Origin of the sequence: Paenibacillus monticola, assembly GCF_009664975.1 — a bacterium.
Taxonomy (GTDB): Bacteria; Bacillota; Bacilli; order Paenibacillales; family Paenibacillaceae; genus Paenibacillus_AQ; species Paenibacillus_AQ monticola.
On record NZ_WJXB01000003.1, the window covers coordinates 576,061 to 806,746 of the forward strand.

Consider the following 230,686-nt stretch of genomic DNA (forward strand, 5'->3'; position numbering starts at 1 on the left):
CTAATATGCAGCAAATACGCGGGGTGAAAATGAGACAGTCCGAATTTCCCCAGAATTTGTTCCTCATCGTTTATTTTTCCGCTTCCCCTTTCAAGCAGACCCAACAAAAAGCTCTCCTTGTGCGCTGGCTCAGAGCGAAACGACAGTGTTTGGTCGGAGGTGCTGTTTCGGACCGCATCCAAACTTTCCTTGATTTTCAGCAAGGCCTGCTCAAAGTCACGGGGCATCATATCCGATTTAATCAAATATTCGGATACGCCATGCTTGATCGCTTCCTTGGCATATTGAAAGTCTTCCAGATTGCTGAGAATGATGATCTTGATATCCGGAGAGATTCTCCGCACTTCGGCAATAAGCTCGATGCCATCCATCACGGGCATTTTGATATCTGTAATCAGAATGTCCGGCATGCCAGCTTCGATAATGTCGAGCGCCTCTCTTCCGTTGGCAGCCTCGCCGATCAAATCCAGCCCGATTTTCTCCCAATCTATCATGGAGCGAATTCCATATCTTACAATAAACTCATCTTCTACAATAATGACTCGGTGCATGTAGCTTATCCCCCTTCTACGTCATCAAAGGAAGCATGATCCTAATGGTGGTTCCTATACCGGGTTCGCTTTGAATCTCGATGCCGTACATTTTTCCGCAGATGAGCTTAATCCGTTCATCTACATTGGCCAGTCCTATTCCTCCGGTTTTCCCCGCACCAGAGGTTGGCTCTGCCAGAAGGCTGCGGGCAAATGCGGGGTCCATTCCCTTGCCGTTATCCGCCACCTCGAATCGCACACCTTGGCCCGGAACCTTACAGCATGAAATAGTGATCCGGCCTCCAGACTCGCGGTCCACAAAAGCATGAATCATCGCATTCTCAACAATAGGCTGCAAGATCAGCTTGGGCGTCTGCAAAAGTCCTACATCGTCATCCATTTCAACCACCGTCTCAATATTGAAATTGAAACGAAACTTCTGAATACCCAAATAGCATTGGACGTGCTCGATTTCCTCTTCCACAGTAACTGTCTCTTCGGCCTTCCCGAGACTAATCCGCAACAACCGTGACAGCAGGCTTACCATTTCCGCAGCATTGTTGGCCTTCTGAATCAGCGCTGTCCATTTGATCATATCAAGCGTATTGTACAGAAAATGCGGGTTAATCTGCGCTTGCAGCGCTCTTAGCTCTGCTACCCTCTTTTGGTCCTGCTCCGCATAGACCGCTTTCAACAGTTCATCGATTCGAGTGACCATATAGTTAAAGTTGTCGCCCAATGTATCAAATTCGTCATGCCGGCTCTTAGCTTTATAACGAACGGTCAATTCTCCGGACATCACCTGCCGCATCAGACGGATCATTTTTAGAATAGGATTCGTAATAGAGTTGGCAAGCACAACCGCAGCCAGGATTGAGAAGACAATGCAGAGCAGTGCGATGATGATAAAGATCTGCAGCAGACGGTTGGAATCCTGATACAGTGCGGCTTTGGAAATGACATTTACGACCACCCAATCATTACTATGCAGCTTTTTGGTATTAACAATCAAAGAGTCGCCCTTATAAGTGAGCGGAAATCTTTGCTCGCCCGTTTCCGAATTTTTAATTTGTTCATAACCGGATGCACCCAGCACCTCAGTGACACTTTTGCCGATCAGCTTACTATCCGGATAAGAAACCAGCATCCCGCGGCCATCAATGACAAAGCTTTGCAGATCCTCATTGTTGCTCACCGCTTTGGATATCAGCTCTTTCATTACATCCTCACGAATATCGAGTATGGCAATAATGCCCAGGGGACTGTCATCGGATATTTTATACAATTGCTTGGCTAATGAGAAAACGTAGTTGCTCTGGGAATTCAGACTATCCACATAGGTTCCATAGCGGGTGGAATACCAGCGGAAATTGCTGCCATCGTCAAGGGTCAAGAGAAACGGCTTCACCTCTGTGCGGGTCCTCTTGCTCCAGCGGTATATTCCTTTAATGTAATGCTTCTGCGACACAAAGGAGATGGACTGCACATCCTGATTGATCGCCACGATCGTGGACAGCTTTGTCGTAAGTGACAGGCTATCCACATCGTAGCTGACCGCAGCACTTTCATCAAGCGTCCGCAGCATATTTATAATTTCATTGTTATTTAGAACCTGCATCATCATATCTTTATAGATGCCCAGGCGCGTATCCAGATTATCGGCAGTCTGGTATAGCAGATGTTCGGAGTATTGTGTCACCTTATCATTAATCGTTGATTTGGATATAGAAAAAGAAATAATCCCCATGACAACCAGAGGTGTCAAGGAGAAGAGTATTAAGAGCAGCATCCATTTATAACGCATGCTGCTCTTCCATATTTTTATCCAGGAGATTAAACGAAGGGCCATTTCTCCAATCCTTTCTTGAAATATAAGAATTTATATGTTCTCATGATAACTTATCCTTATATTTCTCGAAGAAGCGGGTACCGTCCATAAAAGGACGGCGAAGCCGTTTCTTCTTGTCCAAGCTTATCCTTTGACACCGGACATGGCGACACCCTGGACTATGTGACGCTGAAGCAGAATAAACACAATAATAGTAGGAATCGCCGCAATCGCGCTTGCGGTCATGATCAAGTTCAGAGACATTGTATTATTCGACAAAAATGTGGGCAGCCCTGCCGACAATATCATATTCTCTTCAGACGTGATAGCCAGGTAAGGCCACAAGAAATTATTCCAGGAAAGAATAAAGAAGAAAATCCCCACCGATACCATAGCTGAACGCGTAAGCGGCAGGCAGATGCTCCACCATAACCGGAAATAGGGACTGCCATCAATTTGCGCGGCTTCGATATAATCCTTGGGTACGCCATCCATGAATTGCTTCAGCAGCAAAATACCTATCGGATTCGTCAGACCCGGCAAAATAATCGCCCAAATATTATCAATCAGATCCAAATGCAGCGCTGTTTCGTAAAGCGGGATCAATATGGCTTCCGTCGGAATAAGCAAACCTGAAACAATCAGAACATAGAAGATCCCACGAGTCCGAAAAGGCAGTTTGGAGAAGGAGAAAGCTGCAAGCGAGCTGAACAGGATAGAGATGACCGTCGTGAGGACACCAATCACCAAACTGTTCCATGTCCAGCGCAATATTTGCGAGTCACGGACTACTTTGACATAGTTGTCTGCATTAAGATCGGACCAGTTCACCCAATCCCCAAGCGTGTATACATTCACACCATCAGGCTTCAAGGAGGTCAGGAACATCCACAGCAGTGGAAAAGCAAACAGAAGTGCAAGTAAAACAGCAACGATATTTAAAGCAGCCTTATTCATGATTTTCTCTCCTCATCCGTCTTTCCGGTCGGTAATTTTGAATTGAACGACGGCAATAAGCAGCATGATGAAGCAGAAAACCATTGACTGCGCAGCGGCCAGGCCGAACATATCTTTTTTGAACCCAGTTACATAAATATAACGGATCATGGTGTTGGTGGAATCTCCCGGTCCGCCTCCAGTCATGATCTGCACCTGCCCGAACAGCTTTAAGCAGTTGATAATCTGATAAAAGATCTGTATCTTCATTACGCTGGACAAGCCCGGAAGTGTAATGTGCAGAAATCTGCGCCAGGCATTGGCACCGTCAATTTTGGCCGCTTCGTAATGGTCCGTGGGAATTTCCTGCAGTCCGGCAAGAAACAGCACCATGACAAACCCTACGCTCCACCAGTCTGTCGTAATGGTTATCGCCCACCAAACGAACCGGTGGTCTGTGAGCCAGTTGATGTCAACAGGAAGTCCAAGCACATGCAGGAGAGCATTCACCGGGCCATTCTTGGCATCGAATAAACGCAGCCAGATGAAGCTGACCACAGACACCGATAACACATAAGGCAAGAAAAACACGGAGCGGATCAAGGTTCGCATCCGGATATTCTGATTAATAATCAACGCCAGCACAAGTCCCAAAATGATAACAGTCGGTGTGCATAGGAGCACAAAATAGAAAGAGTTCCACAAGTAGGAATAGAAATCCGCGTTGACAAATATTTTTCGGTAGTTGGCTAATGCTACATACTTCTCCATTCCCTGAATGCCCCATACATGCAGGCTCATCCAGGCACCGCGCAGCACTGGCCATAAATAGAACACCGAGAAGGGTACCAGAAACGGAATTAAATACAGAATTGCTTTCAATTCTTTCAGTAGGTGCAAAGGCTCTGCCCTGCGCAGGGCAGAGCCTTTGTTTTCTCTTAAAGTCCTCTCCATCATCCATTCATTCTCCTTACTGATCTAATCTAATTGTCCAGAACCTCGTTGATCTCCTTATCCAGCTTCGCCAGTCCGTCTTCCGGTGTCTCACTTCCGAAGATAATGTTCTGCAGAGATTCAGAAATCGTTGTGATGATAGTTGTATATTTGTCAGTCGGTGGCGCGAATTTCACAGTCTTCTGGGCTTCAATGAACTCGCTGCGGTAGGGAAGCTGCTTGTAGGCTTCGCTTGTAGTTACCTTGCTGTTGGCTGGCACATGTCCCGCCTGCCCCCAAATTTCGCCGCCAACTTCAGAGAAATATTTCATGAACTTGGCTGCGGCTTCCTGCTTCTCCGGCGTTACATAAGTAGGGATGACCAAAGTATGGGAGCTGGCCCAATGCGTCTGACTTCCGAAGATGGGAGGAAGCGGCATGGCACCGACATTCAGCGTACTGTCACCCAGGAGCAGTCCTGCTTCCCACACGCCGCCGAACCAGAAGGCAGCTTTGCCGTTATGAAACGTATCCCATGGCGTTTTATCATTGAGATCGGCATATTTGTTTTTGTAGAGATCCATATAGAAATTCAGAACATTCAGCGCTTTATCATTATTGATGCTGGCTTTGGTCATATCCGCATTCAGGATATCTCCACCCGCTTCATAATACAGATTTAGAAAGGGCTCCTGAAAATACGGGGTATTCACAGCAATTGCCTGCACATCGGGCACTTTGGCCTGAATATCTGCCAGCGTCTTTTCAAATCCCTCTGGAGTCATATCGCCCAGCTTAGGCGTACCGTCTTCGTTCAACAGACCTGCTTTTTGCAGAATATCTTTATTGTAATAGAACATGTGAAAGTGAGTATCCAACGGCACAGCGTAAGGTTTACCGTCATAGGAGACACTTGTGATATTCGATTCCGAAATCTGTGTGAGATCAAAACCAACCTTCGCCGCCAGCTCATCTACAGCTACAATCTGTTTAGCCTTCACGAACGGGGATATCCGGTCTACGTGGGCTATAGCCACATCAGGACCTTTGGAGGAAGACAGCGCCGTGCTGAGCTTGGCATAATACTCATTGGACTCCAAACGCAGCTGCTTCACAATCACTTCCTTTTGAGAATCATTGAAGTTCTTGATGATTTGATCGACGAAATCGCCTTCGCCGCCACCGAACATGTTCCAGAAGGAAATCTCGACGGGGCTGCCTCCTGTGCTCTCCGTCTTTGACGGCTGATTGCTTGCAGTGCTTGACTCTCCGTTATCTTTGGTACCGGATGAGCAGCCTGCCGTAATCAGCGTCAGTGTCAGCCCAGCTGTTAATAAACTTGCAAATCTCTTTTTCATCTGCATGTAAACAACCCTCTCCTGAAAAAATAGTAGTTGGAAGAACCCATTTGACTAATGTAAGGGCTTTCTTAATAACTACTTTACTGTGATTACAATCCGGCTTAAACCGACAAAACGCCGCTCCTAAGAAACAAATGAAAGATATTAATAGTGTTTTGTTCCTTTAGAGGTGGAAGATCTTAAGGTAGGTGGTAAATCGTAAGGTTGGGATACGTAAACGGCCTCAGCGGCAAAAAAGAGCCCCTAAGGGCTCCATAAACACAGGACTAATTCACTTTGATATTGTCGAAGCTGACACTATTGTTAAAGCCTCCGCGTACACCGACCGTTCCTGAAGTAAACGTTGCATCGGCATAGGTGATTTTAGGTACATTCATGTCGGTAACATACACTTTGATCGTTCCGCTATTTACGGTGATCTTCATATGGTACCAGGTGTTAGTGGCAATGGATGCCGTTACTGTCTGAAGAGACGTCCAGTTATTGTTAAAGCGTCCCAACCAGATGGAGCCCGCGGAATCAATGCCCGCAGCATAGCCTTTCTGCAGATCAGCTCCGGCGGCCGGATTAGACACATTAAAGACCAAACTTCCTTGTCCGCTGTTGTTGAGCTTAATATCGCCTTCAAGCGTGTAACTCATCTTGGAAGGATAAGGGGTAAGCAACGACTTGTCCGCACTCACCGAGTTCACATTATAGCTTCCACCGCTTACCGACCAGGTTCCCCCGTAACGGACCCATCCACTGTCATTGGCCGCAAAATCATTCGTGTAGGAACTGCTTAATGTTCCGAAGCGGACTTGAACATTATGTCCACCCACACTCCGCTCCACGGAATCGAGCATGGCAATTTCGTTGGCACCCGTCTGATAAAGTGCTGCCCACCAGGAATTCCCAAAGGCTACGGGATCATTGTCAATCCATGTATTTCCAAAATCATTGCTTAAGGAGAGTACATTAGAGTTGGAGCTGAGAACAAGCCGTCCGTCACTTAGGGACAGAAGGTACGGCCCGCCCTGTTGATTGCTGGATACCTGTGTCCCGATACCGCTTGCCCAGGTTTTCCCATCGGCACTTTTCTTGGTGAATACCTTGCAGTTCTGGGTTCCGCAGACCTCAAACGTCACAATATACTGTCCATTCGTCATCTTGGTCCATACTGGCATCCCGGGGCGCGCACCGGCATTTGTCGGGTCCCAAGCTACATAAATTTCATTTCCCCAGCTGGCTCCGCCATTGGTGGAGATTTTCTCAGAAATGATCTGGCTGTAGGAAGGAGATTCAGTTACGTGTTTCTCATTCGCATACATTACAGCAACCGAGCCATCATCCAGCAGCTGCATGTGAGGCTCATATACCCCCTTGTCCGGATTTCCCAAGGAACCGACCGTCCCATTATTCTGATCTATCGTACTCAGATAACTCCAGTTGGAACCTCCGTTCACACTCTTGTACACTCTGAGCTGATAGGATTCCTGCCACCGGACCGAACGTATAGCCAGCAGAATGTCGCCATTGGGAAGCTGAAGAAGCTGCCCATTGTCCACATCACGGCCTTCTTCCCATAGCGTAGCTGCAAGTGACCAGGTCCGGCAGTTGTCCGTACTGCGGAATACTTGCAGGCGGGTCCCGCCCCAGGAGACTTTGGTATAGCCATTGTTGTCATAAATAGCCGTGACTGCCAGCCAATCCCCATTGGCAAGCTTAACCATCCGCGCATATTCGGCTCCAAAGGTTCCGGGCCTGATTCCGCGGGCATCCGTTCCCGCGTCCGTGAAGGTGTTAATATCCGTTATCGTGGATGATGTGCCCCATACAATCGGCCCGTTGGACGCAAAAGCCGGGATTGCCGTAAGCAGCATAATCAGACAGATGAAAACGGCGAACGAACTGAATAATTTTTGTCGCAAATAAACCCCTCCTCTTCCTGTTCATAGTTAGAAAGACAATTACATCGATAATGTAAGTGCTTTCATTTATTTATTGTAATCGCCATGTTTTTGTCCTTAAACCGATAATTGACATGTTTTTGGGAACCAAAGTTACGCTTATGATGTACAAAAAGCATTTGGCTGCGCTCGAGGGGGAAATACTTACGATTGGCTGGCACTGGCAAAGAAGGCTTGCCGGGAATGATCCCAGCAAGCCTTCTGGTATGGAGCTATCTCTAGGCGAGATTAATCCCCTTTATGACTTCAAATGGTATTTTCGGCTTCCGGTCTTCCGTGAGAAGTCCGTTCACTTCCTGCTGAACGTCCGTAATTTGCGTATAGCAATACCCGCAGATGTAAGGCGTGTCTTTGATGGCCTGGGTAATATTGCGGAACCGCTCGATAAAGGCTTCTTCACTGGCCACCTGATTTCCATAGCCCCAGCCTTGATCAGAGGTAAAGGCAATTCCACCGAATTCACTTACAATGACCGGTTGACCGCGATATTCGTAGCCTTTCGCCATTGCATATTTCCAAGTATTGAACGAGAAGCTGCCGTCAAGAAGCCTACTGGAATCTGCGTACCGCTCGAACAAGACTTGCCCCTGTTCCTCATAATCATGAAGGGTAATAATATCACTGACCGTATGCTCCCAGCCATCGTTGACAATAACCGGACGATACGGGTCCAAGGCTTTCGTTAAATGATATACGGCTTCGGTAAATTTCTGCTGCTGGGGATGCGTAAATACCTGTGGGATTCCCCATGATTCGTTAAAAGGTACCCAGGTGATGATCGACGGATGATTATACTGCTGCCGGACAACCTGTGTCCATTCATTCATAAATGTCTCCACGGCCTCGTCATTGAACTCGAAAGTTGCCGCCATCTCCGACCAGACCAGCAGACCTTTCACATCGCACCAGTACAGGAATCTTGCATCCTCTATCTTCATATGTTTGCGCACGCCGTTGTAGCCCATGGCCAGAATGGCCTCAATATCTTCAATGATTGCTTCTTCCGACGGTGGAGTCAGATGGCTCTCTGGCCAGTAGCCCTGATCCAGGATTAGTCTTTGATATAAAGGCGTGTTATTCAGCAGTACTTTGCCTTGTTCAATCGAAATTTTACGCAATCCGAAGTAGGAATACACATGGTCGACTTCCACATCATCCTTATATAAAATAAACTCGACATCGTACAGATTCGGTGCCTGCGGAGACCAGGATTCCGATTTCCATGGCCCATTGGCTTCATGCACCAAATCGACATCAAGCTGCAACCAAGGACGGTCCATATGCAGCGAGACCTGTTTCAAGGTCTTCTGATGGCCGCTGATTCGCGTTTCCAGCCGGAGGGAGCCCCCCGCTTGGTGAGTCTGATATTCAAAGCGTACCGAACGGTTGTCAAAGTCTGGAGTGATTTTTACGGATTTGAGGTACGAGGGAGATACATATTCCACCCATACACTCTGCCAGATCCCCGTGGTCTGCACATAAAAGCACTCAAAATTCTCCTCCACCCAGCGTTGTTTGCCCCGTGGCTGCGTACAGCTCTGGCTATCTTCCACTTTGATAACAAGCTTGTTAGTGCCATTCGTTTCCTTGTTCAAATAATCCGTAATATCAAATGAAAATGCCGTATACCCCCCATGATGCTGTCCGGCATAACAACCGTTGACCCATACTTTCGCGGTATAATCCACTGCCTGGAAATTCAGCATGACCCTTTTATCGTTTAAGTCCGCAGGTGGTTGCAAATTTCGCTGGTACCATACGTAAGGGTGAAAAGAGGATTCAGCAATCCCGCTGGCCTTCGTTTCGTAGGTGAAAGGAACCTGTATCTTTAAGTCGCCATGTAGTTCTTCCTGCCATTTCTCCCGCTCGCCCACGTTCGCATCGTCAAACCGAAAATCCCACTCACCGTTCAAACTTTGCCAAGCCTCACGAACAAACTGCGGCCGCGGATAATCTTTAGTGTACTTAAGAGTAGCCATTACACCCTACACGCTCCTTATGAACAATAATTTTGTTTTATAACAATAAATATGTACTAATTATTGCAGAATACGTAGAAAAGTCAATCTGTAAATTTCCACAAGAAGAAACGGCTTTGCCGTCCTTTTAGGGATGGCATCCGTTTCTTCGAGAAATCTAAGGATAAGTTATCGTGTGAAACATATAAATTCTTAGATTTTAAAAAAAGAATCTTGCATACAGCAACAGATTCTTTGGATTTACTGCAAGTTTGATGACACTTTAATTCAACGTATAGGTAACCTTCATGACCAAATCCTGCTCATAGTCACCGAACTTTCGCCCGAACAGGTTCATTCCCCCTTTGAAAGCGGCATCCTCTTTTACACCAATACGCAAATCCACATAGCTGTGCTTCAGAAGGTCCAGAGATTTTAGTGTACGGGCGGATATCTCTTGATGATCAATCATGCTCCGAGTGTTATCCACACTCCAGGTTTTTAGAAAACCGAATTGCGTCCCGTTATCCATCCACCAAGATGGATTGAGCTTTCCGCGTCTCCCGCCAAAGTCTCCCGGTGAGGTCCATGAGCCGATCTCCACTTGATTAATCCATAAGGTAATATCCGATGGCCAGTCATTATCATAATTAGGTGCTTCGGAGCATACCTCCATGGAGAATTGAATCAGGTGAATCTGTGCCTCCCGGGGAATATCCAGCGGATAACGGTATTCGAGATAACCTTTCCGGAGCCAGAGCAGTTGGGCATGAACCCGGTTGGGATGGAAAAATCCCGCTGGTGAATCTTCCGCGATGATAGACCCATTTTCACTGACCATGCCGCAGGTGGGGGCTGCTTCGCAAGCCGTAAAATTCCCTATCGGCATTTCGATCTCGTAGCAGTGCTCACCATGGTCAATTCTATTGTTCCGTGCCGGGACATTCATAGTAATTCCAATATCATCGTAAATTCGACTACATACTTTCATGGCACCGCGTGAAGCGGGCAACAGCTCCGTTTCGATCAGCTTGGCTTTTTCCAGCACCCTAACATTGGATGCGGCGGTCGATACCGGCACCCCAAGCGCTTCGGCAAGCTCCGCCACATTCATTCTCCGGGTGTTCAGCAGTTCCATCATTTGTAATCTGAGCTCTGTTGAAAGCGCATGTGTCACTTTCACCAGTTCCCGGGGATCCTCCATGGATAGTTTAAGAATAACAATCACTCCACTTAACTTAATCATTTTTCCCTTCATTTTACCAAGTTTCAATACAATTAAGTACTAAAACTTCCATGCACCTTCAACAGCAGCATAATAAAACTCCTCTCCACAACTTGTGATTAGACAAGCCCTGACAAGGAGTATTATCGTCGTGGTTCGAACTTCACATTCCTGCAGGTGAATTCAAGTGAAACTGAGACCACTTGAGATCGAACTGGCTGCCTGGCAGAAACAAGAAGGTGACCGTCTGTCTAGCACTTACAGGCTCCAGGACAAATTTCCGCTCCGTGTAGCTACCAGTTCCAGCAAACTCTACAAGCTCCGTTCCAATAGGATCATGCAGGGATACATCCTTGCTTGTTTTTCAGGAAAAAGAGATGCATGAGAATTTCATTTTCGAAACAACGGGCGGAAGATGTGGTTAGATATGCGCCTTTATTCGCCCGCTATCTCCAGATAGCTTTAATCAGTCCGATCGTACCAATGGAGATTAAATTCTCCATGTCTTCCCCTGTATTGTCGAATTTCTTGAGGTTGTGAGCCATCAACCGCAGATTATGCTCAATCAGCAAATCTCACGCTTTAGCAGCCGCTCACGGAGCCTAGAAGTGCATGTACGGAGGAAAGTGTACGAGGCTATGTCAATCTCATCGACTTTATAAGACCACTGGATGGACCCATCTGACATCGCTATCCTTAAGCTTCGGAATCCAACCGTTTGGAGGCGCTTGATCAGATACAATAATATGCACATCGTGTAAATCAACAATTTTGGATAATGTTCGTTTAGCGATTTTCGACTCATCCGCAACTACTATCACCGTCTCTGAACAACGAATTAATTCCCTTGTGAGTACTGCTTGTTCGTAGTCATAGCTTGTAATACCATACTCTAAGGAAACACCATCAACAGAAATAAAGGCTTTATTGACATAGAAATCCTCCATTATTTTCTCAGCAATAGGACCAGATACCCGCAGATGTTTCACGTTGACTTCCCCGCCTATCAAAATAATTTTACCGTCGAAGGACCCGCGTTTTTTACGTTCGATAAGTAACATAAGTGCAGGTATAGAGTTGGTCAATATCGTTACATTATGCTTGCCCTCTAAGAAATGAATGATTTGCAGCGCAGTACTTCCTTCATCTACTATAATCACATCATTGTCATCAATTAACTCCGCGGCCAGAAACCCGATCTTGCTCTTGGCCTCCGGGTTAATTAGTTCTCTTTCATACAGTGGTGGCTCAATTTCCACTTTGAACTTAACAGCACCGCCATATATTTTTTTTAATTTATTATCTTTTTCCAGCTCATCGAGGTCCCTGCGGATCGTTTCCGTTGTAACTTCAAACAGCAAAGCAAGCTCTCGCGCAATCACTTTCCCCTTCTCATTCAACAGAGTCATAATGCTTATTTTTCTGTCTTCACCCGCTAGCGACACCTTGGTCCCTCCTTAACTCACCTATTCTGGCCTTAATACGTTCTGGAATTTCATTATACAGCTCATTCCATGTAGTATACAGATTATGCGGGATAGAGTAACGTACAAATTTCAATGATGGCCTAAACTTACGTCCTTGTAGATAATTGGTAACCATTCCATTGATTTCGTCATTGGTTTCAAAGTCACCTTTAAAGATTTCAGGTACAAGCAAGCCTCCATCCCCGGCCTCTTCATAAGCTGCTCTGTGCAAGTTTGGCACTAATTCCATAAGTTCAATCATCGGAGCGAATGCATGTTTGCCTGGTTGAGAATATAGCCTTACATGAGTATCATTTTCCAGATTGCTGTGATCTTTCAGTAACGCTTTAAAGTACCAACCATGAAAGCTAGCCTCTGCGTCCACGACAGAACCATCTTTGCCTATGTACACCCAAACGTGCTCCAATTCATATAAATGCCCGATATCATAGTCAAAATAGATAGCATACTCAATAACATAATCGGTCAATTCATTAGTGAAATCGATATACCGATCTATGACAGAAGGTGAATTGCCTGGTTCTCTAAATATAGTAACGCCAATTCTCACGGGGAAAAACGGCTCTTTAGCGTCAAAGTAAATAGATGGGCTATAAGCAGCCCAATCGATACTCTTAGAATCACTATCCTTATAAATAATTTTCATGTTATTACCTTGCCGGTTTCTTCATCGAAAATATGAATAGCCTCAGAGTCAAGGGTAAGAAAAACGCGTTCATCATACGTTACATTGAGATCAGTTGGACTTAATATACGAATAAAGTTCGTCGTATTTTCATTATCGCCCAACAATACCTTGATCAATTTCTCCCGACCAAGCTGCTCCACCAGAACGACCTTCGCCGGAATTGAATTTTCCTGCTGCACTTTGGAAATCTGAATATGATGAGGTCTTGCCCCTAGGACCACCTTTGCCCCTTTAAATTCACTACTCAATTTTTTTGTCGATAAAATATTATAGACAAAGCCCTCTCCACTCAAGACACGTTCATTGCCGTTACGAAGGAAATCACATTTCAATATATTCATCGGCGGATTGCCCATAAAGTGCGCGACAAACAAATTAACAGGTTTCATAAATAACTCTTCCGGTGTACCGTACTGCTGAATTTTCCCATTTTGCAGGATAGCGATTTTATCGGCGACCGCCATTGCTTCTTCCTGATCATGTGTCACTATAATCGTTGTAATTCCCAGTTTCAGCTGCAGTCGACGAATTTCGTCGCGGACATCCACCTTTAAGCGAGCGTCAAGATTTGACATGGGTTCATCCAACAATAGAAACAAGGGGTCTTTAGCAAGAGCTCGAGCCATCGCAACACGCTGCTGCTGCCCACCTGAAAGCTGGCTTGGCATCCGATCGGTTAATTGATCAATTTGCAGCATTGCAGCAATCTCTCGAGCTTTTTGATAGCGTTCCTTCTTCTTCACTTTTCGTTGCTTTAAAGGAAATGCGATATTGTCGATCACCGACATATGTGGATAGAGGGCGTAGCTTTGAAATACCATACCGATATCTCTATCCTTTGGTTCCACATTATTAACCATTTTTCCGTCAAAATACACTTGTCCGCTACTCGGTCGCAGAAGTCCGGCCAGGATCATTAACGTGGTTGACTTGCCGCACCCAGACGGCCCTAGAAGGGCGACAAATTCACCTCGCTTAATATCCAAGCTGACATTTTCAAGCGCCGTTGTATCGCCAAATTTCTTCGATATTCCCTCTAGTTTTATCATACGCCTTTGGAGCCTCCTATGGTCACCTTCATCATAGTACTTTGGGTGAATAGATAAAATATGCCGATCGGTATGGTATAGAAGAGTCCAATGGCTGTAATTAACCCAATATTCGTAACCTTATCATCATCCGTGAAAATAACCTTGGCCAAATATCCGGCAAGCGTCAATTTTGTGTTATCGAAAATAAACAGCTTGATTAGCAGCCATTCCCCATAAGCACCCATAAAAGCGTAGATGGCGATCGCTGAAATTCCCGATAGCATATTAGGAAGTATGATTTGATAAAGACATTTGAAACGGCTGCACCCATCAATCATGCCGGAAAATTCCAAGTCCCAGGAGACTTCATCAAAGAATCCCTTTAGAATATAAACATGCCAAGGAATCATACCTGCTGCAGATAGAACAACAACCGCAAATACGGTGTTGAGCAGCCCTAAGTACATCATTATAAAAAAACTTGTGATCAATAATGTAATACCAGGAAATGACCCCATGATAAATAGAAATTTCAGAGCAAATCCCTTACCAAAAAAATTCAATCTAGAAAAGGCGTACGCTGCTGGAATAGCGACAAGGAGGTCAATCACCGTGATAAGAAGCCCAAAAACAACCGTATTCATCACAATTGGCCAAATGATTGGAAAACTTATTCCTTCAAGTTCAAATGACCTCGTTAAAAACTGCCAATTCACCCAAGAAAATCTGCCTGAGTTATAGTTGTATACGGACGATACAAATAACCAAATGATCATAAAAACGATAGGCAGCATTAACAGGATCATGAAGAAATGAATCATATTCCGTTTGCTGAATTTCCATAAATTCAATGGGTTTCACCACTCTTATCCTAGTTTGGTCAGTCTTCTATCCGGGGAGGACGAATCAGTTTATTGAAATCAAACAATCGGAACAATAGCAGTGTTAGAAGAAGTGAAATGATGACGACTATGACCGATATGGCTGCACCATATCCATACTCCAATCTATTAAATGCCTGCTGGTAACCATAGAGAGCCAATGTTGTCGTATCAACCACGGGGCCGCCTCTAGTAGCCAGCAAAATAAAATTATAGCTTGCAAATAACCCAATCGTCGAAGTCACAGTAACGTACATAATCGGCCATTTTAACGCTGGAAGAATGATGTCCCTAATAATCGATCGATCCTTGGCTCCATCTACCCTTGCTGCTTTATATACATCTTCGGGAATTGAATTGATCGAAGCAGAGAAAAGAATCATGCCTCCCGAAGCACCTGAGATCACCCCGGCAATAATAATAATGAGCAGCCCTGCATCATTAAACCACGATATCGGTTGTTCGAGACCAAAGTACATTACAATTTTATTAGCAAATCCTCCTGGTGTCGGGTTAAATATATATTTCCAGAATACAACATATACTAAGCCAGGCATGGTGCTTGGAATAAGCCAAATGACACGATAAAGGGCACCTAATTTTTTATTTTTTACCAGATACTGTGTGCAAATGGCTAAGAGCAAGCTGAAGGCGACGGTAAGCACTAATGAGAAAAATACATAAATCAGAGTTACCTTGATAATCGGCAATATATTAATATCTGCAAATATTCTTTGGAAGTTTCCAAACCCGATGAAATCGGCCTTCATCTTACGATCTAAATTTGTTGCGGCCATCCATAAAGTTGCTAATGCAGGAATGACAAAGAACATTAGGGTTAAGATAGCAAACGGCGCCAAAAACAAATAGGGGTAAGATTTTTTTTTCAATCTAGCTAAATTCATTGGCCCCTTCCTCTCTTATATGTACGACCTGCAATAGGAGAGACTTTATAATCCTCAACTATGCAAGCCGTTGTTTCTTCTATTTTTATTTACCGCTATCTATCTGAAAATGACTTGATCCTGGTCAACACCTTGTTTATAATTCCCTTCGAATAACGCATAAGCTTCTTCTGCAGTCGCACCTTTAACCATCAGTGCTTCAAGACCTTTAATTTGTTGTTGCAAATAACTAGGGTAGGCAAGATGCGGCGGACGTACTTTGGTATAATCCAACATGTAAGCTACGTCATTTAAAAATCTGGACTCACTAAACCGTGGATCTTCCTGCCCCGATCTTGTTACTGGCAGTTTGCCCGATGCTAAAGTATGATCCATTTGTAAATTTGGAGCCATTGCTAATTCAATGATACGTTGTACATAAGGCATTTTCTTCTCATCTACCTTGGAACTTACGTAATACAGACGCGGATTCGCCAGTGAACCCGGTTTACCTCCCTTACTCCCAGCAGGAATTAGGCTGAATGTATTGTTTGCATAGAACCAATCCTCAAATTCCTTATCCGATTTCCCATAAGCTTCTTTCATATTATTGTATGATCCGGTACCTCCAATGAAAAACATGACATCCCCGTTAACAAAATATCCGAAGCCAACGTCTTCCAATGCGGCAAAATCTTTCGTAATTGCCCCACTCTCAATTCCTTTTTCCCAAAAATTATACGTATCTGTAATGCCCTTTTTATCGAAAATCACTTTACTTTGTTCCTGATCGTAAGGCTCAAAGCCCATGATTTGATTGTTGATATCCTGAACACTGATATTGTCAAGTCCATCACTAACCAAGCCGTATTTCGTCACTTTTTTATCAACGGCTTCAGTGGCAATATTCAACATGTCATCCATTGTAAAATCACCTTTAAGAACACGATCCGGAAGCCCCTCAATATCAGCATCAGACCAACCCAGTGTTTTCAAAGCTGTTTTGTTTATATACAAAGGGGAAGCATCCATATCCTGAATCGCACCGTACACATGCCCTTGGTATTCCATGATATCCCACAAATTTTGTGGAAGTGTTTTGAATACTTCCGACTCCTTCAGCCAATCAATCGGTTGAATAAGTCCTGCATCCAATTCCCAGCCGATATCCAGGCTTGAATTCATGGAAATATCGCGCCATTGGCCGGCTTGGGCCTGTAAAACAAGTTCATCATCACCAACGGCTGGCAAGATGTCTTCAACTACTTCTACATTTTTGCCTTCTGCAACTAACTCTTCATTTAATGCTTTAAAAGCAGCTGCATAGTTTAACATCCGAGCGCCGTAATCATCCTCACCCACACTGATTTTAATGACTTCTTTAGCACCAGAGTTTTGCTGAACCTCTGCTGTAGAAGCTGTTTGTTCCCCAGTGTTGTTATTCGCACTACATGCTCCCAATACTAAAGTCAATCCTAGCAATACTACAAATAACATGGATAATTTGGTGCGCATTTTCATTTCCCCTTATCCCATTTTTTATAATCTAGTACATTATCAGTATAAGATTCGAGTGTAATAAGAGGATTAATTCCACGTTAAATATATGTTTTCTTGTTGTTTCATACTATTTTCTTGTTGTTTATTGCGGAAACACTTGTGAAATCGCTGTTTCAATACAATGCAAGGCCTGTTCCAGCTGCTCTTGGGTCGTAATTAAGGGCGGAACCAAGGTTAATACGTTGCCATTAGAAACCTTAAAGCTTAAGCCCATCTCCATACAGCGGTACATGACTTTTTCAGCCCCCTCTACCGCCTCTTCCTTCGTGTGGCGATCGGTAACTAACTCAATTCCAGCGAGCATTCCAATCACTCGAACATCTCCAATGACTTCATGTCTATTCTTCATCGCCATCAGCTCCCGCTCTAGAAGAACACCCATTCGCTCAGCATGTTCGAGTAATCCATTCTGCTCAATATATTCGATTGTCGCCAAAGCAGCGGCACAACCCACAGAGCTCTTCTCATGGGTATAATGCCCAAGGGAAATATCATGAGCGACATCCAAGCCTTCACGTGCAATGATGCCCGCCATAGGAAATAATCCGCCCCCAAGTCCTTTTCCAATAACAACAATATCCGGGACAATATCGTAATGCTCGTGAACAAACATTTTGCCTGTTCTCCCGAGAGCTGTCGGAATTTCGTCCAGCACAAGCAGAACACCGTATTGATCGCATAATTGACGTAGCCTTTGGAAGTACGCTTTGGGAGGAATCTGAACATCAGTGCTGCGTACTGGCTCCATGATGACTGCTCCCACATCACTCTCCCGCTTCAACATGTATTCCAGATAATCAAGAGTTTTCGAGCCGTCATGATCGGAATCTCCGTAGAAACTGCGATAGGAATTATAGGGCATCATATGCTCCGTTCCCGGTAGCAGAGGTCCCATATGGTTTCGAAATACACCCTCTCCTCCTACAGAAATCGCATCTAGGCTAGCACCGTGGAAGGAGTCCCAAGTAGAAATTGTCTTGAAATTGCCCGTTGCTTTACGAACAAGCTTCATTGCAATTCCAATGGCACTTGTACCACTAGGTGTGAATAGAACCTTATTCAGATCACCAGGCGCCAGCTCAACGAGCTTGCGTGCCAACTGAACCGCAACCGCACTCGTATAACGTCTTGGCAGAAAAGGTAGATTGTCCAATTGTTTCTTAACCGCATCGATAACATAACTGTTCTTATATCCAACCTGATGCACGCTGTTGCCGTGAAAGTCCATATATTTGCGACCGTCTAAATCTTCTAAATAGATACCTTCCGCATTTGTTATTACATTCAAACAAGGCGTTGACATCGATTGATGCAGAAAATAACGACTGTCTTCTTCTAGAACATCCCTAGTTTGACGACTTAAATGTGTTTCTTGCCATAACTCGCGTTCTGCCGATAGATTAATATCTCCTTCAGTTCTCTGATAAGCTTTAATATCCATGAGATCTGCCTCCTTCCAGTAAAGTGATGTTAATGACTTCAATGAGATTAGGCAACTGAGACATATCCTCAATAACATAATGTGCTCCGCACTCCATAAACTGCTGCTTGGCGGCTTCTACCAGAAGCTGTAATGTAGCCGGTTCCATCTCTTTAACTTCTTCCTGTGTCAAACCTAATATAGAGCTGCCTTTAACGATACCAACTGCCCATACTCCGGCATTTCTTGCCTCTTGCATGTCCGACTTCGTATCCCCGACTTTAACGATTTGTGAAGGCATGCCCATATCCAGATGAATCATATTGGCGTAGATCATATAAGGATACGGACGGCCTCTGCCCTGGACAGAATCAGGGGTCAGCCAGTAATCTGGTGCGTAACCGTTCATCTCTGCCTTGCTTGCGACAATTTGCATCATGGTGTCGTTATATCCTGTCGTCCCGCCAATCCGTAACCCTAACCCCCTAAGCTGCTGCACGGTATCGACAACATGCTCAATCGGTTCGGCAAATCGAGGTAAGATTTCAAGTAGTTTAGGTTCAAAAGCATCGTGTAACTGATCCACATCGCTATCGGTGAATGGACGCCCCATCTTCACTTCAAATAATCTGCCGATCCGAGGCATTTCCAGCATCATCTTAATATGATCCCATTTCAAGCATCCCATTGGAGCCCGCACCTCTTCTATCGTCGGTTCGATTCCTATCATTCGGAAGATATCGAAGAACACATGCACGGGAGCCATACATCCATAATCGACCGTCGTTCCTGCCCAATCCAAGATAAGACCTTGTACTTTCATAAGCTCTTTCGCCCTCCATTCATTCATTCCCCGTTGTTTGTCACATAGGACAATATTGCCGCACACAGACTTACCATATCTTCTACATGTACATCTCCAATTGAACCGATTCGAAATACCTGTGCGTCGCTTAATTTACCAGGATAGATTACATAGCCTTGCTCTTTAAGAAAAAGATACATAGACTCAAAGGTGAAATGTTCTAAGTCCGGATACATAAACGTGGTGATAATCGGTGATTGCAGCGCTTCCGGCAGGTATGTCTTAAATCCTGCACTCTCCATTAAACGAACTAACGTTTGTTGATTCTCAAGGTATCTTACATAACGCCTCTCTACTCCACCCTCTGCCTCTAATTCAAGCAAGGCCTGGTAGAAGGCCCGTACCACATGCGTCGGAGAGGTGAACCGCCACTTTCCCTCCTCTTGATCCATCACTTGCCATTGATCATATAGATCTAAGGATAATGACCTTGCATTATCCTTACACTTTGCCAATTCATCCTTCTTACTAAGAATAAAGCTGAACCCAGGTACGCCTTGAATACATTTATTCGAGCTGCTAATCAGATAATCAATACCCCATTTCTCAACTTCTATCGCTAGACCTCCGAAGCTGCTCATCGCATCAACAATAGCTATTTTTCCGTGCCTCTTAATTGTGTGTACCAGCTTTTCGAGCGGATTAAGAATACCTGTTGTTGTCTCACAATGTACGAAGGCAACATGGGTAATCGCTGTATCTTGCTCCATAACGGCATTCACTTGCTCTACATCAACCATTTGGTTCGGGGCAAATTCTAAAGTTCTGTAACTAATTCCGAGTACCCGCGAAATTTCCTCGATCCGTTTGCCATACACTCCATTAGCCAGAATGAGGAGTTTTCCTGCCTGGGGTATAACTGTTCCAATCGTTGCTTCGATTCCGAAGGTCCCACTTCCTTGCATTAACACTGACGTATAATGAGTTTCAGATGCCCTGCCTAAATGAAGTAACTTGCTGCGAATCAACTGAACGATGTGTTTATAGGTATCATCCCAGGTACACCAGTCCTTCAGCATCACTGCTTTGACAGAAGGTGTTGTTGATAGCGGTCCCGGTGTTAATAATAAATAGTGTTCTCTCATCGAAGTACCTCCTACATATTGCGGACAAGATTTCTAGCCCATTTATTCGATCTATATCTGAAATATCCAATGCCTGCCTTCGCAACTTCCTCGAAGACGAACATCATATACACGATCTCGACGGAGAGATGAAAGATATACACTCCAGCAAATACTAACGGCAGTGCAATCAGCCACGTTGTGACCAAAATCAGCTTCATCGTGTACATATTATCGCCGCCTGCTCTGAACATTCCGACAATCCACAGGTTATTTAAGAAGAACATGATCATGACTACGGCTTGAATGACCATCACATTACGGAATGAGGTTAGTACCTCTATGCTAATGTTAGGGAATAGATATACAATGTACGGATTTAACAGCAAAATAAGAGCTCCAACGATTACGCCCGAATAGAGGGCAATCCGCGTAAATTTACGTGCATAGATAAGGTATTCGCCCGAATCTACTTGACTTAGCTTCTCGCCAATCATGACTCTAGCCGCGTACGCAAATCCGAAAATTCCGATCATGAAATATCCGTTAAACGTGAGGGCTAATTGGTATGTTGCTAGTGCTGCGACTCCTAAATGACCGAATGCTACAGCATATAACATATTGCCAACCGACCACATGCCTTCATGGAACAAGAGCGGCAGTGTGGTTATGTATATTTTCCGGGTGAATTTCCAGCGAATGGAGAGTATTTCTTTCAGCGTGACATTGAAATAATATTTGTTCCAATAGACGTAGCCTAATAGAATAATCGCACTGAGCATTGATGACACTAAGGTTGACCAAGCGGCTCCAACAATACCGTACCTAGGAAAACCAAACTTCCCATAAATAAGCACATAATCTAGTGAAATATTGACGAACATAGCCATAATCCCAACAATCAGAGTCAATTTCACCTTACCAATCGAACCAAGTGCGTTGCTATATACATCCTTGATAGCATTAATTAAAAATACGAAGACGATAACAGATAAATATTGGATGCCATATGCAATGGCCGATTCATCCTTTATAAAAAGTGAGATTAACGGTGCTTTAAACATAGACACAAGCATAAATACAATGGATGAAAGAATGAGACTTGAGATAAGCATGAGACCAAATGTTTTTTTAACATTAATAAAATCTTCTTTGCCGAAAAATTGTGTAATGTAGGCCGAAATCCCATAAATTGCTGTAAGAAGCATCCCGAGAATAAAGCTGATTTGACCCACAGCAGCCGTTATGGCAATCGCAGTATCCCCTAATCCTCCAACCATTAGAGTATTGATCAATGAAAATGAATTTCCAAGTAGCATTTGAAGTACGGAGGGGATAACTAGTCTCTTCATGTCTTTACGAAATTGCAAATCTAAAGCGTTCATGTATCCCCCTACTGCAATTCATCCGGAAAAATGGGATTTGACCAAGCGATATTCCCTTCGAAATCGATACATTCCACGCGAATATACTGCTCACCGCCTTCGATCCTGAACTCGCCACTGGTAATGGGAGAAGCATCTTTGTTATATAACGTACGCCCATTGAAGGGATGAGTAATAAATTTGATGAACTTTACCGGTGAGCATTTGACTTGTAGGAAGCCATTCTCGACCCGCAGATCCTGAATTTCCGGACCGTTTGAAGAATAGAAATGACCGCTCTTTAGCGAAGAGATCAACGATTGCTGCTCCAGCTTCTCTCCATCGACAGTAATCCATCCACCAAAAAATTCTGAAATAACGTCATCTATTTGTCCCCCATGAGCATCATCTGCAGCAACACCGAACACTTTACGCCCGTTCTTCAATAAATAATCCCAATGGCGTACGCCGTAACCGACCGCTTCATCGATTTCGGACTGATGATTATAGATTTCGACTGCGAAATAGTCTTCTAGCTTCAGCAAATCCCGAGCGAGGTTTCTGGACCATTCCGGATGATTCATAATAATCAAATTCCCTTTATCCCTCATCTCATCAATCAGGCTCTGGATCGTGTCCAAGCTTTCATAATCCGGCTTCGCATGTTCCTCGTCATGCTCAAATTCACAGTCCGAGCCTAGTGATTTATCGAGAAGCCCGTGAATATGGTATTGTTGGCCGGTATCTTTCCAGCTCATCTCACATGCCATTTCATAACCATCCAACATGATAAATTTCTCATCGTCATAGCTATCCGATTTGAAGTAAATTTCATGATCACTTAAACACATGAAGTCATAACCCTTTTTCTTATAGGCGTCGATTACAACCTCAGGCGCATATTGCCCATCGCTGCGAGTGGAATGTGTATGGAGATTCCCTTTGAATTTGCGTTTACGCTCGTCTAAATAGACTTTTGATTGCATTTCTATTCCCCTCCCTGCAGTAAATCGGCTACAAATATAGGATTGGACCATGCTACATTCCCTTGGAAGTCAATACATTCTACGCGAATATAATGCATATCCTGTTCGACCTTCATGGACGCATGCGTCATGGGCTCACCACTGTCGAAATTTACCAAGAATGCTCCTCTTTGGGGAAAGGATTTAAACATAATAAATTTACAGGGAGAGCACTCAATCATGAGTTGGCCGTCCACCACTCGCAGATCGTAAATTTCCGGACCGCTACTGGAATAAAATTCACCTTGCTTCAAGCTTTTTACGATATCCACTGGGTCAAGCGCTGCTGCTTGCACCTGCACCCAGCCTCCTCCGTATTCAGGAAATTTCCAGTTTGGATCATGCTCGTGAGAATCATCTGCGGCAATACCGAATACACGTTTGCCATTCTGCAGCGCATGATCCCAATAAGCTGCACCATAAGAGCTTGTGGTTGACCACTCCGTAGCATGGTTGTAAATTTCTATCGCAAAGAACCCATCATATTTCACCATGTCTTCAAAACGAGTCAAGTGCCATTCCGGATGGTTGAATATGACCAAATTACCATGTGCGCGCATATCATCAATGAGCAACTGAGGCGAATGATCCCCTACCCATGGAATCGGCACAGGGAACTGCTCTAAATGTCCAAATCTATCCAACTCTGAATCTACTGTAGGATCGTTTAATACACCGAAATGATATCCTGGATTTTTGTCCGCAATCTGGTTTAATCCCCCTCGTTCCATTCCTGGGAGAGTGACGAAGTCAGCCGTGTTGAATTCATCCGTTCTAGCATAAATATCGTGGTCGGTAATCGAAATGAAATGATATCCCTTGGATTTAAAAGCTTCCACCACTTGTACTGCAGGTAAGCTGCCATCTGACCATGTAGTATGAAGATGCAGATTGCCTTTAAATGTAGGTTTTTTCCGGTCTAAATAAACCTTATTAATCATAACTTCCCCTCCAAATTACGCACATTTTTTTATGTGCTTTTATTTTGTTTGTTGTTGTTTTCATCATACAGCTTGAAGTTAGAGCATTTCAACCGATTCTCTTATAATTAACAGTGGGTTAACAAAATTCATCATCCGATAATAAATTAAGAGCTTGTGGATACCAAAAAAAGGTGACGTCCCTATATGGACGTCACCTTTTTCTCTTAGAAAACTAAGAAATAATTTCTATGTGATTATAATATTATGATACGTGAACATCTAATTGGTGATTAAGTTTCTCTACCAGATCGATTAACTCCAGTGGAGTGCTAATCGTATAATTTGGTACTTCAAGATCATCTGCAGGTACTTTGGGATATCTGGACGTCCAGCTTAAAAAGACGCTTGTAATCCCCATTTGATTGGCTCCTTTAACATCTCTGCTTAGATTATTTCCTACCATAATGATTCTGGAGCAATCCCGCTCACTCAGATCCATTGCACCCAGCGCTGCCTTGAACATACGAACACTTGGCTTGGAGGCTTTTATCGTCTCTGAATAAATCAGCGTTTCAAAGCAATCGTACAGATCATGCTGAGTAAGTAAATTTTTAAAGGATTGAGCACTCCCATCAGCTACGATTGCAAGTCTGTATCCCCGTTCTGCAAGTGTCTTCACCATCATATCCGCTCCGGGAATCACGTTTCCATGAATAACGGTATCCTGTTCATCACGTATTTCGGTTCCTTCATCGATGATTGTATCTCCACAATCCAAAAAAATAATTAAGTTCTTTTGCCCCACATTCGTTACACTCCTTTAATTTAATTCTTCAACATACCAATCGAATATATTTCGACAAATAGATACATCATGAGAGATAAAAATATACTTTATTATGACACAAGAGATAAATCCTTGCGTGTTTTTATGTATGAACGAAGATGCGTCAGGATTTCATTCCTACAAATTCCAAATGCGATACAAGATGACTGCGGCCTCAGCATGACCAGAAATGAAGTTTAGTATCACTGAACAATCCACATAACTTGAATGCATAAAATTGATAGATTATAAAACTAGTTTTCGGATTTCATCCGTTAACAGCGGTTTAGGAAAATCTTAAATTCAACTTGTATAGTAATCATTAACTAAAAAAAGAGCCCATATCAATTAAGATATGGCTCTATCTACAGGCTAAACTTGATTGTGTACCGTCATTAACTGTTCACATCAGCAGCCGGCCGGAACTGAAACCACTGAAAGTCGAACTGACTGCCAGGCAGGAACAAAAAGGTTACCGTCTGTTTGCCACTTACTGGTTCCAGGACAAATTCACGCTCCACGTAACTACCTGTTCCAGCAAACTCAACAAGTTGCTTGGATTCACCCTCTGGACCACTATACAAGAGATGAAGCGTATTGTTCTCCAGTGAAGAACGTCCGCAGATGACAAGCCGAGAACATTCCTCTTCTCCGAAGTCCATCCCCTCAAAAATAAGCGAGACATTGTTGCCAATACCTTCGATGGCTGTCTCCGTATCGGTGAAGGTGTCCCCGTAAATCCGGCTGTTCTCCAGAGCTCCCAGGCGCTCGTAAGCTTTGCGCTTTTGGATAAACTGGATGCCCTTCAAGTGAATCTTCCGTCGCAAGATAAAAGTTAGCGAAGTGACGCCCGTCAAGCGTTTGGGTAGTTTGTAGGTTTCCTCTTGATATACATTCCAGCGTGACGATTTCTGGTAGGTGACTACGGACAGCTGCTCGGCGCCCGTCTCTCCGGGAATACCTTCCCAAATTTCAATCGGGAATTGCTCATCGTCCAGGGAGAAAATGGGGAGGATGATTTCATCACCTCCATAGTCGCCGAAATCAATGCGTTCGAAACAGATCCGGCTCTCGCCTTCCCGCGCCGTAGCGACTCCCCGTTCGTTGCCATTAGTCAGATTCTGGCTGGCGCTGCTGTGATAGCCAGCGGAGACAAACTCATAAGGATTCAGATAGGCAACCCCAAGGCCAGTGAGCTTAAATTCCATTTGCGAGTAGAGCCGAATTCCCTCAGCCCCGTTAGTAGTCCCGCAGCGAATATATACATCCCCATCCCCCACAGCGGTAATGACGGCTTCCTGACCCTCTGCCTGAATAGAAGCTATATTGGTATCAATCCCCCTGGCATTGGTAATACGCCACTCTACATCCTGGCAGGTAGCATTACTCGGATGGAGTTTAACGTGGACCGATAGAGAGGGGTGATCCTGAGTCAGGAGATTGCCCGCAGGGCAGATGATTTCCAGCTTCCGCACAGGAATTTCATCGTCTATCCGGCTCTGGATTTCCTGAGGCTCTTCCCTGGTCTCCAAAGGACAGTCGGCATAAAGGTACAACTCGGCATCCTCTGTGCCAGTGCCGGGCTCCGCTGCGACGGACTGCAGCATAAGCTCAGCAAGAGCCATTTCTGGCGAAGAAGCGCGCAGGGTAATGGTTCCGGTCTCGCTGGTGCTGGCAATAACAGCGAGCAGCTTGCCGCTGAACAACCGGCGGCTTATCCCTTTGTAGGGATCATAATCGGTGCTGTCACCATTATCCAAGCCGACCAGCCGTCCGGGACCCTCTACGCTCAGGCGAACCCGATGGTTCGCATTTTGCACGGGTTGTCCTTCCACATCGGCTGCCGTGATACTTACAAAGATCAGATCTTCGCCATCGGCCACGATTTCCCGCTTGTCGGAAGTTAAGATCATAGAGGCCGCATTACCAAAAGAGGATTGCTGGTCCGTGGCGATCACATGACCCTGATCATCATAGGCCACGGCACGGAGAACGCCCTGAGAATAAAGCAGTTGCCATTCTCCCAACAACTTGTGGCCGTGGATATGGTCGATGTCATAGCTGCCTTGGGATATTTCATTGAAGAACAGCTCAATCCGGGGGGCATTCGAACAGACCCGAACATCAATGAGTTGCCCCTCCGAGAAGTCCCAATAAGGGAAGATGTGGATCATCGGATGACTTCTGTAATCCGTCCATTCCGCTTGGTAGATGTAATAGGAGTCCTTGGGAAAACCTGCCGTGTCCAATTGCCCGAAATAAGAGTTTTTGGTGAAATAAGGAGTAGGTTCCCCTATATAATCGAAGCCGGTCCACAAAAATTGTCCAAGGGAATAGGTGGCATCACGGTCTGCCGTGATACAGCTTTCCGTGCTTTTGGCCCCCCAGCTGGTGGAGCTGTTTCCTAGGGAGGAGCACTGCTGATCGTCGTCGGCCAGCACCGACTGGGCCAGAGGGAAATGGTAGACACCTCGGCTCTGTACTGTGGAACAGGTTTCGCTGCCGTAGATGATCCAATCCGGGTGCTCCTGATGGTGCAGATCATAATATTTCTCGCCATAATTGTAGCCGGCTACCTTGACAATATCGGCACATTTCTGCGCATTGTCCCAAGGCATATAGTTCGAACCAATGGTGACGAACGCATTGCCCCAGGGATCATGAGCCAGTACTTCATCCCGCAATTGTCTTGTGAGCTCCTGACCGCGGACATCGGCGTGGGTGTCGTAAATTTCATTGCCGATACTCCACATCAGGAGGCTCGGGCGGTTGCGGTCCCGCCGCACCCAGCTGGCAACATCCTGCTTCCACCACTCTGGAAAGAAGCGAGCGTAGTCATAGGGAGTCTTTTTCCGCTCCCACATGTCAAAGGCTTCCGAGACGATAAGCACGCCCATCTCGTCCGCCAGCTCCATCAGTTCAACAGCAGGCATATTATGAGCGGTGCGGATGGCGTTCACACCCATCTCCTGCAGCAGTGTGAACTGCCGCCGCAATGCAGTTTTGTTGACTGTAGCACCAAGACAACCAAGATCATGATGCTGGCACACACCGTAAATCTTGACGTGGCGTCCGTTCAGGAAGAAACCTCTCTGGCTGTCCAATTCCATCGTACGGAATCCGAAGCTTTGGCATTCCTCCTCTATAACCTCATCCTGAACCAGCAGTTCAGTCTTCAGAGTATAGAGACTGGGATTGCCGATATCCCAGAGCAATGGCCGTTCCACGGTCAGACGACAGTGGGCATGCGTGGTCAGATCACTACTGTCCAACACAAGAAGAACAGTTTCCTCTCGCGCGATTACCTCTCCGCCCGAATCCAAAATGGTATGACGGAGCTTCAGCTGTCCAGTATTCATAACATCTTGTTCCACCTGCAGCTCACATTCCACATCCACTGTCCAGACATCGCCGACCGTATGCTTCGCCGAAATGTAAATACCGTCCGGAGCGATATGTGTCTGCGGAGTTGTCTTCAGCCACACGGAGCGATAGATGCCTGCGCCCGAGTACCAGCGGGAATTAGGTGCTTCATGGATGACGCGCATATATATCATATTATCGCCCTCTGTCAGATAGGGCGTAATATCAAATTCAAAGGTGGAGTATCCATATTTCCATTCGCCTGCCACGTGTCCGTTGACGTACAGCGTCGAATTCATATAGACGCCTTCAAAGCGCAGAGACATGCGGCTATCGGCAGGCACTTTATCCAAGCTGAGGATTTTGCGGTACCAGCCTTCTCCAGTTTCATAGAGCGCATGAGTATTGTAGATCAGCCAATCGTGAGGCAGACTAACCGGCATCCATTCGGTACCAGCGGCTACCTCCACCAGCACCGAATCAAGCGGCTGTTTGCTGAAATGCCAGCCTCCGTTGAATTTTCTTTTGATACTCATAGATAAGCCTCCTCTCGTGTGTAGATTTCAGCGTAATCATTTACCCTTTTAAAGCTCCCACCATAACTCCTTTTACAAAATATTTCTGCAGGAATGGATATAGCATCAGGATGGGGGCCGTAGTCACAATGATTGCCGCATATTTTAACGTCTCCGCAACATCACGGCTCTGAACTAGGGTTGTGGTTCCAAGCATACTGGCATTGTCGTTCTCAAGAATAATGTTCCTGACCACCAGTTGTATTGGGTAGAGGTCTTGGTTCTGCAGAAAGATCATGGCATTAAACCAGCTATTCCAATGACCCACACCATAATAGAGAATCAACACGGCGACAACTGGCATAGATAGCGGAATAAATATCCGGAACAGGATGGTGAAATGGCCGGCACCGTCTAAAAAGGCGGACTCCTCTATTTCCTTCGGAATAGCCATAAAATAAGTTCGCATAATAATTAAATTAAATGTACTAATCGCTGTAGGTAGAATAAGTGCCCATAAGGAGTCTAGCAACCCATAGGATTTCACAATCAGATAGAAGGGAACCAGTCCTCCCTGAAAAAACATCGTGAACACGATAAAGAACATGATGGGTTTCCGTAAAAGCACTCCATCTCGTGAAAGAAAATAGGCCCCAAAAGAGGTCAACGTCATGTTGATCACGAGTCCAACCACTAATATAAAGAGGGTATTCCTAAAACCTGATAGAATCGTGGGATTGTTAAGGACTGCCTTGTATCCTTCCAAGGAAAAGCCTTGCGGCCATAGTAATATGCCATTAAATGAAATCAAGCGGTTCCCCTCACTTAAAGAAGAGAACAGAATATAGAGCAATGGATAGAGTGTCAGAATAATTAGGAGCACCATAATAACAGCATTAAAGAAATCAAAGATACGTTCCCCGCGTGATGTTCTAATCATGTTAGTAACCTCCTTACCAAAGACTGTTTTTACTTACTCGTTTACTAAAATAGTTGGCCAAGAGCAAAATACTGAAGTTGATGACGGAGTTAAACAAACCGACTGCCGCACTGTAGCTATAATTGAACTCCAGAATCCCTTTTCGGTAAACATAAGTAGAGATGACGTCCGCCGTCTCGTAGATACTGGCACTATATAAGAGAATGATTTTTTCGAAGCCAACATTCATTATATTGCCCAGCGCTAAGATCAGCATAATCATAATGGTTGGCAGAATACCCGGCAGGGTAACGTGGCGAATCTGCTGCAACTTCGTGGCTCCGTCAATTTTGGCCGCCTCATATTGCTGCTGGTCAACTCCGGATATGGCCGCCAGATAGATGATGGTTCCCCAGCCAATTTGCTGCCAAATTTCACTGATTATATAAATGGGGCGAAAGGACTCGGGCTGCTGCAGGAAAGAGATCCGGGCGCCACCAAAAAAGGCAATCACATCGTTAATCAAACCATCGGATAAGGTAAAATACCTAATGATCCCTGCTACAACAACTAACGTAATAAAATGGGGCATATAGGTGATCGTCTGTGTAATTCGCCGGAAGCGCGGACTCTTTAATTCATTCAGCAACAATGCCAGGATGATGGGTGCGGGAAACCCGAACAGCAAGTTGAAAAAGCTCATAAGAAGCGTATTCTTGATGACGCGAAAAAAGTAAATGCTGGAGAAAAACTGCTCAAAATGCTTGAAGCCAACCCAGTCGCTACCCCAAATTCCTTTGGCTGGAACAAATTGCTTGAAGGCGATAATCGTACCGTACAAAGGAACATAGTGGAACATCACATAGTAAACTAGCACTGGAAGAATCATCAGATACAGCCATTTATTGCGCAGTAAATCTTTCCCCAATCTGGTCTTCAGCATAACTCTCTCTCCTTTGCTGCAATACTTATAGCGGGGGCCCCCTATGATTTGTTATTTACAGCGGCCCCTGCTGAATGTTTCTACCGTTTCATGTAACGCTCGTAAGCGGCTTGCTGAATTTCCAGTGCCCGCTCAATCCCCATATCTTTCATTTGCTGAACATACTTATCGTAATTATCAACAGATTCAGTACCCAGAATGATTTTGAGTTCGGTCTCTTTGACAAGCGCGTTAATGTCATTCATAATACTGCTCATTTCGTCAGCTTCCTCGGCCGTCGGGGTAACTGGCGGCAGCAGATGGCTTTCGTGATTGGTTTTTTTCCAAATACCTATAGACTCTGCGGTTTGCGGAAATTTGGCCGGCAGATTGTTGTCCTGCTGAATCATAGGGAAGTTGGTTCCGTGTGCGTATTTCATCATGACCTGATCACTGCCGAGTCCTTCGGGATTGTTAACTACCAGATCGGTATAGACGGGTTTGCCGTTCTCCAGATTGTAAGTAGTCCCTTCGAAGCCAAACGTATTCAGCATGCTGCCTTCCTCGGTATAGGCGTAGTCCAGCCAGCGCATCGCTGCTTCCACATTTTTGGTATTGGCAGATATGGCTGCTGAGCTCGTGCCGGCATAAGCATTATCCAGTTGGCCGAACTCAGGAAGCTCACCTTTGACAGCAGCAGGATAAGGAGCCGCTACAAAATTGGCGTTCGGATCGGTTTCCTGGGCGGCTGAATTGTACTTCTCGATATAGAACTGCCAGCCAATCGTTGCCCCGCTTACTTTCGAGGTCATTTTCTTATCTACCGTTGCCGCATCAATCGAAGCAAAATCCTTGTCAATTAGCCCTTCTTTATACCACTGGCTCATCGTCTTCAGATAGTCCTTATATCCAGGCTCCAGATAGCCATAAACCACTTTCCCATCATTGATATAGAAATTCCCCATCACACCAAAGGCCCCGGCAAATCCTCCGGTTCGTTCTCCCAGGAACATCGTACGGAACGTTACAGGTGCACTGGCATTCTTCTTTTCTTTAAAAGCGGTTAACACCGTATGCCATTCATCAATTGTTTCTGGAATACCCAACTTCAGCTCATCCAGCCAGTCTTTACGAATGATGGGTCCCCCATAGACTCGTCCAGCTTCGGAGCGAATGAATGGAAAGGCATAATAGGTGCCGTCATCGGTTTTGATCATTTTATCAATTTCGGGATGCTCCTGAAGTGCTTTTTTCAGGTTAGGAGCATATTGATCAATCAGGTCATTAAGCTTCAAAATGTACCCTTGTTCTACGGCTTTATCCGGACCTCCCGGGTACTGCAGCCAAGTGTTCAGAAAAATATCTGGCAGTTCACCCGAAGCCAACATCAGACTGAATTTCTGATCAGCCATGGGTGTTCCACCTAATTGCTTAATTTTAATACCCGTTCGCTTCGCATATTCATCATCAATAGGCAAGCTTTCCGGAGTCCCTCCCAACTGTTCGTTCATAAAAGTTAACTCTGTGCCACCAGTCATAGGATAAGAGAAATCTGCAGCAGGCGTTTCATTGGAAGGAGTGTTAGAAGCGCTTTCATTATTGTTATTGTTTGAATTGCTGCATGCGGCTAGCAGCAGGGTGAGACCTAATAGAAGGGCAACCGATTTGTTAGCTTTTGGATTTCTGAATAATTTCATCAATATTACGACCTCCGTTTAATGTGATTTGGCGACTTAATGCTTCTACAATGTAAGCTGATCTATCTCTACAAACAATATTCAATATGCAAAATCCATTGCTAAAAACGCAAAAAGAGGATAGGCATTTCTTACTCCTATCCTCCTTTTCGTGAAATGCGTATCCTGTTCATTTATTGTAGATTCTTAAATCGCCCCGGTGTGATTCCTTCATACTTTTTAAATACTCGAATAAATGCACTGCTGCTGGAGAAGCCCACTCGGGACGAAATTTCCTCAATGGTGACTCCCTCTTGCAGCAGAATCTTGGCCTCAGTGGTGCGAATCTGACTAATATAATCATGCAGTCCTTGCCCGATCTGTTCCTTAAACAATCTGGAGACATACTGGGGAGTAATACCAAAATGGGCTCCAATCATGGAAACACTGAGATTCATATCCGCATACTTGTCTTTCACATACACCGATACCTCTTCCCCAATTCCGGTATTGGACATCAGAGCTAGCTTCTCATTAGCCTTGCTGCAGGCCATTCTCGTAAGCTCCATTAGCTCTTGCCGGAATTCCCCGCGTGTCGAGCAGACTAATAAACGTTTCATTGGACGCCATTCTTCCCATAACTTCGAGCGCTGGGTCTCTTGAGGGACAGCTTTCATAATAGAACTGGTCAAATCAATCATGGCATACCTCACAAGATCAATGGAAACCTGCGAACCAAAGAACTGTTCCAAGATGGCATCCACCATCGCTGAGGCTTTATCGAACTCCCCGCTTCTAATCAGGTTTATAAATACGACTTCATCATTGATGGACAGATAATAACCGGTTTCCTGCGGTTCAATCTCTCCATACCAAATAGACATATTTTCTTCCAGCACCAGCCGATATTCCTGAGCCTCCAGCGCCTGAAGATATCCTTGATGCAAGCTGTTTAGACCCATATGAAGCTCGCTGCCAGCCATAACAATCTGCAGACCATATTTCCGGTCAATGAACTCCAGCGTTTTGGCAAGCGCTTCTTCAATATCCTCTTTCCAGTTGGCGGAACGTTCGCTACTAATATTCTTCACTGCCGCCAGCATGCCGTCCATTTCTGTAAAGCTTAAGCCATGATGCTCACCGGTGAAATCCATGATGATATTGGATACGATAAAATTAGAAAGATTTGTTGAAGGGCTGCCTTCTCCCTCCCCCTGGATGTAGAACAGCAGCACAGCGAAATTCTCCGAGTCCCAGTCGAAGTGATGCAGCTTTGCCGTTTCCTCCATCGACATTCCCTCTTCAACCTGTCCTTTGAGTAAACGGGCTAAATAATAAGTTTGCAGCACGCGAAGCTGCCTAAATTGCCGGTTGTTAATATCATCTCTTTCCCGAATGGTGGCCAACGCACTCTCCCTAATGAAGGAGAACTCATCCAGCACCCTCTGGGTTTGCTCATCTTTGGCACCGGAGAACATATTCACTAATTCGCGAACAGGGTTATAGTTCTTACGGGCAAAATAATAAATAATCGCGCCTCCGACCAAAAAGCAGAGAAGCAGCCCGATCAGATTCAGATTGCGTATTTCTCGTGCTTTTTCCCAAAACACACTTGAAGGAAATACGCTTATATATTTCCAATTTGTTGTATCCGAATCGATAAAAGAGACCATGTTTTCGGTTCCGGCGATGTTCAGGAAAGAAGTGCCTGCTCGCTTATCTCCTGTTTCGGTGTAAGGCACGGTCTGAAGGTTGGCTAAGCTGTTGTTCTGGAACAGAATTTGATTATTCCTATCCACAATATACACATCGCCATTATTGACCCAATCCACATTTTTCAGCATATTCTGAATTTTGCTGCCGTTCAGCGGAAGCATCAATGTTCCCCTCAATGAATGTTCTCCTCCGGCACTTGAGAAGGGCTTCATTAAGACAACGTTTGTATCCCAGCGTTTAAATTCAATAATTGGTACTAATCCGTTGCCCCCAGCATTCTCATTCTTCAATAGAGACAGCCAATCTGCATAGGGCATCCCGATCATCTGCTGGTAAATCTCATAAAAAGTTTGACTGTCCGTATACGTCTCATCCGTTAGAATTTTGTCCAGACTGCTCGAATACAGATAGATTCCATTGATAAAGTCATTAGTCGCTTTATATTTGCTTAACTCCTGGCGGGTTTCATAAATCTGAAAAGATTGCGTTTTCTCCTCCGCGGGAGTCAGGTTCAAGTATTTATTCACATCACTATGAATGGACAATTGCATAGCCATCTTTTCGGCCTGATTGATTTCACTGTCAATCGTATTTTGCATTTGTTTGAGCATCGCATTCCCTGCCCGCTCAATTTCATATTCGACGATTTGTTTGGTTTGCAGATATATGATAGCGCTAACAATAAGCGGGATAAGCATAATCACGGAATACGAGACGATCCATTTAAAGGTCACACTTCTGCTAAACACAAACCTTTTTTGATTCATATTCTGCACCCCCTTACAATGAATTGGCCTCAATAATTTCTAGAGTTCAACTATAGGATATAAATGACCCTGAGAGCAATCTGCAAAATGAACCTGATTGACTATTTGCAAACAAACCTCTTTGTCAGCAAGCGGATCTAGAGTGAACAGGTTGTTCCTCCGTCCTTCTGCTTCAAAAGAGGTTTCTTTATTTTATACAATTTGATAGACGGGTTCATCCTTAACAAAGTGGATCGGCAATTCCGGAAATTGCAGCGAGAGCAGATCGGCCAGATAGTTCATACCCGGCGCTTCGCTCTCGGCATGACCTAACATAATTAAGGCTTTATTGCGCCCTTGATGGACAGCGTCTCTTATATACTCTGGAGTCTCCCACTCCGGACCTTCTCCGGCTATGATTAAATCCAAGGATTCCTGTTCCAATAAGGGAATAGCCGTGGCGCCGCTTCCTCTGTAACCAACCAAGATTCCTACTCTGCAGCATGAAGTGGAGAGCTTTCCCGCTACGCGCACGTAGGAAATTTGCAGCTGTCGTTTCAGATATTCGGCAACCTCTCGAACCTCCATAGTTGGAATAGTCAAAATGGAGACATGAGGCTGATGCTGGGTAACATATTTCTCCCATTCAAGCTCGCGGAGTAGCCCTTTCATGACCCCATCCGGTGTGTAACGGTGCAAGTAATCATGAAAACGGTAAATTCCAACTCTTGAGCTTGCGATCAGTTCAGCTTTTTGCTTATATACCGGGTCATTCTCCAGCCCCTCCCGGTTATCCTGGTGGCTGAAAAAAACTCCTTCATGCGTGACGATCAGGTTGGCGCCAAGCGCGACAGCCTGTTCTATGACATACTGTGAAGCGGAGAAGGCCGTAACGATTCCTTGTACCTCTGTCTCCATGCACCCTGGCTCCAGCTTGTCCACAGTTCGGTCTAGCGTATGGATTCCTGCCGTTAATTGCTCTATAATTCGCCCGAAGGTGAGTATCATACCCTCCGGCCTATTCATTAGGATATACAATAACCTTCAGACTGCCACTTTTATTATGGATGGCACGTTCCAGCGCTTCGCGGGTCTCTGCCAGCGGATAACGATCTGTAATGAGCGATGCTGCATCCAGATTGCCCGATGCCAGAAATTCAATGCCCTGCAGGTAGGTATTAGCATAACGGAATATCCCATAGATGTCTATTTCGCTATCTGCTATAAAAGGCACATTGAGCGGAATCTCATCTTGTGCAGGCAGACCTACAATAGCCAGTCTGCCCCCGCGGCGCAGGGAATAAAGGGCCGTTTGCAGCGCCATCGGATTGCCGGCAGTCTCCCAGGCCACATCTACACCTACACCATCCGTCAGTTGCTTAATGGTTATTAATGCGTCTTCTTTCTTGATATTTATGGCATTAGTGGCACCAAGCCGTAAAGCGGCTCGCAGCCTGACTTCTTCAAGATCAGTAACAATAATCCGGGCGGCACCATAAGCTTTAGCTGCTGCGACCGCCATGAGTCCGACAGGACCCATACCCATAATCGCCACCGTTTCTCCTGCTTGCAGTCGGCTGCGTTTGGCCGCATGGATGCCCACCGAGAAGGGCTCAATTAAAGCCGCTTCTTCAAAAGACAGGTGATCGGGGATCTTAAACACCATATCCTCACGAATCGCCAGATACTGTACGAAGGCTCCGTCTACAGGAGGTGTCGCGAGGAACTTAACATCGGGACACAGATTATACTTTCCAGCTTTACAAGCGCTGCAATGTCCACAGGTCACTCCCGGTTCAACCGCAACGCGATCTCCTATGGCTACTTTTGTAACCTTGTCTCCTGCGGCAACAATAAATCCGGCACATTCATGTCCAAGAATAATGGGCTGTTCCACTACGAATCTTCCAATCCGACCATGCTCATAATAATGCAGATCTGAGCCGCACACGCCAACGGCCATTACTTGCACGAGCACCTCGTTATGACCAGGCTTTGGCACTGGCAGTTCCTTAATTTCAATACTTCCGGGTTCGGACATAACCGCTGCTTTCATAGTCAAAGGAAGCTTATCGTTTATGGTGACTTGAGAATCCATGTTCATGTCTATTCTCCCCCCTCAGTATATGCTCCGCATGTTGATGTCTTCAATCCCGCTCTTCCGGTAAAAGTACGAATTGATCTGATCGCGCCATTCCTTGGCATGCCCAGCCTGCTCCTGCAGACGGTCTTCGACCTGCACGTAAAGATCTTCAGTGAGCCTTTCTTTCAAGCCGCTCCACATTGTCAACAGCTCTGCCGCACGCTCCGCACCTTCGAAGTGAGCGTCATAGATATGTTGAATCACAGTTTTACCAGAATGAAGAACATGGGTATACGGAACATGGTGGAAGAAGAGCAATAATTCATCGGGGCAATCCTCTAGAGAATCATAATGTTCGGCATTGCTGCCTATATACTGGGCACTGTAGCCTGTGCCGGTCTGAACAGTCCGGTCTACCCCAATGCCTTGGTGATCGGCGTAATGATAGGTCCCCCACTGTGAATATTCGTAGCCGTCAACATTCGGTCCGTAATGATGCTCGGGATTGATCATCCAGCCAACACCGAGCGGTGCTGTATAGGATTCGTAAATATTCCATGAATCAAGCAAGATCCGACTAATTGTACCTGATACCACCGGATCTGTGCCAAACGTCAAGGAAATCCATTCGCTGGCGATTTCTTCCGCTGACAGGTCCGGGTTCCAGGCTAAGCGCCCGAATCCATATAGATTCGCCTGGGCCAGCAGATGGCCGGTCCAATTCTTGTTATTGCCCACATTGGAAACGGCCGCAATCCCGCTGTAACGGTTACCCCACAGCGATCCGTCCACGATATGTTTTACCAGTGAAGTCTCTCCTTTGGCATGGGTATTGAATTCCATAACCTCTTTCCATTGGGGGACCAGATAACAGACATGGCGCTGCTGTCCGGTATATTCCTGGGCAATCTGAAATTCAATCACCTGATTGGTTCGCTCAAGCGCCCCGAACAGCGGCGATACAGGTTCTCTGACCTGAAAATCCATCGGACCGTTCTTGATCTGCAGGATCACGTTGTCATTAAATTTCCCGTCGAGCGGTTTAAAATGATCGTAGGCCGCTCTGGCCCGATCTGTCTTGCGGTCGCGCCAGTCCTGCTTGCAGTTGTACACAAAGCAGCGCCAGATCACGATTCCGCCGAACGATTCAAGCGCTTCAGCCAGCATGTTGGCACCATCGGCATGGTCCCGGCCATAGGTGAACGGACCTGGGCGGTTCTCCGAATCGGCCTTGACCACAAATCCGCCAAAATCGGGAATGGCTTCATAAATTTCAGCCGCTTTATTCTTCCACCACTGGCGTACTCCCGGGTCTAGCGGGTCAGCCGTTTCCAATTCTCCTTCATGCATCGGGCCGGCAAAGTTAACGCTCAGGAACAACCGGATGCCATATACCCTGAATACACCAGCAATTCTTGAAACGTCGGGCAGGTAGGCTGGCGAAATAAACAGCGTTTCCCATTCATGCACGTTTACGTTATTGATAGAGATCGCGTTGATCCCAGCAGAAGACATCAGCCTCGCATAATCGCGGATTCTCTCCAGATCGTCCACAATGCGGTTGTTTTCATAGAAAAAAGATCTTCCTGCATATCCCCGCTCCACACTGCCGTCAACATTATCCCAATGATTGATCATGCGCAGCCCATTCACCGGATTGACCACCTCGTCAAGCTGCTCAATGGGGCTTAAGCTGCCTATCAGGCGCAGCAGGTGAAACACACCGTGTAGCACACCGGCAGGTGTTGAACCTCCAATGGCGATGCAACCCGCTTCCGCACGGGTACGAATGGCAAACCCCTCAGACCCAACTTTTGCGATTGTATCCTCAGCAAACACGCTGCGGATCACAGCATTGCCGCCCTGGAAGGTGCCGATGGCAATACACAGCCCCTCCGATTCAGACGACACCTTTATATCCAGCATGGATTCAATACCTTGTCGCCATTCCTGAAGTGCAGCTTGAATCGTTTCGTTCTCTTCAGTAACCTTTACAGTCCCGCACCATTTCACATATTGATCATATAGACTCCCGTGCGGCAGCACAGGATAACTTAACCAGGCATTATAACCACTATCACTCGACTTATATTTCTGACCCTTTGCTTCTTTCATGGTAAATGCTCCTCCTTGTTCATTCAGTGCATAACTTCCTTACTTCAAATCTTCTTGTTCATCCTAACATGTGGTTAGCATCAGAGAACATTGTCAAATCAAGCTAATATTTACCCAAATCAAGCTAAAGTCAGATATACGAATAGACAGGGGATAACATAATGAAAGACCGGGATGGGTCGATCTCCCGGTTTTTTTGCATAGCTATGGTCACCAATATCTTGTAGTGAGTTTCTTTACTCTGGAAGTTCCTTATATTCAAAATAATCAAAATCTGCTGTCACAAATGCCCCGCTTAAATCCTGAACACACATCCCGATAAAAGTACCGGTAAACCTGATATAAGCTGGGAAGTCATCGGATAAATGATAAATATCCAGGCTCTGCCCCATCTTCTCCCAACTTTGATCACCTATACTGTAATAAAACTGGGCGAATTCCCGATTGAGCACAATCTTTAGTCGGCAGCTTACATGGGATGGCAGGGGAATTTGCGCACATAAAGAATCTTCATATACTCCGTCCTTAGATCGAATAATCCCCAAACACTTGCCTAGTTCTTCATCATGAGTAATCCGTAAATAAACGTAATCCTTCGTATCATAATATAGGATCAACCCGGCCATCTGCTGAAAATGCTCCGGTTCGAACTCAAGCAGAGTTTCAGCAGTGCAACAAAAAGCTTGTTGGGTCAAGGCAACCAGGCTCTGGCGATGCAGGGAACTCATGGACTCTCTTCCTCTAAGTCGCAAATAACCAGGCCGCTCTGTTAAGGAGAGCCATGATTCATCAGCAGGAACACGTAAAGTACTCCAGCGGACATTAAGTTGTGGTGAGTCAAAATCATCTCTCTCGGGAGGCGCAGGAAAGGGCTGCTCTGGAATATCCGGTCCTTCAACGGTGCTGGAAGGATAGTTATCTCCATTTTGCAGACTCAACCATTCATTCTCCGTAAAAATACAACGCTGAATCGCTGTCTCTCTTCCCAGATTGCAGTATTTATCCTTCACTGGACGGCCGCACAAGTGAACCAAATACCATTCATCCGTATGGGTATGAACCAAGCTGGCATGCCCGGCCTTTTGCAGCTCCAACCCGGGATTACCGGCAGAAGTTAACAGCGGATGATTAGGGGCAGTTTCATAGGGCCCTTCAATTTGCCGTGACCGCGCTACGGTCACAGCATGGTTATACTGCGTACCTCCCTCAGCAGTTATAAGGTAATACCAACCGTCTTTTTGGTACATATGAGGACCTTCCGTCAAGCCAAGCGCTGTGCCTTTATAAATGGGCAATACTGGGCCAATCAGCTGTTTCAGCGGAGCGGAGTACTCCTGCAGAACAATTCCAGCAAAGCTGTTGTTGTTGCTCCGGTGATCCCACAGCATATTGACCAACCATTTACGCCCGTTAGCCTCATGAAACAGAGAGGGATCAAATCCGCTGCTGTTCAGATAGACAGGATCAGACCAAGGACCTTCTATATTAGCTGAGGTTACGACATAATTGGGTGTATCCTTGAACGCCCCCTGTCTGCTCTTGACGTCGGTATAGATAAGATAAAAAATCCCTTCGTCATAGCTAAGACAAGGAGCCCAGACTCCGCCGGAATCCGGATTGCCCTCCATGTTCAATTGTGATTTACGGGTCAGCACATGGGTGAGAAGTCTCCAGTTCACTAGATCACGTGAATGATGAATTCGCACTCCCGGAAACCACTCGAAGGTAGAGGTAGCAATATAATAATCTTCTCCGACTCTACAAATAGACGGGTCCGGATGAAAACCGCGCAGAATAGGATTCCGAATTACATTTCTGCTCATTATTTCCACCCCAATGCTTTCTGCCCTGCTTCAAGTGCGGCAATAATTCGATCAGTATCATAGACACAGCCTTGCCAGGTTCCGCCACTGACTGCTTGCAGAGCTGCCCACAGTCTAGTATCGTCAGGCAATCCTGGATCAACTGCAAGGAATGGATGCGGGGTCCGGTAAGCCAGAATTCTCGCCCCTTCTTCCTGCGATTGAGGTTGTTCACCCTCACCAACCAGATTAACACTGCCTTCAAGCTTAATCGTGTCTACAATGACTTCGACCCAATCGTTATCTCTCAGTCTGCCAAGAGGTCCTCCAACCAGCGCTTCTGGACCAATATGTCCTATGCAGGCACCCGTAGATACACCGGAGAAGCGAGCATCCGTGATCAGTGTAACCTGCTTGCCAAAGGGCAAATGTTTTAGTGCAGAAGTCAATTGATAAGTCTCTTCCATGCCCGTTCCACTAGGTCCGCGGCCAATGATGGCCAGAATATCTCCGGCATGAATTAACCCATCCTTAATACTGCGGATCGCATCCTTCTCTGCAGTAAACACTTTAACTCTGCCCACATGCCGATATATGCCTTCACTAGTCAATACAGTCGGATCAATAGCTGCCGATTTAATGACTGCGCCTTCCGGAGCAAGATTGCCGGTAGGAAAAGTCATCGTAGAAGCCATTCCCTGACGTTTGGCCTCCTGAGGACTCATAATGACGGAATCCGGATCTACACCATCAGCCTCTCTCAATCTATTGCGCATATCGATTCGTCTCTGGGAAGTCTCCCACCAGTCAAGGTTTTCGCCTAATGTCCTCCCTGTTACTGTTAGGACAGAATCATCAATGAGTCCCAGCCGCCGTAGATGCAGCATAACTTCAGGAACTCCACCCGCCAGAAAAACACGAACCGTCGTATGCGGGATAGGTCCATTGGGAAGCACACTTACCAGACGAGGAACTTTACGGTTCACCTCATTCCAATCTTCAACCGTTGGAATATGCAGGCCTGCGGCATGGGCAATAGCAGGCAAATGAAGCAGCAGATTCGTAGAACCTCCAAACGCTGCATGAACTGCCATTGCATTAGCTATCGCTTGGTCCGTAAGGATATCTCTCATCACTATTCCACTATGATCCATATGCAGAAGGGCGCGAGCAGATTGACGGCCCATATTCTTCCATACAGGTTGTCCTGAAGGGGCTAGCGCAGAATGAGGAACCGACATCCCTAACGCCTCAGCAATCACTTGAGCCGTCGCGGCGGTTCCCAAGAATTGACATCCCCCGCCAGGAGTAGCACAAGCACGACATCCCAAATCAGCTGCCTCTTCCAAGGAAAGGTCGCCATTGCTGTATCTTGCGCCTATACTTTGGATCTTACCGGCATCCTCTCCATGAATCGGCGGAAGCGATACTCCGCCAGGCACAATAATCCCCGGAAGATCATGCATGCCAGCTAGAGCAAGCATCATTGCAGGCAGCCCTTTATCACATGTGGCTACACCTAACACTCCCTTACGCGTTGGCAGTGAACGTATTAATCGGCGCATCACAATTGCCGCATCATTCCTATAAGGAAGGGAATCGAACATGCCTGTTGTTCCCTGGGAGCGGCCATCGCAGGGATCACTGACATAACCCGCAAACGGAATTCCTTGTTTCTCGGTGATTTCCGCAGCGATTTCTTCCATCATCAGTCCAATTTCCCAGTGTCCTGTATGATAACCAAGCGCAAGTGGAGTACCGTCTTCACGCCGTATCCCACCCATAGTGCCTAAGATGAGATATTGACGTTGATTTAATAAGTTTGGGTCCCAACCCATTCCCGTATTTTGAGACATGCCAAATAATTCGCCACTCGGTGCATTGCGTAGCATTTCACCTGTTATGGGGAGTACGCCTGAGGGACCAGCCGCAGCAGTATGAATTGGGGAGGATTTCTCCGAATCCTCCCGCATAATCTCATGCAAATTGATTTCCACTCTAAACCCTTCTCTCTTCGTTAAGATAAAGACAATTTCTCTGCAAGCCTAACAACTTCCTGAATCGCACTCGCCTGTTTATCGATATAAGCATGTTGCAGCATAGAGGTACTCACCGCTGCAACAACATTTCCTGCGGCATCTAGGATCGGTGCTGCAACACAGCAGATCCCTTGAATGACCTCTTCCAGATCCATCGCATACCCATCATTACGAATAGAAGCCAATTTTGCCATGAATTCATTCCAATCTGTAATCGTACGTGAGGTCACTTGGGATAATATTCTATTGGGGTAACGTCTTTCGATCTCTTCCAACGGAAGCCATGCCAGCATCATCTTGCCCATGGCTGTCGCATGTGCCGGGAATCGCATACCTGGGCTGGACTCCAATTTCACCAGGGAAGGGCCTTCCTGTTTGGCTAGATATACAATATCGCTCCGGTCAAGAATGGATAACTGGAAGGTCTCGCTAATGGTCTTCACGCTTTCAGCAGAAGTCTTTAGAAAATGCTCCACCAGATTAAAGTTTTGCTTATGAGACTCATTGAAAACCGTATTATAATAAGCGACTCCCACGCCAAGTGAGTAGGCTTCCTTTTTATCCTTACTAACCCATTCCAAGGCTTCCATCGTGCGCAGCAGAGAAAACATCGAACTTTTATTAATACCTGTTTCATCACATAGCTCTGTCATTTTATGTTCACCCGGTTGCTTAGAGATCGCCTTGAGAATCAAATCGGCCCTCTCTAGAGCAGGCACCCAATATTTTCGATCCAAATCTTCATCCTCCTCTCTAAAATACATTGATAAAGCGCTTCCAGTTCATTATAATAATCTTATGTTTATAATATCAAACTAGGAGACAAAAATAAAATGAATCTTATTCATGCAAATGCAGGTGTCATCCCCCCTGTACCCACCATTCTGGATCAGAACGGGCATTTTGATCGCAATGGAATGAAGATTTTAATAGATAGCTTAATAAACAAGGGAGTTCACGGTCTCTTCTTCTTGGGGACAGCCGGGGAATTCAGCCAGTTTAGCGCGAAGGAACGGGAGGATATTGCAGAGTTCTGTATTGATTATACTAACGGACGTCTCCCCGTCTGGATTGGAACCGGCAGTAACAATACCCCTGAAGCCATTCGTCTTACTGGGCATGCTGCCAAGAGTGGTGCCACCGGTGTAGTCGTTATCAATCCATACTACAGTAAGCTTAGTGAGGAGACCTTGTTCTCGCACTACGCCTCCATTTTGGAAGCGACGGAGATTCCACTAATGCTATATAACTTCCCGGCCTTAACCGGTCAGGATTTGAGTCCCGCCTTTGTCAGCCGACTTGCAGCCCGTTACCCAAACGTAGTCGGAATTAAGGAAACGGTAGATCAACTAAGTCATATTCGGCAGATGATTCTACAGGTAAAAGAAATAAATCCGGCATTCTCTGTATTTTGCGGCTTTGATGAATACTTATTAGCCACACTTGCAGCAGGGGGAGATGGAGCTATTGCAGCTAGTGCCAACTTTGCTCCACAGTTGCTTCTCGGAGTATATAACTGCTTTCAAAATAACAACTTAGTAGAACTGCTTGAGCATCATCGGAAGGTCATTGAAATCCCTGCCTTATATAGTCTGGATGAGCCTTTTATCCCGTCCATAAAAGAAGCCATACGAATGGCTGGGGTTCCTATTCCCACCTTTTGCCTTCCTCCTTCAAACCTTTGGAGTGCCCAGAAAGAGCAGAAATTAAAAGAAATATTCAATAGAGCTGGGGTTCCGTTGGCTTTATAGACAATTCCTAGTATTTACGGTTCTCTATCTCCATGGCCGCCAGTTCCTGTGTAAAAATATCTTCGGGTGGAACCATCCGCTTAGGCAGGGTCCGCCCGGACATAATCTCTTTGGTTGCCTGCATAAGCAAGGGTCCAAGTAATGGATTACATTCGACTACAGCATTGAAATTTCCAGAGGCCATCTGCTCAAAGGCACGCCGTGTTCCGTCCACGGAAATAATGACCACATCGGTACCGGGTCTCAGACCCGCCTCCTCAATCGCCTCTACCGCACCGATCGCCATATCATCATTGTGGGAATATAGTACCTGAGGCCACTTCTCCTTTGGCTGCCGCAGAAACTCCCTCATAATCTCCCGGCCGCCGCTTTTGGTGAAATCAGCGGGCTTTGTCTGCGTAATTCGGAAGTTACTTTTGCCTTGAATGGTCTCCCGGAAACCTAGCCCACGGTCAATCGACGGGGTCGACCCCACCGTACCTTGCAGCTCGGCGATGTTGATCACACCGGGATGATGGCGCATTTTATCAATCATATACTTGGCTGCCTTCACTCCTTCTTCATAGAAATCAGAACCGATGAAAGTGATGTAGAGTGAGCTATCCTCCACATTAACGGAACGGTCCAGAATGATAACGGGGATGCCAGCCTGCTTAATTTCTTGAAGGATCGGTTTCCATCCGGTCTGCACCACAGGTGCAATCGCAATGATATCCACATCGCTGCGGATAAAAGAACGGATGGCGTCGAACTGTTTCTTCTGATCTTGTTCGGCGTTCTTCATGATTAGGATGATGCCGGCTTCATCGGCCGCCTCCTTAATAGAAGAGGTATTCGCCTCCCGCCAAGTGCTCTCCGAACCGAGCTGGGAGAACCCCAGCACAATCGGCTTTGTGACCGCAGGGTCCACCGGATGCTGGAGGTCTGTCTCTACAGGGTAATTGACAGGAGGGGCCGAAGACTGTACATTCTCCCCACTGCCTGAGCAGCCGGAAAAGAGCAGCAGCACCAAAACCAGACACCATTTTGCCAGTTTCATGATTACCCTCCCTTTCCTGGATTATCGCTTCAACGACGACCCCCTTGCACTTAACACCCGCTGCAAAAGGATAAAGATGAACAGCAGCAAGCCAATGACGATTTTGGTCCACCAGGAGCTCAAAGTACCCTCAAAACTGATAATGGTTTGAATCACACCCTGAATCAGCACGCCAAAGAAGGTTCCGAGCACATAACCTACGCCACCGGTCAGTAAAGTACCCCCAATAACTACTGCAGCAATCGTGTCGAGTTCAAAACCAACGGCATGAAGCCCATATCCTGACAGCATATAGAAGGTAAAGACAACACCTGCAAGCGCGGAGCATAATCCGCTTAATGTATAGACCATAATCTTTGTACGCGCTACTGGAAGTCCCATAAGAAGGGACGACTGCTCGCTGCCCCCAAGCGCATACACATTTCGCCCGAAACGGGTATAGTGAGCAGTGTAAATGGCGACAGCTGCAACGATTAAGGCAATGATAGCGCTGATCGAGATGAAGCTTCCACCCGGTAACGTGATCTTCGTCTGGGCTACCGCAGTGTAAAATGAATTATCTATCGTTATCGTATCGATACTAATTACATAACACAAGCCCCTGGCCATAAACATTCCTGCCAGCGTCACAATGAACGGTTGAATTTTAAAATAGTGAATAATGGCACCCATTCCGCTTCCGAAGGCAGCCCCCATTAGGAGCACCAATGGGATGACGACTACGGGCGGCCAGCCATGCTGCTGCACCAGACTGGCGGAGACCATGGTGGATAGTGCGATCATGGAGCCGACGGACAAATCAATGCCGCCCGATAGAATGACAAAGGACATGCCAACAGCTGTGATCAGTAGAAATGCATTGTCAATAAGCAGGTTCATTAACACCTGCAAGGAGAAAAATCCTGTATACCGAAAGGACCCAGCGACGAACATAATGATGAACAATAGAATCGTTACGACAATCGGAATATATTTACGGTTAAGAGACATGATGGATACCCTCCTTTTCTCCGGGATAATGCCGTGTCTTCCATCTGCTGGCGAAGACGGCCCAGAAACTATCCGATTGAATTAGGCAGACTGCCAGGACAACAAAAGCTTTGACAACCAGCGTGATTTCCGGAGGAACACCAATCATGTAAATTGTCGTGGTCAATGTCTGGATTATTAGTGCCCCAATGACCGTGCCCGTGAGATAAAAGCGTCCACCGTTCAGCGAGGTACCCCCAATGACAACGGCCAGGATTGCGTCGAGCTCATACCAAAGGCCCGCGTTATTGCCATCAGCGCTGGAAACATTGGAGCTCAGGAGCAGTCCGGCGATGCCGGCGCACAGGCCACAGAATACATAAACCGACAGAATGACCCCATTCGCACGGATGCCTGACATCAGGCTGGCCGACGGATTGCAGCCGACCGACTCGATAAATAAGCCTAGCGCAGTTTTGCGGGTCAGAAGCAGGGCGATGACCAGAACAGCAGCTACTACAAAAATAGAGAACGGCAGTGTCGCCAGTGAACCAGAACCCAAATACGCGTATTTAGCACTGGTAACTGTGATAATCTGTCCACCAGTGACCAACTGGGCAATTCCGCGTCCCGCAACCATCAGAATCAGCGTAGCGATAATGGGCTGAATGCCGCCTACCGATACCAACAGACCGTTCCATGCACCCAGAAAGAGTGACAAGCCCACCGCAATTAGCACAGAAGTTAAGATCAGGCCCATGACATTCTGGTCTGCACCTTTACTGATGGTCAAACAGGCTATAGCCCCGGAGATGGCGACAATGGAACCAACAGATAGGTCAATGCCTTTGGTAGCAACAACTAATGTCATCCCGATTGCCACCAGTATAAGCGGTGCACCGAAGTTTAGAATATCGATCAGGCTGCCGTATAAATGCCCGTCATGCATCGTAATGGAGAAGAAATCCGGCGAGTAGAACAGATTGAATAGCAGCAGTGCAGCCAGAACGCTCAGTGGCCAGAATAGATGATGCTTATATATTTTTCCCATTATCGTTTCAGCCTCCCGCAATTGCCTGCATAATATTCTGCTGGTTCATGTCCTTATCCGAGATTTCCTTCACCTTGCAGTGGTCACGCAAGACGACAATTCGATCGCTTACGCGCAGGACCTCCTCTAGTTCAGAGGAAATGAACAGGAATGACATTCCCTGCCGGGACAGTGACAACACTAGCTTCTGGATTTCAGCTTTTGCTCCGATATCGATCCCCCGGGTCGGCTCATCAAGAATGAACAGCTGAGGTGCGGTAAGCAGCCATCTGGCCAGCAGAACTTTTTGCTGATTGCCCCCGCTTAAATTCTTGATCAGATGATCGGGATTCGGAGGATTGATGTTCAGCATCCGTATATACTCCACCGCAACCTCATCCTGCTGTTTGCGAGAAAGGGTCCGAAATACCCCTTGCTTGGCCTGGAGTGCCAGAATAATATTCTCCCTGACGGTCAGATCACCAATAATCCCCTCCGTCTTGCGGTTCTCCGAGCAGAATGCAATCCGTCGTTTGATCGCCTCCCGTGGGGTATGAACGCCTTCGCTACCTCCCGGGAATATCAATTTACCGGAATCCGGCTTGTCGGCTCCAAAGAACAGGCGCGCGGCTTCCGTCCGCCCCGAACCGAGCAGCCCCGCGAGCCCAACCACTTCTCCCTTGCGGATGGACAGATCGAACGGCTCGATAGCTCCTTTGCGGCTCAAGTTTTCGGCCTTGACCATAACTTCACCGAAGGAATCCTTATAATCTTCAGCCAGACTTGGCAGATCCTCCAGCAGACTAAGCTCCTTGCCAATCATTTTCAACACCAGATCCAGCCGCGATAAATCCTTGGCCATATACTCACCGACAAATTCACCATTCCGCAGAATGGTCACCCGGTCAGAGATTTCATACATCTGGTCCAAAAAATGAGTGACAAATAAAATGGCCAATCCATCCTGCTTTAACTTCCTCATAATTCGAAAGAGCTGCTGCACCTCATTCTGATCAAGGCTAGATGTCGGTTCATCAAGAATCAACACCTTGGCCGAGATATCAAGCGCTCTAGCGATAGCGACCAACTGCTGCACTGCCACCGAATACATGCGCAGCGGCTCTGTGACATCTATCTGTACATTCAAGCGTTCACTGAGTATTTCCGCCGCGCGCCGATTCATTTCCTTCCATAGAATTCTCCCGAATCTTCTTGGTTCTCTTCCAATAAAAATGTTCTCCGCAACCGTCAGGTTGGGACATAGGTTCACCTCTTGATACACAGTGCTGATTCCCGCTGCTTGCGACTCCAGCGGGCTATTTATTGAAATGGAGATTCCCTCCATCTCCACCTTGCCTTCATCAATCGAATATACTCCGGTCAGCACCTTTATCAAGGTTGACTTGCCAGCACCGTTCTCACCCATTAGGGCATGCACCTCACCCGGGTACAGGCGAAGATCCACATCGCATAGTGCCTTGACACCTGGAAAACGTTTATGAATCTTAGTCATTTGCAGTATGGGCTCCTGAGCACTCATTTCGTCATCCACTCCTCTTTGTCCAGAATAGCCACTCCTCAGGGCTTCATGAATAGCCCTTAAGGAGTGGCATTGTAAAAGTCAGTTCACCGGATTAATATGGACGGCTTGGCAAAGCTTCCTTAGCCTGTTCTGAGGTGAATGTAGACTCTTCGGTCACAATTCGGGCCTCTACCGATTTGCCATCCACCACATTCTGCACAATCTCCATCAGCTGTGGCCCGAGCATCGGATTGCACTCGACAATGAAGTTGATTTTGCCTTCGCTGGCGGCCTGCATCCCGTCTTTGACGGCATCCACGGAGATAATCTTGATATCCTCACCAGGCTTCAGGCCAGCTGCTTCAATCGCCTGAATTGCACCAAGCGCCATATCATCGTTATGTGCATACAGAACATCAATATCTTTATGCGCTTTCAGAAAAGCCTGCATGACTTCCTTACCTTTGGCCCGGGTGAAATCGCCGGTTTGCGAAGCAATTACTTTGAGATGTGGATTGGTCTTGATCACTTCGGCGAAGCCCTCCATACGGTCATTGGCTGGCGCGGAGCCTGTAGTTCCCTGAAGCTCTACAATATTAATATCTTCAGAAGCGTCTTTGTACTGGTCGGAGAGCCATTGGCCCGCCTTACGTCCTTCTTCCACGAAATCAGAGCCGAGGAAGGTGATGTATAACGAAGTGTCCTTCGAATCTACCGCACGGTCAGTCAATACCACCGGAATTCCTGCATCCTTGGCTTCCTTAAGCACTGTATCCCAACCGGATTCCACGACCGGCGAGAACGCGATCACGTCAACTTTTTGCTGAATGAAGGAACGGATTGCCTTGATTTGATTCTCCTGTTTCTGCTGCGCATCCGAGAATTTCAGCGTATAGCCCGTTTCCTTCGCGGAATCCTGAATCGATTTGGTATTTGCGCTGCGCCAACCACTCTCTGCGCCGACCTGCGAGAAGCCGAGGGTAATATCTTTGGCCTCCTTCGTATTCCCTGCATTTGCCACCGCCGGAGCTTCCGTTGCCTGATTGCCAGTAGTTGCCGTATTCCCCGTATTGTTATTGCCGCAGGCCCCGAGCATCACCATGGATAAGGTAAGTGCAAACATTGCTCCCATTCTTCCGAATCTCTTCATGAGTATTATTTCCTCCCCCTTGTTTTTCACCATTGCTTGGTGTTGGCCCTAGTATAAACCGCTTTCAAAAAGATAGGATATGGGCCCTCTTTGGCATTTGTTTTCTATTTTTACGTTTTCCTTGTAATGTCTTACCTTTGGTGTACTTTTTTGTTTGGAAAGTGTGAATGTTGATTACGCTTTCTTTTCCTCTCCCCTGAAGGTTAAAAATGTTATACACTAGAGGTTGGTACGAAATGCATATTAATATGAGAGGATATAACCGATGAGGATGATACGCTGGATCTCCTCCAGCCTGAGGGCGAAATTATTAGCCTTGTTTATCGTTCTGACCACGATACCGCTGATCGCCGTCGGACTTGTTTCCTATCAGAAATCCTACGACTCGATCTCCAGTCACAGTAAAGCCTCAAGCATGCTGCAAGCGGATATGCTGGGAAGAAATATCGACAATCTGTTTGAAAACACCGAACGGCTGCTGGAGCTGAGTAAGAATCCCCAAGTCATCCATTTTCTATTTTCACAATCAGAGACCTACCAGGAAGCTAAAGAGATTCTCCAGACCTTTGCGCTTTACAGGGATACCTACAAATATGAGAACGTAATCAACATCAGCTTTATTAATCTGTACGGCAAGGGCATCAGCGAGCGCAAGGGAGTATTTCAGTCTAATATCAATCCCCTGCGCAACCCGCATTTTAAATCACTCGCCCAGAATCCGGATTTAGTGCTCAAAATCCCTCCGGCCATGACCTCTGCATATGACCGTGTCGATGGATTCACCTACCCGGATCAGGGGGTTATCTCCATATTAGCGGCGGTGAAGCAGCGGATTACCCATGAAGTCATCGGATTTATTATTGTCGATCTGGACGATTCGTTTATAAAGGAATTTTGCGGCAAGGTCACCATCGGCAAAACAGGTTTTTTCTACATTCTCGATCAGAATGACAATCCTATTTATGTCCCCTCCATAAGTGAACAGGACTTGTTACTCATTGATAGACCTATGTTTCCCGCACTGGAACACACCAGCCGCGACAGCTTTGTACTGAATACGAAAGGGCCGCCCCGCTTTATTGTCCATACGTCTTCGCTAAGCACCGGTTGGAAGATTGTTGGCATGGCTCCACTTCAGGAAATTGTCGCTGAGGCTAACCGGATTAGACAGCTGATTATTGTCAGCGTGGTACTCAGCATTGTTTTTGCCATTACCCTCCATTTTTTTCTGACCCGACGACTGACGCAACCCATCCAGCTTCTTCAGCACAAAATGAGGCTGACCGCAAGTGGCTACCTGGAGGCCAAAGTTAAACCGGGCGGGACAGACGAAATCGCAGATTTGGGCCAAAGCTTCAATATCATGGTGGAAAAAATCAAAGATCTTCTGGAGCAAAGCATCCGTGAACAGCAGTTGCTGCAAAAAGCGGAGCTGCGGACACTTCAGGCTCAGATTAACCCTCATTTTCTGTATAATACCTTGGACTCCATTGTCTGGATGGCCGAAGCCGGCAAAAACGACAGTGTCATCCAACTTGTGAAAGCGCTATCCCAATTCTTCCGGCTTAGCCTGAACAAAGGCCGCGACTGGGTGCTGATCCGCACAGAGCTGGCGCATGCCCATAGCTACCTGATCATTCAGCAGATGCGCTACCGCGATATTCTGGAGTATCAAATCAACGTGGAGCCGGAGCTCCATGAATACCCGATTCTCAATATGACACTGCAGCCCCTGATCGAGAACGCGATCTATCATGGAATCAAAAATAAAAGAGGCAAAGGTCTGATTACCATCAGCGGCTATGCTGAGGGCAATGCATCGGTCGTGCTCACCGTCACGGATAACGGCATCGGCATCACTGCCGATCGGCTAGAGCTTCTGAGAAGCCAGCTTGAGCATCCCACCCAAGCAGAGGAAGCGGAACTGGAAGAAGGAGGGTTCGGCCTGCTAAATGTACACCAACGGCTACGGCTTTATTTCGGCAAAGAATATGGAGTGAGGCTAGAAAGCACGGAAGGCAAAGGGACAGAAATCTCAGTCCGTATACCCAAGAACAAGGGGGATTGAAATGAAGAAGATTATGCTAGTCGACGACGAAATTCTTATTCGTGAAAGTATAAGGGAATGTGTCAACTGGGAAAAAGAAGGTTTCATTTATTGCGGTGACGCCTCCGACGGCGAACTGGCGCTTCCGTTGATTGAGCAGCAGCTGCCCGACATTCTGATCACCGATATCAAAATGCCCTTTATGGACGGGCTGGAGCTCAGCGCCGTGGTCCGCCAGCGGCTCCCGCAGATCAAGATCATTATCTTAAGCGGGCACGACGACTTTCAATATGCCCAGTCTGCGCTCCGGCTCGGTGTGGAGGATTATTGCCTGAAACCGGTCAGCTCGGCGGACCTGGTCCAGCTGCTCCATGCGGCAAGTCACAGAATTGATGAAGAACAACGCTTGAAGAGAACGTATGCTTACACCCCTGAAAAGCTGTTTGCCGACCTGTGCGGCGGGCTGATCGGCACCGCTGCCGCCATTGAAGCTGCGGACCAGCTTGATCTGCAACTGACGACTCCTTATTATGCTGTGGCTATTCTGTCGCTGGCCCCCTCCGATCCTCGGAAACTGCACCTTAGCCAAGCAGCATACCAAGCCGCCGGACAACTGCTGGCCGATCAGCTGAAGGAGCTGCCAAACAGTTTCGTCTATAAGCGCAGTCGGACAGAAAGCGTACTCATCCTTAAGGGAAGCCAGCCGGAGCTAATTTCAGCGAAGCTGGAGACCTTGGCCGCCATTCTGCAGCGGAAGATGAAAACGGCGGTCGGCTGTGAGCTGTCTCTCAGCTTGGGCAGTGTGCAGGAACGGCTACAATCCGTGCATGTCTCCTATCTGGAAGCCGAGGAAGACAAGATGTGGAAGAAGCTGTCCAAGCAGAATAAAGCGAAGCTGTGGGAAGTTTCTTTTGACCCTTCATCGGACCTCGTACTGCTGGACCGGAATCGGCTGATCGATTTTCTCAAGCTCGGCTCCTCCAAGGAAGCGCCCGGCTTTATCAGACAATTTGCCGCCGAACTGAACGGCATGAATTGGGATTCCATGTACGCCTACTATTTGATCAACGATATTACGCTTGAATTGGTCCGCACCGCTAAGCAAAGCTTTCAGACGGGTGGAAATCGGGCGGAATTGATGAAGGAATTGCAACAACAGATCAGAAGCATTTCTAACTTCGAAGAGAGTATAGATTACCTGAACACCCTACTTGAACGGTTGTGGAGGTGGCGGGCGGAGGGTTCCGATAAATACGGCGAGCTAATCGATAAAGTGAAGCAGCAGATCCGTGAGCACTATGACGACGACCAGCTCTCTCTATACGAAATTTCCAAGAAAATTGGTGTCAGCTCCAGCCATCTCAGCAAGATCTTCAGTCAGGAAACTGGACAGACGATGACTGAATATTTAACCACCACGCGGATTGGCAAGGCAAAAGAACTGCTGAAGACCACCCGCAGCAAAACGTTCGAAATCGCCTTTCAGGTAGGCTACAACGATCAGCATTACTTCTCTAATCTGTTCAAGAAGGTAACCGGCCTGACGCCAACGGAATACCGCAAGCAAGGCTTGGTGGAGAATAAGGCCGGATTAGTCGGAGAAGGGGAGGACAGACTGTGAAGTTCGGTTCAGGAAACGAAAGGCACCTCCTGCTCCCAATAATGATCGTCATCCTTCTCCTTAGCGGATGTGGGGCAGGAGCAGAGCGGAGCGGTATGGAGGGGCTGGCGGAAGCATCACCACTGCCTTCTGTTGAACTGGGTGCTCCCCCCCTTGTCTTCGGCATCATCTATCCTATGGTAAATCCAACGTATGAAACCATCACAGAGAATGCGGAAGCCGCCGCCGCAAGCCATAACATCAAATTGCAGGTTCAGGCGCCGGACGAAGCCAATCTAGAACAGCAGATCCGAATAATGGAGATGATGATCAAGCAGGAGGTGGATGGAATCGCTATTGATCCTGTCGATTCGCAAGCGCTGGTACAAGTTATTAACCAAGCTGTGTCTAAGGGTATCCCCGTGGTCTGCTTCGAATCTGACTCACCGGACAGCCAGCGGGTTGCCTTTATAGGTGCAGACAATTATAAGACAGGATCCATTATTGGACAGGCGGTGAACCGGCTTCTGAACGGCAGGGGCATGGTCCTTGTCGAATCTGGCATGCCCCATATGCTCGGACTCGGCCAGCGGCTGGCGGGACTGCAGGATTATTTGAACAATCATACGGAAATTGATGTGCTGGACATCCGTAATAACAACGGCAGCGAGGAAGGAGCCATGCGGCAACTGGAGCAGATGATAAGCGAACATCCACACTTCAGTGCACTAATCAGCTTGGATTTCGTTTCCAGTTCAAGCTCGATTCTCGTCTGGAAAGCCAAAGGTCTGAAACGCTATAATGTGGCGCTTGGCCTTACTCCAGCCGTGAAGGAATCGCTGCAAAATGGCCAGATTACCCAGATTATTTCTCAGAATGAACAACACTGGGGAGAGGCAATCATCCGTACATTGCTAACAATTGCCGAAGGCCGGAAGGTGCCGGAATTCGTCAATACGGGAATCACAGAAATTTACGAGTAGCTACAAAAACACACAGGGGCTATCCCAAGCAGCGCTTTCACGCCCCTTGGAGACAGCCCCTACATGGATATTATAAATCAGTTAGACAAATACACATTATCCACGTACACAGAAGCATTCCCGGAGGAGTTGCTGGCATCGACGAATTGAATGCCATACTCTTTGATATCAGCTGTATTGACTGCCGTCAAGTCTAAGGTTAAATCGATAGTTCCACTCTTACCTATGGTCGCCCAACCGCTATCCGTAAACGTATATGCGCTCCCATGTTTAACGTATAACTTCACACCTAATCCAGTACCATAACCACCCCACTCAGATCCATGTACCGTTGCCTTCAGCTTTGTATAACCGGAGAAATTCGCGCTGACGATTTTTGAAACAGTATGTTGGGTGTTGGCAGACATTGCAATATCCACTTGCAAAGAATGTGTGTTCTTGGAACTCCATGCTGTGGTTGACCAGGGGCCTCCGACAATATTAGAGCCTGCCCATCCATCCGTACCCGATTCAAAATCTGCGTAGGCACTGGTTGTTGTTCCCCCGCCAGTAGATCCGCTTAAATATTGTTTCAGCCACTGCAGCGCCGGACGCTCCGACCCGTTAGTATTCAGCAAATGCGTATTGGATATCCAGGTCTGATCTTGAATGTAGCCCCAAAGTGTCACGCCTTTTACCGCTGGATTCTCCCATAAAACAGGGAATTTCTCCTTGTATCTGGCCAACTGTGTACTATCGTCGCCTGTCATATCCAGTTCGGACACGTAAATAGGTAATCCCGTCGCTGACAGCTTATTCAGTACGGTATTCATTGTGGACGTAGTTACAGTATCCATATTGAACTGATGACATTGAATTCCAATGCCGTCAATCAGTCCTCTGGTCTTCAACAGATTGATAATTGTCACATACTGATCTGCCAATGTCGGATCACCAATGATTCCATATTCATTAATAAGCAGCTTGGCGTTCGGAAAAGCAGTTCTAGCCTGCTGGAATGACCATATTATCCAATCCCAGCCGGTGGTTCCGTCACCACCAAGGGCATTTCGGTAGGAAGGCTTGGCATGCAAGGGCTCATTCACTACATCGACGAAGGTGGACTTGGAATATCGTTGTCCCGCAGCAGTAATCCAAGCGGTAACCTCTGATTTCTGGTCGGCTGCCGAAAGACCGGCTACCCATGAAGGCTCCTGACTCCCCCACACCAGTGTATGAAATTTGAAGGGGAAATTATTGCTGACCGCATAGTTGTAGGAAGTATCAGCACCGGCCCAATTCATAGTGTTGCGTGTACCTTCCACTGCACCCCATTTGGTTCCATTCTCAGGTGTCACTTGATTCCAATAGGTGGAGAAGCTGGCAGGAACACTGCCTGCAATGATATTACCCAGGAATTTTGATCCACTCGTCAGTGCGGCATTTGCGCTACCTGCTATAACGGATGAGAGCAAAATGCCCGCTAAGGCCAAGGTTCCAACAAGCTTGCCAATTTTAGTTTTCAACTCAAATCATCTCCTTCTCTTATATTACTCTAAGTGCAAATAATCAAAATCAACAAAGCCACCAGATGAGGAAGATTCTCCCTTAGTTCAAAATATCTAAATAATCTACATAGGCATCCCAAGTCCCATTATCGCCAGTAGCGATCAGTTTGACTTCTTGACTACCGGTTGCATGGGCAATGTTAGACAAAGTCTGAACCGTAGGTGTAGTTCCGGTGAAGGAAAACGTACCAACGGTCGTTCCGCCGATTTGCAATTGCACTTTGGCAGTAGCTGAGGTGCTCGAAGCCCCCCGGAGCGTAAACGTATGGGTGCCGTAGGCAAAATACTGAGTGAATGCACTGAAATCATCGTTTCCGTAAAAAGCGGCACCACTGAAAGGAGAAGTGATCTTTCCAGCGTAGGTACCGCTAAGGGTCATATCCTCAGCTTCAACCCTTGTTCCAGTGGAAGCCGCACCCGATGTGAACTGCCAGTAATCAAGATTGAATAAGTTGCTGGTTCCTGTTCCTGTAAATACGAAGAAAATCTTGTGAACCCCCGTTGCATTGCTTACAGTGGTTTCTATTTCCTTCCACGTTTGCGTTCCTCCAGTGGAACTCACATTTAGCGTTCCAACAAGAGTACCCGTTGCGCTGTCAAGCCGTATTTCTATTTTGCCGCCTACGGTTGAGGCTACATTCGCTTTGAACGTAGTGGCTCCACTGGTACCGAAGTCAGCGTTGCCTATAGCAACCCAGTCTCCATTGTTAATACTGGTCACATCCATATTGCTTGTCGGTCCGCCTGTTGCTTGCGTCGTCTCGGTTGCAATGCCTGCATTCCAGCCGATAGTTTCTGCTTCAACCCTGATATATGGATTCAGATTGGCAATCTGGGCTATGCCTGCCATATTTCCCTGAACCTCTTGAATGGTTCCGTCGGTATTATATACAAGCTTATTGATATGCGGGGAACGGTAGCCTTTTCCATCTCCAAGCAGAACCTTGCTGACCGTCTGGGCATGATACACTACATACCATTGGTTATTAAAGTTAAACACTGCATGATGGTTATTGCCTCCGACCCCGAAGAAGGTATATGGGTTCTTCAGGAAATGACCCACATAAGTAAATGGTCCCGTAGGGCTACTGCTCGTCATGTAACCGATTTCACCAGTAGGGTAGGCTGCCGGGTGCGTGCCTGAGAAATTGAAGCAATATGAATAATAGTATTTGCCGTTATACTTATGAATTCCTGAGTCTTCAAACATGTAAGGAGCATCAATCGTGGTTGCGCTTCCAACAATGCTCGTCATATCCGACCCTAATTTTAACACTCGGGCTGTTTTGGGATTTGCAATGGACGCTGCATTCGAGGTATTCGGAATCCCGCCACCACAATAGAGGTAGCCTGTGCCATCATCATCCACCAATACGGCCGGGTCAAAAAGCCAGGTAACACCTGACATACCAGCTGTACTGGTTGTAACCAGCGCTTTTCCGAGAGGATCTGTCCATGGTCCTATTGGAGAGTTAGAAGTCAGTACACCAATACCGGATGCACCATTTGCAAAATACAGAAAGAATTTATCAACACCGTTTATCGTTTTATGTGCAACCGACGGTGCCCAAGAGAGTGAGGCCCATTTGGCAATTCCGTTGCCACTATTGGCATTGTTGGCGCCTGCTACCGGAATTGAACCATGGTCGGTCCAGTTCACCATATCCGCAGAAGAGATGACATTGATTTTATTTAGTGTGCTGAAATCATTCTCTTTAATTGTTCCGTCCGTATTATATACATAAGCATCGCTCGACATATAGACGTAGACTCTTCCGTTATAGGTCAATGCAAAGGGGTCGGCTCCTAATTTGTGGTCCATTAGCGGGTTCGAGTTCCCTGGCAGCTTTGCAGTTGCACTATTCGCAGCATATGCAGACATCATGGGTAGACAGCTCAACAATAAAGCAAAGGTTAATACAAAAAGCGAAAGCTTTTTTAACATCTTTATACCTCCGGTATTAATTATTTGTGATTTTTCCCAAAATATTGGACACAACCCCTCAGTCTATTTTTCCAACCACCCCCATAAATTTGAATCTCTTGAATTATTCTACTAATATTTGTTATTCCAAATCATCTTATTATAATTGCAATGCTAGAACAATGCAGTTTCTTGTTTAAAAAGTTAAATTTTTTTCGCATTTTCTCCTAACCAAAAAAAAACCATCCAACGATCTTTGTGATCGCGAATGGTTTGGGATTATTTGGAAAATCGCTATTCTTTATAAGGATCTATCGTTTGAATGGTTCCGTCAGTATTATACTTCAGTTCCGTGTATTTCACGCAACGTTTGTGATTGACGCCTTCAGACAGAGAGCTGTCATGATAAAAGAGGTACCATTTATCTTCAAACTGGACAATAGAATGATGGGTGGTCCAGCCGATAACAGGAGTGAGGATTGTTCCTTTGAATGTAAAGGGACCCAGTGGGTTCTTGCTGATGCCATACACCAGCTTGTGTGTAGTTCCTGTCGAATAAGACAGGTAGTAATACTCATTATATTTATGAACCCATGGGCCTTCAAAATATCTGCGATCCTCGTCGCCAGCCAGCAGCGGATTGCCTTCTTCATCCAGAATCGAAATCTCTTGCGGTTTATCCTTAAACGACAGCATATCATCGCTTAACAAGGCCACCTGTGGTCCCAACGCCGGCTGGTCTGCTGGAGGCCCTTCTGTTTGTGAAGACTCGAAGCTACCTGTCTGCCACTTCTCCAACTGCCCTCCCCAAAGGCCCCCAAAATAAACATAGGCTTGGTCATCTTCAACGAAGACGGCAGGATCTATGCTAAAGCTGTCCTTGATATAATTGGACTCCGCTTTAAAAGGCCCTGCAGGTGAGGACGCCGTTGCCACCCCAAGCCGGAAGATGCCGTCTTGATCGCGTGCCGGAAAAAACAGATAGTACAGATTGTTCTTGAATGCCGCATCCGGTGCCCAGAGCTGGCTTGAAGCCCATGGAATATCACGCAGATGGAGCGCTTCTCCATGATCTACAACAGGAGAATCGAAATTCTCCAGGGACAATACATGGTAATCTTCCATAGCATATTGGTCCCCGTTATCGTTATCTGGTCCATCATGGTCGAGGTCGTGTGAAGGATAAATATAGATTTTACCCTCAAAAACATGAGCGGACGGATCGGCGGTATAAATGTGGGTTACTAGCGGTTGGTTAGGTTTAGTATATTTCATCATCTTACACTCCTTTAGTATCGTATTCACACCCTAATTTTACTTTGAAATCGTTTACATAGGACGATTTCATTTTACACTATCCTGCCGAACTATCCTATAGTAAAAATATAGAACTTACCCCCATTAATTATAGATAATAGGTTAGTGTTCCTACTCATGTAAAAGATATATTCTTACCTAAAAAAAAGCCAAGAGAAATAAAAAGAAGGGACCATGTCGAAGAGCCAACCAAGGATACAAGAAGATATTTTCTGAATGGCATTCCACTAATTCCTGAGATGTAGCTAGTTACATGTCTCACCCCAGGAATGAAATAGCCAAACAGAACCGTCCAATTCCCAAAACGCTCAAACCACCCCTTGACTCTCCCAAATCGCTTAGGTGTTAGGCCAATCCATTTTCCATATTTATCAACGACAGGTTGTCCCAGTCTGCTGCCAATGATATAGCTGATCATCATCCCAGTTATCGAACCAGCAAAACCAACCAGCACTGAAAGCGAATAATTTAAAACCATGCTGGAAGATAAATAGCCTACAAATAACATTATAATTTCGTCTGGTACGGGGAGTCCAAGAATGCCAAGGGCTAAAAGAGCAAAAATAGCTATATACCCGTATTGTGATATCAACTCTATGGCCCAATTCATTCCTTTTCACTTCCTGCTGTCGTATTTTTTAAAAGAAGGAAAGGGAAGTCGGCTGACCATGAGAAAGGACAACAACCCCATTAATACCAATATAAGACCCGGTTTCAGATGTTCTTCCAGTAAAGTCGATGCAGACAGGATTACTCCCGCTGCAGTAATAGGCATACCTACAAACCCTTTGATCGGAATCGTCAAGTTAAATCTGGCCAGTCGGAGCGCACCACATATCAAAAAGAGGACGGCCACGACAACTCCCAACCACTGGACATTATCCAATCTATATAACAAAATCAAAAAGACAGGAGCCACTCCAAACGAAATGATATCTGCCAGCGAATCCAATTGTTTACCGAAATCACTGGTACAATGTAATAGTCTGGCCAATAATCCGTCCAACACATCGCACATGGCAGCCAGTATGATCAGGATTACTGCCACTTTATATTGCTCCCGGATAGTGAAAAGTAACGATAATGATCCGGCTGCCAGATTTGCGAGGGTACAGGTTGACGGCAACCAACTCCAGTTCATGCGTTTCAACTCCTATTTCAATTTAGCATCATAGAATCCATCTGTCTTTAAGAACATCTACTGAAGAACTACGGTGTCTCCCGGTTTCAGTCCGGAGAGCACTTCAACCTTATCGTTTGTTTCCAGTCCGGTTTTAATCTCTTTCCGTTGCGTTTGTCCGTTGCCTTTGTCCAGCATAACGTAAGTGAGGTCTCCTTCATGAATGACCGCAATATTGGAAACAGCCGTAGCATTGTCCTTACGCAAGGTCTCAATCTCACCATTCAAACTAAGGCCCCCAATTAAGAGCTCATTGGCTTGGAGCGAGATGATCACTTCGAACTGTGGGACTTGGGTGGTTGTAGTGTCCTTGCCTGATGCAGTTGTGGCAAATTTGGATACCTTTTTCACTTCTCCAGTGAGCTTAGCAGCCTTGGAAGCTGTCATTTTGACCTTCACCTTCATTCCAGGCTTGATGTTGAACACATCCTGTTCACCCACCAGTGCAACAAACTCCACCTTGTTCAAATCCACGATTTTGCCGATATACTGGTTGTCTGTCACCATTTGTATACGCTCACTGGAGCTGTCGAACAAGAAAATTCCGGAAGATGGGGCACGATAACTCGCTGATTGGACTTTGGTCTTCTTATCCGCAATCTCCCGCACCTGAATATCCGTACTTACCTTGTTCAGATCTTCGCTAATCTTGCTTGTCTGCTGTGAAGCCAATGTCTTTAGTCGCTCAGCTTCAGTTGCACCTACAGCAGTCGTTTCATCATTCTGTTTACTGACAAATGCGTTCAGTTCAGCTTCCAGCTTTCCCTTGCGGATGGTTGCTTCCTGAGTAGCAATTTCATTTTTGAGCGTTGCTGTGTCCAGGGTAAACATAATCTCCCCTTTCTTTACTTGTCCGCCATTCTGCACCGTCCACTCTGTTACCTTGGAAGCAAATGGGGCGTATATAAGGGTTTCATGCTCATATTTCGATTTGCCTTTAACCTGTACAGATTTGGTAATCGTTTCTGTGGTTACTGGGAAGGTAACTGCTGGCACCTCTTCTATCGGTTGCGCTTGCTCTTTGGGCTTAATCATTTTGTCATAGATAAAATAACCTGCAGTCAACACTATCGTTGCTATCACAATCCACTTTAGGATCCTCTTCATCACTTCGGCTTCCTTTCAACTAAAAAATGGCTAATCCCGTTTAATCGCAGTGAGCGCATTGATTCTTGAAGCGCTGATTGCCGGATAAATTCCTGATAACACTCCAGTCAATATTGCAAAAATAATACCCACCGGAATCGTTGACAACGGTATGAGAATAACCAGACTCCCTCCCATTTCTGCCCCTCCGATTGACCCGCCGACAAGCTTGTTAATGCCTGAAACAATCAGATATGAGAATCCGATACCTACCATACCTCCCAACAACCCCAACAAAGCAGACTCTGTAATAAACATATTGCGTATTTGCCCCATGTTAGCGCCAAGCACTTTCATAATTCCAATCTGTCGACGACGTTGATGCGTAGACATCGTCATGGCGACGATGATGGAAATCGAAGCGATAATCAGAATAAACACCCCAATTCCTAACGCCACCCGTTTAAGCATCGCAAAGGTTTTCTCCAGTTCCTTCTTCTGGAATAGATTAGTGCTTGCATTTAGCGTCAGTCGCTTAACAAGCCCTTCCACTTTGGTTAAATTTTCCGTCTTGTCCACCTTTACCGTTACTGTGTTGAAGATGCCTTCCTCTCCAACTGTCCCCACATTTAAATGTAATTCCTCAGTCAGCCTTACTGCGGTTTCCAGTGATACATATACCTTTTTATCACTCTGGATCATCTCGTCGCTCGTTCCTTTAGGCTTATTCAGAACACCGACTACTCGAAAGGTCGAACTACGATAGGTACGAGAGGTTTCGGAATTGAAATCCTCAGCCTGCAATTCTATCTGCTGCTGATACATCGCTGCTGACAAGCCGTTCAAGCTGTTAAACTGCTCCATTAATTTGGTGTTGTAAGGATCACTGTTTAACTGCTCGAAGAGCGTCTTCTGCATCTCAAGATCCATCAATCCCAAAGTGGCACCATAGCTAAGAATAATGGTTCCTGGCTGATCAGAAGGGCCGCCTTGTTTAAAGGTATTTCCATATTGGGTTAGAAGATCAAGGTCCGTTCCAACAATTTGAATATCATTGACTTTGTTGTCTATGGTGAGCATTTGAGCATAACCCAGTTCCTGAAAAGGTGCAGCAGCAGTTACATGTTTAAGTCCCTTGATAATCTCCAATTTTTGTCGGGTCAGCTTTCCGGTATTGATGTTCTCTCCGGTCTTACTCGCCTTTGCTCCGCCCCCGCGCACAGAAACACCACTATTAGGTGTTACCGTAATTTCGTCCATCTTCAGCCTGCTGTTCATTTCTCTCTCAGAGTAACTCTGGGCGGAATCCCCAATGCTTAAAGCTACGATAATTGCCGCACAACCGATAGAGATACCTACCATGCATAGACCGGTTACTACCTTTCTGCGTTTAATCTGGCCCCAGGCCAACTTTGAGATATCACTAATTCTCACTGCGAGGGTCCTCCTTTTCTGTAACCATATATCCATCACGAAGGGTAAAGATCCGCTGCATATGCTGTGCCACTTCATGCTCATGTGTGACAATAATAAACGTAGTTTTCATGTTTTTGTTCAGGTCGACCAATATATTAATAATTTCATCTTCTGTCTTGGTGTCCAGGTTGCCGGTGGGTTCATCCGCAAAAATAATGGACGGCTCAGTAATCAGCGAACGTGCAATGCTTACACGCTGCTGCTGTCCTCCCGACAATTGGGATGGAAACTGCTCTGCTTTGTCCGGTATGCCTACCGCCTCCAGCAAGGCAAGCGATTGTTTCTTGCGCGCAGATGCGGATACCGATTGGAACACCAGCGGCAGTTCCACATTTTCACGAACCGTAAGACTGGCGATCAGTTCATATGCCTGAAAGATAAACCCGATATTCTTCCGCCGAAATACCGCCAGCTTGTTCTCACTCATCTTCACAATATCCTGATCGGCAATGTAGATATGACCTTCCGTTGGCTTCATCAGACCCGCCATCAAATTCAGCATCGTAGACTTGCCGGAGCCTGAACTGCCCAGCAGAGCAACCATTTCGCCCTGCTTCACCTGAAAATTGATGTCATGCAGCACGGGTGTCAATTCACCGCCGCTCTTAAACGTATGTGATATCTTCTCCACTCGCAACATAAGCTGCTCCTTTTTGTACAATAATTCAATACAATAAAATTCTACTATTCGTTAGTTGGTGCTCTATCCATCGTTAAGATATAGGCTTGGCTTGCCAGCTCCATCCGTTCGCCTTGGAATTCATCATACAATGTGATTGCGTAAGTGCCCCCAGACAACTTTTTGTACATATTGTTGCTGAACGATACCGAATACGTGTTGTTGTACCCTTCCGTCAGTTCTGTACCTATAGTGAGGTTCTTCTCCTGCGACTGTCCGAATGGATCGGTCATTTTAATCACAAGCTTGTGATTGAATGCACCGACTTCATAGTTGCTGTCACGCAGTAGATTGTAGTTCATCGCAATGCTGATAGTATCGCTGCCACGCGTATTCCGCCCATCCGAATTTAGAATGGACAAAGTATACGGATACACAGTAACTTTGGATAACGTTTTGACCGGCGTCATTGCCACCGTATTCAGTTCCAGCGCAGAAATATTGATGAAGCCTGTTGATTCCTGACCTGCCTCCGTGAGTTTATTACCGGCGATTCCTGGTCCAAGGTACAGCGTAAGATTCGAAGCTCCCACGGATTTGGGCAGCTTCGCCCAGAAAGTAATCAACTGCTTGCGGCCAGGAGTGGCTGGCGTATCTGGCTGGCTGGAAGTGGCTTCGTACAGCTGCCCATCAGAGGTTTTATAATAGGCCTGAAGCCGCGCCATCTGGCTTTGTCTCTTCTCTTCACTGTTCAGGAACAGTTCGCTGTAGACAATATTCGCGTTAACTCCTTCATATACTGTCGTCTTGTTCTCCTGCACTGTGGCATTCTTACCTTTTCCAACAACCGCATAGCTTCCGCCGCGTTCAATCTTGTATACGGCATCTGTTACACTGCTTGTACTTAATGAGAGGAATGGGATCTTTTCTTCTTTGACAACAGAATATAGATTGACCTGCAACTTGCTGAAATCTGTCGTATAAGGAACTTTGCTGAGCATATACATTTCCGCACTTTTCCCTGGAGCAATACTGGAGATTTCTTTGTCCATGAACAGCTCCGTAGAAGCTGTCAAATCATCGTTGTCCACCTTTAGGGCACCCTTAAACTCGGGGAGTGCAAGATTAACCGATTGGGTATTAGTGATATTCAACTTAGCGATAAGGATGTCTTCATCTTTCCAAGGAAAACGTTGCAGAGACAACAGACTGTAGCCAAAAGTGCCATAAGAGTTGGTCGTCCGGTAATCCTGACCTTTTTGCGTCTCTGCACGGAGCGTATAAGGAATGGCGAAATAAGCGATGGGAATGGACAGCTTAGCCGCTGCTGCAGTGGCTGCTTCGTTACTGCTGTCCGACTGGACCGCTTCAATCATCTGCAATTTAAGTGTGTTCTGTTCCACCTCAAGCGGAACCTGGGCGGTAAGTTGCACCACTTTTTCCTGCAAAGGTTTCAAGCTGGCTCCACTTATGTCCTTGGCGTTAATCGGAAATGTTGCTCCCCTGGCGGATCTGACCGAAAGTTCATAGTTTGGCAGAATCACTGCTTGTTTCCCAGCATTTTTGATCCGGAACCGGAAGGTCCATATCCCTGAGTTGTCCTCCGAATAGACACTGGCAGCAGTCAACTGCAATTCGATCGTATTGCCATTGATTCCGATCTTTTTCATAATACCTTTGTCTACATTCAAATTAGGGATCACAGCCGCTGGAAGCATATACGAGGATTTAGGCAGTTCCAGCTTAAGCGTCTCATCCTTCTGAACATATTGCACTTTCATCTTATCGGTCTTCAGATACGGCGGAATCTCAGTCAGGTAGTAGATCGTTTTCTTTTCCTGAGGCTGAATTTTATATCCAACCTGCGAACTGTTGAGTGCCAACTCGAACGCGGTTCCTCCTGCTGACATTAGATATACGGTGTAGCCCGGGTCCCCGAGTACCTTGGTTCCCTCATTGCTAAAGTTGATACCAACCTTTGCGAATACTTTGCCCCCATACTTGTAGATCTGCAGGGATTCAGAAGCAGCACCCACAGGAATGTTATTAATGGATAACTTCTGTCTGTGGGCACTGGCTGCGGTTGGAGAGTAATTGGCCGGAAGGCTGAGGGTCCCGGCATGTTTCAGATAGCCCTTGCTTTGGGGGTCCCATACAAACATTGTAATTTTAAGACCTTTTAGTGAATTGATTTTTCCGACGTTGACATAATAGGTCACACGTTCGCTTTGTTTGGAAACCACTTTGTTCTTAAGCGCATCGGCGGTAATGGGATTGCCTGGAATAACAGATCCTCCAAATGTAACTACTCTGGAAAAATAATGATTCAGATTAGCGTTGCTGTCGCCTGCGTTAGAATAGCTCAACGTGTAAGTCAGAATATTCCCGCCCGCCTGAGACCAGATATTAATATCCTCTACTGTAGCCTTGACACTAGCTTCCAGGGGGATGGACCCCAGATTCTTTGGTGTGACGCTTGTTTCGGCAGACACTGTATGGCCGGATAGTTGGCTGATGACAAAAGTGATTAATAGCAAAGCAATGTATATACTCTTATGTTTTCTCATGATTTCCTCCCTAAGATTCTTCCTGTAAATGAAACTGAAATTCTTCTACATCAGACTAACAAGCCTATGTGTTTTTTATGTGTCGGTGAAATACACGCAATGGGGCTGTCCCATAAGCCATGAAATAGCTGCTTGGGACAGCTCTTTTTTTGGAGTCAGATAGACGGTTGCGCTTGTGAGGACGCTCCGCGAACGGACCGTTGTTCCAATCGCTGTGGTCTCCAGATTTTTTTCATTCCCCTTAGCGGTGAAAATCCGGAGACCAAGGCGAACGCTATCGCTTTTCCACAATCGTTCCGTCCTCTCCGCTGTTAAGCGGGAATCGTATCTACTTTCCTTCTAAAAATCATAAAAAAAGAAACCTTTCTTTGGTAAAATGGAAGTGCGACCAACCATTTTAAATCAAGGAGAGGTTTCTTTTGTACATTCAATAGTCCATGGACCAACTTTGCTTACCAATGGATTTAGAGGACGACATTCCAGAAAATCATCTCATTCGTGTCGTCAATACCGCCGTTAACCGGCTGGACGACGCCATCTTTGACGCTGCCTATCCCGGCGGTGGCCGCGACAGCTACCACCCCAAAATGCTCACCAAAATCATCATCTACGCCTACACTCAGCGCATCTACTCCTCTCGACAAATCGCCAAAGCGGTACGCGAAAACATTCCCTTCATGTGGCTGGCCGGAAGGCAACGTCCAGACTTCCGCACGATCAACCGTTTTCGTTCCCAGCGGATAAAAGACGTCCTTCAAACCGTATTTACCGCCGTACTCCAATTTCTGGCTGACGAAAAATATATCTGTTTGGCTCATTACTCTGTCGACGGGATAAGATTGAGGCCAACGCCAATCGCTACACCTTTGTTTGGGGCAAAACGGTCAGTAAGCATAAAGTGAAATTGCAAGGACAGGTACATGCCCTGTTCGCGAACATCGAAGCAGCAGAGGACCAAGAAGAACACGCGTGCCTCGGAAGAGACCTCCCTAAACTCGGGGAGTCTTCCGAGCTGAGCAGTGAGAAACTCGAACAAGTGACACAGAAGCTTGAAGCCCAGCTATTAGAGAAACCCAAAGACAAGCCCCTGAAGAAAGTCGTTCGGAAGCTTCGCAAGGATTTGCTGCCCAGGCTGTTGAAGTACGAACAGTACCAAGTGCTGCTCGGTGACCGGAACAGCTTCAGCAAGACAGACCCGGATGCAACCTTTATGCGGATGAAAGAAGATCACATGCGAAATGGTCAGCTCAAACCGGGATACTATGTACAGATAGGAACCGAAAACCAGTTTATTTTAACCTACAGTCTACATCCGAGACCTACCGATACCCGTTGTTTACAGCCGCCTATGGAAAATGCAAGGCAGATCTTGGGGAAACTCCCACAGACGGTGATTGCGGATGCAGGCTACGGGAGTGAAGAAAACTACGCCTATCTGGAAAAGAAAGAGATTCAGGCGGTAGTGAAATACGGCAGCTATCACAAAGAAAAGAGTAAAGCTTGGAAAGAGAATGTCGGAAAGATTGAGAACTGGACGTACACCGAAACCGAGGATACATGGATGTGCTCAACCAGACAAACGCTGCATTTCCGCAAAGAAAGCAAGGAAATCGTAGAGAGTGGATATGAAATTCGAAAACGTCATTACCGCAGCGAAAGTTACGAAGGTTGCCCACTGAGGGAAGGGTGTACAAAAGCGGCAGGGAATCGGGAAGTGGTCGTTAGTTTGAAATTCTACGAAGTGAGGAAGGTTACGCCTTGACCGTGCGTAGAATGACGGAACCGGAGAGTGTGTTTGGACAACGGAAGAACAACCGGGGCTTCCGGCGATTTCTGCTTCGCGGCATGGAGAAAGTGACGCCCCAGGTCGGGTGGCTTTCGCTTACTCACAATCTGCTGAAGCAAGCAACCAATGACCAAAAACGCAAAGCAGCGATTCCCCAATAACAGGTGAATCGCTGCTTTGCTTACTTTTTATGGTTTTAAGAATGAAGAGAACGGTCTCCTGTCATAGAAAATCTACTTATGGGACAGCCCCTTACTCTGTTATCTAAATGACAGTCGCACATTACTTCGGAAGCTTAAAACAATTCATAACTCCCAATACTCATACTATGTCTCAATCATGACCATAAATCGAACGCCATCCGCTGTGTTCTCTGCACGATAGTGAAAGCCATGCTTATCTAATATGCTTTGAATAATAGACAAGCCTAGGCCCGTGCCTCCAGTCTGCCTATTCCGTGAAAGCTCAGCCCGGTAGAACCGCTCCCAGATCGTCCCCAACTGCTCCTCAGGTATCTGTTCGCCCTTATTCTCAATCGAAAAGATAGTTGTCCTCTCTAAACCTGTAATATAAAGAGTTATTGGACTCCCCTCATCAGCATGCCGAATAGCGTTAGTAACGAAATTAAAGACAACCTGTTCCATCCATCCAAAATCAGCATTTATCGGAAGTTCATTTACAGGTATAATCACAGCCTTCAACCTCTTTTTCTCCAGCAAGTGAACCATCTTGTCCAAGACATTTTCTATTAACTCACTTAGCAAAAAAGTTGTCTTTCGGAGCTTTATAGTCCCGGATTCCAGCTTGGCTAAATCCAGCATATCCTTAACAAGGGTTTCCATTTTCTCGGACTCCTCTATAATTACCTTGACATAATGATCCTGTTTTCCGGCACTAACCCTGTCCTGCAAACCCTCAGCAAACCCCTTAATAATACTGAGTGGTGTTTTCAATTCATGGGAAGCGTTAGCAAAAAAGTCTTGTTGGACGATCTCCATTCTCTGCTTATGCTCCATATCTTCAACCAACTGCTGATTGGCTTCCTTTAACTCACGCAAAGCAACATCCAGATTCTGTGACATTGTAAACAGACTGTTGGACAGGCTGCCCAATTCATCATTTTGTCTAATCGGCAGTTGAACCGAAAAATCGAGATGAACCATTCGTTCTGCCGTCTTATTCAGACTAATCAATGGTCTAGTGACTAGCTTAGAAAAAGACAGCGAGAGAATGAGGATAAGTGCAAATCCTCCGATTCCTAGATACAGGTAGAACCAGCGCAAAGCTTCATTCGTATCACTAACCTCCTGCAAGGAGGTGACCGTGAACAATAAATCGATATTTCCTGCGCTTTGTTGTGCTGGTTGAATAATTACAGTATTCCGTATACCACTCCATGAATCTGTCCACTCTTCTTCCAGCATCTCAAGCCGTTTCAACTTCTCTGCCCGTGCCGGGGATAGAGGAAACCATTCTTCCAGCGCTTCGAACAACAGGCCCTGCCGCTGAATGGATTTGATATCGGGAAGTATAATTTCAGTGACCGTGCCCGAAATCGTAGTCAAATCTCCCTCTGTCAAATCTCCAACTTGTATAGATCCACGTTTATAAATACTTACGGGATAAATCTGATCAGAGTAAGATCCATCATCCATATCGCCTTCGCCTTGAATGGTCAACGGGTCACCTGCTTGAATACCGAGCGCTCTTAATTGATCTCCATACTGACTCATGAACAGGGATAGCGGCAGAACGACGAGGTTACCATCATCCTTTTTCAATTTTATTTGAAAGGGATCATCCAGTTTCACCTTGCCATCCAGTGTTACAATCGCTAATTGAGTTTTATTACGCAGCATAAAGCGGGCAGCCTCCCGAGAAACCGTGCTGCCGATTGACTGCTCACCTGCATAGCTTAAGGCAAAGTTCTTCAACTGCTTCTCTACCCGATTTGTTTTTTGATTTTGATAAAAATTATCAAAAAGTAATAACTGACTCAGAATAATCATTCCGTAAAAACAAAGAAAGCACACAACGGTCATAACAAAAAGTTTGAAGGTAACTCCCCGTTTCCTCATGCCTCCTCCTCAAACTTATAACCTGTACCAATCACTGTACGTATATGACGAGATTCGTTACCCAACTTGCTTCTTAGCTTTTTGATATGTGTATCTACCACACGAGAGTCACCATCAAACTCAATCCCCCATACCCTTCTGAGTATCGTATCCCGTGAAATGACAATTCCCTTATTATATATCAATAGCCGCAACACCTCATATTCCTTAGGTGTAAGCTCCACCTCGATCTGATTTACATCCAGACGATGAGCCATCGTGTTCAGAACGGCCGACCCAAACGACAGCATCTGTCCTTCCGGCAAATGACCGCCTTCTATCCGTTTCATCAGGGCATTTGCCCGGGCAACCAATACCTTGGGACTAAATGGCTTGGTCACATAATCATCTGCACCCAACTCAAACCCTTGGATTTTGTCGTCATCACCGGATTTAGCTGTAAGCAAAATAATAGGAACTCCTGAACAGCTCCGTACTTGTCGACACACCTCAAACCCATTCAGCTTGGGCATCATGATATCCAGGATGATAAGATCTGGATTCAGTGAATCAAACCAGATTAATGCATCCTTTCCATTATCAGCTTCATGTACCTCCCAATCGTTCTGAATGAAATAATCAGCAATAATTTCACGAATACGAATCTCATCCTCAACGAGAAGAACCCTCTTTTTCATCTCGTCCTCCCTTCTATCACGATATATATTATCATTTTAGTTAATAGATATGTTCTTCATGTGTCTCTCCGATGATCTTTTTTCCTGAACAGAAAAAAAGCCTGTCCACTAGGAACAAGCTCTAGATAACTGAATTTATCTCTTACTTTGCCAAGTGATAGAATCTGGCCCGGCTAGATCAGTCCGATCAAATCTCGGCAAGCGTCATTTTTCAGAAAGACAGGAATCACATCGAGAGGCGCGGCAGCGGTGATTCTCTGGCCGCCCTCGTACACAATCCCACTGTGCAGTTCCGTCCACTTCGCTCCCGCAGGCAGGTACACCTCACGCTCACAGACATCCTCTTCCATCACAGGGGCTACTAGAATATCTGCTCCGAACATGTACTGATCTTGCAATTCCCAACAGCATTCCTCTTGTGGAAACTCGTAGAACATCGGACGGATGAGCGGAGCTCCATTCTCATGTGCTTCCTGCATCAGCCTGCGGGTGTAAGGGCGCATAACCTCACGCAGATTCATATATTTCACAAGGATGGGGTAGACTTCCTCCCCGAAACTCCAAACCTCATTGTTTCCTCCAGAAAATAGAGCTTCACTCCCGTCTTTGCGATAGATGTTCTGCATGGACTTTCGGTCACCATGCAGACGCATCACCGGACAGAAGGCACCGAATTGGAACCAGCGCACCAGCAATTTTCGGAAACTTTCACTGTCCGGATCGCCACCGCCGAATCCTCCGATGTCCGTTGTCCACCAAGGAATACCTGCGATGCCCATGTTCAGCCCTGCACATACTTGGCGGCGGAGGGCTGTCCATGAGGAATGAATGTCGCCCGACCAGACCAACGCACCGTAGCGTTGACTGCCTGCCCACGCGCAGCGTACAAGATTTACAATATTCGGCTGTCCCTCAGCCACCATGCCGTCATAGAACGTTCGGGAGAATAATTGAGGGTAGATGTTGCCAATTTGCACATTGGGCCCCATCTTATAACGATAGTTGTCAAAGTCATACACACCATATTCTGGCTCCGCTTCATCCAGCCAAAATAAATGAATTCCACTATCATAGTAGTTCTTCTTGCACTTGTCCCAGACATACTTGCGTGCCTCCGGGTTTGTCGCATCATAGAAAACACTCTCGCCCCCAAAGCGCATGCAGATATTCACACCCATTTCGGGCTTTACAAGCAGATTTTTCTGCCGCATTTCCGCAAAATTTTCGCTTTCCAAATCGATTTGGGGCCACACGGACACCATGAGCTCAATCCCCATACTTTTGAGCTCATCTGCCATGGCTTTAGGATCAGGAAAAAATTCTTCTTCAAAGCGGAAATCGCCCATCTTAGGCCAGTGAAAAAAATCGCATACGATAACGTCGATCGGCAACCCTCGACGCTTGTATTCGCGTGCCACCTCTAAAAGCTGTTCTTGGTTCCAGTAACGCAGCTTGCATTGCCAGAAGCCGAGCCCATATTCAGGCATCATCGGCACATGACCGGTAGCATTCGCGTAATTGGCCTGAATGCTTGCGGGCGTGTCGCCTGCTGTAATCCAGTAATCCAGCTGTTTGGTGCTTTCGGCGACCCATTCGGTGACATTTCTTCCAAAGCTGACCCGGCCTATAGCAGGATTATGCCATAACAGCCCGTAACCCAGGCTCGACAGCACAAACGGTACACTCGCTTGCGAGTTGCGGTGCGCAAGTTCAAGATTGCAGTACTTTAAGTTCAGAATGTCCTGCTGGTACTGACCCATGCCGTACAGTTTTTCCGTATTGTCGGACTCAAAGCTGGCAGTCAAGCGGAAATCGCCACCGATAATAGGCTTAAACTTACGTGCAGAGAGATTGAGGCAACCGTTACCGTCCAGTTCTTGCAGAAGTAAACGCCCTTCTTGATTGTAATAACTAACCAGGCAATTTTTCGTCCAATCGTTTTGCTTCATTACCGCTTTAATATTTCCATTACGAATAAAAGCTTCACTGCCATCAATACCTATCTCAACCTCGTAAACCTCCTGCGCAAGCAGAGCAAAATCGGTGTCGATAATCTCACCCATCATCGCGCTGCGCACCCGAAAGCTATCCTTCCCCCAGGGTTCAATACAAAGGGTCTCTCCATTCCCCTGCCAAATCAGCTGGTTTCCTACTCTCTGATACATATCCATGATTCCACCTATCCCTTTCTATTTATTACCAATCATTATACGAATCTAAATCCTTATAAATCGGTATCTCGCCGAACGGTACAATCTATATTTTCCACTTTGTCCCGGATGGCATTTCGGTAACTTTTAGGCGTGTAGCCATAAAACTTCTTGAAGATTTCCGTAAACCGATTAATATTGCAAAATCCGGTCATCTCAGCAATCTCCATAATTTTTTTATCCGTTGTCTCCATCAGCGTGACGGCTTCCGATATTCTATATTCATTTAGAAAATCCATCGGTGTAAGATCAAATTGCTTTTTCATAAACCTGCAGAAATAGGAAGGACTCATATTGACCTGCTTCGACATTTCCGTAAGCGAAATATGCTTACTATAATTTTGCTGAACGTACCCCAGCATTTTTTTGGCCAGCAAAGAGTTTTGGCCCGCATTTGACCGCCTTAGGGTCTCATCGGTACCCTCAACAGCAACCTTTTCCAGAAGATAGAAAATCTCCAGCAGCCTCGCTTTTACTAACAGTTCATAACCCTGAGGCTCCTGCTGATAGATATCACGCACGCCCTCCAACAGTGAAAAAAGCTTCAGTTCTTGGTCCATCTCGCGCGTAATCAGCTTAGGGTAACATCTTTTCTGCAGAAATAACGGCAGGATATACTGCTGCTGAATCAGATCATTCTCGAGGCTGGAAACAAAATTAAAATGCACCAGCACCGCATAGAACACGATTTCCTCCCGCCCCTCCCGGCTTGCGGAATGCAACAGATTGGGTTGGATGAGAACGATCTCGCCACTGTGCACCGAGAACTTGTCTTGCCCCACGTGAAACTGTATGCTGCCCTTGACTACAAACAGCAGTTCAAGTTCTTCATGCCAATGTGAATATAATACCGAATTATTCATCGATGGGACCTGTGTCATGTGTACACTCATACGGAACTGACGGCTGCCATGAACCAGCATTTCCTCCATGTCCCTCGAAACAAGCTCTTCTATGATCTCCAATTGTTCAAGAGTTCTTTTCATAAGGCACCTACCTTCCTACTTGGCAAGGTTCTGTGCGCAAATGCGTATCAGCCCTTGACCGCGCCTATCATAACACCCTTTTCAAAATACTTCTGCAGAAATGGATAGATTATTAATACCGGCACAGTCGACACAATAATCACCGCATATTTAATTTGATCCGCAAACTGCTGGGCGTAGCTGCCCGCGCCTGCACCTGCACCTGAACCGGCTCCGCCGGCAAATGCCTGATTGGACAGCAGAATATTGCGCAGAATGATCTGCAGAGGCTGCAGCTCATCCGAGTTTATATACAGTAGTGCACTAAAAAAGTCATTCCAGTGACCCACCATATAATATAGGGAAATGACCGAGATGACCGCTTTGGAGAGCGGGATGACAACGGAAATAAAATAACGAAAATGTGAGCATCCATCCAATACAGCCGCCTCATAGAGCTCCTCTGGAATAGAACTCTCAAAAAAAGTTCGTGTAATGATTAAATTAAAAACACTGAGTGCACCGTTCACAATCATGATCCATGGCGTGTTCAGCAGATGCAAATCACGGATGAGTAAGTAGGTTGGGATCATTCCACCGCCAAAATACATCGTGAACACGAACAAAGGCATAATGATTCTGCGCGCCTTAAACTTTTTATGTGCAAGTGCATAAGCGCAAGGCAGCGTAACAATTAGATTCAGCAGTGTTCCAAGTACCGTATAGATAACGGTGTTGAGATACCCTTGCCAAATACGCGTGTCTTTAAAGATCTGCTCATAGCCGTAAAAATTTATATCTTTGGGCCAAAGAATGACCTGTCCTTGATTGACCATGGTGGAGTTGCTGAATGAAGCGATAACTATAAAATATAATGGATACGCCACAACTATAAAGGCAACAATGCTGACCACCACCACAACAGCCGTATACAGCCGGTCAGCCAAACTGCCTGAACTGACAATAGCGTGTGAGGTCTCTACTTTATTGCGAGTCATAGATTCCCCTCCTTTACATTAAGCTGATATTGGATTTTTTCTTGGCAAACGTATTTGCCAGAATCAGGAACAGGAAGTTAACAAGGGTATTGAATAAACCGACGGCCGAGCCAAAGCTGAATTGATTCGACTTGACTCCGACGTTGAACACATAAGTTGAGATAACCTCTGATACCGATTTGTTGAGACTGTTCTGCATGAGGAAGGTCTTTTCAAAACCCACACTCAAAACTCCACCCATATTCATAATCAGCAGAATAATAATGGTTGGAAGGATCGCAGGGATTTCCACATGCCAGACGATCTTCCAGCGGTTCGCACCATCGATTCTGGCTGCATCATACTGCTGGGTATCCACAGATGACAGGGCCGCGATGAAGATAATGCTGTTCCAGCCGCAAGACTGCCAAATGGCTGAAATAACGTAAACCGGAACAAACGCCCCCGGAGAGCCCAAAAGATTGATATCAGCGGGGATCAAATCCAGCGTTTTCAGAAGGTCATTGATGAGACCCGTAGTAGGCGAAAGCAGAATTTGCAGCAAAGCCACCAGAACAACGGTTGAAATGAAATACGGCATGTAAACGGTGGTTTGCAGTAAGCGCTTACGTCTATGGCCTCGAATCGAATTGACGACAAGAGCCAGAAGAATCGGCATCGGAAAACCTAACACAATGGAGAAAAAAGCAATCACAAATGTATTTCTAAGGGTGGGCCAGAACATTGGGCTATTGAAATACTGATCGAAATACTTCAAACCGACCCAGTCACCGCCCGTAAGCCCTTTGCTAAAATCAAAATCCCTAAAGGCAAGTTGAATGCCATACATCGGTCCATAGCAGAAAACTGCGATATAAATGACAGCAGGAAGAACCATGAGCCACAATTGATAATTAGCTGCCCATCCGTTCAAGAATCCTTTACCTGGAGCAGGTTGGATTTTTCTGGCCAAGAGTGCTGGTTTCATTGAAAGTTCCCCCTCATTTTACGGTCGACAAATACTCTTGGTAGGCTTTTTGACGAATTTCCAGGTTTTGGGCCAGACCGGATGTCTCGATAGATGTGACATACTCGTTCCATTCACTATCAATGTCCACATTTGTAGTCATCCACTGGGCCCACTTCTGATCGGTGATATTGTTAATGTTCGCCTGGTTCATGGCCATGGCATTGGTGTCCTCCATACTGTATTTCATGAACACCTGCGGATAGACGTTTGTTTGTGGATCGGCCTTCTTCAACAAATCATCATAAACGGACTTTTCTTTCAAAACACTCTGCATGTCCGTACCCAGAGTCAATTTGCTTTTTAAATCGTCCGCAATATACATGGGTCCATTATCTGCGAATGTACTGGTCCATTTCCAAGAACCGGGATCAAGTGAAGAATCCGCTGGAGGAAGGACCTGATACGTGCCATCTCCGTTATCCTTGATACCTTTATCCGTATCATTCATACCGCCAAACAGGACCTGCATGCTGACAGTTGGCTCATAGAACGCATCAATGAATCTCATAGCTGCATCTTTATTTTTGGATTTGGCACTAAGCGAAATCGCATTATCTCCATAGTTCTGATAGTAGTTGTCGTTGCTCCAGTACAGTTCTTCCGTGGAATCTGCATGCTGCTTGAGTTGTGGCATGGTGACGTACTGATCCTTCAACTCGTTGCCCACACGGTCACTGGTTTCCCAGCCCCACGTAAAACCGACCTTTGCGGTGGTACCACTGCCACGGGCAAGTGACTGGTATTTAGAGTAATCCTGTGTGACCACTTCTTTGTTGATGAGATTTTCACTGTACAACTTCTGCAGGAACTGCATCAACGTTTTGAAACGGTCATCCACATAGAAATCCTTGACCTGAGCGTCTTCTGTAAAATATCCATCGGTCACACCATTCGACAAAGGAAGTCCAAGGCTGCCTAGTAGAAGCTTGGGTGTGAAATCCCAGCCCATCGGGTTGAAATCCATCGGAACCTCGTCAGTGTTGTCGCCATTCTTATTGGGGTCGCCATCGCGGAAAGCGATAAGCACGTTCTCAAGCTCATCCCAGGTGGTGGGAACTTGCAGACCCAGATTGTCTAGCCAGGTTTTATTGATAAACATGGATGCGGTGGAGCTCGGCCAGATGCCTTTATATTTCGGAGTACCATATATTTTTCCATCTAATTGGGTAGCAAGCGCTTTCAATTCAGGGTGTTCGCTGAACATCTTTTGTATGTTGGTGCCGCTCTTGTCTATCAGTGGGCTAAGATCTTCAAATAATCCGTTAAACTGAACAAAATCCGAATTTTTGGTCGCATTAAACAGTAAATCCGGGATTTCACCGCTTGCAAATAGAGCACTTTTCTTCTGATCCCAGTCTGCAGAGATCTGTTGCCATTCGATTTCCACGTTGGCTTTCTCTTCTAAATCCGTAAGCCACTTCATTTCATTCACGTCTTTGGTTAACGAGTGTTTTACAAAAATGGCTGTCAGCTTTGTTTTTTTAGTAGCGGTGTTCGTGCCGGGATCACTAGTTTCTGAACGGTTTGTATTACTGCACCCCGCCAATGACGCGATTACGATACATCCAGTCAACAACGCCGTAAGGATTCCTCTTACTCTCATTACAGATGCCCCCTTAGTTTTCATAGCTGCTAATATTTAAGCGCTACCCTAATTTTACTCTCGCTTTTTGGCGTTGTCTCACCGTATATTGCCTTGTAATCATCGTATATTGACCTATTCAATCGTTTCAACAGTTGCACAATCGATTCTCTAACCTTTGTTTCTCCACCATCAGCAGAAAGAGCCCTCTATTAGCGGGCTCTTTCTGCTGAGTAAATATACAATTAATACCTTAAGTGCTTCACGATAGTTTGCGGATCAGAGTGGGAGCAAAACGCACTCTCTCCGATATCGAGTGCGCCCATTAATTATCAACGCTTACTGAGCTCCTACTACAGGATGCGGAACATACAGTTCTTCAAGGAATGAAATTTCTTCAGAAGTTAATTTCACCGATATAGCACCTGCTGCATCTTCGAGCTGCGATAGCTTTGTCGCCCCCACGATAGGGGCAGCTACAGATTCTTTCTGCAGCAGCCATGCAAGCGCGATATGAATGCGGGGAACGCCGCGCTTCTCTGCAAGTGATGCCACTCGCTCGATGATCAATCGGTCTGCATCCGCAGTCAAATCGTATTTTGATTTTTGAATCTGATCTGTTTCAGATCTATACGTGGTTTCTGCCCCCTCACGGATCAGTCTTCCTGATGCTAACGGACTGTACGGAGTTGACGCGATTTTTTGGTCCTTGCAAAGCGGCATCATTTCCCGTTCTTCTTCACGGTAGATGAGATTCATATGATTTTGCATGGATACAAATCGAGTCCAGCCATTCTTCTCCGCGACATGCAGGGCCTTTTGAAATTGCCAAGCGAACATGGCAGAAGCGCCGATATATCTGGCCTTTCCGGACTTCACCACATCGTGCAAAGCTTCCATGGTTTCTTCAATCGGTGTGCTGTAATCCCAACGGTGGATGATGTAGAGATCTACATAATCGGTCCCTAGTCTATTCAAGCTTTTATCGATTTCACTTAAAATGGACTTTCGGGAAAGCCCCGCACCATTTGGACCTTGATGCATCCGTCCCCAGACCTTTGTAGCGAGAACAATTTCATCCCGATTCGCATAATCCTTTAGCGCCCGTCCAGTAATCTCTTCACTGGTTCCACTGGCATAGACATTCGCTGTATCAAAGAAGTTTATACCGAGCTCCAGAGCTTTTTTGATGATAGTGCGGCTGCGCTCTTCGTCCAGCACCCATTGATGCCCTCCCGGCAGCACGTCTCCAAAGCTCATACAACCCAAGCAAATCCGGGAGACATCCATGCCCGTATTGCCAAATTTAGTGTATTCCACAGAACAACCCTCCATTTTCGAATGCTATAATCCCTACAGTTTAGCAAACCATTCATCATCGACTGCTTCCAACCAATCTGTCGGTCCTGGTGTCATGGCCAGGTGTACAAACCAGCTATCCTTTGTCGCACCATGCCAATGTTTCACATGAGGCGGAATATTGACCACTTCACCTGTTGTGAGCGAGCGGGCAGGTTGCCCCTCTTCCTGATACCAGCCATTGCCGCCGGTGACTAACAGAACTTGTCCAACCTGATGAGTGTGCCAGTTATTGCGTGCCCCTGGAGCAAAGGTTACATTTCCGATCGAGGTATTCAGAGGCGTTGGATCTGTAAACACCATTTGCAAGTAGGCGTCAAGCTTTTGTCCTAACGGAAAAATAGTACTATTGCTAAGTTGTTCATTTTTCATCAAAAATCCCTTCTTTCAATAATATTTAATTTCGCTTAAAACATCATCTGCCCGTAAATCTCTACGTTGTATTGTAATTACTTTAATGCGCGAATGTCTATTATTATAATCCAATTAGGATTGTTGCCTATTGTTAATTTCATGCGATTTGTATATTAATGAAAAGAAAGATGGAATGTGTTCATTATCTACAGTGTTACCTGAATTATCGATTCATTTATATTACAGTTATTGAACTTATGACGATGAAAAGCTTTGACGATATTACCATTCAGGATCTTTCAGATAGAGCAAACGTCAGGCGCAGCAGCAGTCGATTTCTGGAATTTCTTATTGAAGAGAATAAAAAAACCTGATGTGTTAACATCAGGAATTGAGTGAACTTGAAAGGGAGAGTGTTGTTATACTCCTTTATGTGAAATCATAATCGAACCAATCGAAATGAGCAGGTGAGCTAGATTTTTCACCATTACCTGTTGCATACATTGCCATAAACACACCCGTAAAGCCGCCGGCAACCTCTGTTCCCAACAGCCCACATTCTCCGTGACCGAACCAGACCGGTTCCTGACCGTTATCCGAATACCCAAAGGAATACTGCGTTTGGTCAGCATGAACGATCAGAACAATGGAGTCGGACGACCAGAGGATCTCATTCTCTACCTTCCACAGTGTGCCCAGCCGTCTGCGAAAGATAAGTTTGCGCTCTTCTTTGATTCGCGTTATGGCGATTTCATAATGAAATCGTTCATTCATAAACACAGTAATGCCTGCTTCTTCGCCATCCTGCTGTGGTGCGAATGTCATATGTGCAGCAGTGCGACATTCGAAATGCTGCTGTCTTCTGCCGACAAAAGCTGGCACACCCCCTTCATTCAGAGACACTTCGGAACCATATAGTGCTAGATAGCCTTTTTTCTCTGTGAGTGACCACCTCTCCGAATCAGGTGATCGTAAGAAGGTCCAGAAGGAAGCTAGTGTCGTACCATCGAAATGGTCCCTCACTGGAGAAACAGGCTGTGAATGTAGTGGAAGACTTCCGGCTGACATGATTTCGCTAACAGTTCCATGGTCTCCGATAATTGGCCAACCGTCCTCTGTCCAATGTACCGGTGCCAGAAAGGTTTCCCGGCCGAGGTGATGATGTTGGGGATATCCAATGGGTCGAATTCCAAGGAATACAGCCCACCAGTTGCCATCTTGTGTCTGGATTAAATCAGCGTGTCCTGTTGCATGAATGGATTGTTGCTGGCTCCGATGAGTTAGAATTGGATTATACGGACAGCTTTCAAAGGGTCCCTCCGGCTGTTTGCTCCGAGCCACAGTCACCATATGTCCGTATTCTGTTCCTCCCTCGGAAATCATGAGGTAATAATACTCTCCGATCCGGTAAAGATGCGGAGCCTCAGGATATTGGCCTCCAGTCCCTTTCCAAACTAGAATAACATCTGACAGACGCTCCCCTGTTTCTATATTAATTCGGCTCTGGTAAGCTCCTTGGCCCATGGCATCATGAGAGGTCGTATAATAGACTGTTCCTTCATCATCAAAGAACAGATCTGGATCAATGCCGGGTTGATCGACATAAACAGGATCGGACCAGGAACCGTGTATGTCATTGGTGTACACATAAAAGTTACCTCCACCCGACACATTAGTGGTAGTCATATAGAAGGTTCCTTTGTAATAACGGATCGTTGGGGCATAAATACCACCTGAGCTCCCAGCTGTTCTAAGATCTAGCTGTGCTGTGCGTGTCAAGACATGGCCGATCTGTTGCCAATGCACTAAATCTTTACTATGAAATAACGGTACACCAGGAAAGTATTCAAACGAACTGGTCACCAGATAGTAATCATCACCAACTCGGCAGACGCTGGGGTCGGGGTGAAAACCACTAATAACGGGATTATGATAATTCATATACGGGTTCTCCTCATCCATTACAATAGTGAACTACTCATTCCAAAGCTTAACACGATCTTGGACATATTTCGTAAATCCCTTTTCCATCTTCTCGACACCGGCCTTAATCAGGTCCTGCTGATAGTCATCCCAAATTTTGTCGAACTCTTCTGGTTTTGCAGTTACAGCCTCCGGGATTCTTTTCCAAGTAATATCCTTCATCTTATTAGCCAGAATATTGGATTCATCATCACTCGGCACCGGAATATTCCATGCTGCACCCCAAGCTTTAACCGGAAATTCGTCTTCTTGCGGAAAAAGATCTAACCAGGTCGTAGCATGATACGCTTGCAGCGTTTCCTTATCGGTAGCCGTATAGGCTTCAATAATTTGTTCTGGGTAATTCTTTGTAAAGTAGTTGCCGGTCGAATCTTTTACACCATCACCATAATGTGCTCCAATGTTAGTATAGAACCCGATGCCGGTCTCCTTACTGAATGCCGTGCTGTCATTTATGATGCGCTGCTGAACCCCTTCCGGCACGACACGTTTACCGTCTTGCATAGTATACTGCTTGCCCTCTATGCCCCAATTATTTAGAACCTGAACTTGTTCAGAAGCCATGAAATCCAGGAATTTAATCGCCCGAATAGGATCTTTGCAGTCCGTAGTAATACCAATACCCCAGCCGGCTATGAAGCCTGTGGACTGGAAGCGATTATCTTTATATTTGTCAGAGAGCATTACCGAGTAATGACCATAAGTCTGGTCAGATTTTCCTGCGGTCTTAAGGGATTTCTCTCCATCCGCATAACCCCAATCTGCATCGATCAAACCAATTACACGCCCCGAAGCAACCTTGGCCAAATATTGATCATTCTTTTGTACAAAAGTATCTTGCACGAGCAAGCCGGTGTTGTACATATGATTCAGCCATTGGAAATATTCCTTTTCGCCTTCCGTTCTAAAATGATAGGTCGCTTCATTAGTGTTGGAATCGATATAATATTCGCCATCACCTGACTTGCCAGTCGTTTCAGCTGCGGGATTGGTTACGGAAATATACATCCGCCAATCATCCGCATTAAGCATAAGCCCAATATTTTTATTCCCCGTTTCGTCGGTTGGATGTTTGTCTAGATAGGCTTTTATAACATTCTCGTAATCTTGAAGTGTTTTAATATCCGGATAGCCTGCTTCTTTCACAGCGCGGTGCTGCAGCTCAAATCCACCGCCTGCCACAAAGGTTTTTCCATCTACAGCCGAGTATGTCGGAATTACATAAATGGCCTTGTCATCATCGCTGTAACGAAGACGCTTAATTTGATCACCGAACATTTTCTTGATATTTGGAGCATATTGATCGATTAGATCGGTAAGGTCAAGCATAGCCCCGGCATCCACTAATTTGTTCAAATCTCCTTTGGGGTTGATGAGGTCAGGGTAGTCACCACTTGTTGCAATAAGCGCTACCTTTTGTGCAGGGTCGCCTACAGCAAATTCGGCATCAAGTGTAACGCCTGTCTGCTTTGTAATTTCTTTACTGATGTCATCTTGCATGTTTTGCCAATTTGGGTTTGCGTCTTCACCAAAATACGAGAATGTGATCGGTGATGTATCATTCTCATTTGTAGTCTCCGCCTTGTTGTTTGCCGCATTATTGCTGCACCCTACCACCAGTCCCAATGCAAGAGTTAAAACCAAACATAACTTTGGAAATTTCCCGATTTTACCCATTTTAATACCCCCATCTGTAATTGCATTATTGTTGTTGAATGCGCTTACGTCTTGTTCCAAGTTAACAGACTCACTTACACCACTTCTCTGTAAATTCAGCTCTCAGTTAGTATTATAGTTTTATTCTTAGTCCTTAAACCTTGATTTAAAAGACCAAAAATAGGATGATAGGGACAAATGTTCAACAATCCTAAGTGAAAGGGGAGTTTCGATTGCGAAGTGTTCCTCTACATTGGTTTACAGCCGACAAACAATTCGAGTTTTTTATTCAGTACGGAGGACATCAGGAAGATATGTATCTACATAATCATGTGGATTTCTCCGAGCTCGTTATCGTTCTGCATGGAAATGCTACACATATTGTCAATACGGAAGAATCCTTTATCAAGAGAGGGGATGTTTTTGTCATTGATGGCGCTACTTCTCATGCCTATAAAGACCCTCATGATTTTCAAATTTGCAACGTTATGTATAGCTCTGAGCTTCTGAAGTTAGCAGGTCCTGATCTGAGAAAATCAAATGGGTTTCAAGCTCTTTTTATTTTGGAACCGTTTTATCGAAATATTCAACATTTAACCAGTAAATTGAGCTTGCCGATTTCAAGTTTAGACTATATCTCATCAGTCCTGGATTTCATGATTGAGGAATATAAAAGTGAATTCCAGGGATATCAGACGATGCTACGTTCGCGGTTTATGGAGCTTGTCGTACATTTGTCCAGGCAGTATGAGAAGCAGGAAAGACAAGGGGTGCAAAGCAATCTGATGCATTTGGCAAATGCTATTTCTTACATGGAGGATAACTATTTGGAGCGGCTTTCACGTGAGGAGATTGCGGCTAAATCGAATATTTCCGTAAGGCATTTGAACCGGATCTTCCAATCTTATTATCAGACGACACCCTTCGCCTATCTTCAGCAGCTTCGCCTGGAACACGCATGTATGTTATTGAAGAAGACGAATCTGCCCATTTCAGAAATATCTTACAAAAGTGGTTTCAATGACAGCAACTATTTTACTCGCCAATTTACCAAGGTCTATGGCATGTCCCCCAAATTATACCGGAAGGATCTGTAATTACATTAGGTACACACGAATTACAATATCCTGGTCATGATTGCCGAACCCAGCCCCATAGAGTGTCAATCCACCCACGTTAATGGAATTCTCGTCAACCGCGAACCGAAGTGTCCAGAATTGTTCCCGTAGCTTAATATCCGCGATAGTCACATCCGACATCCACTCTTCATCTACAAATGTTCCTGAGTTATCAATACGGATCGTCTTCAATAAGCCGTATTGATTCACATTTCGATGCCACCATTCCGGTGTATATTTGCCCCGTGCAGCCCTTCCAAAGTCAGCCGGACTTGTCCAGGTTCCAAGCGTTATACCGTTGAATGTGAAGTGAATATCCGATGGCCAATGATCGTTCAAGCCAGGCGCTTCTGAGGCAATTTCCAGTGATATTTCGATGGACTCGGGAGTTTGATCAGGAAGCAGATAGTTAGGTGTCTTGTACTCGACGTACCCCCTCCCGAACCATAAAATAGCGGCGTTCACTCGCTCAGGGTCCAGAAAATAGCGTGGGTCATCCCAAACTCCAATTTCCATCTCAGGCGTGCCAAGCCCGCAGGTAGGATAAACTTCAAAAGAGGTATAATGTCCGATGGCAATTGTCTGCTCTCTGATCCTCGCGGTTCGGCTGGCAACGGGCAGCTCGATTTCAACATTTTTTTGTTTCAAGTAACACATTTTGTGTGTCCCTCCGTTTTGGCGTACCCTGCGGCTTCCGATTAGTCCGGCTACTTCCAGTTTGCGGATGTGCATGGTGACGATGGAGGGGCTAAGCTCTAACTTAGCCGCAATCTCCTTCACATTCATTTCGTTATCAGCAATAAAGCTCATAATCCGCCATCTGACTTCGCTTGCCAGTGCTTCATATAACGCCATGAATTTCGGTTCCCCGTTCGCTTTGATCATAATTATAATCTCCTGACTCATACCTATTGAAATCACATATATATTAATTTAATAAATTTCACCCAAACCTTCAACCCTTTTATATTGAAATCTCCTAGTCAATGGTGTTTAATTTTCATAACAGTTAATCCTATTGGATTCTTATATGTATGAATTTATCAATGAGGTGAAGAAATGAAATATAATAATCCGGTCATCAAAGGATTTTATCCTGACCCTAGCGTATGCAAAGTTGAAGATACCTATTATCTGGTTTGCAGTTCCTTTCAATATTTCCCCGGCGTTCCGATTTTTGAGAGCAAAGATCTGATTAATTGGACCCAAATGGGTCATTGCCTAACCCGAAAGAGTCAGGTTCAGCTGGGCACTGTTGACAGCTCCGGTGGTGTATTTGCTCCCACCCTGCGCTACAATAAGGGAAGATTCTACATGACAACCACAAATGACACTACACATCAGAACTTCTATGTCTGGACTGACGACATTTACGGCGAATGGTCTGATCCGATTAATGTCGATCAGGGAGGAATTGATCCGGATCTATATTTTGAAGACAACAAAGCGTATTTCATGAGCAATGGGACAGATGATAATGGAGTTAGCGGTGTCGTCCAGTGCGAAATCGAAATCGAATCTGGGCGCAAGCTGACGCCAAGCCGCTCAATATGGCAAGGTTCAGGCGGACGCTATTTGGAAAGCCCGCATCTCTACAAAATCAATGGACGGTATTATTTGCTGGCAGCTGAAGGCGGAACCGAATATGGCCATATGGTCACTTATGCGCGGGGAGATTCACCATCCGGCCCGTTCGAAGCCTATCCAGACAATCCCGTTCTGACCAATCGTAATTTGGGCGGTTACGAGCTGCAGGGGGTTGGCCACAGCGACCTAATTCAAGACCACGAAGGGAATTGGTGGCTTGTTCATCTTGGATTCCGGCAGACCGGACAGTATCTTACCTATCACCACCTGGGACGCGAAGTTTTCTTAACTCCGGTTATCTTTAGCGAAGACGGTTGGTTTACTGCGGGTCACAACGGTACCACTCTTATGAGCTTCGAGACGGATCGAATTGCAGACACAATCATTCAGCAGGAGAAACAAGTCTTTACATTCGAGAACACGGACTGGAATCTGGACTGGTGTTATCTACGGCATCCGGCCACAGAACATTATCTGTTAGCACCTGATAAAATAAAACTTATAGGAACGGAAGTTACGCTGGATGTTCCCGCATCCCCGACATTTATAGGTATTCGTCAAAAAGACTTTAACGCGGTTATTTCATGCGAAATCAGCCTTGCCAGCGGCGAAGCCGGTATTACTCTCTATATGGACGAAAACCATCATTATGATTTGGCGCTGCGCGAACATCAACAAGGATACGAGGTCATCGAAAGACTGAATATCGGGGATATTAAATCGATTGAAAAATCCATAGATCTGAGCCATTGCAGTCATACTACATTGGTAATTAAGGCTACTCCAACTCATTATTATTTCTATGTTCAGCTGGAAGGTACCGAGACCTTACTAGGAGCGGCGCAAACCAAATATCTCTCTTCTGAAGTAGCAGGCGGTTTTACGGGTGTACTGATCGGTTTGTATGTTACTGGAGAAACCCCAGAGTCTTATGCAGAGTTCACACATTTTAGCTGCGTGTATTCTTAAAGTTATCAAAGAAGTGGTACAGTTCAAATATAAATTAATATATTAATGCGCCATGAAGCACTAGTTTCGTGGCGCATCTTTATTAAAGAAAGGGGGGAAACCATGAAAAAACTTATTTCACTCGCTTTTTTTGTGTTTTATTTTTGATTGGATGTGCCGCTGATGAAACCAATAAAGCCAATACAGAAATATCAAATAGCGACCCAGTGACTTGGGTAACAATTGAAGACACAAATTATTATTATTCCTCTTATCACGATAGCATGGATGAAAGTACTCTTATTGATACTGAGACAGTAACCGGCACTGATGATGGCATACAATATGGACGTAAAATTTTTAAAAGTACAGTACTTAAAAATAGCTATTTTATTAAGAGTCCAGATCACGAAGGTGCATGGTTAGAATATAGAATTCGTGAATAAACAGTACCTTTCAATTCAATTCATTTTAAACCATTTCATTTAAACTTACGGAAAATCGATGAATTTAACCTGCTTAAGCAATCCGCAATAGACCAAAAACAAAAAGACAGTGAGTCTCCAATACCCGGAGACTCACTGTCTTCATTTACAATAAAAATCTAATTTTCGAGAAATCCCCTGCCGCTTGCCTATGACCGGGTGTCAGATTAAACCTGACAGCTTAAGCAGCTTCTCAATAATGGTTACTGCCTCAGCTCTGGTTGTCAGATCAGCGGGAGCAAGTTGCTTGCTGCCTTTTCCAGATACAAGTCCTGCGTCGATGCCTGCGGCAAAGCCATTTTTGGCATAATCGGCAATGCTTCCGCTATCGGTAAAGGTTTTCAGCAATTGTTCCTTACTGGCATCTGTCAACTCTGTTTGCAGGCCCGTGAGCTTCATGGCTCTGTAGAGAATGACCATCATCTGCTGGCGGCTGATTGGCTCCAGCGCACCAAAGCTGCCATCCGGATAACCGGATACCAGACCGTACTCAGATGCGATCTTGACATAAGAAGCATACCAGGCTCCGGCGCTCACATCGTGGAAGGTGGTACCATCTGCTGCAGCATTTCCGCCGAGACCCAATGCTTTCACGATGATGGTCGAGAATTCCGCCCGGGTAATGCTGCGGTCCGGTTCAAAGCTTCCTACGCCTACACCGCTCACAATCCACCGGTTGTTCAGGTTTGCAATGGCTGCCCGTGCCCAATGAGACTGAACATCGCGGAAAGAGGTTTCCGTTCGGCCAGTGACCATGGCAACCATGCCACTTCCCGACAAACTCTTGATAACCGCCGTCAGACTTTCGGCGTTCTCGGTGATTCGGGTAGGCAGCGGGTTGATGCTTCCGTCAGCCGCAACGCTCACTCCGATTGCATTCGAGGTATCCGTGGTCTTAGGTAAAGTAATCGTCCGCTCCACGTAAGCGTCAAACCGATCGATTTCCTTCTTCTGATCTCCAAGCGTATAAAAGGCTCGGAATACAATCGGCTTCACAAGGAAGTCATACGGTCCAGCCGCAACCACTTGCTCCAGCAGCTTCGCCTCCTGCTCATCCGGCGATGCGATCTCAAGATTCACCACCGCCTGCTCTGCCGCAGAAACATCCAGTAGCGCAGCGGGAACACGGAAGCCTGCCGTTCCGTTATCCACCAGGATCACTGCTTTGTGCTCCGCCATCAGCTTGACCAGCTTTCCGCTCAGCTCCACTTTGTTCACATCAGCCTTCTTGCTGAAGACGATGGCAATCTCGGCTGGGCCGTCTGCTTCCTGAAGCAGCTTTGTCAGAGCGGCCTCATCGACAACAATAGTTGTCGTCACTTTACCGTTCTCTGTTGTGTCCTTGGCTTGAGCGACAGCCGCAACTTTACCGTTCACCAGAATATCGAACGAGATCGCCTCCGTCTGTGTCGTACTGCCTCCACTTCCGGCGCCACCGCCGCCGCCGGTGCTGCCGCCTCCATTGCCACTACCGCCTCCATTATCGAAATTCGGTGTTTTCTTGAACTCCGCAATGAGCAGCCCGCTGTCATTCTTGCCCTCTGCCACCGTTATCGCCATGATTAGGGTGGAGTTGCTAAGCGGGATCGGCTTCGTGTACATCGGCGACACCTCGGAAGGAGTCGAACCATCAACGGTGTAATGAATCTGACCGTTCGCCTCGGTGCTTACCAACACCACCTCGGTCTTGTCCTTGAACTCAAGAGCTGTGGAACTTGTCGGCGTAGCCGCCGTTTCGCCATAAGCTAGCGGTGTTTTGTTAATGATGATAAGACGGCTCTGGCCGCTCTTCGAAGCAGTCAGGTAAATCGGGCCGGAGTCGCCCTGGGCCGTCCAGTGAATCGCAGACTCGGGAGTCGTGCTGTAGCTTCCTCTCACCTTATACGCCGTATCCCCCTCCTTCAGTACTACTGCAACGGTGGACAGATCGCTGTCCAGAGAGCCGGAGAAATACGCAAGTTGGGGATAAAAACCCTGGAGCGCCTTCCATTTGTAAGCACCCAACCCATCAGGCAATGTGCCACCTGTCAACTGTGAGGTGCCCATTCCTTCCGCTTGCCCTTCCACTCCAGTTACTTTGCTTCCCTCCGAAGTGTAATAGGCTGCCGGAGTCTGGAGCATCTGTGCATCAAAGTAATTGTGGACCAGAACCAATGCAGCTCCGGTCTGTCCGACCATGCCTCCGGCCAATGTTCTGCCCTTGACCAACTTGCCGTTGACATTGGCCGCAATCTGCCCCCCGTTCACATTGGCGGAGATCGTTCCCACCTCTGCATAACCGGCGATGCCTCCTGCCCGGGCAATGTCGTTGCCGACGGCTTCTACGGTTCCAGTATTATAGCTGTCGGCAATGGTTCCCGAGCTTGATCCGGCGATACCTCCCGCGCTTGAGTCCTTCGCTGACGCGGCGACATCGGAGTAAGAGAAGCTCCCATCAATAGAGCCTTTATCACCGTTGCGTCCGGCAATTCCACCGGCGACACTGGTTCCTACAGGATTGGAAGCCGTGACGACGGCTCTTGTATACGATGTCTCAACACTTCCCTCGTTGAGCCCCGTGATGCCTCCCGCCACGGAAGGGGAAGTGATGATCGTCAGGCCCTTTACAGCGACGTCTTCTATCTGGCCGTTATTGCTGCCTGCTACTCCACCGGCATACTCTTTGCCCGTAACCTTCAGGTTCTCCACAACAACGCCAGTCAGCCGGCCCTGATTATCACCGGCTACGCCTCCGGCCATCGCAGAAGATACGTTGCCGCCGCTTACTGTCACATTCTTGATGATCCCCTCCGGTTGGTTCACTCCGGCTGCAACGCCGGCACTGAGCTTCCCGGTTAAGGCCGCATCCTGCAGCTTCACATTGGTGATCGTACCGTAATTCTCAACGACTAGGCCGGAGTGGTCGAATGCATCGGTACGATAATTCAATCCGGAAATGACGTGCTCGCTGCCATCCAGCACACCTTTAAAGCTCGCCACAGGCAGCCACGGCTTGGCAGCCAGGGAAATATCTCCTGTCAGCGTGATGCTGTCGATTTCGAGTGGTGCGTCTGCAGCCAGATCAAACAGCGCATACTCAGCACCGCCATCATCGTAGAGAAGCGCCAATCCCGCCAATTCTTCCGCGGTGCCCGCCGTGAACGCAGTCTGATTCTTGTCGGCATGGGTAAGCACGTTCAGGTCAGGTAAGAAGCGCCAGTTGGAAATGCCCATCAGCGCCGGAGCATAAGGCTGCTCTCCATCGACAAAGCCCCATATCGGGTCATTGCCCGAGAAATTCCATCCCTGCGGCTGACTGTATTCGGCAATGGACAGCTGCTTTAGATTTCCGCTCTGCCCGTCGCTGCTTGTATCATGCCCGATGGGGGCCAGACTTCCTTCATAATAGGAGTTGTCTATTAGAGCATTCCGGAAATTATAGCCGATAAAAGCGCCCATGTAGGAGTTGGAGCCTCCGGCCACAGCCGAAACCGCAGATACTCGCTCATACACACGTGACAAGCTGCCGTCATTGTAACCGGCAAAACCTCCGGCATAGGAACGGGTTGCCCCATTGCTTCCGGCAACATTGACCTGTTCCTGGGCTGCATAAGCGTCTTTAATTTCGCTTCCATGGTAAATAACTCCGGCGAAACCTCCGCCTCTGGCATCAAAGGCCTTGTTGGACACATTCCCCGTGGCGTAGGCCTGCTCAATACGATACTGATTGACCGTGCCGGCGAAGCCGCCAGCATAAACCCCGGCTGCCCCACTAACTGTAACCCGGCCCGCCGCGTATGCTAACGAAATTGTGCCGCTTCCGGTCTCTCCCAAGAGACCGGCGAAGCCGCCAGCGTAGACGGTGGTATACGGATTGATACTGTCCATCCGAATATCCGGAGTGGCAGAGGAGGCATAAATATCCGTACCGTCCGCCAGCCCAATGAACCCGCCGATATGGGCATCGGATTCCGTTCTGCCGGCCGCGACGCTCTCTCCAATAACGATTGGCTTGTTGGCTGCCGCTTCCGCGCGGGCATAGGAAATGCTGCCACCGGACGACTGCCCCGCCAGGCCTCCCACATTATAATTTGTGCTGTCTTCAGCCTGAATTTGGCTTCCTGTGTCAATTCCGACCAGTCGGCTGTCCTCGGCATAGCCGACTGCCCCGCCCGCCGTCGTTGTCTTCGCTCCGCTCAGTTCAAGGGTGACCGCGGAGGAGGAATTGTACAGGGAGACGGAATCCAACTTCCCTGAAATGCCGCCGGCATACAGTTCCGCCGTCTGACCGGACGCGTCGATTGAGATTGTTCCTGCAGGAAGTTTCGCTTCATATATCCCAGGGTACAGCGGCACCAGCAGTCCGAAATCCAATGGAGTGTCTCTCTTCGAAGATTCCAGCGTTCCGGCAACACCACCGGCTGCAAGTACACCGGCCGATGCGCTCACCTTAATCTGCGGCGAAGATTCCAGCTTGTACAGAATTGAGTCCTTCGCCTGGCCGACGATACCACCGACTGTAGCACCGCTGCCTGTTGTCGAGAGGGTTCCGCTGAATACCGTCTCCTTCAGCGCGGCATCAGCCAGCTTGCCGGCAATACCGCCCACAATCCCACCTTCACCCGCCGAGGCAATCGTCACATCCCGAACCTCGACTTCCTCTATTTCAAACGTGTTACCGCCAAGACCGGTCTTAATTCCGACGATGCCGCCGGCTACCGCGTTTGCTGCGATGACCGCTCCGGGAGTCTGGTCACCTTGCACTTTGGCATTGCGGATCACCTGTCCAGCTGCCGAACGGCCGAACAGCCCCCCGGCAATGGAACCCGCAGCCGGGGCCTGCACGCCTCCGGCAGACAAGCTGACGTTGAGTCCGTCGGCCGTTCCGGATTCTGCCACACCGACCAAACCACCGGCCATACTGTCTTGGCCTACCCCTACAATTCTCCCTCCATCCTGCACGAAAAGGGACGCTGCTGTGAGGTCGCCGTTCATTCTTCCTGCAAGACCGCCTACAGCCGCATTGTCGCCTGTGGCTTCAATAGTTCCGGCCACCAATTTCAGACTGCCTTGGGCAAGGCCAGAGCGACTATCGCCGATCAGCCCGCCCACATATGCTCCATCAGCATTGCTGGACACCTTGCTTCCTTCACTGATCGTCATCGACAAGCCAGAGACCTGACCTTCATTTCGGCCGATAAGACCTCCGGTTACCGTCCCGCCAACAACCTCGGCGCCGCCTGACAAGCTTCCTTCCACCTGCTCAACCTTGCCCAGATTCAATCCCGCCAAGGCTCCAGCATAGCTGTTGCCGATTAAAGAGAGGGGCGCTACAGAGACTTGCTGGACAACAGCATCGCTTCCTATGACACCGAATAGCCCCGCATATTCTCCTTCAGTCACTCTGAAATCACCGATCAAGTTATGATTGCCGTTAAACGTTCCTTCAAAAGCATGACTGACATCCGCCCCAATAGGGGTCCATCGTGAGGCTCTGATACCGATCGGCCCCATCACGTCTATCGTTCTGCCGATGAAATTGAACGGCGCGACATCTGCCGCCGTACCGTTAACGATCGCTGCGAGGCCTGTCAGTTCTTCCTCCGTCTTGATGGTAAAGCGCAACGACTCAGGATTTTGGGTATACCAGTTCAAATTCATGCTTGGCGAAACACCGTCTCCATCGCTTGCATCAGCACTCAGGTTCAACTCTGGGTATTTGTAATCAGCGCCAGCTGAACTATACCGCCAGGGTGAACTACCGAACGTCCAGCCGGACAATGCCGGAAATGCTTTACGGTCGGCCAGAGCTGAGGAAAGGATAGGACTCAAGCGGGCGTAATTGTTCAGTTCATTATAGATTCCCCCGCCAAAATCCAAGACTCCGCTGTTGATCGACAGACTCTCATCCTTGACATAATACGTATCGTCAATGAGCTTCTTGCTTGCGCTGGCATAGTATCCTACCAAGCCGCCTGGATACGCGCCCTTGTCTCCGGTGATCCGGCCGGCGGAGTAGCTACTTGCCACTGTTCCCGTCGTTATCCGTCCGATCAGACCACCACTATAGGAGCCCTTTCCACTGGCGGATACATCCTTGCCTGCGTAGGAATTGACAACGGAGCCGGAATGCTCACCGATCAGACCGCCAACATACGTATAGGCCCCGTCACCCGTTACTTTTGACATTGTAAAGCTCTTGTCCACACTGCCGCTGTTTCTGCCGATCAGACCGCCCAGAAGGGAATAGCTACCCGCCGTGCCGGCCAGATCACTTTTCAGATCAGCTTCGATATAGGAGGAGGCGACTCGGCCTGTATTCTCGCCGACCAGTCCACCGATGATAGTAGATATGCCGCCAGCGGATAAAACCGCTTTGGAAGACATGTAATAGATCGTTCCGGTGTTTCTGCCGATGAGTCCGCCGACCAGGCCGTTACCACCGTCAGACACAACGGGAAGAAGACTGCTAATGCTGTTCTTGGCTATGAAGCCCCGGTTCTCGCCGACCAGGCCGCCAGTTACCGAAGAAGGTCCGTGTACCGCGATGCTCCCGATCAGCTTGCTGTCCTGAATGGAGCTTATGGAAGAAGCTACAGCCACTGCGGGATCTTCATCGCCTCTGACATCATTCAAGCCGACAAGACCACCGGTAATCGAGGAAGCGGCAGAAGCCGACAGGACTATCGACAGAGAACTCATCAAGTTATCCTTCAGCACTCTGGAAGCGGCAGGGTGACCATAGCCGGCCATACCCCGATTATAGCCGGCCACGCCGCCGGCAATAGTCCCGGTTCCTTTTAATGCAAGCTTGACAGTGGAGCCGGACATCTGCTCGATCGCACTATCCACGTTGTAGCCCACAATGCCGCCCGCATAAAGCCCAGTTGCCGCTGCCGTCCCGGTCAGAAGAAGATTCTCGGTAGCTGGAACCGTCACGCCGCTGCCGGTGAGGACCGCATTTTCTGCCCGTCCGACCAAGCCTCCGGCTCTAACCCCGCTGCCGGACACATTCACCATGGCATAGTCTGGGAGAACCCCTCTGACAACGGATTGTTCTACGTCCGCGCCGATAATCTGGCCGACCAGTCCACCGATCATACTGTCCGGACCCAGTGCATTCAACACAGGACTCTCTACAACCACACGCCGGATCGCGGAGGCATTGCTGTCTCCCACGATGCCGCCTATTCGTGAACCACTTGCCGATTTCGTAGAGGTAACGGTCAGTCCAGACACGTTGCTGTCCGTTCCGTTGCCGCTCACAGCAGCTCCAGCGCTGGTTCCTCCGGCAACGCCGCCCACAGCGGTGTTTGGCCCTTCTGCGGCAAGCTGCAATTGGCCGTCGCCCGGGGCAATAACAGGATTGCTAATGGCACCCGATGTAAATCCGGCCACCCCGCCCATTCGATTGACGCTGCCGACGGTCTTGATGGCTAAATCCATCGCTGTCAATTCTGTCAGCTGGCCGCTGTTTCTGCCCACAATTCCTCCCAGGTCCGAATGATCGCCCTGGGCGTCGATGGAAATTCCAGATACCGGCTGCAGGGTATCCGAATCAAGTTCCATGCCGTTGTCTCCAATTACACCGCCGATTGCATTGTTGTCGGCGGCCGAAGTAATCGCTATATTCCGGATTACGAACGACGTTCCCTGCACACTTGCCGTGGCTTGGGAAGAGATCTTGCCCGCCAGGCCGCCCAGACTGGAACGAAGGGCTTGTGGTCCTGCTGACAAGCTGATTCTGTTGACCGTAGCCGTCCCCAGCACCAAGGTGCCTCGTCCTTCGCCAACGACACCGCCCGCCACCGAATCGGCAGCGTCCGTGGAGACATGCACACTGTCAGTACTATCAGAATACGCGTCGCCTATGTCCGCATCCATGATCCGTCCAAGGGCCGTACCCGCGATGCCGCCCGCCGCACCACCGTTTCCGTAGGTGCGTATTTCCGTATATTTTACCGCCGCTGACTGAATAATGCCGTCCACGTAACCTGCCACGCCGCCAACATTGCCGCTCGACTGGATCAGAGCCGGCGTCTTCGCCGTGCGGCCGATTGTCGCACCAGCGATCACGCCGCCTCCCGTCGTATAGCCGGCCACGCCGCCGGTATGAACGCCGCTGCCCCCTGTAACTTTAATCTCGCCCGAGAAAATTGAATCGGCGATCACGCCGCCCAGCCCGTAATATCCTACGATGCCACCGGTGTACACCTGATTGTCAGTGCCGGATGCGATGGAGGCTACCGTGATTTTGCCACCGTAGGATTCGCCTTCTATCCCGGAGTCGCCGACCGACACATTCCCGACAAAACCACCGGTATAAAGTCTGCTGGCTGCCGTAACCTCAATGTCCCCTTCGCTGGAGACATTACTCGCCACCTTGTGATAGTTGCGGTTCGCGACAATGCCTCCGGTATGCACATCGGAGGCCGTGCCGGTTACGGCAATGCGGCCGGTGTTGCCATACGCTGCTGCAGCATTGCTGTGGAACAAAAGGCGCTGGCCTGAGAAGCCGACTAATCCACCGGTATACACACCGTTACCAGAAGCTTCTACCTGAATTGCGGCCTGATTCCTGACGCCTGCCTGGAACGTGGCCGCGCCTTCCACCTTGCCGGCTATGCCTCCGGTGTACACCTCCGACGAGCCACCGGTCGTCAGAGGCGAGCTGTTAAGTACGCTGTACCCCAAGGTGAAATCGCCGGCCACGCTGCCGACAATGCTGCCAGTGTATGTCCGCTGGCCTGCCTTGTTGACTATGGCAGGCGCTGTCTGCACAAAGGGGATAGATAAATTCAGCCCATCGGTATTTTCATAAGCTCCGACCAAACCGCCGGCGGATACGCCCGCAGACGCAGTCTCGGAATTCACGAGGATCTCCCCGGAGTTCGAGGTCTGAGCGGAGAAGGTGACGAAGGTATCCGCTGCCACTCGGCCCATAATCCCGCCAGCCGATCCGCTCCCGATATCCAGGAGCGTAATCCGTCCGCTGTTCCGCATGAAGGTCTCTTCCTCTGCCATGAATAGCGGTGCGGACGCCAGTCCGACAATGCCTCCGGCATCGGCTTTGTAGACGCTGCCCGTAACGCTGATGGGGCCGGTGTTCTCGTTCTTCTTCAGCGTCAGGCCAGCGTTGGTTGAAGCCACAATGCCTCCTGCCATGCCCCAATAAGAGCCGCTGAGCGCGATACTGCCGTGGTTGGCCACATTGGACAGCATCCCCGAACCGCTGCCGACGATCCCTCCGGCATATACGTTGCCCGTGACTGTTCCCGCCACCTGAATGGAAACCTCGCTGGTCACATCCAGGATCGTGCTGTCTTCATCCATGTAACCGGCAACTCCGCCCACGGCCGCATCGCCGGAGACCGTGCTCTGAATACTGCCCGACAGCGTAAACCGACCGACCGTGGCCCCGCTCATGCGGCCAATCAGCCCCCCATACACGCTGTCCATAACGCTCAGGCCAGTCAGAGCCGTGCTATGCCCGGCCTGACCGATAAGAATTCCCTTGAACGGATGCTCCGCGGTGCCAATCGGCACCCAATCGTAATCAGCCAACGACAGGGAATCGGAGGCTGCAATTTGAATTGTTTTGCCGCTGAAATCGGTAGTTCCGTCATTAACCAGCCTGGCGACTCCCGCCAGCTTGGCCGCCGAATCGATGATATAAGTAGAATAATTGGTTTCATACCAGCTTATATCCGCATGGTCCCCCCAGCTTCCGCCGCTGGCTTCCGCCGATTCTCCTGCGGGCAGCAGGGGAACCAGCAGCAACGCGCAGCATAACAGCTTGATCCATTTTTTTGAAAATAGCATAGGTCACCTTCCCGCTCTCTGAATATAATTACCTCTTCCGTACTCCTTACGGGGTGCCTACCGGTACAAGATCACCTAGTCTGATGGCAATGGCCGCAGCCTGGGCGCGGGTGAGTGCACCGTCAGGGAGAAGGGAACCGTCCTGTCCCGAGATCAGATTCTGCTTGACGCACAGGACAACTGCATCTCTGGCCCAATCCGGAATAGATTCCGCATCCTTGAACTTCGCTAGGATGGCAGCAGCCTCCGCATTCGTGACCTGCTTGTCCACTCCCAGCAGCTTCACCGCCCGGCCGGCCATCACCATGGCCGACAGCCGGGAAATCTCCTCATTCGGGTGGAAATTCCCATCCGCGAAGCCGGTAACCAATCCATTCTTGACGGCAATGGATAGAGCGCGGTTGTACCAGCTGTCCGTCTTCACATCGGCGAATGTAACCTGCTCCTGCTGGTTCATCAGCCCCAGTACCCGAAGCAATACTGCAGGATACTCTGCACGAGTGATTCGGGTGTTCGGCTCGAACCGCTCTTCGGAGCGGCCCTGCATGAACAGCTTAGCCGCCGCCTCCTGGATCGTCGTCTTGGCCCAGTGGGTGTCGCTCACATCGGCAAACGTCGGACTTTTGCTGATAAAACCAATGCTTCCGTTCCCAGTCAAAGTCAGATTGACATATACCTTGTTGCTGACAATATCCAGGGACCAAGGCACCGTAGTCCAGCTTCCGCTGCTATCCCGAAGCACAACCGCCGTAATGTCTCTTGCCGCAATCGTATCGGGCACAGCCACCTTCGCCGCAACCGAACGGTTCTTGTAAATGCCGGACTCCTGTATATCAAAGGTAACTCCATCGCCCTCGCCCAGCAGAGTGGAACCTAGCGTCTTGGCGATTTGCGCCAACTCTGCCTTCCGGCTACTGCTGTTCTTGTCGATGGCGATCTTCAGGTCTTCGCCGGTTGTTGCCGCCGCACCGGAAGGGAAGGACAGCTCCGCAAAAGGCAGAGCTATGCGGAGCAATTGCCCGCGATCGGCTGCCTGCGCCAGCACTTTGCGATCAATAGCGAATTCATATCCGCTGACCGCTGTATCCTTGCCTTCAATCAGCAGAGTCTTGGATGTGCCGTCGCCGGTGTCGGAGATTCTGGCAACCAGACGGTTATCCAGTTTCTCCGCCTTAACTGCGGAGCCGCCGACGAGAATACCAGAATCGCCGCCGGTGCCCACACTGCCACCTGCACCTGTTCCGCTACCACCTGCGCCACCACCACCGCCGCCACCTGTGCCGGAGCCGCTTCCGCTATCACTCCACAGCACCGCCGGCATTAACGCCGATACCGCCAGGGCCTGCTTGCCGCCGTCCGGGCGCTTGGCTACGGCAATCCGGACGCCGCTGACAGCCGGAATAACACCGTCGTCAGGAAGAAGAGTCCAGCCGCTTACGTCATCCTTGTAGCGTGGAGCAATCGTAACGCCGTCCGCCGCAGGATACACCTTGTAGACCAGCTTGGAGTCGTTTATGTCTCCCGCCGACAACACATTGACCTTCGTAGCCGCTCCATTGCCGGAAATAGCCGAGGTATAGACCATGATTTCGGTCACTACATTTACTACCGTCATTCCTTGAAGCGACTTGCTATCCGACAGCTTATAATCTGCGGACACAATCGCCGAGCCTTCGGCCAATCCCTTCACCTTTCCGTCTTCAGATACTTCGGCGGCTTCTCCCGTATACAAGGAGTAGGTCAGCTTCGCCAGATCACTGTCGGCTACAGGCACTTCCTTGTACTGAGCATTGCCGTTTGCATCCTTGCCGACCTGTACCCGCAGGAAAGCTTCCAGCTGCCGCTCATCTTTAACGCCAAGGCTGGTCACTTTCCGCAAAATCAGGCCAACTGGCACCTGATATCCGCCATTGGTCAGCACGACAGAGGCGCTGTTGCTGTTGCCGACCCGGTCTACAGCCTCAAACGTCAAATTCAGCGTCGGCTCAGTGCCAGTCGCAGTGACTTCGCCGTCAAAGCGTCCATTTTTCCCAACCGTTACTGGCTGCCCGTTCACTTTCAGCACAGCATCATTGCTCGTCTGTCCGGATACCCTGATCTTGCCGCCGGCCGTTCGTGTTCCCGGAAGCGGAGTATCAATGTACAGAACCGGATCAATAGTGTCCACGGTCAAATACAACATGGTAATAGTGAAATCGCCGGTCGTCTTGTTTCTCGTCCGTAGTTCCACTGCGTAAGTGCCGTCCGTAGTGAAGGTGGAGAAGTCCAGCGTTCCGGCGCTCCCGGCTGAATGGTCTGCAAGCCCTACTTTGCCGAGCGACTTGCCGTCATAAATCGCCTCCACCTCCACATTTTGTTGATCGGAAACTACCTTAACGCTCTGTTTCTTAGCGCTGCTTAGTGCCTCCGCATAAGCGGCGGTTGCCGTCCCCATCTGGGTTGAACCTACGCCCTGTATAGACAGAACGGGCTTCGCCGGAACCGGAAGCAGCGTGTTTGCTGTATCCACCCGCTTGGAATAATGCAGATTCTCATTCTTGTCCGCATCCTTGTCCGGCTTCACCGCCGCAGATACGCCAACGACATACTTCTCCCCGACTTTCAGCCCCTTGTAGTTGAGCGAATCGCCTTCGACCGCCTTGCCCTCCAGGCTGGAATGATCCACCTGGCTTGACTTGGAGGTCGGCGTCCAGCCGCCAAGCCGGATGCCTTCATATTTGCCGCTCTGCTCATTCCAGTACGGCTGTAATTCCTCCTCAGTGAACAGAAGGGAGCTGAAATTCTCGTACTCTGCAAGCTTCCCGTCCTTCTGCTGAAGCACCTCAATGCTGTAGCTATGCTCGTAATCGGTCTGCCCCGGCTTCTTCACCGCAGGCTTTAAGGACAACTCGAAATATCCATTGCCCGCAGGCTTGACCACCACGTCGCTAACCTCATCTGGAGCAAGTGGGTCCACCAGCTTGAACTTGTCCGCACTTGTCTTCGTTCCGAAGGTTGTGGAGGATTGCAGCTCCGCCCGCAGATAATAATCTCCCTGGGCCATCAGGCCTCTGATATCTTCCGTTGCTCCAAGCAATGAAACCTGGGTAGCGTCGATCCGGGTGCTGCCCGAAGTGACACTGCCGGATACGCCACCCCCTTGATCCACCAACAGGTCCTTCGCAATCAGCACGCCCGCATCTCCGGGCGCTATAATCGCTCCGTCCGCGGAAGTGGGAGGCAGCACTGCATCTTTCGTCAGATACAGGTTGATCGTATCATCCGGCTTGGCACTAGATACCTTCCATGAAGCGGTGAAGGCGTTCGCGTCTGCGCTGTCCTGATCCAGTCTGACCTCATCCAGCTTGGACACCTCGGGGATGTTGAACAACCGAGTCTCCACCGTCTGATCCGCATACAGCTTCCAAGTACCACTGCCGGCCCGACTGGCTGGAATGGCAATATATGCTTTTCGGATCGTTTCGTTCTGCCCGGCGATTTCCTGGGTGAACGCATTGGCGTTCGGATCGTTGATTTTACGTTCATCATAGATGATCTTGTAATCGCGGCTGCTGTTGTCCTTTAGTGCAAGCTGCGGCACGGAATCACCGTAATACTGCACTTCCAGGATCGCGTTTCCGCTCACTGCCGACATTGGAATTTCATGAAGCTTGCCATCGTCAGACACCTTGATGCCGCCGATGCCCACATCCAGCAACCCGTTGTCCAGAAGACTCACACCATCGGCGAGGCTGTGATACTCAATTTCATGCAGCACGTCTTCCTTCGTTACCCATGAAGTGGCCACCGCTTCCGCCCCCTGACCGAATACGACCAGCTTGGGCCCGGTTTCTGTGTCCTGAACCTGCAAGTAGAGCAGCCCATCCGGAAGCTTCTCGCCGGAGGTACCGAATTCAATATCGCCGTCAAAATAATAAGTTACGCCCAGATTGATGAACAGGATAGCAAAGCTGCCCCACATTTTGTCATTGTTTACACCCAGTGATACACCGGCCAGCGGCATTCCGCCAACCATTGGTACATCGGAAGGAATCTGCAGCTTCGCGCCTACGAAGCCTTCAAAATCAATCCGGTTCTTGATCAGATTCTCCCCGACGAACAGGGAGGCTTTGCCGACAATCACATCCCAGCCCAGAACGTCTACCGTCGCCGAGGCGCTGACGAACCATGGCGTCATCCATTGGGCCGCAATCTTGGCTTCGGTCAGCATGGCCAGTTTCTCCGATTCGGGTGAAGGGCTGTAGTCCATTTTGCCGACCAGCTTGATTCCCGACTTCTTGAGTGTCATGTCGATGCTGCCGTAGAACGTAGCCGGCTCTACCCCAAAGGTGATATCGGCACCGGCCTCAAGCGTCAGCGGCACATCGCCTTCACCGGCAATCGTATCCGCCAGCTCGCGGATCGCCCCCCGGATGCCGGTCAGATAGGTCGCGCCAGTAATCAGCACGCCCGGATCGCCAAGATCCGCCTCGAAGCCGATGGCATCCGGCAGAATCCGCTTGTCCGCCACCTGTTTGAAGGCAAGCTCCACGCCTACACCCACGCTGCTTACAGTCGCGTTGAATTTAATGCCATAGGTATTGGACACATCCTCCACTTCTTGCACATAATGAACAATTGTGATTTCACCTGATGGCATGTCGCCTTCTTCCTCATCGCCCTCCTTGGGCTTGGAAACCAGTCCGATATCCTCGTTCAGATCGAATTTGAGGTTGGCGTCAATCCCCACAAAACCGTTATCATTGAACATAACATTCTTGATCTCCGACTCCACAATTTTCAAGCTGATGCCGCCGCCGAACGAAATCCCCCCTGGACGCAGGATATAATCGTTAAACTTCATGCCAAAGCCGTTGATTGAGAAGCTTGGAGCAGCGAACAGGCTTCGCTGGTTGAAATACACATCAGGGATCATCAGCTGGCGCAAAGGATTCAGCCGATCGGCCAAAGCTCCCGCTGCCCATGTCAAAGTCCCGTTTAGCGAATCGTCTTCTTCGCCCCCGCCTTCATCTTCTTTCTTCTGCTCCTCTTCCTCGTCCGCTTCGTCGTCGCTTTCCCCCTGGGTCAGCGATTTATTGAAACCATTGAAGAAATCCAGCGTCCATTCGCCGTTGAAAAAGACAAAGCCGCTACCCGCCACGCTCAGGGTTCCGTCTCCTTTTGCACTCAATGTATCAAAAAAGGGCGTTTTCTCCGTATCGATTACGTTGTCAATTCCCAGCACATTGAGCTTGCCACTCGCAAATACCATGTCTTTGCCTTCATAGGCCACCGCATTGTTGATGATGGCTGGCTCGCTCTTCGTATCCACCACGTACTCGGCGTCATCACCGCTGCCGATTTGGTTGATCATCCCGCGAATTTCCAGCAGCACCTCGTCACCGGATGCTTCCTCATCCTCAGCGCTGCCCGTGCCGCTGTCTTCTTCAGCCAGGCTCTCCTTGAATGCCTCCAGGTCTTCCTCGCTCTCGAAGGCTTCCAGATGGTAAGCGGGAATCTCCTCCGCCTGCGCCAAATACTCTCCGCCAAATTCCGGATCTGTCACTTTGGCACCCAGTACCATAGCATTCATAGCTGTAGTAAAAGAGCTTTTCAGCCCCGCATAGGCCGCCTGGCCGGGAAGCGTATACCCCGGGAACGCCTCTGCGTAAGCTTCCTCCAAATCGCTCTTATTGGTGTTGTCATATGGAGTCGTCAGGTCGAAGGTTCTCTTGACGATGGCTAGAATACTCGCTTTTTTAATCCGCGTTTCCTCGTTATCACTGACGACAAACCGCTGGCTGGTGGTCAGATCATACAGACCGGCAGTATCCGCCGAGTCCTTATAGTCGATCTCGACCTGATATTCGCCAAGGGGTAAATCCGGCCCCAGATCCTTCTGCTCCTCGCCGTCATCATTCTTCAGGACATTGCCATCTTTATCTACCAGTTCCCCGGTTCGATAGGTGACCCGCATATCCCCTACCTGCCCGTCATTGGCGGGCTGGAGAATGACCGAATCCTTCACCGGCACTTTGTACCGGTTGCCGGTGGCGACTTCTTTGAAATAAAGGTCGAAATTGGGGTCCGTTGTAGCGTTTCCGGTGTTATACGCCTCAATGTTGGACAAGTTGAGGGTAATATACTTCACATCGGAGGTATACACTTCTTCCGGTGACATCGCGTATACATAGCTTGATGTAGCTTTGCCGACAGGCGGCAGCAGCACAAAATTGGCCTTACTCGACTTGTACTGTGCCTTGACCGTTTCATCCTGGATGCTCTCCAGCTTGGCTTCCGTCTCTGGACTGCTGACAGACATCAAATATTCCGGCGTTGTCGGCCAGGCCTTGCCTGTGGCGATGACTTTGAAGGAGGCCGTAACCGTCTCTCCGGGCTTGAACTTTGGCTGTATGCCCTGCTGCGCCTCCGCTGGCGTCGCTTCCTTGCGGAAGATCGCGGTCTGCGAATTGCCGGTTCGGGTCATGATCTTTCCGCTGGCATCCCGCTTGATCTTCCCGCTCGTATCCACATCGACGAATTTGAGCGCGTTATCGAGCTGCAGACTGACATTGATGCTGGATTGCTCCGTGTTGAAGGCCTCCAGATTCTCCACTTCGGCTGTGATATCAAAGACGCCTTCGTTCTCATAGCCGCTGCTGTCCTCCAGAGTCGCCAACTGATTCACAGGATCGATATAACGGATAGAAAATGCCTTGTCCGGCTGCACAATTTCCCCCAGACCGTATACCGTTTCATAGCTGTGTACAGCACCCGCAGCAATGGTATCCGGATTCCAGTACAGCGCAACCGCTGAATCTGCCGAGCCATAGTCGTTCGTGTCCGTAGTGAAATCCAGGTTCGGATTGACTTCATAGTCCCACTTGGTGTTGGCCATTTTGCTCCAGTGGCCTACTACCATTTCATTCACGATATTGATGTCATTCTCGGAAAAGTTGTTGAATCCATACGCCACTGCGCTAGTCGCCAGAGGGTCGGTGCTGTCATACTTGTCTTTCATGACCCAATAAGCCGGCAGCGTATAGAGCGATTTCTCATCCTCGCCAATACCGGGAGGAAGCTTATCCTCGTCCACCAGTCTCCGCTCTACCTGCAGTGGAGTCTTGTAGACCTTGCCCACTTGAAAGGCCGGACCGTCGTTGCTGCCGACCATGGTGTCCAGCAGAATACGAGAGCCTACCTCTACCGTGGATTTTGTGTTATTGACAACGAGATAGCTTACATTCACATTGCCGGCATTCATCACATCAGAAGTGTTCATATACAGCTTGATGATCTGCTTGATCTGGATGCCCTTAATCGTCCATACCGTTTCAATCTGCTTGGTTCCGTCGGTATTCTGTACAATCTGGGGAGTGCTGATCTCCGAAAAGAACGCTGCACCGAACTTGTACGGATTGCCAAAGATATAATCCGTTCCGTCAATGCGGAAGGTTGTAAAGGAAGTTTCCGGATCGTCCCCCTTGAACATCATGTTAATATTCTGATCCTTCTTGCGGATCGGTTGGCCGTCGACTGTGCGAATGGCGAAGCGCCCCGTATCATTATTGACGGTTACCTTGACGAGGGTGTTGCTCAGAACCGTTGTATCTGCCTTGCTGATCTCATTGGCAAACGCCGAGATAGGAGAACCAAAGGTGAGGAGCACTACCAGTAAAACCGTGATCGCCTGCTTTATTCCTCTCATCAATCTTGACCCCTTCATTCTTAGAATTTAAGAAGAAAGCCGACATCGGGAGAGGCTATTTTCCGCCTCTCCCGTTCGCCCGGCTTTATCCTTCGGCATAGCCACTTATGAATTGCTTATAATTCCATGCCGCCGATAAAGAAGGAGACGATCTCCCGCTCTCTCTCCTGTGTTCTGATGATAATGGTATACCAGCCTGTTTTCGGGAAAACGACCTGGTATTGATTCGCCGTCAGCTCTTTAAGCGGTATCTCCTCAGCGATATATTTCATCTGACCTTCCCGGTACAATCCGGAGTGATACAGAAGGGTGTACGTCGCCTGCTCATTGACAAGCTCATTCCCGCTTACGTTCATCTTGTCATAGCCAAGCACGCTGAAGGTAATTCGGTTGGTGTCGAACAACACGGTTTCCGCCAAGTTGGAGGACAGTACCTGTCCGTTGCCGGTAATAAGCAGCCCGCTGTCATTCATGACCACAACCTCCTGCGTGGTGTTTGCTGTATTGCCCACTTGATCGGTAACGGTATAAGTGACGGTCTGCTTGCCGGTCCGGGTTAGATCGACCTTGCTAACTGTGACCTTGAGTTTGTCCGCAGTGGATACATCATCTGAGACGCTGTAGCCGCCAAGATCCCGCAGCGGATCAAAATCCTTCTGACCCCGGACCACAGCAGTCACGGGATGCTTCAACTTGATCTCCGGCGCCGAATTATCCAGCCCATCCACCTGAATAGATGAAACAACAGTTCGGCCCAGAAGATCGCTAAGCACCGTTCTGGTGCTGCCGTTGGCATGGTAGGTAGCGGAATAGGAATAGCTGCCGTCTGCGCCACTGATCTTGTTGGCATAGCCGTTCCCCTGAATCACCGGTACAGCTCCCGCGAACATCTGGTTAGGCTCATCGATCAGGCCACTCAGCGTCACTTTCACCGCTCCCTTGGCATAGGTCTTGCCGCCAATGACCACCAGCTTGCTTGAAGCCAGTGGTTGCCCGTTCTCATCCACAAATTCTTGGCTGATCCGGGGCTGCCCCAGTCCGGGAGCAATGCTCTCAATGTTCTCCTCCAGAGCCGTGGTATTGCCCTGCGGATCCTGCACGATGATCCGGACCGGATCATTCTTTAGAAGAACCGTTGGATTTTTGCCCTGCACCACCTGGAAATTCTCGCTTCCAGGGGAACTTTTCCCTACCGTAAGCACAACCCCCACAGCCAGCACAACATTTCCCTGATCATCCAAAAGGGTCTTGAAAAACTTGGAGCCGCCCACCCCGTAGGCATAGGTCTTGACCAGCGACACTTCCGGCGGGGTTCTGTCAATATTAGCGACGGTCGCCGTAACAGAGCCCGTGTTCCCCGCTTCATCCTCAAACTCGAAGGTAAACAAGCCATTATCTTTGAAAATGTAGCTGTCTCTTCCGCCATTGTTCACCATGCGCACCGGCTCAGAAGCGATAAGCTTGGCGGTGACATTCCCCCTGGTCGGACCGGTGATGTTGTATTCAACGACTCCTTCCGGCGAGGTCAAATCGATGTTGCTCACCACAGCCAGTAATTCCGCTGTACGTTCTGGGTCCGTCAGGTCTACCAGGTCAAAGGTGTAGAGGCCATTCTGCGAAATTTTGAAATTGTTGCCCTTGACCCGCTCCGCAAGAGCCGGATTATCCGCCGCAGGGGTCACCTTTATTCCTGTCGACACGGCGATGCTAAGTGAAATGCCCCCGCTCTTCGTAGGCTTCAGTGTACTGTAAGAGGCCAGAGCATACAGCGGATCAGCCGCCGCATCGTATTGGCTCGTATCAATGGCTGCAGGACTGCTCTCCACTCCCGAGGGGGAGCGGAATTTGGCCTTCAGTTGAAGCTGCTCGGGAGCGGACTGCGCCACGGTAACCTGCACAAAGTTCGTGTACGGTCTCCACACGCTCCATGTGGCACCGTTGTCGCTGGAGACGGAGTATTGGAAACCGTCCTTAGAGACGCTCTTCAGCTCCAGTTGCAAAGTCGCCTTGCTCTCTTCGCCAGCTTTGCTCTGAAATGCAATCAGATCGGATTGCAGAACCTCCACAGGGGAGGTATCCGCCCGGAACAAGTGGAATGTTCCTGTGTGCGTAACGGCTCCATTGCCCAGTCCGTCCCGGGCGTATACATACAGAACAAAGCCTGCCGATGTGCCCGGAGCCAGCAGATCGCTGTCAAGAACCGCCTTGCCGTCAGCCGGAAGCGGTATCCAGCCGGCGGAAGACTCATCTGGCGGAGCGGCATTCTCAGGTACCCACTGGTACTGGACGGATGTGCCGGACGGAGTGTACAGATCGGTTGCCGTCACAAGCACCGTATAGGCAGAACGAGGATAGCTTACGCCGTTCAGGCTGAACGACACTATAGGGGCGGCATTGTCGAACCGATACAGTGAACTGTATTCATAGTAGCGGTCGGTCCCGTCTTCCTTGACCCGTACATGCAGGTACTGGTATCCATTCAGGCCGTACACTGCTGCAACAACGCTGCTGTAGACTGATTTCGTAACGCTTTCGCCCTCATAGACAGCCTCCACCACCGTTGTCTGGTAGAGATTATCCGCCGGCCGGACGGCCGATGGACTGAAGGCGTACAGCAGTTCCTGCACTCCCGTTCCGCTAACGATAACCTCAATGTCGCGGCTCTGGATGTAGGCTTCCGGTGCTTCGGGCGCGAAAGCGATGCTAACCTGACTCGTGGAGTCGACCACAACAGGCTCACTCATCTGAAACTCGGCCGTATTGCCTGCCCGGTCGGAAGTTCTCAGGTAGAGAATGTACTCCCCGTCTTCAATCACATGGTTCAGAGTCGTCACGATCCGGTCCGTGGGCACAACCCGCCAGTCTAACTCGCCGGGCGACTCACCCGCCTTGACCCACTGAAATTGCAGCGAATCCGGCTCAATGCCGCTATGTTCATCCGACGCCTCAACCGTAGCCTTGACCACCGCCGTATGGTTGACGCCGGAGATGGAAGCGCCTAGAACAGGAGCTTTGTTGTCTAGCAGTATGGCGGTCTTGCCATAAATCCAGTTGGAATCGTCAAGCTTGAAGTCTGCCGCCGTCCACAGCGACAGATCATTGTAATCGCCTACTGCTTCGAGGGCTTTGCCGCTCGCATACGTTTCGGCGTCTGCATCGGATGCGTCCGTGTGGCTAGCCTTATACTCATTCATCCAGCCGTTGTAAGTGTCGGCATGGCTGGTCTTGTATGTCTTCATCTTCTCGTACTGCATAAGCTCCCGGGCTGTATCCCAGGTCATATCCGCCGTCCATGTATGCAAGTACCAGGTCCCGCTACCATCAGCCATACGTGCCTGAGCGGGAGGAGAGAGCAGATTGGTGCTGTTGTTGCCCACCATCAGATTGAAATCCGCCAGCTCGCCGGGATACAGACCCTCCCGGGGCTGCTGCCCTGTAAGGGAATAGCGTTTGACCGCCGCGAACTCGTCGGCATCCTTCCCGGCTAGCGGATCATCCGGACTCTGACTCCAGTAATAGTAGACCAGACCCAGACCTGGGGAATCAGCTGAACTAGTCATGTTAAGCGGACGATAGATACCACGGCTTGGCCGGGTCTGTCCGGCCTCATCCGGGTCGAGCGCGGGAGCGATTACTCCAGGATCACGGGCATCAATGGTGATTCTGCCCGATTTGGCCCACACGTTATCAGTTGCTCCCGTTTCGTCGTAAACATAGTTGAAATTCGGGTCCGTGTTGTCAATGGACAGCTTCGCCCAATCAATCTTGGAGTTGGGCACCTGTTTGGATGGGTCTGTAGGCGCAGGGTTCGCCGACTTGCTGGTATTTACCGGGTCTATCAACAGATTACCGGCGTAATCCTGAATCACGCCCTTGTCCGCGTAGGCAGGCGTGTCACCGGCCCTAGACGAATGGGTTAGGGCAATGACCTTGAGCAGCGCCACATCCAGATCGTCCTCCGTCACAGTCGTCCGGAAGGTCCATAGGGATGAATTTTCTCCTTCCGTATAATAGGCCCTCATGCCATTGTTGAAGTACAGGAACAGCCCGTCGGCCGACAGGCCCTGCTTGGCGACAACGTCTTCCGTCATTCGCACCTTGAAATCCAGGGTGTCTCCCTTGTTCAGCGTGCTTCCCGTGACAATGTCCGGCTGAATGCCGTTGGCTGCGAAACTGTATTTGGGCGGTACGGCGTCGACGATCACCCGGTAGCCGTCATTGGCATTGCCCGGATCAATCGTCGTATCGAATGGATTAATGGTTTTTCCACGAATGAAGGTGTCACCCGCAGAGACGGCGGCCCGCTGGCCGAAATTGCTGACAATCAGCGGATTGCCGGCAGCATCGTGAAGATCGGCGTCGATGATCTTCTGCTTCAGCGATTTGTCGTTCATGTTGATCCCGGACGGAAGCGCGGTCAGCTCGCCGCCATTCATAATGGGCAAATTGCCTGTATGCTGGTAATTGACCGCCTCATAGGTATAGCTCAGCATGTCCGTATACTGACTCCAATTGGTGGCCGCGGGCAGCTTCATGCCCTGGTTCTCGCCCGCCGCAGGTAAACCTGTGCCAGCCGGATTAGTGAACAGATCGTGCCGGTTCAGATCGGAGGCTTCTCCGGAATAAGCCTTAAGCGGCTCACTAAACGGGTAGGTCAGATTCACCTTGTCTCCCCATTTCAACAGCAGCTCATTCTCTGCAATGCTTGAATTGTCGTGCTGTGTGCCGGTCGTATCAAAGATGTAGTCCTTGACGGTGGGACTAGAGATGTCGCGGAAATACAAGTGGACACCCACCATAGTAGCCGACCCGTCCACCACAATGTTGATATTAATGACGTCGTCAGGATCAAGCGTTTGCCAACCGGTGTTGAACTTATCATCATCGCCCTCGCCGTATTTGTGATAACCCGAGGCAGTGGTCGATATTTTGGCACTCACAAAATCATCGTCGGATTCATACAGATTGCGCACAAAAAAGCGGAACTCCCCCTGCCCACTCAGCGCAAGCTGCTTTAAGCCGGGGATTTGGGAAACTGTAATCGTTCCGTCAAAGTCATCATCGACCTTATCCGTACCATGAAGATCGTCCTTATCATCCATCGTGAAAGATACACCCGGTAGTGGAGACTGCTTCGATCTCTGAAACCACATAAAGGCGTCATACTCGCTGGTATCTACGCCCTCTTCATACTCATTGTCATAAGGTACGGGGGGATTGGAGGCTATCGTGCTCTGATTATAGATTGTGGTTCCGAAAATGTTCACATCCTCGTAGCTTCCCGCCGCTTTTACCCGCTCCGCGCCTAACCAAGGCACCCCCGCCGTCAGCATCACTGCGGCAAGTACAGCGGACATGCATTTTTTTGCCCATGTTCTCATTCATGCACCTTCTTGTACGAATTTTAGTTCTATGTAAAAATACCGCCGGAGCAACCCGCCGCTTCACAGCAGATTTGGGACGCTGCGCCGCCTCTCTAACTCCCCTTCCGGCTGACCACCCGCTTCACCGTTTCTGCATCCACGGCTAGATGAATGCCGCTCATGGTGCGAAGAGAGCCGGACAGAAGTCCCGCCGCATAACCATCCTGATCGACCAGCGGCCCTCCGGACATGCCGTTGACCAGCGTTGCCGACATCAAGATACGTTCTCTCCCGTTAATAGGAACGCCAGGCGCGTTCACAATTCCTTCGGTGATGATCTTCGTCCCTTTCATGGGATACCCGATGGCGAACACCTTCTCTCCGTGCTTAACCGGGCCTATGCGCAAAGGCAAATACGGGTAAGGACTATCCTTGCCGGGAGGTGGTAACATCAGCACCGCCGTGTCCGCCGCTTCATCCAGAACCAGGATCCGGCAAGCGGCCTCAGAGCCGTCATTCCGTACGCAGCCAAGCCGCGCCGCCCCTTCCACCACATGATAGGCGGTCAACGCCGTACCGTCCGGCTGAATCAGAAACCCGCTACCTACATCCTTTAACGTACCGTCATCACGATACGCCCGCACATAGAACACTGCCTCCTCCGCATAGGCGTAAATACTCTCCGCATCGTAACGCACCGGCGTCTCCGCTCGGGAGATAGACGCACGGTCCTGCAGCAATAACACGGCAAAGACCGCCAGAATGACCACTCCGACCTTTCGCCGCATTTGGCCACCATCCTTTCCATACATGACTTTAGTCACACTCTACGCTCTATTATAGAAATGCATTCTCTCAAATTTCTCTCAAATACGCGCTAGTGATGTCGAAATATATCAGAAGTAAGGAGGATGTATGCCATCAAGAACTCGGCACTCGGTATCTCTTGATACCTCCACCGGCCCGTTGTATCCCACATCTCTCTGAAGAAATATTCTTCTCTCAATACTCTTATACGAACAAAGAACCGTCAGCCTTAATCCGGCTGACGGTTCTTTGATTCGTAGGGTTCAGTACACGCACCACATTCTTATGAACAAACACGATTTACTCTTGTCGGACTCTAGCATAAGCATCAACGATTTCCTTCATTTCCCGAGGTGGGGCAATTCCATACTCTCTGCAGTAACTCTTCTCAAAATCAGCGTAATATCTGACCATTCTCTCCCACTTGCCGCTCGAAGCGTAAACTTTCATCAGCAAGAGACTAATATTCTCATCAAAGGGATATAGCGCCAAATACGCGCTTAACCTCTGCTCTGCGCTAACCCAATCCTCCCGAGCCAGGCAAAGCCGGCCTAAATTGAGGACCATAGACATAAATCGCTTGCAGTATTCTTCTTCAATCCGGTGCTTCCACAGATAATCCTTACGGTCAAACAGATGCCCTTGATACATCGCACACAAACTCTCCAGACGCGCTATATCCTCCTGTGCATCAGACAGAGCAGGGATATAACGCTGAAACTCCAATAAATCGTAGGAGGTCAAAAGCGTCACCAGCAGATAGCCCGCTCCTGTTTTCCCCACATCCAGACCCAGTTCATGCTCCTTCAAGAGCTTCTTCAGCCGGTAAACCGTATTATGTAAATTGTGCACGGCGCGCTCCTCATCCATGTCCGGCCACAGTGCATCTACCAGTTGCCACTTGCCAGCTTCCTGATTGGGATAACACAGCAGGTAGGCGAATAGTTCCTCCGTCTTACGGGTGGGCCAATGCACCAGAGTTCCCTTGGAATTACGAACCTCGAAACCGCCGAAACAGCGGATGGAGGCCCTTTTGGGGGGGAGATCGACAGTCAGCAAAGCGGAGCGCTCAACTTCCTTCAGAAGACGATCCGTAATCCGCTGGACACTGGCTGGAGTAATTGGCTTCAGAATGTAATCAAAAGCAAATACATTGAAAGCCTCCAGAGCATATTCTTTATAGGCCGTAGTGAACACAATACGCGTCTGCTCAGAGCATTCATTCACTCTGTGGGCCAACTCCAGGCCGGACAGTTTAGGCATTTCTATATCCAAAAAAGCAATATCCGGTTTAAGGGACGGAAAAGCCGCCAGAGCCTCCAGAGGATTGCTGAAAGCACCCACAACATGGCAATTGGGGTTTCTTCCAACCACTACCTTCATTAATTCCAGGATCGGTTTCTCATCCTCAACAACGACTACTCTGAACAAAAGTTACCTCCTCCTTTTCATCCTTCATCTTGTTCCATAGGCAGATACACAGTCACCTTGGTTCCCCGGCCTAGTCTGGAGCTCACAGTCAAAGTCGCTCCCGAAATCGAATCCAGTCTGCGCCGAATATTAAAAATTCCGATGCCTCCCTTTCCTTCCAGCGGCCTGCCCCCGCTAGAAATACGGTACATTATGTCATCTGAAATGCCCTCACCGTCATCCTCTACTGTTATTAGCAGGTAATTCTCTCCTTTAGAAACTGAGAGTGTGACATTGCCTTGCCCATCCTTATCAAAAAGACCGTGACGAATGGCATTTTCCACAAACGGCTGGATACTTAGGGAGGGGATCAGTAAGTTCTTCATGTGTTCGTCTACATAACTTACATATTCAAAACGGCCATCAAAACGGGCTTTCTCAATCTCTACGTATGCATCTATCAATTCCAGCTCTCTTCCCAAAGGAACGAATAACTCCCTATGATCCATATCCAGAATATAACGTAAATACTGGCTAAGGTTAGATAATAAGTAAGCAGCTTTCTCTCCGTCCGTATAGCAGAAGGAAATCACACTGCTCAGGGCATTATACAGAAAATGAGGCTTGATCTGGGCCTGGTAAAAAGCCAATTCATTCTGAATGGCCTGATGAATAGAGGTCTTCAAAGCTAATAACGTTTGAATTCTGGCGATCAGGGTCTCTCCATCAAATGGCTTAGTCAAATAATCGTTCGCTCCAGCCGCAAAACCCAGCGCAATATCCTGCGACCGGTCCTTGGCGGTAGCGAATAATATTGGCAGATCAAGGATAGTATACTTCTCGCGCAGCATACGGCACAGCTCAATGCCAGACATTTCCGGCATCATCACATCGAGAATGACTAAGTCAATTCGTGGATACCGACTGATTTTGGCTAACGCTTCTCTCCCAGACAGCGCGGTTAGCACATTGTAAGGATGTCTACGCAAAATGGTAAGCAGCGTGTGAATATTGGAGGCTTCGTCATCTACAATCAGAATCGTGTAGTCATATTGTTCCTTAATCTCAAGAGACCCAGAACTCCGAGGAGTCCGTAGCTTTGACTTTACCCCCTCACTTTCTACTGCAGACTCAGCCTCATTCGCACATGGCAGTGTAAATGCCATACATGTCCCCTGTCCCGCCTCTGTCCACTCAATACGGATTTGTCCACCCATCCCCTCCACCAGCTTGCGGCTGATATACAGCCCGACACCCATACCGGAGTAACGACCTTCGGGTGCGATTGAACCGAAGGGATCATCCCTTTCAAGTAAGTCGGACTGCCTGTCTCGGGATATGCCCTCGCCTGTATCCTGCACGAACAGATGAACCATGCTATCCATAACTGTGCTATCTACAGAGATCCTCCCTTTTTCCGTATGCTTGATAGCGTTATGGACTAGATTGTATAGAATCTGTCTGAAACGGTTTTCGTCCGCATGGACCCACAAGTTCAGTGGCACACAGTTCTCAAGTACAACATCCTTATCAGCTAACTCGAATTGCAGTACATCCAACACAATCTGCACCGCCGCCCGCGCATTAACTATAGTAATCTGCATTTGCAGATCCCCATGTTTCAACCGTGTGACGTCGATCAAATCCTGCATCAGCATAGTCAGCTTCATTGCCGTATCTTTCACCAGCCACAAATTCTCCATCTGTCCGGTAGACAAAGTACCCTCAACATTATCCAAAAGTGACGAAGAAATATTCATAATTCCATGCAGCGGAGTTCTGAATTCATGAGAGGTATGCATGAGGAACTCATCTTTTACCTGATTGGATACCATCAGTTCATGCGTTAAAGCTTTGGTTTTCTCAAAAGCTCGTGAGAAGCGAACAGCCATCAGAGTATTCATTAGCATGACAAAACCCAAACCAGCCAATTTGCTCAAAATATCGGAGGCAAGAATATTTTCTGAGGACAAGTAATCCCCCACCAAATAAATCATCATCGACATCATTGATGCAAAAAACAAGAGCAGCTCTTTCCTTTCATATGTACCCTTCCCGGTCGTGAAATATAGAGTAGCCAGCCTTATAATGATAAAAAGATCTACAAAAGCCAGATACAGCAGATACTCCGGCTTGACCTCGGTATATGTCCGGTAAGGCAACACGATTATGGCCGCAATATAAGCTGCGAATGGAGTAATCAGCAGCATCTTCCCCCGCCGGGACATGAGTCGGGCGTTGAGTGAAGCAAAGAACAGAATGCCCAGGATAGGGAGTATAAATATACTGAGATCCAGAAGCTTGTACAACACATAAAATGGAATATCCGGAAGTAGACGTTGGATGAGCTTCTCGTCCTGAAGCATTTGCCCCACCGAAAAAACCAGCAGAAATAATCCACAGTACAAGTTGCTTCTATCCAGGCGCTCGGGAAAGTACATAACCAGTTGGTGGGCTCCGAACATAATAAATATCAGGATGCAGGCCAAATCCGCACCGATGCCAAAACTGCCTAGCTGGAATATCTCTTTCTGTGCGCCAAACTGAATAGGACGGATGATGCCCCCGTAAATAAACTCGTAGTTGGCTATCTGAACGACAATATCAATTGCTCCCTCATCGGAATGAAAAAAAACAGTATATGGGGTATTGCCAGGACGGCTTAGTTCTCTGGAGGTCGCGGGTATGCCACTCTCTCCTACCAGACTCCCGTTGATGTACAATTTATGGGACATTCGGATATTGTTAATTTTAAGTCCGTAGACTGCATCTGCCTTCGGAACCAGCAGCTTGAGGTGATAGGTGCCAAAACCTTTCCGGTGCATGCCATCGCTCTTACCCTTCCATGCTCCGGGTACAGCTAAATAAACGTCCTGATCTGCCGTTTCTCCAACCAGATCAGCTGGTGCCAGCAGCTTGCCTTCATAGAAGGCCCATTCGCCATTCAAATTCACCAAGCCTTGATCCGGAAGGCCAATTCCCCTCAAGTCCAGCACTCCCTGCTTAGCTAAGGGCGCCTTCAAGTTCTTCATCGAATCCATATACAAAAACAGCAGCGCAACAGCAAGCAGCACCACCGCTACAATCAAAAATTTGCCCCAATTCTTCATTAGTAACCCCTCGTTCCAAATCATACCGAATGAATACATCATATAACAGCAGTCTCACAAGAAACTCACAACCGATACAATGCATAAGGACCGCCATAATAAATATTCGAATGATTGATCCCAGAGTCATTCTATCAGTTTTTTTTTTCCATTTCACTAACTTAAAAAGCAGTCTGATTTTTGCCTGGATAGATAAGGAAGATGCCATTGGTATTATCCCCTCCAAGTAGACACTCATAAAAAAACTGGTCTGTTAACATGAGGAAATGAGTGAACTTGGAGGGGAGAGTACGGTGTACTCGACGTCATGCTATCAATCTCAACCCATTACTCAGCCTGACTGAATTGATGTTGCCAATTCACCAAGGTTTATGGCATGTCCCCCAAATTATACCGGAAGGATTTGTAATTAAATTAGGTACACACGAATTAATATATCCTGGTCATGATTGCCGAACCCAGCCCCATAGAGTGTCAATCCACCCACGTTAACGGAAATCTCGTCAACCGCGAAACGAAATGTCCAGAATTGTTCCCGTAGCTTGATTTTGGATATGAGGTCATCGAAAGAGTTAATATCGGTGACATTAAATCTGTTGAAAAAGCCATAGATCTGGGCCATTGCAATCAAGTCACATTGCTTGTTAAGGCTACTCCAACTCATTATTATTTCTATGTACAGCTTGAAGGTACCGAGACCTTACTAGGAGCGGCGCAAACAAAATATCTCTCCTCTGAAGTAGCAGGCGGGTTCACTGGTGTACTTATCGGTTTGTATGTCACTGGAGAAACCCCTGAGACTAGTGCGGAGTTTACACATTTTAGCTGCGTGTATTCTTAAAGTTATCAAAGAAGTTCGTCCTAAGATAATAAAAAGCGGCAGCCATTGAAAATTAATTCAATAATGGCTGCCACTTCTTTGAGCTTCGCTGTACTTAGCTGTTGCGCTGTTCAGAAGATAATGTTTCATCGTCCGGAGCCCTCAGAACCATCGCACCCATTTGAGATTCCCCCCTTATAATACATAAGTTTATATTAAAGCAGGAGTAAGTCATACAGAAAGGAAAAATACAAACTGCCCATGATAATGCAAAAGACTGTAGAGGCTGTTTGAAAACTCGACACTTTCCGTCCGGTATACCACAAAGTAAAACAATGGCTGAAGCCAATGAAGATGTGGATAAATTCATTCGATTTTAGTGGAACTATTTCTAATGAAAAACGTCTAAATAGGAAGACAAAAAGGATAATAATTCCTTAATTGGCATTACTATTAACTGAAAACTTTAATTTTAGCTGTAGTTCCTGAAGGGATGGGGTAACGAATATGAATAAAATTGCTAATTTTTCTATTATTTTGTTGGCTTTGATATCTATACTGGGTTGTAACAATAACGCTACTTCAAAAGAATCGACTAATCAGAATAACGTATCTCAAAATAAAAGTGGAAACTCTAATCCTCAAAAAGTTGAGGTCAATGAGGCAGTAGGAAGCAATTTTAATAATTCATTTGATTCCTCGATATATTATGCTTCAGAAAACCATCCAATTATAAAGACCTCTAATAACCAAATTATTTGGAAAGAAGGGAACGTGGTGCTTACCGCCGCAATTTCTAAGGCAGAGGGGGAGCAGGCTTCCCAGTCCAATACAGTGATTAGTTCTATAACAATTGACAGTCGCAACGGAATTTATACTATTGAACTTGATAAAAAACCATTAGGTATTCAGTCAGTGAGTTTATCTAAAAACAACCAGTTAGCTGTTCATGTGAGAGATCATGAAGGGTCAAGATTAATTATTTTAAGTCTTTCAAGCGGAAAACAAAGTGTGCTCAACAGCCTTCCCAATAAAGTGACTTCTAGTGAAAAAATAGATAGTTACAATTGGTCTCCCGCAGGAAATACAATTGCTTTTGGCATTGGTGGCATAGGTTCTAGTTACATTGCATTGTACAATACGGAGGATAACTCCTTTTCGGAACTTACTAAAAAAACTTTATACTGATTACATCTGTAGTTTGGCATAAGGACGGACAAGGTTTCGATTTTTTAAGTAAGACCGATGATGCTGAGAATCCAGTGATTCTTTAACGGTATACGTTAAAAGATAATTTAATTAGCAAGGTAACTAATAATCTTACTAAAAACGAACAAACAACCTTAACAAAATTATTACCGATAAAGATATCAAATTTAATGGAGGAAGAGTAAAAAATGAAAAAATACTTAAAGATTAGTCTACTTGTCCTAATCTTGTTGACAACTGTGTCAGGAACAGCGATGGCAAACAATTCAGATATCATTTCTATCAATGTTAACAAGGACAGAATTGAGACAGACGCTACATCATATATTGATCATGGAACTACCATAGTTCCTTTAAATGTGATTCAAAAAATTCCGGGTATCAGCATTGTGTGGGACAACTCGAACAAAACTGTCACTATTGTTCATGATAGTAAGATTATTAAACTTGTAGCAGGTCACAACTCAGCAACTATTGGTTCAAATAAGGTGAAACTACCTGTGGCTTCCCTTATTAAAATGGACGTATAATGGTGCCTCTGCGCTTTATCGCTGAAGCAACTTTACAACTTCCAACTGTACGCTTACTTAAGTCAATAACTGAAGGTGCAGGAATTTCAAATCAATACTACTACTTTCCTGAAGGTAAGGCTGATCAAGTATTTATGACTATGGGGAATGGAGTAGAATATCTTGAAGCAATAAACGGGAGATTGGAGCAAAAGTGGGTAGGACGTTTTGGTGAGAAAGGAACGATAAAAGGACCGTTTTTTCTCTCGAACATTGAAGAAGAGGTAGGAAAACAGCCGACGATCGCTGTTGATCGCATAACCTTCTTTAAACAAATTTTACCTATTGGTGAGGCGGATTATGGTTTTATCAATAAAGATGGTAAAGCTACAACCATAGGGCATCATGATATGCCTGGATTATATGATTTTTTTATTATTCCAGAAGAGAAATGATTTGTTTCTTTAAGGCGCGTCCAGTAAGCTATTTTATAAAGAGTCCAGATCACGAAGGTGCATGGTTAGAATATAGGATTCGGGCATCAAAAAAATAAATTCCAGCTGAATCAAAATTCTGATTTTATAAATATAACAATAAATCGGATAGCTTTTTAATGCTTAGATATTTTATGCTTTCTTGAGAGTCTGGTCTTGAAAGAGTTAAGACAGATTGTATACCCATAGTTGATGCACCCTCTAAGTTCTTTTCATAATCGTCGATAAATACGGTTTCTATTGCTGGCAAATTCATAGCCTCAAGTGCGTGTCTAAACATGCCGGGACTTGGTTTGTTTTCTCCAAGTTCATAACTAAGTGTCATATTATCAAAATAATCATATAGACCTGCATTTTTTAAAACCCTTTTGATGGATGGGTCAGTATCTGAAATAACCCCAATCTTATACTTTTCCTTAAGAGCTTCAATTATCTTTTTGGTATTATCAAAAAAAACATAATTAGAATCGTTATACACTCTATCATATGCAATCATTTCAGCTTGTTCGTTTGTAATATCAATTTCAGGTAACATTTCAGCAATTGTTCTATAATAATTTGTATACCTTTCAAGCTCCTCCTCTTCAGTTTTGTAAATTTCATTTTTAACGTACTCATTTGCTTTTGAAATTGCAGTATTAAGTTTAGATTGTGGTAGTGACCATAGAATTTGTGGATTTATATATTCCAAAGCTTTTACTGTTATTCTCCAATCACCTGTTGCAGGGCGAAAAATCGTCCAACCAAGGTCAAAAAATATACCACGCACAGGTTTCTTTATAGTCATATCAAAACACCCCTTATTATTCAAATTATCTTTCCCTCCGTAACTTCTCTCACTTTTATCTTAGTAAAATGATAATGCTCAAAAACCTTTTGAAAAAGAGAATTTAATCTGTTTTTATTTCCTATTTTAGATTCTCATTGAACAATACAGCCTGCCTGCTAGAATCTTACACGCAAAAAAACTCTTGTCCGCGATATGGGCGGCAAGAGTTTTTGCTGTCGGCAGTTGCGAGTTACCAGGCGTAAACGCCCTTCTCATTCAAGAATTCTCCGTTATGACGTTGGCCATCTGTCGCATACCCTACTATAATCGCAGCGGCGCCTTCTTTCGATTTACCGCCTGGGGCATTGCCGTTAAGATCTGTTGAGGTGAATCCAGGCGTTACCGCGAATACTTGAGCGTTGCTGTTTTTGGCTTCATAAGCCATTGAGAGTGTCATGGCATTGTTTGCCGTTTTAGATGAGTTATAATCGAATGCGTTTAAAGTAAATTCAGCATTTTGCATATGGTCCAGAGAAGCCATGTCGGTCGATACATTGATGATTGTGCCTTCGTTATCTTTGATTAACGGGAACAAACGCTGGTTCAAACGGAAGGTTCCGAAAAAGTTAACTTCGAAGGCATTCCGCAGATCTTCCTCTTTGGTATCCGTAAAAGAAGGGGAGAAAGCGCCAGGCATACCCGCGTTATTGATCAGAAGCAACAAGTCCGGATAATTCTTGTTGATCATATCGGCTGCCTGTTCGATGCTTTTCAAGTCACTCATGTCGATTTGTATAAATTCTACGTCTAAGGAAGTTAACTCGGAAACTGCTGTTTCACCCCGTTCAGCACTACGTGCACCAAGGATAACTTTCCAGCCTGCTTCACTTAACTGTCTAACGATTTCAATTCCGATTCCTTTATTGGCTCCGGTTACAAAAGCGGTCTTTTTCATGTGAATCCTTCTTTCCCTCATTTGATTTTTCTTTAACAATTTATAAGTTACTATGCTACACTTAGTGTAGGTCAACAATTAATTTTTATAAAAGAGGGTTATTATGTTAACAATTGGAGAAGTGGCGAAGGAAGTCGGGATCAATATTGGAGCGATCCGCTTTTACGAAAGAAAGGGACTGCTGAAACCTGCTACCCGAAACGAGCAGAATAACCGTCTTTATACGGATGATGATCTGAGCTGGCTGGTTTTTATCAAATGTCTTCGCGAAACCGGGATGAGTGTGGAGGAAATCAAAAAGTATTATGATAAGGTGAACGAAGGAACCTCAACCCTGCCGGAGAGAATCAAACTGATTGAAGATCAAAAGCAAAAGCTTCTGGAAGATATTGAGGAGAAGAAAGCGCAGCTCGTTCATTTGGAAGAAAAACTGAAGCGCTATTATCGTGGGGAAAATTATTAATATAAGCATATAAGCCGGGTCATATAGACTAAATTTTTAAATCTCATATTCCTTATTACTACTTTGATTTGTTTAATTCTAACCAACATAAAGAACTTCTCTCCAGACCTTGTGGTTAGACAAGCACTGAAAAGGAGTCCTAGACTGCCAGTGTTTTGTTGAGCTATCGTTCCCGTTAGTTGAACAGTCATTGAGGCAAATCACTGCTTTTTTCTTACAAGTTTATAAATAATTACACTAGCCATTATCAGAATACCAACAATAATTATTGGAAACCAAGGCTTCCCAACAATAAAATAACTATCATGATATTGAAAGTATTCGCTAAAAGAATACATAGCCATCCTCCTTGTAGTTCCGCTGGCCTGCCCGGTTAGATAAGCGAAAACGTACAGAAATGAAAACAATCACATTTAGCGTATCACGATATACGTATTTTTACAAAACGGTACCCATGTCTTACATAATGTCTCAAAATCGCGGATTAATACTTTTCGGTTATAGCAGGTTTCGTAACAGTTAATGGTGTGTTCCAAAGAGTCTGCCAAGTAAAAATATTCGTCATCATAACCAACGACTGGTACAAAGTGCAAATTCCTTTGGTCAGGTAAAACCCGTATAAACGCAATGACCGGAATGCCTAGATTCACTTGTTTCTTTAAGGTATCAACATTACCTGAGCAAAAAAAAGCGTTATAACCATGCTTCTTAAAGAACAAGAGAATGCCCTTAGGCGTAACCGTTCCATCATATAACTTTCTAGGGTAGTCTTTATAGAGCTTGTTGCCATCCGACTTCATCCCAAAATGTCTCAGCACGTATGCGCTTGAAAATGCGGCGCATTCATAATTATGCTGAATGTCCATTCTATTCGAGGATTGGATAACATACGAATTCGGAATCGCTATGGTCGAGATGAAGTCCTTACTCGGGAGAACAAAATAATAATATAAAACTATGCCAGCCAGGCATATACCTATTGCTAGTGTCGAAATAAGATTAAAAAACATTGTATTCCTCCTATAAATTTCTATATTCGAGATATTCGTAAAATTAAATGTATATTCCCGCCAAGATTAGTTTAACCTTCCTGTTAGTTGAATGTTCACCTACTGGAATGAATAAAGGCACTTTGTATGAATGTTTTTAGTTCATCCAACTTTTCTTGAGGAATCTTCTTTCTTATACGCAGGACTATATCTTGGCCAGTTATGAAATGCTTATTGCGAAGTTATTGAGCGGAAATCTCGAACTTCGTGCCGGCATCTCCGGCGAAAACTATGGATCCTCCCAAGGGCAGTGCTACCTGATCCTTGCCTCCGATGACACTGAAGAAGAGGCATGTTCCCTTTGCATCATAAACAGCGAAGGAAGCGTTCGAGGACCTATTTACCTTAATGGCCTTGCCCCCGTCTTTGTCGCTTATCGTATACCACCTGGCGTATCCGCTGGGCGGAATCGTAACGATTGACTTCTTAGCGAAGTTAAAAGGCTTCACGGCGTCTTCATTCACTAAGAGGGTTTCACGTATATTCAGGTACTCAACCCCGTCTTGTGTAAAGAACGTAAGACCGGAGAGATCCCGCCCGCGCATTCCCGGAATTTGCAATTCGGAGACGGCTGAATTCGGGCCGGTTATTCGTTTATCCAGCACGTACCCCGGCAATTGTTTCGACATATTCAATTGGCTGGACGGCAACACCAAATAAGCAAGTGACGTATACTTCTCAGTCAGCAGGTAATACTTCTTCCCGTCGCGCTGAATCCATGCTTCCTTGGTCTCTGCCGGAAGCTCTTGGGGCTGGAGCCTCTCGGCGTTGTACATGGATATAGCCACCTGCCCAAGACCCGGTAACGAAGCGTATCGACGAAGCCATTCGTAGGTGCGACCGTTCTCCTCCGTGACGAAGCTGATCATCTCATTTCCATCCGAACTATGGAACATGCCGTCCGCCGAATATTTGTAGATCTGGTTCGGATTAGCGGATGGCTGCTCCGAAGTGATTGACATTACGCCGTCTTTGGTAATATCTATGTTTACCGTTGTATCGGATGCGCCATAAATTCCCGAATACTGCAGCATGGACTCCGGCATATCAGATTTTACCGGCGCGCCGTATGACTTTTCTGGCTTGAATTCAGTAATTGTCCCTTTCTCTTTCAGCGCCTGAAGCAGGATTTCGTTCGCCAGAAGCTGATCGTACGTGCTGGTCCCGCCGGAAGTGACAACAACTGCTGCCATATCCTGCTCGGGAAGCACAACGAGCGACGCGTGATAGAGATACGTGTCCCCGCCTTTGGTCAACGCCTTCATCCCGTATTCGCCGAAAGGATACAGATGGACGCTGTCCCAGCCGAGACCATAGTCGATTGAGTTGTCCGCATCTTCAGGCCACAAAGGCGTCTTGTACTCGTCTTGGGCAGTGGTCGCAGCCGATTTACCGGACAAGACTTCTTCCGCTTCCCCCGTAAAAATTGTTGAGAACCGAGCCAAATCTTCTGCCGTAGAATAGATACCTCCAGCTCCGATCAAGTTGATCGTCTCGTAAGGAAGTTGTCCTGTATAGGTAGGATAATAGAGTCCTGCCATCTTCGCTTCGTCCGGAGAATCGAGCGGCGTCTTCGTATTGACCATACCCAAAGGTTCGGTAATATATCGATGGATATAAGAGGTAAAGTCCATGCCGCTGACCTGCTCGACCAGAATCTCGGCCAGCGTAAATCCGTCATTGCAGTAAACCGAATAAGCCCCCGGGTCCGCTTTCAAGGTCTGACCGGACAGTTGCTTTAGCAGTGTGTCGTGGGCATAAGTATCATTATCTTCGAATAAACTGGCGTTCGTAGGCGAGGTTCCCGTCAGCCCGGAAGAATGATTCAGCAGCATGCGCGGCGTAATCTGCTTGTAGCGTTCATCCTTCATCGTAAATCCGGGGATATACTGTACGACCGGCGTATCGAGATCGATTTCCCCTTGATCGAGCAACTGCATAACGGCAACCGTGGTAAACATCTTACTTGTCGAGCCTATCCCGTACATCGTGTCTTTCGTGAGCGGTTTCAGTCCCTGCTCATCATTCTTGCCGGATTGGCCGGATACGACGATGTTGCCATGATCGATAAGGGCGTATTGCACGCTGTTCGTATCATAAGCTGTCGTGAGTAGTTCGGCTTTCTCCTTGGCATCTTTCCGGGTTACTTCGTAGGTGAGTCCAGCTTCATTAGAAGGTGAGTCCACTTCCGTCGTTGACACGGTTGCCGGAACAGCACTTGACTCGATCACCTCAGATGTATTCAGTGCCTCTGCTGTGTTCTGCATCTCAGCCACTGGTGTGTTGTCATTGCAGGCGCTTAGCAGCAGAAGCAGAAACAAAGATAGTACGGCTACAGTTATCCATCGACTTTTCATCATTTGTACTCTCCTTCTGGAGTTTTGGTAGATATGACTCCAAAGTGATATATTTATACATTAATATGATTTTGATAATTATGTAGTTCATTTCTTCTTAGCTTTAAAATAATAGTAAGTGTTTGTTTTCTTTCATCTTCTTCCGAATAAATTTAAATACACCTCTTAAAATAATCACTGATAAAATAATAAGCATAATTGGACCTATTTCTAAAAAAAATACTGGAACTAATGTAGATAATGAAATAAATAATTCATAAATAAAAAAATAATCAACAATTCCAACTACGACAACGGATAAAACAATGAATTGTAATTTTTGATAATAAAAAGCCATCGTATAAAGAACCCTTCTAAGGAAATAAAGTAACCTCATCACACACCTCATTGTAATATATTTACATACAATTACGGCTTGATCTTTAAATGGTTTCGTGTGTTTGAGCAATTAAAGTAGGTTAATTCACGGAGTTATATCCAGCATTGATTTTTTTCCCAAAAAAGGTTATTTTATAGACAGCTTAGTGATAAGCAAGTTCCTGACACGAAGGGAGATGTATTTAATGGCAACTACTTATATGGTGGTTTCGTCTTAAAACTGAATAGTAGGCATAGGTGAAAAAAGCGGGAAAACGCCCGGATTATTTGATATGCCTTCCAAAGTAACCTTTCGTGAATATTGCTGTTTGCAGATACGATGAAGGTCGTATCTTTTTTGCGTCCTGATGCCGCGCGACAGCAGCTTCTTTAGAGGCTGTTTGTCCGTGGCATTTTTGCGTCCAAAAAACAACATTAAAGGAGCTAACCAAAAAACATGATGGATTTGAAAACCTATGGATATACAGAAATAGAAGCAATTCCCCACGGTTTATTGCCCGGCAGGGTGACGGAGCTTCAGCGCGAGCGCTTCACGGTCATGACCAAGCGTGGCGAAATAACGGCGGTACTCAAAGGTACGTTCTATCACAGCGCGGAAACACGCGTGGACTATCCGTGCGTTGGTGATTTTGTCTTGCTGCACTACAACGAGAGCGGAAATTCTCTCATCGTTAGCCGTAAGCTTTACCGATGTGGAGGAACGGTTCCCTCAATGCCGTTTTGCAGATTGCAGCCATCAATCCGAGCCGGGCTGTTCCGTTCTTGCTGCGCTTGCTGACGGGTCGTTGCCGCGTGAAAGGTGGGAGCATTATATTACACAGCAGTATGAGAACAAGCAATCGAAGAAAAATGGAGGTTGGAAGAAATGAATATTAAATCCGAAACGCTGATCTATGTCTTAGGCCGATACTTGAAGAAGGATATCCTCTCAGCCGACTTCCTAACCACGCCGTTACAGGGCGGAACTGTGGGAAATGTGCATCTCGTAACGGGGATCGCCGAAACCGCAGATGGTGAAAAAATGCCGTACCGTATCGTGCTGAAAATTCAAAAGAAATGGGAACGTTACAACGATCCGGATTCCTGGCGCCGGGAATATGATCTCTATATGTCTGACTTGGGAAAGACATTCTCGGATACCTTCCGCTGGCCAACATGTTACCATGCGGAGATGAATACCGAAGAAAATGAATTCCAGCTGTGGCTGGAATATATCGATGGGGTATCTGGTTTAGAACTGACCGGTGACATGTATGAACAGGCCGCGCTGGAGTTGGGACGTTATCAAGGCAAGCTGCATACGGAGCAACCCGCTGCGCTGCTGAGCCTGACCAACTTGAGCCATGCGGATCTTATGAAAAATACGTATCTGCATTATCGGTCATGGCCAGTCGTTTACGATTATATACGCTCGGAGGACTGTGAATTTCCGCAGCACGTGCGGCAAATGCTCATCGACATCGATGAGCACGCAGACGAGATACTTGCTCGCATTGAGCAATTGCCCCTCGTGCTATGCCACCGGGACTTCTGGGTGACCAACCTGATCTATGCTAACGGGAAAATCGTGCTCATCGACTGGGATACATCCGGATGGGGCTACCTGGGCGAGGATCTCGCAAGCCTGATTGCAGATGAAGCGGATATCGATCATATGGTCGAATACTACCAGCGGTGTGTTCCCACGTATTACAAAGGCTTTTCGGAATATGCAGTTGCACCCCCTGTTGCCAACCATTGCGTCTACGAGATGTCCCTTCTCGTATTCGGGTACAGGCTTGTGGAGAGCTATCTCCACACAGAGGATGATGACGAGAAGACGAAGCTTCTCCATACGCTCCAAAAAATCTATGAAATGAAGACCAGCCCTGCGCAGGGTTGACTCTAAAAAAAGAACTCCGAGAACCCTTGAATGTAGTGGGTTTTCGGAGTTTCTTAAATGTCCCATTTCGATCGTCGCCGGCGGCTTGCTCGTCGTGTCGTAGAAGACACTATTGTCATGGTGCTATCGTTCTCCGTTAGTACAATCCATAAGGATTCGTTTCGCATAAGACTCCCAGTTTGCTTCATCCGTGTTTATTTCTAAAGTTGGAATCAAGGATTGTTTCGTACATCTACGAAGCTTTTCCTGACTTTCTAAGAAGTTATGACATGTTTCAGTTACAGTAGAGTGATTTCCCATCACATATGACTTCCAAGCTTCACCACGACTTTCAATAAACCTAGGCTCAACAGCATCTTGGGACAAGGTTAAGAGTACACAACGTGCATTCATCCTGAGTAGACGTTTTTCCAGCAACTCAATTTCTGGGGAAACTTCAAACGCAGCCCTATGATTTACATGAAACCTCTCTAATAGATAAAATACACCGTTCTGTAGTTTTGAATGACCAAGAGAATTAATCCAATCGTATTGTTGTTCAAGATAATCAATATGACGACTTAGAAGGGAAATATGTTCATCCTTATCCATGGATTTTAAGACACCATGGTATGAATGCAGAACCTGTGAATAATGTTCGCTTATTGCTATTATTGAATTTTCACAATTTTCCGTTTGATTTTGTAATCTTTTTATAGCAGAAAATAATGATGTTTTTCCTACAGTGGACATCCCTTCGATAATTACTCCTCGAATCATCTCTCTACTCTCCTCAGCTTTTTTTAAGCATCCTGAAAAAAGATTCTACAGTATTACCGAATTATCCTGCCCAATAGCTTAAAAGACTACCGATCTACTGGCAGCCTTCTGTCTTTACGCTATAGATCTGGTTGTTGAGCTATCGTTTCCCGTGAGCTCAATAGTCTTATGTTTTAATTAGAGTCGCTGCTTATAGTTGTGAGGCTTGCCGAACACCTAATGCAGTGACGTCCCGACGGGCTTAGGGGGCTGGATGTGGTCACTCGCTTCTCAGAGTGACCCGGAGCATCAATATGGTGTTAGCCGAGGGAAGTTCTGGAAGCAGCCATTGCATTTAAGGCGTTCTCAAAATAGCTATATACTTCATCTGCAATTCCCAGAAACTCTTCAACAAGTACATTACTATCCAAGTAACAAGCATACAGATAATTAACTAAAGCGGAGTCAATCTCACAATAGTTTAATATGGCATTCTTCATCTTAATAATGTCATCTTGCCATACACCTGTATCTTCTAAAACCAAAGAGTATAATGCACGAATTAATCTCTTAGAGTAACCTTTAATATATCTAGTTTTCATTGTGTTATCACTAGCATTAGAAAGTAAACTATGTATACGATCTACTTCCTCCTTGGTCTCTGTATTTAAGTCTAAAATGAACTCTGGAGAAATAATTATCGGTGGTACTTTTTCACCAACGTCATGACCATATATGCAAACACAAATTATCTTCACCCAAAAACCCCACTCATTTGGTTTACTTAATACATCGTCAATCGAGCAAATTATCGTATCAATCTTAGTTACTACTGGATATTCTTCCAAAAGCCTGTCTTTAATATTTGACAATCTTTCGTAATCAATATCTTTGGGATTTACACATACAATAGTAAAGTCTGCATCTGACTTAAAAGGTTTAGCAGTTCCTTTTGGAATCGAGCCACACATATAAATGCTATGAATCTTACCTTTAAATTCGGTAAGTATATTATCTATATACTTATCAACAAAATCCTTATATTCACTTTGTATTACAATTCTATTTATAACTTTTTCTAATATCATATAGACTCCTCCTAAACTAAGAACTTCTTTCGGCTAACGTCTTTTTTGCGAACTTCGTAAATTCGTCATGACTTAAGTTATTCGCGAAATCATTCAACTATCCTGCCAGTTAGCGTAACGAAGGACTGCCGTTTGGCAGTCCTTATGAATTTGAGCTAACGTAATCCGTTAGTTATAAAATTTGTTGTCTGTTTTATTGAGTGTCTCCGTCGTTTTTTTACTCCAAAATATCACCTGGCTGACAATCCAAAGTCTTACATATCGCTGCCAATGTTGAAAAACGAACCGCTTTTGCTTTCCCATCAATATTTATGATAATTGTCATTTCCTTCACCTCAGACCGTCAAATCATTTTCTGATTTTATATTAATCGCTTCTTGTAGAAGCCGTTGGAGGATAGCAGCAAAAACGGCGATAACCAACGAAGCAAAAATGATGATGAGTCCCATTAATCCAATAGGAGGGTCAACCTTCTTCGCTATAAACCGAAAGAGTGGCAAACCTAATACATACAACCCACTGATTGTAATCGCACAGCACTTTATGTTTTTTAACGCCTTTACCGATAATTCTGAGAACGCCGTGTTCTCGTCAATGTACCGTAAAAGATTGAAAGCCTGATAGAGCGCAAAGTAAAAAGGCACAGCCGCTCCATACATCACGATGAAAACGAGATATTTCATTAGGGTTATATTGGGATACATTTTTTACAGCAAAATTCGCCATATGGGGCACTAAAAATATACACAAAGCAAGCACTGCAATTCCAGCCAGAACAATAATTACCTTTAAGATATGGGTTGATCCTCGTTTAACATTCATTCAAAACACCTCATCACTTATTTAATGGCAAGATGATTTTAGCATGTAATTTATCGTTTTACAATAAATTTATATTGTTTTTATTATACTATTATTGTTTTTTTAATTTACAACGGGTTCAACAAAACTGCCGTTAGTTTAATATTATTTCATAGAAAAGCTATATGAGTGTTTTGGTCATTATAATATCTATTTGTTCTTCATCACCCATATAGAAAGAGTGGGCTCCTGTTTGAACAAAATCCATTTTTCCATAAAATGCAATTGCCTTCTCATTTTTTTCCCAAACTCCGAGCCAGATCTTCTCTTTATTCTGTCTCATCGCTATTTCTATAGCTTTATGGATTAGATAGCTACCAAGCCCCTGTTTATGAAATTTCTCTCTGACATAAATTCTCTCGATCTCAAGCGCAGTATTGCCCATTTTTTCAGATTGAGTATCATTAGTGTTTACCTTTAAATACCCGGCAATTTCCTCGGTAGAATAAATAAAATAAAATTCGGAAGAGATATATGATAATTCTTTTTCTAATTGGTTTAAGTTAAATGCTTTTTCCAAGTAGGCTTTCATATTTTCAGGTGAATTTTGATTCTTAAATGTCTCATTAAATGTTTCAACACTAATTTCTTGAAGTAATCCTAGATCATCAAATGTGCATTTTTTTATATTTATAGTCATTTATTTTTCCCCTTTTAATTCCTGATTTTTATATATTCGCACGAGATTGCAACTCCAATAATATTGTATTTTTCAAACGCAGTAAATCCATAAACTGTTATGCAGGGGTCAAATAGCAACTGGATTAATGCCTGCGGTGGATCGAATGTTAGAAACAATCCGCAGCAAATTCGTCCAGCTCCCCGCGCTGAAGAATCTGGAAATCCTCTTAACCTCTACACATTTTCCCAATCAGTTCACAATTCCGTAACTAATTGCTCATTGCGCATTTTTGCCCTTTGCGCAATAATAACATAAGTGAATAGAGTTCAGAGTGTTCTCTGGACCAAGAAAGGAGGATTCATCGAATTTGAACCCCAAACTGACGCTGCGCGATAAAAAAAAAGAAGCCACTGCCTATGCATTAAGCGAAGCTGCCTTTGAGCTTGCGTTAGAGAAGGGCATGGACAGTTTCATTGTCGATGACATTGTTCAGAAGGCTGGCTTTTCCCGGCGGACCTTTGCTAATTACTTCTCGTGCAAAGAGGAAGCAGTAGCAGAGTATTTTATAGGTAGTGTTACAAATGAAGATGACAAAATACTATTAGCGGGTTTGGCCCCGGATGCAACACCACTGGATGCCTTATACAAATTGCTCAAGCTGCAGTTTACCTCTGAGTTTCTGCATAAGTTGCAGCAGTTCGTATTGCTCGCAAATCAATATCCATCGCTGGAGCCTTATATTCTCAGTGTATTCCGCCGTTTGCAAGTCACTGCTCAAGAAGTGCTCGAGCAATTCTCCCATGGACGCTATGCAGACGGATATACCCATCTTCTTGCCGGTGCTGTCTACGGAGCATTTGTCCCCCTTCTGGACGGACGGCTTAACGTCATGCTGCCGGGCGAAGCACAGGGTGAAGACTCCGATGCCATATCGTTCGATCAGTATTTGAATTCCATGTTTACTTATTTGCGCAACGGCTTTTAAACCAGAGATAAAAAGGAGAAACCATCACATGTCTACATTTCTGTACCGATTAGGAAAATCAGCTTATTCCAAGCCATGGTACTTTCTCACGGCCTGGATCGTCATTCTCGGTGTTATAGGCGCCCTGCTCGGCGTCAATGGTATCCAGTCCAGCTCCGAAATGAAAATTGAGGGCACGGAATCACAAAAAGTACTGGATATGCTGGTTAAGGAGCTTCCTGCTGCTGCCGGCGGCCAGGCGAGCGTCGCTTTCACCGCACCGGACGGAGAACGTCTGGATACGCCCGAACGGTTAGCACTACTTCAAAAAGCCATTAATGATGTCTACAACATGGAGTACATCATCAACCCTGCTAAACTGGCAGCCCAAGCCGCTGCTGCAGGTCAATCCGCTACGGCGGATCAATCTGCTGCTGCAGATCCATCGGCTGCGGCAGGTCAGTCTGCTGCTGCAGATCCATCGGCTGCGGCGGGTCAGTCTGCTGCTGCAGATCCATCGGCTGCGGCAGGACAAACTGCCCCTTATGGTCCGCTGATGGCTGACGGCGTTCCTATTCCCGGCGTCATGCTTTCCGGGGACGGTAGCATCGCCTTGTTCCAGTTTCAATTCACTGTTCAGCAGACGTCGCTGCCCGCATCTGTACCGGATAACATCATCAACACCGTGACCGAAGTCGAGCAGGCAGGCTCCGGCATCACAGCCATTCCGAGCGATTCGCTGAAGAGCATTCCAGCCATCGGATCGACAGAAGTGGTCGGCGTTGTCGTTGCTGCAGTTGTGCTGTTTATTACGCTTGGCTCGGTCGTTGCCGCTGGACTGCCGCTACTCACCGCGCTCCTCGGTGTAGGAATTAGCGTCGGTGGTGCGTTTGCCCTCTCAAATATTATCCAGATGAATGACATAACGCCGATTCTCGCCGTTATGATCGGTCTGGCTGTCGGCATCGACTACTCTTTGTTCATCGTAAACAGACAGCGGCGACTCATTCTCGATGAGAAATTAAGCGCTAGCGAAGCTGCAAGCCGGGCATTGGGTACTGCCGGCAGCGCCGTATTCTTCGCCGGTCTGACCGTAATTATCGCCCTCTGCGGTATGCTAGTTATCGGCATCGGATTCTTGTCGACCATGGCACTTGTTGCCGCTGCCAGCGTTCTGGTCAATGTCTTGCTGGCACTAACCCTGCTGCCTGCGCTATTGGGTCTGGTCGGTGAACGAATCTGCACAGCCAAAGCCCGTACAAAAAGCACAGTCTCCGCAAATAAAGCCAGCCACGGATTCTCGCACCGTTGGGCGAACATTACAGTGAAATACCGTTGGGTCATCATTGTTTTGGTTGTCCTGGTTCTTGGAACAGCAGCAATTCCAGTTACGAAAATGGAACTGGGCATTCCATCCGGCGCCTCGGCCAACCTGGACACTCCGGCTCGCCAAAGCTATGACATTATTTCCAAAGGCTTCGGTGAAGGCTTCAATGGACCGCTGCTACTCGTAGCTCAGCCGAACAACCCATCCGATAAAATTTCAATGGAGCAACTCGGTAAGCTGGTTCAGGAGATCCAAATGCATGATAACGTCACACTTGTGTCCCCAATGGGCGTCAATGCAACTGGTGATATCGCCATTATCAGCCTGATCCCTAAAACAGGCCCGACAGATGCAGTGACAAGAGATCTGGTGCAGGATCTGCGCGATCCCGCTTCCAGTATCGCAACTGGGAATAACATCAAGCTTGGTGTGACCGGCTTCACCGCCATCAATATCGATATGTCATCCAAGCTTTCCGCCGCTTTCCCGCTGTATATCGGCATCATCGTGATCCTGTCACTGATCATCCTGCTGCTTGTCTTCCGGTCGATCATCGTTCCGATCAAAGCAACCGTCGGCTTTATTCTCAGCATTCTAGCTACCTTCGGTCTGACTACAGCTGTTTATCAGTGGGGTTGGCTGCACTCCCTGTTTGGTTTCGATACAGGAGGACCGCTGCTCAGCTTTATGCCGATTCTGGTCACCGGTATTCTGTACGGGCTGGCAATGGATTATCAGGTATTCCTGGTCAGCTCCATGCGTGAAGCTTATGTCCACGGACGCCATGGCAACGAAAGCGTCGTTCACGGCTATGATCTCGCCAGCCGTGTCGTGCTTGCCGCAGGCGTAATCATGGTCTCCGTCTTTGCCGGCTTTATCTTCGCTCCTGATGCGATGATCAAGCAGATCGGCTTCGCCTTAGCCTTCGGTATCCTGATCGATGCCTTCATCATCCGTATGACGCTCGTTCCGGCCGTAATGGCGGTCTTCGGCGATAAAGCCTGGTGGCTTCCGAAATGGCTGGACCGCTTGCTTCCGAATCTCGATGTTGAAGGCGATAAGCTGATCACCAAGCTGCATGCCGAGCGCGTACACAAGAAATAACAAAACGGACGGCATCATCGGCGTCCGTCCGAATTATTCAAGAGCAAAGCCTGCGGACAATGTCTGCAGGCTTTGCTCTTTTATATTACAGCTTGTCAATCCGGAATTCTTAATCTTCATCAGCTGGTGGACCTGAGCTCCTTACTTCTCCACTGTTCGTCATCTTGTAGGTAATTAACGATACCTGCTATCTTCGCAAACCCTGTGTCCTGGTAGACCTAGCGGCTTAGCCTCTATCGGTTTGACCTTCCTTATACTCTGTAGGACTGCAGCCTGTGTATTCCTTGAATACCTTGGAGAAATAGTGCTGATCTCCGAAAGACAGTACCTCCGACAACTCCTTCACCTTCATCTCCGGTTTGGCTGCAATCAGCCGGCAGGCTTCGGCAATCTTCAGCTGCATATAGTAATGCACGAAGGTTTGATGCGAATATTTTTTAATGATCCTGCTTATATAAGAGGGACTCACATGAAATTTGAGTGCCACATCGGTAATGGAGATCTGGGAGTAGATATGCTGCTGCAAGTATTGATCCAACTGCTGGAACAGCTCCTCGCCACTCTTTTTCTTCTGATGATTCAACCAATCAAAGCACCGCTCCGTCCAGTCGAGCACGGCTTCCACGAAAGCCTCATAGCTCTCACTCTTCAGCATCCGCTGCACTTCATCCTCCAGCTTCAGCCCATCCTCTGAATCCTGATAATAGCCTAAGCTACTGAAGGTCTCTGCCAGGGACCAGATGAACCTTTCCAGCTCGGTGATCCGGATATTAGCAGTATTAAAATTCAGCAGTTGCTGCCCCAACAGCAGCAAGCAGCGTTCCTTTTGCCGCTGTTCGATCATGTCTGTGAAATGCTTCGTCAACCTCTCAATTTCACCGCCTGGCAGCATTCCCTTAGGCATTGTATAAGCTGTGTCCATAAGACGGCTGGACACAGACAGCTGCTCATTCATCAACTTATCCAACTTCTCATAGACCTTACCCAGCATCCGGTTCACTACAGGCTGCGGCTCGGCCGCTATGGAAACCTCAATGCCTTGAAGCTGCAGCTCAGCATAGATTCTCTTCATACATTCATAAACAGACGGATAAGTCTCCAACACCGGACTGCCTATGACAGCGAGAAACTGTTCAGGCAGCAGGGTAGGAAACACCCAGCAATCATGTGGTGCACAGACCTCGCTCAGGCAAGACTGAATCACCTGCCCGTTCCAGCGGTCCGGTCCCGGCCATGGTGTAAACAGCTGCCTGCGGAGGATCAGCATAATCTTGTCTCCGGCAGCAAATTTTGCTTGAGGCTCCAAGGACAAGAGGAACTGAGGCTCTACAATTCCTTCCAGAAGATCTTTAACACTGCCCTGCTGCTCCTGAAGATGGGCAACCAGCCGCTGCATCACTTCGGCAAGCTGATGGCGCTCCACAGGCTTCAGCAGATAGTCGAACACTTGCAGGTTCAGTGCTTTGCGCGTATATTCGAAATCACTGTATCCGCTGATCAGCACAGCCTTCAGTTTCGGATTCACAAGCTTGCACTGTTCGATCAGCGCAAGTCCGTCCAGCTTGGGCATACGGATATCAGTCAGCAGGATATCAACGGGATGCGCCTTTATATATTCCAGTGCCTCCATCCCGTTCGACACAGTGGCTGTAATGCGGATGGGCAGTTCTGTTGACTGCATAAGTGCTTGGATATTCCGTAGAATCGGCTTGCTGTCTTCTGCAATGATAGCGGTGTACATCGCTGTCCCTCCCGGTTTAATAGAAGTCTTTGCTCATGGATGCGATAATCTGAACCGTGGCTCCCTTACCCTCCTCTGAATGGTGGTAGATGTTGAAGAAAAGTCGGTTCTTGTACATCAGCTTCAACCGGTTCACCGTATTTACAATGCCCATATTGCCGATCCCCGAAGTATTATTCTGAAGCTCGTACACCCCTGAATCCGAGCCATGGATATTGTCCAGAATTCCCTTAATCTTGCCCGGCTCGAAACCATCTCCGTTATCCCGGATTTCTATGGCCCACAGGCCGTTATACACCTTCACCCTCACCTGGATCTTCCATGGCGGGTCCGTGTTCTTAAAAGCATGTTCAATACAGTTCTCCACGAACGGTTGTATGACAAGACGGGGCAGCTCAATCAGATCAAACAGCTCATCCTCATCAATCTCCCACTCCAGATCATCCTCGAAATTGTGCTGAATCAGAGACAAATAATGCTGGGTATGCTTCAGTTCCTCCGTTAAAGTGACATGCTGATAGGGGGAAGACACAATATAGCGCAGGCTATCTGACAAATGTTTGCACATTTCTGTTACGACCACATTTTTACCTTCCTGTGCGGCAATACTGATGAGATACAGAACATTGTGTATGAAATGGGGGGCAATCTGCGCTTGAAGTGCTGAATTCCGCGACTTCACCTCTTCATGCAGCGCAAACTTTTCCCGTTCAATGGATTCCTGCAACCGTTCGAGCAGCTCCTGAAAGGCCCCATTCAGTTGAATCAACTCATTGTTGTGCGTGCGCGTGTCCGCCTTCACATTCATATTGCTGTAGTTAATCCGCAGAATCTGGCTGCGCAGCTTACGGATAGGAAGCAGCAGATTTTTCGTAGAGAAGTAGATAAAGATGAACGAGAACAGGATCAGCGCTGTAATCAGCAGAATGGAGATATATTTCACCGAATTGACAGGTCCTAGCACAAAGCTCTTCGACGTCACAACGTAAGTGGTCCAGCCGGTTTCAGCCGATCTATTATAGGCTACATAGTTCTGGTTGCTGTCCAGATAGATTCCGGTTACCGATGTGGAAGCTGCAAAATCCGGAACCTCTTCCCCTTGCTGAAGCACTGGGGAACTTGAGATCAGCTGATTTTCCATATCTACAATATAAACCTTGCTATTGGCAATGCCGGCTGCAGATCTTTTCAGATATTCCTGATCCAACTGGATCGCCAGATAGCCGAACACCTGACCATTCTGGTTCATAATCGCCCGCACAAAGGATATTACGTTCGTTGGCTGGCGGTACACAGCGTAACCGCTTGCACTCCAGGTCGTAAGCTTACCGCTTTCCTCCAGGAACGGTACAAGCGAAGTCGGATTGCCGGCGTATCCGATATAAGAGGCCACCTCCGCCCCTTTCAGGTTATAAATAATCATATCTTCAATATTCCGACTCGGGCCAAGTGCCTGGAACATGATATCCCTGAGCCTGCGGCTCCGTGTCAGTCCCTCAAGGGTAAGCTTCGAGTAATCACCAGCGGACAGCAGAGTGAATATGTCTTTATTCGACAGAATCCGCTGGGACAGCTGATTCTGATTATTAATATAGAGATTGAGCTGATCGCTGACTTTGGCGGCTGCCATCTTCATTTCATTCTCCGTTTTGTCCTTCAGCGGATGAATGACCATAATGTTAACATAGACCAGGAAACAGCCTAGCACAATCAGCAGCAAAAGCATGAAAGTCAGAAAAAACTTCGTTTGCAGACTGGCCTGAACCCTGCCCCTGCCAAATTTTCTGTACATGGTAGCCAAGTTGAATCCTCCCTGAACCTTTTGATGCTCCTACTTTACAACCAAACCGGTAAATGAACAAGCTGCTTTACAGTTCAGGATATTACACAGAAAGAGTCAAGTACAAACATGTACCTTACACAGACATCATTCTATAATCAAAATGTAAACGGATTCACAACGATAGAAAATTTCACTACGGGGGCGATCCACATGAATGACAAAATGAAAAAAATCGCAACAGGTCTGTTGGCTGGTGTAATGACACTGTCACTGGCTGCATGCGGCTCTAACAATTCAGGCTCCGGCAATGCTTCAGCAACTAACAATGGAACTGGAAACAGCAGCAACACCGGGGAAAAGGTAACCATTGAGCTTGCCATCTCCAAAAGCTCGCAAGATTCGGCATTTGTCGCTCAGGATCTGCTTGATGAGTTTGAACAGAAAACCAATATTAAAGTGAATCTTCAGCTGCTTCCGGCTGAACAGACAGCCACCGTCCTGCAAACCAAACTGGCCGTTGACGAGGTCCCTGACCTTATTCAATACAACCTGGCCAGTGCCGTAACGGATCTTAACCTGGAGCGCAACTTCGAAATTCTCGACAATGAGCCTTGGGTGGGCAGATTGCTGAACAAGGATGTGCTCTCCGCTAACGATCATGTCTACAGCTTCCATGTCAGCCAAGATACAGGAATGCAGGGAGTTGTGTATAACAAGGATATCTTCAAAGAACTGGGCCTTGCCATTCCGAACAGTTACGAGGAATTCCTCGCCGTATGCGAGAAGATCAAGGCCAGCGGCGTTACACCAGTCTTCATGCCATTCAAAGATAACTGGGCCGCGAATATCTGGCCGGCTGCCGCTTTTGCGGACTGGGCCGCAAAGAACGAACCCTCCCTTTTCGACGACATCAATGCCGGCCGTAAAAAATGGTCCGATGTTCCGGAATTCGCCACTTTCCTTCAGCAGCAATATGACGTCTACAAAAAAGGCTACACCAACACTGACATTCTCAGCGACAGCTACGATATGGCCGTTGGCAAATTCCTGAATAAAGAAACCGCGATGATGTTCATGGGAGACTGGCTGATTGTGAACGTGGCCGAAAAAGATCCGAGTATGCACCTGGGCCTGTTCGCCATTCCTTCTTCCGATGGCGCAAGTCTTGGCGCGAGCCCGCTGGGCGGCCAATTATTCATTCCGAAAAAAGCCAAGCACATGGATGAAGCCAAGAAATTCCTGGAGTTCATCGCCAGCAAAGAAGTAGCGCAGAAAATTGTCGACGCTCAGGGTTATGTATCCAACTTCAGCGATGTCACTACGCCGAAGCTTCCGGAATACAAGCAGGAAATTGTCGATCAATACATCACACCTAAGAAGACGGTGCTGACTACCGATGCTTACATGATCGTAGACCGCAGCGAGCTGTATCGTCTGCTTCAGGATGAGTTCGCCGGTGGCCTAGACCCTGCGGGCGTTCTTAAAGCCTGGGATGAGAAATTCAGCCAGCTGATGAAGGACAAAGGAGCAGAGGGATTCTAATTCATTCGAATTAACCATACAACAGGCAGAATAAAGTCCGCTCAGGGCTTTATTCTGTCCTAGCTATATAGGAGTGTGAAGAGATGAAAATATCAAAGAAACTATACTCGTATTACCTCATCTGGCCTGCACTATTGATCTATTCCATTTTTTTCGTGCTTCCTGCACTCACCGGGCTCTTCTATTCCTTCACCGATTGGCGGCTGGACCGGGAGTCCATCAAATTTATCGGCTTTGACAACTTTGAACGTATTTTCACCGACAGAACCCTGCTGCTCGCCATCAAGAATACAGCGATCTTCGCCGTAGTCACCGTGTTAGGCAAAAACCTGCTCGGGATCGCGCTTGCTGTCGGCTTAAACATGAAGCTAAAATCCAAAAATGTTCTGCGGGCTATTTTTTACTCTCCCTCAATCTTAAGCGTTTTGGTTATTAGCATTGTGTTTACTCCCATGCTGCGCTCCGATGGTACGATTAACCGCATATTCGATGCCGTGGGCCTGCATTCGTTGAACCAGGCCTGGCTGACCAATCCGTCGATCGTCATCTTGACCGTTGCCGCGGTCTCCATCTGGCAGCATACCGGATTCCAAATGGCCATCTACTTGGCCGGATTACAGTCCATTTCCAAAGAATACTATGAAGCAGCTACTATCGATGGGGCCGGGTCATGGCGGAGCTTCCGCAGCATCACCATTCCGCTCTTGCTCCCTGCGATCAACATCAATCTGATGCTCACCCTGATCGGCGGCCTCAAGGTGTTTTCCGAGGTATTCGTGCTCACCGGCGGGGGACCGGGCAATGCTTCGCAGGTTGTAGGCACCATCATCCTCCGCTCGTTCGGTGAAGGCAGTTGGGGCCTTGGTACAGCAGTCAACACACTGCTATTCGCTGCAGTAACCATCATTGCCATTCCACTGCTGATCTTCATGCGGCGTAAGGAGGTATCGGAATAATGAACTTTTCACGTAAAATGGCTTGGCGTAACTATCTGGTCGAAGGGTTCTTGATCTTGGCCTCACTGCTGATTATCCTGCCGCTGCTAATTATGATTTTTGGAAGTTTTATGACCAGTACGGAGGTGCTGAAGTTCTCGCTGCGGCTCCCAGACAAATGGATGTTCTCCAACTATTCAAAGGTCTTCAGCGAAGGCGGTCTAGGGCGTGCGTTTCTGAATGGAATGCTGATTACCGGCGTTTCTTCCATTTTGAATATCTTCATCTCTTCGGCGGCCTCCTTCATTCTAGTCCGCAGAGATACCAAATTATCTAATTTTATGTACATGTTCTTCTTTATGGGACTGATTGCTCCGATGTCCACCATCACTACGATCCGAGTCGTGCAGTGGATGGACTTCTACGGCAGCATCACCAGTGTAATCCTGATCTATGCCTCTCTCAACACCGCGTTCAGCGTGTTTCTCTACAGCGGATTCATCCGTTCCATCCCCAAAGCGCTGGATGAGGTTGCTTTCTTGGAGGGTGCCAATACGTTTGATGTTTTTTTCAAAATCGTGACGCCGCTGATCGTTCCGGTCAACGCAACCGTAGCGATCATGGTCTTCATGTCCGTCTGGAACGACATCACCATTCCGCTCTATTTCCTGACCGACAGCTCGAAATGGACGATGCCTCTCTCAGTATACAATTTCTACGGCAAATACAGCCGGGACTGGAACCTGATCTTCGCGGATCTGGTGCTGACCTCGCTGCCCGTGCTCATCCTGTACTTGTTCTGCCAAAAGTACATTGTGAGCGGACTTACCGCGGGTGCAGTCAAGGGGTAAATAGAATAACTCATGGAATCAAGAAAGGTGAGGTAGTGCCATTATGGCCTGCTTCACCTTTTTTTGATTCTGCGGGTTCTCCGGGACCGCTTGGGGGATTGTTAGACAGGGGCCCCGCTAAACGCAGTTAATCTATCTGCTCTGGTGATGACCTACAGCACCAACTCGTCCACCAATACCCTGATCACGAATTATTTCGTGTCAGTGAACCCGAGTCCCAAGGATGCGGTGTATTCAACTCGCTGCAAGAGGACTTCCGGATCAACCGCTCCAATAGCTACGTCGCCGCTTAATTGTTGCGGACAACAACGGAAAGTTCCTGGGTGGATAACTCCGCCGTTCCGCTTACCCTACACAATATCGGTCAAATTACCGGCCTTAATAACGATACTGAGGAGAAATGGGATCATAATAAAGACAACACCTTTAACGTTACCCAAGTGACATTTCTTTAATTGCTGATTTAATTTCTTCTCTTGGAACTCTCCTTTTATCATATAAACTGCTATATGTAGCATAAGGATATTGCTCGCCATTCATGACCTCTCTCCATAGTTCAAGCTTATCTACTGCCAATTCAGGTTTGACTCTTAGATTTAAAACTGCCTGAATGGCATACTCCTTGTTGTTCTGTGATGTACTTCGCTCGGCATAGTTACCTTTACAATACCTTTCACTATACCAACTTCACACAAGCCAAGAAAAGCATTCTTAGAACATGATTTTCGTTGTGCCCAAGTGCTTTCTCCAAATACATCTAAAGCAACTTCATTCCATGCATTAAGCGGTTCAGACCGTTCTTCATTCATTATCAACTCCACAGCTATTGTAGTTACTCAATAAACCCTGCTGACAATGCAGCAATCCTCCAGCGCCCTGGACAGCGCCTTACTCGGGATGGGCTGCAGTATATTATTTATGTTCTTAGATATTTACATGGTTCGTAAACCATAGAAGTACAGCCGGCAGAGGATCAATCCTCACATCAGGTGAACTGAGAGGGCAGGACGGTAGACAGTGGCTCTCTACCCTTGTTGCAAAAACAGCAAAACAGCGGTTCTCCTGCTACCGGAGAACCGCTGTTTTGCGCTGTGTTTTGCTGCTATATTCCGAATACTGATGTTCCCTGGCGGCTCAATGATCCATATGAAGCCTCATCTCTTGGTATAAGGTCTGCTCCAGATAATCATGCAGATAAAAACGCGAGCTTACAAAATGTGCGGCCATATCGGAAGGCTGATACCGTTCCAGAGCCGCTGTCATACGGGGGCGGACATCCTCCCGTCCACGGCGGTTGTGCTGATAATTGTTCATCAAGGACTGCCATTCGGCTTCATCCCCCGGATACATCTCCTGACGGTAAACGTATTTATGGATAGCCCGAGAACGGTCCGTGGCGTCTTCAAAATCATGCATCACCGCAATCAGCTCGGCTAAATCCTTGTTGATCCGCACTTCATCAACCAGCTCCCAGATCAGATCATAATAATCCTCCAGCCTGTACCGTCCATGAAGCTCACGCGTTTTCCCGGCAGGAATGCCATGGAACAGCTCCAGGAAGCGGTCTATATAAGTATCCGCATCCGCCTTCCGGTTCCAGGCCAGCTCGGCATGAAGCAGCATGGGATACCAGGTGGTTTCAAAAATTCCGTAAGGCACTCCAAGGCTGAAAGATCCTGTCCAGTTCGTAGCGACCACGCAACTGATGTGGAGACGTCCGCCCGTTTCCGCCCATTGCAGAAGATTATCCGTCCTATTGGCAAGCACGGGATAATTCTGATGCTCCGCCGAGTCGAAGCTGCGGACCGCTGGCGCGCCCATCACTTCAATGCCGAGGGCTCCGAATTTGCCCGCAAGCCCGGAGACTTCCGCTTCAACATTGCGGCCGTTATAGATCCAGATCATCGCCACACTCCGCGGGTCCAGCATCGCAAGCTCCTCGGGGGGGCATTTATCCAGCATATCATGCCAGAATACCGGTGTTTTGCCCCGGTTTGCCGTGAATTCAATCAGTTGGTTCAGGAAGGCGATGAACGCCCGCTCCCGGATTCCGCCGAAGGCTTCCCGGCATTGCCCGCACTCACACAAGCTATACACTTCGTCGCAGCCGAGATGAATATAGGGGGAGCTCGGGTGGGCCTCCATCATCTCCTCCAGCAAATCCGTAATAAGCTGGTAGGATTCCGGACGGGACGGGCAGATTTCTCCGGTGGACGACGCGGTTTCACGGAGATGCCGCCACCGATCGTGCCGGAGCACATATTCCAGATGCCCAAAGCTCTGCTGGAGCGGAATAATCTCGATAAAATGTTCCGCCGCCACGCGCTGCAGCGCCTCCAGCTGCTCCGGACTCAGCGCATGCTGCGGGTGTGTCAGCTCCGGATACTTCCGGAACGGAAACTTGTCCTCATATTCGATCAGGACCGCATTGATTTTGTAGATAGAGAAATCAGCCAGATAACTAATCAGCAATTCCGGCTTCGAGAAGGTCTGGCGAAGATCATAGTTCATCGCACGCAAACGGGTATCCGGCCAATCCATGATGGTTACGGGAGCGATCTCTCCCTGCGCATTCCGCAGCTGAAGCAGTGTCTGGAGTCCGTAGTACAGCCCGGCCGCATCCACGGCTTGGATGCTGACGCGATGCTCCGACACCTCAAGCATGTAGCCCTCCTTCCGGCCTTCCAGAAGCGAAAGCTCCGCTTCCGGCACTCCGGCTGGGCGAGGTCGCGCCGCGCCGATCTGCGGAAGCCCGCCGGTCGCCTCCCCTGCCGCGCCGTGCAGCAGCAGGGAATAGCCGCATCCCTGTGTGAAGCAGGATAGCTTCGTCCCGGGAAATGCACGGCGGCAATGCCGCTCAAGCCTCAGCTCCTCCTGCTCCATCATCAGACTCAGCGTGACACCGTCTTTGGTCTGAAAAGCGCTTCCGCCCTCTATCTTCAACTGTTGTGGTTCTGGCAGTAAATGATGCATGGCTCTCCCCCTAATCTTGCAGCTTCATTCTGTATTACACTGGCACTTCACACCGTTCTTCCAGCATTCCAGCAGCTTCAGCCGTGTTCCGTCCTCCGCAAGCTCGGTCACAGCGGCAATCTTCCCCCCCCGGCAACCATCAATTCAATCGGCTTGCCGGTTCTGTAGTGCCTTCCGGCAATGCTCTCCCGCTCTTCCGGCACAGCCGTCATAGGCCGAATGCCTCCCGGTCGGTGAACAAGACCATGTCCGGATGGGTGCGCAGTATCGTGGCCGGGCAATCGGTACTGACCGGGTCTTGGAGCGCTGCCTGAAGGGCGGTCCGCTTGGACGCGCCGGGCACAATGCCGAACAGCTGCCCGCCTGCCATCAGCGCCGGAATGGTCAGCGTCAGTGCATGGGTCGGCACCTCTTCCAGCCTGGAGAAGCAGCCGTCATTCACCTGTTGGCGGCGGCAGGCCTCCTCAAGCAGTACGGCCTTGACCAGGACCGGGTCGTTAAAGTCCGCCACGGGCGGATCATTGAAGGCAATATGGCCGTTCTCCCCGATCCCGAGGCAGACGATGTCAATTGGAGCCTCACGCAGCAGCTCCGAGTATCTCGCGCATTCCTGCCCTGCATCCGCCATTCCGCTCAGCAGCTCCACCCTGCCGGGCTTCACCCGGCTGAACAGCCTGTCGGTCAAAAAGGTTCCGAAGCTCTGCGGAGCCGCGCCGTTTAATCCGATATATTCATCCATATGAAAGGCGTCGACCCGGGACCAGTCAATCCTCTTCTCCCGCACCAGTCCTTCATACAGCTCGTTCTGCGAAGGCGCGGCGGCAAATACCATCCGCAGCCGCCGATCCTGGTCCAGCAGCCTGCGCATATTCTCTCCAACCCGTGCCGCCGCAGCTGCGCCCATGAGGCTGCGGCGGCTGTAGATATGGATGGACATCCGCTCCGCTGTTCTTACATCCAGCAGCCCTTCTCTATCGTCCATACCGCACTTCCTTTCCTGCTGCAATTCCTTGCCCTTCCCTATCGTCCATGCCGCAATCCTTAGTTCCGCACGCACCGACTCCAGCTATATTGACGCGCCAGCTAAATCTCATTACGAATTCCTCAATCCCCATTCAGCTGTACGTTCTGCATACGGTCGTAAGCATCCTTATAGACGGCAATCAGCTTGTCCACTCCCAGACTGTTCATTTCCTCCACATACATGTCCCATTCGGCCAGATTTCTGGAGCCGGTGACGAATTTGGCGAAGCTCTCATCCCGGTGCTTGTTGATCGCTTCTCCGGTAAGGGAGATCACTTCATTCTCCTGCTCGGTGAAGGCCGGGCGCGGCTGCATGGCGGACGGGTCATACTTGGCCGCTTCTTCATATGCATGCTTAAGGTTGTCGGAGAACAGTGACAGGTGGGCGTCGAAGTCAATCCAGGTGTACGTGCCGCTCGTCTGCAGCCCGGTCTGCTTGCGCATTTCGGTCACATCGGTGTATTCCGGCTTGAACTTGATGACATCGCCTTCCTTCACATAAGTCTCCCCTTCCTTGCCCCAGCTGGCAAGCGTACGCCCTTCCTCTGTATAGAAGAAATCCATATATGCCATGATGTCGTCGATCTGCTTGGAGGTCGAAGCCACCGTCAGACCGCTCTCCAGATAATGAAAATAAGGATTCAGCTGCTTCCCGTCCGGGAGACCAGCAGGCGGAGCCAGGAACTGCATGTTGAATTCAGGATTGTCCTTCTGCATCGCATTGTTGAAGAAATCGATCCGGCTGATATAATCGACGGTGACAAAGGACTTGCCGGTAGATACCATGTCCTGCCATTGCTTCGTCTGCAGCGAGAGGAAGTCCGGAGGAATCAGCCCTTCATCATAAAAGCTTTTCCACATGCCGAGCATTTCCTTATAGGCGGGCTCCGTTGGCCCGTAATGCCACTCACTTGTATCAAAATTATAATAAGCGCCCTCACTGGTCCCGAAGTTTATCGTCATGCTGGCATTCAGCTCATCGGGGTTCTGCCCGTAACGGATGGAGAGCGGGAAGCTGTCCGGGTATTTCGCCTTCAGCACCTTAAGGGCTTCATGCAGCTCCTCATAGGTCGTTGGAGCCTTCAAGCCTTCCTTGTCAAAAACATCCTTCCGGTACATCCAGACCAACCGATTCGTCTCCCCGAAGCCCTGGTTCGGGAACATGTACATCTTCCCGTCTGCGGACAGTGCCGCCTTTGCTTCGTCGGGATACTTCTCTATCCACTTGCTCAGGTTCGGCATTTTGTCCAGATGCTCCTTGATATCCACCAGAGCCCCTTGCTGGCCGAATTTGTTAGATTCCTTGCGGTTCGGCATATATAGGAGGTCCGGCAGGTTTTTGGAAGCAATCGCCAGATTGAGACTTTCTTCGAGTTCCCCGGAAGGCGTCTGAACCTCCAGGGTGACACCGGTCTTCTCCTTCAGCCAGCTCCAGACCGGCCAGGACTCCGAATAAGGAAACGTTGCATTGTTGTCCAGCAGAGCCGTGAAGGTCTTGGCCGGCACAGATGGGCTTCCCGAACCTTCACCGCCCTCCTGTACGGCGGCTTCCGGCGCGGCTGCATTATTATTGTTGCTGCTACAGCCGGACAGAAGCAGCAACGCCATTACGGTAAGCAGACTTGCAGTCATCCATTTTTTCATATAACCCACTCCCATTCCCATGAATTGTACAGTTCCTTGTTAGCCTTTAACGGCTCCAATCATTGCGCCTTGGACGAAATACTTCTGGATAAACGGATAAACGGCCAGAATCGGAAGCGTTGATACCATAATCGTTGCATATTTCAGTGATTCTTCAACAATCTGATTATCACCTCCAATACCGGCTACATCACCCGAGCTGGTGCTGCCGGCAAGGACCAGATTCCGCAGCAGCACCTGCAGCGGGAACAGCTCCGAGGAGCGCAGATACAAGAGCGGGCCGAGGAAATTATTCCACATGCTCACCGCATAGAAGAGCGCAATCGTCGCAAACGAGGCTTTAGACAAGGGCACGATGATACGGGCAAAAATACCGATGTCATGGAGCCCGTCCATACGTCCCGACTCCTCCAGTTCCTTCGGAATGCCCGCGAAGAACGTGCGCATCAGAATCAGATTCCAGGTGCTCACCGCACCCGGCAGTACCATTCCCCACACGGTATCGACCAGATTCAGAGAGCGGACCACGAGGAAGGTGGGAATCATCCCGCCGCTGAAGAACATGGTGACCACAATCATAAGGGTGAGGCTTTTGCGCAGCGCCATATCGCTCCGCGACAAGGCGTAGGCTCCCGTGGAGGTGATGAGCAGCGAGATCAGTGTACCCGTAACGGTGTAGATGATCGTGTTCTTGTAGGCTACCCAGATCTTGGAGTCCTCCAGCACCACTTTATACATATCGAGGTTAAAGCCCTTGGGCCAGATGGACACTTTATTCTGGATGACATTAGAATCACTGCTGAGCGATACCGCCAGCATGTGTACAAACGGGTACAGGGTAGCGACCACAACCAGCAGCAGCACAATCCCATTGATTATACTGAACAGGTTAATCCGGAATTTCATGATAAGCACCTCTTTTCTACCATAGACTGGTTTCACTTATGCGGCGGCTGATCCAGTTGGCACTATAGATGAAGACCAGACTGATAATTCCCATGAACAGGTCTATGGACGCGCCATAGCTGAAATTACCTTGCTGCATGCCGACTCTGTATACATAAGTGCTGATAATATCTGCAGTTTCATAGATAGCCGGATTCTGCATCAGAAAGACCTTCTCAAAGCCGATCTCCAGCACCTGCCCGATATTCAGAATGAGTGTAATGACAATCGCGGGCGAGATACCCGGCAGCGTAATATGCCAGATCCGGCGCAGCCTGCTTGCTCCGTCCATTTCTGCCGCTTCGTACAACTGCGGATCAATGGCGGTCAGCGCGGCCAGATAGATGATCGTCTCCCAGCCGATATGCTGCCAGATTTCCGAGAGCACATAGATGAGGCGGAAGAAGCCCGGCTCATTCATGAAATTGACCGGCCCGATGCCAAGCCCGCCGAGCAGATTGTTAATCAGCCCCCCCGTAGGCGAGAGGAACATAATCACCATACTGGCGACAATAACATTGGAGATGAAATGCGGAAGATAGCTTACCGTCTGAACCAGCCTTTTGAAGGAAGCCTTTCTTACCTCATTCAGCAGAATCGCGAGCAGGATAGGGGCCGGAAAGCCAAATACCAGCCTGTATAGTCCAAGAAGAAAGGTATTCTTCATCAGCAGCAGGAAGTCCGGGTTCTCCAGAAACAGCCGGTAATATTTGAAGCCTACCCATTCGCTGGCCCAGATCCCTTTGAACAGATTGAAATCCTTGAAGGTGATCACCAGCCCGAACATCGGCAAATACTTGAAAATCAGATAATACAGCAAACAAGGAAGAAACAGCAGCCATAATAATTTGTTCTTTCTCCAGGTCCTCATGACCCGTTCCCTAAGCTGCGGACGGCCCCGGTTATTCCCGGCAGATTCCTTCTGCAGTACACTTGTTTGACCCATACGCATTCCCCCTAAGTATAAATAGCGATGTCAGATTAATTCCCCCTCTAGGCTGGGTCTTATTCCTGAATTATACGGAGGAATTTTGTGATAGCGCTATCAGCATGTTATATTACATATCGCCCGATTCACGATTTTCTTGGAATTAGCTTATAAAAAGAAGAAAGTGCATATTGTCCGTGTGAGCTTTTGGGAGCTATGATGGAATAAAGGGAAGCTTCATTGGCTGAGGGGGAAACATTATGCGCACAAAAACAGACTCCAAATTCGCTTTCAACGCCTTGTTCGTGAAGCTGATGCTGAGCTTTCTCGGTGTCATCCTGCTTCTGGCTTCGTTCAATCTCTTCTCTCATATCTATCTGAGCAAAAAGGTCTATCAGGAGATGGTCCGCCAGAATGAGCTCGGCCTCCAACAGACTGCCCTTAGCTACGAAAATCATTTCCGGCTCACGCAAAACATCATCCTGGCCCTAAACCAGTCGGCAAAATGGACCGCCAACCTGGGCCTCCTGAGCCATATCGGGGAGAACAGGCGTTATGATGTGGTCAGTGAGGTGAAATCGGATCTGGTCACGATCTACTCCAATCCGTTCCTGCATATTGAGAACTTCATTCTCTATTTCAAGGAAGCGGATTATGTCCTGGAAAAGGACGGCACAAGCCGAATGAATGATATGTTCTCCAAATATTATGCCAGCAAAGAGTATCCGCCGGAGTATTGGAGGCAGCAGACGATGGACAAGCAGTATATGAAGATCCTTCCTGCAGCCGACTTTACAGAGACGACGATGAACTCCATGCGTCCGCTCGGGTCTCTTCTGCCGCTGGTCGTGGAGGTCCTGCCCTACAAGGAGGTCTATGGCATTGTCATGCTGAATGCACGTGAACTGCAAACGGCTTACGGGGATGGAAGCTCCAACCCCTTCTATATTCTGGACAGCAACGGCGATACGTTGTTCTCCACCTCCATAGACCATACGCCACCCGGCGCCGTCTCCGGGAACGGCAGTTATCATAAGCAGGTCGGGGACCAGTATTATTTCTATCAAAAAGGCGGGCATACCGGATTCACCTATGTCCGGGTTACACCGGCCGCCGCCATCACTTCCGGGATGCGCCAGATGCAGCTGCTGCTGGCCGCCCTGCTGACTGCCGCCGTGCTGGCCAGTATTCTGTGTTCGCTCTTCTTCAGCTTCCGTCTCAATCAGCCGCTGCAGCGTCTGATTGCAGCCCTGGAGCGCAAATCGGGTGCAGGCGCGGGTAAGCTGAGCAGCGTGAAGGAATTCGCCATCATCGGGGACCGCATGAGCCGTATTCTGGAGACCAATCAATTCATCCAGACCGACCTGGAGCATAAAAATTCACTGGTGCGCCAGTACGCCTACTCCCATAAAGTAAAGAACATCCCTCTGAATCCCAATCTCCTGGATCTGGAGGATACCCAAGCGGAGGACCAGCCGTATGCGGCCGTGCTGTTCAAGCTCAGCTTCAAGCAGCCGTCCCAGAGCCCGGAGAAGGATACCCTGATGCTGTGGCAGCTGATCCAGCGTCTGTTTTTGGGCAACGAAGGGGATATGGTGGCTGTGCAGCCGGAGCAGAACCAACTTCTTCTTCTGCTGTTCCGCTGCGGACCGCAGAGCGGCATTCTTCAGACTCTCCAGACCCTGAAGGAGCTGCTGGAGGAGGAGCCTGCCCTTTATTTGACTATCGCGGTAAGTCCTGTCTACTCCGGAGAGACTCCGATTACCGATGCTTACGGGAGTCTGTCCTCGCTGCTTAAAGAACGCAGGCTGAATAAAGAAACCCAAATTATAGTGGAGCCGCGGGCTTCATCGGCCCGTTCCTTTCATGTCAAAGTGACCCACGGGGAAGAGCTGTCTAACCTTCTGCTGTCGGGCAATGAGGAGGCGGTGCTGGGATGGCTGGACAGACAGCTGGAGCAGCTGAACCAGAAGGATGCGGCGGCCGAGGACTTCCGGGCCTTTGCCGCGGGGGCGGTGGAGCAGGCGGGCAAGACTGTGATGAAGCTGGGATTGCGGGAGGACGTGCTGATTCAGCCTGTTCTCAAGGAGAACTTCGAGAACTTCTATTCCACCGGGCAGTACAGGGCATGGCTGCACGCCCTGGTCCGGCCGATCCTTGCCGATATGCGGACGAAATCCGAGACCAAAGATCCGGTTCTTGCCTATGTGCTGGACTATCTGGACAAGCATTACGGGGAGAATATCAATCTGAATCTGGTTGCCGACAAGCTGAACCTGAGCCCTGGCTATCTGTCCACCTTCTTCAAAGAGAAGCAGGGCATCAATTTCAGCGACTATCTAAACAACCTGCGGATCGGGCATGCCAAGGAGCTGCTGATGAACCTCGACCTGCGCATTCAGGAGATCGCACTTCAGGTTGGCTATCTCAATGTCAATTCCTTCATCCGCATGTTCAAGCGTGCCTCCGGCCTCACTCCCGGCGAATACCGCAAAAGCCATGCCAGCGGAACGCCCGTATCAGGAGACGGGCCTGAATGAGTTCTATTCCTCTGCCCAGGTCTGATTGGATCTGCCCAGGCACACGCAAAGAAAAGGCTGCTGATAATGCACCGGCAGCCTTCCCGTTCAAGTTCTGTTTCCCTGTGTTTCCCCGTCTAACTCACTGTCAAAATCGGTTTATTGGATGTGTTTTCTTTGCTGTTAAAGCTTATACTTGCGCCGTTATTATTCTCAATCTGCATCTTGAAGGTCATTTTTTTGTCCCCCCTTATCTGGCTATTTACATAACCCGTTGCATCGATTGTGTACCAGCCTGCTGAAGGTACATTGATTGTACCAACCAGCACTGCGCCTGTACTGCCGGGTTGATTATTCCAGGTGATGCTTCCTGTTCCTGATTCAATCCATTCATCACTGCCGGTAAGTCCGTATATCTTTACAGGCGTTGACGCAGACGCGGCGTTACAATATACCTTCAAGAGAGCAGAAGCAACGGATGATCCGGAACGCCCGGTAAGATCAAATCTTACAAACCCTTTGCGGTTATATCCCTCATCAGGATCTCCTTTCACATCGATTGTTGCTGCGGTTCCATAGTTTGTTGCGGCATAGGTGCCGTCTCTTACATAGGCATCACCATTTGTAATATAGTCGGTTGAGGCATTCAAAGATGTTGTTGCGCTCACAATAGAGCTCCATGCACTTGTACCTGCGCTATTTTTAGCGCGTACCTTATAGTTATGGGTTGACCCTGCCGTCAAACCGCTGTGAGCATAGGGAGATGTCACGTTGCTTACGGTGGTTCCATCCACTTCAAGGTCATATCCTGTTGCACCGGATACTGCATCCCATGTCACATTGATTTGTGCCGGGCTTGCCGCAGCCGCTGACAATGCCATGGGTACAGCCGGTATGGCAGGCGATGCGCCTCCTCCCATAAAGGCAACCATTGCCATGCCCGCTGCATTACCTGATATTGTAACCTCATTGGTAGCATAGTCTCTGCGGTTATCATGCCAGATCATCCGGTTGTCATTGAACTGCACGATATTGGGGTCTTCTTGTCCCGCAAGCAACGGATCCTGCTGGTCTACAGCATATTGCGCACTGGTTTCAAACCCCTCGCTCCAGGCCCCGCGGAGTTGATAATTCGGATTATTCACACGGTTCAATGTGGTTACACGATGGCGGGGATTTTTAAACCAGGTTGTACCCGCACCATTTAACATACTTACACCCCATGGATTCCTCCCCAGCAGGTAATCAATCTGCTGCTGGGCCAGAACAGCATACGTGGTAATTCCGGTTAGTTCCTGATACATTAATGCTTCAATCGCATTATTGCTCATCGCTTCATACGTACCCCATTTGGGTTCACTGCTGGTATTCCAGAATTGCCCGTTGGCATAATTCTTTTTTAAGTTCAGATGATTATTCATACGGCTTGTGGCAGTATTCTTATAGGTCGGGTCAAGGGAGGCAACCTCATAGTTTGCCCAGTGATAGGCTCTGGACCAGTTAAGGCTTGTATTGCTTTTGTTGTACCATTCACCTGCACTGTCACAATAAGATTTTGCTTCTGTTAAATATGCAGCTGTACCTGTAGCCCGGTAGAGCTCGGCTGCCGCCCAGGCCATATCATCTTTATAATCCGTATCTACGTAGAATTCGTCCGCATCCCCTGCAATTCCAGTTCTTGTTTTACCCCATGTGTATATCTGCTGGGCCGCGGTCAGATAGCTGCCGGCCAATGCAGCATTATAGGACGGGCCGCTGGGGTCTCCCCAAATTTTAGCACCCAGTGCCAATGCAGCTGCTGCTTTTCCGGCAAGGTTTGCTCCTGTACCGGCAGGGCATGGATGCACCGGACGTGCCGCCCCATATATCGTATTATCATCCTGCGGCCAGGTTTTGCTGCGGGAATCCAGATCATCATTTTCAACATCATGGTCCAGACCATCTGCTACTTCCATATACAGGATCTGGTTGGTGTTGTCCCACATCTTGTGTATAAAATCAAGACCAGCCTTTGCTTCCGTCAATGCTCCGCCCGAGCTTGCGGGAGCAGGAAAAGCTTCCGGATGGTGGATATAAGTGGTAAGCATCACATCTGTAACATGTCCGATAGTGCTCATAAATTTTATATAATCCGATGCATCATGCCAGCCTCCGGTAAAGTCCTTTGTGCCGGACGCACCATCAGGCTTTCCATCAATGGATGAGTTCGTTCCCGGCGTGTGGCATACGCCATGATCCTGCGGATTGGTATTGCCGCATCGCTGAACCTTGAAAAACTGCATGGACAGATCGGACAGACTGCTGTAAACCGAATTGCTGATATCAAAGGCTGGAGATGTGTAGGCGTTGATTTTTATATAATATCCGCTTCCGGCTGTATTCAGTGAACTGAAATCTACAGCATAGGAATAAGCACAGTTTGCACCACCCGCGTCGCCCCAGCTCCCTTTACTGGCAGTGGAAATGGTACCATTCAATACGGAGGTGTTATTTGAATTGAAAACATCATATCTGACTCCGCTCAAGCTTGTGCTTGATAAGACAATGGCTATTTTACCCGCAGACGGACTGTATCCAACCTGGTTAACCCTTATAAATATGCCGCTTGCATTTGCTTGAACCGAACCCGATGAATTCATATATTTGTACACACCCTTTCAATCTCTTATCTCACGTGTTTTTCTGCTTTCTTTACTATGACCGCTAGCCCAACTTAGTATGAAGCTGCTTGCCTCCTCCAATCACCTCCACCTTGAAGTCATTTGAATCTCAGGATGTAAATCGCAGTGTCTTGGATCGATGTTTCCCCATTATAACCGGCCTATTTGTGGAAAATAAATCCTCATTTGTTATATTCTATCGTCACTTTTACGGAAAAAGGAGGAACTGAATACGAATATTGAAAAGTGCATATTGTTGGGAGACCGAAAAAAGGCTGAAGACACTGGCAGGTGTCTTCAGCCTAAAGAGTTCTTATATCTTGAAGCCCGGTACTTGCGCCGGGGAAATACTATCCTAAATACCCCTTAACCAGACCCAGCGGCAGCAGCTTCGGCTGCTCACAGCTGGTGGTCAGCTCCGCATACCGCTTACTGCCCGAGCTCGTATGGAACGCATGCATAATCTCAAGCACATGATTGGCGAGCTCGCCACTCGCGCGTGGGGTGTCTCCTGTCTCGATGCAGCGGGCCATATCGGCTACGCCAATCCCCCGACTGTTCCCGGCATAATTGTAGATCAGTGGAATCTCCTGGAATTCCGTGCTGTGGGCCGGACGCAGCAGGATCGGACCGCCGAAGGTATTCGGGTCCGGTACGATCAGCGTGCCGAGTGAGCCGTAGATTTCGATCCGCGGCAGCGTGCTGTGCCATACATCGAAGCTGGTGATCATCGTTGCCACAGCTCCGCCGGCAAACTCGATGGTTCCGGCCACATGCGTAGGCACTTCTACATCAATCACTTTGCCGAATTTCTTCTCACTCGTAATCGTCCGTGTGGCAAAAGAGGTTTTGGTGATACCGCATACCGTTTTGGCCGGACCGAGCAAGGATACCAGGGCCGTGAGATAATACGGTCCCATATCAAACATCGGGCCGCCTCCGGCCTGATAGTAGAATTCAGGGTCCGGGTGCCAGCTCTCATGCCCGTGGCAGAGCATGAAGGCAGTTGCTGCCACCGGCTCGCCAATATAGCCGTCGGCAATCAGCTTGGCGCAGGTCTGCAGACCGCCTCCGAGGAAGGTGTCCGGCGCGCAGCCGATGAACAGCTTCTTCTCTTTTGCCAGATTAACAAGCTCGGTGCCATTCTCAAGCGTCAGGGACAAAGGCTTCTCTACATACACATGCTTGCCGGCCAGCAAGGCTTGCTTGCACACATCAAAATGGAAATTAGGCGTCGTCAAATTAACAACAATCTCTATCTCCTCTGAAGCCAGCAGCTCTTCCGTTGACCAGACATTAGGTATACTGTATTTCTCCGCTGCCTGCGCCGCCCGCTCCTGATCCAGATCGGAACAGGCATAGACCTCCGTATTCACAAACGTTCCGCTCAAATTCTCGAAATAAATGCCGCTGATATTCCCGCAGCCGACGATGCCTACCTTCACTTTACGCACAATGATTCCCACCTTATCACAGTTTTAGTTGGCAGCCCACAAGAAGCCCCGGCGCATCAGTTCCTTGGCCTCCGGAATATCGAACACATCCGCATGATGTCCAAGGGAATTATAGAACACCTTGCCTTGGCCCCATTTCTTCGTATAGACTACCGGCATTGTGATCACACCGTTCGCCGAATGCTCGCCCTCGCTCAGCACGAAAGTGGTTGTAGCCAGGACGTCTACGGCTGGATCTACATGCAGGTAATACTGCTCCGAAGTCACCTTGAAATCCTGGATGCCTTCCACAATCGGACTGGAGCCGGACTTCACAATGTTCACCTCATACTCCACCCCATCATTGAAGGGATGCGCCACCCACTGTGATCCGGTCAAAAATTGCCATTCTGTATTATTGCGGAAGGAATCGCACATGCCTCCGTGACAGCCGGCAATTCCCACTCCGGAAGCTACAGCCGCAAGAACCGACGCGACCTGCTCACCGGCGATTTCGCCCATCGTCCACACCGGAACGATCAGGCTTAATTCCTTAAGCGCATCCGCGTTATTGAAGCTGCCCAACGTATCGGATACTTCTACTTCAAAACCCTCTGCCTCTAGGATGCGGCAAAAATCGCAGCTACCTCATTCGGCTCATGGCCGTCCCATCCGCCTTTTACAATCAGTGCCTTCTTCGTCATATTAATGTTCTCCTTTATCGTCATGAAATCAATCATCTGTCCACCTGTTGAAATTGTAATCCAATCGGGTAGCAGATGCTCGCCATTTCACTTGTATGAATGGTCATTTTTTGCTAAGTTTATATACAAATAGAACTCAGACAGGAGAACCCATGAGAGCCTTTCACGAGAACAGAACCTATCACTCGGCTTTTCCCTTCACTGCATTTAAGAGTCATAATATTGAATTTCTGGCCCATTGGCATCATGATCTGGAGATTGTCTATGTAATAGAGGGGGCGGTCCGGATGGGGATCAACTCGGAGACGCGGATATTGCAGGCAGGGGATCTGGCGATCTGCAGCAGCGGGGACATTCACTACTATGACAGCAAAGACAACAACTCCACGCTGCTGCTCGTTATTTTCAATCCTTCATTGCTCGGGTTTCCCGCAGGGTGGCCATTGAATGTAAGACTGACCTCTCCTTTTATTGAGCGAAGTTCCGCCACGGAGGGAGAGCAGACGGATATCGTCAACCGGATATCTGCGATTATGGAGGAGCTGCTGCGGGAGTATAATGCGAAGCTTGCGTATCATGAACAGCTGATATCCGGCCTGCTGCAGGAGCTGTGCGGACTATGGCTCAGGCATATCCCGCTGGATACCGTCAATCCGCATAAGGACAAGCGGCGCATCACTACCATGAAGATTATGCAGGAGGTTCTGGAATACCTCGACATCAACTACATGCATGCCATCACACTTGCCGACGCAGCACAGCAGGCTAACATGAGCCTGTTCTATTTCTCCCGTTTCTTCAAAAGCATCTCGGGCATGAGCTATATCGCCTATCTGAGCAGCATCCGGGTCAACCAGGCAGAACGCTTGCTGCTGAGTACAGACAAAAGCATTCTCGATATCGCGCTGGAATGCGGCTTCACCAATATCCGCACCTTCAACCGGGTATTCAAGCAGGTGAAGCAGCGGACACCGGGCGAATTACGCTAGATACGTCTTAACGTCTGCCTGGCTTATCCATACGGAGATCCTCATACAGCTGTCAGGAGGCTTCGATTTTCACGCGTCCTCCGCGATAATCGTTTCCCGGCGGCGTGAACGCGGATACGCACCTCTCCCGGACCGGCATGAAGCTCCTTGATCTCGATAGTCTCAAGAACCTCAGGGCCGCCATATTTAAGTAGTCCAATAACTTTCATTTCAATGCCCTCCCGTCGCCGATATTAGACATCGTAATATAAGGCATCTGGCTGTTCAATCGTCGAATTATCGTTGTCTGTCGATTAATCAACAAATCATCAATAATTGTATATTATCTTGAATACTTCTTATCAAAGAGTAGATCTGTTTGACAATCCATAACCCTTAAAGTATTATGGTTTCATGACTATTAAACTAATGAATGATGCAGAGCGTGTTCGGATTTTCCAAGCCCTGTCCGATGAGAAACGAATCGAAATTATCCGGTTTTTAAAAAAAACAGAGCAGCCCCCCATTTGTGGAGAGGTTGGCAAAAGCCTGGGGATCAGCAAATCCAATGGTTCTTATCACCTTAAGCTATTATCCGAGTCCCGGCTAGTCAATATAAAAAAGGAGGGAGTACAAAAGTACGTAAGTTTGAACTTGGAAATTTTCGAAAGCTATTTACCCGGCTTCATAGCTACTCTCTAAATAGTAGCTTTTTTTTGCCTATATAGTCATAATGTTTTAGAACTATTTGATAATTAAATGAATTTTAAGGAGACTGACTGATGAAAACAAATACTAAAGAGGCTGCACTACTGGCAACGTTATGTTTTTTGGTGCTTATGGGCGTTTCCAATGCTCTTTTATTTAATGTCGCGTTACCCAGTGTGATTAAGGATCTGAATATTTCGGCTACAAAAGCCAGTTTGATCATCACCTGCTATACCTGTATTATCTCTATCGGAGCGCTGATCTATGGTAAACTGTCTGAAAAATTCCAAATCAGAACTCTATTCCTTGTTGGTATCGTGTTATTTGTCAGCGGGTCTGTTCTTGGATATCTCACCCATGAGTATTCATTCTTGATTGCGGCACGCGTAATCCAAGCCAGCGGCGGGTCCGCCTTTATACCCTTATCCATGATTACCATTAACCATTATCTGAAGGCAGCCAATAAAAAGACAGGCCTGACTCTGATCAGTTCAATGATTGCACTGGGATCAGGCACTGGTTTTCTAATCGGTGGAGTAATCACTACATATTTTGGCTGGCATTCTCTGTTTCTCATTATGCTGATTATTGCATTTGCTTTCTTAGGCATCTATACCTTTATGCCAGCAGCCTACATCAAAGAAGATCACAGTCAGCAGCATTTTGATGCGGTAGGTGCCATCATTTTAATTATCCTGATTGTCTCCTTCCTATTGGCAATCTCCTTGAACCTTTGGCTGTTCATAGTCACGCTGTTGATGATTCTGGTCATGAATGCTTATGCAAAAGGAAACCGCGTAAATCCATTCGTCGACTTACATACGCTGAGTCTGAAACCTTTCCAAAGACTGCTCCTAGTATCTTTCCTCAACAGCGCTTCTATGGTTGCTGCCTTATATCTGTTTCCGTTGCTGCTTACGCGCAACTATTCAGTAACCCCTGTTGTTATTGGTTCAATTCTGTTTGCTGCTGCACTTGTTAGCGTAGGCATCAGCTTTTTGGCAGGACGTCTGCTTCGGACATGGAGCAGCAAACGATTGATCAGTATCTTCACCTGTGTATCTATAGCAGGATTTGTGCTTATGTCTGGAGGAACTGAACGATCGCTAACACTTCTAGTCCTTGCTCTGCTATGTATATATATTGGATACTCTGCCATCCAAGTAGGGCTTAATCATAGTGTTCCCCAGGTGATTCCAGTTTCAAAAAGTGCAGCGGGGTTCGGACTTTATAACATGATAAACTTCGTCGGCATGGCTTTCGGACCTGCACTGGCCAGCCGTATGCTCTCTTTGCACAGTGAATATTGGACTATTTTCTTAGTGTTTGCTGCCTTACTGGCAATGAACTTACTCTTTATGCGGAAGAACAGAGCGACTGTTCAATTGACAGGAGCTGAAGATTCCAGCCTCTAAAGCTACAAAAAAAAATAAATGGCTTCAAGTTCAGCGAACAAGTGGAAACGGCTTTGCCGTCCTTTTTGAGGACGGTACCGTTTCAGCGAGAAATATAAGGAACATTTATTGCGCAAAGCATATAAATTCATATTTCAAAAAAACCACGATTAACGTGGCTTTTTTGTTCGCTATTCTATTCCGCCAGTTGAAATCAATCAGCGGTCTGCTAGAAGTTGTCCCGCTACACCAATATTCTCCAGTTCATTTTCCTTTACCAAAACGATAAATGCCGACGCCGGTACATTCATGATGGATGAAGCAGATGACGTAACTTCGGTGACCAACATTTCCTTTTGCTCTTTACTTAATTTTGCGGCCTCAATAGTAATCACAGGCATGATAATTCCTCCTTCAGCTTGAAAAACGAGTTAAAATCGTCTTCTACAGAAAACAAATCCTTGCAATCCACCTTTTTACTAATGCATCGGATTTTCCCACGCGCCTTTGACCTCAACGCCGGTCTCTTTTGCTGCCGCTTCAAGATCGCGGATTTCTTGCTCGGTCAGACTGATTTCTGCTGCTTTTATAGCATCCTCAATGTGGGAAGTTTTCGTAACGCCGATAATCGGCACGGTTCCTTTCGCCATGGCCCAAGCTGTTGCAATTTGTGCAGTGGATGCATTGTGTTTACTTCCGATGTTTCTCATAGCTAGAATTAAGCCTTCCAGCTTGGTGAGCGTGTCAGAATCAAATGCTTCGCCTCTACGGGTACCGCTTGGTAAAGGATGTTGCGCACTGTACTTGTCAGTCAATGCCCCTTGTTCCAATACCATATATGAAAAGAACACAATATTTTGCTCTTTACAGTAATCTATAATTCCTGCTTCTTCTGATGAACGGTACAGCAGACTGTAATGGTTTTGTACTGCTGAAATTTCCAGTCCTTCTTCCGCCAAGATACTAGCTGCCAATTTGATTTCTTCCAGATTATGATTAGAGACACCGGCATATTTTACTTTTCCGCTTTTCATCAGAGGGATCAGTTTTGACGTCCATCTTTTCACATCTGCCGGATTGTGGATCCAATAAATGTCTGAATGCTCAACACCAAGCCGATTTAAGCTTCCGTCCAAAAGTTCCTCAACCGTGTTGTCATTATTACCGGCCATTTGAGGTGTGAATTTCGCTGAGATCAGTACATCATTGCGGCCTTTAGTGAAGCTTCCCAAAATAGTTTCTGAGGCGCCCATTCCATATACAGCTGCTGTATCCCATAGATTGAATCCGGCATCCATCGCGGCTTCAAATACCGGCTTCAGATCAGCTGCCGAAAGATGATTTCCAAAAATGGCATCTCCGCCGGCTGAACCGGTACCCCAAGACCAAGTACCAAGAGCGATTGAAGGAATCATCTCATTTTTCATTTTCACCAATTTCATTATCGTTCACGCCTTTCTATTCTGCGGCTGGTTTCAGTGCATGAGCCAAATAGTCTTTCACAGTTTGTTCAATTTGTTCATCGGTTAACTGCATGACTCCAAAGGCTGCGTAAGGTGTCAAATAACGTGTACCAATCATGTTGCTTGTTGCATGGAACGGCCGAAGCAGTTCTGTAAGAGTGAAGCTGAACGCACCTTCAGCCGTATAGGAGTCTTCTGAAGCACCTACGCTAACGGCAAGCAGGAGTTCTTTGCCATGCAGTTTGTTTCCTGTGCTTCCATAAGCCCATCCGTAAGTGAGTACAGTATCCTGCCATTTTTTCAGCAATGATGGTGAGCTGTACCAATAAATAGGGAATTGCAGAATGACCCGATCATGCTGCTCCATCAACTTTTGCTCGGCAGCAACGTCGATTTCCTCATTGGGATATGCTTCATAAACGCGGTGAATCGTTACATCAGGCTGTTTCTCCATTTCTTCAGCCCAGCGGCGGTTGAGACGGGAATCAGAAAGATTAGGGTGGAATACAAGAACCAGTGTTTTCATATGGTATCTCTCCTTATTTCTTTTTAGTGGATCAAGCTGTATTGCATGAATTAAGAATATCAAGAAAGACCCATTGTTTCTTTGCTGACAGGCCCATTTCATTTGTTCATTTAGCCCAAATATTTTGATATGACGGTTTGTCAAGCTAAGTGCGATACCTGTTCCATAAAAGATTCGTGAGCAGACTTCCAGCCTAGACATTTTCGAGGACGGCCGTTAATGAGGCGAATGGCATTCGCCAGATCTTCATCCGTGACCCCTGCGAAGTCATGCCCCTTGGGGAAAAACTCCCGTAGAAGCCCGTTTCCGTTTTCATTGGACCCGCGTTGCCAAGAAGAATAAGGGTCTGCGAAGTAGACCTTTATCGTATGAACGTTCTCTAGGGCGGTATAACAGGCAAATTCCTTTCCTCGATCCGTTGTAGCACTCTGAAATGTTGCTTGCGGATATTGGCTAGCCACAACACCAAAGGCAATCTCCATGGAGTGTGCGGTGCGATCTGGCATCTTTATGGCTACGTACATTCTTGTCTTCCGTTCAATAAAAGTAGCCGCACAAGCCTTGCTTTTACCACGACTGGAAACCACCGTATCGAGCTCCCAATGACCAAAAGTTTCCCGTTTACGAACCTCTTTTGGGCGCTGAGTGATTGGGGTTCCAACGAGGAATCGCCCGCGTGTTTCGACGGGTTTACGCCGTTTCCCTTTGTGGCGTAGGTGTTTTACTTCTCCAGCTACAAGAAGGCCCGCATAGAGCCATCTATAGATCGTCTTGAAGCACACAAAAGTCTTACCGTCTAACCTTCGTTTCTCTGCGATCTGCTCGGGTGACCACGTTTGGCGTAGCTTCTCCTGAAGCTCCTCAGCAAGTATAGCGGTGAACTTTCCGGTAGGTACGCTGGAGACTCTGCGCTGTTGATAGGATCTTTGAGCCGGTAGGGCTTCGTATGTCTCATTCAAACACGACCTTTTGATTTCACGAGCAATGGTGGCATGATGTCGATTGAGTTGTCGGCTGATTGCCCGGGCTGACCAGCCCAACCGATGCAAGGCCTCTAGTTGTCCGCGCTCGACTATGCTAAGATGACTGTAACCCATGGTGTGATTCTCCTTGTGTGAATGGTGTGTGGTAACTTCATTCTACACGAATCTCCCATGGGCTTTCTCTGTTTACCTGTCGCACTTCATTTTACAATCCGTCATAATCGAGTAGGAGGGGGCGGTGAGCCCCCGACCTCTCACACCACCGTACATACCGTTCGGTATACGGCGGTTCATGAAATATTCCGTATGGAGTTGTATCTGTCCAACAAGCTCTTAAGTCCATTGGATTCCCAGTATTGGTTATTCAATGCTCGCGACAAAATTGGACTCCCTGCAATTCGCCAGTACCCTTTACGGGTATTCCCCCACTCATAGGCTTTACCCTTGGGCATGCCTAGAGATAAAAGCCTTTTAACTTTGGTTCGTGGGTTCTTCCATTGCTTCCATAGGCACATTCTTAGCCTTCTTCGAATCCACGCATCCATCCTTTGAAAGATACTTGGCGTATCCGCAAGCGAGAAGTACCCACACCATCCCATTAGGTATTGGTTTAGTTCCTTCATTCGCTCTTCCATCCTCATCGGCTTCTTTCGGGAGGTTATCTCTCGAATTCTGACCTTCGCTTTCTGTAAGGACTGCTTTGCAATTCTCACTTTCGGCTCTATGTCTGTGCTAAAACTAAACCCTAGAAACTTCCGTTTCCATGGGTGGTCTACCGCACTCTTCGCTTGGTTGACCTTGAGTTTTAGCCTCGTCTCGATGAATCGGGTGACGGATGCCTTGACTCGTTCGCCTGCTCTTAGCGTTTTCACGTAGATATTACAGTCGTCCGCATAGCGGACGAAGCGGTGTCCACGTTTCTCTAATTCCTTGTCCAGTTCGTCTAGTACGATGTTAGATAATAACGGACTCAAAGGCCCCCCTTGCGGTGCGCCTTCTCGTGTCGGTTGAACTAACCCGTTCTCCATCACGCCCGATTGTAGGTATTTCCGAATTAGCAACAGGACTTTCTTGTCCTTCACTTTCTCCGCAATTTTCATCATTAGACGGTCATGGTTGACGCGGTCAAAGAACTTCTCCAAGTCCAGATCGACTACGAATCGATAGCCTTCTTTCATAAATGTTCTCGCTTTCCTTACGGCATCATGTCCCCGCCGTTTGGGGCGAAATCCATAACTGTGCTCGGAAAAGGGTGGATCGAACCATGGGGTTAACACCTGAGCGATCGCTTGTTGCAGCATTCGGTCTGTCACGGTAGGGATTCCCAGTTTCCTGACACCTCCGCCATTCGGTTTCGGGATTTCGACCCGACGTACGGGGCTCGGCTCATAGGTTCCTTCTTCTATCGCTTGCCGTATCTTCTGCCAGTTTTGTACGATGTGTTCGCGTAAGGATTTTACGGTCATCCCATCTACGCCATGGCTTCCTTTATTCGATTCGACTCGCTTTAACGCTTGTAGAAGATTTTCCCGTGACAGCAACTGCTCCAACATTTTTTTCCTCTCTTTACGTGATTTGTGCCTTCTTCTTGTGCCAAAGATGAATTCTGCCCTGCCGAAGCTCCACACGGGATTCACCGCTTCCTTCTTCAATCAGGTCCTTTCGGATTTTCTGCTGTCATGACTCATCTTGAACGCCTAGATGCACAAATGCCTATTTCATGTTCAGCCCTTCCGCTCGTGTTGCAACACGAAAGCGTACTATGGCGTCTGCTGACTTCTGTACGTTCAGCCTGTCCTCGCGGCCAGGGTTACGAAATATCTTCGCCATCCGTACAGATCTCCCCAGGTAAGAACGCTATCTTCCTCTCCATCTATCTGCTTCATTTACTCTCGTACGCCTTTGGCAGTATGGACTTTGGTTTGTTTAGCAACCTCATCCAACATACGCTAGCCTTATATGAAGTTCGTGTTCCTCAGACCGGAGATTTGCCGCCGGCTTCCTTCAGATTCCACCTCACGGTGGACACCCTTGCCTTAAGCTAATGACTACTACTGCCTTCGCCATTCGGGACTTCAACCCTAGAGATAGCGCCCATGCTGGGCGCACTAAAAAAACGTTTCACGGAAACAACCGCGAAACGTTATACGACTGAAGCGTGTTTTTCAGGTTTTCATTAGCTTGTACTTACCCTGTTCTTCACTCTATCATCCCTTAGCCTGGATTGTTGTCTATATTCCGACGGAGACTTTCCAAACCGAAGTTTGAACACTTTGGAGAAATGAGCGATGTTCTCGAATCCCACGGAGTAACAGATATCAGTGACGGAAAGCTTCGTTTCTAATAAAAGATTCTCGGCTTTATCAAGCCTCCGGTTGCGAATCCACTTCAACGGAGAAGTATCATACGTTGCCTGGAAATCACGCTTGAATGTAGACAGGCTTCTGCCCGACAAATAAGCCAGATCATGAAGAGAAACTGGATTAGTGAAATTCTCCTCCATGATTTTACCGATACCGTTACTGTCATTGTTGCTCGGCTGCAGCAACTGGTATAGGAATCGTTCATTTGAATCTGAAATATGAAACAGCAGCTCCATTAACTTGACTCGAACCAAGCCGTCGTTGATATGCTCCGGTTTGTCGAAATAAGGTTTTAAGGATTCAATATAAGCTGTAATGAGATTATTGACTGGGATAATGGACACCGGAATCATATCGCTCACGGGGTAGATTGGCTTCAGCTCTGCAAATTTGACGAAGTCCTCCAACGTTTTTTCGTTAAAAAAAAACATCATATAATCAAGCAAGTACTCGGAACCCTGTTCCCCTGATTTCTCGTATTCGATCACGATCGATTTGTGAAGAAACACCATTTCATTACTACGCACGGTATACTTCTGATCCCGGAAACGAACAGTATAACTACCTGACTTCACGTATAGCAGAAGATGCTCCTTCAAAAAATACGAGCCTATTCTGCCTTGGGTATGCAGACAAAATGTAATGACAGACATCCCATTCAGTTTTAAGTTCCCGTTTTGATCAGGCGCGTTGATCAGCTGCTCAGGCACCCTGATTAATCTACCTACACTTTTAGACATAGGTGTTCCTACCTTTTCTTGGGCTTCCATTTCAATTCAGCTTCCCCTCTAATCCATTCGTTCAATTGTAACTGTAAAATCCTCTTTCATGCCTGCAAAGGCTTCAATCCCTGAATCAATGCTGCCTAGTTGAATCAGACCGCTGGAATAACCAAAATCCTCATAGAAGATAGCCAAATTTCCCCAAGGAGCATAATACGTAATGTTCCCTACGGAGGGGTCACTGCCCGCCGGCATACCTTCAGTCGATAATTTTCTCGGCAGATCACTAATTTTCTCTGTTCCGGCGAAATCTTGCAACGTTAAGGTTAACGGTAGTTGGGAAATAAAATCACGGCTTGACACATTGTCGAGCATTGTAGCTGTAAATACTGTGTTGCCGGCCGTAAGTTTAATTTTCAGCATCTCTTTACCGTCTGGATGAGCACTCATAATATTTTCAGCACCTGTTTCTGCTGCAAACAATTCTTGTAGGGGTTGTGCAGCCTCTACGTCCACCACTTTGTCAGCAACTAATTCATCCAATAGCGTGCGGTCACTACCCTTCACTTTGACAGCTAAGGCAGAGTAAGAAACGGCAACCATGTCGCCGCGCAAGAAATTGCCGTTTTTTGTGATAGACGATAAAAGACCAAGTTCATCCGCTGCAACTATTGCTGTCTGATACGAAAATTCATTCCCGTAACCCAGCGCGCGCATCACAAAGGTGGTGTACATTTGCAGACTGCATAACCCGCCAGGATTAAACTTGTCGTGACTTGCACCCTGAGTAAAGTTTGAGCTGTACATATAAGCAATAGCATCCTCTGCCCAAGAAGGTACATCGGTGAAGGGATGACTGTAGTTGCCATTCCTCGCCTGATTTTCCGCCCCCAGTAGACGTACCAGCATGACTGCCGCTTGAGCACGGGTAACCTGACGGTCGAGCTCATAACCATTATTGGTGCCTTGAAATAATCCCAAACTATGGAGGGAGTCTGCCTGAACGTTATTGTCAGCTGCATAAGTTGGTTGTCCGAAAATACCTGATACCAGAACCATGGCGACTACAACGGCAATTCGTTTTAAGTATTGTTTCATTCAAATCCTCCCATTACTAGCTCAGTCTGCAAGTGACCATGTAACCTGTACAGAGCCTGAACCAAGAGCAGAAGCAAGGTTGGACGGATCATCCACATGTCCCAGCGGAATATAACCGCCGAAAGAATTAGAGAACGTTTGATAAAAAAGTACCAGAGTGTTTCCTGACCAGCTCATAATATCACCGGCATGAATGGTTGCAGGACGCTCCGTAGATTGTGCCGGAAGATCCTCGGACAGATTATAGTACTTCTCCAGTCCATTGAGTTCCTTCATCTGGAAGGTCAAAGGAAATTGTGCGACTAACGCCTGAGATGTTTCGTTGTCATGAAGTGTTGCTGTAAATGTAGTGCTGCCTACAGTAATATGGATGGGAATTATGCCGGTTTTCATGGAATCATTATCCCCTGTTTCATCTGATGCGTTCTCCGAAGGTAATGCAGATGGTGGTAGTGTTAAAGTCGGTGCGCTCTCCGCAGGTACTTGTGAATTTGTACTTTCCGCGCTTCCGCTTGGAAAAGCAGAGTCAGAATATTGTTCATTATGTGTTTTACTGCAGGCTGCCAATGCAAATATAAGCCAAGTGCATAACAGTACACTTAAGACTTGACGCATGTTGCACCTCCTTTCAAAAAATTACCCATTCGAGCTAACACCGTTCACGGCTAGCTCATGAAGGAGAGGTACCCATTAATCTGCCAGTTCGATCAGTACATCATAGCTTCCGGTCAGTTGGCTTATTACCGATAATTCACTGTCAATTTTCCCGATGTTCACCTGGTAACCATATTGCTCAGACTTCTTTCCTTCATCTTCAAAAAGAATAGTGAAATAATCTGCATCAGTGGCAAAGTCAATGTCACCATTGAGCCAGCCGTAATGAACATCTTCTTCATTGAACTCCAGCGGATCATCCATTACGCCGCAGAAGTCGTGGGAATAGCGGTTTACATGCACGGTATAAGGCAGCTTGGATATTAAGTCCTGTGCTGTAATGCTGTCGTTCAGTGTGCCAGGGATGATCACATCACCGAAATGCATATTGATTTTTGTACCGTTCTCCAGAACTCGAGAGGCCTTAGTAGGATCAAGGGTTTGCACCTGTGCACCGTCAGATGCCACACGCACCAGATTCTTATCAGCTTCTGTCGTGTTGCTGGTTTGTGGCTGAGAGATATCGTTGGTAGTGTTATTTCCGTTACTGCAGGCAACCAAAGTAAATATCATCATTAATGCGAGAGGTAGCGCAAAAAGTTTTTTCACAATACTCTTTTCCTTTCTAATCTATCTGCTTTATCATTTTTGCCGGAACGCCTGCCACAACCGTATTCGGCGGAACGTCTTTCGTGACCACAGCGCCGGCGGATACGATTGAATTTTCTCCAATCGTAACACCAGGCATCACCATGGCACCGATGCCTATCCAGGCATTTCTTTTTATTACGATAGGGGTGCAAATTGTAGATTGTCTTTGAGCGGGATTCAGCGGGTGGTTAATGGTAATCAAATTCACTTTCGGTCCGATGAGAACATGATCTTCGATTGTAATCCCACCTCTATCCATAAACGAACAAGCGTGATTGATAAATACATTTTTCCCTACCCTGATATTTCTGCCGAAGTCGGTGTAGAACGGCGGAAGGAGATCGAATGTGTCATCGATTTCTGCTCCCGTTAACTTCGAGAATAAACTTCTAACCCTTTCAGCTTCATAGGATGAGCTATTTAATTCAAAGGTGATTTTTTGTGCTTTGTTAATGACCTCCCGGATTTTATAATATTCCGGATCATCCAGAGAAATCAGTTCACCTGATTTCTCACGTTCAAAGATATCTTTTGGATTCATTTTGTTAGACCTCTTTTTGATTTAAGAATAGATCAATGGTAATCTCTGCAGCATTTCGTTGACTTCATTCAGTTAGACAACTTGGTTCGTTGGGCGAATCAGGATTTCGCTTACCGCGACACTATCAGGTGTGCTAATGGCATAGGCTACAGCATCGGCGATGTCGCTGGACTTCAATCCAAATCCTTCAATTTTCCCATTATTCTTTACCCACTCACGATTCTCAGGGTCGTTGATCGTTGTATACAGTTCAGTATCGACTAATCCTGGAGAGATAATTGTGCTCCGCAGATTGTTCTCGCGTTCTTCTTGACGCAATCCTTCCATGATGGCCCGGACAGCAAATTTAGTTCCACAATATACCGCAGAACCAGGATAGACGACATGTCCTGCTACGGAGTCAGTCGCAATGATATGGCCGGATTTTTGTTTTCTCATCACTGGCAATACTGCGGCAATCCCATTTAGAACCCCCATAATATTGATATCCAGCATCTGGCGCCATTCGTCAAAACGTGTTTCAGAAAGTGGCGCAGTGGGCATGACTCCAGCGTTATTATATAGGACATCTATACGGCCATACTTCGTAAGTGCCAGATCAATTACGGCCTGAACATCCTCTTTGTTAGCAACATCTGCAACCACATATGAAATTTCAGCATCAGGCAGTGTTTCAACAAGAGCCTGCAACCGGTCTTCTCTGCGGGCAGCAATTACTAACTTTGCTCCTTCTTGGGCAAGCTTCTTTGTCGTTGCCTCACCAATCCCACTGGAAGCCCCCATAATAACAACAACTTTTCCTTCAATCTTTGACATGATCATTTCCTCCTTATCGTTGTATAGCTTTGATTAATAGGACCTGCTGTTATCATTAGCTTGTCCGTAGATAACAAAATTAACGCTATCAATGTGTTACTTTTTTAACCGCCTCCTTTCGCGGGATGAAACACGTTGCATGCCTTTTGCAGTATAATAAGCAATGCAGATACAGAGTCCCATCATTGCTAAATGATCGGCAAAAAATAAAACGAGAAATTGTTCGAATTTAAAAGAGATGAACTTGGTTCTCAAAAAAAGATATGAGGTAATATCATGCTCTATAAAGGAATACACACCATAGGCAGCTATCAATACTGAGATGAGCTGTAATATAACCTTACGGATAACAGACGGCCGAGTCACCCTAAGCGCTTTGCGCATCATCATCATCATCATGTTCCAATGCAGCCCGACATGCGCAGACATACAGATAAAGCCCCAATAGGAAGCGAGCATATGCAATTCCCGTGCAAAGGACATTCCGCCGCTTATGGACAGAAAAGCAAAGGCATGGCGTGACATCATGATGCCGCTAATCATCAGCCCGATCATGCATACAAATACCGAAAAATTCACTACAGTTTGAAAGATACGAAACGCCGTATATTTTCCTTTTCGCAAATTTCTGTACCATTTGAAATTTAGCACGTTGTGGGTAATAAACATCACAAACATTGCAGTTCCAATCCATTCATGCGCTGTCTGCCCGGTCAGGATGAAAGCCATTGAAATCGGCAGCAACACCGTCATGATTAGATCAATTGATATTTTAATCATTGCTTTGGGTTTCATCATTTCTCCTTTATGCCTATCAGTTAGACAATCCAAGCTGCTGCAGCCAGTCCATAACATCTTGTTGCGCATCGCTGGCATCTCCGCCTCTGACAGCAAGGCCGTCCAAGACGGTTGCCCCGGTCAACATGCTTGTTATCGTATGGTCATTATTCGAAAACCGGCTGCCTTCATGGGTAGTAAAAGGGATTACAGTTTTACCCGCAAAGTCATATTCCTCCAGAAAGCTATACACCGCCATTGGAAGATCGTACCACCAATTGGGAAAGCCAATAAAGACGATATCATAATCCTCCATGTTGTCCACGTGAGCGCTCAGTTCCGGACGTTCATCCTCCTCCTTCTGCTGCTGGCCCAAATCTACAACCGTGTCATAATCGGCCGGGAATTTATTTGCAGTTGCAATGAGGAACAGCTCTCCGCCTATCGCTCTCTGGATCATATCCGCGATAATTTCCGTATTCCCAGCAAGCACGCTGTCTTGGAGGTTTAGACTTGCGCTGGTAACGGCGTCTATATTTGAATCGAAATCTGTATTACCGACGCGGGAAAAGTACGCTATGAGTATTTTCTGCTCACCTGTAACGAGTGGAGTGGCATTGTTATTTTCAGCAGGAATAATACCAGCAGTACTGCTCGGTATGTTGATTGCCGCAGTACTTTCCTCAGAACCGTTGTTTCCGCATGCCGCTAAGGAAAGAACAAGCAGAAATACCAGCACATACACAAGTGCTTTTTTCATGTATGATTCTCCCCTCTATGAATTACAGGAATGATCCCTGATAAATTGCTGTGAATTGATTTCAGAACCTGCTCGAGTCTTTCTAGTCCCTTATGCAATAGCACTCTTGGACAAGCAATATTTATGCGGATAAATCCCTCTCCTGTATCGCCATAGATGAGGCCTTCATTTATTCTTAGTTGTCCTTCTTCCAATAGCTTCTTACTCAACTCTGTTGAAGGGATACCAAGACTCCGGCAATCGATCCAGATTAAATAAGTTGCCTCTGGGAGTAGAGCCCTTAAGTCAGGCAGTCTTCCTTTTATAAAAGACATGATGTAATCCCTGTTCCCTGCAAGATAAACCAGCAATTGATCTAACCATTCTTCCCCATTGTTATAAGCGGCAATTAAAGCTTCAATTCCAAAAACATTAGGTTCAATGGCCTCATTAACATTAAGTGACCGGTTGACTTTTTTTCTGAATTCTTCGTTTGCCGATATAATATTAGATGTTTTAAGTCCAGCAAGATTGAAGGTTTTGCTAGGTGCCGTGCATGTTATTGAGTTCATTAGAAACTCTTCACCCATTGAGGCAAAAGGAATGAAATGATTATCTGTATATACCAAATCCCTATGAATTTCATCAGACACAACTACTACGTTATGCCGTAAACATATTTCGGCTAATCGCAGCAGCTCCGCTCTGCTCCATACTCTTCCAACAGGATTGTGAGGATTACAGAGAATAAAGAGTTTAACTTTTTCATGGGAAGCCTTTTGTTCAAAATCATCGAAATCAATTTCATAGGTATCGCCATTGTGCTTGAGTTCATTGACGACGACATGACAGCCGTTATTCGTTATAGAGGTATTGAAATAGTTGTAAACAGGGGATTGAATCAATACTTGATCTCCAGCCTCTGTAAAGGCTTGAACGATCGCTGAAAGCGAGGGTATAACACCGGTACTAACTTCGATCCATTCCTTATGGATTGTGAAATGATGGCGTCTCTGCCACCAGTGAACCTCCGCTTCATAATAAGCATCCGGTATACTTGCATAACCAAAAATCCCATGCCGCGCTCGTTCTTCTAGGGCTTTTATAATCGGTTCTGCGGTTGTAAAGTCCATATCGGCTACCCACATCGGTAAAGTATCGAATCTGTTGTCCGTATCCCATTTCGCACTATTTGTATGTTTCCGATTAATTATTTGGTCAAAATCATACTTCACACAATTAGCCTCCTTAAAGTGATTCGATCTTAGCATTTGTTATAATTTGCAGGTTTGATAGGTTTAGTTCCGGATCGTCTAGTACCAATGTTTTAATGCCTTCTGCCTTTATGACGCCGCTAATGGGATTCTTCACACTATCCAGGGTATTTATGATTTCAGCCTGAACGGTTGTATACTCAAAGCTCAAGTCGGTATTGATCATCTCACAGTTTTCTAAAATCAGGTTTTCTGCATAGCACAAAGGCTGTGTCCCGATAATTTTACAATTTACGAGTCTCAAATTTTTGGAATACCAGCCTAAGTATTCTCCTTCGAGTATGGAATCATATACCGTGATATCTTCTGTGTTCCAAAGTGCATCCTTGGATAGGATCATGCTATTCCTAATCACCCCTTGTTTCACATGCTGAAAGGAGTAATCACCGTCTAATCTGAAGTTATTAATTTCGATATTGTTACCATGCAATAACAAATAGTTGCCCTTGAATTCCGAATCAAGGATGCTCACATTGTTACAGTCCCATAAGGTTTCATTCGTATCCATAATTGTTTTGACGATGTTGATATTGCTGGAATCTCTAAATATCTTGGAGGCATCCACTTTGCAGTTGTTCATGACGATCCCATTTGTATACCAAATAGCTGCGCGGCTACCTTCAGAGAAATAGCTATCCTTAATTTCTATATTTTTATTATGCCAAAATGGATATTTACTTGAGAAACGACAACGAGATACGTGCACATTGCTACTTTCTTTTATTGCAGATTCCCCAGGCAGAAACTCGCTGTCTTTAATGTGTATATCGGAAATTTTGAATAACGGCCGTTCACCCTCAAATGTTCTATTTTCGATTAATCTCATGATGTTAATTCCTCTCTTATTGTTTATTTCTTTGAAATTCGATTGATTTGGAATGAAAACAACATTTCCAGTATATAATCGATATTGATCGATTAGACGACATGTGTATAATAATATATAGAAATAAGCTGGTTACAATCGTTAAAATAACGATATCTGTCGATTAATCTACAAATTATCATTAAATGTCGATTATTTAAGAAAGTATGGTGAGCTTAACCATGTCAAAAGTAGATAGAAGAATACTCAAATCGCAGGAAGCGATAAAGAAAGCTGTTATTGAACTGATGTCTGAAAAAAGTTTTGATAGCATTACCATTCAGGAAATTTCTGATAGGGCAAATGTTCACCGGGCAACAATATATCTTCATTACACGGATAAATTCGATCTATTGGATAAACTCATTGAAGAATATATTAACGAAATGCGGGAAATGAACGACTATGTATGTGAATTGGATTGGCGAGATGCTAATCTGGTCTACTTCGAATACTTTGAGCGTAATTATTTGTTTTTTTCAACGATGTTAGCGAGTAAAGGAGCCCCTTCTTTTCGTACGCGGTTCCTTGAATTTCTAATTGAAGAATACAAGGCTGAGGTAGATGTAAACGAAGAGAAAAATCACGGATTAAATGAAGAGATTATGGGCTGCTTTATGGGAACCGCGTTCGTAGGGATCGTGGAATGGTGGATCTCGAAAGGAATGCCTTATCCGCCTGAAGTCATGGCAAGTCAAGTGGGGATCTTGCTAGAGAGGGTTGTATAAATGTTTAAGAAGATATACAACAAAACCCCGCTAACTGTTTACGCTGCTCCTCCGAAAGTTTTGCAGGCTGTCCGAGGGGCTGATCCATGTTTTGACCATTCAACCCTTTCGACTGACAAGAATATCAGGATCGGCTGATGTAATGACTTCCACGGTTTATTAATTCGCCGATATCGTCGAACGTATGTCCTTCCAGATGGAGAAGGACCACCAGATCTCTCTCGTAGAGTTGTTTGATATGCAAAAAGGTACTTCCATAACAGGAGTACCTTTTTTGCGTTCATTTTCATCTAAACTTTTAGTATTTGATTTTATTCTGTGAGTCACCATTATTTTAAGATGATTAGTTGATGTCATTCTAACCCCACTACTGCTGCCTATTCGAAACTATCATATTGATCCATTGATATCTTCAACTCTGATTCCCGCGCTGAACATATTTTTTTTGAAATTCAGACATTGCATTAATGGCCCACTCTTTTATAGAGTCATTTTGATGTAACGTTAATTCGTTAAACAACGCAAATCTTCTTAGCATTAGTTCTAAGCGAGATCCGCTCCATGTTAATGGTAGGACTGTGGGTTTAAATTCTTCTAGAATCGCTACAGGATCTGCAGCTCTGTTAATGATTTCTAATGCCAAAGGTGTCCATCCTACTGAATTTTCATTAGTATTTCTGTAGGGAATAATTGACGCTGCCAATACTAGATAACTTGTATCTGGGGAGCCTCCACACCATTTAAGAATTAATTCATCATCAACGAAAGAGATCGGGAAGTATCTCATGTCTGAATGATAAACTCCGATTTTGAACACCATTATATCTGTTCTACTCTACTCCCCTCATAAAAGATAATTAACTAATTCAATACAAAAATCCTCTGAACAATATCTCTTACGGTTTATCTTTTGGATGGTTGGTCTACCGATATTTTTTCCTAAATTCTCTAGGTGTAACCTTTGTTTTATTTTTAAATGCAATTGTAAAATAATTTGCACTTTCAAAACCTGTCTCAAAAGCAATATCTATAATAGGCAGTTCGGTATGAATTAGCAAATTGGCTGCTTTATTAACTTTATAATGCATTAAGTAATCAATAGGCGTTTTTTGAAAATGTTTTTTGAAAATCCGGCAAAACTGTTCTTTGCTTACATCTATACTGGATGCCCAATCTGTTAAAGAAAATGGCTGCTGATAGCTATCTTCCAAAAAAGCGAGAATTTTCTTTAATCGGAGCGTAGTTAGTAAATCGTCTTTTCGGTAACTATCTGTTTTGTCTGATTGAAATTCAATGATGTAAAAAAGGAATTGAAGGATATAAGACTTAATCAGAAGCTCGAATCCGAAATCCTTGGAAATATAAGTTTCAATTATACTCGTTACATTGTGATGTATTTTATCCCATCCTTCTGATTTCCTATCAATGTAATAAAACTTCTTGTCTGTTTTCACAAAAAAAGGATCAATGTAACTCTGCTGAATACTATCATTCATCGCGCTGAATATAAAAGTAGGATGAAAGACGATTGCATAAAAATCACAAGCTGAATTCTTATAGCGTGATGCGCCATGAATCAGATTGGGAGGGACTAGAATAATATCTCCTTTGTTTACGATTAGGGTTTGCGTATCTATTTGAAATAGCATACTCCCCTCACGAATATATAAGATTTCCAGCTCTTCATGCCAATGCGTGTAAAGCATGATATCCGAAGCAATTTTGCATTCTGTTAAATGTACTGCAAGGTGAAACAGATTATTTCCATGTACGATCCTTTCTTTTAAAGCCTCTCTATTCATCCGTTTATCCCCCAAAGTTCTCCCGCCTTTTCCTCAAACTTCTCCAAGTATAAATGACACTATATTAATATTAATATGCAATTATCGTTATAGAATGGTTTTTAATATGCAATATAATTATATAGTAGCATATTTCATATAGAAGGTGATCATGATGAATGTTTTTACTGCCGACAATGGGAAGTTGATTTTTGAAAACAACGGAGAAACCTTGCAAATTGAAGCCTGGGGTGGAAATAGTTTACGTATTCGCTCTCGAATGATGGGTGAAATACTTGATACAGACTATGCCCTACTGCCTATCAGTGACGATGTAGAAGTTAAAGTTGAGATTGATCATGAAACTCGAACGGCTTCAATTAAAAACGGTAAAATAACAGCAGTGATTAAAAACTACTCAAGGTCAGAACCCGGAAGAATTTCTTTTTACAATGAACAGGGGGAATTATTGCTTCAAGAAATAGGCAGCGGCGGAGCTTTGAAGCTCTTGGCAAGAGCATTCAAACCGATTATTGGCGGAGATTATAAATTAACGGTTTCCTTTGCCGGAAATGATGGGGAAAGAATCTATGGGATGGGACAATATCAACAAGAAACTTTTGATTTGAAAGGCTCCACCCTTGAACTGGCTCATCGTAATTCTCAAGCCAGCGTCCCCTTTTTATATTCCAGTAAAGGGTATGGTTTCTTATGGCATAATCCGGCGATCGGCAAAGTTAATTTTGCTAATAATCAAACCGAATGGATTGCGGAAAGTACAAAACAGGTGGATTATTGGATTACAGCAGGCGATTCGCCTGCAGAGATAGAAGCTGCTTACGGAGAAGCAGTCGGTACCGTCCCCATGATGCCGGAATATGGACTCGGATTCTGGCAGTGCAAATTAAGATATTATAACCAGGAGCAGCTACTGGAAGTTGCGAGAGAATATAAGAGAAGAAAACTTCCGATCGATGTCATAGTAATCGACTTCTTCCACTGGCCTAAGCAGGGCGACTTTAGATTTGAGGAAGAATTTTTCCCGGATCCAAAGGCAATGGTAGACGAGCTGAAAGCAATGGGAATTGAGTTAATGGTATCCGTTTGGCCTCAAATTGACCGCTACAGCGAAAACTACAATGAAATGTATCAAAAAGGATATTTGATCAAGGCCGAAAGAGGAGTCAATTATGCGATGATGCATTGGTTCCCGGCCAGTATTTATTTTGATGCGACAAACCCAAGAGCCAGAGATTATGTATGGTCGAAATGCAAGAAGAATTATTTTGATTATGGAATCAAAATATTCTGGTTGGACGAAGCAGAACCCGAATATGATGTATATGACTTTGATAATTATCGTTATGCTCTTGGGCCGAATGTTCAAATAGGCAATATATATCCGCAGCACTATTCAAGAACATTTTATGAAGGAATGCAGGCCGAAGGACAGGACAATATCGTAAACTTGGTTCGCTGTGCTTGGGCAGGCAGCCAAAGATACGGCGCTTTGGTGTGGTCAGGAGACATTCATTCTTCCTTTGAGGATTTCAGAAAACAACTCGTTGCCGGACTTCATATGGGAATGGCAGGAATACCTTGGTGGACAACGGATATTGGCGGTTTTGGAGGAGGAGATCCAGACAATCCCAAATTCCGTGAATTATTAATCAGATGGTTCCAATGGGGTGCCTTCTGCCCTGTAATGAGATTACATGGAGCTCGCAGTCCGGGTAAGGATATATTCAGAAAAGATGGAAGCAAAGCGTTGGATACTGGTGGAAATAATGAAGTATGGAGTTTTGGAGAAGAAGTTTACGGTATTTTAGTTAAGTACCTTGAATTACGGGAAACCTTAAGAGATTATACTCGTAAGTTGATGAAAGAAGCTCATGAGAAAGGCGCACCGGTTATGAGACCACTCTTCTACGAATTCCAAAATGACGATAATGTCTGGGATATTAAGGATGAATATCTATACGGTTCAGATCTGTTAGTTGCTCCAATTCTATATGAGGGTTCGTTATCAAGAGAGGTATATCTGCCTAAAGGTTCACATTGGACTGAGGCACATACGGGAAGTATTTTCGAAGGTGGGCAAACCATTCATGTTGATGCTCCTTTGAATACAATTCCAGTATTTTTACGAGACGGAAAACAAGAGTACCTCATCGGTAAAATATAGTTCTAAACAACCCTGCACTAAAGTGCAGGGAATTTTTTTATAACTACTAAACATCGCAGTTCGGGTTAAAATGCCCGATGAAGAATCGTGATCTCCTCCGTTACCGCTTCCACTGTTCGGGAAAAATATCCTGGTGCTCAAAAATGCTTCCCTATTAAAAGGGAAGCATTCGTCTTATAAAATCAATGGCTCTGCAAAATGCATTCAATGTTCTTTCCGTGCTCTACTCGTTACAATCCCGCACGGTAGGTGAATTTACTGAAGGTGACATTCCCCTCACCGGTAGCGTTCAGCGCAATGCGCAGGCTCAGAAATAACCCGAGTACATTGTGATGGAAGCCAGACATTTCAAATCCGTAATCCAGCTTGCTCCATTCGCCATCCAAGCTGCGGAAATACAAGGCGATCTGATGCTCATCGTTGACGAGGCGGAGCGTCGTCGTTCCTCCGAATATCTCCGTACGCCCGCTGCGATTGTGATTGTGGAAAGAAAACACCTGCTTGCCGTCAAAACCGATGCCATAATAAAAGCCCGGCTTGTAGAATAAGCCCAGCGTGCCAACCGCCTCGTCTTCCACTGAAACCGTGACCTCCACCGTATACGTATGATGCACCGGAATGCACAGCAGCGGCTCGATTTGCTCGATGGGAGCGGCTTTAAGAATTAAGTAGTTCTCTTCAATATGATAATCTCCAAGACGGTTTCCGCCGAAAAAGTGCCAATGCAGCCCCAATTGTCCGGAGTCCGTACGTACCAAATCTCTATCCGCAGATGCGGAGGGAACAGCGGGTTCCTGAACTACATCGCCTTTCACTCCAGCTGCCGCGAACCAGCCATCGGCTGTCCAAGCAATCGGCTCGATCAGCGTTTGGCGTCCAAGGGGGTAATAGTCTTTTTCATAAGCATGGTATACAATATACCATTCACCTTCCGGTGTATCCACCAGCGTTCCGTGCCCTTTGGACCACCATCTTTCGCTGCGGTGCTCCGTGTGTACAATGGGGTTGTGCGGAGAATTCTCCCACGGTCCCTCCAATGATTTGGCGCGGGCGGAGACGATCATATGGCTGGTCGCCGGCCCGGCAGTCCCGCCTTGAGCGCTGGTCATATAGTAATACCCGTCCTTAAATGTTAGCTTGGGAGATTCAAGGTAAAAGCCTTCTGTCAGCCATTCCTTGGGATAACGCCAGCCCTCGTAGATCTGCTTCAGTTCTCCTTCGGTGGACATTCCGTCCTTGGAGAGTGGAATCATATACCCTTCGGACAAGAACAGGAATCGGTTCCCTTCGGAATCTATGGCATGTCCCGGGTCAATATAACCTACTTTCAAATCAACCGGCTTACTCCATGGTCCTGCGGGATGTTCTGCTGTGACCACATAATTGGTGCCTCCAGCCGGAAAATATATATAATACAGCCCTTCATAATATATCAGATCAGGAGCCATAATCGAACCGCCTACACTCTCGGAGACCGCATGCCCTATCGGCTTCCAATCTGTAAGGTTTCGGGAATGCCACACCAGCATGCCCGGTGTATAGTAGAAGGATGAATGTGTCATATAATAGTCCCGTCCAACCCGGACAATGGACGGGTCCGGATAATCACCGGCGAGTATAGCATGAACTCCTTGTATTTTCGACATTAGGTGAGCCTCCAGATTCATTGTGATGTATTTTTATTTTAGCGTCTGTCTACACCGATTTGTGGTCAGCATTCTCCTCATCCTAATAAAGAACAAACAGATAATCCTAGACTACTTGGGGGAGAGCTTGACCTCCACATCTTCCAGCGTCGCCGGAAGAGATCCTGATTCTCTAGCAGCAGCCGTCACACCAGGGGCACACTTCAACAGAAAGCTTGTTGAATAGGTTCTTACAATCTCTCTTCGCTGTTCCCTCTCATGCTGCTGCCTTAGGACTCCGGCAACAGCTTAAGCTGAAAATCTTCGTTACGGTCGCAAGTCAACATTCCGTCTAGCACATCCAAACGGGCAACCTGAATGGATGAACGGCGGCACGAATAGCTTCCGTCATCGAACCCGTTCATTCGTCCGGGATGTGTAAAATAGAAGATATAAGCCTGTTCTCCCTGGACTACGACATCAGCGTGATTGGCAATCGTTCCGTCCTCCTCGCGTGTTCCCGGCTGATCCAGAATTCGGCCTTGCCGTTCCCAATGTTCCAAATCTGCGGAACGGTATACTCCTTGCCCCATCCATTCGTCAATAATCAGCCAGTAATATCCTTTGAAGTGAAAAACATTCGGCCCCTCGTGCTTTACATCAGTAATGACTGGACCAATCCGCTTCCAGTTGTACAAGTCCACACTATCAGCGGCATAGGTATGGTTTCGCTCTTTAAACCACATCCGGAAAACACCGTTTGGCAGCCGGTACACGCAAGCATCGATGACATTGTGTTCGCTAATGTCAAGCGTAGACTCAAATTGCCAAGAGATCAGATTCGGACTTGTATAATGCCGGATAAGGGCCTTGCCCGACCAGTCCTTCGGCACGCCGAAGACATAGGTGACGAACATATGATAAAGCCCTTCATTCCAGATAATTTCAGGTGCCCAGAACGTATTTCTTCCCCATTCCGTTTCAAGCCCTTCCAGTGTTCCACGGTAAAGCCAGGTGGCGCCATCGTCCGCGGAAGAAGCGACCCCGAGATCAGTGCCATACACCCAGCCGAATTTCTGACCTTCCTGCGTGGCCCGGCGGTTGGTATATATCATCCACCAGCTCTGCTCATCCCGGTTCCAGATAAGAACTGGATCGGCGGCGCCATCGTACATCGGGTCTCTGAATAATGGAGCATTCATACATATTCCTCCTTAGTTAATCGTACCTTCCATAAGTCCTTCTTCAAACGCAGGACGGTAAATGGATAAATCTTGATAACGCTTGCGAAAATACTTCAGGCCAATGGCCTTCCACTTTCCTCATACAACGCAGTCATTTTAACACTGACGGAAATGTAGTTAAATCATACAATTGCAAGAATAATGATATATTTGAGTGGCTTTGTCAATGAACCGGAGAAAAAAGAACAGATACCCCGCCGAAATGTATCCAGGCAGGCCGACCGTTACTATACTTGCTTGTTTTTAAATCATCTACTTGTTTTTGCAGCTCCCCTGAATACTCCACTGGAAGGTCCATGCAATCATCACACTACCCTGTTCAACCTGGTTTACAGGACTGGCTTATCGCCAATCAGTGTCATGCGGTAAAGATGGAGAGTACAGGCGTATTATGGAAACCGGTATGGAATGTCAGGCCTGAACAATATCCAACAAATGGCCCCCACCTCTAATTGAGACGGGGACCATTTCTGATACTGTTTTTTTTTCCACGCTTTATAGCCCTGCATGGTAGGTGAATCTGCTAAAGTACACATTTCCTTCACCGGTTGCATTTAGTGCAATGCGGAGACTAAGAAAATCCCCAAGCACATTATGATGGAAGCCGGACATCTCAAACCCGTGATCCAGCTTGATCCATTGTCCCTTCGAGTCCAGAAAATACAAACTTACCTCATGCTCCTCATTGATGATACGAAGCGTAACCGATTCGCCGGATACTGCCGAACGTTCACTCGTATTATGATTCCGGACAGCAAATGCCTCTTTCCCGTCGAATCCAATTCCATAGTGAAAACCAGGTTTGTAAAACAAGCCGAGCGTGCCCACTGCCCCGCCTTCCACTGAAACAGTAACCTCAGCTGTATACGAATGGTGCACCGGAATACAAAGTAGTGGCTCTGAGTGTTCCTTCGGGACTGCCTTCAGCACTAGACGGGTATTGTCTATTCTATAATCTCCGGAACGTCCTCCTCCAAAGAAATGCCAGTGGAGACCCAATCTCTCGGAATCCGTATATACCAAAGTCCTATCCGCAGGTTCTGCATGTACAACAGCTTCAGCGACAAGTGAATCTTCAGCATCAGACGCAATAAACCAGCCGTCCGGTGTCCATTCAACCGGCTCAATAAGCGTCTGGCGGCCCAACGTATAATAGTCTTTTTCATAGGCATGATACACAACGTACCACTCCCCTTCGGGTGTATCCACCAGGGTACCGTGTCCTTTAGACCACCATCTTTCGCTGCGGTGCTTCGTGCGCACAATCGGGTTGTATGGCGAATTCTCCCAAGGCCCCTCCAGTGATCTTGCACGGGCGGAAACGATCATATGGCTGGTTGCCGGTCCGGCAGTCCCCCCTTGGGCGCTGGTCATATAGTAATAACCGTCCTTAAAGGTTAGCTTGGGGGATTCCAGATAAAATCCTTCCGTCAGCCATTCCTTGGGATAGCGCCAACCGTCGTATACCTTTTTTAATTCACCCGTTATAGACAGTCCGTCCTTAGACAATGGAGCCATGTATCCTTCGGACAAGAACAGAAAGCGATTCCCCTCCCGATCTACGGCATGTCCGGGATCAATATACCCAACCTTCAGATCTACCGGCTTGCTCCATGGGCCTGCCGGATCTTCTGCGGTGACAACCCAGTTCGTCTGCCCCGCCGGAAAATAAATATAATAAAATCCTCCGTGATAGATTAAATCCGGTGCCATAATCGAACCGCCTACATGTTCTGAAATGACATGGCCGATCGGCTCCCAGTCGATCAGATTAAGAGAATGCCATAGGAGTAACCCTGGTGTGTAGTGGAAGGATGAATGGGTCATATAGTAATGCTCTCGGACCCTAATAATAGATGGATCGGGGTAATCCCCAGCCATAATAGCATTAATCCCTTGAATTCGTGGCATGATTATCCTCCAGTAAAATAATGTACGTCTCTCTGTGAATGATAATTTCACCAAGCAATCTTTATCCTTTAACACCGCTGGAGGCAATTCCCTCTACAAAATACTTTTGAGCGAAGGTGAACAGGATAATCGGCAAAAGAACTACGATTGAAGCGCCTGCCATCTGGAGTGAATAATTTGCCCCGGCAATGGATGCAAAGTATTGCAGTCCCACCGTCACCAATTGCTTCCCCTGGCTTGAGATGAATATAAACGGACCAGCGAAATCATTCCAGATATAGACGAATGAGAAAATAACCATTGTCATCAGAGCCGGAACCGCCAGCGGAAGAATAATGCGGAAGTACACACGATAATGTGAGCATCCGTCAATGATAGCCGCTTCTGTAATTTCTTTAGGAATCCCCATAAAAAACTGCCGCAGGAGGAATAAAAAGAACACATCGAAGATTGCGGGAATAATAATCGCCCAGTGGGTGTCCAGCATATGCAGGTACTTATAAAGCAAGTATCGGGCTACAACGGTCGTATCTGACGGAATCGCCAACGTGGACATCGAGAAGAACAGCAGCAGCCCCTTGCCTTTAAAATTCAATCGGGCAAAAGCATAGGCTGCCATTGTAACCATGAATCCGCGCAGCAGGATTGAAATCACAACTACCTTAAATGAATTGCCTATCCAGATAAAGTAATCTGGCGATGAGAATAAGGTCTTATAGTTCTCCCAATAAATCGTTTTAGGAATAATGTGGGCCAGCGGGTCATCGAAGGCATCTGCAGTTGTCTTAAGTGAAGCAGAGAGCATGAACACAAATGGAGATATCATCGTAAGCGCTATGAATATAATTAGGATAGAGTACAGACCTTTAGACAGGTTCTTTCTCATTAATAATGCACCCATTTTTTCTGTCCTCCCCATTGGATCGCCGAAATCAGCAGGATGATTACAAACAAGACAATGGCTTGCGCCGCTGAATAGCTGTAATGATTAAGTGAAAATGCTTCTTCGTACATATTCAGCGAAGCAACCCGGGAGGCAATCCCCGGTCCCCCTCTGGTAAGCGCGTTAAATATCGTAAAGTTCTGAAAAGACCCAATTGTGGCTGTAATAACTAGGAAGAATGTAGTCGGCGAAACCATCGGCAGCGTAATCCTGCTCAGCTTCTGCCATCTGGTTGCTCCATCAATCTCGGCAGCTTCGTACAAATCGCGCGGAACACCTTGAAGTGCAGCCAGATATACGATCATCTGAAACGGAAAATTGGCCCATACTGCGACAAGTGCGGTAGTCAGAATAGCGGTTTGGGTGCCTGCGAACCATAATGGAGGATGATCCACGCCAATCTTTGTAAGGACGATATTGACTATTCCGCCAAAGGGATCGAACAGCATCGTAAACACGATAGAGATGGCAACGATATTGGCAACATACGGCATCAGAAACAAGGAACGGGAAAATGCTTTCAAGTAAAAGGACTTGTTCAACAAGACTGCCGCCAAAAATCCGGCCACTGTCAGCAATGGCACGTATATAATTGTGTAATAGAAGCTTTTGAAATACGAGGATATAGCCACTGAATCATTAAGAATAGCCTTGTAATTGGACAATCCGGTCCATTTCAATGAATCCAGTGATTTAAACGAATTAAAATCCATAAAGCTGATATAAAGCGCATAGAAAAATGGAGCTAATCCAAAAATAACGAACCCTATAAAGAAGGGCAGGACAAAGACTAGGGCTGCTCTTGCTTCTTGTTTTTCCAGGCTCAAGCGTCTTTTTTTATATATTTTTTCCGGGCTAAAGTCTGGCTTATTTCGATGTAGTATAGACATGCTTCTCACTCCCTGGATCAAAGGCCACTTATATCCATAGGTGGCCTTTTATTTACTTGCAAGGACAACTTGTTAATGTATTGTACTTTGTTTTTTGATAGCCTCATTTGCACGGGTCTTGATTGACGATATGGCATCATCCAGCGACTTTTGCCCTACGAGATACAGCTCGCCTTCCTGCAGAATGATATTTCCATAATCCGTCGGAATGGAGCCGGTGATTTTCTCTGGAACAGCCCCTAGGTTAGGTGTTACCAGGGCAGCTTTCAGATCTTCAGCAGTAATGCCGTCCAAAGCCGGAAATTTAGCTGCAATTTCAGTAAATATCTTGTTTGACTCCTCATCGTTCAAGTTCACCTGCGCAGTCATTCCACCGCTATACTTATAATTATTTTCGGCAAACCATCTAACAAAGTCAGCTGCCTCCTTCGAATGCTTCGATGCCTTATTTACCGCAATCCCTCCGGAGGTGCTTATACCATTTTTGCCCTGCGGATCAACCGGAATTTGAGTAAGCCCGATCTTCCAGTCCCGTGGATAGGTTTTCAAATCCTGCGGAGCAAAAGTATACCAGGAACCAATGAGCTGCATTCCGTATTTACCGGTCATAAAAGCATCATAAGGAATTTTTTTTGATTTAATTTCCAGCCAGCTCGGCTGAATTTTCAGCGTATTCCCCAATTCGCCATACCATTGCAAGGATTCTTTGAATGCAGGATCGTCGTAATTGGATGTACCATCTGCTTTATAAGCGTTTACACCCTGTTGCTGCGCCAAGAGATATAGAATAGTGTCGTAGTCCGGCATTGAGGAGCCGTAAATCCCTTTGCTTGGATCAGTTAACTTCTTTGCCGTCTCGATATATTGATCCCAGGTCCATTCGCCAGACGGATAAGGGACATTTGCATCGTCGAATATTTTTTTATTATAGAACACTACCCAAGACACTAAGCCGTCCGGAAGCGTATAAATCGTATCACCGTCAAATTTGTTCAGGTTCTTGCCGAACTTCGTTTCGTAATCGTAGCCTGCTTCTTTATAGATATCGTTTAGCGGCAGGAGCCAATCATTGGTGGCATATTTCGAGAGAACGATCGCATTTTGCATCGTTATTAGGTCCACATCACCACCGGCCGAAAGATCCACATCGACTTTTTTGTAAATCGCTTCCCCGTCACCGGGAACCACTTGAAGCTCCACGTTCACACCCGATTCCGCTTTGTAATCAGCCAGAAGCTGCTGGGTCACAGGCATATTCCCGTTGCCGGATGTCACATACCATTTAATTGTTACCGGATCTACACTCGCATTGGATGACGCCGGCGAATCCCCTGGCGAATTATTTGTTCCGCCGCAGCCAGCAAGGGAAGTTCCAACTAACCCAAGCAGCAGTGAAGATAAAATTGCTTTTTTTATAACCTTCATCGTTTAAGCCCCCTATATTGGTTATCAATTATCTCTTTCATAGTTCAAGTATAAATTTCTCAGACTGGACTTCACATGCAATATCTTTTATCTTTTTATCTTATCTTTCTAATTTTTCTGGACGGGCTCACACGAAATGGTCTGATTTAAAGAAAAAATGTACTTTTTTGAGATCAGCTTCATCCCGGAAAGTACATTTCATGATTTATCTATATTTCAGGGGGGACTCCCCTACATTTTTTTTGAATACTTTACTGAAATAGTATTCATCCCCATACCCGACTTCTCTGGCGATTTCCGAAATTTTGCAATCTGTTGTTTTGAGCAGAAATTTGGCTCGGCCGATTCTGACCTCCGTCACATAGTCGATGAAATTTTGCCCTGTTTCTTTTTTGAACAAATTGCTCAAATAGGAAGAGGACAGCTGCAAATATTCTGCTACTTTTTCCAGTGACAGTTCATCTTTGTAGTTCTTATTGATGAATTGCTTAGTCAGGTATACCCTCATGCTCTCATGGTTCTCAATCAAATGCGAGGTCATTCGGGTCTTCAATTGATTGATCCAGTCGATGAAGTCAACCTTCATGCTCATTTTGCTTATATTATCGTACATATCTCTGGTGAGTATTCCCTTTTCGGTTAGCTGATAGTTCTCTACAAAACTCTGGAATAGATAAAAGATAGTGAAGCTGATGCCCATCAGAATCTCTTTCGTCAGTCTGTTGTTTCCGTTTATCTCTACAGTTAACAGTTCCAATGCCTGCTTAATGTCAGCAATATCCCCGTCAGTAAATGCTTTCTCTATGCTCTTCATTTCAGCCGACAAATCATTCGTTTCCTGAGAAGAAATCGAACAGATATCACGATAATAAATATTCGTCCCTCGCGGATAAATAAATGCAAAGCGGATAGCTTCCTTAGCTTCCCTGTAGGCCTGTTGGATATGCTCATAGCCGTTATGAATCTCACTGATCCCGATGCTGACCGAAGTACTTAAATATTTACGCAGTGTTGTCCGTATATTACCAGTCAACTCTTCCAGCCCTTCATAGGACTTCTCCTCCTGCTTCCGAAGCGACAGGGCGGCAATAAACTGCCCCAGCTGAAGGCTGACTACATGCCCATAAGCGTAGCTGGATAGTACCTCTTCTAAAATATTCAATACCGAATAATCAAGGAGGTGCGGAGATTCACCGTATTTCTGATAAATGAGGTCATCATCCACTTGGACGATGAGGCAAACCAACTGCTGTTCGGGGAAGGTTATCCTGTTCACTTTTAACTGGCCGAAGATTTCTTCTCTTGTCTTTACCACTCCCAGTAGCATATCCTTGAAGAGCTTTTCTTTGTGCAACGGTGCGTGGCTGGCTGGCATTGCAGCAGCACCGACGGTATACACCTTTTTGCTTGATGCTGCAGTTAAGATCATCTCTTTTAAGTCCTTTAATATCCGGATGATTTGTTCGACTTCAAGCTCAAGCTTTAGAATGTAATCTTCGGCCCCGTTCTTCATAGCCTCTTTTACAAATTCCAGATCATCATGGGCACTTAGAATAATGAACTTCGCCGGATGATTTTCCTGCTTCAATATTTTAAGCAATTCGATTCCTGTCATTATAGGCATTTTGATATCCGTCAGAATAATATCAGGGACATGCTCCCTGGCTATCTCGAGGGCCTTCTTGCCGTTTTCCGCTTCCCCAATGAGTTCCAGCCCCAGCTCTTCCCACGGTATAATCGTTTTGATGCCAATTCGTACCAACGCTTCGTCATCAACAATAAGCACTTTTATCATCTGTCATCTCACCTATCCGAAGAGTCGTCTGTGTTATGGTTTAAATATAGAGGGAGTGTGATATGAACCTTCGTATAGCATGAGATCCTGCTGTCGATTTGTAAACCGTACTTCTCCCCGTAGATCATTTGAATGCGGTCATTCACATTTTGCACACCGATTCCATTATTGCTCTCCTGATCCCGGTGGTGGGCGTTTATAATCTCCGAAATTTGTTCATCAGACATGCCTACCCCGTTATCCTCCACCGTTATTTTGAGCACAGAATCCTTGGCAATAGCCTTGATTCTTATAACACCAGGCCCGTCCTTGGGTTCAATCCCGTGAAAAATCGAATTCTCAACAATCGGCTGCAGGATAAACTTGACACATTCCGCAGCATTCAGCTCATCTTCAACCTCATAATACACCTGAAATTTGTCCCGGTACCTCGTCTGCTGAATAAATACATAGTCTTTAAGCATGTTTATCTCTTCTTCTAACGTAATCCTTGCGGTAGGTTGTCTGAATGTATTGCGCAATAATCGGCCGAGCGCATCGACAACCTCTTTTATGCCATCCGCTTTCTGAATAATTGCCATCCAGCGGATCGTATTCAGCGTGTTATAGAGAAAATGAGGATTAATCTGTCCCTGAAGCGCTTTAATTTCAGCGTTCCTTTTTTGCCTTTCTTCCTCTACGACCTGATTGAACAATCCGTTAATCCGCTGGATCATATAGTTATAAGTTACAGTTAACAGACCGATTTCATCCGTACTCGTAACATTGGCTTTAACCTCCAGATTGGTGCCCCTCACGTCTTTCATTGTGGAGATCAGTTGTTTGATGGGGCGTACAATACTTCTTGAAACAAGGTACCACAGAATCCCCGACAAGAAGAACGAAATTAGAAACACAAGGGCTGTGACTTTGATGATAACTTTATTATCTTTGGTGAGCGCCTCTACGGGTACAATCTGAACAATTTTCCAGCCGTATTCCCCGATCTCATAAGAAGATGTCAGGAAGGTTTGTCCATCCTTCTTGATTTCAAGCCCGGCCTTATCGATATTGTCCGGAAGAACAATTCCTGCTGCCTCTAAAGTAGTGGTCGTCTGCTGTTCGGGAAACACGATTCTGCCCCGCTGGTCCACAACATAAATCTGACTTTGGACCTTTAACGATGCTTTGCTTAATATATCTGTGAATACCTTCGTACTCAGGTTTAAATATATCGCCCCTATATTATTGTGATTCGTATCATTGATGACTCTGGCAATAGAAAATACCTGATTTTTCCGGTAGCTGCTGTCATTGTCATGTACTCCAAGCCATAGTATTTTTCCGTTTAATTCATACATTGTTTTATACCATTCCGATGCCTTAAGCTCCCCGGTATTAATGGTATACGCATCGTTCCCGTAAATGAACTGGCTGCCGTTCTGCCCAAAGATGAAAAGGGAAGTGATATAAGAGTAATAGTTGGAGTAGAACGAGATGTTATTTAAAACCTGATCGACTTTTTTCATATTCATATAAAACTCAAGACCATTATTATTGTCAGCAGTGATCGCGCTCTGAATGTCCTCATTGATGTAGATCAGCTCTGTAATCTTCTCAATGCCGGCAAGTTCCTTCCTTGTGGAGTTACCGATATATAACAGGTTTTCCTGAAACGAATCGCTGACCTTTTCCTTCAAAATTTGAACGGATAAGACATACGCACTCATACTAAGCGCGGTGGTTGGAATGATCATGACGAGCAGAAAGGCAATGAAAAACTTGCTTTGGATACTTTTTCTAAACAACCGGGATTTCTTCATCTTTGCTCCCCTTATTCATCGTAACATTGGGTATGACTTATTAATCAACTGTAAACATATAATGATTTCAATATTCGCGCAAACCAGTTTTATGTATATGCCTCATGGTCCTCCTATTTAAAAAAGGTCAATTCAAGCAGATTCATCTGCCTGAATTGACCCGGTTAGCGCAGATTGCTCAATTGACCTTTACAATAATCGTGCCGCTGCTCGTCTCACCTGCCGCATTCACCAGGACTACGCGGTACTCGTATTCCCCCGCTGCCCTGCCGGTTATATTTGTAATTGCCTTCTGGGCATTTGGCGTCGCTTCGCGGAGCGATTGCGTATCGATTAGTATGCCGTCCTCATAAAGACGGTATTCAGTAGCATTCGTTCCCCACCATAAGTTCATGGTCATGCTGTAATTCCCATCACCATCCCAGTTGTCATGGGATAACACCGGCTTGCCCGGAGCAGCGTTAATAACGGTAACGGTCAACGGATCACTTGCAGTAGTGCCGAAGCTGTTCGTCAGCTCACCGATATACGTATACGTTCCATTCGTTTTGCCGGTAATATCCGTCTTGACGGTCTGGGCTTGCGGCGATTGGCTTGTCAGCTTCTGCGTGGAGATGAGGTTGCCGTTCTCGTACAGCTTGAACGTAGTTCCATTCTCTCCCCACCACATATTTATCGTGACGGTATAGCTGCCATCCTGAAGTCCAGTATCATAACCGTTGTTGTCTGCGAGCACCGGTTTGCCAGGAGCCTGTGTGGCCGCCACTTCCTTCTGAAGTGTAATCTTGTACAGCTTCTCCGTTCCATCCTCTGCCGTTACCAGCACTTGAAGCACTGTATTTCCATCATCAAGCTGAATACGCTGCGGGACTCCGCTTGTCACAGCTGCGCCGTTAATAGCTACTGAGGCCGCAGCATTACTCGTCACCGCAGTGACGTTGATGATGGAGACCCCCGCAGGCACATCCGCCGAATAGTCGGTGATATCCGCCTGAAATTCCGGACTCAGAGAGGCTCCGTCCAGCACCAGACTTGAGAGCGCGGCGTCGGATGATTCAGTTTCGCTGATTTTCCGGAATACTGCCTTCAGATTCCAGTTGCGCGTGACATTATAGCTCTTAACTCCGCCCAAGTACCCGCCTGCATAGGTTGTCAGATTAAAGAGCGGGTATGCTGTCCATAAATAATCTGCCGTTATTCCATAGCTGGTTCCCGGTTCAACCCATTTCACGAACTCATATCCTGGTGCCGGCTTAGCCACCACCGTAACCGCCGTCTGATCGCCCTGTACTGTTAACGAGGTTCCCTCATTTCCTGTCGGGGCCGGTGCAGGGGGAAGACCATTCGGATTGACATATACGAGGGTCGTTCCAGTTGCAGGATCACTGGCCGTTGTTGTAACCGTGTACTCTGGGTCGTAGGGCTTCAGATGGGTACCAACTGTACCGAAAATGCGTAGTTCTGAAATATTTCCATACCAGTTGCCACCGTATATACGGAAATACCGGAAGCTAGCCTCTTTGAATGAATCCAGAACTTTGACAGGTTGCCAGATATCGTAGCTGTAGCTCTTCGAGGTCTCTGAAATAGTCCGCCAGTTCACCCCGTCCACAGAGGCACTTACACTCACCGCCGCTGCTCTGCCAGGAAGTCCGTTTCTATTCAGAATCTCAATACGGTCAAGCTGCATCAGCTTGCTGCTGTCGTTCGCCCCGAAATCAATATTGTAATACCCATATCCGCTTCCGCCGTATCTCACATCAGAGAAGGTGGATATTTTACCGTCGGACAGATAGGTGATTTCAGCCGCATCCAGCGTATTGTCCGATCCGCTGCACTGCGCTTCGGCTGCAATATTGATTTCATTGGCTGTGTTTGAGATGAGTATCTTTTGGGATGATTGCGTATTATTTGCATTCGTTATTATTTTCTCCGGATAGCTGTATACGGTATCTGCCGGCGTGCCATCTACAAGGGTATAAGCTAGCGAAATTGCCACGTAGCCCGGCTTCGATCCAGTATGAACAGTATATTCGGCCGTATACGAGCCGTCATGGTTATCCCTCACCTGAACCGTTTCTCCTTGAATGGTTGCACGGATATTGCCGATTGCCTGATCAGCCGAGAAAGAAAGTATCAGCTTATCCCCAATGACAGCCCGAGGCGGGATGGGCATTGTATCCAGAACTGGCACAACGTTTTGCACGTCCAGGGAAATATCCTTAACAGCGCTAATCGTCTCGTACCGTTCGCCGAAAATATGCAGATCCGCAATGGTGAACGGCTGATCCTCCGTATAATCATCCTTGTTGAGTACACCGGAAGTAACGTCCTTCATACGGATATAACGAAATCCTGTATTCTTGAATTCTTCCTTTACCGTGTAATTGAACCAGTCTGTTGTGAGTGGCGATATGTCATCAGAGATACGTACCCAGTTCATATAGTCATTAGAGGCCAGAATAATCGCACCCTCAGAACGTGCCGGGAATCCGCCGTCAGGCAACAATTTGAACTCACTTGTCTTCACCTTAAAGCCCTCGCCAAAATCAATTGTGAACTTCTTTTCATCCACAATCCACCGGATGGGAATACCCGAAGCATGAAGGTCTACGAGTGAAGCTGCATTAATGCTAGTGCTGTCCGGCGCTCCTACGGCAATACCCGACAAATCAAGCGCACCGTCAGCAATGATCGGATTTAACAGGCGTAGTCCTATGACTGCCTCCTTCAGATCAAGTAGCGCCTGATTCTGGGCCGCCGCATCGCCGGAGCCGTCGAGAGCCAGCGCTGCTTCATATTTGCTCTGGAAAATGGTGTAGCTGGCCGTTTCATACTTTTTATCAGAATGATATGCCTTGATTACATTCTTGATGGCTTCACTGTAGAGGCCGGCAACCGTGACGGTAACCTCCAGTAGATTAATCGCTGTTCCGTTGGTTACGGTTACATAAAAGGAATACTCACCGGCGGACAGCGTTGCCGGAAGGCTTCCCGACAGGACTCCCGCGCTGCTTACTGTAATATTGGCCTCCCTCACAAAGCCTGCGTCATCTTCGACAATACCATAGGTGATGCTCTGTCCGGCATTGCCCGCGGCATTGGATACATCATATTGAAGCTGCGCTGACGGATAAACATCCAGATGGAGTGTATTTACACCTCCCTTGAAGAGCGGCGCTTTCACGGTTGTGCTGTTAACGAGCAGATGATCGAACTCAGCATAATCTCCCGCCCCGCCAGTTACCTTGAAATAAATAATCGAATCTGCCTGAAAAGCGGTGCCGGGCAGTCCTGAGAGATTAATGACCATATACTTCCATTCACCACCGGTATCTGGCAGCCGGACCGTCGTAAACGGCTCTTTTCCAAGGTTACCCAGAAGCTTCAGTGTGGTAATACTATTGCTCTTGATCCGGAACGCGAGATCGCCGTTCCTCCAGATACCGAGGCCATACACGGCGAAGGTGGATCCGGCTTCAGTAGCCTCAACACGGACGGCCCCATCAGTTCGTGTAATTCCACTATCAAAAGGTGTAAACCGCGTTTCCAGCTGGTAAGGAATGGTTCCCCCATTCTCCTGGGCTATCGCAGAAGGGGGAGATATACCCAATGCACCGTCAGGAATGTACAGCCATAAATCATTCACGGTTAATCCGTACACTTCCCAGCTCCGGTATAATTCTTCGGCAACATACTTAAAGTCGGGATCGTTATCCGTATAGCCCTTGCTGTACTTATAAATGTAGTAATAATCCTCTCGTCCGCTGATTCGTCCCCGTCTGTCCGGACTGATCGGCGCATTCAAGCCGTCATTAAAGGGAACATCATAACCCAAATTGTATTTGTAATAGTAATTGACTCCCTTAATCAGTCGGTCATTCATGAAGGAGTACACATCCACGCCGTCAGAAGCTGTCGTTGCTGTTCCTGTGACCGGATCAAGCTGTGTTCCCTGTGCTGAAATAATAGCAGCCAGTACAGCCAGGCCTTCAATGTTATCGAAGGAATGCGGCTGATCGCGCACCATCTCTTTGACCGCAACCGCCGGCTCATCCAGTGTGTTCCCATTACTGTCCACCGAGAATTCAAACAAGGCATTGGCAAATGCACCATTCTGGTACGGCAGTGTCGTACTGGCGTTTACGGTCACCCACTCCAGTACACGTTCATAATCCGACTTGCTGTCCATGAACACATAAGAGGATAATGTTGCCATTACCGAAGTCTGGTGCTGGTTCAGCCAGTTGTTGTTCCGTTCCATCCAGAGTCTTAGCGCCGGCTTTTGGAAGTTATCACTATATTTGCGGGAATACTCCTCCTTCCATTTCAGCTCTTCATGGCCTGTGCTGGTATACCGCAGCAATTCGGCTGCCGCATTCATCATGTACATGGGCGGTCCCTGATGAATATGTGCATCCGTTACATACTTGGCCAGCGATGGATCTAGGCTCCCCCACAGCAGGACAATCCGCATGGCTTTTTCACGGTAAGCAGGATCTCCGGTCATAAAATACATAATTGCTTGATAGTAAGCTGCAGTAGCATCCTGGGTCATCTGATTGTTAAAGAGGTTGGTGCTATAGCTGTTGTAACTGAATACCGGTACAAGATGATCCAGATCTGCAGACGGATTGCTGTCATTTCTGATCACATATGACTTGGAAGCAAAGTCGCTGGCTGCAAAACTAGTATAGTATCCGTACCAAGGCTGCTCCTTGTTCAAAATATGCTGGCGCACCCGCAGCAGCTCCTGCGGCGCAACGCTGACAGCCGGATGAACAAGCTGCGTCTCTGTATTATTAACGAACACCGGTAAAGCTTCGGCAAGACCCTGGATTGCAGCAAGCAGTGCAGCTGTTATAGCTTCGATCGCGGACGGAGTCGCGGACGGATCTTCCCTTAGCGCTTGGGCCTGCCCGAAAACCTCCAGCAGCTTGCTCCACGATTCATCCGAGTAATACCGCTGTCCGGCGTTAATAATCGTCTGGGCTTGAGCTATAATCGAGTCTGCATTGGAATCTTTATACATGGCTTGGATCTCATCCGCACCTAAAGCACGATTGTAGATGCGGAAATCGTCGATAGAACCGTTAAAGAGGGGGTCGTTAAACTGGCTTTTGCCGATATAGTTCAGGACCGGCTTAAAATCACTTGGCTTGATGGTAATACTCGCAGAGGCTTTGGCCTCGCCGTTTAGATACAGGCTCGCCTTTCCGCTCCCGAGTGTAAGTGCCACATGGACCCATTGCCCTACGGGAAGCTGCGCGGTCTGCACGATTTGCTCGCTACCGCCATTTTTCATAGCGAACCGCATATAGCTGCCCGTCTTGGGAGTCAGGAACATATATTGGTTCGTGCCGGTTCCGAAATCGAAGATCCGCTGCCAATCCTTACCGCCTTTCCAGTTCACCCAGGTGGATACAGTAATTTCATCGGAAATGGCAGACGGAAGACTTGGCGGGAGGGTCACATAGTTATCACTGCCGTTCAGACTGAGCGCTTGACCTACTCTTCCTTCCACATAAGCAGGTATGCCGGATACCGTGCCATCGGCCGACCCGTCTGCACTATAGGCATTTCCGTTGAAGGGATATAATGTTAATAATTCCGTATTATACGCAGCCTCGGTCACAGTAACGCTGGCATCGGATATCCCGCTCTCCTGAACCTCCAAATATGTGGCAGCTGTAATCCCCGAAGGCTGAACGGTATCAGGGACATTCGTATCTTCAATAGATTGCTGTATAACCGATGAAGAGCTTCCCGCTGCCTGTGCAGGCACAAGCAGCGTTATCATCAAGATCAATGAAACCGCCAGTGCTATCGTTTTACGCAGAGTGTTATTGATTTTCATTCTTCCCTCCTGGATAGTTATTATTGAAATGATTAGTTCAAAAAAATCAGAAAGCGCTTTCTATTTATTGTTGCAATTAAAGCCTGAATCTAAAAAGCCAGTAATGAATAATATAATCACCTCCCTGCCGAAGTTTAGCCGGTAGAGTCCATAACTCTGCCGGCTTACAGGATCAAAGTGCACACAATGTGATGATTGTATCGCATCAAGCATCAAAAGAAATCCTATGGACAAACTCATTAATGTCCATTATCCCTATTTCCGGCTGAAGGATTAATTTACCGTTTACTGATAGTCGGGTGAATCTTACATTGCTGATCGCGCGTTCATTATCATAGCCAAAGATCTGGCTTGGATTACGAGTATCGCCATTGTACGTGATATCCTCAAAGCTAATATTCTCAATCCGGCGCCCTGGTGCGGGATTATAATCCTTGTTCCACACCACTCTGAGGTCAATCAGACGGCCGAGTTCAAAGTCTTCGATGCGGATATTCCGGTACACTACATCCCGTACAGTATTAAGATCGCCAGCATTAATCGCCAGTGCCCCCATATAGTTCGGCTGCGGTTCATGGTGTTCCAGAATGTCAATGTTCTCAAACACAATGTCATGAATGGTGTCTCCATTGTCCTGATGGTTACCATGGGTTCCGATCATCAGAGGATGGGCGACATCCGCCCAGAAGACAGAGTTACGCACGGTAATATGGCTGGTATCACCATAGAAATCCCACCGTGAGCCGTAGATGGCAATACAATCATCTGATGTACGCAGAAAAACATCATTAATATCAATATGCGAGCAGGACATCATATCAATGCCATCGGACCAGCCACGAGTACTGAAAGATTTAAAATTCAGGATATTAACATGATGCGATTGCCCCAGATAAATGCTGTAATGAGGCGGGTCCAGCGTAATAATTCCCTCAACAGAGATATTCTCCGAGAAGACAATCCGGATGCCGCGGAACGCCGAGAAGCGGTGGAAACCAGACAAAAAAAGAATTCCCCTGCCGCGTATCGAGACGTCCTTCACGTGATCGCACACCATTGACCCTACGACAACAGCCCCACCAGCAATATAAACTGTTGTGCCCGAAGGGATCTGCAGCAGCGTCTCCTCCAAATAATGCATTCCCGGTGCAAAATAGATCGTATCCGGCGCCATGCCCCCTTCAGCCTTGGGAGTAGCCAGCATACGGTAAATATCATCCGTCCGGTGAATGGCAGGCTTAAGCAGAAGAACATTCTCAAGCTCTGGATTGGGCACATTTATCTCACAGGGATTTGCGAACAGATGCAGATTGCTGAACCGCTCTCCGTTAATTTCAACTGACAGCTTCTGCGGCCGGTCCAGAGTGAAGGTAAGGGTCTGGTCCGTATGCTCAAAGGGAAGGCTGACCGACAACGGGCGAATAACCGCATCTTGAATGGGTTGTTTCAGGCTCTCGATGCGAACTTCCACTGTCCCAGCCATATCAAAATACACCATTGAAGCTTGTCGGATATGATGCATATCCACCCTCACTTCATACACAAATAGCTTCTCCCAGGCCTGCCCAGGAATTCTTACATACACTGCAAAATCTTCTTTACCTACAGCACCCGATGGGGCAGTATAAACAATAATCTTATCCATAATTCCTCCATATTCCCACGTTTGATAACGTTTCCAAAAAAATCATAACACTAGCAAATTTTCAGCTCAGCTTATTTACGCAATCATTTTATCACTGGTAAAGATGCAGCATAAATCATACATTTGCAAGATTTGTTGTAAATTCGGAAGAGGATTGTCCTGCAGCCTGAAGCGGGAAAAAGAAAAGCCGTCCCGGTCAGGATAATTCCTGATCAGGACGACTCGGTATTATTATTTCGCTGTTTTGAAAGCATCTACTTGCTTCTGCAATTCAGACATGTAGGTATCGAAGCCTGCATCCTTCAGCTGTTTCTGCACTTTAGCCAGATCGCCGTCGATGTCGTTGGTCATCCCTACGCTTAATGGTTGAATATATTGTGTTTTTACCGTTTCCAGATTGGACAGCTCGGTTGCCAGTGAACTGGTGTCAAAGCTGAAGCCCTCGTAAGGATCTGTACCGCCGGCTTCTGCCCGTTTAATTCCCTCTACCTGTAAATTATCATAAATTGTCTTCCATTCACTCGGATAATTGACTTGAAGGCCCATGTAACCATCAGCCATGCCTGTCCAGGAAGGCTTGATATTATCGGTTGGAATACCTTCATAATTGATATAACCCGCTGAGTCAACCTTGTAATTCTCTCCTTCAACACCATAAGCCAGTAAATTAAAGTAGGTCTGATCCGTGTGCGCCTTCTCGATAAATTTCAGTGCCTGTAAGGCGTATTGTGAATTGGTCCCTACAGAAATCATAGTAGTAGTACTTGGCGACATTTTAGGCAGGAACGCCGGGGCGTTATTATCCATCACAAAATCGTACCAGCCATAGGTTGATTCCGGCAGAGCTTCTTTAAGCTGGTTAATATAGTTACCGCTGACCGCTCCGAACTGGTTATTGAATTCAAGCGGCTTTTGGTTAACTTTCATCAATTCCAGTGTTTCGGCGGTGGCGTTGCCCTGGGCGGCCAGAATATCATGATCCACTATGCCATCGTCATACCATTGCTTCGCTTTAGCTACTGCTTCTTTGTATTCCGGAGTATCATAAATGCTCATTACCTTATAAGGATCAGCATACGATGCTACAGCATAATCGGCAGCTACGATATAATATTTGCTGGCAATCAGTTGTGTGTAAATATTAGTGCCGAAGCGCTTGTCGTTCAGCATAGGTGTAGATGGATATTCTTCTTTGGCTTTGTAAAGATACTGCTCGGCTGTTTCTAGGCTGTTGATCTCCGGAAGTCCCCATTTCTGTCTCAGATCCTCACGGTAGAGCATCCCTTCGCCGCCACCACCCGGCTTATTGTATTGCGGAATACCGAATACCTTACCATCAATTTTCACTCGGTCGAGTGAGCCTTTATAATGCTCTACAAGATCAGGCGTTTCATTCAGCAGCGGAGTCAAGTCCGCAAAGGCATTTTTGGTGGCGAAATTGGCAAAATCAGACCACGCTCCGCCTACATACAGATCATATTCTTTAGCTGCAATTGCTCTACTGATCTGGTTCTTTTCATCTCCCCATGGAATATAGTCAAATCTGACCCGGATGCCCAGATCCTTTTCGGTTAGAGCATCCAGTTGCTTATAGAAGTTATCCAGTCCGCTTTTGGGCTCATTCCCCATCGTAATCGCTTTCAATTCAACGATTTCTTTCGACGCGTCTGTTGCAGCCGTATTCCCTGAATTTGCAGGTTCACCACTGGCATTATTGTTGCCCGAATTTGAGCAGGCTGCAGATAATCCCAGCATTAAGGCCATGGATGTAACTAACATTGTCTTTTTTAAATGCTTTCTTTTCAAGCTAAACCCCTCCATTGTTATAAACCATTATATGTGCAGTGGAGGAAACAGTAAATGTGCTTCCTCCAACTTGACACCAAACCCGCAATATCCTTAACCTTTCACACTGCCAACAACAAGTCCGCTGACGAAGTACCGCTGCACGAACGGATAGAACAGCAGGACCGGACCGGTAACCAGCATCGCCGTAGCCAGCTTCATTGTTTCACTCGGCAGTTGCTGAATAATAATGACATCTGAGCCCTTAACCGCATCCGTCACTCTCGACAGCATTCTGTAGAGCAAGTACTGCAGACCCCATTTATCCTTGTCGGTGATCAGATACAGGCTATAGGTAAACCAGTTATTCCAATAGCCGAGTGCGGTAAACAGGCCGATCGTAGCCATAGCCGGCTTCGTCAGCGGAATGATGATCTGCCAGTAAATCCGGAAATCTCCCGCCCCGTCAATCCTCGCTGATTCCATGAGCGCATCGGGTATACCTTTGATAAAGTTCCGGAAAAGGAACACGTTGAACGCCGACATCAGACCGCCCAGAATAACGGACCAGAGCGAATGGTTCAGATGCAGCACATTGGCTACAATGAGATAAGTCGGGATAAGCCCTCCGCTGAATAGCGTAGTGAAATATACGAAGAAGGATACTTTGTCTCTGTGTTTAAAATCAGGACGGGAAAGCACGTACCCTCCCATGGATGAGCATAACAAGCCTAGAAATGTGCCTACTGCTGTTACATAAATCGTAACCATATAGGCCCTGCCGATCGTATTTCCCAAGGAAGTTAAGACCACCCGGTAAGCTTCCAGCGTCAGCCCTTTAGGTATAATCGAGTATCCGCTCCGCACTACTTCTGACTCTGTGCTGAAAGAGCCGGAGAGCATAATTATAAATGGGATGACACAGACCAACGCACCGATAGACACTGCAATTATTGCGATGATATCGAATATTTTTGTTCCAGCGTCCTTGCGGATTTTACTGCCGTGTTTATCAACAATCACAGAACTCACGTTCAATCACTACCCTTTCTAGAATAAAGAATTTTCCTTGTCAAACTTTCTGAAGATAGCATTAACGGTAAGAATGAGAATCAGGCCGAAAAGGGATTGATATAATCCCGCTGCAGTCCCCAGATTAATACTGAAGTTAACGGTCAGAGAACGGTATACATAAGTATCAATAATATCCGTTGCATTAAGCAGTAGCCCGTTGTTGCCTACGATATTCCAGAAAAGATCAAATTGTCCTCTCAGAATCCCTCCGACGGCGAACAGCAGCAGAATAATTACAGTCGGTTTGAGCAGTGGAAGAGTAACATAGCGGATGCGCTGCCATTTCGAAGCACCATCCACATAAGCCGCTTCATAAATGCTCTCGTCGATCCCCATAATTGAAGCAAGATAGATTACAGTTCCATAACCTAAGCTCTTCCAGATCTCAACGACAACAATGATGATCGGCCAGACCCAAGGGGTGCGGTAGAAATCAAACTTCTCCATGCCAAGGGAAGTGAATAGATTATTGAAAACACCGTAGTTAAAATTGAACAGGTTATAAATGATCGAGCCTATGATAACCATCGAGACAAAGTAGGGCATGAACATCAACGTCTGCGATGTTTTCACGAATTTCTTAAATGTGATCTCTTTCAGCAGCACAGCCATACCAATCTGACATATATTGCTGAGCACGATGAAGGCCACATTGTAGAGGATCGTGTTACGGGTTAACCTCCAGATAATGGAGTCTGACCCACCCTTGAATAAGAACTCGAAATTCTGCAGACCTACAAATGGACTGAGTATGCCTTTACTGAAGTCGTAATTTGTAAAGGCATTGTAGAGTCCGAAAAGCGGCAAATAGTTAAAAGCTATAAAATAGACGAACAACGGAATGAGCATAAAATAATAGGTTTTGTGCGCTCTGAAGTCCGCAAATGGCTTCCCCCCCCGTTTAAGCGCTTTCTTATTAAGCGCTTTCGAAGCATCCGATGATACCTGGTACATGCAATCACTTCTCCTCTCACGATTAATTCTATAGCTACTACCCTGCGGAAAATATCAGAAATTCAGAAGATTCCTCGTAAAAAACAATGATATTCATGACGGAGAATCTTACCTCAACGCAAAAAAAAGAAGGCCGGCGGCCTTCTTTAACTCCGGACGGCGGGAACGTTGATCATAACGCATGTCCCTTCACCTTCTGTACTGGTAAACTGAATATCTCTGGATTCATCCCCAAAAAATAAGTTCAGCCGTTTGTTAATGTTCTCAACACCGTATCCGCTTCCCTGATACCTGGAGTGCGGTTCTTCCCGCTCCCGTATCCCCGCCCCGTTGTCTTCAATACTTACGATCAGTCTGTCCTGCTCAAGCCGGCCGTTGATCCGTATCGTTCCTCTGCGCTCTTCCGTTTCCATAATCCCGTGCACGATTGCATTCTCTATGAGCGGCTGCAGCGTAATCTTAGGAAGCATACAGCTTAAGGCTTCGTACTCTACTCTGACCTCAAGCTTAATCCTGTCTTTATAGCGGTTCTTTTGAATCTCCATGTAAATGCTACACATCCGCACTTCATCTCCAACAGTTACGAAATCCTTACCTTTATTGAGCACTAATTTATAGTAGTCCGACAGGGCATGGATCACCTTCTGGATATTCTCCACCTCATCCTTCTGAGCCATCCAGTTGACCATATCCAGCGTGTTATACAGGAAGTGAGGATTAATCTGCGATTGCAGCGCCTTTAGCTCCGCTCCTTTTTTTTCCTGCCCCAGCCTAAACTGCTCCTCCATAAGCTCTTGTACACTGTTAATCATGTAATTATAGCTTGAGATTAGATGGCCCAGTTCATCGGTACGCGGTTCCAGATCCAGCGTATTTAATCTTCCCTGTCGGACCTGGCTCATTTTGTTCATCAGCAGAAAGATGCGTTGTGTTATCGATCTGGTAATAGGGAATATAGACGCCACAATAAATAGACCGATCACGGCATAAATGCTCAGCATCTGCGCACGGATTTTTTGAATAATGGACATCGCTGCACGGGATGGGATAACAGATACGAGATAAAGGCCTGTGGAATCAAGCTGATTGCCCCGCGCCAGATAAGTCCCACTATCCAAATGTATCTCGGAATAACTTGCACCGCTGTTCAGCTTATAAGGCAGCCTTATCTTGGCCAGTTCTTCTTCACCTCCGCTACTAGCTACAATTTCTCCATCTGCGGTCTCCACATATACCAGTTGTCCGGGAACGGATGGCTGCAGTGCCTCGGTGATCTGCCCCAAATCTATGTTAATCATGACGAATCCGACAGACTCCATATAGTTATTCTCATTCCAAAGCGCCCGGCCCAGCGTTAGATACTTCTTAGGCTTGAGAAAATTAAATTTGTCCTCGAATATTAACCAGGTGGATCTTCCTTTTGCGGCCAGGAAGGTCTCCGTCCACTTCTGGCCCTGAACCTGGCTAAGCGGTCTATACAGGGAACTTTTTCCGGCCATGACGAATCTGTCATTGATGAAATACATGATGTTGTTGAACTGGGAGTCCGACTCCAGAATTTGAGTATAGGAGGTGATGTCCTCGAATATTGAGATTTGCTTCCATATTTCCAGCTGATCCGGATTCTTCGAGAAGATTGAGGTGATATCTTTGTTCACAACAATCATGGAGGCGATCTCTTCGATATGTGACATCCTGCCCTTCAGTACCGACAAGGTCTGCTCATAAGTCTGGTTATTTGCATAGCTCTGCCGATCCAGTGCGTATTTGCGTATCTCGTGCTGGGACACAAAGAACGTAATAATCAGCGGAATAATTCCTACCATAATGAACAGAAGGATTAGTTTTTTACGGATAGAAAGATTTCTGAGTTGTAAGAGGATCTTCATCTAAGCTTCATCCTTCTGAATTCAACCGGCGTTAAAGAGGTACATATCCTGAATACCTTCGCAAAATAACTTGGACTGGCAAAGCCGCACAGCTCTGAAATCGCATTCATTTTATAATGCTCATTCATAATTAGCTTCTTGGCCAGCTCGATCCTGTACTCCCTGATATATTGGGTGATGGTCGTTCCTGTTTCCTGCTTGAACAGCATATTCAGATGGGCAGAGGACATGAACATATGCTGGCCAATCTCCGGCAGGTCCAGATCCACCTTACCTACATGGGAAGCGATATAATCCATTACGCTGGTTATGGTATGGGAGTACCTGGAATCCTTCTCTATCTCCGCACAATAGATTCTGCAGACTTCCTGAATATACAACCTGATTTTCTCCAGTGTAGTGCACTCGGATATCCGTACATCGACATCATTAATATCATATATCCCATCCAGTTTAGCCAGCAGCGCACCTTTCTCCTGAATCATCGCCCGGCCCAGAGATGAAAACAGGGAATACACCTGCTCGCGCGGAGGATGCTCTTTCACAGTAAATTGCCTGCATAATGAATCAATCCATTCTATAAGCCCGGAAGGCTGGCTCTTCATCAGTATATAAAAATCCACAAACAACTGCGGGCTAATACCGGACTGGGCATTATGCGATTCCTGGTATGGGTAATAATGAAGATCTGGATAATAGAAAAAATGATCCAGTGCCTTTTGCACACTCGCATAGCTCTGGTTGAGCTCGTAAAGGCTTGATACCCGGCCTCCGGTTCCTACGTAGTGATGCTCGCTTCTCAAGACCAGCTGCTTCGCCAAGGCTTCGACCCGGTCCATCTTGAGCCTGTTAAGCGCCAGCACGAATACAAACTCTCCCCTGCCGAGATGATCCCCGACAGCATGAACGCCCTGCCCGCTCCAGAAGTCATTCACATATTCCAGCAGCTCCTGCTCGTGTCCCGCTTGTCCCGGGCTGTATACCAATAAGCATAGATAACCAGAGTTCACCGGAAACTCCGCCTCTTCACATTGCTTCCTGATCCATTCCGGATTCGCTGTACCTTCAATCAGCAGACGTGTGAGCTTTTGCTGCTGCAGGTTCTTTTTGGTACTGAGATCGTTTACGAGCCTTTTACTCCTGTGCACAGATTGGACTGTCTTGCGAATGGCTTCCTGCAAATCAAGGAGCTTGATCGGCTTCTCAATATAATCAACCGCGGACAGCCGTATCGCACTCTTCAAATAATTAACATCCAGGTATCCGCTCATGAACAGCAGCTTGCTGTCCGGGCAGAGCTCACCCAGCTTCTCCGCAAAATCAATCCCGTTAAGCTTCGGCATACGGATATCTGTCAGCACGATTTCGGGCTTATACTGGGTTGCCAGCCGAAGCGCTTCCGCCCCATCCCTGGCTTCGAGGATATTGCTGATCCCGAACTGCTCCCACTCAATCGAATCGATCAAGCCCTCTCTCGTGTAATCATCGTCATCTGCTATTATTATCCGCATATAAATGAACTCCTTAATCCAAGATTTCTTTGCTGTATCAGGACCTGCTGAGTACTTGAAAGCGCTTGTAAAAATATCTTTGCTGGTGAGGCTAGCCACAAGCGGTTACACCCTGCATTATCTACCTATTCTAAAAGTATAATTTTGAGATTACAATCACTCATTATGCGTATTTATAGCAAAATATGAAGAAAAAGCCGGCTCAATAGTAGATATTACCTAAGCGGCGGCTTCTGTGATAGGGAAATAAATGATGCGGAAATCCTCTTACAGCTATCTGGAGGACTCGGTTGAGAAGGAGTAGGCTAGTCCGCCGGCAGCAGCTCAATCTCAAACGACTCGTTGCGATCACAAACGAGTACACTATCAACAACGTCAAGCCTAGCGACCTGAATTGAGGAGCGGCGACATTCGTAACTTCCATCCAATGCTGCCTGCCCCCCCGTCTCATCTCTTCCTGGATGCGTAAAGTAGAAGATAAAAGCCGCTTCTCCTTGCACGACAACATCCGCATGCAAGCCGATCGCACCATCGTCCTCACGATCACCTGGCTCATTAAGGAGTAATCCGGTGCGCTCCCACGTATTCAAATCATCAGAACGGAATACCCCCTGTCCTCTCCATTCATCTACGATCATCCAGTAGAAGCCTTTGAAATGGAATACATTAGGCCCTTCGTGAGGGCGTTCAGTAAGAATCGGACCGACAACCTCCCAGAGATATAAATCTTTGCTATCCGCCGCATACGTGTGTGACTGATTCTCCTCGTCTTTGTACCACATGCGGAAGCCACCACAAGGCAGCTCATGGATACAAGCATCGATTACCCGGTTTGAGCTCAGCTCAAGCTTAGAACAGAATGTCCAATCAAGTAGGTTCGGACTCGTATAATGCATCATATCACGCCGGTTGCCGGCCCAACCTGTCGGCACACCTTGAATATAGCTGACATACATATGGTACAGGCCGTCATGCCAATATATTTCCGGTGCCCAGAAGGTATTACGGCCCCATTCAAGATCGAGTCCTTGTAGTGTACCGCGATATAGCCAGCTTTTACCGCCGTCCCGTGAGGAAGCGACACCAAGATCGGTGCCATGCACCCAGGCAACACGCTCTCCCTCAGCCGTCGCTCTGCGGTTCGTATATATCATCCACCATTCTTGCGCTTCCCGGTTCCAGATAACTACGGGATCTGCAGCTCCATCATAAATTGGATCACGAAATAAAGGTGCTTTCATTCTATCTATCCCCTTTCATTTTCTGTTATACTTTCCCCGGACACCTTGGTGCGTTCACTCGTGATGTGATTGCGGAAGGCAGACGCGGGATAGCAGAGACCAAAGTGAGAGAACATATCCGCTCACTTTAGGCCCCTGCAAATTAGTTTAATATCATTAAATCCCCAATTCCTTAGCTTTATCGTTCACTTCTTTAATTGCATCATTTAAACCTTTAGATTCATAACCCTTCAATACTTTTGTCCACATGGCCGCAGGATCGTCTTCTCCGAGGATCGTATTGACCATGTCATCAATCAGGGTCGATGTAGACAGCTTGTTTTTAGCAGGTGTGGACATCAGCATAATATCGAAATTAATTGGAGCAGGTGTATATTCTGCTTTGAATTTCTTGAAGGTCTCCTGATCATAGGCTTCCCACGCAGCTATATCGGGGTTGGAGTTGAGCACTGTCTTTCCAGCTTTGTATAAGGCACCATGCCACTGTGCCAGGGCATTCAGTGTATTGGTGACTGGATATTTTGTAGCCAACGACTCATCGCTGCTAAGCAGTGATACTGCCTTGCCATTTTCTATTTTGTAATCAACATTAAGAATGCCATTTTTAACAAGTACGGAATAATCTTCGGAAGCCATGAAGTCGATCAGTTGCAGAGCCCGATCAAATTGCTCATCACTCATCTTGTTATTGAAGTAAATCTCCGACCAATACGGAGTTTCCGCAAAAGTATAGCGCTTGCCATCACTTGCAGGCCAGATACTCATGAGACCAACTGCATCGCTTAAGTTCACGCCTGGATTGCCTTTATGGAATGCATCGACGTTAGCGAATGTACTAAATGTCCCACCGTAGTTAACAAAAGATTGACCATTCAAAAACTTGGATGTTCCGTCACTCGCTTTTTGAATAGCAAAGTCCTTATCCAGCAGTCCTTCACTGTACAGCGTTCTGAGCTGCTTCAGCCCCTCATTAATTCGGGGGGAATCATAAGAAGGTATCCACTCATCTTCTTCTTTGGTCCAGGATTTCGAATTGGCCATTTCCGGGAAGCTACCCAGGAACTGTGTATCAATATAGCTCTTATTCTCCAAAGTCACTCCGACCGCTTCGGGGTGCAGCTTCTTCACGGCCTTGATCATTGCGACAAATTCATCGAAAGAGTTAGGACTGGAAGTAAAACCTGCTTCCGACGCCCAGTCTTTGCGGTACAGAATTGGACGGTCCATGATCCAATCGCTGGAGTCGTTGTATGTCATTCTTGGGATCATATAAAACTTGCCGTCCACCTTCAGTGGCGTGACGGAAGGCAAACTCATAATTCGCTCGATGTTAGGATATTTGCTGAGATCTTCCGGTAGTGGTTTAATAATTCCTTGTTTCGCCCAGGAAGCATATAGCGCCTGGTTGTCCACTGCGATGACGTTCGGGAAAATATCCGGCAACTGCCCAGATGCCGCCCAAACCTTTGTCTTCTCCATATAGTCATTCCAGGTTAACTGGACCGGATTCAACGTCACATTAAATTGCTTCTCCAGATTGTTGAAAATCGTATCATTTGCAGCCCCAGGAGCATCAAAGCCATCCTGAATTCCCATGAACGAAACATTAAGTTTTATATTTTTTGAAGTGTCCTGCCCAGTTCCGTTCGAAGCGTTATCTGCTGGTGCGGACGAAGAGTTTGCCGAGTTACCATCGCTACTGCAGCCTGAGAAAACCGTGGTCACCGCCAGCATTAGCACCGCTAAGAGCAAAGTCTGTTTGTTCTTGTTCATGCTTGCTATCCCCTTTTGTTGTAAATTTATAATTATGGCATATGCCAGAATTAACTATTCATTGAATCAGCCCTTAACGGAACCAATCATAATCCCTTTGGCGAAATACTTCTGCACGAACGGGTAGATTAGAATAATGGGTACAGCTGAAATAATGATCATTGCTGATTTGACCGAATCCCCATAAATGTTCTGTGTCCCTTGTGCCAGTTGTGCTCCCGCTGTGCTGTTTATTATTTGGCTGATATTCGTGATTGCATTACGCAGCACCAGCTGCAGCGGATACAGCTTCGTGTCGTTGATGAACAGCGTTGGCAGCCACCACTCATTCCAGCGGTCCACCGCGTAGAACAAGGTCATCGTCGCGATAATCGGCATGGAGACCGGAACAACAATCCTCCATAAGATCGTGAGGTCATTTGCCCCGTCAATCTTAGCCGATTCCTCCAAAGAAGGAGATACCGTATTGAAGAAGTTTTTCATCAAGATGAGATAGAAGGTGTTCACGGCTGGCGGTATGATCATCACCAGTAAATTATTCTGCAGATGTAGCTTTTGCAGTGTCAGGAAGTAAGGAATCAGTCCTCCAGAGAAAAACATCGTGAAGATGATCGCATTAAAAATAATATTACGCCCCGGCAATGTCTTCTTCGACAGTGCATATGCACCCGCCGTACTGACCACGATGCTGAGAATCGTCCCTCCTATCGTTACTAACACCGAGATCCCCAGGCCACGCATTACTTTTCCTTCCAGAAACAGAAAACGGTACGCGGAGAAGTCAAATGTCTCCGGGAACAAGAATACCCGGCTTGTCCCAGAATCTGATACCGTCGAAAAGGACAACATGAGTGTCTGGTAGAACGGAAACAGCGCAATGATGGCTGTAATCCCCAAGAACAGAGTTATCAGCGTATTGGGCCAGTTGAATTTTTTAGTCGCCACTTATAATCCCTCCTCTTTACCAAACCGGGTCACAATATAGTTAGCCCCGAATAACAGGGTAAAGTTGATGACCGATTTCAATAGCCCAACCGTAGTGGAGAACCCGAAGCCAGTCGCATCTGTGAATGCACTGCGATACACGAAGGTATCAAGTATGTCCGAATATGCATACACTGCCGAATTGTACAAGTTGAATATCTGGTCGAACCCGCCGTTCATCACATTGCCGACTGCCAGAATGAACAATACTGCAGCAGTCGATTTCAGCACAGGCCAGGTGATCGCCTTCATCTGCTGAAGCCGATTTGCACCATCGACTTCTGCGGCTTCGTACAGCTCCAGATTAATTCCAGCAATTGCCGCCAAATACAGAATGCAGGACCAGCCTGCTTCTTTCCAGATGTTCGAGACAAATAGTACGATCGTAAAGCCGGGGCCGCTGGTCAGTACCGAAGATTTCTCAGCACCAAACAACGCCAATACTTGATTGTACAGACCTTGATCGTTAAAAATTCCAATGATGATCCCGCTTAGAACGACCCAGCTTATGAAATGCGGGAAGGTGAACACAGTCTGGAACACACGTGTCAGTCTGCCCTTCGAGATTTCGTTCAGTAGTATTGCCAGTACAATCGGAATCGGAAATTCAATGATCAGCCGGCCCATGCTGATTAGAAGAGTGTTGCGGAATGCAGTCCAGAAGCCGGGATTGCCGAAGACCGCGTTGAAATTGGCAAAATGGTTCCACGGGCTACCCAGAACTCCTTTGGAGTAATCGAATTCCTTGAAGGCCAACAGCACACCGTACATCGGAATATAAGTGAAAATAATATAAAAGATAACCAAGGGCGCCAGTAGTAAATACAAATACTTATGCTTAACAATTTCTTTCCACAAAATCCCGCTCCGCCGCCGTGCGGTCGTTTTTCCGGAATATTCAAGCTGAGTGGAGCTTTCCATTCTCTTCACCTCTGATGTTAGGATAACAAATAATAATGGATACTCTAGACCACAGGAGTGACCCTAGAGATCTATATGGAAGCGATTCCATTCCTTCTCTATCCATAATTATAGGCTGAGCCTACTGAGTGAAGTATTGACGCAACTTAGGGATAAATGTATTTTACTTATGAAATGAAAGCGTTTGAATACGTGAAGATTCTAATAAAAATCCATGTTCATATACAAATCCTCCTTGCATTTTAACGGCAAACAAAAAAACCATCCTCTAGAGGACAGAATTTAGGAAAAGCCAGCGCGGTAGCCACTTGGAGTCTGGCCCTTCATCCGCTTAAAAATTCGGCTGAAGTAGAAATAATCCGAATACCCAGTCTTCTCAGAAATTTCATTGATCGACAAGTCCGTGTTAATTAACAACCCGCAGGCATATTCTATTCGCAGATTTGAAAGATATTGTGTAAGAGTGACCCCGTTCTCCTTTTTGAACAGTTGGCTGATGTAGTTGCCATTTAAGTTGAATTGCGTTGAAAGGAATGAAATAGAAATATCCTCACGGAAGTGCTCATTAACATATTCATAGATAACCTTGAAATTCCGATTATGTCCATACGGACGCTGGGTTTGTTCATTCATCTTCATTCTTTCAATCAGCATGTTCTTCAGAAACAGCAGCATTTCGGCGGCATTCTTGAACATTTTTCCCAACTGGTCAAAGGTAAAGATGTAATCCTCATATACTTCGCTTTCGCTGCGGCCGACATACATCATCACCTGGTTATACACCATAATCGCGTGTTTGATATGCAGTTGACCCGTCGTGAACAGATCCTCCATTACCTGTAAGGAGGAATAGAGAGCATGCGTATCATTTTTGGCAATGGCTTCCTCCATCAGTTTCATCGTATACTGCTTTTCCGTTAAATCCAGCTCCCGCTCTACAATTGAATCATTATGATTTGACGTAAAAAAACGATAGGCATTGATTTTTGCTTCGTCCAGTGCAAGTTTAATCTCGTCAGCACGGTGAATAACCCTGCTTGCACCTACGCCCTTAATCCCTCCTGCACTCGCCGCCAGGTCAAAGTGCAGCTGTTCCTCATCCTTAACCTGTATCAGGTAGGCATACATTCCGTACCCAATGCGCAGCGTGATAGTTCCGCTGCGGCCCAAGAGACTAAGCCTGCTCTTACCCACTGAGACTACTACTTTCATACCAGCAGCAGAACCTGCCTCGATGCCCGCGTTTTTTAAGTACTTGTTCAGATATTCCACCGCCTCAACGTCAGCTTCTTCGATGTAATCCAGAATCCGTCCTTCGTCTGGACTTTTCCGGTTATCCAGCACCGTGCAGGCTTTCTTCAGAAACAATGCGATCTCCGTCTCATCAAACGGCTTCAGACAATAGCCGAACGCTCCGTAATTAATGGCTTTTTGAGCAAGAGCAAATTCAGCATAACCGCTGATGACACTTACCATCGGTTGGAATGGCAGTTTTTGCAGCTCTTTAATCAATTCCAGTCCACTCATGCCTGGCATGCGTATATCCGTGAACACCACCTCTGGCCTCAGCCGTTTAATAGCCTCGTAAGCCTCTACCCCACTTAAAGCATAGCCTGCAATTTCAAAGCCGTTCCCTTTCCAGTCCACGCTGGCAATGAGGCTTTTGATAACCAATTCTTCATCATCTACAAGAAATACCTTATACATATTAGAAGCACTCCTCTAGCGGTATGGTGATGATAATTTCTGTGCCCTCTCCTTCTTCGCTTCTAACATTAATACCGTACTTATCGCCATAGCTTAAGCGAATCCTGTTGTTTACATTTAGCAGCCCGATGCCTACCTCTGAGTGTTGCACCGGATTTTCGCGATCGGACAGCAGAGCCTGAATGATCTGAAGCCGCTCAGACTCAATTCCAGGCCCATTATCCTTCACCGACAGCAGTAGCGCCTCTTCCGAGCAGGTTCCGTTCAGTTCGAGCAGTCCTAATCCATTCTTCGTCTCCAGCCCGTGGACAATGGCGTTCTCTACGAGGGGCTGCAAAATCATCTTCGGCACTCTATAGTCGAGGATTTCATCCGGGAACAGAATGGATGTTTCAAACCGGCCGGCAAACCGGATTTGTTGAATGTAAAGATAGCCTTTAAGCATGGTGAGTTCTTCCCGGAGCGGCGCAACGTCCGTTCCTTTTACGCTATAGCGGAAGACCAGGCCGAGTGCGCGGGCCATGCTGAAAATTTTTTCTGAGCCTTCTTCCACCGCTATGCCTTTGATGGATTCAAGCGTATTGTATAGGAAATGCGGATTGATCTGGCTCTGCAGAAAAGCCAGTTCTGATTGTTTTTTTACCAATTCGACCTTATATAACCGAGTGTTGCTTGCTACCAATTGATTCGTCAAGAGCTGCAGCTCATCCAGCATCCGGTTGAAATGATTGGCCATCAGGTTGATCTCCGCATAACCCTGTAGACTAATTCGCTTATTCAAGTAACCTGCACGGCCCAACTTGAAATCACCCATAAACTGCATCAGTTTTTTGAGCGGACGGATGATATTATTGATGACAAGAAAGAACGGCACCGCCAGAAGCAGAAAGGCAATCAAAACTATAATGACAGACAGCCTTCGGATTTCATCTATTCCGCTGAGCAAATCACTTTTAGGCAATTTGAAAATGATTGCCCCGCCGATATCAGGAATTTCTCCATTCTGAACGAGATATTTAGTCTCTTGGCTTTCTGTCTGAGTTTCGCTAAACAGACTGCCTCTCCTAATCTCATCATCATTGGTATAGAACACCTTGCTGTTCCGGTCCAGCGCATAAATTTTATTGCCGGTTAGCCGGGTCTCTTTTGCTGGCGATCCAAGGATGGCATTAGCCTCTAGAACTACCATCAGCGTACCGATGCGTCCATTGTTCACAAAATCAGTAATCGAGTATATCGGGCAGCCGGCAACAAACACATCCTTCTCCACATTATTGAACGGCAGGGTGGTCAAACCTGTAAAAAAATACAGTTGCTTATCTGGAATCTCCTTCTCAAAAGGCAGCAACTCATTGATATCTCCCCTGATGTTGAATTTAGTGCCAGACGTGCCAATCAGGGCGATGTCCACAATCCCGTCCTTTAAGCTGATCATATCGGAGATATAGCCTTTAAGCTGTTCGTACTTCTCATATTTGGCAATCGGATTAGTCTCGGTTAAATAATCCTGTACAATTACAGAATTATAGGCAATATTCTGAATAATACGTTTAATGCCATCCGTGTTAGAGGAAACCGTCTGGTTCATCTGCGAAATCATCTCAGTGAAATATTCGTTATTCTTTTTTTCTACTACGTTGGCGGATTTTATATAGCTGGTAAAGATAATAAAGAGCACGATCATAATAATAAATACAACTAACAAGGACATCTGAATACCAATCGGCATTTTTTTGAAATAATTCATACATTCACGACCTCTATATGAAGTTGATTCCCAGTTGAGATGATTCCATCAGAGTTTCTCCACTTTCTTGTATCAGCATTTGTCCGTGTTTTCATTCAGCCACCTTGTCAAAATTCATTTTTTGATAACTCATCTTAAAAAGTATCACTGGCTAACTATCTGCTACTTAGAACCCTTGCTACACAATGCTCACGAGCATGACTAAATAGTCCGGCACTAATTGACATGATCCAATTGATGACGGACTATTCGCTTTATTAGCTATCGTTTTTTAAAGTATCAATACCGATTGTAAGCGATATCATTATTCCTAAATATGCACTTTTATTATAGAAATATGGACTAATCATAGGAGAAACAGAATTCCTTCTTAAACTGAACGTATCCATAGATAATAAGTAAGTAAACTGACTATTGATTTAACTAGTACTGAGCAAGAGCACTGATATCAGCAGCGGTAAGGACTTTGTTATAAATTCGAAAATCATCTATTCGTCCCATGAGGTAAGGATCGTTATATTGAGAACGACCAATCCAATTTTGCGTGGTAGATCCCATATCAGAAGGTTTAATCGTCATCGCGCTATTGCTCCCAACACTTACACCGTCTATATAAATGATTCCTGTAGCTCCATTTAAAACCACTGCCATATGATGCCAGCTACCAGTTTCCAACGCGGACGAGCCATCGATAATTTGTTCGCTTGAGCTATTATTCTTGATGGCAAAGCGGATTTTACCATTCGTTGCGTTTTTTGGCGTGAGGAACATATAGGTAGAGGTTCCCGAACCAAAATCAAATATACGCATCCAGTTGTTCGTCGAATCCAAATAAACCCAGGCGGCTACCGTGGCAGTGTCAGCGCTGGATACAACGCCTGCGGGAAGTGCAACATAGCCGTTTGTCCCTTCCAGCTTAACGGAGTTTCCACTTTTGCCGGATGCCCAAAGGATGCTACCTGTTAAAGTGCCATTTAAACCGTTACCAGTAGCATCAGCCGCCGCAGTACCGCCGGTCTCGTTGAACTTGAGCTGAGCAATCGGCAAAGTTACACTGGTTTCTGCAGAATTAGCACTCTCATGATCCGGATTTACGGCACTTACAACATAATAATACCTTGCACCAACATTCAGGCCTGAATCCGCATAGCTTGCGCCGATTACGCCTGCTGCAACGGTTGTATAAGGCCCCCCGCTAGCGGAAGACCGCTTAATGTTATAACCGGTAGCGTTTGAAGCAGTCTCCCAGTTCAAATTAACAGTCAGTCCGCTTATATTCTTAGAAGAGAGCGCTGTTGGCACCGCAGGCATAGCCAGAGTCTGCCCGTTCATCACGCTCACTATTTCGGATGCGCTGATCGCACGGTTGTAGATTCGGAAATCATCAACCTGCCCCTTCAGATATTTGTCCCCATTCCATTCTGATTTGCCAATGAAGTTACCGCTGTCAGTTGGCTTCAAATCGGACGGTTTCAGGGTCATCGCTGAGTTTCTTGCAGCCTCCACTCCATCGATATAGAGAATACCTGTACTACCTGATAAAGTTACTGCAACATGCTTCCACGTATTGTTTGCTAAATTGCCTCCCTTTGAAATGTTCTGCTCCGAAGTATTGCCACTTGCGGTAATTGAGAACCTGCTGCCGTTAAGCAGCATCATCATATATTTAGTTGGAACTGAAGCGGCAGGAGGTCCAGCTGTAAACAAGCTGACGGCATCAGATGTATTACTGGATTTAACCCAGGCTGCAAACGTCATACTGCTTAAATCATCGGTAAGATTACCCGGTAGAGACACGTAAGCCGCATCCGTACTGGCTCCTCCAAAAGTGATAGCATTGCCGGACTTACCGGTCGCCCATGTCGCATTGGATCCGCCAATAACAATACCGTTGTTCCCTTTTCCAGAGGAGTCAGGAACTGTAGTTCCGCCTGTTTCATCAAACTTATACCAGATGATTAGGCTTGAGTCCGGTGCTGCATTCGGCGTTGTCGCCGAAGCAATCGCCGATGGGCTGGATCCTCCCAGTGCATTCACTGACTTCACATAGAAGTAGTAGGTTCTTCCTTTTTTCAAACCCGTAAAAGTATATGAGGTTCCGGTAATACTATCCGTATTCATCTTTTGGTAAATGGCATTAACAGCAGAAGATTCACTCATAAATACTTGATAGCCCGTTGCTCCTGCTGCAGCAGACCAACTCAAATTAATTGTACTGTAATCCGTAGCGGCGGCACTTACATCTGACGGCGTTAAGGGGACTGTCGGCAAATTCTGCCCACTCACTACATTCGTAATTTCGGACGAGTTTAATGCACGATTATATATCCGGAAATCATCGATCTGTCCCTTCAAATATTTATCTCCCGTCCATTCCGATTTACCAATAAAGTTACCAGCTGTTGTCGGTGCCAAATCCGAAGGCTTTATGGTCATTGACGTATTAGTTGCGGCCTGTACCCCGTCAATATACAAGATGCCAGTACTGCCAGATAAAGTAACAGCAACATGCTTCCACATGTTGGCGGTCAAGTTCCCGCCAGCAGATATGTTCTGTTCTGCCGTATTGCCGCTGGCTGTCATTGAAAACCGGCTTCCATTAAGCAGCATCATCATATATTTAGTGGGAACGGCGGCGGCGGCAGGCCCAGCCGTAAACAAGCTTACGGCATCGGATGTGTTGCTGGCTTTCACCCATGCGGCAAACGTCATACTATTCAAATTATCTATAACATTGCTAGGCAAAGCTACATAAGTTGCCGTTGTATTCGTTCCTCCAAGACTAATGGCGTTACCAGCCTTACCTGAAGTCCAGGTTGCGTTGCTCCCTCCGACTATCGTAGCATTGTTTCCAAATCCCGAGGAATCTGCAGCTGTTGTTCCGCTTGTTTCGTCAAATTCATACCAAGTAATCAAGCTGACATCCCTGACTACTCTTACAATGGCATTATAAGAATTCCCGTTATAAGTAACTGTAATTGTGGTTAAACCAGGGTTAGTCCCTCGAACTGTACCTACCGCATCTACGGTTGCCACTGCCGAATCTGATGAGGAATAAACTGCTTGACTGGTGAGATCCTGACTGCTATTGTCTGCGGATACGGCTCTTAATCTTGTGTAATGCGTCTCATTTACCATAAGTGTATAGTTGCTTGCATCCAGATATGGGGTACCATCTCCACCAGTAGTTTCCGAAATAATTGGTGACGTCTGTCCACCCGCTACTTCAATCTTATAATAATAAATAGTATTGGGAATCAAACCTGTGTTACTATATGCGGTTCCCGTAATGGGCTCGCTGTTAAGCTTAACGAAACCTCCTTCTGGCTCCGTTGATCTGTACAGGTTATACCCCAGCGCCCCCTGTACAGTTGTCCAACTCAGATTGATTGTACTTGATCCAGCTTTCGTAGCAGACAATCCTGTAATTGCACTTAAAACTTTCTGGTTACTCATGCCAACAGTCTTCGCGGCATCAGGCGTGTACAGTAATGTTGCGAGTGGATAATCTTTGGAGGCTACTTCCGGCATTCTCGTTTCGTAGGCATAGGCCAGATATTTGTATTTATTCGCTGACATATCCCGCTGCTCGACATATTTGTAGTAGTTATATAGAACACTGAAGAATGCATCGATTCTACCTCTGCCATCCGCGTTAATACTGTCAAAATAGGCAGAACCAGCGGTATACCCGTCCGAGTATGCAGGCGTCCATAAAACATCGTAGCCCAGATGATATTTTAGAGCATAAGTTGTTCCCGCCAAGAGTCGGTCATCCAGAAAATTGAACGGATTTACCGCATTGGCAGCGCCAGACATGGTCCCGTTGACTGGATCTACCTTTGTGCCCTGTGCATAGATGGTTTGTGCCAATGTGGACAGTCCGGCAATATCTGCGTAAGAGTGCCCCACATCACGCCCCATTTCCATCAGTTGAACGTGTTGATCCGACGGAGACAGCGCTTCCCCGGTGATCTCATTAGCTGTCATTAGCCGCATCTGATATTTAATAGAGCCATTTCTTCCTCCCGGATTGCCTGAATCATTGACCATCGTTGCTTCTACAGCTTCCGCATATAGCTGCAGGTCATTAGTGAAGACGGCTCTGGCGATGGTTCCCATAACGCCAAATTGATGCTGATTCATAAAAAAAGTATGGGCATTGTAGGTGACCGAACAAAGATTCATCATATTAATAAAGTTAGCTGTATCCGTAGCGGTCCATTTCAAATTTCCTGTCGGGGTATCGGAATACCGTAATATTTCAGATGCCGCCGCTAATAAATAGGTCATCGTGGCAAATCGGAAGCTCGTGTGTGGAACCACCGATTGTATAGCGGAATACGACCGTATAATAGACATGGCATTGGCACGGTATGTTTCATCGCCAGTGATATACCACATTACCGCTTGTTTAAAGGCAGTCTCCGAATCCGTATTTGCCCGCGTTCCTACATATTCGCTGGGATCAGACCAATAAACGCCGTTCGCATCCGTAAACGCCCAAGGCCCTCGGATATTCACAAAAATATCATTACCGGACTCGTAATAAATCCGTGGAGTTTTACTAGATTGGGTATCACTCGCGAAAGCATTAAACGCCGTATTCCAAGGCTCATCTCCTGCTCTTGCATGATCCCTCATATTATCTAAGTCCGCTTGTGTTATAGCGATACCCGGATGATGAATAACACCTGATATCGTATTTCCAGATGAATCCACATAGGAAACGTTCACATTAACATTTTGAACCTGAGGTTTATACGAAGTAATTAACGGAGAAACGGCCGCGTTAACTTTACCAGCAAACCCAAGACCCAAAAATCCAGCAGAAGACAGAACAAAGCATAAGAACCAGATAAAAATCCGATGGCTACCTCTTCTATTAATCACTTGATCCATTATATTCCCTCCTTGGAATTAACCTTCACGGAACTTGGATACTCATGTGACTACCTTCAATGCGCTTGGAGTCTCTTTGCTTAGTGTCTGGGTGTCGATTAGAAAAAAAGTCTCGTATAACGTTAAAGTAAGCGCTCTCTAAAAGTAATATAAAACTCATTTTACTAGCCTTTAAGGACACCTAAATCGATAATAGATTGCTCATCACCCCTAACCGAAATGATCTTCAATGACTATAGAATACCAGCAGAGTCGTGCTCTGCTGGTATTTATGAATGTTCAGAGCACTAGTGAAACATACTATTGCGAACATATTTATAGATTTAAAGTGCTGAACGTCCGAAATCTTGTACTCGATACGTTTCTTAGATGACGAACAATTGTCTCATTTCAATCGCTTCGACGACTCACGCATGTTATGCATATCAACCTTCACTTCATAAACCGTTACGTTCGGTTATTCTCCGTTAACAGCTTTGAAATTTCAGGTTAGGAAAAGTGCTTTTGAATCCGGTAGTACTCCTCCAACGTAATTTCAAGCACAGTACCATGCTTGAAGCGGTAAGGGAAGCTGAAATTCTCATCGGAACGGATGAAGCGTCCGCTCTTCATGTCATCTGCAATAAACGGGACGTAGCCTTGCCCTTCGCCATGAACGCCGAAGAAATCGAGCATCAGGCACCATCTTCCGTCGCTCAGCTTAAATGCGGTCGGTCCTTCATATGAACTATGTCCGAGTTTAGCCATCTCTTCATTAAATGCCTGATTTTGCGTATATTCCCCGGTCAAAGTCTTGCCTTGCTGAAGAATAATCCCGTGCGGGTCAGCCTCACTCTTCAAAAAGCGGTTATACTCACCGTTCTCCTCATAGATTGCCGAATCGATGATACCGCTCCCGTCTTTCCTGCACAATAACTGCGGTTTATCAAAGCTAATAAAGTCCTTAGTCCGTGTATAGAAAATAGCCTTATGACCAAAATCATTCGATGCATGGGACGATGTCCAGTGAATAACATAGTCATCTCGGGTCTGATCGTACAGCACCTCAGGCGCCCATAGACAGCCAAAATCCTCATCGCCAAGCTTGATCATTCTCTGGTCTGACCAATTTACCAGATCGTCAGACTCCCATAAGACCAGATGCTTGCTCCCAATGCGCGCGATATTTTTCCATGCCCCTTCATACTTGGTGTTGAAGCAATTGGCCAGACCGAGGTCCGTAGACAGAATATAAAATTTACCATACTTCGTACGGACAATAGTATGATCCCGTACCCCCTTGTCACCTTTATCGCTCCAAAGTACAGGTTTACCGCCATTAACCTGTTCCCAGTTGAACCCATCCTTACTTAGTCCAAAGTAAACTTGCTCACCATCAGGTGTCTCTTTTTCCCGAAAATGAACGAATAAATAAGCGCTTGCCATTTAACTTCTCCCCTTTTCATTTACTTCTGCATTGGTATCGTTATTTCAATTGTTTCGCTCGCATAACGGTAAAAGAATGCTTTGGAACCTCGTATTCAAACTCATTGCCCTGCAGATGAAGTGTTGCAATCTTCGGCGCAATCCGAGTTGGTTCTTCGAAGCTGTTCTCAGCCTCAAGGGAATGTCCGGATAATTCCGAAACCTCGATCATAAGTTTTTGTTTCTCATCGAACCCTTCCAGCATAATTCCGGTATTTACCTGTGTATCTTGTAAATTGACAATCTTCAAAATTACGTCGCCAGTTGCTTCTTCGATGCTAGAAGAATAGTAAAGCGGCTCTAAGACGGGGAGCAAATCTTCCGTATCAGCAACGAGGACCCCATCAACGTAGGCCTGTATTCTTCTTCCGGTAATCTCTAGTAAAATGTGATAACAAACCTCGTCTATTACATCAAACAAGCAATGGGTTAGGACGCTGCCTGTTCCATTTACAATAGAGTTGATTACCAAGTCACCATTTTGCCATCCCCCGATCCTCAAAAGAAGCTCGTTACGATCATCGACCTTTCCAAAGTGAACCATGATGCCCCGGCCCCAGGTTATTTGTTTTGCAGTTATCGACAGCGTATAATGTTCGCTTTCAATCGATGCGAGTTCTTCTATTGTCCGGGCCTGTCCATTCTCCCGGTCCTCAGCTGTATCAGAAAGAAGTATCTTCCCGTCACCAAATTCTTTAGTTTCCCCGGTAACATGGTCGATGAGCTGAATCCGGGAATATTCGACTATTCCCCCTTCGGTTCCGACAGCTAGTCTTCCTGATATCGGCTTGTTTACGCTCAGAGCCTGCTGTCCGAAGCCTTCCGCTTGAACCGGAAGCACGTAATTTCCTTGATGATGCATAAATAGCTTCTGGACGTAATAGTTGGCCGTTCCGAACACATTATGATTATTGAACCAGATCAAATCCGGCTTCCAGTTCACGTAATCGACATTACAGAGCAGCGGGGCGTAGCAAGCAAGCCCAACTGCGTGGGCATTGCGTTCAAATCCAGTCATATAGGCGGCTTCTGCGAGTGCATTGTAATACGTATTGCCCCAGGAGGCGTATTCCCCGATGAATACTTTGGGATCTTCTGCCTTGAAGGAATCGTAACGGCGATGATGGGCCAGCATCCATTCCGGGGATTGATAGTAATGTTCGTCTACGAAGTCAGAACGGTTCTCGCGGGCCGATCTCCAGCCGCGCTCATACTCCTCTCCGGATGCGAACGGACCGCTGGAATTAATGATTTGGATATCCGGATACTTTGCCTTAATTGCCCGGTGGAAATACGCGTACCTCTCAAAGAACGGTTCACCCACCTCCTCATTCCCGATGCCAATATACTCCATATTGAAAGGTTCCGGATGACCAAGCTGTACCCGTAGTGCCCCCCAAGGACTCGAAGCCTCGCCATTTGCAAATTCAATCAGGTCAAGGGCGTCGTCAATCCAAGGCTGCAGTTCATTTAAAGGTACGCTCCGCTTATGATGTGGGTCGTAGCCCGCCGGAAGGACGGGAATCGGCTTGGCACCTATATCTTCACAGAATAGAAAATATTCATAATATCCGAGACCCAGCGTCTGATTGTACCGCCAATTGTTTCTCCGGGCAGGCCGCTCTGCAACAGCGCCGATCGTATTCTTCCACCGGTACATCGAATCACGGTCATCTGCATTCAGCGATCCGTCGTGAATGAGACAACCACCCGGAAACCGCATGAACTTGGGCTTCAAATCGGCAAGCAGTGTCGCGATATCCTTACGAAGACCATTAGGCCGATTAAGGAAGGTTTGCGACGGAAACAAGGAAACCATATCAAGACAAAATAAACCGGATCCTTTCGTCGTAAGAACCAATCTACCGCTGTAGTTGGTGGCGGAGGCGCTCAGGCATGCCTCGTATTTGGTCCATTCATTTGAAGTAACCACGATAGCTGTTTCCGCGTATACGCTTCCATCTATTCCCTCCAAGGTAATGTTGACAGGTATATCGAAGCTGCTATCCCTGCGCGCATACACTGAGAAGATATAGCTGTTCCCTTCCTTAACCGGAATGCCGGTGTTAAACCCTTGGTTCATCAGGCCAACTCCGTCGCCTGCCGTGCGAATATCAATTACTGCATAATTTCCCTTTTTGTTCAGAGGGGACTCACACTCAATGCGAATATTGCACTCTCCACCTCCACGCTCCACCTTCTCCCACGCCATTAGCGCATGATAATCCGGATGATCGATAGGATCAAAATCGAAGGAACGGTTCTGTACGAGTTCGGCATATAATCCTCCGTCGGCCGCATGGTTCAAATCTTCAAAAAAGATACCGAACAGATCACCCATAGCAGATCCCTGTTTGTCTGTATTTATAGTTAATTTTCCTTTTACGCTCATCAGCTCTCATCCTCTCCAGTCATAGCTTGAAACTTTATACACCCATGTATTTCCACAATTCAATCCCTTCATTGGTTAAAGTTAATATAAATATTAATTTATTTGTATTATTGTTAATATTATATTTTAGAATAAATTAACGAGTCAATGCAAAATTCCTTGTATTCCTGCAATTTTTGGAGGAATGTATTATAAAGAGCCTCTATTTAATTTACTAATATATTAATCAAATGATGAACTTCACCTTTTTCTTCTAAAGATAATTTAGGAGTTCTCCAGAAGCTCTAAGTATAGTTAGGTTTTATTGAGACTAAATCCTTTATTGTTGTCTTTGCGTGCTTAAAAACTCGATTCCAGGCAGGGCGACTCTTTCCCATTGAGGGAATTGCACCCACTGAAAGCACCGCACCGAAGTAACCTTGGATATCGATGTCAACTATCCAATTCCCTTTACGGTTGCAAGCTTTTCGCCTTCGTTCTAACGCTTTTTTTGCACTTCGTTTCGGGCGAAATCCGAAGGTACCGTCCTTTAAATTTGCTTTTAAGATGGGTTTTGTCAAAGTGCTTTTACACACAGATTTCGCAGGAATACAATTCAACTTCTGGAAAGCTAACGGGTTCGGTTCATGAGTTTTTTAAAGGTACACCAACAGGTGTAACTGAAGGCCCACAGCTCTACAAACGGGATGGCTACTATTACCTGCTTGTTGCTGAAAGCAGTACTGGGGTTAAACATATGGTTTCGATGGCTCGAAGCCACAGCCTGATAGGTCCTTACGAGACTGATCCCGATTATCCGATTATGAACACTGCGCATGATCTGACCTTTGCCTTACAGCAGGCAGGTCACGGATCACTGGTAGAGACACAGGACGGCGATTGGTATTTGGCTCATTTATGCACACATCCCATCCCGGGCACAGCTACAATGAATCCGCTCGGAAGAGAGACTGCTATTCAACGCAGCATATGGATTGAAGATGGCTGGCTGCGATTGGCTCATGGCGGAAAGCTACCCGCGCTTAATGTAGATGCGCCTGGTCTGCCGCCGCACCCGTTCGAGCCGTTTCCGGAACGGGATGATTTAGATTATTTGGAACTTGGATATCCATATGAGAGCCTTTCGTGCCATTCGATCCATCATGGGTTAGCTTGACTAACCGTCCAGGCTACCTGCGATTAACAGGCCGAGAATCGCTTGCCTCGCTGCATGACCAGAGTCTAATCGGTCGCCAAATCAGCATTTAGCGTGTGCAGTATCCACCTGCCTCGAATTCAAGCCGGACAGCTTCATGCAGATGGCTGGACTGGTTCTCAATTACGACGACAGTGACTATTACTTTCTGCGGGTGACAGCCGATGAGATCAGAGGAGTAGCCCTTGTCGTCGTAATGTGTGGAGCAGGGAAGTATGCTGAAATCTCTTTGATGCAAATTTCCGTGAAGGACTGGGAACGATATTATCTAAAGGCTGAATTAAACAACCGGGACATTATGTTTTATGCTTCTCCCAATGGAGAAGTCTGGATAGCCATGTGCACGCCGCTTGATTTAGGTACACTATCAGATGAATACGGCGGAAAGCTCGGCTTCACTGGATCCTATGCCGCGTTATGTGCACGGGATTTGGATCAAACAATCGAAAGAAGCATATTTCGACTGTTTCAAATACAAAGTGTTGATGGAATAGGATAATCTTAATTATGACAAGCAAAGTACCCCCACCTCTTTATTAGGGCGGGGGTACTTACTAATTGCTCAACAGCAAAGAGCACGTGATATGCCTTTCTATTCCTCTACAGTCAGTTCCATTTCAAACGGCTCATTAAGGTCGCAAATCAGAACACCATTAACCGCGTCAAGCCAGCAGCCTGGATCGAGGAGCAGCGGCTTTCGCAACTTCCTTCCAGGCCCACCTCATTCCCTGTCTCATCCCTTCCTAGATGGGTGAAATAGAAGATATAAGTCGCTTCGCCTTGCACGACAACATCAGCATACAGAACAATCCCGCCATCATCCTCGCGCTCACCTGGCTTATCAAGGATTAATCCTGTTTGCTCCCACGTATCCAGATCACTGGAACGGAATCCCCCTGTCCTCTCCACTCATCTACGATCATCCAATAGAAGTCTTTAAACAAGAATACATTCGGCCCCTCGTGGGGGCGTTGGGTAAGGACAAGACCAATTCCCTCCCAGTGGTACAAATCTTTGCTATCTGCAGCATAGGTATGTAACTGGTTCGCCTCGTCCTTGTACCACAATCGGAAACCGCCTCCAGGTAACTCATGAATACAGGCGTCGATCACCCGGTTTGAGCCCAGCAGAAGCTTAGTTATTGCAGCCCCATTCGAAATAGAGTCCCTGCAGTGTGCCGGAAGCGCAGGAATGGTGGGTGATTTATACGAATCGTAGAGCTACAACTGAGGGAGAACGGGTGGCATGAGTGCATGGCACCGACCTTGGTGTCGCTTCCCACGAGATGGAGGTAAAAACTGGGTTTATTGCCTATTTTAGACGACAGCTGGATCCGCTGCGTCATCATAAATTGGAACTCGAAATAAAGGCGCTTTCATATTATATATCCCCTTTCATTTGGTCTTCTTCCACTATCAATTGCGCTGCTTCCTAACTGAATTTTCTGAATGTTTCTCTTCGCTAGTGGAGTTCAGCGCAAGACGCAGACTCAGGATCCCTCCTAATACATTGTGATGGTAGTCGGACATTTCAAAGCCATGATCCAGTTTGATCTACTGTTCTTTTATATCGCGGATGTACAAGCTTACCTGATGCTCATCATTGACGATTCGGAGTGTTGCATTTACCCCGGACACTGCCGTGCGTTCACTCGTAATATGATTTCGACAGGCAAATACCACCTCACCGTCAAAGCCGATTCCATAGTGAAATCTTAGAACTTTAAAAAATCAGGATACCGAACTCCCTAACCATCTTCATGACCGATATGAACTTCTCAATTTGTATCAAGGATAAGGACCTTTTTTTATCGACAATATGCATAAAAATATGGATTTATTTTCTATTTTAGTAAAAAATATTCACAACTCCTTGCCTGACAATGATGAGCCTATCATATCATCAGCACTTTACTTTGCCTCTCTATTCACCGCCGAACCTCTAGATGATTCTTACTCAAGCCTGCTATGTAATGATTTAGCCCGCAAGAAAAAATCCTACAGACTGGAACTGCAGGACCATTTAAAATCTGTTGCCGAATCAGCATTAGAGAGCATGGTGAAGGAAATTGAGGAGTGTAGAACTGGCTACTATAAAAGCCATCAGGCTAATCATTTGCCAGTTGCTATTGCAGATCAATCGATTCATTTTGAGCGAAATTGACAGCCCTAAAGAAAATTTGCGAATGGCTCCTTTTGGGATGACGGCAGCTTTAGAACTGATTGAAGAGTACCAAATATGACCCTTAAATGTGATTTCTGATCAGTGTGGTTATGATACTCCTACTCATTATTATAGGGTGTTTAAACATCTTACTGGAGTTTACACCTAATAAGTACAGGAAGATAGGTGGTGTGACATATAAACAAAGCTGGGGAATTAGCGGCACCTTTTTATTTTCATCAATATATCAGTTATACAAATAAGAGGAAGTTTGCAAATTATTATATCGTTATTAGCAGTAAAATACTGAGATTAACTATAATCTGATTTTGCTATAAATCCTCGATATTTTCCATTCACTAAATCGATACATATTATTACAATTTAAGATATGTTTAGGTACAATTTGATACCTATCTAAGTTACGTATTATTAAATTAATAAATTATAGTAGTCCCCTGTGGTTGCCTCATTACAGGCATCAGTTAGGGGGCTTTTCTATTTATGTTATTAATCAAATTTAAATTTTCAACTAAGACTTGGACACATCACTTTAATAACACTTTATCCTATTTTGAAATATATTTGACAATTTTCTGATAAAGGTAGCATTTTACATCATTTTTCTCCATTTATAAAGAAAGGAGGAAGATTAATGAAAACTAATTCTAAAGAAGAATTATATTCATCGGTTGAAATGGCTTTCAGTAGCTATGTGAAATCGTGTATGACTTTTATGAGTCGTAACTTTTTTAAAATGCATGATCAAGAATTGTATCGTATAAAATCGTTAGAAGAAATTCAGGAGGGAACACTTGGGCAAATTAATTCTGAACATAATGATTTCGCTCTTATAGATGAGAAAGAATCATTATTTAAAGTTATTCTGACATTAAGCTCCTTCGAAAAAAAACTTCTTTTCTTAAAGTTTCATGAGGAAAAACCAGATTGGAAAGTTGCAGAAATACTAGGAGTCAGTAGGCAAGCAATAACAAAATCCAAGAAAAAACTATTACTAAAAATAAAAGATAGTTTAGATTCATAATCAAATTAATTCAATGTCATTTATTCGAAGTCCCCCATCCCTTTTATTGAATTGAGCCAATAGTTCTCTAAAAGGAGGAACAACAATGAGAGAAGTGCTGGATCTCCTAAAAATGTCCCAATCTGCTGATAAACATGCAGAAATAGAACTTATCAATAGATATGAAGGTCTGATAAATAAATTGTCCTGGCATAACGGAGTATTCAGTGAAGATTGCAAGCAACAATTAACTATAGAATTTATTATGGCTGTTAGTCGCTTCGATATTAAACGCTATATTGATAAATAATTTGGCAATTGAGTTGCTTTTTTTATTTATTTGCTCATTTTATAACGTAGGTGAATACACTCTCACCTCCAGTGCACATTGAAAATATTATAAATGAGTATTTCAAATACTTGACTCTTGTATCCGTAAATCGGAAAGCGACCAAGCGGAAACGCCATGAAACCTCACTATTCAATAAGGTTGAGCGATTACTTTCTGGCTTAAATCAATTTATGGTGGATTGATTCGCGATGATGTGCAAGAGTGATAATGATACTTCTGCCTGGCCAACGTAACTGTACTGGGGGCAGCCTGCTCGGATGAGGGGGAGTCTCTATATTACATAGAGCTATGATGTCGATTAACCAACGACAGTTTAAAATACTTCTTCTAACAATTTGTAAGAGCACTTATGTCTAATATTCTTCCATTTAAAAGTGAAGTGGAGGTTTAATATGAATTATTATGCCCTACAACAATAAATCAACAAGAGGCTTATGATTTGTTGTTTCAAAATTATCCGGATGTCGTCAACATTGAGGAGATGTGCGAAATGCTTGGAGGTATAAGCAGCAAAACTGCTTATACATTACTCCAAGAAAATAAAATCAGTCATTTTAAAATTGGCCGGGTTTACAAAATCCCAAAAATAAACATCCTGCTTTATCTTAATGTGCTTTCATTCACCTTCGACCGCCCTCACTGTGACGCTTTACTGCATTGAATCAACACTGCCATACGTGTTATGATTTATGCGTCAATGGTAGGATCAATGCGGGCTGCTATGAAAGAGGTATTTTCATGGTAGCAGGCCACCCACAAGAAAAAAAGGGTCTTTTTTATATGGTCTTAAATTGCAAGGATGAACACGGTAAGAGAAAACCAAAGTGGATTCCTACTGGCCTTTCGGTAAAAGGAAACAAAAAAAGAGCAGAGAGGCATTGCTATTAGAAACAAGGATGAGTTTTGGTCTTCTTTTAAATGCTGCTGAGGAAGAAACAATAGTTGAAGAGTCAGTCAATCAAGGCCCACTTTTTTCCGATTTCATGCTTCAGTGGCTTGCAATGATGAAACACCAGGTTGAATTTATCACTTACGCTTCGTACCACAATGTCATTACTAATCATGTTGTACCTTACTTTGAAGAAAAAGGGCTGTTTCTCAAAGAGCTATTACCATGTCACATTCAAGATTACTATCAGTATGAGCTTAACGAAAATGGAGTGACAACCAACACAATTCTCCATTATCACGCTAATATTCGCAAAGCGCTAAAACATGCTCTCCAAAATGATTTAATTAACACTAATCCGGCAGATAAGATTGAAAGACCAAAGAAAAATGATTTTGTCGGCAGTTTTTACAACAAGCAGGAGATTAATATTCTGTTTGAAAAAGTTAAGGGCGAACTGATAGAGCTAGCAGTCATTCTTGCCGCTTTTTATGGATTGCGGCGAAGTGAAGTAGTCGGATTGAAATGGACCGCTATAAATTTTGATAACAAAACGATTAGTATTAGGCACACTGTAACTCCGGTTTATTTTGAAGGTCAAGAACACATCATTGAAAAGGACCGGGCTAAAAACAAACCGAGTCGCCGCACTCTACCTCTTGTGCCGGCCTTTGAGGAATTACTGCTGAGGATTCGCGATCTACATGCACTTAACAAAGCAATATGCGGAAACTCTTACTGCACTGATTATGAGGAGTATATCTATTTGGATAAGTTGGGACAACGAGTTAAACCCGGCTATATCACACAAAACTTTACTAGAACTCTTAAAAAATGGTTTACGTCATATTCGCTATCACGACCTGTGTCATAGTTGTGCAAGCCTCTTACTCGCCAACGGAGTCAGTATGAAAGAAATTCAGGAATGGCTGGGACACAGCAACTATTCTACAACGGCCAACATTTATTCTCATCTAGAGTACAGTTCCAAAGTGTCTTCGGCATCAACAATGAGTGGTGTTTTGGTCTTTCAATAAAAAAAGATCACACTACCCTCAATATTTCATGAGAGTCATGCGATCTCCTCCTCGTTCTCTCCTTCGGAAAAAGCCCTTATAAATCAAGGATGCCAAGGACGGGGGTCGAACCCGTATGGTACTCACGTACCGCAGGATTTCAAGTCTGAAGTAGTCTTTATAGCCCCTTTTCTAAACCACAGAAAGTTCGGAAAGGGTGCTTTTTTGTATTCTATACTCTCTACGTTCAGGGATTTGTATATACAGCCATGTTAGCATAAAAACTTGAGCAGGAACTATACGCCCCTGCTTTTTACGTTTATTGAACTTTACTTTGGTCATCTATTAATCCTATATCTACTTTATATATAGGAAATGGAACTCAACATAGTTGTTAGCGGCTGATCTATCTGATCATCAATCACCGGTTTACCTTTTACGCTGATCCCAATCCTGGCCAGATTATTACCAGTTGATGCAATAGCATCCCCCTGTAGTGTGATCACTGCTTTGGTACCATGGAATGAAAATGCAACGCCGCCGCCCGAGAGGGCCAGCCACAGCACATCATTAAATTCTTCTGTCCTTGTGCATTTATAAGGTTTTGGAGTCCAGCACTTCTTCCATTTTCTTCAGCTTTCTGTAAATAACCGATCTGTCCACACTCAATTTCTTGGCCGCTTCTGTACCGTTCCCATAACAATCTTTCAGTACTTTTTTAATATAACGCCCCTCTGCTATTGCAGTGAAGTCTTTCAGAGCAGAAAGCTGATCTTTATTCTTTTCTATGAAGTGGTCGATTGTGAACCAATCCGCAACATCATCCTCTTCCTCTTGGCTGGTTCCCATGTATTCCGTAACCACAAGTCTTTCGACATAATTCCTTAACTCTCTCGCGTTCCCATGCCAAGGCTGACTAAGCATCTTATCAAATTCTTCAGCACTTAAGACATATTTCTTACCGTACATTTGATTGAAGCTGGCTATAAAACTGGAGATTAATCCTACAAGGTCTAGTTTGCGGTTGCGAAGCGGAGGAATATGAATCGGGATCACATTAATTCGGTAATATAAATCTTCCCGGAACAGCCCTTTCTTTACCAGACTCCACAGATCCCGATTAGTAGCTGAGATAACACGACAATTGATCGGTATATTCGAGATGCCGCCGACCCGTCTCACTTCATTATTCTCAAGAACCCGCAATAATTTGGCTTGCATCTCGAGGGGCAAATCCGCAATTTCATCCAGAAATAGAACCCCGTCATTGGCAATTTCAATCATGCCCGCCTTCACTTCCGCCTGCCCTTCAAAGGCTCCTTTTTCGTATCCAAACAATTCATATTCAAATACAGCCGGAGCAATAGCTGCGCAGTTAATCGCAATGAAGGGACCCTTCCACTTTTCACTCTTTAGATGAATATATTTCGCTATAACCTCTTTACCCGTTCCGGATTCACCATATAATAATACTTTACTGTCGTAGGATGCGATTTGGTTGCAGACTTTAATAATTTGTTTCATTGCCAAACTTTCGGCAACAATACCTTTCCCTTTCCCCGCTCCAGCTTCTCCTAATTGCTTGTTGATTTGCTGGGTTACAGGTACATTAGCTTCAAAATAGGTGTGTTCCTGTTTGAATTCATTTGAGGTGGTGACTACCAGCTGCACCTCCCCGTCCTTATCCAAAATAGGAATAGCTGTCGAGAACACATGAAACCCTCTTGACGTATCAATATTCTTAGATACTTTTTGTTTACTTTGAATGGCTTCCATCGTAATGGAATGACTATAATAGCCTGCCTTCACCAAATCCTGGACGTTGGCCTTTAGCAGCTCTTCTAATTGAACTCCAATGGTTAAAGCGGTAAATTCATTGGAAATTAATATATTTCCGTTTGGATCGGTGACAAATAAAGTAGAAGGCATTTCTTCAATAATTTCGTCTATCGAACGTTTACCTGATTTTTTATTTCTTTTAGTCAAATTTATCAGTCCTATACAGTTGTATTTCATCTTTAGAAAAAAAGCCAAGTGGTATCATTACGTAAATGATACCACTTGGCTATTATATATTACACTTTAATTATGCACCAACAACTGATAATTTACCCAGCTTCTCAAGGATTTCTTGAGCCTCTTCAAACATAGTGGTAATCATCTCTTCAACTGTGGTAATCTCATTAACCATCCCGCAAATTTGTCCTGCCATTACGGAGCCAGTATCTGTATCGCCTTCGAATACGGCTCTACGCAAAGATCCCAAGCTTAATTTCTCTAACTCTTCACGAGGAGCCTTTTCATTCTCAAGTCTAAGGAATTCAGCAATCATACTATTCTTAATACTTCTTACAGGACCACCCAGGCTGCGGCCAGTAACCGTTGTGCTCGTATCATCTGCTGTAATTACTGCCTGTTTGAAGTTCTCGTGAGTAGGGCATTCCACTGTAGCCAGGAACCTTGTTCCAACCTGGACGCCCTGTGCTCCGAGCGCAAATGCAGCTGCGACTCCACGGCCATCCGCAATCCCGCCGGCTCCAATAACCGGAATGGAAACCGCACTAACTACTTGAGGCAGAAGAGCCATCGTTGTTGTTTCACCAACATGTCCGCCTGCTTCTGTTCCCTCAGCAACAATCGCGTCAACACCTAACGCTTCCATTTTCTTGGCGATTTTCACAGAAGGTACTACCGGAATTACGATAATGCCATTTTCTTTGAGAGTTTTCATGTATGGAGCAGGCGTGCCTGCACCAGTGGTAACAATTTTCACGCCTTCTTCTACAATGACTTGAATAAGTTCAGGGATATTGTCCATCATCAACATCAAATTTACAGCGAAGGGTTTATTGGTGCTTTCTTTTGCCTTACGAATCTCGTCACGGAGACGGTCAGCACTAAATCCGCCTGAACCGATAATGCCTAACCCTCCCGCATTAGAAACAGCACCTACTAGAGGAGAAACGGCGATTTGAGCCATACCGCCCTGGAAAATCGGATATTTAATACCTAATAATTTTGTAATCGACATCTTATTAAACCTCCATTTTTTTAATCATTGCTGATCGTTAATGTAACTAAACTTCTTAAGCAGCTTTAGTAGCTTCCGGTTTTGGCTGTTGTTTTTCCATTGCTTTGTAAACAAAGGTTAAGGCAAAACCAACCAGGGAGATCACCAGAGCGATGTAAAAAGCATTCGTGAACATTCCGTCATTGGCTGCTGCAACCTTACCGGCAATTCTCGGTCCGAAGAATGCTGCTCCTGAATAACCGATAAAAGTTACACCATAGTTCACACCGTAATATTTCATCCCAAATTTCTCACCGACAATAGAAGGGAATATTCCCATGGTTCCGCCAAAGCATAAGCCAATTCCTACGATGGCTACGGCAAATCCGGCTATTGTTGTAGTTAATGCTATAGTCAGCATCATGCTCGCAATGACCAGATAGATCATGAGCAGACATTTTACCCGTCCAATTTTATCGGACACAGCGCCCCAGAATACACGGCCAATGCAGTTGCTGAGAGAGTATAAGCTTACATATAGCGCTGCGGCTGCGGCTGAAAGTCCAAACATCTTCTGACCGATTACGGAAGCATTAGCAGTTACCATCATTCCTGACAAGGCACCGATTAAGAACAGGCAGGCTATCACATAGAATAATGGCTTCTTTATCATTTCGTGCCACTGTACATTAACTCCACCCTTAGAAGCTCCAGCCGCCGGAGGCGTCCAGCCCTCAGGGGCATAACCCGCCGGAGCTGGTTTAACTAGCAGACCAAGGCTCAGAATGATGACCAAGAAGGTGACACCGAGCATTATCAATGCAGACTGGACCCCATTGCCGCTGATTAACGCGTTGGCTATCGGAGCTATAACGATGGTTCCGCCACCGTATCCCGCTGTAACAATTCCTGCAGCTAATCCTCTTTTATCCGGGAAGAGCTTTACACTGTTCCCAATGGTAGAGGAATACACAATCCCCTGCCCTATCCCCGTAATTACACCGTATGTGATATACAGCATCCAAGGTGCGGTTGCGAGTCCCGACAGAATGAAGCCAATCCCAAACATGGCCCCGCCAATGAAGATGGCCTTCTTGGCTCCCCCTTTATCCACCAATTTCCCACCCAGGATCATTGGAATTGGAGATATTGCCGCATTGATCGTAAAAGCCATCATAATATCCGGCATCGTAACATCAAATACTTTGGTTAGTGGCAGTGCAAAAATACTGAATGCGTATATTGCACCTACACAGATATTAATGATTGCTGATACGATCAATATCCTCCAGCGATTCAACGGTACATTCATGACATCATCCCTTTTCATAGTTTATTGGATCAATATTTAATTACTTCACTTCCAATAAAGCCCGGTTTTTCTCGGCAATAATAGACTTCAGTTTTCCCCAGTTTTCATGGAACATGGCTTGATCCATTTCTTTAAGATTTGGTGAGATATTCGGTTCAAATTCCATTTGATCCAGAATATGAGTTTGCAGGTCAATACCTGGTGCTATTTCAATTAATGTAACTTTTCCATCCTGCAGTTCGAATACTGCGCGCTCCGTAACATATACAACGGGTTGATGTACTTTGGCTGCATATGAACCGCTGAACGTGACTTGCTGCACCT

The 230,686-nt window shown here is 46.6% G+C and carries 168 protein-coding genes and 8 pseudogenes (2 of these 176 running past the window's edge); 37 read left to right on the forward strand and 139 right to left on the reverse strand.

All coding sequences use genetic code 11. The features are described 5' to 3' along the window. From GJB61_RS11755 to GJB61_RS11915, 33 genes and pseudogenes are all read right to left on the reverse strand, one after another. Positions 1 to 551 carry the beginning of a response regulator gene (locus GJB61_RS11755; RefSeq protein ID WP_154118680.1) on the reverse strand. 1,048 nt of this gene lie to the left of the window's left edge, so 551 of the gene's 1,599 nt are visible here — the first part of the coding sequence; it begins with the start codon at positions 549 to 551; its stop codon lies beyond the left edge, outside the window. 16 nt (positions 552 to 567) lie between these two features. Then, positions 568 to 2,334: a sensor histidine kinase gene (locus GJB61_RS11760; protein WP_195724307.1), complete on the reverse strand. Its 1,767-nt coding sequence runs from the start codon at positions 2,332 to 2,334 to the stop codon at positions 568 to 570. 168 nt (positions 2,335 to 2,502) lie between these two features. Beyond that, a complete protein-coding gene (locus GJB61_RS11765) occupies positions 2,503 to 3,315 on the reverse strand; it encodes a carbohydrate ABC transporter permease (protein ID WP_154118682.1) in 813 nt (270 codons plus the stop codon). Positions 3,316 to 3,327: 12 nt separating this feature from the next. Beyond that, a complete protein-coding gene (locus tag GJB61_RS11770; RefSeq protein WP_154118683.1) occupies positions 3,328 to 4,251 on the reverse strand; it encodes a carbohydrate ABC transporter permease in 924 nt (307 codons plus the stop codon). 26 nt (positions 4,252 to 4,277) lie between these two features. Continuing rightward, positions 4,278 to 5,591: an ABC transporter substrate-binding protein gene (locus GJB61_RS11775; protein WP_154118684.1), complete on the reverse strand. Its 1,314-nt coding sequence runs from the start codon at positions 5,589 to 5,591 to the stop codon at positions 4,278 to 4,280. 263 nt (positions 5,592 to 5,854) lie between these two features. After that, positions 5,855 to 7,498, reverse strand: coding sequence for a 3-keto-alpha-glucoside-1,2-lyase-like domain-containing protein (locus GJB61_RS11780; RefSeq protein WP_154118685.1), 1,644 nt, complete (start codon positions 7,496 to 7,498; stop codon positions 5,855 to 5,857). Between the two features lie 257 nt (positions 7,499 to 7,755). Then, positions 7,756 to 9,516, reverse strand: a complete 1,761-nt coding sequence (locus tag GJB61_RS11785; RefSeq protein ID WP_154118686.1) for a glycoside hydrolase family 2 protein — start codon at positions 9,514 to 9,516, stop codon at positions 7,756 to 7,758. 262 nt (positions 9,517 to 9,778) lie between these two features. Continuing rightward, a complete protein-coding gene (locus tag GJB61_RS11790) occupies positions 9,779 to 10,753 on the reverse strand; it encodes an ArsR/SmtB family transcription factor (protein WP_229521605.1) in 975 nt (324 codons plus the stop codon). Between the two features lie 286 nt (positions 10,754 to 11,039). Then, positions 11,040 to 11,295 (reverse strand): annotated as a pseudogene (locus tag GJB61_RS11795) (sigma factor); the annotation flags it as partial. An 81-nt stretch (positions 11,296 to 11,376) separates the two neighbouring features. Beyond that, the gene (locus GJB61_RS11800; protein ID WP_338115765.1) at positions 11,377 to 12,165 is read right to left on the reverse strand and encodes a DeoR/GlpR family DNA-binding transcription regulator; all 789 of its coding nucleotides are present in this window, start codon (positions 12,163 to 12,165) and stop codon (positions 11,377 to 11,379) included. Beyond that, the gene (locus tag GJB61_RS11805; RefSeq protein ID WP_154118688.1) at positions 12,149 to 12,853 is read right to left on the reverse strand and encodes a hypothetical protein; all 705 of its coding nucleotides are present in this window, start codon (positions 12,851 to 12,853) and stop codon (positions 12,149 to 12,151) included. Before GJB61_RS11805 ends, GJB61_RS11800 begins: the two co-directional genes overlap by 17 nt. Next, positions 12,850 to 13,944, reverse strand: a complete 1,095-nt coding sequence (locus GJB61_RS11810; RefSeq protein ID WP_154118689.1) for an ABC transporter ATP-binding protein — start codon at positions 13,942 to 13,944, stop codon at positions 12,850 to 12,852. The genes GJB61_RS11805 and GJB61_RS11810 overlap by 4 nt, the downstream gene beginning before the upstream one ends. Beyond that, positions 13,941 to 14,747 carry a carbohydrate ABC transporter permease gene (locus GJB61_RS11815; protein ID WP_338115786.1) on the reverse strand — a complete coding sequence of 269 codons (807 nt, stop codon included), beginning with the start codon at positions 14,745 to 14,747 and terminating at the stop codon, positions 13,941 to 13,943. Before GJB61_RS11815 ends, GJB61_RS11810 begins: the two co-directional genes overlap by 4 nt. A gap of 59 nt (positions 14,748 to 14,806) precedes the next feature. Continuing rightward, positions 14,807 to 15,712: a carbohydrate ABC transporter permease gene (locus tag GJB61_RS11820; RefSeq protein ID WP_154118691.1), complete on the reverse strand. Its 906-nt coding sequence runs from the start codon at positions 15,710 to 15,712 to the stop codon at positions 14,807 to 14,809. A 99-nt stretch (positions 15,713 to 15,811) separates the two neighbouring features. Then, entirely contained in the window at positions 15,812 to 17,206 is a 1,395-nt protein-coding gene (locus GJB61_RS11825) for an extracellular solute-binding protein (protein WP_154118692.1), read from the reverse strand. Between the two features lie 127 nt (positions 17,207 to 17,333). Next, the gene (locus GJB61_RS11830; RefSeq protein WP_154118693.1) at positions 17,334 to 18,692 is read right to left on the reverse strand and encodes an aspartate aminotransferase family protein; all 1,359 of its coding nucleotides are present in this window, start codon (positions 18,690 to 18,692) and stop codon (positions 17,334 to 17,336) included. Further along, entirely contained in the window at positions 18,682 to 19,494 is an 813-nt protein-coding gene (phnX, locus tag GJB61_RS11835) for a phosphonoacetaldehyde hydrolase (protein ID WP_154118694.1), read from the reverse strand. Before phnX ends, GJB61_RS11830 begins: the two co-directional genes overlap by 11 nt. A 23-nt stretch (positions 19,495 to 19,517) precedes the next feature. Beyond that, positions 19,518 to 20,621, reverse strand: a complete 1,104-nt coding sequence (gene phnW / locus GJB61_RS11840; RefSeq protein ID WP_154118695.1) for a 2-aminoethylphosphonate--pyruvate transaminase — start codon at positions 20,619 to 20,621, stop codon at positions 19,518 to 19,520. Positions 20,622 to 20,632: 11 nt separating this feature from the next. After that, positions 20,633 to 21,985 (reverse strand): MATE family efflux transporter, encoded by a 1,353-nt coding sequence (locus tag GJB61_RS11845; protein ID WP_154118696.1) that lies wholly within the window; start codon positions 21,983 to 21,985, stop codon positions 20,633 to 20,635. Positions 21,986 to 21,993: 8 nt separating this feature from the next. Further along, positions 21,994 to 22,950, reverse strand: a complete 957-nt coding sequence (locus GJB61_RS11850; protein ID WP_154118697.1) for a CehA/McbA family metallohydrolase domain-containing protein — start codon at positions 22,948 to 22,950, stop codon at positions 21,994 to 21,996. Between the two features lie 2 nt (positions 22,951 to 22,952). Then, positions 22,953 to 23,930 (reverse strand): PHP domain-containing protein, encoded by a 978-nt coding sequence (locus GJB61_RS11855; protein ID WP_154118698.1) that lies wholly within the window; start codon positions 23,928 to 23,930, stop codon positions 22,953 to 22,955. Between the two features lie 244 nt (positions 23,931 to 24,174). Further along, positions 24,175 to 24,717, reverse strand: a complete 543-nt coding sequence (locus GJB61_RS11860; RefSeq protein ID WP_338115766.1) for an HAD family hydrolase — start codon at positions 24,715 to 24,717, stop codon at positions 24,175 to 24,177. A 416-nt stretch (positions 24,718 to 25,133) separates the two neighbouring features. Next, positions 25,134 to 28,637, reverse strand: a complete 3,504-nt coding sequence (locus GJB61_RS11865) for a glycoside hydrolase family 2 TIM barrel-domain containing protein (protein ID WP_154118699.1) — start codon at positions 28,635 to 28,637, stop codon at positions 25,134 to 25,136. A gap of 40 nt (positions 28,638 to 28,677) precedes the next feature. After that, positions 28,678 to 29,556: a carbohydrate ABC transporter permease gene (locus GJB61_RS11870; RefSeq protein WP_154118700.1), complete on the reverse strand. Its 879-nt coding sequence runs from the start codon at positions 29,554 to 29,556 to the stop codon at positions 28,678 to 28,680. A gap of 13 nt (positions 29,557 to 29,569) precedes the next feature. Then, positions 29,570 to 30,478 (reverse strand): ABC transporter permease, encoded by a 909-nt coding sequence (locus GJB61_RS11875; RefSeq protein ID WP_154118701.1) that lies wholly within the window; start codon positions 30,476 to 30,478, stop codon positions 29,570 to 29,572. Between the two features lie 80 nt (positions 30,479 to 30,558). Beyond that, on the reverse strand, positions 30,559 to 32,154 hold the full coding sequence (locus tag GJB61_RS11880) for an extracellular solute-binding protein (RefSeq protein WP_154118702.1): 1,596 nt from the start codon (positions 32,152 to 32,154) through the stop codon (positions 30,559 to 30,561). 173 nt (positions 32,155 to 32,327) lie between these two features. Further along, the gene (locus GJB61_RS11885; protein WP_154118703.1) at positions 32,328 to 34,616 is read right to left on the reverse strand and encodes an AraC family transcriptional regulator; all 2,289 of its coding nucleotides are present in this window, start codon (positions 34,614 to 34,616) and stop codon (positions 32,328 to 32,330) included. A 192-nt stretch (positions 34,617 to 34,808) separates the two neighbouring features. Continuing rightward, positions 34,809 to 35,603: a Nif3-like dinuclear metal center hexameric protein gene (locus GJB61_RS11890; RefSeq protein WP_154118704.1), complete on the reverse strand. Its 795-nt coding sequence runs from the start codon at positions 35,601 to 35,603 to the stop codon at positions 34,809 to 34,811. 10 nt (positions 35,604 to 35,613) lie between these two features. After that, positions 35,614 to 36,699 (reverse strand): NAD(P)-dependent alcohol dehydrogenase, encoded by a 1,086-nt coding sequence (locus GJB61_RS11895; RefSeq protein ID WP_276568317.1) that lies wholly within the window; start codon positions 36,697 to 36,699, stop codon positions 35,614 to 35,616. Between the two features lie 15 nt (positions 36,700 to 36,714). Continuing rightward, positions 36,715 to 38,793 (reverse strand): alpha-glucuronidase family glycosyl hydrolase, encoded by a 2,079-nt coding sequence (locus GJB61_RS11900; protein WP_154118705.1) that lies wholly within the window; start codon positions 38,791 to 38,793, stop codon positions 36,715 to 36,717. A gap of 236 nt (positions 38,794 to 39,029) precedes the next feature. Then, a complete protein-coding gene (locus GJB61_RS11905; protein WP_154118706.1) occupies positions 39,030 to 40,616 on the reverse strand; it encodes a glycoside hydrolase family 43 protein in 1,587 nt (528 codons plus the stop codon). Next, positions 40,616 to 42,568, reverse strand: coding sequence for a YjhG/YagF family D-xylonate dehydratase (locus GJB61_RS11910; RefSeq protein ID WP_154118872.1), 1,953 nt, complete (start codon positions 42,566 to 42,568; stop codon positions 40,616 to 40,618). The genes GJB61_RS11905 and GJB61_RS11910 overlap by 1 nt, the downstream gene beginning before the upstream one ends. A gap of 44 nt (positions 42,569 to 42,612) precedes the next feature. Continuing rightward, a complete protein-coding gene (locus tag GJB61_RS11915; RefSeq protein WP_195724308.1) occupies positions 42,613 to 43,371 on the reverse strand; it encodes an IclR family transcriptional regulator in 759 nt (252 codons plus the stop codon). Between the two features lie 96 nt (positions 43,372 to 43,467). Between GJB61_RS11915 and GJB61_RS11920 the strand changes: the two genes are divergently transcribed. Next, positions 43,468 to 44,385 (forward strand): dihydrodipicolinate synthase family protein, encoded by a 918-nt coding sequence (locus GJB61_RS11920; protein ID WP_154118708.1) that lies wholly within the window; start codon positions 43,468 to 43,470, stop codon positions 44,383 to 44,385. A 7-nt stretch (positions 44,386 to 44,392) separates the two neighbouring features. On the opposite strand, the gene GJB61_RS11925 is transcribed toward GJB61_RS11920, so the two are convergent. The 5 genes from GJB61_RS11925 to GJB61_RS11945 all read right to left on the reverse strand — a co-directional run bounded on the left by GJB61_RS11925 (position 44,393) and on the right by GJB61_RS11945 (position 50,095). Continuing rightward, entirely contained in the window at positions 44,393 to 45,424 is a 1,032-nt protein-coding gene (locus tag GJB61_RS11925) for an ABC transporter substrate-binding protein (protein ID WP_154118709.1), read from the reverse strand. A 21-nt stretch (positions 45,425 to 45,445) separates the two neighbouring features. Next, positions 45,446 to 46,414, reverse strand: a complete 969-nt coding sequence (yjfF, locus tag GJB61_RS11930; protein ID WP_154118710.1) for a galactofuranose ABC transporter, permease protein YjfF — start codon at positions 46,412 to 46,414, stop codon at positions 45,446 to 45,448. Next, entirely contained in the window at positions 46,404 to 47,444 is a 1,041-nt protein-coding gene (locus tag GJB61_RS11935; RefSeq protein ID WP_154118711.1) for an ABC transporter permease, read from the reverse strand. The genes yjfF and GJB61_RS11935 overlap by 11 nt, the downstream gene beginning before the upstream one ends. Before the next feature lie 7 nt (positions 47,445 to 47,451). Beyond that, a complete protein-coding gene (locus tag GJB61_RS11940; protein ID WP_154118712.1) occupies positions 47,452 to 48,963 on the reverse strand; it encodes a sugar ABC transporter ATP-binding protein in 1,512 nt (503 codons plus the stop codon). A 94-nt stretch (positions 48,964 to 49,057) separates the two neighbouring features. After that, complete coding sequence (locus GJB61_RS11945) at positions 49,058 to 50,095, reverse strand: ABC transporter substrate-binding protein (RefSeq protein ID WP_154118713.1); 1,038 nt, start codon at positions 50,093 to 50,095, stop codon at positions 49,058 to 49,060. A gap of 265 nt (positions 50,096 to 50,360) precedes the next feature. Between GJB61_RS11945 and GJB61_RS11950 the strand changes: the two genes are divergently transcribed. From GJB61_RS11950 to GJB61_RS11960, 3 genes are read left to right on the forward strand one after another with little or no spacing between them, the layout of a single operon-like run. Beyond that, positions 50,361 to 52,163, forward strand: coding sequence for a cache domain-containing sensor histidine kinase (locus GJB61_RS11950; RefSeq protein WP_154118714.1), 1,803 nt, complete (start codon positions 50,361 to 50,363; stop codon positions 52,161 to 52,163). Position 52,164: 1 nt separating this feature from the next. Next, positions 52,165 to 53,763 (forward strand): response regulator, encoded by a 1,599-nt coding sequence (locus tag GJB61_RS11955; protein ID WP_154118715.1) that lies wholly within the window; start codon positions 52,165 to 52,167, stop codon positions 53,761 to 53,763. After that, complete coding sequence (locus GJB61_RS11960) at positions 53,760 to 54,725, forward strand: substrate-binding domain-containing protein (RefSeq protein WP_154118716.1); 966 nt, start codon at positions 53,760 to 53,762, stop codon at positions 54,723 to 54,725. Before GJB61_RS11955 ends, GJB61_RS11960 begins: the two co-directional genes overlap by 4 nt. 77 nt (positions 54,726 to 54,802) lie before the next feature. Here the strand turns inward: GJB61_RS11960 and GJB61_RS32385 are convergent, their stop codons facing one another. The 11 genes and pseudogenes from GJB61_RS32385 to GJB61_RS12010 form a co-directional block, all read right to left on the reverse strand. Next, positions 54,803 to 55,309: a hypothetical protein gene (locus GJB61_RS32385; RefSeq protein ID WP_338115787.1), complete on the reverse strand. Its 507-nt coding sequence runs from the start codon at positions 55,307 to 55,309 to the stop codon at positions 54,803 to 54,805. Further along, a pseudogene (locus GJB61_RS11965) lies at positions 55,286 to 56,230 on the reverse strand (endo-1,4-beta-xylanase); the annotation flags it as partial. The pseudogene GJB61_RS11965 and the gene GJB61_RS32385, both read right to left, overlap by 24 nt. Positions 56,231 to 56,312: 82 nt before the next feature. Next, entirely contained in the window at positions 56,313 to 58,217 is a 1,905-nt protein-coding gene (locus GJB61_RS11970; RefSeq protein WP_154118717.1) for a carbohydrate-binding protein, read from the reverse strand. A gap of 273 nt (positions 58,218 to 58,490) precedes the next feature. After that, positions 58,491 to 59,474 (reverse strand): glycoside hydrolase family 43 protein, encoded by a 984-nt coding sequence (locus GJB61_RS11975; protein WP_154118718.1) that lies wholly within the window; start codon positions 59,472 to 59,474, stop codon positions 58,491 to 58,493. Between the two features lie 154 nt (positions 59,475 to 59,628). Beyond that, a complete protein-coding gene (locus GJB61_RS11980) occupies positions 59,629 to 60,123 on the reverse strand; it encodes a DedA family protein (protein WP_154118719.1) in 495 nt (164 codons plus the stop codon). Positions 60,124 to 60,129: 6 nt separating this feature from the next. Continuing rightward, a complete protein-coding gene (gene pssA, locus GJB61_RS11985) occupies positions 60,130 to 60,654 on the reverse strand; it encodes a CDP-diacylglycerol--serine O-phosphatidyltransferase (RefSeq protein ID WP_154118720.1) in 525 nt (174 codons plus the stop codon). 57 nt (positions 60,655 to 60,711) lie between these two features. Continuing rightward, positions 60,712 to 61,800, reverse strand: coding sequence for an efflux RND transporter periplasmic adaptor subunit (locus tag GJB61_RS11990; protein WP_154118721.1), 1,089 nt, complete (start codon positions 61,798 to 61,800; stop codon positions 60,712 to 60,714). Positions 61,801 to 61,830: 30 nt separating this feature from the next. After that, positions 61,831 to 63,213 (reverse strand): ABC transporter permease, encoded by a 1,383-nt coding sequence (locus tag GJB61_RS11995; protein WP_338115768.1) that lies wholly within the window; start codon positions 63,211 to 63,213, stop codon positions 61,831 to 61,833. After that, the gene (locus GJB61_RS12000) at positions 63,203 to 63,895 is read right to left on the reverse strand and encodes an ABC transporter ATP-binding protein (protein WP_154118722.1); all 693 of its coding nucleotides are present in this window, start codon (positions 63,893 to 63,895) and stop codon (positions 63,203 to 63,205) included. Before GJB61_RS12000 ends, GJB61_RS11995 begins: the two co-directional genes overlap by 11 nt. Before the next feature lie 44 nt (positions 63,896 to 63,939). Further along, the gene (locus GJB61_RS12005) at positions 63,940 to 66,441 is read right to left on the reverse strand and encodes a hypothetical protein (protein WP_154118723.1); all 2,502 of its coding nucleotides are present in this window, start codon (positions 66,439 to 66,441) and stop codon (positions 63,940 to 63,942) included. A gap of 75 nt (positions 66,442 to 66,516) precedes the next feature. Further along, the gene (locus tag GJB61_RS12010; RefSeq protein WP_154118724.1) at positions 66,517 to 66,732 is read right to left on the reverse strand and encodes a hypothetical protein; all 216 of its coding nucleotides are present in this window, start codon (positions 66,730 to 66,732) and stop codon (positions 66,517 to 66,519) included. A gap of 146 nt (positions 66,733 to 66,878) precedes the next feature. On the opposite strand from GJB61_RS12010, the pseudogene GJB61_RS32565 reads away from it, so the two are divergent. After that, positions 66,879 to 68,388: pseudogene (locus GJB61_RS32565) on the forward strand (IS1182 family transposase). A gap of 165 nt (positions 68,389 to 68,553) precedes the next feature. Here the strand turns inward: GJB61_RS32565 and GJB61_RS12020 are convergent. The 11 genes from GJB61_RS12020 to GJB61_RS12075 all read right to left on the reverse strand — a co-directional run bounded on the left by GJB61_RS12020 (position 68,554) and on the right by GJB61_RS12075 (position 83,119). Next, positions 68,554 to 70,305, reverse strand: coding sequence for a sensor histidine kinase (locus GJB61_RS12020; protein ID WP_154118725.1), 1,752 nt, complete (start codon positions 70,303 to 70,305; stop codon positions 68,554 to 68,556). Beyond that, positions 70,302 to 70,982: a response regulator transcription factor gene (locus GJB61_RS12025; RefSeq protein ID WP_154118726.1), complete on the reverse strand. Its 681-nt coding sequence runs from the start codon at positions 70,980 to 70,982 to the stop codon at positions 70,302 to 70,304. Before GJB61_RS12025 ends, GJB61_RS12020 begins: the two co-directional genes overlap by 4 nt. 173 nt (positions 70,983 to 71,155) lie before the next feature. Beyond that, entirely contained in the window at positions 71,156 to 73,147 is a 1,992-nt protein-coding gene (locus GJB61_RS12030) for a glycoside hydrolase family 31 protein (RefSeq protein ID WP_229521608.1), read from the reverse strand. Between the two features lie 59 nt (positions 73,148 to 73,206). Continuing rightward, positions 73,207 to 74,178, reverse strand: coding sequence for a helix-turn-helix domain-containing protein (locus GJB61_RS12035; RefSeq protein ID WP_154118728.1), 972 nt, complete (start codon positions 74,176 to 74,178; stop codon positions 73,207 to 73,209). A gap of 47 nt (positions 74,179 to 74,225) precedes the next feature. Then, positions 74,226 to 75,155: a carbohydrate ABC transporter permease gene (locus GJB61_RS12040; protein WP_154118729.1), complete on the reverse strand. Its 930-nt coding sequence runs from the start codon at positions 75,153 to 75,155 to the stop codon at positions 74,226 to 74,228. 13 nt (positions 75,156 to 75,168) lie between these two features. After that, positions 75,169 to 76,122 carry an ABC transporter permease gene (locus GJB61_RS12045; RefSeq protein ID WP_154118730.1) on the reverse strand — a complete coding sequence of 318 codons (954 nt, stop codon included), beginning with the start codon at positions 76,120 to 76,122 and terminating at the stop codon, positions 75,169 to 75,171. Positions 76,123 to 76,135: 13 nt separating this feature from the next. Continuing rightward, complete coding sequence (locus tag GJB61_RS12050) at positions 76,136 to 77,767, reverse strand: type 2 periplasmic-binding domain-containing protein (protein WP_154118731.1); 1,632 nt, start codon at positions 77,765 to 77,767, stop codon at positions 76,136 to 76,138. Positions 77,768 to 78,085: 318 nt separating this feature from the next. Then, positions 78,086 to 79,066, reverse strand: a complete 981-nt coding sequence (locus GJB61_RS12055; RefSeq protein WP_338115770.1) for an aldo/keto reductase — start codon at positions 79,064 to 79,066, stop codon at positions 78,086 to 78,088. Between the two features lie 33 nt (positions 79,067 to 79,099). After that, a complete protein-coding gene (locus GJB61_RS12060; protein WP_154118733.1) occupies positions 79,100 to 79,477 on the reverse strand; it encodes a cupin domain-containing protein in 378 nt (125 codons plus the stop codon). A gap of 411 nt (positions 79,478 to 79,888) precedes the next feature. After that, on the reverse strand, positions 79,889 to 81,400 hold the full coding sequence (locus GJB61_RS12070; RefSeq protein WP_154118735.1) for a glycoside hydrolase family 43 protein: 1,512 nt from the start codon (positions 81,398 to 81,400) through the stop codon (positions 79,889 to 79,891). 33 nt (positions 81,401 to 81,433) lie between these two features. Next, positions 81,434 to 83,119, reverse strand: a complete 1,686-nt coding sequence (locus tag GJB61_RS12075) for an ABC transporter substrate-binding protein (RefSeq protein ID WP_154118736.1) — start codon at positions 83,117 to 83,119, stop codon at positions 81,434 to 81,436. Positions 83,120 to 83,331: 212 nt separating this feature from the next. On the opposite strand from GJB61_RS12075, the gene GJB61_RS12080 reads away from it, so the two are divergent. Beyond that, a complete protein-coding gene (locus GJB61_RS12080) occupies positions 83,332 to 84,195 on the forward strand; it encodes a helix-turn-helix domain-containing protein (protein WP_154118737.1) in 864 nt (287 codons plus the stop codon). Here the strand turns inward: GJB61_RS12080 and GJB61_RS12085 are convergent, their stop codons facing one another. Beyond that, the gene (locus GJB61_RS12085) at positions 84,196 to 85,101 is read right to left on the reverse strand and encodes an ArsR/SmtB family transcription factor (RefSeq protein ID WP_154118738.1); all 906 of its coding nucleotides are present in this window, start codon (positions 85,099 to 85,101) and stop codon (positions 84,196 to 84,198) included. 174 nt (positions 85,102 to 85,275) lie between these two features. Between GJB61_RS12085 and GJB61_RS12090 the strand changes: the two genes are divergently transcribed. Both GJB61_RS12090 and GJB61_RS12095 read left to right on the forward strand, forming a co-directional pair. Beyond that, complete coding sequence (locus GJB61_RS12090) at positions 85,276 to 86,772, forward strand: glycoside hydrolase family 43 protein (protein ID WP_154118739.1); 1,497 nt, start codon at positions 85,276 to 85,278, stop codon at positions 86,770 to 86,772. A gap of 143 nt (positions 86,773 to 86,915) precedes the next feature. Continuing rightward, positions 86,916 to 87,197 carry a hypothetical protein gene (locus GJB61_RS12095; RefSeq protein WP_154118740.1) on the forward strand — a complete coding sequence of 94 codons (282 nt, stop codon included), beginning with the start codon at positions 86,916 to 86,918 and terminating at the stop codon, positions 87,195 to 87,197. Between the two features lie 201 nt (positions 87,198 to 87,398). Here GJB61_RS12095 and GJB61_RS12100 read toward each other — a convergent pair whose 3' ends face one another. From GJB61_RS12100 to GJB61_RS31660, 7 genes are all read right to left on the reverse strand, one after another. Continuing rightward, a complete protein-coding gene (locus tag GJB61_RS12100) occupies positions 87,399 to 97,037 on the reverse strand; it encodes an S-layer homology domain-containing protein (protein ID WP_154118741.1) in 9,639 nt (3,212 codons plus the stop codon). Between the two features lie 46 nt (positions 97,038 to 97,083). Then, positions 97,084 to 104,724 carry an S-layer homology domain-containing protein gene (locus GJB61_RS12105; RefSeq protein WP_154118742.1) on the reverse strand — a complete coding sequence of 2,547 codons (7,641 nt, stop codon included), beginning with the start codon at positions 104,722 to 104,724 and terminating at the stop codon, positions 97,084 to 97,086. A gap of 116 nt (positions 104,725 to 104,840) precedes the next feature. After that, positions 104,841 to 110,105 (reverse strand): hypothetical protein, encoded by a 5,265-nt coding sequence (locus tag GJB61_RS12110; RefSeq protein ID WP_154118743.1) that lies wholly within the window; start codon positions 110,103 to 110,105, stop codon positions 104,841 to 104,843. 95 nt (positions 110,106 to 110,200) lie between these two features. Beyond that, complete coding sequence (locus GJB61_RS12115; protein ID WP_154118744.1) at positions 110,201 to 110,911, reverse strand: trypsin-like peptidase domain-containing protein; 711 nt, start codon at positions 110,909 to 110,911, stop codon at positions 110,201 to 110,203. A gap of 283 nt (positions 110,912 to 111,194) precedes the next feature. Beyond that, positions 111,195 to 112,325 (reverse strand): response regulator, encoded by a 1,131-nt coding sequence (locus GJB61_RS12120; RefSeq protein ID WP_154118745.1) that lies wholly within the window; start codon positions 112,323 to 112,325, stop codon positions 111,195 to 111,197. Positions 112,326 to 112,342: 17 nt separating this feature from the next. Next, a complete protein-coding gene (locus GJB61_RS12125) occupies positions 112,343 to 115,414 on the reverse strand; it encodes a hybrid sensor histidine kinase/response regulator (RefSeq protein ID WP_229521609.1) in 3,072 nt (1,023 codons plus the stop codon). Between the two features lie 409 nt (positions 115,415 to 115,823). Beyond that, a complete protein-coding gene (locus GJB61_RS31660) occupies positions 115,824 to 116,078 on the reverse strand; it encodes a hypothetical protein (protein ID WP_229521646.1) in 255 nt (84 codons plus the stop codon). Between GJB61_RS31660 and GJB61_RS31180 the strand changes: the two genes are divergently transcribed. The 4 genes from GJB61_RS31180 (at position 116,052) to GJB61_RS12145 (ending at position 118,407) form a co-directional block, all read left to right on the forward strand. Further along, a complete protein-coding gene (locus GJB61_RS31180; RefSeq protein ID WP_229521610.1) occupies positions 116,052 to 116,255 on the forward strand; it encodes a beta-xylosidase family glycoside hydrolase in 204 nt (67 codons plus the stop codon). The genes GJB61_RS31660 and GJB61_RS31180 overlap by 27 nt on opposite strands. Positions 116,256 to 116,741: 486 nt before the next feature. Further along, the gene (locus GJB61_RS12135) at positions 116,742 to 117,422 is read left to right on the forward strand and encodes a protein tolB (RefSeq protein ID WP_154118746.1); all 681 of its coding nucleotides are present in this window, start codon (positions 116,742 to 116,744) and stop codon (positions 117,420 to 117,422) included. A 209-nt stretch (positions 117,423 to 117,631) separates the two neighbouring features. After that, positions 117,632 to 117,973 (forward strand): stalk domain-containing protein, encoded by a 342-nt coding sequence (locus GJB61_RS12140; protein ID WP_154118747.1) that lies wholly within the window; start codon positions 117,632 to 117,634, stop codon positions 117,971 to 117,973. Further along, positions 117,973 to 118,407: a hypothetical protein gene (locus GJB61_RS12145; protein ID WP_154118748.1), complete on the forward strand. Its 435-nt coding sequence runs from the start codon at positions 117,973 to 117,975 to the stop codon at positions 118,405 to 118,407. The genes GJB61_RS12140 and GJB61_RS12145 overlap by 1 nt, the downstream gene beginning before the upstream one ends. 124 nt (positions 118,408 to 118,531) lie before the next feature. Here the strand turns inward: GJB61_RS12145 and GJB61_RS12150 are convergent, their stop codons facing one another. Next, positions 118,532 to 119,233 (reverse strand): HAD family hydrolase, encoded by a 702-nt coding sequence (locus tag GJB61_RS12150; RefSeq protein ID WP_154118749.1) that lies wholly within the window; start codon positions 119,231 to 119,233, stop codon positions 118,532 to 118,534. 232 nt (positions 119,234 to 119,465) lie between these two features. Continuing rightward, complete coding sequence (locus GJB61_RS12155; protein WP_154118750.1) at positions 119,466 to 120,170, reverse strand: SDR family NAD(P)-dependent oxidoreductase; 705 nt, start codon at positions 120,168 to 120,170, stop codon at positions 119,466 to 119,468. A gap of 103 nt (positions 120,171 to 120,273) precedes the next feature. Between GJB61_RS12155 and GJB61_RS12160 the strand changes: the two genes are divergently transcribed. Beyond that, complete coding sequence (locus tag GJB61_RS12160) at positions 120,274 to 120,633, forward strand: MerR family transcriptional regulator (protein WP_154118751.1); 360 nt, start codon at positions 120,274 to 120,276, stop codon at positions 120,631 to 120,633. 413 nt (positions 120,634 to 121,046) lie between these two features. Here the strand turns inward: GJB61_RS12160 and GJB61_RS12165 are convergent, their stop codons facing one another. From GJB61_RS12165 to GJB61_RS12175, 3 genes are all read right to left on the reverse strand, one after another. Further along, positions 121,047 to 121,643: a C39 family peptidase gene (locus tag GJB61_RS12165; RefSeq protein WP_154118752.1), complete on the reverse strand. Its 597-nt coding sequence runs from the start codon at positions 121,641 to 121,643 to the stop codon at positions 121,047 to 121,049. 221 nt (positions 121,644 to 121,864) lie between these two features. Next, a complete protein-coding gene (locus GJB61_RS12170; RefSeq protein WP_195724309.1) occupies positions 121,865 to 124,042 on the reverse strand; it encodes a serine hydrolase domain-containing protein in 2,178 nt (725 codons plus the stop codon). Between the two features lie 100 nt (positions 124,043 to 124,142). Further along, complete coding sequence (locus GJB61_RS12175; protein WP_154118753.1) at positions 124,143 to 124,376, reverse strand: hypothetical protein; 234 nt, start codon at positions 124,374 to 124,376, stop codon at positions 124,143 to 124,145. Between the two features lie 477 nt (positions 124,377 to 124,853). Here GJB61_RS12175 and GJB61_RS12180 point away from each other — a divergent pair, with 477 nt between their 5' ends. Continuing rightward, positions 124,854 to 125,195: a ribosome small subunit-dependent GTPase A gene (locus tag GJB61_RS12180; RefSeq protein WP_229521611.1), complete on the forward strand. Its 342-nt coding sequence runs from the start codon at positions 124,854 to 124,856 to the stop codon at positions 125,193 to 125,195. An 87-nt stretch (positions 125,196 to 125,282) separates the two neighbouring features. Next, the gene (locus GJB61_RS12185) at positions 125,283 to 126,299 is read left to right on the forward strand and encodes an aminoglycoside phosphotransferase family protein (RefSeq protein ID WP_154118754.1); all 1,017 of its coding nucleotides are present in this window, start codon (positions 125,283 to 125,285) and stop codon (positions 126,297 to 126,299) included. A 123-nt stretch (positions 126,300 to 126,422) separates the two neighbouring features. On the opposite strand, the gene GJB61_RS12190 is transcribed toward GJB61_RS12185, so the two are convergent. From GJB61_RS12190 to paiA, 5 genes and pseudogenes are all read right to left on the reverse strand, one after another. Further along, positions 126,423 to 127,058 (reverse strand): hypothetical protein, encoded by a 636-nt coding sequence (locus GJB61_RS12190; RefSeq protein WP_154118755.1) that lies wholly within the window; start codon positions 127,056 to 127,058, stop codon positions 126,423 to 126,425. Positions 127,059 to 127,357: 299 nt separating this feature from the next. Next, positions 127,358 to 128,125, reverse strand: a complete 768-nt coding sequence (locus GJB61_RS12195) for a nucleotidyltransferase domain-containing protein (protein WP_154118756.1) — start codon at positions 128,123 to 128,125, stop codon at positions 127,358 to 127,360. Between the two features lie 217 nt (positions 128,126 to 128,342). Beyond that, positions 128,343 to 128,429 (reverse strand): annotated as a pseudogene (locus GJB61_RS12200) (helix-turn-helix domain-containing protein); the annotation flags it as partial. A gap of 31 nt (positions 128,430 to 128,460) precedes the next feature. Beyond that, positions 128,461 to 128,947: pseudogene (locus tag GJB61_RS12205) on the reverse strand (DUF2975 domain-containing protein). 160 nt (positions 128,948 to 129,107) lie between these two features. Further along, entirely contained in the window at positions 129,108 to 129,626 is a 519-nt protein-coding gene (gene paiA, locus GJB61_RS12210; RefSeq protein WP_154118757.1) for a spermidine/spermine N(1)-acetyltransferase, read from the reverse strand. Positions 129,627 to 129,975: 349 nt separating this feature from the next. Between paiA and GJB61_RS12215 the strand changes: the two genes are divergently transcribed. Continuing rightward, entirely contained in the window at positions 129,976 to 130,593 is a 618-nt protein-coding gene (locus tag GJB61_RS12215) for a TetR/AcrR family transcriptional regulator (protein ID WP_154118758.1), read from the forward strand. Positions 130,594 to 130,621: 28 nt separating this feature from the next. After that, positions 130,622 to 133,003 carry an MMPL family transporter gene (locus tag GJB61_RS12220; protein WP_154118759.1) on the forward strand — a complete coding sequence of 794 codons (2,382 nt, stop codon included), beginning with the start codon at positions 130,622 to 130,624 and terminating at the stop codon, positions 133,001 to 133,003. 226 nt (positions 133,004 to 133,229) lie between these two features. On the opposite strand, the gene GJB61_RS12225 is transcribed toward GJB61_RS12220, so the two are convergent. Together GJB61_RS12225 and GJB61_RS12230 are read right to left on the reverse strand one after the other, a co-directional pair. After that, on the reverse strand, positions 133,230 to 134,744 hold the full coding sequence (locus GJB61_RS12225) for a response regulator transcription factor (protein ID WP_154118760.1): 1,515 nt from the start codon (positions 134,742 to 134,744) through the stop codon (positions 133,230 to 133,232). A 16-nt stretch (positions 134,745 to 134,760) separates the two neighbouring features. Beyond that, a complete protein-coding gene (locus GJB61_RS12230) occupies positions 134,761 to 136,536 on the reverse strand; it encodes a cache domain-containing sensor histidine kinase (protein WP_154118876.1) in 1,776 nt (591 codons plus the stop codon). A gap of 201 nt (positions 136,537 to 136,737) precedes the next feature. On the opposite strand from GJB61_RS12230, the gene GJB61_RS12235 reads away from it, so the two are divergent. The 3 genes from GJB61_RS12235 (at position 136,738) to GJB61_RS12245 (ending at position 139,855) form a co-directional block, all read left to right on the forward strand. After that, positions 136,738 to 138,069 carry an ABC transporter substrate-binding protein gene (locus GJB61_RS12235; protein WP_154118761.1) on the forward strand — a complete coding sequence of 444 codons (1,332 nt, stop codon included), beginning with the start codon at positions 136,738 to 136,740 and terminating at the stop codon, positions 138,067 to 138,069. 83 nt (positions 138,070 to 138,152) lie between these two features. Continuing rightward, a complete protein-coding gene (locus tag GJB61_RS12240) occupies positions 138,153 to 139,025 on the forward strand; it encodes a carbohydrate ABC transporter permease (protein ID WP_154118762.1) in 873 nt (290 codons plus the stop codon). Next, positions 139,025 to 139,855, forward strand: coding sequence for a carbohydrate ABC transporter permease (locus tag GJB61_RS12245; RefSeq protein ID WP_154118763.1), 831 nt, complete (start codon positions 139,025 to 139,027; stop codon positions 139,853 to 139,855). Before GJB61_RS12240 ends, GJB61_RS12245 begins: the two co-directional genes overlap by 1 nt. A gap of 432 nt (positions 139,856 to 140,287) precedes the next feature. On the opposite strand, the gene GJB61_RS12250 is transcribed toward GJB61_RS12245, so the two are convergent. From GJB61_RS12250 to GJB61_RS12280, 7 genes and pseudogenes are all read right to left on the reverse strand, one after another. Next, on the reverse strand, positions 140,288 to 140,431 hold the full coding sequence (locus GJB61_RS12250; protein WP_154118764.1) for a hypothetical protein: 144 nt from the start codon (positions 140,429 to 140,431) through the stop codon (positions 140,288 to 140,290). Between the two features lie 6 nt (positions 140,432 to 140,437). Continuing rightward, a pseudogene (locus GJB61_RS12255) lies at positions 140,438 to 140,664 on the reverse strand (DUF6979 family protein); the annotation flags it as partial. A 325-nt stretch (positions 140,665 to 140,989) separates the two neighbouring features. Beyond that, positions 140,990 to 142,828 carry a family 20 glycosylhydrolase gene (locus GJB61_RS12260; protein WP_154118766.1) on the reverse strand — a complete coding sequence of 613 codons (1,839 nt, stop codon included), beginning with the start codon at positions 142,826 to 142,828 and terminating at the stop codon, positions 140,990 to 140,992. 208 nt (positions 142,829 to 143,036) lie between these two features. Then, positions 143,037 to 143,810 (reverse strand): glucosamine-6-phosphate deaminase, encoded by a 774-nt coding sequence (locus GJB61_RS12265; RefSeq protein WP_154118767.1) that lies wholly within the window; start codon positions 143,808 to 143,810, stop codon positions 143,037 to 143,039. Positions 143,811 to 143,932: 122 nt separating this feature from the next. Beyond that, complete coding sequence (locus GJB61_RS12270) at positions 143,933 to 145,495, reverse strand: extracellular solute-binding protein (RefSeq protein WP_229521612.1); 1,563 nt, start codon at positions 145,493 to 145,495, stop codon at positions 143,933 to 143,935. Positions 145,496 to 145,534: 39 nt separating this feature from the next. After that, on the reverse strand, positions 145,535 to 146,401 hold the full coding sequence (locus tag GJB61_RS12275; protein ID WP_154118768.1) for a carbohydrate ABC transporter permease: 867 nt from the start codon (positions 146,399 to 146,401) through the stop codon (positions 145,535 to 145,537). Positions 146,402 to 146,417: 16 nt separating this feature from the next. Then, positions 146,418 to 147,311, reverse strand: a complete 894-nt coding sequence (locus tag GJB61_RS12280) for an ABC transporter permease (protein WP_154118878.1) — start codon at positions 147,309 to 147,311, stop codon at positions 146,418 to 146,420. 317 nt (positions 147,312 to 147,628) lie between these two features. Here GJB61_RS12280 and GJB61_RS12285 point away from each other — a divergent pair, with 317 nt between their 5' ends. Continuing rightward, entirely contained in the window at positions 147,629 to 149,908 is a 2,280-nt protein-coding gene (locus GJB61_RS12285; protein ID WP_154118769.1) for a helix-turn-helix domain-containing protein, read from the forward strand. 116 nt (positions 149,909 to 150,024) lie between these two features. Here the strand turns inward: GJB61_RS12285 and GJB61_RS12290 are convergent, their stop codons facing one another. The 3 genes and pseudogenes from GJB61_RS12290 to GJB61_RS12300 all read right to left on the reverse strand — a co-directional run bounded on the left by GJB61_RS12290 (position 150,025) and on the right by GJB61_RS12300 (position 154,684). Continuing rightward, positions 150,025 to 152,526 (reverse strand): glycoside hydrolase family 9 protein, encoded by a 2,502-nt coding sequence (locus tag GJB61_RS12290; RefSeq protein ID WP_154118770.1) that lies wholly within the window; start codon positions 152,524 to 152,526, stop codon positions 150,025 to 150,027. Between the two features lie 371 nt (positions 152,527 to 152,897). Then, positions 152,898 to 154,001, reverse strand: a complete 1,104-nt coding sequence (locus tag GJB61_RS12295) for a Gfo/Idh/MocA family protein (RefSeq protein WP_338115771.1) — start codon at positions 153,999 to 154,001, stop codon at positions 152,898 to 152,900. A gap of 24 nt (positions 154,002 to 154,025) precedes the next feature. Beyond that, positions 154,026 to 154,684: pseudogene (locus GJB61_RS12300) on the reverse strand (ThuA domain-containing protein). A 152-nt stretch (positions 154,685 to 154,836) separates the two neighbouring features. Between GJB61_RS12300 and GJB61_RS12305 the strand changes: the two are divergent. Next, entirely contained in the window at positions 154,837 to 155,673 is an 837-nt protein-coding gene (locus tag GJB61_RS12305) for an AraC family transcriptional regulator (RefSeq protein ID WP_195724311.1), read from the forward strand. 41 nt (positions 155,674 to 155,714) lie between these two features. Here the strand turns inward: GJB61_RS12305 and GJB61_RS12310 are convergent, their stop codons facing one another. Further along, positions 155,715 to 155,882, reverse strand: coding sequence for a hypothetical protein (locus tag GJB61_RS12310; RefSeq protein ID WP_195724312.1), 168 nt, complete (start codon positions 155,880 to 155,882; stop codon positions 155,715 to 155,717). A 199-nt stretch (positions 155,883 to 156,081) separates the two neighbouring features. Here GJB61_RS12310 and GJB61_RS12315 point away from each other — a divergent pair, with 199 nt between their 5' ends. Both GJB61_RS12315 and GJB61_RS12320 read left to right on the forward strand, forming a co-directional pair. Continuing rightward, on the forward strand, positions 156,082 to 156,354 hold the full coding sequence (locus GJB61_RS12315) for an ArsR/SmtB family transcription factor (RefSeq protein ID WP_229521613.1): 273 nt from the start codon (positions 156,082 to 156,084) through the stop codon (positions 156,352 to 156,354). 80 nt (positions 156,355 to 156,434) lie between these two features. Further along, positions 156,435 to 157,775: an MFS transporter gene (locus GJB61_RS12320; RefSeq protein ID WP_154118773.1), complete on the forward strand. Its 1,341-nt coding sequence runs from the start codon at positions 156,435 to 156,437 to the stop codon at positions 157,773 to 157,775. Positions 157,776 to 157,972: 197 nt separating this feature from the next. Here the strand turns inward: GJB61_RS12320 and dmpI are convergent, their stop codons facing one another. The 5 genes from dmpI to ltrA all read right to left on the reverse strand — a co-directional run bounded on the left by dmpI (position 157,973) and on the right by ltrA (position 162,279). Beyond that, positions 157,973 to 158,155 (reverse strand): 4-oxalocrotonate tautomerase DmpI, encoded by a 183-nt coding sequence (gene dmpI / locus GJB61_RS12325; protein ID WP_154118774.1) that lies wholly within the window; start codon positions 158,153 to 158,155, stop codon positions 157,973 to 157,975. Between the two features lie 78 nt (positions 158,156 to 158,233). Beyond that, positions 158,234 to 159,196 (reverse strand): aldo/keto reductase, encoded by a 963-nt coding sequence (locus GJB61_RS12330; RefSeq protein ID WP_195724313.1) that lies wholly within the window; start codon positions 159,194 to 159,196, stop codon positions 158,234 to 158,236. Positions 159,197 to 159,212: 16 nt separating this feature from the next. Beyond that, a complete protein-coding gene (locus GJB61_RS12335; protein WP_154118775.1) occupies positions 159,213 to 159,743 on the reverse strand; it encodes an NAD(P)H-dependent oxidoreductase in 531 nt (176 codons plus the stop codon). 140 nt (positions 159,744 to 159,883) lie between these two features. Next, positions 159,884 to 160,840 (reverse strand): IS30 family transposase, encoded by a 957-nt coding sequence (locus GJB61_RS12340; RefSeq protein WP_154118776.1) that lies wholly within the window; start codon positions 160,838 to 160,840, stop codon positions 159,884 to 159,886. Between the two features lie 176 nt (positions 160,841 to 161,016). Beyond that, the gene (gene ltrA, locus GJB61_RS12345) at positions 161,017 to 162,279 is read right to left on the reverse strand and encodes a group II intron reverse transcriptase/maturase (protein WP_154118777.1); all 1,263 of its coding nucleotides are present in this window, start codon (positions 162,277 to 162,279) and stop codon (positions 161,017 to 161,019) included. 186 nt (positions 162,280 to 162,465) lie between these two features. Between ltrA and GJB61_RS31665 the strand changes: the two genes are divergently transcribed. Next, on the forward strand, positions 162,466 to 162,771 hold the full coding sequence (locus tag GJB61_RS31665; RefSeq protein ID WP_229521614.1) for a hypothetical protein: 306 nt from the start codon (positions 162,466 to 162,468) through the stop codon (positions 162,769 to 162,771). 131 nt (positions 162,772 to 162,902) lie between these two features. Here the strand turns inward: GJB61_RS31665 and GJB61_RS12350 are convergent, their stop codons facing one another. From GJB61_RS12350 to GJB61_RS12395, 10 genes are all read right to left on the reverse strand, one after another. After that, complete coding sequence (locus tag GJB61_RS12350) at positions 162,903 to 163,859, reverse strand: helix-turn-helix domain-containing protein (protein ID WP_229521615.1); 957 nt, start codon at positions 163,857 to 163,859, stop codon at positions 162,903 to 162,905. 18 nt (positions 163,860 to 163,877) lie between these two features. Further along, entirely contained in the window at positions 163,878 to 164,909 is a 1,032-nt protein-coding gene (locus tag GJB61_RS12355; protein ID WP_154118778.1) for a cyclophilin-like fold protein, read from the reverse strand. Positions 164,910 to 164,930: 21 nt separating this feature from the next. Beyond that, positions 164,931 to 165,524 (reverse strand): cyclophilin-like fold protein, encoded by a 594-nt coding sequence (locus GJB61_RS12360; protein WP_154118779.1) that lies wholly within the window; start codon positions 165,522 to 165,524, stop codon positions 164,931 to 164,933. A 75-nt stretch (positions 165,525 to 165,599) separates the two neighbouring features. After that, complete coding sequence (locus tag GJB61_RS12365) at positions 165,600 to 166,139, reverse strand: cyclophilin-like fold protein (RefSeq protein ID WP_229521616.1); 540 nt, start codon at positions 166,137 to 166,139, stop codon at positions 165,600 to 165,602. A 49-nt stretch (positions 166,140 to 166,188) separates the two neighbouring features. Next, complete coding sequence (locus tag GJB61_RS12370; RefSeq protein ID WP_154118780.1) at positions 166,189 to 166,755, reverse strand: sugar O-acetyltransferase; 567 nt, start codon at positions 166,753 to 166,755, stop codon at positions 166,189 to 166,191. Positions 166,756 to 166,827: 72 nt separating this feature from the next. Continuing rightward, complete coding sequence (locus tag GJB61_RS12375) at positions 166,828 to 167,571, reverse strand: SDR family oxidoreductase (protein WP_154118781.1); 744 nt, start codon at positions 167,569 to 167,571, stop codon at positions 166,828 to 166,830. A 96-nt stretch (positions 167,572 to 167,667) separates the two neighbouring features. After that, positions 167,668 to 168,351, reverse strand: a complete 684-nt coding sequence (locus GJB61_RS12380; protein ID WP_229521617.1) for a DUF4405 domain-containing protein — start codon at positions 168,349 to 168,351, stop codon at positions 167,668 to 167,670. A 34-nt stretch (positions 168,352 to 168,385) separates the two neighbouring features. After that, positions 168,386 to 169,108, reverse strand: a complete 723-nt coding sequence (locus GJB61_RS12385; RefSeq protein WP_154118782.1) for a flavodoxin — start codon at positions 169,106 to 169,108, stop codon at positions 168,386 to 168,388. Further along, complete coding sequence (locus GJB61_RS12390; RefSeq protein ID WP_338115772.1) at positions 169,105 to 170,322, reverse strand: MalY/PatB family protein; 1,218 nt, start codon at positions 170,320 to 170,322, stop codon at positions 169,105 to 169,107. Before GJB61_RS12390 ends, GJB61_RS12385 begins: the two co-directional genes overlap by 4 nt. Positions 170,323 to 170,335: 13 nt before the next feature. After that, positions 170,336 to 171,187 (reverse strand): DUF3737 family protein, encoded by an 852-nt coding sequence (locus GJB61_RS12395; protein WP_154118784.1) that lies wholly within the window; start codon positions 171,185 to 171,187, stop codon positions 170,336 to 170,338. A 221-nt stretch (positions 171,188 to 171,408) separates the two neighbouring features. Here GJB61_RS12395 and GJB61_RS12400 point away from each other — a divergent pair, with 221 nt between their 5' ends. Then, on the forward strand, positions 171,409 to 171,954 hold the full coding sequence (locus GJB61_RS12400) for a TetR/AcrR family transcriptional regulator (protein WP_154118785.1): 546 nt from the start codon (positions 171,409 to 171,411) through the stop codon (positions 171,952 to 171,954). Between the two features lie 412 nt (positions 171,955 to 172,366). Here GJB61_RS12400 and GJB61_RS31185 read toward each other — a convergent pair whose 3' ends face one another. After that, the gene (locus GJB61_RS31185) at positions 172,367 to 172,774 is read right to left on the reverse strand and encodes a hypothetical protein (protein WP_195724314.1); all 408 of its coding nucleotides are present in this window, start codon (positions 172,772 to 172,774) and stop codon (positions 172,367 to 172,369) included. Positions 172,775 to 172,877: 103 nt separating this feature from the next. Next, the gene (locus GJB61_RS12410) at positions 172,878 to 173,756 is read right to left on the reverse strand and encodes a helix-turn-helix transcriptional regulator (RefSeq protein ID WP_154118787.1); all 879 of its coding nucleotides are present in this window, start codon (positions 173,754 to 173,756) and stop codon (positions 172,878 to 172,880) included. A 151-nt stretch (positions 173,757 to 173,907) separates the two neighbouring features. Between GJB61_RS12410 and GJB61_RS12415 the strand changes: the two genes are divergently transcribed. Continuing rightward, positions 173,908 to 175,920, forward strand: coding sequence for a glycoside hydrolase family 31 protein (locus GJB61_RS12415; RefSeq protein WP_229521618.1), 2,013 nt, complete (start codon positions 173,908 to 173,910; stop codon positions 175,918 to 175,920). Positions 175,921 to 176,150: 230 nt separating this feature from the next. Here the strand turns inward: GJB61_RS12415 and GJB61_RS12420 are convergent, their stop codons facing one another. The 25 genes and pseudogenes from GJB61_RS12420 to GJB61_RS12535 all read right to left on the reverse strand — a co-directional run bounded on the left by GJB61_RS12420 (position 176,151) and on the right by GJB61_RS12535 (position 219,401). Then, positions 176,151 to 177,566: a family 43 glycosylhydrolase gene (locus tag GJB61_RS12420; RefSeq protein ID WP_195724315.1), complete on the reverse strand. Its 1,416-nt coding sequence runs from the start codon at positions 177,564 to 177,566 to the stop codon at positions 176,151 to 176,153. Positions 177,567 to 177,835: 269 nt separating this feature from the next. Continuing rightward, complete coding sequence (locus tag GJB61_RS12425; protein ID WP_154118789.1) at positions 177,836 to 178,747, reverse strand: glycoside hydrolase family protein; 912 nt, start codon at positions 178,745 to 178,747, stop codon at positions 177,836 to 177,838. Between the two features lie 537 nt (positions 178,748 to 179,284). Continuing rightward, entirely contained in the window at positions 179,285 to 180,700 is a 1,416-nt protein-coding gene (locus tag GJB61_RS12430; protein ID WP_154118790.1) for a family 43 glycosylhydrolase, read from the reverse strand. A 61-nt stretch (positions 180,701 to 180,761) separates the two neighbouring features. Then, positions 180,762 to 181,601 (reverse strand): carbohydrate ABC transporter permease, encoded by an 840-nt coding sequence (locus GJB61_RS12435; RefSeq protein WP_195724316.1) that lies wholly within the window; start codon positions 181,599 to 181,601, stop codon positions 180,762 to 180,764. Then, complete coding sequence (locus GJB61_RS12440; protein ID WP_154118792.1) at positions 181,586 to 182,533, reverse strand: carbohydrate ABC transporter permease; 948 nt, start codon at positions 182,531 to 182,533, stop codon at positions 181,586 to 181,588. Before GJB61_RS12440 ends, GJB61_RS12435 begins: the two co-directional genes overlap by 16 nt. Before the next feature lie 72 nt (positions 182,534 to 182,605). After that, positions 182,606 to 183,958 (reverse strand): ABC transporter substrate-binding protein, encoded by a 1,353-nt coding sequence (locus tag GJB61_RS12445; protein WP_154118793.1) that lies wholly within the window; start codon positions 183,956 to 183,958, stop codon positions 182,606 to 182,608. A 205-nt stretch (positions 183,959 to 184,163) separates the two neighbouring features. Beyond that, positions 184,164 to 185,753 (reverse strand): response regulator, encoded by a 1,590-nt coding sequence (locus tag GJB61_RS12450; RefSeq protein WP_154118794.1) that lies wholly within the window; start codon positions 185,751 to 185,753, stop codon positions 184,164 to 184,166. A gap of 8 nt (positions 185,754 to 185,761) precedes the next feature. Then, positions 185,762 to 187,555, reverse strand: a complete 1,794-nt coding sequence (locus tag GJB61_RS12455) for a sensor histidine kinase (RefSeq protein WP_154118795.1) — start codon at positions 187,553 to 187,555, stop codon at positions 185,762 to 185,764. A 178-nt stretch (positions 187,556 to 187,733) separates the two neighbouring features. Continuing rightward, positions 187,734 to 192,587, reverse strand: a complete 4,854-nt coding sequence (locus GJB61_RS12460) for a cadherin-like beta sandwich domain-containing protein (RefSeq protein WP_420819745.1) — start codon at positions 192,585 to 192,587, stop codon at positions 187,734 to 187,736. 15 nt (positions 192,588 to 192,602) lie between these two features. Further along, positions 192,603 to 193,412: pseudogene (locus GJB61_RS32570) on the reverse strand (LamG domain-containing protein); the annotation flags it as partial. Between the two features lie 205 nt (positions 193,413 to 193,617). Beyond that, a complete protein-coding gene (locus GJB61_RS12465; protein ID WP_154118797.1) occupies positions 193,618 to 195,057 on the reverse strand; it encodes a glycosyl hydrolase family 28 protein in 1,440 nt (479 codons plus the stop codon). Positions 195,058 to 195,288: 231 nt separating this feature from the next. Then, on the reverse strand, positions 195,289 to 196,821 hold the full coding sequence (locus tag GJB61_RS12470) for a DUF3502 domain-containing protein (RefSeq protein WP_154118884.1): 1,533 nt from the start codon (positions 196,819 to 196,821) through the stop codon (positions 195,289 to 195,291). Positions 196,822 to 196,956: 135 nt separating this feature from the next. Further along, the gene (locus GJB61_RS31675; RefSeq protein ID WP_338115773.1) at positions 196,957 to 197,874 is read right to left on the reverse strand and encodes a carbohydrate ABC transporter permease; all 918 of its coding nucleotides are present in this window, start codon (positions 197,872 to 197,874) and stop codon (positions 196,957 to 196,959) included. Positions 197,875 to 197,892: 18 nt separating this feature from the next. Beyond that, entirely contained in the window at positions 197,893 to 198,870 is a 978-nt protein-coding gene (locus GJB61_RS12480) for an ABC transporter permease (RefSeq protein ID WP_154118799.1), read from the reverse strand. 146 nt (positions 198,871 to 199,016) lie between these two features. Next, complete coding sequence (locus tag GJB61_RS12485; protein WP_154118800.1) at positions 199,017 to 200,759, reverse strand: sensor histidine kinase; 1,743 nt, start codon at positions 200,757 to 200,759, stop codon at positions 199,017 to 199,019. Next, entirely contained in the window at positions 200,756 to 202,270 is a 1,515-nt protein-coding gene (locus GJB61_RS12490) for a response regulator (RefSeq protein ID WP_154118801.1), read from the reverse strand. The genes GJB61_RS12485 and GJB61_RS12490 overlap by 4 nt, the downstream gene beginning before the upstream one ends. Positions 202,271 to 202,575: 305 nt before the next feature. Beyond that, positions 202,576 to 203,511, reverse strand: coding sequence for a glycoside hydrolase family protein (locus GJB61_RS12495; protein ID WP_154118802.1), 936 nt, complete (start codon positions 203,509 to 203,511; stop codon positions 202,576 to 202,578). Between the two features lie 156 nt (positions 203,512 to 203,667). After that, positions 203,668 to 205,284 (reverse strand): extracellular solute-binding protein, encoded by a 1,617-nt coding sequence (locus GJB61_RS12500; RefSeq protein WP_154118803.1) that lies wholly within the window; start codon positions 205,282 to 205,284, stop codon positions 203,668 to 203,670. Positions 205,285 to 205,350: 66 nt separating this feature from the next. Then, entirely contained in the window at positions 205,351 to 206,229 is an 879-nt protein-coding gene (locus GJB61_RS12505; protein ID WP_338115774.1) for a carbohydrate ABC transporter permease, read from the reverse strand. After that, complete coding sequence (locus tag GJB61_RS12510) at positions 206,230 to 207,189, reverse strand: ABC transporter permease (protein ID WP_154118804.1); 960 nt, start codon at positions 207,187 to 207,189, stop codon at positions 206,230 to 206,232. A gap of 282 nt (positions 207,190 to 207,471) precedes the next feature. Beyond that, complete coding sequence (locus GJB61_RS12515) at positions 207,472 to 208,896, reverse strand: response regulator (RefSeq protein WP_154118805.1); 1,425 nt, start codon at positions 208,894 to 208,896, stop codon at positions 207,472 to 207,474. 1 nt (position 208,897) lies between these two features. Beyond that, positions 208,898 to 210,643 (reverse strand): sensor histidine kinase, encoded by a 1,746-nt coding sequence (locus tag GJB61_RS12520; protein WP_154118806.1) that lies wholly within the window; start codon positions 210,641 to 210,643, stop codon positions 208,898 to 208,900. Positions 210,644 to 211,066: 423 nt separating this feature from the next. Next, positions 211,067 to 215,545, reverse strand: coding sequence for a LamG-like jellyroll fold domain-containing protein (locus GJB61_RS12525; protein ID WP_154118807.1), 4,479 nt, complete (start codon positions 215,543 to 215,545; stop codon positions 211,067 to 211,069). A gap of 489 nt (positions 215,546 to 216,034) precedes the next feature. After that, entirely contained in the window at positions 216,035 to 216,970 is a 936-nt protein-coding gene (locus tag GJB61_RS12530) for a glycoside hydrolase family 43 protein (RefSeq protein WP_154118808.1), read from the reverse strand. A gap of 40 nt (positions 216,971 to 217,010) precedes the next feature. After that, positions 217,011 to 219,401, reverse strand: coding sequence for an alpha-L-arabinofuranosidase C-terminal domain-containing protein (locus GJB61_RS12535; RefSeq protein WP_154118809.1), 2,391 nt, complete (start codon positions 219,399 to 219,401; stop codon positions 217,011 to 217,013). Between the two features lie 553 nt (positions 219,402 to 219,954). On the opposite strand from GJB61_RS12535, the gene GJB61_RS31680 reads away from it, so the two are divergent. Genes GJB61_RS31680 through GJB61_RS31685 form a run of 3 tightly spaced genes read left to right on the forward strand, consistent with a single transcriptional unit; the run spans position 219,955 to position 221,095 of the window. Continuing rightward, the gene (locus tag GJB61_RS31680; protein WP_229521619.1) at positions 219,955 to 220,557 is read left to right on the forward strand and encodes a family 43 glycosylhydrolase; all 603 of its coding nucleotides are present in this window, start codon (positions 219,955 to 219,957) and stop codon (positions 220,555 to 220,557) included. Then, the gene (locus GJB61_RS32175) at positions 220,527 to 220,649 is read left to right on the forward strand and encodes a beta-xylosidase family glycoside hydrolase (RefSeq protein WP_338115775.1); all 123 of its coding nucleotides are present in this window, start codon (positions 220,527 to 220,529) and stop codon (positions 220,647 to 220,649) included. Before GJB61_RS31680 ends, GJB61_RS32175 begins: the two co-directional genes overlap by 31 nt. A 50-nt stretch (positions 220,650 to 220,699) precedes the next feature. After that, entirely contained in the window at positions 220,700 to 221,095 is a 396-nt protein-coding gene (locus tag GJB61_RS31685) for a beta-xylosidase family glycoside hydrolase (RefSeq protein ID WP_267490801.1), read from the forward strand. 143 nt (positions 221,096 to 221,238) lie between these two features. Here the strand turns inward: GJB61_RS31685 and GJB61_RS12545 are convergent, their stop codons facing one another. Beyond that, the gene (locus GJB61_RS12545) at positions 221,239 to 221,505 is read right to left on the reverse strand and encodes a glycoside hydrolase family protein (RefSeq protein ID WP_154118810.1); all 267 of its coding nucleotides are present in this window, start codon (positions 221,503 to 221,505) and stop codon (positions 221,239 to 221,241) included. Between the two features lie 602 nt (positions 221,506 to 222,107). Between GJB61_RS12545 and GJB61_RS12550 the strand changes: the two genes are divergently transcribed. The 7 genes from GJB61_RS12550 (at position 222,108) to GJB61_RS32575 (ending at position 226,061) form a co-directional block, all read left to right on the forward strand. Beyond that, positions 222,108 to 222,314 (forward strand): hypothetical protein, encoded by a 207-nt coding sequence (locus tag GJB61_RS12550; RefSeq protein WP_154118811.1) that lies wholly within the window; start codon positions 222,108 to 222,110, stop codon positions 222,312 to 222,314. A gap of 100 nt (positions 222,315 to 222,414) precedes the next feature. After that, positions 222,415 to 222,759 (forward strand): hypothetical protein, encoded by a 345-nt coding sequence (locus tag GJB61_RS12555; protein WP_195724318.1) that lies wholly within the window; start codon positions 222,415 to 222,417, stop codon positions 222,757 to 222,759. Between the two features lie 655 nt (positions 222,760 to 223,414). After that, entirely contained in the window at positions 223,415 to 223,804 is a 390-nt protein-coding gene (locus GJB61_RS12560; protein ID WP_154118813.1) for a sigma-70 RNA polymerase sigma factor region 4 domain-containing protein, read from the forward strand. Between the two features lie 85 nt (positions 223,805 to 223,889). Then, on the forward strand, positions 223,890 to 224,093 hold the full coding sequence (locus GJB61_RS12565) for a helix-turn-helix domain-containing protein (protein WP_154118814.1): 204 nt from the start codon (positions 223,890 to 223,892) through the stop codon (positions 224,091 to 224,093). A gap of 523 nt (positions 224,094 to 224,616) precedes the next feature. Then, the gene (locus tag GJB61_RS12570) at positions 224,617 to 224,796 is read left to right on the forward strand and encodes a helix-turn-helix domain-containing protein (protein ID WP_154118886.1); all 180 of its coding nucleotides are present in this window, start codon (positions 224,617 to 224,619) and stop codon (positions 224,794 to 224,796) included. 163 nt (positions 224,797 to 224,959) lie between these two features. Next, positions 224,960 to 225,898 (forward strand): tyrosine-type recombinase/integrase, encoded by a 939-nt coding sequence (locus GJB61_RS31690; RefSeq protein ID WP_338115776.1) that lies wholly within the window; start codon positions 224,960 to 224,962, stop codon positions 225,896 to 225,898. Next, positions 225,888 to 226,061, forward strand: coding sequence for a tyrosine-type recombinase/integrase (locus GJB61_RS32575; RefSeq protein WP_420819746.1), 174 nt, complete (start codon positions 225,888 to 225,890; stop codon positions 226,059 to 226,061). Before GJB61_RS31690 ends, GJB61_RS32575 begins: the two co-directional genes overlap by 11 nt. A 341-nt stretch (positions 226,062 to 226,402) precedes the next feature. Here GJB61_RS32575 and GJB61_RS12580 read toward each other — a convergent pair whose 3' ends face one another. From GJB61_RS12580 to GJB61_RS12600, 5 genes are all read right to left on the reverse strand, one after another. Beyond that, entirely contained in the window at positions 226,403 to 226,606 is a 204-nt protein-coding gene (locus tag GJB61_RS12580; RefSeq protein WP_338115777.1) for a hypothetical protein, read from the reverse strand. A 28-nt stretch (positions 226,607 to 226,634) separates the two neighbouring features. Continuing rightward, the gene (locus GJB61_RS12585) at positions 226,635 to 227,969 is read right to left on the reverse strand and encodes a sigma-54 interaction domain-containing protein (protein ID WP_229521645.1); all 1,335 of its coding nucleotides are present in this window, start codon (positions 227,967 to 227,969) and stop codon (positions 226,635 to 226,637) included. Positions 227,970 to 228,126: 157 nt separating this feature from the next. Continuing rightward, complete coding sequence (locus GJB61_RS12590) at positions 228,127 to 229,071, reverse strand: DUF561 domain-containing protein (protein ID WP_154118816.1); 945 nt, start codon at positions 229,069 to 229,071, stop codon at positions 228,127 to 228,129. Positions 229,072 to 229,126: 55 nt separating this feature from the next. Further along, complete coding sequence (locus tag GJB61_RS12595; protein ID WP_154118817.1) at positions 229,127 to 230,362, reverse strand: L-lactate MFS transporter; 1,236 nt, start codon at positions 230,360 to 230,362, stop codon at positions 229,127 to 229,129. A 40-nt stretch (positions 230,363 to 230,402) separates the two neighbouring features. Continuing rightward, positions 230,403 to 230,686: the final stretch of an acyl CoA:acetate/3-ketoacid CoA transferase gene (locus tag GJB61_RS12600; RefSeq protein WP_154118818.1), read on the reverse strand. It continues 1,303 nt past the right edge of the window; the window shows 284 of its 1,587 coding nt (coding positions 1,304-1,587); its start codon lies off the right edge, out of view; its stop codon occupies positions 230,403 to 230,405.

What these genes read in the sequence shown, in the direction of transcription:
- GJB61_RS11760 (WP_195724307.1), bottom strand. Translation starts at nt 2,334, where the DNA reads ATGCGTTATAAATGGATGCTGCTCTTAATACTCTTCTCCTTGACACCT.
- GJB61_RS11765 (WP_154118682.1), bottom strand. Translation starts at nt 3,315, where the DNA reads ATGAATAAGGCTGCTTTAAATATCGTTGCTGTTTTACTTGCACTTCTG.
- GJB61_RS11770 (WP_154118683.1), bottom strand. Translation starts at nt 4,251, where the DNA reads ATGATGGAGAGGACTTTAAGAGAAAACAAAGGCTCTGCCCTGCGCAGG.
- GJB61_RS11775 (WP_154118684.1), bottom strand. Translation starts at nt 5,591, where the DNA reads ATGCAGATGAAAAAGAGATTTGCAAGTTTATTAACAGCTGGGCTGACA.
- GJB61_RS11785 (WP_154118686.1), bottom strand. Translation starts at nt 9,516, where the DNA reads ATGGCTACTCTTAAGTACACTAAAGATTATCCGCGGCCGCAGTTTGTT.
- GJB61_RS11790 (WP_229521605.1), bottom strand. Translation starts at nt 10,753, where the DNA reads ATGAAGGGAAAAATGATTAAGTTAAGTGGAGTGATTGTTATTCTTAAA.
- GJB61_RS11805 (WP_154118688.1), bottom strand. Translation starts at nt 12,853, where the DNA reads ATGAAAATTATTTATAAGGATAGTGATTCTAAGAGTATCGATTGGGCT.
- GJB61_RS11810 (WP_154118689.1), bottom strand. Translation starts at nt 13,944, where the DNA reads ATGATAAAACTAGAGGGAATATCGAAGAAATTTGGCGATACAACGGCG.
- GJB61_RS11815 (WP_338115786.1), bottom strand. Translation starts at nt 14,747, where the DNA reads ATGATTCATTTCTTCATGATCCTGTTAATGCTGCCTATCGTTTTTATG.
- GJB61_RS11820 (WP_154118691.1), bottom strand. Translation starts at nt 15,712, where the DNA reads ATGAATTTAGCTAGATTGAAAAAAAAATCTTACCCCTATTTGTTTTTG.
- GJB61_RS11825 (WP_154118692.1), bottom strand. Translation starts at nt 17,206, where the DNA reads ATGCGCACCAAATTATCCATGTTATTTGTAGTATTGCTAGGATTGACT.
- GJB61_RS11830 (WP_154118693.1), bottom strand. Translation starts at nt 18,692, where the DNA reads ATGGATATTAAAGCTTATCAGAGAACTGAAGGAGATATTAATCTATCG.
- phnX (WP_154118694.1), bottom strand. Translation starts at nt 19,494, where the DNA reads ATGAAAGTACAAGGTCTTATCTTGGATTGGGCAGGAACGACGGTCGAT.
- phnW (WP_154118695.1), bottom strand. Translation starts at nt 20,621, where the DNA reads ATGAGAGAACACTATTTATTATTAACACCGGGACCGCTATCAACAACA.
- GJB61_RS11845 (WP_154118696.1), bottom strand. Translation starts at nt 21,985, where the DNA reads ATGAACGCTTTAGATTTGCAATTTCGTAAAGACATGAAGAGACTAGTT.
- GJB61_RS11850 (WP_154118697.1), bottom strand. Translation starts at nt 22,950, where the DNA reads ATGCAATCAAAAGTCTATTTAGACGAGCGTAAACGCAAATTCAAAGGG.
- GJB61_RS11855 (WP_154118698.1), bottom strand. Translation starts at nt 23,930, where the DNA reads ATGATTAATAAGGTTTATTTAGACCGGAAAAAACCTACATTTAAAGGC.
- GJB61_RS11865 (WP_154118699.1), bottom strand. Translation starts at nt 28,637, where the DNA reads ATGAGTATCAAAAGAAAATTCAACGGAGGCTGGCATTTCAGCAAACAG.
- GJB61_RS11870 (WP_154118700.1), bottom strand. Translation starts at nt 29,556, where the DNA reads ATGATTAGAACATCACGCGGGGAACGTATCTTTGATTTCTTTAATGCT.
- GJB61_RS11875 (WP_154118701.1), bottom strand. Translation starts at nt 30,478, where the DNA reads ATGCTGAAGACCAGATTGGGGAAAGATTTACTGCGCAATAAATGGCTG.
- GJB61_RS11880 (WP_154118702.1), bottom strand. Translation starts at nt 32,154, where the DNA reads ATGAAATTATTCAGAAATCCAAAAGCTAACAAATCGGTTGCCCTTCTA.
- GJB61_RS11885 (WP_154118703.1), bottom strand. Translation starts at nt 34,616, where the DNA reads ATGAATCAAAAAAGGTTTGTGTTTAGCAGAAGTGTGACCTTTAAATGG.
- GJB61_RS11890 (WP_154118704.1), bottom strand. Translation starts at nt 35,603, where the DNA reads ATGATACTCACCTTCGGGCGAATTATAGAGCAATTAACGGCAGGAATC.
- GJB61_RS11895 (WP_276568317.1), bottom strand. Translation starts at nt 36,699, where the DNA reads ATGAACATGGATTCTCAAGTCACCATAAACGATAAGCTTCCTTTGACT.
- GJB61_RS11900 (WP_154118705.1), bottom strand. Translation starts at nt 38,793, where the DNA reads ATGAAAGAAGCAAAGGGTCAGAAATATAAGTCGAGTGATAGTGGTTAT.
- GJB61_RS11905 (WP_154118706.1), bottom strand. Translation starts at nt 40,616, where the DNA reads ATGAGCAGAAATGTAATTCGGAATCCTATTCTGCGCGGTTTTCATCCG.
- GJB61_RS11910 (WP_154118872.1), bottom strand. Translation starts at nt 42,568, where the DNA reads ATGCGGGAGGATTCGGAGAAATCCTCCCCAATTCATACTGCTGCGGCT.
- GJB61_RS11920 (WP_154118708.1), top strand. Translation starts at nt 43,468, where the DNA reads ATGAATCTTATTCATGCAAATGCAGGTGTCATCCCCCCTGTACCCACC.
- GJB61_RS11925 (WP_154118709.1), bottom strand. Translation starts at nt 45,424, where the DNA reads ATGAAACTGGCAAAATGGTGTCTGGTTTTGGTGCTGCTGCTCTTTTCC.
- yjfF (WP_154118710.1), bottom strand. Translation starts at nt 46,414, where the DNA reads ATGTCTCTTAACCGTAAATATATTCCGATTGTCGTAACGATTCTATTG.
- GJB61_RS11935 (WP_154118711.1), bottom strand. Translation starts at nt 47,444, where the DNA reads ATGGGAAAAATATATAAGCATCATCTATTCTGGCCACTGAGCGTTCTG.
- GJB61_RS11940 (WP_154118712.1), bottom strand. Translation starts at nt 48,963, where the DNA reads ATGAGTGCTCAGGAGCCCATACTGCAAATGACTAAGATTCATAAACGT.
- GJB61_RS11945 (WP_154118713.1), bottom strand. Translation starts at nt 50,095, where the DNA reads ATGAAGAGATTCGGAAGAATGGGAGCAATGTTTGCACTTACCTTATCC.
- GJB61_RS11950 (WP_154118714.1), top strand. Translation starts at nt 50,361, where the DNA reads ATGAGGATGATACGCTGGATCTCCTCCAGCCTGAGGGCGAAATTATTA.
- GJB61_RS11955 (WP_154118715.1), top strand. Translation starts at nt 52,165, where the DNA reads ATGAAGAAGATTATGCTAGTCGACGACGAAATTCTTATTCGTGAAAGT.
- GJB61_RS11970 (WP_154118717.1), bottom strand. Translation starts at nt 58,217, where the DNA reads ATGTTAAAAAAGCTTTCGCTTTTTGTATTAACCTTTGCTTTATTGTTG.
- GJB61_RS11975 (WP_154118718.1), bottom strand. Translation starts at nt 59,474, where the DNA reads ATGATGAAATATACTAAACCTAACCAACCGCTAGTAACCCACATTTAT.
- GJB61_RS11980 (WP_154118719.1), bottom strand. Translation starts at nt 60,123, where the DNA reads ATGAATTGGGCCATAGAGTTGATATCACAATACGGGTATATAGCTATT.
- pssA (WP_154118720.1), bottom strand. Translation starts at nt 60,654, where the DNA reads ATGAACTGGAGTTGGTTGCCGTCAACCTGTACCCTCGCAAATCTGGCA.
- GJB61_RS11990 (WP_154118721.1), bottom strand. Translation starts at nt 61,800, where the DNA reads ATGAAGAGGATCCTAAAGTGGATTGTGATAGCAACGATAGTGTTGACT.
- GJB61_RS12000 (WP_154118722.1), bottom strand. Translation starts at nt 63,895, where the DNA reads ATGTTGCGAGTGGAGAAGATATCACATACGTTTAAGAGCGGCGGTGAA.
- GJB61_RS12005 (WP_154118723.1), bottom strand. Translation starts at nt 66,441, where the DNA reads ATGAGAAAACATAAGAGTATATACATTGCTTTGCTATTAATCACTTTT.
- GJB61_RS12020 (WP_154118725.1), bottom strand. Translation starts at nt 70,305, where the DNA reads ATGAGGAAACGGGGAGTTACCTTCAAACTTTTTGTTATGACCGTTGTG.
- GJB61_RS12025 (WP_154118726.1), bottom strand. Translation starts at nt 70,982, where the DNA reads ATGAAAAAGAGGGTTCTTCTCGTTGAGGATGAGATTCGTATTCGTGAA.
- GJB61_RS12030 (WP_229521608.1), bottom strand. Translation starts at nt 73,147, where the DNA reads ATGTATCAGAGAGTAGGAAACCAGCTGATTTGGCAGGGGAATGGAGAG.
- GJB61_RS12035 (WP_154118728.1), bottom strand. Translation starts at nt 74,178, where the DNA reads ATGAAAAGAACTCTTGAACAATTGGAGATCATAGAAGAGCTTGTTTCG.
- GJB61_RS12040 (WP_154118729.1), bottom strand. Translation starts at nt 75,155, where the DNA reads ATGACTCGCAATAAAGTAGAGACCTCACACGCTATTGTCAGTTCAGGC.
- GJB61_RS12045 (WP_154118730.1), bottom strand. Translation starts at nt 76,122, where the DNA reads ATGAAACCAGCACTCTTGGCCAGAAAAATCCAACCTGCTCCAGGTAAA.
- GJB61_RS12050 (WP_154118731.1), bottom strand. Translation starts at nt 77,767, where the DNA reads ATGAGAGTAAGAGGAATCCTTACGGCGTTGTTGACTGGATGTATCGTA.
- GJB61_RS12060 (WP_154118733.1), bottom strand. Translation starts at nt 79,477, where the DNA reads ATGAAAAATGAACAACTTAGCAATAGTACTATTTTTCCGTTAGGACAA.
- GJB61_RS12070 (WP_154118735.1), bottom strand. Translation starts at nt 81,400, where the DNA reads ATGAATTATCATAATCCCGTTATTAGTGGTTTTCACCCCGACCCCAGC.
- GJB61_RS12075 (WP_154118736.1), bottom strand. Translation starts at nt 83,119, where the DNA reads ATGGGTAAAATCGGGAAATTTCCAAAGTTATGTTTGGTTTTAACTCTT.
- GJB61_RS12085 (WP_154118738.1), bottom strand. Translation starts at nt 85,101, where the DNA reads ATGATCAAAGCGAACGGGGAACCGAAATTCATGGCGTTATATGAAGCA.
- GJB61_RS12090 (WP_154118739.1), top strand. Translation starts at nt 85,276, where the DNA reads ATGAAATATAATAATCCGGTCATCAAAGGATTTTATCCTGACCCTAGC.
- GJB61_RS12100 (WP_154118741.1), bottom strand. Translation starts at nt 97,037, where the DNA reads ATGCTATTTTCAAAAAAATGGATCAAGCTGTTATGCTGCGCGTTGCTG.
- GJB61_RS12105 (WP_154118742.1), bottom strand. Translation starts at nt 104,724, where the DNA reads ATGAGAGGAATAAAGCAGGCGATCACGGTTTTACTGGTAGTGCTCCTC.
- GJB61_RS12110 (WP_154118743.1), bottom strand. Translation starts at nt 110,105, where the DNA reads ATGAGAACATGGGCAAAAAAATGCATGTCCGCTGTACTTGCCGCAGTG.
- GJB61_RS12125 (WP_229521609.1), bottom strand. Translation starts at nt 115,414, where the DNA reads ATGAAGAATTGGGGCAAATTTTTGATTGTAGCGGTGGTGCTGCTTGCT.
- GJB61_RS31660 (WP_229521646.1), bottom strand. Translation starts at nt 116,078, where the DNA reads ATGAGTTGGAGTAGCCTTAACAAGCAATGTGACTTGATTGCAATGGCC.
- GJB61_RS12135 (WP_154118746.1), top strand. Translation starts at nt 116,742, where the DNA reads ATGAATAAAATTGCTAATTTTTCTATTATTTTGTTGGCTTTGATATCT.
- GJB61_RS12140 (WP_154118747.1), top strand. Translation starts at nt 117,632, where the DNA reads ATGAAAAAATACTTAAAGATTAGTCTACTTGTCCTAATCTTGTTGACA.
- GJB61_RS12145 (WP_154118748.1), top strand. Translation starts at nt 117,973, where the DNA reads ATGGTGCCTCTGCGCTTTATCGCTGAAGCAACTTTACAACTTCCAACT.
- GJB61_RS12150 (WP_154118749.1), bottom strand. Translation starts at nt 119,233, where the DNA reads ATGACTATAAAGAAACCTGTGCGTGGTATATTTTTTGACCTTGGTTGG.
- GJB61_RS12155 (WP_154118750.1), bottom strand. Translation starts at nt 120,170, where the DNA reads ATGAAAAAGACCGCTTTTGTAACCGGAGCCAATAAAGGAATCGGAATT.
- GJB61_RS12160 (WP_154118751.1), top strand. Translation starts at nt 120,274, where the DNA reads ATGTTAACAATTGGAGAAGTGGCGAAGGAAGTCGGGATCAATATTGGA.
- GJB61_RS12165 (WP_154118752.1), bottom strand. Translation starts at nt 121,643, where the DNA reads ATGTTTTTTAATCTTATTTCGACACTAGCAATAGGTATATGCCTGGCT.
- GJB61_RS12170 (WP_195724309.1), bottom strand. Translation starts at nt 124,042, where the DNA reads ATGATGAAAAGTCGATGGATAACTGTAGCCGTACTATCTTTGTTTCTG.
- GJB61_RS12175 (WP_154118753.1), bottom strand. Translation starts at nt 124,376, where the DNA reads ATGGCTTTTTATTATCAAAAATTACAATTCATTGTTTTATCCGTTGTC.
- GJB61_RS12180 (WP_229521611.1), top strand. Translation starts at nt 124,854, where the DNA reads ATGATGGATTTGAAAACCTATGGATATACAGAAATAGAAGCAATTCCC.
- GJB61_RS12185 (WP_154118754.1), top strand. Translation starts at nt 125,283, where the DNA reads ATGAATATTAAATCCGAAACGCTGATCTATGTCTTAGGCCGATACTTG.
- GJB61_RS12190 (WP_154118755.1), bottom strand. Translation starts at nt 127,058, where the DNA reads ATGATTCGAGGAGTAATTATCGAAGGGATGTCCACTGTAGGAAAAACA.
- GJB61_RS12195 (WP_154118756.1), bottom strand. Translation starts at nt 128,125, where the DNA reads ATGATATTAGAAAAAGTTATAAATAGAATTGTAATACAAAGTGAATAT.
- paiA (WP_154118757.1), bottom strand. Translation starts at nt 129,626, where the DNA reads ATGACTATAAATATAAAAAAATGCACATTTGATGATCTAGGATTACTT.
- GJB61_RS12220 (WP_154118759.1), top strand. Translation starts at nt 130,622, where the DNA reads ATGTCTACATTTCTGTACCGATTAGGAAAATCAGCTTATTCCAAGCCA.
- GJB61_RS12225 (WP_154118760.1), bottom strand. Translation starts at nt 134,744, where the DNA reads ATGTACACCGCTATCATTGCAGAAGACAGCAAGCCGATTCTACGGAAT.
- GJB61_RS12230 (WP_154118876.1), bottom strand. Translation starts at nt 136,536, where the DNA reads ATGTACAGAAAATTTGGCAGGGGCAGGGTTCAGGCCAGTCTGCAAACG.
- GJB61_RS12235 (WP_154118761.1), top strand. Translation starts at nt 136,738, where the DNA reads ATGAATGACAAAATGAAAAAAATCGCAACAGGTCTGTTGGCTGGTGTA.
- GJB61_RS12240 (WP_154118762.1), top strand. Translation starts at nt 138,153, where the DNA reads ATGAAAATATCAAAGAAACTATACTCGTATTACCTCATCTGGCCTGCA.
- GJB61_RS12245 (WP_154118763.1), top strand. Translation starts at nt 139,025, where the DNA reads ATGAACTTTTCACGTAAAATGGCTTGGCGTAACTATCTGGTCGAAGGG.
- GJB61_RS12260 (WP_154118766.1), bottom strand. Translation starts at nt 142,828, where the DNA reads ATGCATCATTTACTGCCAGAACCACAACAGTTGAAGATAGAGGGCGGA.
- GJB61_RS12265 (WP_154118767.1), bottom strand. Translation starts at nt 143,810, where the DNA reads ATGGACGATAGAGAAGGGCTGCTGGATGTAAGAACAGCGGAGCGGATG.
- GJB61_RS12270 (WP_229521612.1), bottom strand. Translation starts at nt 145,495, where the DNA reads ATGAAAAAATGGATGACTGCAAGTCTGCTTACCGTAATGGCGTTGCTG.
- GJB61_RS12275 (WP_154118768.1), bottom strand. Translation starts at nt 146,401, where the DNA reads ATGAAATTCCGGATTAACCTGTTCAGTATAATCAATGGGATTGTGCTG.
- GJB61_RS12280 (WP_154118878.1), bottom strand. Translation starts at nt 147,311, where the DNA reads ATGAGGACCTGGAGAAAGAACAAATTATTATGGCTGCTGTTTCTTCCT.
- GJB61_RS12285 (WP_154118769.1), top strand. Translation starts at nt 147,629, where the DNA reads ATGCGCACAAAAACAGACTCCAAATTCGCTTTCAACGCCTTGTTCGTG.
- GJB61_RS12290 (WP_154118770.1), bottom strand. Translation starts at nt 152,526, where the DNA reads ATGAATTCATCGGGTTCGGTTCAAGCAAATGCAAGCGGCATATTTATA.
- GJB61_RS12305 (WP_195724311.1), top strand. Translation starts at nt 154,837, where the DNA reads ATGAGAGCCTTTCACGAGAACAGAACCTATCACTCGGCTTTTCCCTTC.
- GJB61_RS12310 (WP_195724312.1), bottom strand. Translation starts at nt 155,882, where the DNA reads ATGAAAGTTATTGGACTACTTAAATATGGCGGCCCTGAGGTTCTTGAG.
- GJB61_RS12315 (WP_229521613.1), top strand. Translation starts at nt 156,082, where the DNA reads ATGAATGATGCAGAGCGTGTTCGGATTTTCCAAGCCCTGTCCGATGAG.
- GJB61_RS12320 (WP_154118773.1), top strand. Translation starts at nt 156,435, where the DNA reads ATGAAAACAAATACTAAAGAGGCTGCACTACTGGCAACGTTATGTTTT.
- dmpI (WP_154118774.1), bottom strand. Translation starts at nt 158,155, where the DNA reads ATGCCTGTGATTACTATTGAGGCCGCAAAATTAAGTAAAGAGCAAAAG.
- GJB61_RS12330 (WP_195724313.1), bottom strand. Translation starts at nt 159,196, where the DNA reads ATGAAATTGGTGAAAATGAAAAATGAGATGATTCCTTCAATCGCTCTT.
- GJB61_RS12335 (WP_154118775.1), bottom strand. Translation starts at nt 159,743, where the DNA reads ATGAAAACACTGGTTCTTGTATTCCACCCTAATCTTTCTGATTCCCGT.
- GJB61_RS12340 (WP_154118776.1), bottom strand. Translation starts at nt 160,840, where the DNA reads ATGGGTTACAGTCATCTTAGCATAGTCGAGCGCGGACAACTAGAGGCC.
- ltrA (WP_154118777.1), bottom strand. Translation starts at nt 162,279, where the DNA reads ATGTTGGAGCAGTTGCTGTCACGGGAAAATCTTCTACAAGCGTTAAAG.
- GJB61_RS12350 (WP_229521615.1), bottom strand. Translation starts at nt 163,859, where the DNA reads ATGGAAGCCCAAGAAAAGGTAGGAACACCTATGTCTAAAAGTGTAGGT.
- GJB61_RS12355 (WP_154118778.1), bottom strand. Translation starts at nt 164,909, where the DNA reads ATGAAACAATACTTAAAACGAATTGCCGTTGTAGTCGCCATGGTTCTG.
- GJB61_RS12360 (WP_154118779.1), bottom strand. Translation starts at nt 165,524, where the DNA reads ATGCGTCAAGTCTTAAGTGTACTGTTATGCACTTGGCTTATATTTGCA.
- GJB61_RS12365 (WP_229521616.1), bottom strand. Translation starts at nt 166,139, where the DNA reads ATGATGATATTTACTTTGGTTGCCTGCAGTAACGGAAATAACACTACC.
- GJB61_RS12370 (WP_154118780.1), bottom strand. Translation starts at nt 166,755, where the DNA reads ATGAATCCAAAAGATATCTTTGAACGTGAGAAATCAGGTGAACTGATT.
- GJB61_RS12375 (WP_154118781.1), bottom strand. Translation starts at nt 167,571, where the DNA reads ATGTCAAAGATTGAAGGAAAAGTTGTTGTTATTATGGGGGCTTCCAGT.
- GJB61_RS12380 (WP_229521617.1), bottom strand. Translation starts at nt 168,351, where the DNA reads ATGATTAAAATATCAATTGATCTAATCATGACGGTGTTGCTGCCGATT.
- GJB61_RS12385 (WP_154118782.1), bottom strand. Translation starts at nt 169,108, where the DNA reads ATGAAAAAAGCACTTGTGTATGTGCTGGTATTTCTGCTTGTTCTTTCC.
- GJB61_RS12395 (WP_154118784.1), bottom strand. Translation starts at nt 171,187, where the DNA reads ATGAGATTAATCGAAAATAGAACATTTGAGGGTGAACGGCCGTTATTC.
- GJB61_RS12400 (WP_154118785.1), top strand. Translation starts at nt 171,409, where the DNA reads ATGTCAAAAGTAGATAGAAGAATACTCAAATCGCAGGAAGCGATAAAG.
- GJB61_RS31185 (WP_195724314.1), bottom strand. Translation starts at nt 172,774, where the DNA reads ATGGTGTTCAAAATCGGAGTTTATCATTCAGACATGAGATACTTCCCG.
- GJB61_RS12410 (WP_154118787.1), bottom strand. Translation starts at nt 173,756, where the DNA reads ATGAATAGAGAGGCTTTAAAAGAAAGGATCGTACATGGAAATAATCTG.
- GJB61_RS12415 (WP_229521618.1), top strand. Translation starts at nt 173,908, where the DNA reads ATGATGAATGTTTTTACTGCCGACAATGGGAAGTTGATTTTTGAAAAC.
- GJB61_RS12420 (WP_195724315.1), bottom strand. Translation starts at nt 177,566, where the DNA reads ATGTCGAAAATACAAGGAGTTCATGCTATACTCGCCGGTGATTATCCG.
- GJB61_RS12425 (WP_154118789.1), bottom strand. Translation starts at nt 178,747, where the DNA reads ATGAATGCTCCATTATTCAGAGACCCGATGTACGATGGCGCCGCCGAT.
- GJB61_RS12430 (WP_154118790.1), bottom strand. Translation starts at nt 180,700, where the DNA reads ATGCCACGAATTCAAGGGATTAATGCTATTATGGCTGGGGATTACCCC.
- GJB61_RS12435 (WP_195724316.1), bottom strand. Translation starts at nt 181,601, where the DNA reads ATGGGTGCATTATTAATGAGAAAGAACCTGTCTAAAGGTCTGTACTCT.
- GJB61_RS12440 (WP_154118792.1), bottom strand. Translation starts at nt 182,533, where the DNA reads ATGTCTATACTACATCGAAATAAGCCAGACTTTAGCCCGGAAAAAATA.
- GJB61_RS12445 (WP_154118793.1), bottom strand. Translation starts at nt 183,958, where the DNA reads ATGAAGGTTATAAAAAAAGCAATTTTATCTTCACTGCTGCTTGGGTTA.
- GJB61_RS12450 (WP_154118794.1), bottom strand. Translation starts at nt 185,753, where the DNA reads ATGATAAAAGTGCTTATTGTTGATGACGAAGCGTTGGTACGAATTGGC.
- GJB61_RS12455 (WP_154118795.1), bottom strand. Translation starts at nt 187,555, where the DNA reads ATGAAGAAATCCCGGTTGTTTAGAAAAAGTATCCAAAGCAAGTTTTTC.
- GJB61_RS12460 (WP_420819745.1), bottom strand. Translation starts at nt 192,587, where the DNA reads ATGTATAAAGATTCCAATGCAGACTCGATTATAGCTCAAGCCCAGACG.
- GJB61_RS12465 (WP_154118797.1), bottom strand. Translation starts at nt 195,057, where the DNA reads ATGGATAAGATTATTGTTTATACTGCCCCATCGGGTGCTGTAGGTAAA.
- GJB61_RS12470 (WP_154118884.1), bottom strand. Translation starts at nt 196,821, where the DNA reads ATGGCCTTAATGCTGGGATTATCTGCAGCCTGCTCAAATTCGGGCAAC.
- GJB61_RS12480 (WP_154118799.1), bottom strand. Translation starts at nt 198,870, where the DNA reads ATGTACCAGGTATCATCGGATGCTTCGAAAGCGCTTAATAAGAAAGCG.
- GJB61_RS12485 (WP_154118800.1), bottom strand. Translation starts at nt 200,759, where the DNA reads ATGAAGATCCTCTTACAACTCAGAAATCTTTCTATCCGTAAAAAACTA.
- GJB61_RS12490 (WP_154118801.1), bottom strand. Translation starts at nt 202,270, where the DNA reads ATGCGGATAATAATAGCAGATGACGATGATTACACGAGAGAGGGCTTG.
- GJB61_RS12495 (WP_154118802.1), bottom strand. Translation starts at nt 203,511, where the DNA reads ATGAAAGCACCTTTATTTCGTGATCCAATTTATGATGGAGCTGCAGAT.
- GJB61_RS12500 (WP_154118803.1), bottom strand. Translation starts at nt 205,284, where the DNA reads ATGAACAAGAACAAACAGACTTTGCTCTTAGCGGTGCTAATGCTGGCG.
- GJB61_RS12510 (WP_154118804.1), bottom strand. Translation starts at nt 207,189, where the DNA reads ATGGAAAGCTCCACTCAGCTTGAATATTCCGGAAAAACGACCGCACGG.
- GJB61_RS12515 (WP_154118805.1), bottom strand. Translation starts at nt 208,896, where the DNA reads ATGTATAAGGTATTTCTTGTAGATGATGAAGAATTGGTTATCAAAAGC.
- GJB61_RS12520 (WP_154118806.1), bottom strand. Translation starts at nt 210,643, where the DNA reads ATGAATTATTTCAAAAAAATGCCGATTGGTATTCAGATGTCCTTGTTA.
- GJB61_RS12525 (WP_154118807.1), bottom strand. Translation starts at nt 215,545, where the DNA reads ATGGATCAAGTGATTAATAGAAGAGGTAGCCATCGGATTTTTATCTGG.
- GJB61_RS12530 (WP_154118808.1), bottom strand. Translation starts at nt 216,970, where the DNA reads ATGGCAAGCGCTTATTTATTCGTTCATTTTCGGGAAAAAGAGACACCT.
- GJB61_RS12535 (WP_154118809.1), bottom strand. Translation starts at nt 219,401, where the DNA reads ATGAGCGTAAAAGGAAAATTAACTATAAATACAGACAAACAGGGATCT.
- GJB61_RS31685 (WP_267490801.1), top strand. Translation starts at nt 220,700, where the DNA reads ATGGCTGGACTGGTTCTCAATTACGACGACAGTGACTATTACTTTCTG.
- GJB61_RS12555 (WP_195724318.1), top strand. Translation starts at nt 222,415, where the DNA reads ATGCATAAAAATATGGATTTATTTTCTATTTTAGTAAAAAATATTCAC.
- GJB61_RS12560 (WP_154118813.1), top strand. Translation starts at nt 223,415, where the DNA reads ATGAAAACTAATTCTAAAGAAGAATTATATTCATCGGTTGAAATGGCT.
- GJB61_RS12565 (WP_154118814.1), top strand. Translation starts at nt 223,890, where the DNA reads ATGAGAGAAGTGCTGGATCTCCTAAAAATGTCCCAATCTGCTGATAAA.
- GJB61_RS12570 (WP_154118886.1), top strand. Translation starts at nt 224,617, where the DNA reads ATGTGCGAAATGCTTGGAGGTATAAGCAGCAAAACTGCTTATACATTA.
- GJB61_RS12585 (WP_229521645.1), bottom strand. Translation starts at nt 227,969, where the DNA reads ATGCCTTCTACTTTATTTGTCACCGATCCAAACGGAAATATATTAATT.
- GJB61_RS12590 (WP_154118816.1), bottom strand. Translation starts at nt 229,071, where the DNA reads ATGTCGATTACAAAATTATTAGGTATTAAATATCCGATTTTCCAGGGC.
- GJB61_RS12595 (WP_154118817.1), bottom strand. Translation starts at nt 230,362, where the DNA reads ATGAATGTACCGTTGAATCGCTGGAGGATATTGATCGTATCAGCAATC.